Source organism: Haladaptatus sp. SPP-AMP-3 (assembly GCF_049568665.1).
GTDB classification, from domain to species: Archaea; Halobacteriota; Halobacteria; order Halobacteriales; family Haladaptataceae; genus Haladaptatus; species Haladaptatus paucihalophilus.
The window spans coordinates 2497275-2718741 of the sequence record NZ_CP145897.1; the positions used below are offsets into that span (position 1 = coordinate 2497275).

Sequence of the window (221467 nt, forward strand, 5' to 3'; positions counted from 1 at the left end):
CGGTTGGCTCTACGGCGTGGGAAGGGAGCAACGACGATTGGCTCGGCACCGGCGTCGAGATGCACTGGAGCGTCCCGTCCCCGGACGAGAGCGTCACGACGCTCGAAAACGCTGGGTTCGACGTTCTCTGGCGACAGACTGTCAACGACGTTTTAGGTGGCGACACCTGTTTCGTCCTGGCGCGAAAACTCGACACCGAGGACTAAAATCAGTAGGTCAGTCGTCTGATTTGCCCACGGTAATCGTCCCGTCGACGGGTCCGTCGGGCGTCACGTCGTCGAGTTCGTCCGGCATTCCGAGGTGGTAGGTTTCGTCCCCGCCGTCGCGGAGTTCGGTCCGACCGCGGCGAATCTCCACGTCGTCGTTCAGGTGCAGGCGCACGGCTTCGAGCAGGGCGTCCGCTTCGAGCGGTTGGCCTCGCTCGCGTAGTTCGTCGACGCTCGCGCAGTCCGGCACGTTGAACGCCCGCTGGGTGATGATGGGACCTTGGTCCAAGTCGGTCGTCACGTAGTGGGCGGTGACGCCCGCGATTCGCGCGCCCGCTTCCTTCGCCTGTCGGTACGCCTTCGCGCCGGGGAAGGCCGGAAGCAGGCTCGGGTGGATGTTGATGATACGTCCCTCGTATCGGAAGACGACGTTGGGGCTGAGGATGCGCATGAACCGCGCGAGGACCACGAGGTCAACGTCGTAGTCGTCCAACAGAGAGAGGAGTCGCTCCTCGTCGTGAACGCCGCTTTCGTCGCCGACGTCGTGGAACGGGATGCCGTGTTCCTTCGCGACCGGTTCGAGGTCGTCGTGGTTCCCGATGACGACTCCGATTTCGGCGTCGAACTCGTTGCGCTCGTCGAGGAGGCGACGGAGACAGTGTGACTCCTTGGTGACGAGCACGGCGACCTGTCGTGAGTCGCGTTCCGACGGGAAGCGGACGCGAACGTCCACGTTGAGGTCGTCGCCGAGTTCGGCGAGGTCGCGCCGGAGTCGGTGCTTGCTCACGGACATCTCGCTCGTCTCGACGAGTATCGTCATGCGGAAGACGCCCTCGCGGACGGCTTGGTCCACGTCCTCGATGTTGATTCCGCGCTCGAAGAGGAGGGTCGTGACGCGGGCGACGAGTCCGGTGTCGTCGTCCCCGACGACGGTAATTTCGGTCAGCTCTCGGTGGTTCATCGCTTCACCTGTCGGTTACGAGGTACGGCCATGGAAGAAACGTATCGGGTCAGGGTGGCAAAAGCGTTTGTGACGGTGCAAAATTTCCCGTCCGCGTTGACAAGTAGCAGGGTGTGCCTACTCGAATACCGCACGGCGACAACCACGGCGTGAACCGAAACAGGCGGAGCGAAAACGAGGACGAACGGCGTCGGCCGCTGGTCGTGCGGTGACGCTCTCCCGTCAGAACCACACGAACGTGCACAACGACTTCGTTCCAAAAGAGCTTTTGAACACGGACGCGCACGGTCAACCGATGACTGCTTACACCGCGACGGTGACGGTTCGGTTGAAAGGGGGCGTCCTCGACCCGGAGGCCGAAACGACGCGAGGCGCGCTCGAACGACTCGGCTTCGAACTGGACTCGCTCCGCTCTGCGGACGTGTTCGAAATCGACCTCGACGCCGAATCGTCCTCGGACGCGGAGGAACGCGCCGGTGAGATGGCGGAGCGCCTGCTCGCCAATCCGACGATTCACGACTACACGGTCGCGGTCGAGGAGCGATGACGGTCGCAATCGTCCAGTTCGGCGGGAGCAACTGCGACCGCGACGCGGTGCGCGCGCTCTCCCACCTCGGAATCGACGCCGAACTCGTCTGGCACGAGGACGACCTGCCCGAGGACACGACCGGCGTGATGTTGCCGGGCGGGTTCTCCTACGGCGATTACCTCCGCGCGGGGGCCATCGCCGCCAACTCGCCCATCATGGCGCAGGTCCGCGAGGCGGCGGAGTCGGGCGTTCCCGTCCTCGGCGTCTGCAACGGCGCACAAATCGGCTGTGAATCCGGCCTGACGCCGGGCGCGTTCACGACCAACCGGAGCGCCCGCTTCCAGTGTGAACACGTCTATCTCCGGGTCGAAAACGCCGACACGCCGTGGACCGCGGCCTACGAGGAGGGACAGGTTATCGAAGTCCCCATCGCGCACGGCGAGGGCCGATTCGAAATCACCGACGAGAAGTACGACGAACTCGACGCGGACGACCGGATTCTCTTCCGCTACTGCGACGAGAACGGCGTGGTGGCCGACGGAACGAATCCCAACGGGTCGAAGGGCAACGTGGCCGGAATCGTCGGCGAGTCGGATTCCGTCGCGGTCATGATGCCACACCCAGAACGAGCGACGCTTCCCGACATCGGCGGTACCGACGGCGAGGGCGTTCTCCTCGGATTCGCCTGAGTTTCGAGACGCGATTTTTCAGCGGCCGGACGAGAACGCACCGGTTATCCGCGGCAGTTCGCGCGAAATGGCACGGCGCTTCAGTAGGCAAAAGCCGGTGAAGACGATACAGAATCCGGCGACGGTCAGCGGCGTCACCGGTTCCTGCAGGAAGAACCACCCCGTAATCGCGGCGAACACCGGCGCGACGTAGGAGACGAGGTTGATCTCGACCGCCCCGAGGCGGTCGAGCAGGTCGAAGTAGATGAGGAACCCGACGGCGCTGGCGAAGATGGAGAGGTAGGCGACGGCGGCGATTGCCTCCGGCGTCACCTCGATGGCCGAGACGGATTCGCTCGGTCGGGCGATGCTGATGCCGTGCATCATGAGCGCGCCGAGGAGCATCGACCACGCCTCCATCGTTTCGATGGGGAGTTCGGCCTCGATACGCTGGGTCAGCACGCTTCCGAGCGCGAAGGAGAACGCGGCGAGGAAGACGAGAATCTGGGGGACGATGCTCGTCGTCAGCGACTCGCTCGACCCTGCGTTGGCGAAACTCAGGACGGCGACGCCGACGAACCCGAGGAGCAGACCGGCGATTCCCGCGGGCGTGAGTCGCTCGCTGGGGAGGAACACCCGCGCGAAACCGGTCGTGAGAATGGGGCTGAGGCTAACGATGACGGCCGCCGCCGCGCTCGGCGTATCCTGTTCGCCGACGAACAGGAACGCGTGGTAGGCCGCGATCATGAGCGCGCCGCCGACGAGGACGAGTTTCCACTCGCCGCTCGTCCGCGGACGCCAGCGGTCGGTGACGTAGATGGCGTAGGCGAGCATCAGGACGCCCGCCACGTCGTAGCGAATCGCCGCGAACAACACCGGGGGGATGAACTCCAGTCCGGCCCGGATGGCCATGAACGCGGACCCCCAGAACGCGGCGAGGATGATGAACAACAGAAGGTTTCGATACCGGCTCACTCTACGAGGTCTCTTCCGTGAGGGGGAGTAGCTTTCGAAAACCCCCCTCGAATGCCGGGTTCGGTCACGGATTCACGATGCCGGTCGGACTCCCCGCTTTCGACTCCTTACTCCTCTCGGCGTTCGTCCCGAAGCGCCCGCAACACGTCCTGTCGGGCGATGATACCCACTAACTTCCCGTCCTCGACCACCGGGAGGCGGTTGATGTCCCGTTCGGTATCGACGAGCAGGTCGAGGATGTGGTCGATGTCGTCGTCGGGCGTCACCGTCACCACGTCCTCGGTCATGACGCTTCGAATCGGCTTTCCGGCGTTTTTCGCGAGGTCGAGACTGGTGTCCAGTTCGTCCCACGAGAGGTCGAAGCCGTATTCGAGGCTTTCGAGGAACGGGGGAAAACCGATGGGAATCCACAGCGTTCGGTCGCTCGGCTGAAACATGTGTACGAGGTCGTGTTGGGTGACGATGCCGACGACTTCTCCGTCCTCGGTGACGGGGAAGCCGTTGAACTGAACCCGTGCGAGACGCGTCAGCACTTCGCCGATTTCGTCGTCCGGTGCGACGGTTTCCACGTCGTTCGTCATCAGGTCGCGGGCGGTGATTGCCATACGTGAACGCTGGTGCGCACACGGGGTAAACGTTGTTACGAGGAGTTGGACGTACGTCTGATTCCGTTGGCTTTAAGGATGTGTCGGTGAAGCGGTCCTCAACCGCTATTCGACGGTTCCGTGAGTGATTACAGACGTCAAATAACCGCAACCGCGCCGCGACGACCACGCCCTCCCCAACCGACTCCTTCAGTCGTTCCACTCATTCAGTCATCCCTCGCACGGCTTCAGCGTGACGACGCGGCCGAGCGTGGCCGCGTCGCCCCGCCAGCGCGCGCCACCGTGGGAAATAACGATATGCGAAACGAACTGATTTACGATACGCGAAACGGGTCGATTGCTCGTCTCACTCCTCGGGATATCGCTCGTACTCGTCGCCGACGCAGAGTTCCATCGTGTGGGGTCGAACGCCGAGCGTCAACCCGTCCCACTCGCCCATCTCGCCGTCAAGACTGAACTCGACGGGCGAATCCTGTTCGACCCGAATCTCCAGCGTGGGCGTCTTCAGGTGGGTCACGTTCTCGGTGTCGCTGCCGAACAGACGCCGCATCGTCGCCTCCTGAAGCAAGTTCGCGGTGGGAACGTGTTCGATGATGGTCACGTCCAGCAAGCCGTTCTCCATGTTGGCCTGCGTTCTGCCCTTCGCCGGGAACCGCCGCCCGTTTCCCACGAGAACGAACACCGCATCGCCGGACCACGACACGTCGCCCTCGTCGGACGCTTCGATGGTAAGCGGAAGCCCTTCGTAATCGGTCATCAACCGAAGCGTGTTCACGACGTAGGCCAGCACGCCGAGCCGCTCTTTCTGCTCGGGGTTCGTTTCGTGGCTCGCGTCGGCGGTTACCCCGCCCACACAGGAGTTGACGAAGGGGCGACCGTTCGCCGTTCCGAGGTCGATTCGTCGTCGCTCGCCCGAATCGAGCACCTCGAACGCGTGTTCGGTTCCGGTGACGCCGACGTTTCCGGCGAAGTTGTTCCCCGTTCCGGTCGGGACGACGCCGACCGTCACGTCGTCCAGCGCGTCCGCGTCGTCCACCCCTCGGACGACTTCGTGTATCGTCCCGTCGCCGCCCGCGCCCGCGACCAACGAAACGCCGCGCTCGGCGACGTGGCGCGCGAACTCCCTCGCGTCGCCCGCCGCTTGCGTTTCGAGGACGGTACAGTCGTACTCCGCTGCGAGGGCATTGACCCGTTCGCGGTGGTTCGCGTCGCCGCTGACGGGATTCAACACGACGACGCGTTCGTACTCGATGGCGTCCTCGTTCGCCACGAGGTCGTCTACCGCTCCCTCCTCGGCGGGGTTCATGCACTGACCGACCGGCGGAAAAACCAAAGAGCTATCGGCGGTATAGCTACGGACGTGTTCGCCCTCGACTTACACTCTCACACGCGATTCTTCCACGGTCGTGAACGCGCCGCCGCGCTATTCGATCCGCTGGGTGTCAGACTCCTCGAACTCGGCGCGCGTTACCGCGGACTGGACGGCGTGGCGTTGACGAACCACGATTACTATCACCCGTTCGCCGGGCGCGTCGTGGAGACGATTCCGGGCATCGAAATCTCCACGACGAAAGGCCACGTCCTCGTCGTCGGTCCCGACCCGCCGACGCGCACCGAACCCGGGACGCTCACGCCGAAGGAAACCGTCGCCCTCGCCCACGAGCGGGGATGCGCCGCCATCGTCGCCCACCCCTACCGGAATAGCACGGTGCGCGAGGTGGACGCCGACTTCGACGCCATCGAAATCAACGGCAAACACCCCCGAACCGAGGAATGGGTGCGGCAATTGGCCGACCGCTACGACCTGCCGCTGGTCGGCGGGAGCGACTCCCACTATCCGGTCGAAGTCGGCCGCGCGTACACGATGGTCGATGCGGACATCCTAACGCCCGAGAGCGTCGTCAGCGCGATTCGGGACGGCCGCGTCGAACCGCGAGTCGAGCGGGGAACGTTCGACCAACTCGTCCGCCGCGGCTATCGGACGGTACACGAGGGAAAGGACAACCTCCACCGTCCCGAGGAGGAGTCACCGGGCGTCGGCGAACCGCCGAAACCGGAAGACTAGCCGAGTCGCTCGTCCAAAATCGCTCTTCGACTCATCTCAGGTTACTCTCGGACTCGGCAGAGATGGCCTCACCCGAGTCGCTCGTCCAAAATCAATCGAGTCTTCGTACTCACAACTTCCTCCAACTCCCGCGCGCGGGTGATGAGTTGGTTCACGCCTTGCGTGTCGGAGGCGTCCACGACGAGCACGATGTCGTCCTCGCCGCTGACCTGCCAGACGAAATCGACCTGTTCCCACTCCGCGAGCGTGTCGGACATCCTCGTCGTGTCGACGGCCACGTCCACGCCGATTTCTATCATCGCTTTCACGTTCCCCGTGTGGGTCGTAACCGTGAACCGCTCGATAACGCCGTCCTCGGTCATGCGTTCGACGCGATTTCGAACGGTTCCTTCCGACGTTCCGACCGCTTCGGCTATCTCTGTGTACGGTGTGCGGGCGTCTCGCCGGAGGAGATTCAGTATCTGTCGGTCGAGTGCGTCCATGGAGATTTGCATGTAGTGTTGCCCGCTACTTGACGATTACGAATTTCGTAACAATGCTTCGAAAGCAAGGTTTATAGGCCCGGATTGCATATGAATCTCGTAATGCCGGGTGCCTACGTCGCGCTGGAGGGTGGCCATGTGGTGGAAGCCCGTGGTCGTTCTCCGGGAACGGCTTGCGGAGAACTGGTTTTTACAACAGCATACACGGGTTACGAGGAGAGCCTCACCGACCCGTCCTACGAAGAACAGATACTCACGTTCTCGTACCCCCTCATCGGGAACTACGGCGTCCGAGAGGAACGCTTCGAGAGCGACCGAGTACACCCGCGCGCCGTCGTCGCGCGTGAACTGACCGAAGACGTCGCCGAGTGGCTCGAATCCGAGGGCGTTCCCGCGGTGGACCACCTCGACACCCGCGATCTCGTCGGCGGGATTCGAGAACAGGGCGCGATGAAGTGCGGTATCGCGGTCGGCGAAAACGCCACGCCCGAGGACGCGCTCGCGGAACTCGAACGCTGTCCGGGCATGAGCGACCACGACGACATCGGCGAGCAGGTCAGCGTCGCCGAACACGAGGTTCACCTCGGTGACGGTGACGAGGACGACACGACCGTCGCGCTCATCGACTGCGGCGCGAAGGGAAGCATCATCGACTCGCTGGTCGAACGCGGTGCGGACGTCCACGTCCTCCCGCACGACGCGACCGCGGCCGACGTGGAGGGCGTCGATGCCGACGTGCTCTTCGTTTCGAACGGTCCGGGCGACCCTGCGAACTTCGAAGCGGCCCAGAAACTGGTCGAGACGTTCGTCGGCGAACTGCCGCTCGCGGGCATCTGCCTCGGACAGCAGATCATCGCCCGCGCACTCGGCGGCACGACCGAAAAGATGGACTTCGGTCACCGCGGCGTCAACCAACCCGTCCGCGACCTCGAATCGGGACAGGTCGTCATGACGACGCAGAACCACGGCTACACCGTCGCCGACCCCGGCGACCTCGAAGTCACGCAGATCAACGTCAACGACGACACGCCGGAAGGCTTGGAGAGCGACGAACTCGACATCCTGACGCGCCAGTACCACCCCGAAGCCAACCCCGGACCGAACGACACCCTCGGATTCTTCGACGACGTTCTCTCGATGGCACCTCGACGGCGACTCGTCGCCGCGGACTAAGACCCCGACTCCACCCACCGACCGCTGATTATCGGCGGTAACGCGACGTACCGTTTTCCGATTATTCCTCGATTTCGATTCCTCTCTCGCCCGGAACCCGCCAATCGAGTTCGACCAGCCCCCGCGACGTTCCGCGGTGGCCGTCCCGACTGACGACTTCGAACGTCCGGTTCTCGGCTTCGGGCGTGAAGAGCGCGCCGATCATCAGTCGAGCGACGTCCGCACGCGGGATGGACCCGGAGACGGTTTCGCCGCCCTCGCCGACCAACACGTCGCCGGTCGCGGGCGCGTTCGTCAGTCCGCCGGGGCGGATGATGGTGTACGGAACGCCCGAGGTCCGAAGCACGGATTCGGCGTGATTTTTCGCGTTGAGGACGCGCCAGAGGAGGAGCCGAAACGGCGCGGGTACCCCTTCACGGGAGTCGCCGACGCCGATGGAACTCTCGAAGACGAAGTGCTCGACGTTGGCGGCGACGGCCGCGTGGACGAGGTTCTCGACGCCCGCCCCGTCCACGAGGTCGCCCACCAGAGCGTGCACCCCCGGCGACGACCCGACGGCGCAGAGGACGCCGTTGCAGTCGGCGACGGCGCGCGAGGCGTCCGCCGGGTCCAGTAGGTCGCCGACGATAACCTCGTCCGCACCGTCTTCCGACAGCGCTCGCTCCTTCTCGCGCGAGCGAGTCATCGCCCTGACGGTGATATCCGTATCGCGCAGTCGTCGGAGCAGTTCGCGTCCCGTCTCGCCGCTCGCACCCGCGACTAGCAGTCGCTCGATTTCGTCGGACATGTCACTAGTAGTTCGCATAGAACGGAGAAAGGTTTCGCGGCCAACGGTGTCGGAGTAGACGGACGGGGAAAACGACGCGTTACCGTCCCCACTCGCGCTCGACTTTCGGCCTGTCGCCGACCGACTGCACGCAAATCGGTTCGTCGCGCGCGCCGAGCGCTTCGACCGCCGCCGTCGCGCTGGCGGCGGTCGTGAAGTACGTGATGTCTTCCTCGACGGCCATCTCCAATACCTCGCGGTCGTCGCTCACGAGGAGGTCGATTTTGCCTTCCCGGACCGCCTTCGCGGTGTCCTCGAACTCGGCGAGTTCGTAGTAGTCGCCGAAGCCGTCCACGTCGAGTTCGATGACCGCGACGCCCTCCGTCGGAAGCGCGTTCGAGGCGGCGGATTGGGCCTTCTCGTAGGCCTTGCCGAACGAGTCGGCGGTGCCCATCACTTCACCCGTCGATTTCATCTCCGGGCCGAGGCGCGGGTCGGACCCGGAGAGGCGGTCGAACGGGAGGACGACCTCTTTCACGCTCGTCTGCTCGGGAATCTGTTCGACCACATCGAGATCTGCGAGCGTCTCCCCGGCCATCACCTTCGCCGCGAGTTTCGCTATCGGGACGCCCGTCGCCTTCGAGACGAACGGAACCGTCCGCGAGGAACGCGGGTTCGCTTCGAGGACGTAGACCGTTCCGTCCTGAACGGCCAACTGGACGTTCATCAGCCCGACCGTATCGAGGGCGCGGGCGATGTCCTCGGTCACTTCGCGCACGCGACCCAGCGTCTCCTCGGACAGCGAGCGAGTCGGAATCATGCAGGCCGAGTCGCCCGAGTGGACGCCCGCGCTCTCGACGTGCTCCATGATGCCGCCGATGACGATGTTCTCGCCGTCGGAAACGGCGTCCACGTCCAGTTCCACCGCGTCGGCGAGGAACTCGTCCACGAGGATGGGTTTGTCGGGCGAGACGCGAACCGCCTCCTCGATGTACTCCGTGAGTTCGTCGTCGTCGTACACGATGTCCATCGCGCGGCCGCCGAGGACGTAGGACGGACGCACGAGGACGGGGTAGCCGATGTCGTGCGCGAGTTCGAGGGCTTCCTCCTCGCTCGTCGCGCTCCCGCCGGTCGGCTGTTCGATTCCCAAGTCGTCCATCAGGCGGTTGAAGCGGTCGCGGTCCTCCGCGAGGTCCATGGCGTCCACCGTGGTGCCGAGGACCGTGCAATCGAGGTCACGGCGTTCGAGCTCCTCCTCCAGCGGGTGGCCGATATCGACCGAGGTCTGACCGCCGAACTGGACCATCACGCCGTCGGCGTTCGTCGCCTCGATGACGTCGGCAACCTCTTCGGCCGTTATCGGTTCGAAGAACAGGCCGTCGGAGGTGTCGTAGTCCGTCGAAACCGTCTCCGGGTTGTTGTTCACGACGTGAGCTTCGATGCCCATCTCGCGGAGCGCGCGGACCGCGTGAACCGAGCAGTAGTCGAACTCGACGCCCTGCCCGATGCGAATCGGGCCGCCGCCGACGACCACGACGCTCTCCACGTCGGGGTTCACCTGCAGTTCGTCCGTGCCGAACACGTTCGTCTCGCGGGCGGTGCGAGCGGAGTAGTAGTACGGCGTCGAGGCGGCGAACTCGCCCGCACAGGTGTCGACCTGCTTGAACGAGCGGTCGGGGGCGGCCGTCTCGACCGAGCCGACGTCGGCACCGGCCATCGACGCGACCTCCTGGTTCGTGAATCCTTTCTCGGCGGCGGGGGCGAACTCGCCGTCCTGCGCGGCCTCGACGGATTCCGCGATGCGCCCGTAGCGCTCGACGTACCACGATTCGATGCCGGTCAGGTCCGCGACCCGTTCGGCGGTGTAGCCGCGCTCGAACGCCTCGAACATGGCGTACGGGCGGTCGGGGCTCGGCCGTTCGAGATAGTGGGTTTCGAGTTCGTCGTCGGAAACCTCGTCCCACTCCGCGTCGGGTTCGTACTCGGAACTGCGGAGGGCTTTGAGGAGGCTCTCCTCGAAGGTGCGCCCGATGGCCATCGCCTCGCCGGTCGATTTCATCGCGGTGCCGAGTTCGAAGTCCACGTCGTCGAACTTGTCCTTGGGCCAGCGCGGCACCTTCGTCACCACGTAGTCGATGGCGGGTTCGAACGCCGCCGTGGTCTCGCCCGTGATTTCGTTCTCGATTTCGTGCAGGCGCTTGCCGAGCGCGACCTTCGCCGTGACGCGGGCGATGGGGTACCCCGTCGCCTTGGAGGCCAGCGCCGAGGAACGCGAGACGCGCGGGTTCACTTCGACGACGCGGTACTCGCCGCCGGGCGTGCCGTCGTCGTGCCACGCGAACTGGATGTTACACCCGCCCTGAATCCCCAAATCGCGGATGACTTCGAGGGCCACGTCGCGCATCTCTTGGTGTCCCTCGTCTGGGATGACCTGCGAGGGCGTGACGACGGTTGACTCGCCCGTGTGAATCCCCATCGGGTCGAGGTTCTCCATGTTACAGATGATGATACACGAGTTGTCGGCGTCGCGCATTACCTCGTACTCCAGTTCGACCCATCCCTCGATGGACTCCGTGATGAGCACCTCGTTGTTGCGCGAGAGGCGCAGTCCCTTCCGCACGCGCTCTTTCAGTTCGTCCATCTCGTGGACGACGCCGGACCCGGACCCGCCGAGGGTGTAGGTCGTCCGCGAGATGACGGGGAGGCCGCCGACGGATTCCACGGCCTCCTCGACCCGTTCACCCAGCGCGTCCTCGTCCAACTCGGTGACCGATTCGCCCTCGTCGAGCGTGATGGTCGTCGAACGCGGCATCGGTTGGCCCAAGTCCTGCATCCGCTCGCGGAAGAGGTCGCGGTCCTCGGTGGCGTAGATGGTGTCGAGGGGCGTCCCCATTATCTCCACGTCGTACTCGTCGAGGATGCCCTCCTCGCTGAGTTCGGCGGTGACGTTCAGTCCCGTCTGTCCGCCCAGTCCGGCGATAACGCCGTCCGGGCGCTCCTTCCGGATGATTTCGGCGATGGCGTCCGTCGTGATGGGCTCGATGTACACCTCGTCGGCCATCTCCGGGTCGGTCATGATGGTCGCCGGGTTGGAGTTCACGAGAACGACTCGCGCCCCCTCTTCCTGTAGCGCGCGGCAGGCCTGTGCGCCGGAGTAGTCGAACTCCGCTGCCTGCCCTATTTGGATGGGTCCGCTTCCGATGAGCAAAATCGTCCTGTCCTCGGTGTCCTCACTCATGGTTGTTATCGGTGTGAAGTTCGTACATCGTAATAAGCCCCACGAATCATTACGAGGAACGAAACTGAATTTCGAATTTCGGAAATCCACGAGCAGATTTGCGTTGTTCGAGAGGATTCCGTGAATTACAGGACGGAAAACGGAGGACGGAGCCCAGAACTGAACGAAGGAACAATTGTCGTAGGCGCAATCGGCGTTTCAGCAGGGGATTTTTCCGTCCTCACGTTCACCTCTTCGAGTACATATCTGCAGGTAAAGGGTTTTACAGCCTGAACCACTACGTCGAATCATGTGGAAACGGTTGCTGGCGCTGTTGCTGTTGATACCGTTACTCGACGGGCTGTTCCTCATCTTCGTCGCCTCGCAGATCGGCTGGATGATCACCGTCGCGCTCGTGGTACTGACCGCCCTCATCGGCATGATGCTCGTCCGTGCCGAGGGGAGACACACCATCAGACGGATTCAAACCGACCTCGCACGAGGGGACGCCCCGACGAACCGCATCATCGACGGCGGCTTCCTGCTCGTCTCGGGTGCCTTCCTGCTCACGCCCGGCCTCATCACGGACACGCTCGGATTCCTGTTCGCGCTCCCGCCCACGCGTGCGGTGTTCCGTACCGTGGCGAAAAAGTGGGTCATCACGCCCTACCTCGACAAGCAGACCGGCGGGTTCGCCACGGGCAACGTCTACACCTTCGGCTTCCCGAACGGCGGCAACGTCACCGGAACCGGAAATTCGGGCAACACGACCTCCTCGAACGGTTCCGGTGGTGACACGTACCGGGTGGATTCGGACGCCTATGATATCGATTTCGATGACGACTCGGAGGAGAAAGGAAACCCTTAAAACTCACAACCGGCAACGAGTAATTGCGTCCAACCGGGGCCAATAGCTCAGTTAGGTTGAGCGCTCGGCTGATAACCGGGAGGTCCGCGGTTCAAATCCGCGTTGGCCCATCCCAATTTCAACCGGTCACTGACCGATCGAAAACGGGGCGCAACCTCCCCAGCCAACTAATCTTACGGTACTCACATTCTACAGCGACCCGCTTCTCGTGTGACGTTGAACTTGTTTCCCGACGGCTATCTACGCCTTCTGGCGATTTCCATAGCCAGAGGTGGTCGCTGTGAACCCCTTCCCGAAACCGGACGGGTCGTTCAATCTATCGACGTGTGCAAAAATACACGGTTTATCTTCTACTTCACGCTCTTGTCCGATTACGCAGCCGTCGTTTCGTCTTCGAGTTCGGTTTCCGCCACATTCCGACGACTGGATACCCACGTGCTCAGGGCCACTGACACCCCGGTCAAGATGCCGCTCCCCGTCCCGAGTTCTTTGCCGCCGACGACACGCGCAGCGGCTGTTGCGACGATGAATGCTACGAAACCGCTCAGAAGGCTCTTTTTAAGGGCCATGTGCCCACTACTTCAGGTAGATAAAAGGTCCCATCGATTGAGAATTGGACGGAGAACCCGTGAACGGGACTCGTGATTTCTGGAGAGACGACGAGCCTTCGAGAGTTCTCTCTCGCGGTCCGGTTTTCCACCACTTCACGACCGTCAGCGGTCGCTTCCGTCCCTCTGCACTTTCCGTACCACCCAGACGAACGAAATGACCGCCAGCCCCGTCAGCAGGTGTTTCGCCAGTCCGCACCAGTTCGGATAGTCGGTTTCCGCCCCCTCGTTCTCCATGGGTTCTCGTCGAGAGAGTCACTGAAATCGGTTGTGGCGCTCGGCCCGTTCCTCGAAAACCCGGGAGAAATCGCCGTCAGTTGAATCCCGGTTCCCGCTTCCGCCGCTCCGTCGCGTCCCCAACAGTCTGTTTTTCAAGAGCAGGTACACCCCGCGTTCGAACCCCTCCACGACGATTCATAATAGGTCAGTCACCCGTTTGGGCGCAGGTTCTTACCGCGTGCGACCCAATCACAACCATGGCGAACCGCGTGCCATCGGGACCGGAGGGGGTACCGTTTCTGGGGTCGAGCTTGCAGTACGCAGACGACCCGCTGGGGTTCATGGAGCGCGTCGCACGCGAGTACGGCGACGTGGCCCGCATCGACGTGTACGGAACGGAGGTCTACCAGGTGACCGACCCGGCGGCCATCCGACGCGTCCTCGTGACGAACGCCGCGAACTACCGCAAGCCGAGTCTGGGCGGCGACGAGGGATTAGGTGGTTTACTCGGCGACGGTCTGCTGACCAGCGACGGCGACCACTGGCAGCGCCAGCGCAAGGCCATGCAACCGTCTTTCTACGGCGAGAAACTGGACGAGTACGGGGAGATAATCGTCCGCGATACGACCGAGTTGGCCGATTCGTTTTCCGACGGGGGGCACATCGACATCCACGCCGAGATGTCGGAACTCACCCTCAGAATCGTCGTCGAGAGCCTGCTCGGCGCTCGAATCGACGGGATGGAACGCGCGATTCGGGAAGCCCTGATGGAAGTCGGCGAGCGCTTCCAACCCGGTCCGCAGGGGTTCGTTCCCGAAGAGGTGCCGACGCCGCGAAACGTGCGCTATCACCGCGCCGTGGAGACGTTGGACCGAATCCTTCGGGAGATTCGCCGCCAACACGAGTACACCGGCGACGAGGACGACCTGCTCGGCGTGTTGCTCGACCGGCGCGACGAGGGAGCACTCTCCGACGAGAGCGTCCGCAACGAGATGATGACGATGTTGCTCGCTGGACACGACACGACGGCCTTGACGCTCACGTACGCGTGGTATCTGCTCTCGAAACACCCCGAGGTCGCGGAGCGATTTCACGACGAACTCGATTCGGTGGTGGAGGGAACGCCGACGGTCGCCGACCTCGCGGACCTCGACTACCTCGACGACATCGTTACGGAGACGATGCGACTGTATCCGCCCGCCTACGTCGTCTACCGGCAGGCGGTAGCGGCGGACGAACTCGCCGGATTCCACGTCCCGGCGGACACCATCGTCTCCACGCCGCAGTGGGTCGTCCACCACGACGAGCGGTTTTTCCCCGACCCGTGGGAATTCCGACCCGAACGCTGGACGGACGAGCTCCGCCGCGAACTCCCGCCGTTCGCCTACTTCCCGTTCGGCGGCGGCCCGCGCAAGTGTATCGGCGACGGCTTCGCCATGCGCGAGGCGAAACTCGTACTGGCGACGCTCGGCACGCGATTCGAGTTCGACCTCGTTTCCACCGCGCCGTTGGACCTCGTTCCGCTCGTCACCTTACATCCGGAGAATCCGGTCGAGGTGACGGTGCGAGCGCGGTAGACCGTTCCTCTTTCAGTCCATCTCCCGGACGACGACCGAGATGCCGATTCCGGCCGCGAGAAGGACGAGGACGGCGATACCGCCCGCAAGTATCCGCTCGCGCCTCATGACAGATATATGTTGTCCTCGATGAATGGTTTGTGTTCTGTCACTTGGTTCCCGGCGGACAAAACCGTGCGATTCACGCGGGTGGAGGACGAAGCCGGTGGTATGAGCACAGGGAATGCCGCGAAGAAGGTTCGGTTCGGTTTGGCCATGGCGCTCGGCGTCATCGTGCCGGGCATGCTGAAATACGTCCTGACCCAGAGCGGGTACGGTCTGCTCGGGTCCGTGATCTTCTACACCGGTTATCTCTCGGCCGCCGTCGCAATCTGGTACGTCTGGATCAGACCGCTGGAGTTGACCGGTTCGAGCGGGGCATAGCGGAAGTTTAAAGGAGAACTCACACCGACTTTCGGACAGGAATGTTCGAGTTCGTCCCACTACCGCTCGTCGACGACTTCCTTCTCAAAATCAACGTCGGAGACGCGATTTTCGCGCTGTTCGCGGTTTCGCTCGTGGCTTCGATTCCGCTGAAGTCACGGAAAGTACTTTCGCTGAACTCGATTCTGTTCGGCATTCTGTTCCTCCTCATCGTGTCGATGGGGGCACCGGCCACGTACGCCTATCTCGGCGTCGTGTTGCTGGTCATCGCGCCCCTGCTGTACACGACGGCCGGTCGATAGATAGAACGTCTTTTTTCCTTGGAGGCCGACCGTTCGGACATGGCAGACGACCTAACGGCCACGCTTCACACGAATCACGGCGACATCGAGGTTCGATTGTTCGACGAACGCGCACCCCGAACCGTCGGAAACTTCGTCGGTTTGGCGACCGGCGAGCGCGAATGGACGGACCCGCAGTCGGGCGACCGAATGACCGACCAACCGCTCTACGACGACGTGCTCTTCCACCGCGTCATCGACGGATTCATGATTCAGGGCGGCGATCCGACCGGAACCGGCCGCGGCGGTCCCGGTTACCAGTTCGACGACGAGTTCCACCCCGAACTCTCCCACGACGGCCCGGGTGTCCTCTCGATGGCGAACTCCGGCCCGAACACCAACGGCTCGCAGTTCTTCATCACGCTCGACGCTCAACCGCACCTCGACAACCGTCACGCCGTGTTCGGCGAGGTCATCGACGGCATGGACGTCGTCGAAGAGATCGGTGACGTCGATACGAACCCGCAGGACAAACCGCTCGACGACGTGGTTCTCGAATCCGTCGAGATTCACGACTGAGCGCCGACGCGAACGTCGATTCTTTTTCGGTTCATCTTCACAGCTACCGGGTGATTTCTGCCCGTTCGATTGCGACACTCATGCACCGTAACAGACATGACGACGAATTCTAACACCGAACTCGCGAAGCACAGCTGGCCGGAAGTCGAAGCCGCCCTCGACGATGGAAGACGGACCGTTATCGTAGCGGTCGGGTCGGTCGAACAACACGGTCCGCATCTCCCGCTGATAATGGACACGCTGGCGGGCGACGAACTGGCGAAACGAATCGCGGAGAAACTCGGCGACGCGCTGGCCGCACCGACCGTTCGTCCCGGCTGTTCGGGGCATCACATGGAGTTCCCGGGAACGATAACGGTCCCCGCGGCGGTGCTCATGGACTTGATTCGCGCGTACTGCGAGTCGTTGGACGAACACGGCTTCGAACACATCGTCCTCGTTCCGACTCACGGCGGCAACTTCGCACCCGTCAACACCGTCGCTCCGGAGGTTGCCCGCGACGTCGACGCGAACGTCATCGCGCTCGCTGACCTCGCGGACCTCATGGAACTCCAGAACGAGGGCCTCCGAAAGGGCGGCGTGGAGTACCAAGAGGACGTGATTCACGCGGGGGCCGCGGAGACGGCGATGGTACTGGCGATAGACGAGGGGCTGGTCCGAACCGACGAACTCGAAGTCGGCCACGACGAGGAGATTTCCGTCTCTCGGTTGCTGAGCGAGGGGTTTCAGTCCATCACAGAGAACGGCGTCCTCGGCGACCCGCGCGAAGGGACCACGGAGGCCGGTGAGGAGATTCTCGATACCGTCGCGTCGGCGTACGCGGAGCGAATCGAAGCGGAGCGCGAGGCCATCTGAGCGTACCGCTCGGTGGTCGGCGTCTCGAAACTCAGATCGACGCGTTGTTGAGGACGATTTCGACCAGCGCGAGGCAGACGAGCAGTCCCACGAGAACGCCGCTTTCTGTAAAACCGTAGTGGAACGGGTACACGTGCAGGGAGAGAACGAGGAGGGCACCGACGACGAGAAGGCACGCGCCGAGCATGTGTTTCGCTTTCGGACGCATGTTCGAAACGACGTGTCGTGTTTCTATATATTTTTGCTCACGAGCGGAGGGTCCGTGCTGTTCGTCTTCTCGGTGGAATACCGAAAATCGTTGATTTTCGACCGTTCGCCGCCGAGGGTTTCGACACGACGACCGGTTTTCACCACGATTGCTAGGGTCCACGACCGCACCGCATGCGGATGGGCGGCCGGAACCGCACGGCCGCCCATCCTCGGCGCCCCCGTTCCTCCCCCGGGCGTGGTCGCGGCGCGTTCGATGTGGACGCGCCGCGACCACCGCGCGTCCCGTTGGCCGGACGGATGTCGATTTGCGGCGGTTTGTCCTCCGTCGGCATGCCGATTCCGAAACCACTTCCGTCGTTCGACGCCAAGCCTCGCCATGGACGACTCTGCGGAACGGACGAAAGTCGAGTGGCGCGAGTGGGGTGACGCGGCGTTCGAGGAGGCGCGGGGGGAAGACAAACCCGTCCTGCTCTCGCTGTCGGCGCGCTGGTGTTCGTGGTGCCACGAGATGGACGAGACGACCTACGCGCTGCCGACGCTGGCGGCGAACGTCAACGACTCGTTCATTCCGGTTCGGGCCGACATCGACCGCCACCCCCGCGTCAGAGAGCGGTACAACATGGGCGGCTTCCCGACGACGGTGTTCCTCACGCCCGAAGGCGAACACCTGACCGGCGCGACGTTCCTCGACGCGAACACCATGCGTCAGGTCGTCGGACAGGTGCGGGACCTCTGGAAGCACAAGGGACGCGAGGCGTCGCAAGTCCCGCGAACCGTCCGCGACCAGAATCCCCCAGCGGGCGAAGTCACGGACGAAATCGAGCGCCTGCTGGTGGGTCAGGTGGAAGACCGGTTCGACCCGACCAACGGCGGTTGGGGCGACGACGCGAAATTCCCGCTTCCCCGGACCGTCGAGTTCGCGCTGAAACGGGACCGGAAGCGCGCGCTCGCCACGCTCTCGCCCATCACGGCGAACCTCTACGACGACTACGAGGGCGGCTTCTTCCGCTACGCCGGGACCCGCGAGTGGAACGACGTTCACCGCGAGAAGATGCTCGACGTGAACGCCGCGCTGTTGCGCACCTACGCGAACGCCTACCTGTACACGGGCGAGGAGCGCTACCGCGACCCCGCCGCGAAGACCGTCGAGTACCTGACGACGACGCTCTGGGAGGGCGACGCCTTCGGCGGCAGCCAGCGCCCCGGCGACGGCTATTACGAGGGCGACGCGAGCGACCGCGAGAGCCGGGAAGCTCCGGCGGTCGATTTCACGGCTTTCGCCGACCGGAACGCGCTCGCCGCCGACGCCCTGCTCACGTACACCGCCTACACGGACGACGAACACGCCCGCCGCTACGCCGAGCGGACCCTCAATTTCCTCTCGTCGTACGTCGAGGACGGCGCGGTCGTTCACTACCGCGACGGCGACGAGGAGGGCGAACGGGGCCTGCTCGCCGACCAAGCCACCGTGATTCGAGCGTTCGTCACCGCCGCGCAAGTGCTCGGGGACGAGGACGGCTACCTCGACACCGCCCGCTCCGTCGCCGACCACGCCATCGACACGCTGCAGACGGACGACGGTGCGTTCATCGACGGGCCGGAGGAGGGATCGGGCCTGCTCGACCGGTCGCTTCGACCCGTGGACGACAACGCCGCAATCGCGGACGCGCTGGTCGATTTGGCCATGCTGACGGGCGAGGAAGCGTACGAAGACGCGGCACGGGCCGCCGTCGGCGCGTTCGCCGGTGCGGCGGACAGAATCGGCGTGCAGGTGGCTGGCTACGCCACCGCCGCGTCCCGATTGTGCCGTCCGCCCCTGCGAGTCGTCGTGGCCACCGAAGCGGGGTCGAACCTGCATCGCGCCGCGCTTCGTCTCGCCGACCACGAGAAGGTGGTCCTGCTCGACCCCGACGGCGAGTACGAGCGGGGCACCGCCCACCTCGTCGATGGCGAAACGGTCTCGGACGCGGCGAGGTCGCCCGCGGAGTTGAGTGAACTGGCGGCGAGTTTCTTCTGAACTGTTTCTGAGAAAATAAGCGGGCATTCGGTCGAATGTCCGGAAAACGCACGTAGCGTTTTTATACTGTCGCCCTAATGTCATCAGATATGGCAAGTCTCCGCGATTTGGGTCTCTCCGAATACGAAGCTCGCGCGTACCGGGCGCTGTTGAACACCGGTCCGACGACGGCGAAGGACCTCTCCCGGGTGAGCGACGTTCCGATGGGGCGGATTTACGACGTTCTCAACAGTCTGGAGACGCACAATCTCGTCCGGAGTCAGAGCGCGAGCCGTCCGAAAAAGTACGTCGCGGTCGAACCCAGCACCGCACTCGACCGACTGCTGGACGACAAGCTGGACGAACTGAACGCGAAGGCGAACCAGTACGAAGATATCGTCGACGAGTTGAGCACCGAACTGGACGCCGTGGAGCCCCCCATCGAGGAGGGGTTCTGGACGGCGGCGGTCGGCGCGGACGACTCGCTCGAACTGCTCATCGAGCGGTTGGACGCCGCGGAGCGTCGCATCGACATGGTTGCCGGGCGCGTCTCGCCGACGTTCGACATCGGAAATATCGGCGATACCGTCACCGAGCACCTCGAACGCGCGTTGGACCGCGGCGTGGACGTGTCCGTCCTCATGTCGCCGGAACTCGTCAGCACGCTCCCCGAGAGCGTCGGACAGCGATACGCATCGACCCTCTCCGACCATCCGCAGTTTTCGGTTCGGACGACGCCGGAAATCGACGGCACGTTCAACCTCATCGACGACATCGAGGTGTGCATCGAGGTCGCGAACCCACTCTCACCCGGCGAGGCGTTCGCCATGATAGACCTCAAAGACCCCGAATTCGCGGCGAACGTCAACAGCCAGTTCTCCTCGCGGTGGGAGACGGCGGAACCGCTCCACTTTTGATATCACTCGCGGCGCGCGAGACCGGCGAGGTGGCCCGCCTCTTCGAGGACGATTTCGGACACGCCGAGTCGAACCGCGTTCTCGCTCCCGGGGAGACAACAGACCACGACGCCGCCCGCGACGCCCGCGGTCGCTCGCGTCCCGACGATTTTCGTCCCGATGTCGTCGTAGGAGAGCCGCCGGAACAGTTCGCCGAAACCGGGTAGCTCTTTTTCGAGCAGCGGGCGAACGGCCTCTACCGTCACGTCGTCGGGCGTGACTCCGGTGCCGCCGGTCGTGACGACGACGCCAACGTCGTCGCGCCCGACGATGTTGTGCACGGTCTTCTGCACACCGTCGTGGTCGTCGGCGACGAGTTCCCGCATCACGACGTCGTGTCCCGCGTCCTCGACGAGTTCCGCGATAGCGTCGCCCGCCGGGTCGTCGTCCACGGACCGCGACGAGGAGACGGTGACGACCGCGAAGCCGAGTTCGCTCACGTCGTGGCTGTGATGGTCGTGGTCGTGTGCGTGGTGGTCGAGTTCATCGTCGCTGTGACTGTCGTGACCGTCTTCGCGGTCGTGATGGCCGTGTTCGTCCCCGTCGTGTCCGGTGTCATCGTGGCCGTCGCTGTGGTCTCCGCCGTTATCGTCGTGATTCGTCATGTCCGACTCTTGGGCGGGCGACCCCAAAAGTCCACACGGACCCCCGGTTGGCACACAGTTTTAGTCTTCGCCGCCGACGGTGCAAGCATGAAGGCCGTCCAGTTCACGGAACACGGCGGAACCGAAGTCATCGAATACGGCGATTTCCCCGACCCGGAACCGGAACGCGACGAGGTTCTCGTCGACGTGAAGGCGGGCGCGCTGAACCACTTGGACGTGTGGACGCGCCGCGGACTGCCCGGAATCACCCTCGACATGCCGCACATCCCCGGCAGCGACGGGGCGGGTGAGGTCGTGGACGTCGGCGACGACGTGACGCGCTTCGAACCCGGCGACCGCGTTGCGCTCTCGGCGGGCGTCAGTTGCGGGAAGTGCGAGTTCTGCCGCCACGGCGAGCACTCGATGTGCGTCAACTACCACATCATCGGCGAGCACGTCCGCGGCGTTCACAGCGAACTCGCCGCCGTCCCCGAGGACAACCTGCTTTCGGTTCCCGAGGGCGTCTCGTGGGAGACGGCCGCGGCGGCCCCGCTCGTCTTCCAGACCGCGTGGCGGATGCTCATCACGCGCGCCGACGTCACGTCGGGCGAACGCGTCCTCGTCCTCGGCGCGTCCGGCGGCGTCGGCCACGCGGCGGTTCAGATCGCCGACTACGCGGGAGCGACGGTGTACGCCACGGGGAGCAGCGAGGCCAAACTCGAACACGCCCGCGAACTCGGTGCCGACCACGTTATCGACTACGAGGCCGAGGATTTCGCCTCACAAATCCGTGAGATGACCGGCGGACGCGGCGTCGATGTCGTCGTGGATCACATCGGCAAGGCCACGTGGCAGGACTCGCTCAGGAGTCTCGCCAAGGGCGGACGAATCGTCACCTGTGGCGCGACCACCGGAGGCCAACCGGAAACCGACATCAACCGCATCTTCTGGAATCAGCTCTCGGTCATCGGCTCGACGATGGCCAGCCTCGGCGAGGCGGACGACGTGATGGAACTCGTCTGGGACGGCACCTTCGAACCCGCGATTCGGGAGGTACTCCCCATGAGCGAGACGGCCCGCGCCCACGAGATGCTCGAAAACCGGGAAGGCTTTGGTAAAGTGGTGGTAAAACCAGATAGCGAGTTATGATGACCGAGAACAGCGAATCGAGGGAGTTCGGACGGAGCGGGTGGATTCTGGTCGGCGTAATCGTACTGGCGTTCATCGTTTCGCCGCTGCTCATCTACCTCAATCCGCCCTATCTGCCGTTCAAGTTCGCCTACCTCATCCTGCCGCTCATCCCGGCGCTGTTGCTCGGCGGGGCGGCGGTGTGGTCGGCGCAGAAACGGGTGTAGGTGCGACCGGATCGACCCGAACGAACGTCCCGGTGTCTCGTATCGTCCGACATTTTCTCGAATCGATAGTCCTCTTCTGAAATGTAATCTCCGCAACACACAAATTTTTCATGATGTGGGAGAATGACACACGCAGAATGAGCGTCATCCACGTCTCGGAGAAATACGACGGAACGACACATCGGCAAGTGGAACTCAAATTCTGGCATCCGGGATGCTGGACGCTCGAAGTCTCCGACGAGTACGACGGAACCCACATCATCGAGAAGTCGCTCTACCCGACCGACGAGATGGTTAAGGGAGACTTCATCATCGTCTCCGAGGGTGACCACGACATCGAGACGTTCGTCGAAGCCATCGACTCCCACCGCGTGGTCGAGAGCACGGCCATCCTGAAACACAGCGGCGACCGCGCCCGCGTCGTCGTCACCTACGCGCGCTCGTCCAGCATCGTCCCGGAAATCGTCAACTCGGAGTTCATGCCCATCGAACCCGTGCACATCACCGGCGGGTACGAGTACTGGACCGTCCTCGTCCGTTCGGACCAACTCGAATCCGTCTTCACCAGACTCGAAGACGAGTACGACGTGCAGTTGGAATCGATTCACGAGGTCGACCCCCACGACAACGTGGAGTTCGCCAACACCAGCGACCGGATTTACGACTCGCTTTCGGCCCGCCAGACGGAATGTCTCTTCTCGGCGCACGAGGCGGGCTACTACAACTGGCCGCGGGACGTGACCGCGAACGACATCGCCGCCGACTTCGGTATCAGCGGCCCGACATTCCTCGAACACCTCAGGAAGGGCGAACAGAAGGTCCTCAACGCCTTCCTCACCAAACTCGCCAAGCGAAACTACTGACCCCACCGTCCCGTTGGCCGCATCACGAACCGATTTGAGGGTCGCCCCGAATGGTGATGCATGCCACCCTCCCTCACGATTTCCGACGTATTGGACGTGGAGTATCCCGGCCCCCCGGAGTGGTCCGCGGACGGCGACTTTCTCGCGGCGACGACGTACGAGGACGACGGGAACGTCCTGCTCGTGACCGACCCCGACGGGAACCGCTCGTGGCGATTTTCGCCCGAGGAGTGCTACGTCACCGACTTCGAGTGGTCGCCGACGAACCCCGAACTTCTCGTTGCGACCGACGCGGGCGAGTTACTGCTCGCCGACCCGGAGCGACGGACGACCGAGCGATTGTTCTCCGGGCCGGAGACCACGGAGTCGTACACGTGGTCGAACGACGGGTCGCGGTTCGCGTTCTACCGCGACGGACGACCGACCGTCCGCGACGCCGAAACCGGAACCGAACGCGGGTTCGACGGGCCGAAACGAGGCGCGTTCCTCGGCGAATCCCGGATGTTCGCGTGGTCCGACGACGACGCACTCCTCGCCTACCGGTTCGCGGAGAACGAAACCACACACGTCGGCGTCATCGATGTCGAGTCCGCCGGCGGTCACACCGACGAACTGGTCTGGCGCACGCACGGCGAGATGGCGAGTTCCTGCCCCGCGTGGCTGGCCGACGGTCGCGTCATTTTCGACCGGCGCGGGGAGGGCGGGCGGGTCAGGCGGACGATTGCCGCGGACCCTGAGACGGGAAGTGAGACCGTTCTCGTCGAGGAAATCGACCGCGAACGCGGTATCGTTTCGAACGGTGCCCCGGCGGTGTCCCCAGACGGGACGAAAATCGCGCTCTCGCTCCCGTTGGACGGGTGGGACCACGTTCACGTCGTCGACGTGGCGTCCGGAGAGCGAACGCAACTCACTCGCGGGGCGTTCGAGGACAAGGGCGTCGCCGACGCGACGCCGCGGTGGGTGGACGACGAGACGCTCGTTTTCGCCTCCAATCGAAACGACCCCGGCCAGCGACATCTGTTCTCCGTTACCCTCGACGGCGAAACGACGCCGCTAGTGGAGTCGCGCGGAACGAACGTCCACCCGCGTCCAGCGCCGGACGGCGAAACCCTCGCGTACGTCCACGCCGACCGAGCGCGCTCGCCGGAGCTTCGGGTTTCGAGCGTGGCTGACGGCGAACCGAGGCGACTCACCCGCTCGTCAGTCGAGAAATGGCCGACGGCCCCCATCGACCCCGACCGAATCGAGTTCGAAAGCGCGGGACGGCGTATCGACGGCTATCTGCTGGACCCGCGGAAGTCCGATTCTGTCGCGGACGACACCGCGGACCTTCCCGCCGTCGTCTGCGTTCACGGCGGGCCGATGCGCCAGATGCGCGACGGCTGGCACCCGTCGCGCTCCTACGGCCTCTTTTACACCTATCACCAGTACCTCGCCGCGAAGGGCTACGCCTGCCTGTTCGTCAACTATCGCGGTGGTATCGGCTACGGGCGGGAGTTCAGACAGGCCATCGCGGGGTCCCGCGGGGAGGGCGAAATCGAGGACGTGGCGCGTGCGGGCGAGTACCTGCAATCGTTGGACTACGTGGACGCCGATTCCGTCGCCGTGTGGGGCCTCTCCTACGGCGGCTACGCGACGCTCCAAGTCCTCGGGACGCACCCCGACACCTTCTCCCTCGGCATCAACCTCGCCGGATTGGCGGACCTCGAACTGTACCGCGAGTGGGCCGAGGAGACGAAGTATCCGGCGGCCGTCTCGGCCGAAGTGTTGCGGATGGGCGGCGAACCGTGGGAGGTCCCCGAGCGCTGGGACGAGGCGTCACCGGTGACACACATGGCGGACTACGAGGTTCCGCTGTACAACTTCCACGGGACGGGCGACCGGTACGTCAACTTCGAGCAACTCGACGTGGTGGTCGAAACGCTCACCGACCTCGGAAAGGAGTTCGACGCCGACCATTACCCCGACGAGAATCACGTCTTCTCGAAGCGGGCGACGTGGAGGCGAACCTTGAGGAAGGTCGAACGAGTGTTGGAGGACGAACGATGAAGGTCTTCATCTCCGCCGATATGGAGGGAATCACGGGCATCGCCGACCCGAGCGACGTGGTGAAAGGCGAGGCAGATTACCCCGCCGGACGGGAGGCGATGGTTGCCGACGTGAACGCGGCCGTCGAGGGCGCACTCTCCGGCGGTGCCGAGGCGGTGCTGGTCAACGACTCGCACTCCTCGATGACGAACCTGCCCCGCGAATCGCTGCACGAATCGGCTCGCCTGATCCGCGGCGGCACGAAACCGTGGTCGATGATGCAGGGCCTGTCCGAGGACCACGACGTCGCCTTCTTCATCGGCTATCACGCCAAGGCCGGGACGCCGGAGGCCGTCCTGAACCACACCTACTACGGGCAGGTCCTCCTCTCGCTCCGCGTGAACGGCACGGAGGTCGGGGAACTCGGCTGGAACGCCGGACTCGCGGCCTCGCTCGGCGTTCCGGTCGGCCTCGTTACGGGCGACGACGCGGCTGAAGCGGAGGCCATCGACCGTCTGGAGGACGTCGAAACCGCCGTCGTCAAGGACGGCGTTGACCGGTTCACCGCGAACTGCCTCCCTCCCGCACGGGCACGGGAGCGAATTCGAGACGGTGCGGAGCGGGCGGTCAGTCGGGCGTCGTCGTTCGCGCAACCGACGCCGGACGAACCGGTTACCATCGAGGCCGACTGGGCGGCGACGAATCAGGCCGCCAACGCGGCGGGAATTCCGTCCGTCGAACGCGTCGCTGGTCGGACGACCCGCATCGAAGCGGACTCGTACGTCGCGGCGTTCGAGGCGTCCGTGGCGATGCTGCACGGCGGCGGCGCAGGGAGGAACGAGTTCTACGGGTAGGCGGTGGCGGTCCCGCGTCGGGTATGTTCGACGCTTTTCTTCCGTCCGGGTCGTGTTCGCCCGCGAACTGTATGCTCGCGGACGTTTGCTCTTTTCCCCTGTGATGCGCTGACGGGTGCAACGGGGTGGGAAGTAAAATTGAGACTCGGAACAGCACTCGAACCAGTTGCTCGACGGCTATCGTTTCGATGGATTCGAGGAACCGGTCCATGGGGCGGACTGCCCTCGTTTTTACTGAAAAACTTTCGTACTCAGTCAGCCACTCCCGACACGAACGCGTCGATTCGCTTCCGCGCCCGTTCCTCGTCGTCGCCGACGAGTCCGCCGAGGAGGACGGAGAACAAAACGTCGGTTCCGTCTTCCCTGTGGACGGTTCCCGAGAGCGTCCTGCTCCCGGTGAGCGTGCCGGTCTTCGCCCGAACGCCCGAAACGTCGGCGAATCGCTCCTCCAACGTTCCCTCGCCGGGTGCGGGAAGCGAGTCGAAGAACGCCTCGGACCACGGCCGTTCTCCGACCCATTCGAGCGTCCGCACCAGCCCCCGCGCCGAAATCAGGTTGTAGCGCGAGAGGCCGGACCCGTCTCGGATTCGAGCGCGCCCGGCGTCGCGAGCGTCGAGGAAGTCGCCGACGACGCGCTCCCACGCGTCCCACGAGCCAGCGCCGCGGACCTCGCGGGCGACGGTTCGGGCCAGTTGTTCCGCGAGGAAGTTGTCCGAGGGGACGTTCATCTCGCGGACGAGTTCGGAGACGGGCGGAGAGGTCGCTGTGGCGACCGTCTCGCCCGACTCGGTATCGTCCGTGACGCGAACGCCGCCGGTGTGGTCCACGCCTTTCTCTTCCAGCGCGTCACGGAATGCGAGCAGACAGTGACGAACGGGGTCGCCGACCGGGACGGTTTCGGTTCGGGGTTCTTCGGGGGGCTTTCCTTCCACTCGAATCGTATTCTCGGGGCAGTCGCGGAACACGCGCAGCTCCGCCGCGGTTTCGTCGAATTGGGCGCGGATTTCGACGGCATCCGTGTCCGGTGTCACTTCGACATCGGTGCCGGACACCGTGACGGAAACCGCGTTGCCGGAAAGCGCCAGCGGGGTGCTCTCCGCGCCGTAGCCGTATTGCCCGTCTTCCCACATCCAGCCCGGTCCGCGAGATTGGTCGCCGAACCACCCCGTATCCGCGATGGTGTTCGTCACGCTCCCGATACCGGCGTCCCGAACCGCGTCGGCGAGCCGCGAGAGGTCGTCCGGCGACAGTGACGGATTTCCACGTCCCGAGAGCACGAGCGACTCTCCCAGCCGCGAGACGCGCGTCTCGAAGCGATAGGACGGGCCGAGGTGATGCAGCGAGAGGGCGGCGGTGAGCAGTTTCGTGTTCGACGCGGGCGGGAGCGGCACGTCCGGGTTCCGCGATGCGAGGACGGACCCGCCGCGTTCGCGGACCAGTACGCTCGTGGCGAACGAATCCGAGTCGAGGCTATCGGCGATAGGAACGTCAGTTTCGTGGACGTCAGTGTCGGGGACGTCGGTGTCGGCGTCCATTCCGCTCACCACGAGAACGCGGCCCGGTCGTCGACGTCGAGGTGACAGGCCGACTGCTGTCCGTCGGCGACCGATTCCAGTTCCGGCACGTCGGTTTCACACGGCGACTGGTACGTATCGAGCGCCTCCCGCGCGCCCTCCCAATCTCCACTCGACGCGGCCGAGACGGCCTGCTCGACCCTCTCGTCGACCGCCGTCGGGAGCGTTTCCGTGAAGTATTCCGACCGAACGGCAGCGGGTTCGGCGTCCGTTTTGAGGGACGCCGCTCGAACGTCCTCCTTGAGGTTCATGTACTCGCGGTAGGTTTCGCGCGTGAACGGATGGGGGACGATGATGTCCGGACAGCGCGTGTGGAACTTACACCCGGACGGCGGGTCGCTCGGACTCGGCACGTCGCCAACGAGTTTCGGTTCGACGGCGCGCGTGTCCGGGTCGGGGTTCGGGACAGCATCGAGCAGCGCGCGGGTGTAGGGGTGATGTGGCTCCGTGAAGATGCGCTCGACAGGTCCCGTCTCCACGAAGTCGCCGAGGTACATCACGGCCACGCGGTCGGCGACGTTCCGAACGACGCTCAGGTCGTGCGTGATGAACAGGTAGGTCAGGTCGTACTCGTCCTGAATGTCCTGCATGAGCGAGAGGATTTGGGCCTGCACGCTCATGTCGAGGCCGCTCACGGGTTCGTCGGCGACCACGAGGTCCGGGTTGATGGAGAGCGCCCGCGCGAGGTTGATGCGCTGGCGCTGCCCCCCCGAGAACTCGTGGGGGTAGCGGCCGTAGTGTTCCTCCTTCAACCCGACCTGTCCGAGCAGTTCGACGACCCGCTCCCGCCGTCGGTCCTCGTCCCATCCGGCCGCTTCCAGCGGGTCCGCGATGATGTTCCCGACCTTCCGTCGCGGGTTGAGACTCGACTGCGGGTCCTGAAACACCATCTGGGCGTTCCGGCGGAACGTCCGCTTCGCGTCCGAATCGAACGTCGTCGTCCGAGTTCCGCGGAACTCGACGGCACCGCCGGTCGGTTCCGTCAGGCCGAGCAGGGTTCGTGCGAGCGTCGATTTACCACACCCCGACTCGCCGACGACGCCGAGCGTCTCGCCGGGTTGCAGGTCGAAGCTCACGCCGTCGACCGCCCTGACGCGCTGATCGTCCAGCGTCAGCGGAAAGCCGCCGTCGGAGTTCCACCGAAGCGAACTGATGAACCCGGTGTTCACCGGAAAGTGTTTCGTCAGGTTCTCGACCCTGAGGAGCGGTTCGTCCTTCCCTCTCGGTGGCTGTCGTACCTGTTGGCTCATGGTTTCCCTCGCTGGTGCAGTCGAGGCTCGTCGGTTCCGTACCCCTCCTCGTAGAGGATGCAGGCCGAATCGTGGTCCGGCCCCACGTCGACCCGAGGCGGTTCGATTCGCGTACAGTCGTCGACCGCGACGGGACAGCGCGTACGGAACCGACACCCGGACGGCGGGTCGATGGCGCTCGGCATCGTCCCCTCGATGGGATTGAGATTATCGACCCGTTCGTCCGGTCGAACGACCGAGCGCAAGAGCGACTGCGTGTACGGATGTTTCGGGTTACGGTACAGTTCCTCGTAGGGCGCGTGTTCGACCACCTTGCCGAGGTACATCACGGCCACGCGGTTGCACACCTCGCGGACGACGCCGAGGTCGTGGGTGACGTAGACGATAGCGGTGTCGTACTTCGCCTGAATCTCGTCGAAGAGGTCGAGGATTTGGGCCTGAATCGTCACGTCGAGTGCCGTCGTCGGCTCGTCCGCGATGATGAGCTTCGGATTGCACGACAGCGCCATGGCGATGAGGACGCGCTGGCGCATCCCGCCCGAGAACTCGTGCGGGTACTGGTCCACCCGCTGTTCCGGGTCCGGGATTCCCACGTCGTCCAGCAGTTCGATGGCTCGGTCGTAGGCTTCCGACTCCGTGGCGTCGGTGTGATACTCGACGATTTCGGCGATCTGATTTCCGACGGTGAAGACGGGGTTCAGCGCCGTCATCGGGTCCTGAAAGACGAACGAGATTTCGCTCCCGCGGACCTCCCGACGGAGTTCCCGCTCGGAGCACTCGGTCAAGTCGCGTCCGTCGAATCGGACGGAGCCATCGACCACTTTTCCGGGCGAGTTGACGAGGCCGAGGAGGCTCTTCACCGTGACGCTCTTTCCGGCCCCGCTCTCGCCGACCAGTCCGAGCGTCTCGCCCCTGTCGACCTCGAAACTCACGCCGTCAACTGCCTGTACGATACCGCTCTCGGTGTAGAAGTACGTCCGCAAGTTCTCGACTTCGAGTAGGCTCATCGGTTTCCTCCGTGTTCGTCGGGTCGTCTATCGACGGCCGTTCCGCCGTCCGTCGCCGCGCCGTCCGTCACCGCGTCGGGTTCCTCTCTCTGCCGGTCGTCGGTGGGCAGGAAGTCGTCGCCGAGTTCGTCCCAGTCGGGCTTCCACAGCGTGGTCCGCGGGTCCATCGCGTCGCGGAGGCCGTCGCCGAGCATGTTGAACCCCATCACGGTGAGGAATATCATCATGCCGGGGAACACGGCGGCCCACGGAGCGATTATCATGGCCTGCTGTGCGTCGTTCAGCATCCGTCCCCACGAGGCCGTGGGCGGCTGGACGCCGAATCCGAGGAACGACAGCGCCGCCGCGCCGATGATGACACCGCCCATCGAGAGCGTTGCCTGAACGATAACCGCGGTCAGTCCGTTCGGAACGATTTCGCGGAACAGGATGGTCCGGGTCGGCAGTCCGGCGGCGCGTGCCGCTTCGACGTACTCCGCCTCCCGAAGGGAGAGCACTTCCGAACGCATCACACGGGCGTACGCCGGAATGCCGATGACCCCGTAGGCGAGGAAGAGGTTGTAGACGCTCGGACCCATGATGGCCATCAGTGTCATGGCGAGGATGAGACCGGGAATCGAGTACAGCACCTCCAATAGTCGCATGATGAGGTCGTCGATTCTGCCGCCGAAGTAGGCCGCCGTCGCACCGCAGGCGACGCCGCCGATGAAGCTGATTCCGACGGAGATGACGCCGATGGCGAGCGCGATTCTGCTCCCGTAGATAACACGCGACAGCACGTCACGCCCGAACTGGTCGGTCCCCATCGGGTGGGAAAGCGACGGTGGCGAGTAGCGGTTCATCGTGTTCATCTGATGAGGGTCCGCGTGGATGGCGGTGATGAGTTGCTTATTGAACACCACGAGGTCGATGGTCGAGAAGACGGCCAGCACGACGAGGACACCGACCATTATCGCACCGGCGATAGCCGTCGGACTGTGCCGTAACTCTCGAATCGTCCCTCGTAGGCGACTTTCCGTGTCGATTTCGGCTTCCGTAACTGGTTGATTCGTACTCATGTCAGTCGTATCTGATTCGCGGGTCGATGTAGGCGTAGGCCAGGTCCGTCAACAGGACTCCCATCAGGAACAGGAACGCGAATATCAGGGTGAGGCCCATGATGACGCCGTAATCCTGGTGCGTCATGCCGGTGAAGAACAACCGGCCAATGCCCGGAATGGCGAAGATTTTCTCGGCGATGACGCTGCCGTCCAGCAGAAACGACAACTGCAGTCCGATGATGGTGACGAGCGGCAACAGCGCGTTCCTGAAGGCGTGTTTGAGCAGGATGCGCCGCTCGGGAAGTCCGTAGGCGCGCGCCGTTTGGACGTAATCCTGCGATAACTCCTCGACCATGCTCGAACGCGTCATCCGCATCAGCGTCGCCGTCTGTGCGGTCGCGAGCGTGATGACCGGCATTATCAGTCGTTTCGTGGACTCGACCGGGGCTTGGGCGAACGGGACGTACCCGGACGCCGGGAGCCACTGGAACTCCAAGGCGAGGAGGAAGATGAGCATCAGTCCCAGCCAGAAGTTCGGCGTCGAGAGTCCGACCAGTCCCAAGAAGCGCGACACGTGGTCGCCGAGCTGGTTGTGCCGCGAGGCGGCGTAGACGCCGAGTAGGATCGAAATCGGCAACGCGATGACGTAGGAAAGGCCCATCAGCGTCAGCGTGGGGGCGATGCGTTCCATCATCAGGTCGGCGACGGGTCGTTTTCGCATGAACGACTCGCCGAGGTTGCCGTGCAGGATTCGCCCGAGGTAGTCGAGATACTGTTGCCACAGCGGTCGGTCGAAGCCATACTGGTGAATGAGTTGGTCCGCGAGCTCCTTGCTCGGGTTCAGGCCGAGGTAGATTCGAACCGGATTGCCCGGAAGGGAGTGCATCATGACGAACGTCAGCGTGAAAACCCCCAGCAGGACCGGTATCATTTGAAGGAGCCGACGGGCGGTGTATCGATACATGCTCATGATTCGTGTGTACGGAAATGGATGGGGGGTTAGTTGCTCAGCGACGAGTTCGACCACTCGTTACACAGCGGCTGTGAGACGAACGCGGTCGGCTCGTAGTCGTTCACCTTCTTGCTCCACGCGGTGGCGGACTGCTCCGAGTAGACCGGAATGTGCGGGTACTCGGACATGAACGTCTCCGCGGCGTCGATGTACAGCTGTCGGCGCTCGTCGCGGCTCTGGAGTTCCCGCGCTTTGCGAATCTTCTCGTCAGCTTTCTGGAGCTTCTTGCTGTCGGGGTGCGCCTCGTAGAGCATCCCGGCGGACGCGTTGCCCACGTAGTCGTCCGGCACCGGGCTGTCGTCGTTGCGCGGGTCGCGGAACAGGTAGTAGTAGAACCCGTCGGGGTCCTGCCCGCCCGACCACCCGTAGAAGGTGACGTCGTACTCGCCCGTGTCGAGTTGGTCGAGCCACTCCCCGATGGACACCTCTTGCACCTCGGCGTTGATGCCCACCTTGTCCATCTCGTTCTGGAGCATGATGGCCATGTTCTTGAACTTCCCAGAGGAGTGGGTGGACATGTTCACGTTGAAGCCATCGCCGTAGCCCGCCTCCTTCAGGAGCTGTTTCGCCTTGTCGTGGTCCTTTGCCGGGTAGTACTTCTCCTTCCACTCCTTCCACGGGAAGTCCCACGCCTCGTTGACTTCCTTCGGCATGAAGCCGTAGACGCGCTTGCCCAGCTCGCCCTTCGTCACCTTCAGCATCTCGTCGTAATCGACGAGGTACTGCATGGCCTTGCGCACCTTTCGGTTGCCGAACGGCTCGTGTTTCGCGTTGAAGATGAGTCCGTTGTAGTCGAACTGCGAGATGCGCTTCATCTGGATGTTGCTCTGGCCCTGTGCTTTCTTGAGGAGGTCCTTCGGGACTCCCGCCTGGTGGACGTTGCCCGTCGCCAACTCGACGAACTGCACCGACGCCTTGGGGATGATGCGGTATTTGAGCTGTTTCAGGTTCGGCGCTTCGAGGAAGTAGTCGTCGAAGCGTTCGAGCGTGAGGTCGGAGCCGGACTGCCAATCCTTGAGTTTGAACGGCCCGCTTCCGACTGGTTCCTGGGCGAACTTCTTCTGGCCCTTGCTTTCCGCGGCCTTCTTCGGGATGATGGCGGCGTTCATGCCCGCCAGCGTCAACTCGAACAGCGCGTAAGGGTGCTTGAGGTTGAACGTCACCTCGTAATCGCCCGATTTCTCGACGTTATCGATGAATGCGAGGTTTTCTTGATTCGTGGATTTGTTGTCCGGGTTGAGCACCCAGCTGAACGAGTATTCCACGTCGTCGGCGGTGAGCTTGCTTCCGTCATGGAACGTGACGCCCTGCCGAATCGGAACGGTGTAGGTCGTCTCGTCCTGCTTTTTCGGCTTCTCCTTGGCGAGGTGGGGGACCACCTCGCTCCCGTCGGGTTTGACGGCCAAGAGGGGGTCGAAGATGTAGTTCAACATCCCGTTGGCCCACGCGAGTTCGTTCATACGCGGGTCGAGGGTCGTCGCGTCCTCGGGTGCGGTGTTGACGAACGTTCCACCCTTTGCGCCACCGTTGCCGTTTCCACCGGTGTCCGTGTTGCCGGAGTTGTCCGTTCCGGCTCCGCCGGGATTGTCACCGGTCGTGCTTTTACCGCCGCAGCCAGCGAGCGCGGTCGCACCGCCGAGTGCGCTCACCGTCAAAAACCGCCGTCGATTCAACGAGTATTCGTATTTGTCTGTCATGGTATCGGTCGTCGGGGTAATTGCCCCGGTTCGTGATACCTAATAGCAAAGATGGACGTGGCATATAACGCCGCCCTTTCATACTAGGGCTAACGCGAGACGACACTTATTTCCACGCTATCGGCCAGATTTTGACGGTCCGTATCCGTCGCAAGAAACGCCGAGAGGGTTTGGGTCCCCGGTATCGGTCGCCACACGTCTCCGTCGTCCCCGGCGCGACGAATCTGTCCGTCCCACGTCCCCTCGAACAATCTGACTCCCTGCCGTCGAAACGCGACCGTCCGCGGCGTCTCGGGTGGCTCGAACCCCCGCTCGTCGGCTTCCGGGATTCCGTTCACCGACCATCCCCACAGCTTGCTCGTCGGCAACCGAACGCTCAACGGAATCGGGAACCTGTTTTCCACCCGAAACATGAACCGCGCCGGTTCTCCGACGACGATTTCACGGGGCGCGCGGAGTTCGACAGAGAGACAACGGAGCGCGACTGAATTCGGCACGAGACCCGCGACAAACCCCCCCGCGTCCTCGATTTCCCCCACCGGGTCGGGCGAAAGCCTCTCTGACGGTTTCATGGATTCGTCACCGTCCCCACCACGCAAAGGTCTTTCTCACGGCATTCGCCGTTGCGACTATCTCTCTCACGGCGGGGGCCGCTCGAACTACTTCGCTCACCGCGGTTCGTCGCCCAGTCCTTCGGGAATCGAGTCGTTTCCGAGCACGTCGTCGCACGACTCTCGTTTCCTGAGCAGGTCGTACCCGCCGTCGCTTCGGACCAACACGACCGGCGGTTTCGGCTCGGCGTTGGTGTGGCTCGCGCTACCGAGCGAGTACGCGCCGATTCGGTCCACAGCCACGAGGTCGCCCGGTCCGAGTTCGGGCAGCGGAACGTCCTCGCTCAGCACGTCGCCGGAGTAACAGAGCGGCCCGGCGACGTGGTACGTCCGCGTCGGTTCGCGGTCCTTCACCGCGTAGACGGGATACGGCCAGTACGACGACACCGCGTTCGTTCCACCATCGAGGACGGCGAAGTCGGCGTAGGGCGTCTCCTTGACGACGCCGACCGTCCCGAGGAAGGTTCCGGCGTTGCCGACGAGGCGTCGGCCCGGTTCGACGAACAGCCGCGGCTCGGCGAGGTCGTATCGTGCACACGCTTCCCGAATCGTCTCGGCCATGTGCGCCACGATTGTTTCCGTGTCCGGGACCGCCTCGTCGTACGGAACGGGGAACCCGCCGCCGAGGTCGAGCACGTCGATTTCGACGCCGAGTTCGTCCCGCACGTCCGCCGCGAAGCCGAGCATCTCGCGGGCGGCGACGCCGTAGGGTTCGACGCCGCGAATCTGGCTGCCGACGTGCAACTGCACGCCCGCGAGCGAGACGAACTCCGACTTGGCGGCCTGCCGCGCGACCGCCATCGCCCGCCCGCTCTCGATGTCGAGCCCGAACTTGCTCTCGCGGGTCGCCGTCGCCACTTCGGGGTGGGTCGGGACCTCCATCGCGGGGTTGCCGCGAATCAGCACGTCCGGCACGGTTTCGGTCGCCTCGGCGGCCACGAGTATCTTCTCCAACTCCGTCGCGTTGTCCACGAGGAGGTGGGAGACGCCCCAGTCGAGCGCGCGTTCGATGTCCTCGGGCGCTCGGTTCATCCCGGTAAGGAGCACGTCCTCGGGGTCGAATCCGGCGCGTTGGGTGGCCGTCAGTTCACAGCGCGCGTACGCTTCCGCCTTACAACCGGCGTCCCGAAGCACCGACAGGACGCCGAGGTTGTAGTTCGCCTTCACCGCGAAGTGGACCTCGGAGTTCGGATACTGCTCGTCCAACGCGTCCCGGAGCGTCCCGTAGTTCGCGCGAAGGTCGTCCTCAAAAAAGGCGTACAGCGGCGACCCGTATGCCGACACGAGGTCGTCGGCGTTCCCCCGCAACCGCTCCGTTCGTTCCGTGAGTTCCATGCCTGAACATCCCACAAGCGGCGGATAACGGTTGACCCTCCCATGCTAGGTGGGCGCTTTGCCCCGATTCGTCGGTCGTTCTTTCCTAAACCCCCTCCGACACGAAACTATTTGTAGGCGCGGGCGACCAGTGTGTCGGCATGGCCACGAAACCGGGGGTCGATGACTGATGCGTCCTGAGACGCCAGCTATCGACACGCGCGACGAACTGTCCGCCGTCATCGCCGAGTACGGCGAGACCATCGACGGCCACCTCGGCGTCTTTCTCGGCTTCCCGTCCGGCCCGGACGGGTTCGACGTAGTGTGCTCTCACGACGAGACGCGCGTCTTCCAGAGCGCCAGCACCGTCAAACTCCCCGTCCTCTACGCCCTCTACGAGCGGTACGACGCCGCCGACCGACTCGACGAACTCGACCGGCCTTGTCCCCTCTCGCCCGAAAACCGCGTCGGTGGGAGCGGGTTGTTGCACCTCCTCGACGCCACGCCGACGGTCGAGGACCTCGCGCGTGCGATGATTTCGGTGAGCGACAACGCCGCGACGAACCAACTCATCGACCACCTCGGGATGTCGGCGGTGAACGACGCCGCGGCCCGTCTCGGTATGGACCGAACCCGCCTCGCGCGAAAGATGATGACGACGCTCGAAGACACCGACTTCGGGGAGTTCGACGTGCACGTTCCCGCGGACGAACCGACGAACGCGACGGCACCCCTCGACTGTGCGCGGTTCTTCGCGGACCTCGTGTGCGAGACGACGCTTTCCGCGGCCGCCTACGAGAGAATGCGCGTCCCGCTCGCCGCCCAGAAGGACACGTCGATGGTTCCGCGCTATCTCCCCTACGAAACCGACGTCGCGCACAAAACCGGGCGGCTTCCGACCGCCGCGCTCGACACCGGCTTCCTGTCGGTGCCGAACCGCGACCGACCCCTCGTTTTTTCGGTCTTCGTCGACGGTGTGGGTGAGATGGAGACGGACGGCGCGCGAGCGACATCCGACACGGGTGCCGACGCGGCGGACGCCATCGCCGAAATCGGGGACGCCGTGTTCGCGTGGCTCAGATGACCCGTCGCGCGAGTTCGAACGTCTCGTCCAAGTCGGGGACGTACGAATCGTCCTCCGGGTCCAAACTGTTGATGACGACGGCTTCCGCGCCGCCGTAGGCGTGGACGTACTCGTCGCCGCCGAGGCTGATGGCGACGTGACCGGGGAAAAAGAGTAAATCGCCGGGGCGGAGGTCGTCGCGCTCGACCGACTCGCCCACGGCCCGCTGTTGGTCCGCGTCGCGGGGGAGGACGAGTCCGTTGACTCGGTAGGAAACCCACGCCAGCCCGGAGCAATCGATTCCGTCGCTCGTCACGCCGCCCCAGTCGTACTCCGTTCCGAGGAATCCTCGTGCGACTTCGACGACGTTCTTTCCGGTGGGATTCTCCGGCGGTCGCCGAATCGCTTCGTTCGACGATGCCCGGTCGCCGGTTCGGAAGACGGCCGCCGTTTCGGTACCGTCCTCGACTTTGCAGGGGGTTCCGGCGTACACCGTCTCGCCCTCCGTCGTCGTCGTATCGCGGGCGACGACCGCGTTCGCGTCCTCGACTTCCATCTCTGTGAGCGCGTCCCCATCGACCCACCCGAGATAGCCGTCGGGCGTGAACACCCGCGCCCAGTCGCCGTCGCGGTCGAAGACGGCGACTCGCGCGCCGTACAGGACTTGCGTCACCTGTTCGCCCTCGTCGTCCGCGTCCCCGCGAACGGGGACGACGGACCGCGCGACGGTCCTCTCCGTTCGGAGCGATTCGAGGACGGTGAGGTCGCTCGTCGTCGTTCGTCCGGTCGCGCGCTCGACCGCCTCGCGCGCTTCTCGTTCGTGTCGGGGGGTGGAAACCGCTCCGCGGAGGACGAGTTCGTCCGCGTTCGATTCTCCTCCGGCGTCGGGAGTTACGTCGAAGACCGCGACCCGCGAGTCGGGCGCGTGTCTCGTCTTACAGCGCTGTAGCGCCAGTTTCGCGCGGTGGGTCGGGTTCGGTCGGTCGGCCGCCTCGACGGGTTCCGTTTCGTCCATGCCACCTGTGTTCGAAGCGACGTAAAAAATCCCGCCCCTAGATTGCTACCGTCCTCGGTGGTTGCGGCGGTTCGCGCGGCTACGTCAGCCGCACCACTTCCGGTTCGAATCCCTCGCCGGTCCAGCGCCACGACCCGACGAACGGGTGCGAGCCGTTCAGCGAGACGATGACGTAGGAGTAGCCGTCCCACGTCGCGTCCGCCGCGTCGGTCGCGCTCGGTTCGTCCGGGCCGAGCGGGTGGGAGTGATAGAACCCGACGACCTCCCGGCCGTCCGCTTCGATTCGTTCCATGACCGCGAGTTGCTCTTCCGGGTCGATTTCGTAGTGCGTTCGCGCGTCCGCCGCGACGTTCTCTGCGTGAAACACCTCTTCGACGTTCGCGGGGTCGCCGCGGGTGCCCGCGAGGATTCCGCAAATCTCCGCGGGACGGCCGCGACGCGCGCGACTGACGAGCGTATCGTACGCTTCGCGCGAGAGGGCGAGCATGGACGGGGATTCGATTCGAGGCGTGATAAACAGGGGAGGCCACCCCTAACCGAAACCCACTTGCAGGGGAAGCGGCAATCGACTGACGCGCGAGGGTTGCCAAGCTAGGCCAACGGCGGCGGGCTTAAGACCCGCTCGTGTAGACGTCCATGGGTTCGAATCCCATCCCTCGCATTCTCCGCGAACCACTTCGTGAGCGGAGACTGCGCTCTGGGATTCGAAGTAGACCGAGGTTCTGCGCGAAGCGCAGGTTCTTGGGCGTTGTTCGAATCCCATCCCTCGCATCGCATTCTGTCTGCTGTACTTTCCAACCGAGTGAACACGTCTGCCCGAAGCGCATCACCGAACTGAACGACGGCTTTCACCGAACGGCTCATCAAAAAACGAACTGTCGGAACTCCCTACGCGGCTAGCCGATGTCCACACGGCCACAGCCGCATGTACTCGGGGTCCGTCACCGTTACCATCTTGACCCGCTCGTCACAGCGCGGACAGGTTTTCGGGAGCGGTTGCTGAGCGGTACGCTTTTCTTGCGGAGAATCGTTGTCAAACATGCTTCGGTACGGGTCCGAAGCAAACGAGGTAGGTGTTCTAGCACCTGCCTTTGCGGCTATAACCTCGTTCGCTTCATCCTACATATCTGATTCCGGGGGCTTAATGGTATCGACCGGCGGGTTCAAATTTCCGTTGCGGCGAGCCGAAAGGATGGGTTTCGCGGCGATACTCGACCAGAATTGAACCGAATTTTGATAGTTTCGACGGCGGCTAGCGACCTGCACGTGTCTTCCCGCGAGAACGACAACTGGCGTACTTGTCGTACAGATGGAACCAAATCAGATTCGACGCGAGAAAAACCGTCACGTCGGCCACATTTATCACCCGAACCTCACATACGTGGGTTGAACGTTTCAAACCTCAATTCCGAATTTTGCACAAACAATACCAATCAGGACAAATTATTGTACGATATTTACGTTTGTCCGGGATAATCGCAACAATAATCAACCGATGACGAAAATCGATGACCAGCGACCCATGCTCCCGGTCCAGACGCGAACCTCGGTATCCCGTGTGCTCATTCTCTTACTCATCGCAGGACTTCTCATCGCCGGGAACGTCACCTCGTCCGCCGGTCGCGGCGGTGGTGCTCCGGGCGTGCTCGCCGCGACGACCAACGCGACGGCGACCGCTACCAACACGACCACCTCGCCGTCTACGACGGCAACGACGACCAACGCGACCACGACCACCGGGACGTCCACGACGACCCAGACGACGACAACGACCGCAACCACGACGACTACTCAAACAACCACGACCACCACGACCACAACCGCAACGACGACCACCACAACAACGATACCGACGACCACGACGACCACGACGACCACAACAACGATGCCGACTACGACGACAACCACGACGACGCCGCCGCCCTCCACGACCGCGACCACAACGACGCCACCGCCCTCCACGACGACTTCCACGTCCACGACGACTCCGACCACGACGACTCCGACCACGACGACTACGGCACCAGCCACGACGCCGACCGAGACGACATCGGCATCAGCGACGACCGCAACGGCGACCGCTACCGAGTCCGAAACGACGTGGGAGCGGACGACGGACGCCGACCGAGGGACCGAGCGCACGAGCGCCGTCCCGAACGGTTCGACGACCGATTCGGGCACGCCGGAGAACGCCGGGCGTCTCCCCCCGTCCGGCGGCGATTCGAAGCGGTGGACCCTCGGGGATATGGTGGCCCTCTTCGCGACGTGTCTCGGCGGCCTGCTCGTCGTGGTTCCGTGGATGTTCTCCCGCGCGTACGAATGGGTGGGGTGAACGGGACGGTGTGGTGAGTGGACGGGGCGGTGTGATCGAAGCGGAACGAACGTCGATGGGTTTCCGCGGTTCGAGAACCGACGGAGAGCGCGACGAAACCACCTGTCGCACGAAACCAATGTCAGAGAAATGACGATGGGTTTTTCACTGTCGCTCACAGAGGCTTAAAAAGTATATGACTGAGGACGGTTCCCCTGACGAGCGCGGTGTGTACCGCGTGCAACACGACCTCTCCAGCCCGCAGTCACTCAGTACGACGGTGACGGTGGCTGTCGCGGACGTGGCAGGCGTCGAACCGGCGGACATTCCCGAACAACTCTACGACGTTATCGACCCCGAGGCGCTCGACAGACTGTTCAAGTCGCGCGACGACGGCACGCCGCGACGCGGCGGGCGACTCTCGTTTTCTCTGTACGGCCACCACGTGACCGTTCGCGGCGACGGGTCGATAACCATCGAGCCGGGTCTCGCACGCATCAAGCGACTCGGGGGGAATCTACTCGTCGTCGGGTCGGTCCCGGATTCCGTCGTCGACGCCGCCAGCGTCCCGCTGCTCGGCGATTCGACGCGCAATCGAACGCGGCTCTTCGCGCTCCACGACCGCAGCATCTCGACGGCGCGTAATCGTCTCTCTTGTGCCGGTTCCGCCGGGTCGGACGCGCACGTCGTGGACTATCACACCGGCGCTCGGTCCGCGGCCGCCGAATCTTCGGTACGGACCACCCCGACCGTCGAACGCGTGGACGGCGATATACACGAGTTCCGCGACGGAATCGTCGACGCGATTGAACGCCTCGACGCGGAACACGGCGGGTTCGCACCGGCCGAACTTCGTTTCTGTTTCGATACGCTCCGCCCGCTGGTGGAGACCCACGACGACGCCGAGGTCGATGCGTTCCTCGATACCCTCTGTCACCGCGTCAAGGACGTCTCCGGGATGGGCCACTACGTCCTCCCCATCGACCGTGATTCGCCGCAGGTTCGCGCCATTGCACACCGGTTCGACGCGATAATCGAACTCCGTGCGGGGGACAGCGGCCCGGAACAGCGTTGGCACCTCCGCGAGACGAGCTACATGACCGAGTGGTTCGACGTTTGAGGTTATCCTCCAATGAGTGACGTCCCCGTCCCCAATACCATCGGCCGAAGCGTCGAGCCGCTTTTTCGACCGCGGGACGACCCGCCCGGGGTTTCCATCATCGACCCGTTGGAACGCAGTCAGTACGCTATCGAAACGTCACAGTGTGTGGACCCCCGTCCCGTCTCCGTCGATGGGTTCGACGCGCCGGTCAGTGCGGTGGCTCGCGTCCGAACGGACCGCATCGAGTTCCCGTTCTTCGTCTCCGCGTTCGTCCGTGACACGTCCGGCGACCTGGTCGCCACGGTCGACCACGAGACGGAGGCGACGCTCCCACCCGACGAATATTACGTCGAACTGACGACGCCGGTAAAGACGTATCTCCGCGTGGAATCCACCCTCGACTTCGAGGTCGGGGACGACCGGCTGACCCTCTCGTTGGGTGACGAATCCGCCCTCGAAATCGGTGCTCGGTCCGACCACACCCGCCCGGCGGGGACGGTGACGACGACGAGCGACCCGACGGACGTGATGGCGGCCATCTCCTCGTTCGGGTCGGCGTTGAAGACGACCAGTCCGGAGCGGTCGTTCCCCACGCTCCGCGGCCACCCCCCGACGGTCGAGTTCGGCGACGAACTCCACGTTCCGGACGACCTACAACCGCCGGAAACGGGCGTGACTATCGAAGTCCCGCCGACGTTCGAGTTCGTCTTTCCCGTCGCCTCGCTCGCGTACTACCTCGGTGCGACGGTCGTTCCCGGAGATTCCCCCCGAATCGTCACGGACAGCGGTTCTCACTCCCTCGACCACCCGGAGCGCGGGTTCGAAGACGAAACGGCCCGCGTGCTCAAACAGACCCTGTTGCTCGACTGTCTCACGCGTACCGAGGGGTTGTATCGCTTCGACTTACACGAACGGCGGAAAGTGGAACCCTTCGTCGACCTCGACTTCGCGGCCCTCTACGACGCGTCGCTTTCGGAGCGGTTGCTGGCGTATCTCGACGTCCCGTTCTCGCTACTCGACGACGTGCTTCCCACGTGGCGACTCGCGGTGCAGGTCACGGACGACCACCGGAACGCGGCCCAACTTCCGTACGTCGTTCGGGACTTGCCGGTAATCGGTGTGGCGACGACTGACGGAGCGTCCAGCGAGCCGGTCGCGACGGCGGCCGATATCGGCGAGTTCACGCGGGCGACCGACGTGGACAGGAAGTATCCCGCGAAACCCGCCCCCGACGAGCGGTACGTCGTGCCGCCGAAGACGGAGACGCTCGAACACGCGTGGCTCGGCGACGGCGCACCGGTCGGCGGGAACAAGCTCGTCGATGCCGGGTTCGAACATCGCGTGGACCGCGACGGGTCGACGGACGACCCGCAGATCACTATCATCTGTAACGACCCGAAGATGGAAGCGGAGTACCGTGATTCGCTGTACTACCACCGGGACGAACTTCCGTTCGACGTGACCATCGACCGGAACTGCTCGACGGCGGACCTTCGGCGACACCTCTGCGAACCGACCGACTTCTTCCACTACATCGGCCACGTCGAAAACGAGGCGTTCGTTTGCCACGATGGACTCCTCCATCCCGACGACGTGGCGACCGTGGGCGTCGATATGTTTCTGCTGAACGCCTGTCGGTCGTACGTCCCCGGCAAACGCCTCATCGAGGCGGGCAGCATCGGCGGCATCGTCACGTACAGCGAAATCGGTAACGCCGGAGCCACCGTCATCGGCCAAACCATCGCCAGACTGCTCAACGCCGGATTCCCCCTCCGGTCGGCGCTTTCCATCGCGCGTCGACGGCGACTCGTCGGCAATCAGTACGTCGTCGTCGGCGACGGCAGCATCCAAGTCGTCCAATCGGAGAGCGCACCGCTCGTGTTCTCGGTCGACCCGCTCGGCGACGACGAGTACGCGCTCGGCATTCGAACCTACCCGACGAACCAACATTCGATGGGGTCGTTCCTCCTTCCGTATATCGACGACGAGGAGTCGTACTACCTATTGGGTGGCGACCTACCGACGTTCACGGTCACGGGGGACGAGTTGCAACGATACTTGAAACTCGAAGATACGGCGGTCGTCTACGACCACGACCTGTACTGGTCGTCCGACGTCGATGTCCGCCGCGACTTCTCGTAACGCCCTTCCGTTCTCCGGCCCTACCGACGGGCAATGACGCAGACGAACGCGGTCGAACGAGCCTTCGGCCTGCACGACGGCTTCGAATCGGACGACGACGGCTACCTCGTGACCACGACGCCGTTCGACGGACGCGTTACCGTATCCGACTCCATCCGAGTGACCGTCCGAATGCCGACGCTTTCGGGCGTCGTGGTGGACGATTCGGTCGCCGACGTCGTTGAAACCGGCTGGTTCGAGACGCTCGAACTCCGACTGGAAGACGCCCACACGGTCGTTTCGTCGGACGACGCGACGCCGCCGACGATAACGCGAAACGGCGACGAAGTGGTCCTCGAAGTCGAATTTTCGGGCTATCCCGACAAAGCGGCCGAGGACGCGAAGGCGGTCGTGGATTTCGCCGAGGGGACGTGGATGCAGGGTCTGATTCCCGGTTACGACTACGACGAACCCGCCGCGGGGATGTTGAACCGGGCGCACCAATCCTACGATTAGCGACCGGCTATCGGTCGTGTGGCTGTCGAGCGATGTCCGAAGCGTATGAATCGGACAGGCGGTGTCCGAACGGCGTACAAAGGGGGCGAGCGGCGTCGTTTTGCGATTCTATCGGCTCGGAATATCAGTCCATCGAGATGTACGTCTGGGTGTCTTCGACGCCCTGCACGCCCTGAATTCCGTCGGCGGCGACGGTCTTCACTTCGGCGGGGTTCTCGACGTCCACCTTCACGATGAGGTCCACGTCGCCCGCGACGATGTGGGCGTCCTCCACGCCGCCGATATCGAGGATTTCGTTCTTCAAGCGGTCCGCCTCGCCCGTGTTCGCCTTGACCATGATGTACGCGGCGACCATCTCAGACACCCCCCGCTCCCGCTGCCGCTCGACTGCCGTCGCCGACGAGTATCTTCCGCACGTCGTCCAACACCGCGAAATCGGCGAGGACGGCGACCCTGTCGCCGACTTCGAGGGAATCGTCGGGAAGCGGAATGCCGATTCGCTCGTCGTGCTTGCCGAACGCGAGGATGCGCGAGTTCGCGGGGAGTTCGAGTTCGCTGATGGAGTAGCCGCGCATCGGCGACTCCTCGGTGATGGTGAGTTCGACCACCTGCAAGTTCTGGGCGATATCGGCGATGGCGCGGATGTTCCCGCCGAGGAGGGCGTTTTTCGCGCCGATGGCTCCCAGTCGCTCGGGGTAGACCACCTCGTCCACGTCGCTGGCGAACTTCCGGTAGATGTCCTCCCGGTAGTCGTTGTCGATGCGCAGAATGGTTCGACAGCCGTGGTGTTTGCCGACCATGCAGGCCGCGAAGTTGACGTTTAGGTCCCCCGTCAACCCCCCGAGGGCGTCCGCGGTGTCGAGGTCCGCCTGTTCGAGGACCGACTCGCGCGACCCGTCGCCCTCGATGACCTCGAAGTCGTCGGTGCGCGCACGCTTCGCTTTGTTCGCGTCGTTTTCCACCAGCACCACCTCGTGACCTTCTTCACGGAGGACGCGAGCGGTTCGCAGGCCGACCCTACCTGCACCTATGATAACGAATCGCATGTCACTCCGTACGATAGAGGGGTTGAATAAGCTTTCTCCGATTCGAGTTCCGGTTGATTTCGGGCACGTATCGTGGACGAACGACGGAATATCGGTCGGAGGAGAGCCGTCCCGCACTACGGAAAGATGCTTGCGTTCGACCGAAAAACGTTGAATCGAAATACCCAAGCAGTCCTCCAATGCAGTGGCGGTCGCGGATACGGTCTCCGCTATGCTGTACGAAATCGCGGGGTGGTTGATGGTCGGATTCGGTTCCCTTTCCGCACTCGGTGCCATCGCTGCCCTTCTGGTGCACGGGGATGGGTTTCCAGCGGTCACTTTGACTGTCGTTGCATTCCTTTTTCTCACGTTCGGTGCGGCGGTGAATCCGTCCCTTCGCCGAAAAATCGCCCGTCGTCACGGCCGCTCCCGGTTCGGTCGCGTTTCTCCGGTGGACGACAGGGTGATTCCCGACGAGGATTGTCGGGAGCGGTGTGTCGTCTGTGACTCGCGTGTGAACGCGGGCGTCGAACGACGGTTCCGCGGGGAGTTCGCCGTCGCCCGAAGTGGGGTGGATTTCGCTCCGGGCAAAGGTTTTTCTCGCATGATAGAGTATCACACGGCATAATGGTGCACGCGTTTATCATGGTGAACACGGCCGCCGGAAAGTCCCAAGGGTTGCTCGAATCGGTGCGCGGCCTGGCGAACGTGGGGGAGGCACACATCGTCGCCGGTGACTTCGACATCATCGTCGAGGTGGATACGGACGAGGTGTACGAAGTACTCCAAACCTCCTCGTCCGATATTCAGGGACTCGATGGCGTCGTGGACACCAAAACGTACATCGCTATCGACTGAGTTCGCTCTCCCGAGCGCGGTTTTTTGCTACCCTTCTCAGTGTTCCAGTTCGTACACGTCGTGGTCGTCGAGGAACGAGTCCAGCCATTCACGCTGGTCGCGGAGTCGCGGCGGCACGTCGGCGTACACCCGGTCGAACACGTCGTGCGGGTCGGGGTCCTCGACGGCTTCCGCTTCCTCGACGGCCTCCGCGAGGAGTTCGTCCGCCTCGTCGTAGGCAGCCTCGACGAACTCGTCGTCGATGACGCCCTGCTCGCGGAGCCACGTCTCGTAGCGGTCGAGGGGGTCCGCCGTCCGCCATTCGGGGAGGTCCTGCTCCACGTCCTCGTACTTGCTCGGGTCGTCGCTCGTGGTGTGTGCCCCCTGTCGGTAGGTGAGACTCTCCACGAGGACCGGTTTGCCCTTCCGGGCGGAGTCGAGCGCGTCGGCGACCGTTTCGCGGACCGCCAGCGGGTCGTTGCCGTCCACCTGCACGCCCTCGAAGCCGTAGGCCTCTGCCTTCACGGCGATGCTGTCGCTCGCGGTCTGTTTGTGTCGCGGGAGGCTGATGGCCCAGTTGTTGTTCTCACAGAAGAAGACGACCGGCGCGTCGAACACGCCCGCGAAGTTCAGCCCTTCGTGGAAGTCTCCCTCGCTCGTTGCTCCGTCGCCGAAGTAACAGAGAACGGCGTCCTCGTCGCCGCGGTAGTTCATCGCCATGCCCGCGCCCGCCGCGTGGGGGATTTGCGTGGCGATGGGTACCGCCTGGGGGAACGTCGGGATGTCGTGTTCGGAGTTGAACTCCGGTCGTCCGCGACGGAACAGCAAGATGTCACTGATGGGGACGCCGCGTGCGACCTGCATCCCGTTCGAGCGGTAGGTCGGGAAGAGCCAGTCGTCGTCGGCCATCGCCAGCGCGGCACCGACTTGCGAGGCTTCCTGTCCGCGGTACGGCGGCCAACTGCTCATCCACCCGCGTCGTTGGAGCGCGATGGCGCGCTCGTCGAATCGCCGGGCGAGAACCATCCGTTCGAACGTCTCCCGGGCGGCTTCCGCGGAGAACGGCGTTTCATCCAACTCGCGTTCCCCGATGATTCGGTTCATGCCTGCGGGGATGTATCGCGGTTTCAAAGTCGTTCCGAAAGCGGTTACCTCGACTAGCGGACGGTGCCGTTGTTGGAGTAAACTGCAACTTCGACGGAGTTCAGGCGACGTAGCGTCGATAACCGTCACGAGCGAGTCTCCCCGCCCCGCCCACCGTCAGCACCGCCGCGCCGACCACGACCGCGCTGTGAACGCCCGCCACGGTCGGGAACGGGGTGTACTTTCCGAGAACGAGCAGGACGGTAGCGAGAAGCCACAGGACGTACAGCCCGAGCGCAAACCGTCGGAGGGGATGGTTCATCGTCCGCTACTGTCGGCGAGACGGAATAAATACCTTCCGCACCGAATCCGTCGAAAAGAGTCCCGCCGTCACGGGAGCGGACAGAGGCTCGCCGTCAGCATCGCCACGTCGTCCGAGTCGTTGCGCGCGCCGTGGACGACGCCGCGCTCGTGGAGCACGACGCCGGGAGCCGAGACCGTCTTTTCTTCGTCGTCCTGAATCACCGTCACCTCGCCGGAGATGACGTGAAAGACGTTCGTGCTGTCGCCGTGTTCGTGCGGGCTGAGTTCCGCGCCGGGACCGAGCGCGAAGGCCTTCACGAGCACGTCGTCGGTGACGACCAGTTCGTCCGTCAGCACCTCTCCGTCGTCCGGGTCGAGGTCCGGTGTGCGGTCCAACACGCTTACTCCTCCGCGTATTCGGCGTTGTCGCTGACGAACCCGGATTTGAAGCTGATCCACGCCAGCACGCTGATGAAGAGCATCGGCGGCAGGATGGCAAAGCCCCACAGCGGGTTGAGTCCCCATCCGAGGATGAGCACGAGGTCGAACAGCCCGAGCGCGAGAAACGGAAGGACGGCTTTCGTCGCGCGCCACCGGTCGATGTCGCGCGTCTCAGTCGGCAGTGGCGTTCCCATAGCAGGAGTTGCGTCTCGCACGACCAAAAATCACCCGTTCACGCTCAAGTGGTTGGCCGTCGTTGGTCCGATATGGTAACGCAACTCGCGGACGACGTGTGGTGGCTCGACCTCGGGAGCGTGAACTGCTATCTCGCCGACGACGGCGGCGACCTGACCCTCGTGGACGCCGGGACGCCCTTCGACGGCGGCGACATCATGCGCGGCGTGCGGGAGGCGGGGTACTCCATCAACGACGTGGACCGCGTGTTGCTCACGCACTACGACTTCGACCACGTCGGGTCGCTCGCGCGTCTGCCCCTCAACGCGCCGGTGTACGCCGGTGCGGCGGACGCGCCGCTGCTATCGGGCGCGGACGCCCCCGACTGGCACAACCACAAGGGAGCGCTCCAGCGCGTGACCCGACCGCTCCTCTCGAGTCCCGACGAGGAGGTTCGTCCCATCGAGGACGGCGACGAAATCGGGAGTTTCACCGCCTACGCCACGCCGGGTCACTCGCCGGGACACATGGCCTACATCAGCGAATCGCTGGGCGTCGCCTTCCTCGGTGACCTCGTCCGCGAGAATCACGGAAAACTCGAACCCTCCTCGTGGGCCATCAGCTACGACACCGAAGCGGTCTACGACAGCATCGTCTCGCTCGAATCTCGAACCCCCGATTTCGAGGTGGCCGCGATGGGCCACGGCGTCCCCTTCCTTCGCGACGGGAGCGAGCGACTGCGCGAACTCGTCGCGTCGATGTGAGCCGAACGCACGCGAGGGGGGACGGAAATCATCCCGACCGCCAGTCGAGCGAAGAACGTGGCGCGCGCTGGCACCGGCCTGAGGCCAGCGGTCGGCCGAAGGTCGATGCTGGCAGCGTGCGAGGGATGACGAAGGGAGCGCGAGCGACCGAAGGAATCGGATGGGGAGGGAGTGGCCGATGCGGTGCGGTTTCAGTGACGTCTGTATTTACAATCACCACAACACCAACCACGAGTCAGAGAGTGGACGAGAACTTTCGAGAACGAACTTCGTATTCGTCACGTCCGCGTATCCGTCACATCCGCCGGAACATCCCGCGCGAATCGGGCGCGGTGTACTCGAAGCCGAACTGCTCGTAGAATCCCTCCACGTCGGCCATGAGGTTGACGTAGGCTCCCTCGGGGGCGGTTTCCTCCAGATATTTCATCAACCGCTCCATCATGCGGGACCCAAGCCCCTGCCGCTGGTGGTCGGGATGGACCGCCATGTCGCCGATTTGGTAGACCGACCCGCCGTCGCCGATGATGCGGGCCATGCCGACGACGTCGCCGGTTTCGTCGTCCACGACCGTCACGCCGAACAGGGAGTTCGGCAGGCCTCGTTCGACCGCCTCCAAACTTCGAGGTGCCATGTCCGCGGCGTCGCGGAGGGCGATGAACTCCCCGGGTGTCGGTAGCTCGTCACGGACTTCGTAGCGCATGAAAAATCCTCGTTCGGAAGGGGGATTAACCCTGTCCCTTCCGGCCGATACCGTCGATTCTTTTCCCGCTTTCGTCTCCTGCTTTCGCCCCTGGGCCGTCGTCGCTCAGGCCGTCAACTCCTCTGCGACCGCGTTCGCATCGAGGAGGTTCGGGTCCACGATGAGGTCGGCTTGACTCCGAGCGAACTCGGGGATGGACTGTTCGTCGTAGACGACGACGCGAACGTCCGGGTTCACGTCCTTCGCAACCGCGATGGCCGTTGCCTGTCCGACGTCCGTGAGGACGAAGAGGTCGGCCTCGGTGATGGCCGCGTCTTCGAGTGCGGGGCGGGAGGCGACGCCGTTGACACCCGTCAGTTCGACGCCCTCGGCTTCGAGGGCGCGACCGAGTTCTCCGTCGTCGGGACCTGCGATGACTGCACGCATCACTCGTACTCGATGGTCGCCGGGGGCTTATGTGTCACGTCGTAGACGACGCGGGCGACGTTCTCGTTCTGGCCGGTGATGCGCGACTGAATGCGCTGGAGCGTCTCCCAGTCTATCTCCTGCGCTCTGGCGGTCATGCCGTCGCGCGATTCGACCGAGCGCACCGCGACAATCCAACCGTGGACGCGGTTGTCCCCCTTGACGCCCGTCGCCTTGCCGACGACGGCGGCGAACGCCTGCCACGGGTCGTACTCCTCCAGTTCCTCTTCCACGACGTGGCACGCCTCGCGTGCGACCTGCGCCTTCTCGGGCGTGACCTCGCCGATGACGCGGACTGCCAGTCCCGGTCCGGGGAACGGCATGCGCTCGGCGATGATTTCTTCCATGCCGAGGGCGCGAGCGACCTCGCGCACCTCGTCCTTGTAGAGGTCGCGGACGGGTTCGACGATGCCGTCGAAGTCCACCACGTCCGGCAGGCCGCCGACGTTGTGGTGTGACTTGATGCCGCCCTCGCTCTCGATTCGGTCGGGGTAGATGGTCCCCTGCACGAGGTAGTCGGCGTCCGTGACCCGCGCCTCGCGCTCGAACTCGCGGATGAACTGTTCGCCGATGACCTTCCGCTTCTCCTCCGGGTCGGTGACGCCCGAGAGCGCGTCGAAAAAGCGGTCTTCGGCTTCCACGACCTCCAGCGAACTCATGTAGGAGAACGTCTTGCGGATCTGGTTCGTCTCGCCCTTGCGCATCAAGCCGGTATCGACGTAGACCGGCGTGAGTTGGTCGCCGATGGCCTTGTACGCGAGTCCGGCGGCGACGGACGAATCGACGCCGCCCGACAGCGCGATGATGGCGTGCGAGTCGCCGACCGCCTCTCGAATCTCCGCGACCGCTTTCTCGATGAACTTGCCGGTTTCGACCATCAGGCTTCCACCTCCTCGCGCTGCTCGGCTTCGTCGAGGACCGCATCGAGCAGGCCGACGAACGGCGGACTCGCGCGGTCGGGGCGGGAGCGAAACTCGGGATGGAACTGCGTCCCGAAGAAGTACGGGTGATCGTTCATTTCGAGGATTTCCATCCGGTTTCCGGCACTGCCGGAGAAAACGATGTCCTCGCCCTCGAAGTCCTCGAAGTACTCGGGGTTCACCTCGTAGCGGTGGCGGTGGCGCTCCGTGCAACTCGTCGCGCCGTAGACTTCCTCCGCGAGCGTTCCCGATTCGATATCGGTTTCGTGCGCGCCGAGGCGCATCGTCCCGCCCATGTCCTCCACCTCGTACTGTTCGGGGAGGATGTCGATGACGGGGTGCGGCGTGTCCGCGTCGAGTTCGGCGGAGTTCGCGTCGTCCAGTCCGAGGACGTTCCGTGCGTACTCCACGACGGCCATCTGGAAGCCGAGACACAGGCCGAGGAACGGCACGTCGTTCTCGCGGGCGTAGCGGATGGCCTCGATTTTACCCTCGGTTCCGCGACTGCCGAACCCGCCGGGGACGACGATTCCGTCGGCCTCCTTGAGGCGTTCCTCGTGGTCGTCGTCCATCTCGTCGGAATCGACCCAGAGGACGTTGACGTCCACGTTCTTCTCCAGTCCGGCGTGTTTGAGCGCCTCGTGGATGGACATGTAGGCGTCTTCGAGCGCGTACTTGCCGACGAGCGCGATATCGACCTCGCCCTCGGTCTCCTGCGTGACGAGTTCGCGCCACGCGGTGCTCCGGTCGTCGCTCGGAATCGCCTGGTCCGTCAGGGAGAGTTGCTCCATGACGTACTCGTCCAAGCCCTCCTCCTCCACGACGAGCGGAACGTGGTAGATGTCCTCCACGTCGGGGTTCGAGAACACGGCGTCGGTCGGCACGTCGCAGAACAGCGCGATTTTCTCCTTCGTCTTCTCCTCCAGTCCGTCGCTACAGCGCCCGACGAGTACGTCGGGTTGCAGGCCGATGCTCCGGAGCTCCTTCACGCTGTGCTGGGTCGGCTTCGTCTTCTGCTCGCCGTTCTTCGAGTGCGGGACGAGCGTGACGTGGGTCAAGAGGAAGTCGTCGTCGTCCTGTTCCGTGGCGAACTGGCGCAGCGCTTCGAGGAAGGGCATGCTCTCGATGTCGCCCACGGTGCCGCCCACTTCGACGATACACACGTCGTGGCCCTCGGCGGCCTCGCGGATGCGGCGCTTGATTTCGTCCGTGATGTGGGGGATTATCTGGACCGTCTTGCCCAGGTAGTCTCCGGCGCGCTCCTTCTCGATGACGTACTGGTAGGCCTTGCCGGTCGTGATGTTGTGGTCGAAGGTCATGTCGATGTCGAGGAACCGTTCGTAGTTCCCCAAATCGAGGTCGACCTCGCCACCGTCCTTCAGTACGTACACTTCTCCATGCTGGTAGGGATTCATCGTCCCCGCGTCCACGTTGAGATACGGGTCGATCTTCACGGCAGTCACGTCGAACCCGGCGTTTGCGAGCAGTCGCCCAGTGCTCGCGGCGGTAATACCTTTGCCAAGTCCGGACATGACGCCCCCTGTGACGAAAATGAACTTCTTCCCCATCTCGGGGTCGTAGTCTGTCTCGGGGTCAGTCGGCATACTGACTTTCCGCAACCGTTCTTCAAAACCATTTCGGAGGCCGTCCGGTTCGACAGGAGGTGACATATGTTGGATACGTCGGAGGTCGGCGGTGAGATGAACGCGAAGCCGGAAAAACGGAAGGGAGGGCGGCCGTGAAAGGACCTATCAGCGCGCGATACGACGGAGGGTCGGGCGGAGAAAAACAAACAACGTCCCCGGCGCGTGCGTCAGTCGGTTCGAGGACTCCACGTCCGAGGGCCTACTGACTATCATGCGAGGGATGACTGAGCGTATGCGAAGGAATCGGTTGGGGAGGGTGTGGTCGTCGCGGTGCGGTCATGTGACGTCTGTAATCGCGGTCGTGGCGAACTTACGACCATTATGGTGAACTCACGATCAACGTGTCCTGGCCGCGGGCTTTCGAGGGCTGAATCATCCCGCGATCTCCCCATCTCGATTCCCGAAAGCGCTCAAACACCACTGTCAACGCCGCCTTTCAAAGCGATTCGACCAAAAACTCGCCCAACCGCCCCGCGACCTTCGCTTCCTGTCCGATGAAGAAGTGGTCCGCGCTGAACTCCTCGGTTTCGAAGCCCAATTCCTTCGCGCGCTCCGCGAGCGGTTCCCAGTCGGCCGTGTCGTCGCGCGTTCCGTAGAGGACTTTCAGCGGAACTTCTACGTCGTCCAGCGCCGCGGCCGCGTCCAGTTCCGTGGTCAGGCGGGACGCGGGCGCGAGCAACGCGATGGCGTCGGCGGTCTCGTCCACGCCCGCGAGCGTCGCAATCGCGCCGCCGAAGCTGAAACCGAAGATGCCGACCGAATCGTAGCGCTCGCGCGCCCAGCGGAGGGCGTTGCGCGCGTCCTCGCGTTCGCCGTACCCCTCGTCCCAGTCGCCGTAATCGAAGCGCAGGCAGGCCACGCCGCGCTCCGTGAGGTAGTCGGCGAGCGCGACGAGGCGGTTGTCGCTTCTGTTGCCGTCGAATTGCGGGTGTGGTGGACAGGCGACGACGGCGGTATCCGTCGGTTCTTCGGGGTCGTCCAGCGACGCGCGCACGTCCCGCGCCCCGGGGACGACGACTTCGTTCAACGTCATGTGGGCGTGTTAGCTTGGTGAGGATTTTAAGGGTCGGGTTCTGAATGTAGTAGTATGGGAGTACTTTCACGCATGTCGTACGTCGTCCGCTCGAAGATAAACGCCGTCCTCAACAGGGCAGAAGACCCGACCGAGACGCTCGATTACTCCTACGAGCAGATGCGCGACGAACTGCAGGACGTAAAGCAGGGTATCGCGGACCTCACGACGCAGAAAAAGCGCCTCGAAATCCAGAAGCGACGCCTCGAGGAGAACGTCGAGAAGCACAACCAGCAAGCGCGCCAAGCGGTCAAGCAGGACCGCGAGGACCTGGCCCGGCAAGCCCTCGAAAAGAAAAAGCAGAAAATGAACCAAATCGAGGACTTGGAGGGCCAAATCGCGCAACTCCAGAACACGCAGGACAACCTCGTTCAGAAGAAGGACGAACTCCAGAACCGTATCGAGGAGTTCCGCACGAAGAAAGAGAGCATGAAGGCGCGCTACGAGGCCGCGGAAGCCAACAGCCGCGTCTCGGAGGCCATGACCGGCGTCGGCGACGAGATGCAGGACGTCGGGATGGCCATCGAGCGCGCCGAGGAGAAGACGGAGGACATGGAAGCCCGTGCGGAAGCGATGGACGAACTGCAGGACACCGGCGCGTTCGAGGACGCGCTTTCGGATAAAAGCAGCCTCGACCGCGAACTTGAAGAGATGCGGTCGTCCGGCGAGGTCGACTCCGAGCTGGAGACGCTGAAAGCCGACATGGGTGTGGAGGACGAACCCGAGGAGGAAGAAACGTCGTCCGGCGACGACGACGATATCGACCTCTCTGACCTCGAAGCCGAAGTCGCCGCCGAGGAGACGGAAACCGAGACGGAGAGCGAAACCGAACAGGCGACCGAGGAGAACAACTCGTAAGTTTCTCCGGCCCCGCAATCACCTCCAGTCCCGCAACCACCACCGGGAATCCCGATTTGCAACCATTTTTCACAGCGCCGCGCCAGACCCACCCTCCGGCAAGAGTAACTGGTTTCGGCAAGTGTCTATTTGATGCTACTCGCGTTTTTGTTCCGTATGAGCGAGTCTGACGGGAGCGCGCAACCCGGAGACACGATGCGCGAGCGAGTAGACGAGAGTCGGCTCAAACTATGGATTCTGATGGAGGCCAATCGGTGGCTCGTCGCGGCCGTCATCCTCCTCGCCGTCTTCGCGGCGTTGGTCGTCCTCGGCGTTCTCGACCCGTCGCCGCTACAGCAGTACATCGGCCCGAGCGACGACGCGGTGGACACGGTGTTTCAGGGCTTCGTCGGGGCGATCATCACCGGCGTGACGCTCGTCGTCACGCTCAATCAGCTCGTCCTCTCGCAGGAACTCGGTCCGGTGGGTGACCAACGGAGCCGCATGGAGAGCGCGATGCAGTTCCGGCGGGACGTCGAGGACGCGCTCGACGTCCCAACCGCACCGCCGGAACCCGCGTCGTTCATGCAGGCGCTCCTCGAAGAGACCAAATCGCGGGCGAACGCCCTCGCCGACGCGGTGGATTCGAGTCGGGACGAGGAGTTGAAGGACGAGATTCGGAGCTACGTCGATGGCCTCTCCGAGAACGCCGACGAGGTGAGCGACTCACTCGAAGACACGCAGTTCGGGACGTTCGACGTGCTTTCAGCCATCCTCAACTTCAACTACTCGTGGAAGATATTCCTCGCGCGGAAGATTCGCAACGAACACGCGGACGCCCTCACCGACGAGGTGGACGAGGCGTTCGACGACATCATCGAGTCGCTGACCTTCTTCGGCCCGTCGCGCGAGCACTTCAAGACGCTCTACTTCCAGTGGGAACTCGTCAACCTCTCGCGGGCCATGCTGTACACGGCGGTCCCGGCCCTCGTCGTCACCATCTCGATGATAATCTACTTCGACGCGAAGGCGATTCCGGGAGCTACGTTCGGCATCAGCAACGACGTGCTGACGGTGAGTCTGGCTTCGACGATTGCAATCGTCCCGTTCATCATCCTACTGGCGTACATTCTGCGGATTGCGACCGTAGCAAAGCGTACGCTTTCAATCGGGCCATTCATTCTGCGGGAGACGAAGCGGAGCAACGAGTTGGACTGAGAGAGGGCGAACGAGGACGGTCGGTACTTTCTTCAATAATTATCGGGGATGGCGTGCTGAATTTAGAGTATATACTTATCGACCAGCTCTCCGTTCGTACGTGATGGTAGCGACGGAAGATATGATGGCGAAAACAGTCACTGCAAGTCCAAAGCTATAGTATGGATTTGCGAAATCTTGGTTAGAAAGAAATACTGTCAAATTATATATGGCACCCATTAAAATAACCGCCAATATGCGAACATCTGGATTGTACATCCTGCGTACACGGTCCGGAATCACACCCGACATAGTTTCATAAATAGATTAAAGAATATTATGGGTTGTGGTGGGTTATAAAATCGAACACCGCCTCTGCTGGGCATGAAGACTACGATCTAAAGCAGAGGTCGGAGAATGGGTGCTTCCGTTTAGAAGACGACTACTTGGGCGAGGAGTAGCGCAGGTAATACGAGAGCGAGAATCACCATTCCATACGCTAATAGTCCGTACTCCGTCGGCTTTTGTTCATATTTCTCGGGATTGTACGGTCGAAGGAGTCCGGTTCCCAAGATGGTGATGCCAACGCCGAGTTGTGTGATGATTGCGATAGGAGTCTCAAAGAGGAAAGCGGCCTGCGCCAGCAATACCATTCCACTATATACGAAACAGAGGGTTACGAACCGAACAGGTTTCATCTATCTCGTAGATGATAGAAAATGAATATAGTCGCCGATAAATGTCAACATGGTGGAATACGGACTATAGAAGCCATTCGAAGCGGAGTAACTCGACGAGCCCTCGAAGAACTTCGGCTCAGGAACGATTTCGATATTCGTCGAGCGTCCAGTCGTATTTCTCGATGAACTCTTCCGGATCAGTGTAAAACGCCTTTCGCACCTCCTCAAGACCTCGTTTTTCTTCGATACCCCTAATCATAGCACAGCCGACTCGATAGGGCAGTCGGTGCTTTCCGAAGGAGTGTGACCACAACGTCTTTTGTGACACTGCTTTTTTCCGGAGCGTATCACGAAATGAATCGTACTCCGCAACGTGTTTTTGGAGGCGCGTTTTGTCTGTTAATACGCGGTAGTCGTCACAGATGGGTTCATTGAGCTCTCCCACGTTCCCATCGGATTTCCGTAGATCGAGCGGTGTGTACGTAGCGAACGCCTCGGTATGGAACAACGTATTGAACACGGTTCGTGTCCCTCCTGTGAATCAAGTTGCTCCGGACCCAGCTCGCTTGAGAAGCTGTGAACCCTATCATAGAGGACGTGAGAACTCTCGTGGATAGCTACGTAGAGCAGTTGGCGAGGCATCCGGAAAAACAACGGTTCGTTCAGGTTCAGGTAGGCACCGTTTTGCAAACCGATGCCTAGTTCGTAGCCGATACCAAGAAAAAGCGGAACATCGGACACATCCTCGTTCGGAGTAACGCGCTTGAGTTGTCGTTCTATCCGCACGATCCAATTCGGTTCGTTAGCGTCGACGTACTTCATCAACTGAACGACTTGTTCCCGTGTTTTTTCTATATCCTCCACGTGTGAGAACGCGGTCTGTTTACCATCGACAGCGTCCGAGATGTCTTCGCGTGAGAAGGGAACACCGAGTATTTCCGCATGCTTGCGCGCGATTTTGTATGCCGAATGGTTCCACACTCCTGAAAGTTGTGCTTCACCGTCAACGTATGAAAGGAACCGCTCAGCGGCAGAGTAATCGAATTGCATGGTTCATGTTCTCAGATGCACAACAAAAATGGTTACCATAGTGAATATTCCACGTCTTCAACACCCGCTCACGGACAATAGAAGGGTACCCAATACGCAAAGTGCTATTTTATACCCTACTGGTCACGTGCACGTTTTCTGCTTGACGATACCGATGAAATCCGTCCGAAGCAGATATTTTCGATAAAATCAGTAAAAACAGCGGCCCAACCGCCTCAGTCCAAGAACCCGAGTCCCGTATCCTTCTCGTCGCGCTCTTCTTCGAGATGCTCGCGGAACTCCTCCAACGAAACGTCCTTTTTCTCGCGCTCCAGACGGTCGCGGACAGAAATCGTGCCAGCTTCCTCTTCGTCGCCACCGACGATTATCATGTAGGGAACGCGGTCGTCGTGGGCCTGCTGGATTTTGCGGCCGACCGTCCACGAGCGGTCTTCGACTTCGACGCGGAAGTCGCCGAGTTGGTTGGCGACGCGGTGGGCGTAGCCGAGGTTGTCGTCGCTGACGGGGAGGACGCGGACCTGTTCGGGCGAGAGCCAGAGCGGGAACTTGCCGTCGAAGTGCTCGATGAGCACCATGAAGAAGCGCTCGTAGCTACCGTACAGCGCGCGGTGGATCATGACCGGGCGCTCTTCTTCGTTGTCCTCGGTGACGTAGCTCAAATCGAAGCGCTCGGGCATGTTGAAGTCGAGTTGGACCGTCGGACCGTCCCAAACCCTACCAAGAGCGTCCTCGAAGCCGAAGTCGATTTTCGGGCCGTAGAACGCGCCGTCGCCCGCCTCGATGTCGTAGTCCATGCCGCTGGATTCGAGGACGGAGCGGAGTTGCTCTTCGGCGTGCTCCCATAACTCGTCGCTGCCGACGGACTTCTCGGGGCGGGTGGCGAGCGCGACTTCCACGTCCAAGTCGAACGTCTCGATGACCTCGAAGATGAGGTCCATGACCTGCCGAATCTCGCGCTCGATTTGGTCGGGGCGGACGAACAGGTGGCCGTCGTCGATGGTGAACGACCAAACACGGGAGAGGCCGGAGAGTTCGCCGCGCTGTTCCTTGCGGTACACCTTGCCGTTCTCGAAGTAGCGAATCGGCAGGTCGCGGTAACTCCAACTGTGCTGGTCGAAGATGGTCGCGTGACCGGGGCAGTTCATCGGCTTCAGGCCGTACTCCTCGTCGTTCACGTCGAGGAGGAACATGTCGTCCACGTAGTTGTCGTAGTGGCCCGACTTCTTCCAGAGTTCCGTGCGGAACAGGTGGGGCGTCTCCACCTCGTCGTAGCCCGCGCCGCGGTTGAGTTCGCCCGCGTAATCGGACAGTTCACGGAGAATCGTCTTTCCGTGGGGATGATACAGCGGCAGGCCCGGCCCCGTCGTCTCGTCGATGGAGAACAGGTCGAGTTCCCGGCCGAGTTTGCGGTGGTCGCGCTCTTCGGCCTCCTCCATGCGTTCGAGGTACTGTTCGAGGCCCTTCTCGGTCGGGAACGCCGTCCCGTACACGCGGGTCAGCATGTCGTTCTCCTCGTCCCCGCGCCAGTAGGCCGCGGAGGTTTCGAGGAGCGTGAAGCCGCCGATTTCGCCCGTCGAGGAGACGTGCGGTCCCTTACACAGGTCCGAGAACTCGCCCTGTTCGTAGAAGGAGATGCGGTCCTCGTCGGCCGCTTCGGTGTCGAGGATGTCCTGTTTGTACTCGTTGTCCTCGTACATGTCGAAGGCCGCTTCGCGCGATTTCTCGACGCGCTCGATGTCGAGGTCCTCCTCGATGATGTCGTGTGCCTCGTCCTCGATCTCCGCGAGGTTGTCGCTGTCGAGTTCGACGCCCGCGATGTCGTAGTAAAAGCCCTCGTCGGTCCACGGACCGATGGTGAGTTTCGCTTCGGGGTGGAGTCGCTTCAGCGCCTGTGCGAAGACGTGGGCCGCGGAGTGCCGGAGGACGCTCAGGTACTCGTCACTCTGGTCGGTGACGATGACGAGTCGGCAGTCCTCGGACAGCGGCGTCGCCTTGTCGACGAGTTCGCCGTCCACGACACCTGCCACCGTGTCCTTGCCTAATCCCGGGCCGATTTCGTACGCCACGTCCTCCACGGTCGCGCCTTCCTCCATGTCGAGTTCGGCGCCGTCCGGGAGCGTGACAACGATATCGCTCATGCGGTTTGGTACGCGCCACGCGGCAGATAAGTGTGTTGAGACGGCGCGAAGAACTACGGTGGACTGGAGTTCGAAATCCGACCCACCGGCGGGTTTACTATCTCGAAAAACGCTATCGATAGTCGGAAATGGAAATCGCTATCGTCCTCTTCGAGGGATTCGACGAGTTGGACGCCATCGGCCCGTACGAAGTGTTCGAGAACGCGAGCGACGCCGGTGCGGACCTCACGGTTTCGCTCTGCACGCTCGCGGAAACGGAGCGAATCACCGCGAGCCACGGCCTCCGCGTCGAACCGGACGCGACGCTGGACGAGCGCTCGCCCGACCTCGTCGTCGTTCCCGGTGGCGGGTGGAACGACCGGAGCGAAGCGGGTGCTCGCGCGGAAGCGGAACGTGGCGATCTTCCCGACGCACTGGCGACGCTCTACGACCGAGGGACGACCGTCGCGGCGGTCTGTACCGGTGGGATGGTGGTTTCCCGCTCCGGATTGCTCGACGGTCGGCCCGCGGTCACGCACGCCGATGCCCTCCCCGACCTCCGCGATTCTGCGGCACGGGTCGTGGACGCTCGCGTCGTGGACGATGGCGACATCCTCACTGCTGGCGGTGTCACGTCCGGTATCGACCTCGCGTTTCACCTCGTCGAGCGCGAGTTTGGAGCGGAAATAGCTCGAACGGTCGGCGAGGAGATGGAGTACGAACCGAGCGGCGACGTTCACACGAGCCGCGGTCGATGAGCGAAGGCGGGGGCGTTCGGCGGATACGCTGATGGTGACGTCGGTCGAACGAAGGATATGCGCAAATCACCGAAACCGAAGGACGTGGACAAACCGGTGTTCAACGTGGACGACCAGAAGGTCGGCATCGTCGCCGACGTTCGGGACGGAATCGCGTACGTGGACCCGCATCCCAGCCTCCTCGACGAGTACAAGATGCTCCTCGGGTGGAAAGACGAGGCGAAGGACATCTACCCGCTTCCGCACGACGCCATCCACGAGATAACGGACAAGGAGGTTCGGCTACGGACTCACGACACGGAACACGAGAAGAAGAAGTAACCGCGCCGGACGGCGGCACGCGCGGTGAAAACCCACAGTCTCAAGTCGTGTGGGTGTGTGCCATGACCATCGATGCGCGTCCAGACCCTCGGCGATGGAACGCCGGACCTCGCCGTCGTCGCCTGCCTGCACGGGAACGAGCGCTGTGGCAAAACAGCAATCGAGCGCGTGCTGGCGGAGAATCCCGCCTTCTCTCGGCCGGTTCGGTTCGTCCTCGCCAACGAGACGGCCATCGCGGAGGGCGTCAGGTTCATCGACGAGGACTTGAATCGCGCGTTTCCCGGCGACCCCGAGGGGGAAACCCACGAGTCCCGACTCGCGGCGGAACTCCTGCCCCGGATTCGAGACTGCGGCGTTCTCGACCTGCACTCGACGAGATCACATGCGGAGGCGTTCGCGCTCCTCTCGCGGATGAACGACCGGACGAAACGGTTGGCGCGGGCGACGGGCGTCGCGCGCGTCGTCGATATCAGCTACGTCGCCGGTGGCCTCATCGACCACGTGGACGGCGTGGCGGTCGAATGCGGTCTTCGGGGAACGGAGCGCGCCGAGCGAAACGCCGAGCGGGTCCTGCGAAACTTCCTCGGCGAAACCGGGGCGGTCGATACGCTCTCGGAAAGCGGGGACCCCGAGCTGTATCGAATCTTCGACGCCGTGGAGGGGGCCGATTACGAGTTCCTCGGCGAGAACTTCGTCCGCGTCGAGGAGGGCGAGGTGTTCGCCAGAAAGAGAGGAACCGAAGGGAAAGGAACCGAAGGAAACGAACTCCGCGCCGACCGTCCCTTTTATCCCGTTCTGATGTCCACCGACGGCTACGACGAGATGGTCGGCTTTCGGGCGGAGCGGGTCGGAACGCTGGAGCGTTGATGACCTACGATTTTCGAACGCCGGTGCCCGCGCGTCCCGTTTCGAGGTCGATGACGCCGTTCGGCATCGGGACGCCCTCGTACTCGTCCTCGGCGAGCAGGAGCGAGCCGTCCAAATCCGCGTAGTCGAGCAGGGGAACGAGGTGACACGCCGCCGCGATGCTGGCGTTGCTCTCGACCATGCACCCGAGCATGAGTTCCAAGCCGTGGGCGTTCGCGGCGTGAATCATCTGCATCGCCTCGCGGAGGCCGCCGCACTTCATCAGTTTCAGGTTGGCGATGTCGGCCTTGCCCGCAATTCTCGGGATGTCCTCCAGCGTGATGCAGGACTCGTCGGCCGCGATGGGGAGGGCGGCGCGTTCGCGGACGAAGGCCATTCCGTCCGGATTCTCGGCGGGGACGGGCTGTTCGACGAATTCCACGTCGAAGTCGGCGAGCGCGTCTATTTTCCGCACCGCCTCGCGCGGACTCCACGCCTGATTCGCGTCCACGCGAATCGTCGCGTCGGGGGCTTCGTCTCGAATCGCGCCGACGATTTCCTCGTCGCGGTCGGTGCCGACCTTCACCTTCAGGGTTCCGTATCCGGCCGCGACTGCCTCGCGCGTCTTTTCGCGCATCACGTTGGTCGGGTCGATGCCGATGGTGAACGAGGTTTCGAGCGTTTCGCGCCCGTCGAGTCCCCAGTAGCGATACAGCGGCAGTCCGGCGCGCTTCGCCACGAGGTCGTGCAGCGCGATGCTCACCGCACAGCGCGCCGCCGGGTTACGATTGACGGTTTCGCGCATCTCCCGTTCGATTCGGGCGAGCGCGTGGGGGTCGTCCACCCGTTCGACCACGGCGAGGAGGTCCGGCATGACGGCTTCGACCGTGGCCGCCGTCTCGCCGTAGTGTTCCGAGGGGGCGGCCCCGCCGATGCCGACGTTGCCGTCGTCGTCCTCGATTTTGACGACGACGTTCTCCGCGGCGGTCTGCGTCCCCCGCGAGATGGTGAAGGCGTGTTCGAGCGGGAGCGAGATGCGCTCAAACTCGGTCGAGAGACTCACAGAATCGCCTCCAACACGGCGTCGGCGTCGAACCGAACGAGGTCGGCCGCGGGCGCACCGAGCGCGGATTCGTACTCCGCGGTTGCCGCGCGGGCGTCCTCGTCGTCCGCGATGGCGGACGTGTTGATGGCTCCGGCGACGATTTCGGTTTCGTTCACCGGCCGGGCGAGTCCCTCGTAGAGCGAGACGTACTCCGAAATCGGGGGGAGGGAGACGGATTCGTAGCCGTGGATGACCTCCTTTCCGGCCTCGTGACAGAGGACGAGTTTGTCGGGCATGGACCCGTGGAGGATTCCGCACGTGACGGCAGAATAGGCCGGGTGGACGATGCTTCCCTGCCCTTCGACGAACAGGTAGTCGTACTCGTCGCCGCGCTCCAGGATCATCTCCTCGACGGCCCCCGCGGTGAAGTCGCTCACCACGCGGTCGATGGGGTTGCCCCATCCGTCTATCATGATACCCGTCTGGCCGGTCGGGACGAACCCGACGCTCTCGCCGCGGTCGCGGGCCGCCTGCACGAGTTCGAGCGTGGCGGTCATCTTCCCGACCGAGCAGTCCGTTCCGACGGTGAGGACGACTTCCGCATCCACCTCGTCGGCCACGCCTTGACTGACGGTGAGGTCGTCGCGGGGCTTTCGTACGTCCCAAATATCGCAGTCGTTCGCCTTGGCCAATCGGGCGAACTCCTCGTCGTCTTCGAGGAAGTAGTGCAGTCCCGAAATCACGTCACAACCGCGTTCGAGCGCGCTCTCCACGTCCGAGCGCCACGACTCGTCGAACCCGCCGCCGATGGGTGCGATGCCGATGACGAGCGCGTCCACGTCCCCAACGTCGTCCATTCCGGCGACTATCGGTGCGTCTTGGACGTCGGGTACGTGGTCGGTGACGCGCTCTCCGGGACGGTCGCGGTCGAGTACCGCCGCGACGTCGTAGTCAGCGTAGCGTAGAATCCCGACCGCCGTCTTCGCGCGACCGGGGAACTTTTCGTGCGCCAGTATCGCAACCTGCATGCGTGTGCGGTGGTGGCACGGTGGCTTAAACCCGTCTCTCGCGGTAACGTAGTAATCGCATCCGGTTGTCGGGGTTCGAGGATGTCGATTCCGCCCCGAGGCGAAGGTTTTTGTCCGTGCTTTCGATAGCCTTTGCATGGTCACAGTGCGGGCACCGGCTACGAGTGCCAATCTGGGGTGTGGGTTCGACGTGTTCGGATTGGCATTGGAACGTCCCGCCGACATCGTTCGGGTCGAACGAGCGGAGGAGACGACGATAGAGGTGACGGGCGTCGGGGAACAGTATATCCCGACTGAACCGCCGAAGAACACGGCGGGCGTCGTCGCCGAGGAGCTCGGAACGCCCGCACACATTCGGATCAACAAGGGAGTTCGACCGTCGTCGGGACTCGGGTCGTCCGCCGCCAGCGCGGCCGCCGCGGCCGTCGCCCTGAACGAACTCTACGACTGCGGGCTCACGCGACGCGAACTCGTCCGCGTCGCGGCGGAGGGCGAGGCCGCCGTCTCGGGCGAAGCCCACGCGGACAACGTTGCGCCGTCGATTCTCGGCGGGTTCACGATGGTCACCGACGACACCATCACGCACGTCGAGGCGTCGATTCCGGTCGTCGCCTGCCTGCCGGAAATCGTCGTCTCGACGCGGGACGCGAGGCGCGTCGTTCCTCAGTCGGTGGACATCGACGAACTGGTCGATACCGTCGGGAACGCCGCGACGCTCACCGCGGGGATGTTCCGCGACGACCCGAAACTCGTCGGAACGGGGCTCGAAGACGGCTCTGTCACCGGGTCGCGGACGTCGCTCATCGACGGCTTCGACGCGGTGCGAACCGCCGCGCTCGACGCCGGTGCGACGGGCGTCGCGGTCAGCGGGGCCGGTCCGAGCGTTCTCGCCGTCTGTCACGACGACGGGCAGAGCGCGGTTGCGAGCGCGATGTTGGACGCGTTCTCCGACGCCGACGTGGAGGCGCGCGCCTATCCGACCGCCGTCGGGGGCGGAGCGACGATAGAACGTCGGTGAGTCAGCGGGTTGGCGGGTCGGTGGAGTTGAGGAAAGCGGAACACCCACGGTTTCTCGTGAAAATGGTTCTCGTATGATGAGTCGTGACCGCTGTCCCGACTGCGACGTCTCGCTCGAACCGGTCAAGTTCGGCATGAACGACGCGTGGAAACCGTACGTGAAAACGAGCGAACGTCGAGAGGGACTTCTCGGCTCGCTCGGGATGAACGAGCGAAAGGAGGTCGAAACGGGCATGTGTCCCGAATGCGGCCGCCTGCTGTTCCACGCGAAGCTGGACTGAGACGAGTCACACTCGAAACAGCCGCGTCGTCCAGAACTCGTAGAAGGCGTCGTCGAGCGCTTCCCTCGGTTTGCCGGTCGCGTCCACCGGTTTGGTCGCCAGGGCATCGTCGCGGAACTCCGAGAGGAGCGTTCGCTGGCCGACGACGTACAGGCGCTCCGCGTCGCGGGCGTCTATCTCCTCCCGACAGCGCTCCAGATGGTCGGCAATCTGTTCGTCCCGAATCCGCTCGAATCGGGCCTGTGAGAACCCGCCCTTCGAGTGGTCCCCCTTCACGTCGCTTTCGAATCCCGCGACCGACAGGCGGTCCCGGCCGTCGTACTCGGCGATTGCGAACAGGTCGGAGCGGACGAGCGCGAACGCGAATCGACCCTCCGGCCGGAACCACGACGACTCGAACGCGAAGCCATCGCTCCACGAGACGAACGGTTCCGGAGGATTCGGGGAGACGAGCGCCGCGCTGACGAGTCCCGCGTCGTCGGTCACGGCCAGACACGGCGCGGCGCGAGCGACGAGCGACCCGTGGTCCCCGAACGCCTCGGCCGCCGCTTCGGGAAGGTCGTCGTTTACCATCGCGGTCAACGCCCCTTCCGGTCCCGTCTCGAAGCTGTCGAGTCGGGCCAACACGTCGTCCACCCGTTCTCCGTGAAGCGTTTCGGTGCCGCGGAACTCGACCGACTCCTCGTCGCTTTGCAGTCGTTCCACTCGGTCTTCGAGTTCGACGATGCGGTTTTCGAGGCGGTTGACCCGCTCTTCTGCGTTCTGGCGTTCGGTGACGGCTTCCGCCCGTCGTTCCTGTTCGGCTTCCAACTGCCGTTCGAGATGGTGCTTGTCGTCTTCGAGGTCGTCGATTCGCTCTTTCAGCTCCGCGCGCCCGAGCAACTCGTCCAGCATCGACTCGAAGGGTGCGTTCCGGGGTCTTGTAGTTTGGTGTACAATCGGGATTCGCGTCGCACTCAGAGTTCGTATCGATACGGCGAGGACCGAATCACGGTCACGTCGCCCGCCTGTGCCCGTCGCCCGAGGACGGTGGCGATTTCGTGTGTACTCTCGAACTCCTCGTGGGCGTCGCTCTCGTCGAGGAGGCAAAGGATTTCCCGCGCCGTCAACGGTTCACCGGTTCCGTGTTCGGTCACGACGTCCCGAATCCGTTCGAACGCACTCCCCCGAAGTGGCATGGTCGTCATATCGGCCATTAGGTACTTAAATTTCAGTCAGACAACCACCCCGGTCGGAGCGTCCCCGCTCACGCCGGTCGGTCGTGCGGCCCGGAGAAATCGCGTTCTTTCCGATACTGTTCGACGAAGGTCGGCACGTCGAAGTTCAGCATGTCCGCTTCGAACTGACTCATCGCCTCGTCGTCTTCGGCGTGGCTGACGGCGTGTTCCATCAGTTCGACGATGAGTTCGACGACGACCTCGTGAAGACGACGCGAGTCGAAATCTGTCACCCAGACCATCGCGTAGCCGAGGTCGGGGTTTTCCGCCACGTCCTCGCTTGCGACCTCCTCGGGGAACTCCTCCATGACGACGCCCATGATGTGGAGCGTGCCGAATTCGACGTTTTCGTCGGTCGTATCGATGGTTTCGCGGAGGATGTCCACGAGGAACTCGGGGACGAACCGTGACGGCGGATGAACGTCCATGACGACCGCATGCGATTCCCCACAGTCACAGTCGTACTCGCGCATCCCCATGTCGAGCTTTCCGGTCGCCACCGACTCGCCACAGGGGAGGTCGAGCGTCGCACCGTCTCCTCCCGGTACGCGCGGTTCTGCCATACGCTCCGTTCGTCCCTGACGAGTTTAAAGAACGTGATTGGTCGCCGCCAGAGCCGATTCGTTCGCCCGACACGTACCGCGACCGTACAGATAGTTCTCAATAGTTCTCCCCCGTTCCAGCCCCGGATACATACCCCTCTTAGCGAGCTATTTGATGGCGGAAAAAATACTAACCGCTATGGCACAGGCCAGCGGGGTTCCCGACCGACTGCGCCCGATAGACGAACGAATCCTCCGACTGCTCGACGCGGAGGGGATACAGGTTCGAATCGACATCGAACGACGACTGTCGCTGTCCAACTGCGTCACCGCGACTCGCTGTCGTTCCCTCGCCGAGCGCGACCTCGTTCGGAACTCGAACTGGTGCTGTTATCAGATAACCGAGGAAGGAAGACGACGGTTGCGGGCGGACCACTAACCGAGTAGCGGTTCTTCGACGGCTACGGCCAGTCGTCGCGCACGTCCTCTTCGTTCGCCGCGTCGTCCTCGTCGGCGTCCGACGCGAGGTCCCATTCGGCCGCTTCGGCGGCGTCCTCGACGTGGAGGAACTCCCAGTCGTGCTCCTCGGCGAGTTCGCGGTCCTCGTCGGTCACGCCGACGAAGACGTGGCGGTCTGTGTCGAACTGCGATTTCACGCTGTCGAGGCTCTCGGCGCGTCCTTTCGGGCCGGAGAAGAAGTCCTGTCGGATGCGGTTCTTTCGGGTAAAATTCGTCACCACGTAGGTCGGTTGGTCGGAGATAACGCCGACGTACCGCGTCCAGCGCCGGGCGTCTTCGAACACCGCTCCGGGACTCGCCAACGCTTTGAGCGCGGACAACTCGAACGCCAGCGTCATCTCGCCGCTTCCGCTCATGCTCATGTCCCTACATCCCGTCCTGCGGGAGAAAACGGCTTCGGTTGCTCGTTCGCCCGGTCAGGGCACGTCGATTCGGTAGTAGTCGTCGAACACCACGAGGGCGTCGGTCGTGAACTCGTCCGCCACCGCTTCGGTCATCCCCACGACTCGCTCGCGGCCGTCGATTTCCGCGAACACCTGTTGGGTCGCCTCCGAGAGTTCGTCGAAGTGGTACACCCGAACGCCCGCCGGGACGGTTTCGGTTCGGGTGATGGTAAACGCCGTCTCTCCGGTCGATGCGGACCCGAGACTACTCGTGCTGTTCGAAGCCATTGATACATGTTACCAATTATCTCACCGACTCTTAAACCTTGTGGCAACTATATCGAAAAAACGTGATGGTTATTTCGCTACGCGAGTAGCACCCGGAAATAACCGGTGTACTTCACGAATTCGCCGTCACTGAACTGTCCCGCTGTCTCCCAGTCGATGAGCTGTTCGCCGCGTTCGACGACGCTCGGGAAGTGTCCTTTCGCGTCGTATTCGAGTTCGTCGTAGTGTCGAACGCGCGCGTCGTTCGGAATCGAATCCACGGGTTCGACGGCTATCTTGGGTTTCACGAATTCTCCCGACCGAGCATGGTCAATGATACCAACTGACGTGGTGGTACTTAAATCTTCACGTCGTGACAACTATTGATTTTGCCCACGCCGCACGACAAAAATACAACTCGGAACCGCTCCGCACTACGGCCTTACTGTTCCTGCTGGGGTGCGAGTTTGTCCGGGTCGAAATCCTTCTCGAGGAGGACTTCCTTCTGGTCGGCACACTCGACCTCGTTGCGAATGAGGTCCTTGTACTTGCCCTGCGGGGCGATATCGCCGATGAGGACGCCGCCGATGAGTTTTCCGTTCTTGAACGAGAGGCGACGCCATTCGGTTTCGCTGTACTTCTCCTCGCACTCGTCGTCGCCCATCGTCGGGAAGCCGAAGGAGAGGAACGGGAAGTCGAAGTGAGTGATGGAGTACGACGAAACCCAGCGGAACTCCTCTTCCTCGTCGTCCGCGACCATGTTCTTCGCGGCGATGACGCCCTGCTGTTTCGCGCTGCCCCACGACCCGTTCTGGGCGTACTCGTCCAGAATCACGTCGTAGAAGCGCGTGATGTCACCCGCGGCGTAGATGTCGTTCACGTTCGTCTGCATGTACTGGTCAACGACGACGCCGTTGTCCGTCTCGACGCCGCTACCTTGCAGGTACTCCGTGTTGAAGTTGAGACCGATGGCGATGCCGACGAAATCGCTCTCGTACTCGTTGTCGTCCGCGTCGACGGTGGCGACGACGTTGCCGTCGTCGTCCGTCTTGAAGCCGTTGACGCCGCTTTCGAGGACGGGTTCGACGCCCTTCTCTTCGAGCGCGTCGTGAATGATCTCCGCGCCGTCGAGGCTCAGACCGTAGCGCCACCAGCGGTTGCCGCGCATGATGTACTTGGCTTCGACGTCCTGTGCGGCACAGATGGCGGCGAGGTCGATGCCGAGAAGACCCGCACCGACGACGGTTCCGGTGTCCGCCGCTTCCGCGTGTTCGGCGATGCGCCGGGCGTCCTGAAACGTCCAGAAGTGGTGGATTCCGTCGGCGTCGCTGTTGTCAACCGGAAGTTGGGTCGGCGTCCCGCCCGTGGCGACGAGGAGCTTGTCGTATGTGTACGTCCCGCTCGCGTGGGTGTGGACCTCGTGTGCGTCCGGGTCGATGTCGGTGACGAACGTGTTCAGTTCGAGGTCGATGTCGCGTTCGTCGTACCATTCCGGTTCGTGAATGGAGATAGGCGCTTCGGGGAGTTTGCCTTTGGCGAACTCCTTGATGAGAATACGATTGTACAGTGCTTCGCCCTCATCCGTGATGACGGCGATGTCGGCGTCGGGTTTTTCCTCGCGGATGGTTTCGGCCGCGGAACTGCCCGCGATGCCATCCCCGATGATCACGTACGATTCGCTCATGTCTGAGACGTTCTTCGTCGGGGTTAAAGTGGATTGCTATCTCGATATCGCTGTCAAACGCCAACACACGCCTGAGTCGGGACGTTGAAGACCGTCGCGTCCCAAACACGGGTATGAAAATCCGTCAGAACGCGCGCCACTTCGCGTCGAGAAAAGCACTCGAACTGCCCGTCGTCAGCGACGTGGTGAAGTCGAAACTGGTGGACATGCACACGGGAATTTTCCTCAAAAAAGCCGACGAGGGACGTCGGGAGGAACGCAAGGAACGACTCGACGCCTTCTTCGACGCGACGATGGATTCGTACCTCGCGGCCCTACAGGCCGGTGCGCCGGAGGCGGAAGCCCGCGAAATCACGCACATCCAGTCGAACTTCGACTTCTACAACCACGGCTGGACGGAGATGATGGAGTTCCCGAGCGACGAACTCGAAGAACACTACGAGCGCTACGAGACGTTCTTCGCCGAGCACGACATCACCATCGCCGACCCGCTTGGCGAGTTCGCCCCCGACGAGATGCCCGACGCGCCGTCCACGCCCGAAAAGCTGGACGACCCGGAACATCCGTTCGCGGAAGGCGGCTTCGCCGACGACGTGTACGTCCAAGGCGACGACGGTGAAATCCGAGTCGGTGGCCAGGACGACCCCGAGAACGTGGACATCTCGGATGCGGTCGGCGTGGACGAAGGCGAAGCCTGAATCCGTCCACCTACTCCTCCGCTTCGCCCGAGCGAATCGTCAACACAGGAACGTCCGCCCGCCTGAGGACTTTCTCCGTGACGCTCCGACGAAGCGGATAGCGAATGCCGCCTCGTCCGTGCGTTCCCATCACGATGCAGTCGATGTCCTGATCGTCCGCGTACCGTAAAATCGCGCGGTGCGGTTTTCCTTCGGCAATGGACCCCGCCGCCGTTCTGATCCCCTTCTCGCGCGCCCGGTCGAGCAACTCCTCTACCTGCCGCTTCGACTCCGAGCCGAACTTCTCGTACATCGACGTGCGTTTTTCCCCGTCTTCCCCACTGCTCGCACCCACGACGGAAAGCGTGTAGAGGGCGGCGTCGTACGTCTCCGCGACGTCGAGCGCGTACGGAATCGCGTTTTGCGCCGCCGTGCTGCCGTCGATGGGAACGAGGATTCGGTCGAACATGATAGCTCATCCACGCTCCGGCCGTCAATAGAAGTAGCGTCGAGTTCCGACCCCAGACCGACGAACCAAACCCCGTCACTCCACCGGGTCGATTCCCTCCGCGGCCTCGGCGGACTCGGTTTCCTTTTCGGTTTCGCCGCGCCAGCGGTCTATCTCCTCGTCGTACCGCTTCAGCCGGTCGCTGACGCGGGTCTTGAGGTCGTCGTCATTGACGTTCACCTCGAAGGTGTATCGGTTTCCGCCCCGGCCGCGTTCGACGTTCGCGCTCACCAGTTCGTTGTCGAAGTAGGCTGGCGACACCTGCGTCATGACGTGTTTGTAGACCGTCTCCTCGACGGTTCGAAGCGCCTTCCGTCCCGCCGTGTCTGCCGCCCGAGTCGCGTACTCGATGGTGTCTTTCCCTTCCTCCAACGCATCGTCGATGTCGCCCTCAGCGAGTTCGGACACCGTGTCTTCGAGTTCTTCGCGCGCCGTTCCCGCGTCTTCCGTGGACGACTTCCCCGCCTTCTCTCCCTCCCCACGCGCCGCACTCGCCTGCTTCGCCGTCTTCTCGTTCACGTCCTCCCTGAGTCGCTCGCCCGCTTTCGGCCGCCACTTGTTCCACTCGTCGAAGTCGTGACCCTCGATTCCCTCCTCGTCGAGCGCTTTCGTGATTCGCTCGCCGTGTTCGACGATGGCCACCCAGTCCCCAGTCTCCTTGAAGCCAGCAATACTCTCCTCCATACTTCGAGGTACGCCAGCGACGGCTATCTACGTTTTCGACGGGTTCTTGCCGGTTCGAGGTTGAGATAACGCTTCTCGACGAATCGTTAGCCTCGATACGTCGGACTATAGCATTCCGACCCCGAGGACCGCACCGTAGGCGAGCGCGAACGAGAGGAGAAACGAGACGAGCCACCCGATGACGGTGTAGGACATCTTTCGCTTGCTGATGCGTCCGCCTCCTGCGGCGTAGCCGCTGCCGATGATGGCGCTGACGACGATTTCGTTGAACGAGACGGGGATGCCGAACAGCACCGCGGTCTGTGCGATGGCGAACGCTGGGATGAGCGCGGCGGTGGCCCGCCGCGGTCCGAGCGAGGAGAAGTCCCGCGCGAGGGCTTTTATCATCCGCGGCGCGCCCATCCACGCGCCGAACATCACCCCGAGACCGCCGAACAGCAACACGACGGCGAGCGAGAGTCCGATGGGTATAACCATCGGCGCGAGCGGTCCCACGGCGAGTCCGACCTGACTGCCACCCGCCGAAAAGGAGACGAGCGCGCCGATACCGAACAGGAGGTGTCGTTGCCCCGCCTTCACGTCGGCGCGAACGTCCAGCAGGAGCAGACCGCCGATGACGAGCGCGACGAACAGGGTCGCTACGGCGACGCCGGTGAACTCCGGGAGCGGCAAACGCTTCGCGGCTACTGCCGCAATCGACGCGCCGCCCGACTCCGGAGCGAGGACGGTGAACGGCGAGTTCGCGATGACGAGTCCCACGATGGCCCCGAACAGGGGAATCGAATACTCGTCGGGCACGTCGTCGCGGCGAATCAACCGAGCGAGGAAGTACGCGATGCCGCCGCAGAACAACGGCGTCAGTATCCACAGCAGGAGAATTTGCTGGTACTTCGCGTAGGCGGGCGTCCCGCCGAGCGCCAGACCGACGCCGATGACCGCGCCCGTCGCCGTGAACGCCGTCGCCAGCGGGTACCCCGTGAATATCCCGACGGCGACGAGTCCGGCGGCGACGAGGAGCGCGATGACGGCCGCAATCGGGGTGAGCGTCACGCCGTCGATGAGTCCGGCGGAAATCGCTTCCGTGACGTTCGCGCCCTGTAAAACCGCTCCCAGTATCCCGAACAGACCGGTGAAGAAGGCCGCCCGCATGACCGTCGTGGTTCGAGCGCCGACGCCCGGTGCGTACGGTGTCCATCCGGCACCGACCGTCCACGCCATGAAGAAACTCGCCACCGCGCCGATACCCACGACCGCCAACTGCGCTGTCCCCACCATGCAGACTACCGGCGACGAACTGGCAAGACCCTACCCGTAGCGTATTCCGGGGGGTTATTACCGGTACTACTCGTCGCCCGGACTGACGACCACTTTCTTCCCGGAAATTCGGTCGGCGCACTCGTAGCCCGCGACGATGCCGCCGTTCAGACTGCGCTCGGGATACTGGGCCTTGCTCGCCATTCCGGCGTAGTAGATGCCGTCCGCGATGTCGTCGCCGAGGTCGTAGGGGACGACCATATCGAGGTAGCCGCGCTCGTACACCGGCGCGGCGCGCGGGTTGCGCGCGAGGCGGAAGTTCGTCACCGACGAGCGGTCCCACTCGGGGAACATCTCCTCGATGTGGCTCAGCCACAGGTCCTCGACCTCGTCGTCGTCCAACTGCCACAGGTCCTCCTCGTAGTCCTGAATGTAGCTTGCGACGTAGAGCAGGTGGTCGCCGCCGTACTGCTCCGGCGGGATGTAGTTCGTGTGTTCGACGAGCGCGCCGAACGGCGCGTCGTGGCCGATGTTGAGCCAGTAGGTGTCGGTCAGCGGTTCGTCCATCGTCACGAGCGCACAGACCGCCCCTTGGAAGTCGATGTCGCACTCGTAGCCGGTCAGGTCTTCGAGGACGTTCGGCATCGCCGCGACGACGACGCTCTCCACGTCGTGCGTTTCGGTCGCGGTGCCGCCGTCGGCGGCCGCGATTTCGGCGCTTTCGGTCGCGTCCGTCGTCAGCGAGGTGACGTCGCCGCCCTCCGTTTCGAGGTCGGTGACGTACACGCCGGTCGTGATGTTCTCGCGGCCGACCGCTTCGACGAGCGCGTCGATGAGTCGTCCGAACCCGCCGCGGAGGTAGCCGAGCGGTTCGCCGCGAAGGAGATCACGCTCGCCGCGGAACTTGATGCGCCCGAGGAACCACGCCGCGCTCACGTCCTCCTTGCGGTCGCCGAACTTGCCGTCGAGGAGCGGTTCCACGAAGTCCTCGTAGACGCCGCGCGAGGTGTGGTCCACGACGAACTCCTTTATCGGCACGTCCTCGTAATCCTCCAGTCGCTCGTAGCTGTCGAACTTCGGAATCCCGCCGCGGACGTCGATGTCGAGCGTCAGCATCCCGAGGCGGAACTTGTCGTAGAGCGAGAGGTGCGGGTACGCCAGAATCTCCCACGGCTTGTCCATCGGGTGGACCACGCCGTCCATGTAGTAGGCGTTCTTGCCGATGGGCCAGTCCAAGTCGTCGTCCAGTCCGAGTTCCTCGATGAGGTCGATGATGGTCTGTTCGGACGCGGAGAGGTGGTGGTAGAACTTCTCGATGCGGTCCCCGTTCGTCTCGTAGGTCGCGGCGAGTCCCCCGAGGTCGTCGCTCGCTTCGAATACTTGCACGTCGTAGCCGTGCTGTTGGAGGCGGTAGGCGGCGGCCAATCCGGCGATTCCCCCGCCGACGATACCTATCATAAAAGACGGATTCGTTGTCGCATGGAATACGTCTTACGACCCCGCAATCCGGGAGGTTCGTTTTTCGGACGGGTCTCTAACGAGGGAATTCCGTGCATGAACGCTGAAGAAGGACCGCCGTGGACGCGTTCCCTCCCGCTGTTATCCCGGCGTTCGAACGCCTCCCGAACACCCGTACTGATACACAACGTATTTGGTACTGTCACATCGATCAGCATACGATGTCACCCGATACGTCTCCGCCCCCTTCCTACCGTTCGCTCGGCCCACTCCTCGTCCTCCGGCGGTCCCTCGGTCGGCAACTCTTCGGTCTCTTCCTCGCGTTTATCGGCTTCAGTATCATCGATTGGGCTATCGACCCGCATACGGTTCCCACTTCGGGCGTCATCTACGGCGCTATCGGCGTGTTCGTCCTCTGCAACGGTTTGTACGTCGGCGGCGTCCGAATCCGGTAGCGACGTCGTGGTGAAGTCGGGACCACGACTACCGAGCGAAAGCGACCGAACCGAGGGCGAAACGCCGTTTTCACGGCCGCTTTCGGGATGCGCGGCGAGGATGCCCGAGCCATACGGCGGGGGTGTCCGAGCACCGGGGAAGTCAGGGGCCGAGCGGACGGATGGCCGGAACCGCACGGCCGTCCGTCCGCGGTGGCGGTGCGGTCGTGGTCCCTGGCAGTTTCGGTCACGGCGGACGAGTTCGCCCACGATACCGAACAGCCACGAACCCTAAAACCCCCGGACGCTGCCGCGAAAAAGAAATGCGCTACAGCGAGCGAAAAGACAATACCGACTTCACTCGCTCGATTCGGCGACTTCCTCGCGCAACGTGGCCACTTCGGCCACGCGCTCGGCGTGGGCGTTGTGCTGGTGGATGGATTCGTCGTTGCTCTGTTTCATCGTCACGACCGCGTCGTCGGGCAGGTCGGGGAACGTCTCCACGACGCCGTGGGCCATGTCGCGCACGCAGTCCTCGACGAACTTCGCGTCGGCGTGCGCCTGAAACGTCATGTGGTCCTCGTCGGGGCGCTTGGCGAGGTTGTAAATCCGGGCGCTCATCGAGTCGCGGGCGACCTCGATGAGTTCGTGGAGGTCCACTTCGGGCGCGCCGGAACTCTCGACGGTGAGGGTCGCGTGACCGCGTTGGGAGTGACCTGCCTGCGGAATTTCCCGTAGGAACTCCTTCACTTCTCGCTCGCCGACGCCGAGGTCGAGGAGTTTCTCCTTCGCGCGGCCGCTCATCATACCCTGCGAGCAGGGACAGACCGTCATGCCCGTGACGCGCGCGCCGATTTCCTCGGTCGTCTCCTCCTCGGTCGCTGTCGCGCTAGCGATGATGTCCACCATCGCTTGCGTGGGGCGCTCGCTCTCGGGCGTCGTATCGCGCACCATGAACTCCGCCTCCATGCTGACCTCCGCTTTCGAGGTGTAATCGTGCTTTTCGAGCAGTCGCTCGGCGGCGTCGCCGCACACGTCTTCGAGTCGGTAGGTCGGTTCGCTCACCGCGTCTTCGAGCACTTCGTCCACGACCTCCATGTTTCGGCTCATGTCCGCGCCTTTCCGCCAGCTCGGGAGGTCGACGAGTACGTCGAACTCCGCGGTGAGAACGTAGGGTCGTTTGTCAGGTCGGGCGACTTCGACCAGCTTCTCGACCCCCGTCACGCCGACCCGATTCAACCCGACGGTCACGTCGGGTTCCGTTGCCTGTACGTCTGGGAGTTGCCCTTTCATTGTCGTTCCCTTGTGAGCAACGGAATTAGAGGCTTCCGCTTCCGGCAGTCAGTCTAACTTTCCGAGGGCTTCGAAGAAGTTCGGCGACGGCCCGGCGATTCGGGCGGGTTCGGACGCGAGCGAGACGGTAATCGTCTCCGGTGGTTCGATGTGTACTTGCGTCCCGTCGCTGCCGACGACCGCGGCGTCCGCGTTCGACACCTCGACCACCACCTCGTGGTCCGGTTCGAACACCAGCGGCGGCATGGGATGTGACGCACACATCTCGGTGAGTATCAACCCGTTCACGCCGGGGTGAACCAGCGGGCCGCCTTCGCTGAGGTTGTACGCGGTGCTCCCCGTCGGCGTCGAAACCAACAGGCCGTCCGCGTGGCCGCTGTCGTACTCCACGTCGTCCACGTGAACTTCGTAGTCGAGTCCCTGTCCGTGTCCGCGCTGTGCGCCCTGTATCACGATTTCGTTCAGCGCGGGGTGGACCGACCAGTCGCCCTCCCCGGTCGCACGGAGGCGGGGCACTTCCCATGACGGTATCTCGCCCGTTTCCAGATACTCCGCGACGACCGCGCCGACTTCGGCCACGGCGTCTTCCGGCGCGACCGCGTTCAGAAATCCGACTTCGCCGAGGTTGACGCCGAGTATCGGCGTCCCGCCCGCACCGCTCGCCGAAAAGAGGAAGGTGCCGTCGCCGCCGATGCTGACGACCAGGTCGTTTTCCGCCATCCGGCTCACGTCCACGCCGTCGACGCCCAACCGCTCGGCGGTCGCGGCGTCGAGGTAAATCGTCACGGAATCGTCTCTGAGCGTTTCTCGGAGCCGTCCCGCGAGTGTCGCGGCCCGCTCGTTTCCCCGCTGTGCGACGATGCCGACGTTCATCACGGCCTCGTTCTCGCCCGGTGCTCAAAAAGCCGCCGACACGAACATTAATTTACGACGGGTGCCAGTGACAGGACGATGAGAACTGTCGCTCGGAACCGGACGCCGACGACCGGGTTATCGGTCCGGGATTCACGCCGAATCGAAACCGATGCGGAGGGACTGACGTGAGCGACGACGACGATTGGTTCGAGGCCGCGCTCCGCGACGACGAGGAATCCGACGGCGATGAATCCGCTGACGAGGACTCCGCCGACGAGGAATCCGTCAGCGGGGTGATGGACGGAACCGAAGCGGACGTCGCCCCCGACGAAAACGCGGCCGACGACGCACCGGACACCGGCGACGACCCGCTGTTCGAGGACGATTTCGCCAGCGCGTTCGCCAGCGCTCCCGGTGCCGGTGGAGGAAGCGAACCGGATTTCGGCGGCGGTGACGGATTCGACGACGAATTCGGCGGTGGCGGTTTCGACGACGGATTTGGTGGCGAAGGCGGGTTCGACGCTGGCGGTTTCGGCGGTGGCGGCAGTAGCTTCGACGACGAGGCGTTCGAATCCGCCATCCCGCGAATCGACATCGGCATCGACGGCCTCGACAGCATGATCCACGGCGGGGTCCCCGAACGAACCCTGATGGTCGCCATCGGCAACGCGGGGACCGGGAAAACCACGTTCGGACTGCAGTTTCTGAATCACGCCCTCTCGAACGGCGACAAGGCGGTCTACGTCACGCTGGAAGAGAGCCACGAGCGAATCGTCGCCAGCGCGACCGAGAAGGGCTGGCCCTACGACGAGTACATCGAGGAGGACCGCCTCGCGGTCGTGGACTTGGACCCCATCGAGATGGCCAACTCGCTGTCGAGCATTCGAAGCGAACTCCCCGGTCTCGTCCGCGACTTCGGCGCGTCGCGGCTCGTCCTCGACTCCGTGTCGCTCCTCGAGATGATGTATCAAGGGCAGGCCACCCGCCGCAACGAGATTTACGACTTCACACGAAGTCTCAAGGAAGCGGGCGTGACCACCATGCTCACGAGCGAAGCCAGCGACGAGAACCCCTACTCTTCCCGCCACGGCATCATCGAATACCTCACCGACGCCGTGTTCGTCCTCCGCTACGTGCGCAGCACCGACGACTTCATCGAGACGCGGCTCGCCATCGAAATCCAGAAAATCAGGGACGCGAACCACTCCCGCGAGATCAAACCCTACGACATCACGGACGAGGGCATCAGCGTGTATCAGCAAGCCAACCTCTTCTAAACCCACCTTTTACGACGGTCGAAAGGCGAGACCAGCGCAATTGCGCTGGTCTCGCCAGTCTCCCTGTAAAAGCTGGACCAAAAGCACTCCTCCTTCCCGTTGGTCAGTCGTCGCCCCGGAAAATCGGAGATTTTCCGGCGTCTCACAATGGCGGAGCGATTTTGATGGCTCGAAAGACCGCAGGTCTTTCGGTGGGTGTGCTAGCGACTGGCGGTTGTGTCACCTGCTGTTTTCGGCGGTTGTGAAAATGTTGATTCCAGCGGTTGCGAAGGCTCTGTTTCTGGCGGCTGTGTCGTCGGCTATCGCCACCTGTTGTGTGAATTCCGACCCTCTTGGAACCGCTAGACGTGACGGAAATGATGTGTTGAATACGGAGGACGGTCAATCGCTCAGTTCAGTCCATCGAGAACGTCTTCAACGGATAACGTCGGCTACCCGTGAAATAGAGGAGCAGAAGCGCTACACCGATCAAAAAGCCAGTTGCGAGGTTCACCGCGAGCCATTCGTACGGAGAGACCGCGACCGGCCGGGGTTTGATGACCTGAAAATACACGTATCTCAGTTGACTCGAAAACACGTACGGGACGAGGAATCCAATGAAACTGACGCCCCCAAATCCGACTACCTGAAGGAGCCGTCCTTTTATCGTGATATCCCGCCGAGCGCAGTCCACATACACGATACTCGAAACGGCTGCACCGACGACGAGTCCTCCCGAAAATAAGATTTTGGGGATGGCCATGGCTGTAGTTAAGTCGTCAAATTCTCTTTATTATATAAAAACTCTACATCCTGACCGTTCCGGCTCATTTATGAATGATTATCGAACGACAGTCACGGGAACCGGAGACCGCCTGACGACCGTTTCGGCGACGGACCCGAGCAGGATGCGCGAGACGCCCGAGCGCCCGTGGCTTCCCATGACGATGTGGTCGAACTCCTCGCCGAACTCCACGATGGTCTGGGCGGGTTGCCCGACTTCCGTCTTCGTCGAGACGCTGGTTCCGTGTTCCGCGGCCATCTCCTGTGCCTCCTCGAAGAGCATGGCGGCGTTCTCCTTCGACTCCTCGTACCACTCCTCCGAATAGCCGGGCATGCCGACCGTGGACGTGTAGCCGACGTCGATGGGGTCGATGACGTTGATGACGGTGATGTCGGCGTCCGGAAACTCGGAAAACGTGTACGAAAGTGCCTCGGTCGCCTGTTCCGACCCGTCCAACGGAACGAGGATTTTCTTTCCCATATCGAATATTACGCGTTCCTGTTACATAGCGTTTTGTCTCGCCGCGCGCTCAAACGATTCAGTCTCGGCCGTGCCGGGTGACACATTTCGGTAATCCGGTAATCTCGACCGGCTCGGAGTTGTCCGGCGAATAGACGACCATCTGACCCTTCTCCATGTACGGCACCTTCTTCTCCAGACTGGTCGGGATGTTCACGCTCTTGATGGCGTCCTCGTCGCCCAGATTGAGGACGACGGTCGTGTTTATCTGCTTGAACACGGATTCGGCGATGTCCTGGGGGTCCTGCGTGATGAGGAACAGGCCGAGTCGCTCCTTGCGGCCCTGTTTCGCCGCGTCGGTGAACTTGCCGATGACCTTCCGGGCCTGCACGCTGTCGGCGTTCGAGAGGAAGTTGTGCGCCTCGTCCATCCCGACGAGGAGCGGTGTCTCCTTGATGCTCGGGAACTCGGGCGCGTTCGATAGCTTCTCGTCGATGAGGAGACTCGACACGGCGAGGACGACCATCTCCTTCGCCCGACTCGACGGCAGGTGGTAGGTCGGCACGACCGAGAGCCTGCCGGACCGAACGAACTGGGGAACGAGTTCGGTGATGGATTTCGCCGACTGGTCGAACACGCCGCTCGGCACGGAGCGGGCGCGGCGCTTCACCGCGTCGAACGTCGCCTCGTGGACGCGCCCCGTCTCGTCCAACTCCTCGCGGAGCGCCGGGTCGTCGAGGTAGGAGAGGAACTCCTGATACGTCCCGCCGTCACCGTGGCTCCGGAAGAACCGATTCAGGAGGTGCGTGAGGGCGCCGTACTGGTTGTCGTTGAGGCTCGCGCCCGCGACGAGCCACTGGTTGTCCCTGACCATCGAGAACGGTATCGTGAACTCGATTTGCTCGGCCTCGTGGTGACTCGCGGCGTACGTCGAACCGCCGACTTTCGGCACGAACGCGACGGTTTCGTCGTGGCCGCCGTGGGCGATTTCCTCGCGCTCCCACGCGCGCTCGTCGCTCGCCGTCACGTCCGGGTTGTCGTCGTGCATCTGGGCGTACTCGTCCTGCGGGTCGAACTGCACGACGGCCATCCGTGCGTCGCGGCCGTCCTCCATCGGATACGTGCGCTCGTCGGCGAGGTACTGTCGAAGGATGTTCTTCGCGCCGTGGGTCTTCCCGGACCCGGTGCCGCCCGCCACGAGCGAGTGGCGGAAGACGAGCGGGTCGCCCGAGTCGTAATCGTCCGTCACGCGGTAGTCGATTGTCGGCGGCTCCGCCGCGGTTCGAACCTTCTCGCCCCCGACGGAGAGGTGCCCGAGGAACACGCCGTCCTCGGGTATCTTCAGCCCCGTCTTGATTTCGCGCTTGTCGCTCGCCTGTCGGACCACTGTCTCGGGTTTCGGCACGCGGTCGGTCATCCGCCGCTTTAACTCGCCGTCGTCGGAAAAGAGGACCGCGATGGGTTCGAGCGTCGCCATGAACTTGTAGTCCGTCTCGTCTATCGTCCCGTTGCGCATCGCTCGCCGGGCGTGAATCTCGGTGGCGTCGTCGCTGTGGAACTCCTGTGCGTACTCCAGCGTCGTGATGCGACAGAAGAGCTTCTCACCGTCGGGGTACGGCACGAGCAGGTACTTCCCGATTCGCACGTCGCCGCGGTTCGGCGCGGTGATGTACGCCCGGAGGCAGGTGTCGTCGCTGTCCTCGCCGATTACGAGTCCCTCCGATACGGCGAGACTACCGAGGCCGCGGTCCTCGCCGATGGGGTCGAGGTCCATGCGGTCGAAGTCGTCGTTCGCCTCCGTCGCGCTCGTTTCGTCCGTCCGCCTCTCGTCGGTTCCTGACGACGTTTCCGACCCCGACGAGTCGTCGGTGTCGCTCCCGTAGTTCGAGAAGTCGCCCAAATCGCTCATGGACCTGCCATCTCGGGCGCGAGTGAAACGTGTTTCGCACGGGACCGGACGTGCGAGTTACTGGCCGACGGCGTGAAACGAAGCGAGACGAACCGCGCTCGCCTCCGACTGCCGGAGTTCGACGCCCGAATCCCCCACTTGCCTTTTATTCTCCCACCGCCTATCTATGGGTATGTTGCTCGTTCGTGGTGAGGCAGGCGGGACGACCCTCACGGGGACGTTGTACGAGCGGGGCGAACGCTCGCCCTCGTTCAAGGGCGCGCCGGACGAAGACGCGCCCTACGTCTGGGTCTGTGACGAGTTCTATCAGGTCGAGAGCGGCGGCACCGCCCAGATGGTGTCCGGCGAGGAGGTCCACGTCGCGTTCGAGACGCCGATGCCGCGCGGGTTCGACACCCGCGAGCAGGCCCTCGACGCCGCGGAGGAACACGTCAGAACGCAGTTCGCTCGCATCGGCGTGGACGCGGACGACGTGGAGTTCTCGATAGAGAAAGCGGAGCTTCAGTAGTCGAGCCCCCACCGGATGTCGTTGTAGTTCCGGTCGAGTTCGGTATCGAACGACCTTTCGAAGCTCGTTATCAGCGAGTCCGTGCTGTTTCGACCGATTTGCGCCAGCGAATCGGCCTTCGTGATGACCGTCGGCGGTCCCTTCGAGACGGCGATTTCCTTCAGAAGTTGGCGCTCGATGCGCCGCCGACATGTCTCGTCGGCGGTGAAAATCCGCGGTGCTTCTATCTTGAACAGCAATCGCCGCCGCGGGTCGTAGACGACGCAGAACGTCAGTTCGTACTGCTCCGGCGCGTACTCCCGCTCGACGTGCCGTGCGGCCTCCGTGCTCCCGAGGAAGGCGTCGGACCCGGCGCGGGAGACGAACCAGTTCGTCAGGGTCAGGTCGTCGGAGAACCGCTCGTACTCCCCGTTTTCGTACTCGCCGCGTTCGAGGACTTGCGAGAAGAAGGCGGCGTCGTGCACCCACGGCGTGTTCACCCCTTTCGCCCGAAGCGTGCGGATGATGGACTTCGCGGAGATGTTCTTGACGAACCCCGCGAGCGGCACGTCGCGCTCGGCGAACGTCTCCACCAGTTCGACGTAGTTCTGCAGAATCGTCCGCACCTCGTCCGACTCCTCGAACAGGTCGGGGAGAATCGACCCGCGGTCGCGCCAGCGAATGATGCCTTTCGGGTACACCGGCCCGTCCAGGAGGAGGAAATCCGACACGTCGTCGGCGTGGTCGAGCGCGTGCCGACTCTCGGCGCGGTACAGCGCCAGCGCGTGCACGATGTCCCGTTCGTAGTCGTCCCGGCGCGGCGCGTGGACGATGCGTCGCTTGCTCCCCTCGCTGTAGGACTCCCAATCCGTGCCGAACTCCGTCGTCGCGTCGTTGGTGTGGACCGCCTTGACGATGGTTCGCGACCCGTGCAGGTCGAGGTCCGACGGCGACGAACTCATCGCGGCGTGCGCCACGTCCACCACCAACCCGTTTTTGAACGGTTGCGGGTTGATTGTCCCCGAATCGAGGCCGTGCATCGTCCCGAACTGGTCGGCTTCGAGCGCCAACTCCTCGATGTTGGCGCGCTTCCGACGGAGGTCCGAGAGCGGTTCGAGTATCTCCGTCCCGTCGTGAAACAGCGGGTCGAGGTAGTTCTCCCAGACGTTCCGTGCGAGTTCCCGGTGGTCGCGCTCTTCCCCTTCGTACTCAATCCTGTCCGCCAGTTCGGCGATGCCGTCGAAGTGAACGGGGTCGAGTGTCATGCCCGCTTCAACCCGGTCCACCCCGAAAAAAGGTACCGTTCTCCGATTCCGTGCGTAATCGAACCCGACCGCTTTCGAACCGACGACTGGCCGCTTCCGAACCGACGACTGGCCGCTTCCGAACCGACGACTGGCCGCTTCCGAACCGACGACCGACGCTCGGCGTGAGCGATGTCTTCGCCGCCGTAAAACGATGCGTTTCGGGCGAACGATAGCCCTGCGGCGTCAGTCGCCCGGTCTCTGCCTCGCGAGTATCACCCCCACGACGATGAGTATCCAACCGACGTCGTTTCGATTGGCGATTATCGTCGCACCGGCGGTGATGAGCGCCACGGAAACCCCGTTCGATGGTGCCCTGTTGGGCATGATATCACCCGTCCCTGTGAACGAGCGACTACAACCAGCACCGCCACCGTAGTTAACGGAATTCTTACGCGGAGTGAAAGTGAACCGAAAAACGACCGGGGGGAGAAGCGAACCGAAAACGACCGGAAGAAGACGCTTCCGTTGCAACCGCGCAGGCGAAGAATAGTTACCCCGCGGCGCCGTCGGTTCGCCCATGAAAGCGGGACTCATCGTGCTCGACGGATGGGGACTGGGTAGCGAAGACGGCGGCCGGAACGCAATCGAGGCCGCGGACACGCCGAATTTCGACCGCCTCGCGCGGGACGGGTCGTACGGGACGCTCGACGTGACGGGGCGGCGAGTCGGCCTCCCGGACGGCCAGATGGGTAACAGCGAAGTCGGTCACCTCAACATCGGCGCGGGACGCGTGGTCAAACAGGAGTACACCCGCATCAGCGACGCCATCGCGGACGGCGAACTTGGCGAGAACGAGGCCATCAACGGTGCGTTCGACTACGCCGAGGAACACGGCGGGCGCGTCCACTTCATGGGATTGGTGAGCGACGGCGGCGTCCATTCAGACCAGGAACACCTCTACTCGCTCATCGAACTCGCGGCGGAGCGCGGTATCGAGGCGACGACGCACGCCTTCACGGACGGCCGGGACACGCCGCCGAAGAGCGGGGCGGGCTTTCTTTCCAGTCTGGAAGATGTGGTCGAGGAACAGGGGACGGGCGAGATAGCGACCGTCTCGGGGCGCTACTACGCGATGGACCGCGACCAGAACTGGGAACGGACCCAGCGGGCCTACGACGCAATCGTGAATCGGGAGGCCGAGTACGAGAAGGGGAGCGCCGTGGAGGCCGTGGAAGCGTCCTACGAGCGCGGCGACACGGACGAGTTCGTCAAACCGTCGCTCGTGAGGCGCGGGCACGCGCTGGAGGACGGTGACGCGGTGGTGTTCTTCAACTACCGCTCCGACCGCGCCCGACAGCTGACGCGCATGATAGCGGACATCGACCCGGTGTGGTCGTTCGATACGAACCCCCCGGGCGTCGAGTTCGTGACGATGACCCAGTACGACCCCGAGTTCGACCTGCCGGTGGCGTTCCCGCCCCACCAACCCGAAGAGACGTTGGGTGAGGTGCTCTCGGAGAACGGCTTGACGCAGCTTCGACTGGCGGAGTCGGAGAAGTACGCCCACGTCACCTACTTCCTGAACGGCGGGCGGGAGGTCGAGTTCGACGGCGAGATTCGGCGCATCATCGAGAGTCCCGACGTGCCGACCTACGACCTGCAACCCGAGATGAGCGCCGAAGGCGTCACGGACACGGCTATCTCGGTCATCGACGCGGAGGACCCCGACGTGCTCGTCCTGAACTACGCGAATCCGGACATGGTGGGCCACACCGGGGACTTCGACGCCGCCGTGGAAGCCGTCGAAGCCGTGGACGAACAACTCGGACGACTCGTGGACACGCTCGAAGCCCACGGAGCCCACGTCCTCATCACCGCGGACCACGGCAACGCGGACGACATGGGGACGCCGGAGAACCCGCACACGGCGCACACGTACAACTTCGTCCCGTTCGTCTACGTCTCCCCCGAAGGCGACGACGGCGGAAAGAGGGTTCGGAGCGGCGGGTCGCTGTGTGACCTCGCGCCGACGCTCCTGTCGCTCATCGGCGTCGAGCAACCGGCGGAGATGACCGGCGAGTCGCTGTTGGAAAACTAGTCGTAGCGGAGGATGCGCGTGTCGATGGCGTCACAGCGCGGGCAGATGTGTTGGTAGTGAATTTCCCGTTCTCGTTTCGTGACGCGCCAGTTACCTTCCGTATCGACGTAGCCGCACTCGATGCACTTGCGCTCCTTGTCCTCGTAATGCTGTCGTAGCCGGTCGAACGGGGAACGACTGGATTTGGCTGCCATGTGGTAACGTATGGTATGGTACTCCATAACTATAACGATTTTTTGATATTTGTTGGATAATCAACCAGAAGAACCGTTGCTCACCGGGATTTCCCACTCACAACAACGGTTGCAGCGTCTCGAAGGTCTCGTCGCTCGCCGCCGCGAGGAACCGGTCGTCATTGTTCGCCAACCGTGCGCCGCTCTCCTCCGCCAGCAACCACCCCGCGTGCTGTTCCACCGCGTCCGGGTGGACGGAGACGACGGCTTCGAGTTTCCCCCGCGCGAGCAGGCCCCAATCCAACGCGGGTGCCCAACTCTCCCAGACCCGCTTGCAGCGTTCGGCGACCTCCGCGTTCAACGCGTCCGCTTTCGCCCGCAACTCCTCGTCCCGAACCGCGTCCAGTCCGAGGACGAACGAAACCGTCGCGTGGTCGCTCGCCACGTCGCTCTCGGCCCGAATCGGTTCGCCGTTCAGCGTGACGCCGTCCCCCCGTCTGGCGACGTAGGTGTCGTCGTGAAGCGGGTCGCGGACCACCGATAGAACCGGCACGTCCTCCCGGAGGAGCGCGAGCGCGGTGCCGAAGTACGGAATCCCGGAACAGAAGTTGTTCGTGCCGTCGAGCGGGTCCACCACCCACCGGTACTCGCCCGCGCCGGACCGCTCTCCAGACTCCTCGGCGTAGATGGCGTGGTCGGGGAACGCCTCGGTCAACACGTTCAGCACGCGGCGCTCCGCCGCACGGTCGGCGAGCGCCTTCACGTCGTCCGGGCCGTGTTCCGCCGCGAGCGAGTTCGTTTCGAACTCGGAAACCAGATACGCCCCTGCGGTGTCACACGCCCGCACCGCGACCACCTCGAACGAATCGAGGTCACTCTCGTCCATACGAATACGTATCACCGAGGCGTGAAATCCGTCTCGGTTACGATTCGTCCCGTCTCACCCAGTGCGGAACGAGAAATCCACCGACGGGGCGCTGTGGGTCAGCGCGCCGATGGAGATGACGTCCACGCCAGTCCCGGCGTAGTCGGCGACGTCCTCGATACCGATGCCGCCGCTCGCCTCCGCGAGGACGCCATCGGGGAGCAGTTCGACGCCGCGCTCCACGTCCGCCGCCGGGAGGTTGTCGAACATCACGATGTCGGCACCCGCCTCGGCCGCCCGGCGGCCGTCGGCGGGGCGCTCCACTTCTACCTCGATTTTCGTGGCGAACGACGCCGACTCGCGGAAGTGTGCAATCGCGCCGTCCATCCCCATCTCCTCGATGTGGTTGTCCTTGACCATGACCATCCCCGAGAGCGTGAGCCGGTGGGTGTCCCCCCCACCGGCCGCGATGGCCCGTTTCTCGATGCCGCGAAGGCCGGGCGTCGTCTTTCGCGTCCCAGCAATCGCCACGTCGTCGCTGACCGTTCGGGCGGCGGCCACCGCGTTCGCCGTCTTCGTCGCGACGCCCGACGCGTGGCCGACGAGGTTGACCGCGACTCGCTCCCCGCGGAGGACGTCCGTCGCCGGACCGTGAACCTCGAACACCGTGTCGCCCGCCTCGACGCGGGTCCCGCTCTCGACCGCCAGTTGGGAGTCGCAATCGAGGTAGTCGAACACGGCCAGCGCGGCGTCCAGTCCGGCGACGACGCCGGATTCCCGCGCGACGAGTCGCCCGACCGTCTCGCCCGGGACGTGGTTGGTCACGTCACGGTGGCCCACGTCCTCGCGGAGCCACCGTTCCACGTCGCCGTCAGTCAGCATGGACCTCCTCCACGTGGTGGCAGCCGACGGATTCGGCGTCCAGCGCGTCCCGTGCGACCAGCAGGGCGACGACGGTCGCGTTCCTGAGTTCGTAGAGGTCGCGCGCGGTCCGGGTTCTGGCGTAGGCGTCGACCTCGCCTTTCAGTCGCCGAAGCACCGCCGTCGCCCGCCGAAGGTCGTCCGGTGTTCGGGTGAGGCCGACGCACTCGTCCATCACCGCCCGCAATCGGGCGAACTTGTCGCGGGCGAACCCGTCCGGAAGCGCCGGGTCGCTGTTCAACAGGTCCGGCACTTCGACGGGTTCGGTGGTCGTTTCTCCGTTCGCCGCCGTCTCCCCGGCGCGGAGTCCCCACACCAACCCTTCGAGCAGGCTGGTCGAGGCGAGTCGGTTCGCGCCGTGCACGCCGGTTCGAGCGCACTCGCCGACCGCGAACAGGCGGTCGAGGCTCGTCCGTCCCCGGTCGTCCACGTCGATGCCGCCACAGAGGAAGTGTTCGCTCGGCGCGACCGGAATCGAGTCGCGGTCCACGCCGCGCTCGTCGCACTTCTCGGCGAGGTCCGGGAACGTCCCCGCGAAGTCGAGCGGCGTCGTGTCGAGGACGACCCCGCCGGTTCGCTCGCGTTCGCGCTGGACCGCGCGGGCCACCACGTCCCGCGGCGCCAACTCGGCGTCCGGATGCACGTCCGTCATGAACCGTTCGCCGTCGGCGTTCCGGAGGACCGCGCCCTCGCCGCGAACCGCCTCGCTGACGAGGAAGGAGTCGTCTCGCGGCGTCGCCGCTCGGTTCGTGGAACGTGGTTCCACGCGTCCCGAATACGCGGTCGGATGAAACTGCACGTAGGCCATGTCGGCCGTCTCCGCACCCGCGAGCGCGGCCATGGCGATGCCGTCGCCCGTCGCCGACGCCGGGTTCGTCGAGTGGCCGTACAGCGCCCCGATGCCGCCGGTCGCGAGTACCGTCGCCCCCGCGAAGACGGGGCGGACGTTACCATCGCGTTCGAGCATCGCGCCGTGAACCCGTCCCTCGTGGGTCACGAGCGACAGCGCGGCGGTGTCCTCTCGAATCCGAACCCGGGGATGGTCGTCCAGGTGGGACAGGAACGGCCCGAGGACGTGTTGACCCGTGCTGGCATCGACGTGCAGGATTCGCTTCTCGGAGTGAGCGGCCTCCCGCCCGTAGTCGTATTCCTCGCCGTCCGTGTCGAAGGAAACGTCGAGCGCGTCGATGAGCACGTCCGTCACCGCGTCGTTCGCGTTATCGACCAGCACGTCCACCGCGTCCGGGTCGGACGTGTTCGCGCTCGCCGTCAGCACGTCCGCGTGGAGCGATTCCGGGTCGTCGCGGGTCACGGCGATGCCGCCCTGCGCCCAGTGCGTCGAGGCGTTTTCGGGACGGGTCGCTTTCGTGGCGAGAAGTACGTTCGCACCCGCACGCGCCGCGGCGAGCGCGGCGCTACAGCCCGCGATGCCGCTGCCGACGACGAGCACGTCGGTCGTTTCGGCGTCGTTTTCCGTCCCGCTCATAGGTCCAACATCCTGTCGAGCGCCAGCATTGCGAGGTCCTTTTCCTCCGGTGCGACCTCGATGACGTTGCGTTCCCGTCCGCCGACCAACTCCTCCAGCACCCACGTCAGGTAGTTCGGGTCGATTTGGCGCATCGCGTTGCAGTCCATGCACGCGTCGCCACAGAGGGGGCGTACGTTCACCTCTGGGTACCAGCGTTCGAGGTGCTCGACGAGGTGAATCTCCGTCCCGACGGCCCACGTCTCGCCGGGGTCGGCCTCGGCGACGGACTCGCAAATCGTCGCCGTGCTGCCGACGACGTCGGCCGCCTCCACGACCTCACGGCGGCATTCCGGGTGGACGACCACCTTCGCGTCCGGATGCTCCTCGCGGACGCGCTCGACGTGTCCCACGTCGAAGCGCTCGTGGACTTGGCAGTAGCCGTCCCAGAGGACGATTTTCGCGTCCGCCACGGACTCCGAACCCTGCTCCTCGGGGTCCCACGGATTCCACAGCACCGTCTCGTCCTCCAATCCGAGTCGATGGGCGGTGTTCTCCCCGAGGTGCTTGTCGGGCAGAAAGAGCACCTTGTCGCCCCGCTCCAGCGCCCACTCGAAGACGCGGTGGGCGTTCGAGGAGGTACAGACCGCGCCGCCCTGCTCGGCGCAAAACGCCTTCAGGTCGGCGTAGGAGTTCATGTACGTTATCGGAACGATGTCGTCGTCGGGCGCGGCCGCCTCGATACGCTCCCACGCGGCGTCCACCTGCAGCGCCTCCGCCATCCCGGCCATCGGGCAGGACGCCTCCATCGACGGGAGGATGACCGTCTGGTCGTCGTCCGTGATGATGTCCGCCGACTCGGCCATGAACGTGACGCCGCCGAAGACGACGTATTTCGCGTCGGCCTCCGCCGCTTGGACACTCAACTGGTAGGAGTCGCCGACGAAATCCGCGTGTTCGACGATTTCCCGCCGCTGGTAGTTGTGACCGAGGACGACCACGTCGTCGCCCAGTTCGTCGAGCGCCCGCTCGATGCGCTCCGTTCGCTCTTCTTCACTCAGTCCCCGATATTCAGAGGGAAGTTGCTCTAAATTGTCGTACTTGAACAGACTGAGCTCCGTTTCGAGGTTTGCTGTCTCCATTTTTGGCACGTCGTTCCACCTGTGGTTGCACTAGCCCACAACATCAGGTATTGAAAATATTTTCTCTTCAAATCCGGGTATCTGATTCCGGTGGCGACTGGTGGACGGGTCCGTCGGCGAATCACTCGAAAATACCACTCGAAAATGAGTACCGCGTTCCCTATCGGCGGTCGCGCGTGTCGCGGCGCGCGGCGCGTTCGGCGCTCGACCAATCCCGATGTTCGGATTCCTCGCCGTCGCTTTCCGTGTCGATGAGCCACCACAGGAGGAGCGGACCGCCGATTGCGAGGACGAAAAACAGCGGGAATACGACCGCGATTCCGGCGTCGAGGAGGGGCTGGAACATGACAGAAATCGGTGTCGAACCGGCTTAATCGTTCCGTCCGTCGAAGACGACGCTCCCGTCCACCACCGTCATCGCCACGTCGATGTTCTCGATGTCGTCCTCGTGGTCCCACGGCGAGCGGTCGAGGACGGTGAAATCCGCCCGTTTTCCCGTCTCGACGGTTCCGAGGTCGTCCTCGTCGAACCCGGCGTAGGCCGCCCCGAGCGTGTACGCGCGGAGGGCCTCCGTCACGGACAGTCGCTGTTCCTCGACGGGCGCGTTGACGGTCTGGTGAATCCCGAGGAGCGGGTCGAGGGGCATGCAGTCGCTCCCGAACGCGAGGTGGGCACCGGCGTCGAGCAGGGCGCGGTAGCGGTTGGTCTGCCGTCGTCGCTCCTCGCCGAGTCGGGCGTCGTACAGGCCGTCCGGTTGCGCCCACTTCAGGAAGTTCGGTTGGACGGACGCGATAACGCCCGACTCCGCGAACCGCTCTATCTGTTCGTCCGTCACGAGTTCGACGTGTTCGACGCGGTGGCGCTTCTCGCCCGCATCCCCGGTTTTCTCGAAGGCGTCCAACACGGTCTCGATGGCTTCGTCACCGATGGCGTGGGCCGTCACCTGAAATCCCGCGCCGTCCGCCCGCTCCACGATGTCGTCCAGTTCTTCCGGGGAAACGACCCACTTCCCCGTCACGTCTCCGTCGGTGTCCGCGGCGTCGTCGGCGTCGGCGTACGGTTCCGAGAGCTTCGCCGTCCGGCCGCCGAAACTGCCGTCGGTGAAGGACTTTATCGCGCCCGTCGTCACCAGCGAACTGCCGTGGTTCGTCACGAGGCCGATTTCGTCGGCCGCCTCGATGTGGTCGCTCCAGTAGTTGATGCGGACCCGAAGGGAGAGGTCGCCGTCCCGTTCGAGGCGGCGGTACACCTTGGGCGCGCGCGATTGGCGAACCATGTCGTGAACCCCCGTGACGCCCTTCTCGTGGGCGTCCCGCTGTGCCGCGAGCAGGAGTTCCCGCGCCGTCTCGGCGTCGGGTTCGATGGCTTCGTACACCGCGTTGACCGCATCCTCCACGATGACGCCGGTCGGGTCGCCGTCCTCGGTTTCGACGTCTTCGTCTGGCATCTCGTCGCCGAGTCGGTCGAGCGCGACGCCGTTGACGGAGGCGACGTGGAGGTCCTCGCGGAACGCGACCACGGGGCGGGTTTCGCTCACCGCATCGAGGTCCTCGCGGGTGAGGTAGCGCGATTCGTCCCACGTGCTCTCGTCGAACCCGTAGCCGAGTATCCACTCGCGGTCGCCCTCCACCTCGGCCAGCAGGTCCACGCAATCGGCTGGCGAGTCGGCCGCCGAGAGGTCGGCGTTGACGATGTAGCTCCCGACCGTCTGCATGTGCGTGTGGGCGTCGATGAATCCCGGCAGGAGGACGCGGCCGCCGAGGTCGATGACCTCGGTTTCGATGCCTTCGAGGAACGCGACTTCGTAGGCGGAATCCACGCGAACGATTTTCCCGTCGCGGACGGCGACCGCTTCGACGGTCTCGTCGCCGTCCGACAGGGTGTGTACCTCGGCGTTCGTGAGAATCACATCCGCTGGCGCTGTCATGCTTTCGTGGTCTGCTCCGACGCCGATAACTGTTCGGGGTCCGGTAGAACGGGACGGGCGACGGGTCCGTTTCCGCCCGCAGACTGATGTGCGTCGCTCCCGTTGCACTACCCATGAGCGTGACCGGCCTGTGTCAAATCTGCGAGGCGGCCGAGACGACGCACGACTGTGACCGCTGCGGTGCCCTCGTCTGTGACGAACACTGGAACCGGCAGAGCGGGTTCTGCGTCGAGTGCGCGGCGGAACTCGGCGTCGGCGAGGGCGGGAGCACGCCGAACGGGCCAGGAGCCGAGGACATCACTCCGCCGGACACCGAGGACGAAACTCACCGGTTCTGATGACCCGATTCGAGGTAAGCCGTATCGCGGCTATCGATAATCCATATCGCGGTTACCGGTACTGATTCAGCCGTTTTTTCAGTCGCTTTGCGGCCTGTCCCGACGCCTCGGCGAACCGCTCTCCGGCGTCCTCGCCCGCGAAGATGATGCCGCGCGAGGAGTTCACCAGTCCCGCGCCGTCCGCGAGGGCGTAGGTCGCCGCCGCTTCGACGTCGCCGCCCTGCGCGCCGACGCCGGGGACGAGGAACGGGAGGTCCGGGACGCGCTCGCGGAGTTCTTCGAGTTCGTCCGGCGTCGTCGCGCCGACGACGAGGCCGACGTTGTCGTTGCCGTTCCACAGGTCGGCGAGCGAGGCGACCCACTCGTAGAGGGTCTCTCCGGACGCGAGTTCGAGGTTCTGCATGTCCGACCCGCCGGGGTTCGAGGTCCGACAGAGGATGAAGACGCCCTTGTCCTCCCGCGAGAGGAACGGGTCGAGCGAGTCGCGGCCCATGTAGGGGTTGACCGTGATTGCGTCGGCCGAATCGAGAAGTTTCGCGTACTGTCGCGCCGTGTTGCCGATGTCGGCGCGCTTCGCGTCGAGCAGGACGGGCACGTCTTTTCCGTGCGCGTACGCGATGGTTTCCGCGAGCGCCGCCCATCCGTCCGCGTCCTCGTAGAACGCGACGTTGGGTTTGTACACCGCCGCGTGTTCGTGTGTCGCGTCGATGATGCGACGATTGAACGCCCAGCGGGGCAGGTCGTACTCGTGCAGATGGTCCGGAATCCGGTCGATGTCGGCGTCGAGTCCGACGGAGACGATGCTGTCCGTTGCCGCGATGCGGTCCGCGAGCCGGTCGAAGAAGTTCATAGTCGGAGATTTTCGCCGGGGGTCATGGAGCTATCGAACTGGTAAAGGTCCTCCGCTCCTATGTATCTCCCATGTGCGTGACCGCCGTGGGGTTCGACCTCGATGCCACCCTCGCCGTGACCGATAGACCGCGGGCGAAACTGCTCGCGGACGCGACGACGGCGGTGGACGCTCCGTCGCTGTCCCGTCAGGCGTACCTCGACGCCCACAGTCGCCACCTCGCCAGCGAGACGCGCGAGCCCATATTCGACGATTTGCTCGCGGACGGGTGCGGCACCGACGCCGACGAACTCGCCACCGCCTATCGACGGGCGATATTGGACGCGCTGTCGCCGCTCGATGGCGTCCCGGACCTGCTCTCTTCCCTCCGTCGGGAGTATCGCGTCGGCCTGCTCACGAACGGCCCGGTCGTCGCCCAGCGCGGCAAACTCGCCCGACTGGGGTGGGAAGACCACTTCGACGTCACGGTCGTCACCGGCGAACTGGAGGCGGGAAAGCCGGACCGGCACGCGTTCGACGCGCTCTGTGAGAAACTTGGGGACCCGCCCGATGATATCGTGTACGTCGGCGACGATCCGAAGATGGACGTTCGGGGGGCGAACGACGCCGGGATGAAGACGATACAAGTGCTGTTTCCCGGCGGGCCGGACCCGGAACCGTCGGCCGACGCGTACGTCGAGCGCGACGAACTCGTTACCGCGCTTCCGGACGTGATTGCATCGCTCGAATCGCGAGACGACGGATAAGAGGACACGGAGACGACTATAGCGATTCGATCACGGCGTCCACGGCGCGCTTGACCTCCGCGCCGCTCTCGACGAAGACGAGGACGCGGGGCGGGCGAACCGCCTTCGGTCGGACGCGGATGCCCGACTCCGCCGCTTTTCGCTCGACGGCCTCGATTTCGTCGGTCAGTTCGATGCGAACCCTGTCCCGGTGGACGAACACTTCTGCCACCGGTTCGCCGTTCCGTTCGAGTTCGTATGCGAGCGCACCCTCCTCGCTCGGTTTGACGTCCGGGTCGGCGTTCACGACGGCGACCGAATCGAGCGGTGGGTCCTCCCGGCCGTCGAACTCGGAGGAGAGCAGTTGTGCGATGCGCACCCCGTCGGTAATCCTATCCTCGACCATACTCGGCGTTGGCGGGGCGGCGGTTTACGCTTTGAGGTCCGCGAGCGCTTCCCGCGCTTCGTCGCTCACGTCGATACCCTTCCGTCGCGCGTAGACGACGGCGGCGGCCTCGACCGAAACGGCGGCCTCCGCTTGGAGTTCGTTGATTTCGGCGACCGCAGTCTGTTTCGTCGTTCCGTGGGCGACGACTTTATCCAGCACCTTCTCGAACGTCGATTGCTCCTGGAGCAGGCTCTCGTCGGGAACGAACTCGTCGGGAATCTCGACGCTCGCCGGGTCGAACTCGGCGATCAGTTCGTCGTCCTCGTGGGACAGCAGTCCCTGCCCGCTGGCGACGTCGACGAGACGCTTCGCTTGGTCGGGGGAGAACCAGTCTCGGTCGAGCGACAGCGACACCACGAACTCGCTTTCACGCATCCGTTCGCGGCCCTTCTGCTGAAACGGCGCGGCGACGGCGATCCGCAAACTCATCGTCCGGCGAAACTGGACACGGCGGCCTAAATCTGCCGATGTGGGATTGCGAACCGAGTCATTGAAGTATTTCGTAGGCTACTTCCCCGATATGAAAGACCAAGGACGCTCCACGCGAAAGCGAACCGGCGGACGACTGAAGCCCCTCGACAAGAAAAAGAAACACCAACTCGGCCGTGAACCCACCGAAACGCAGGTCGGAGAACCGCGTTACCGCACCACGGACGCCCGTGGCCGCAACTCGAAGATTCGCGCGCTCACGACCGACGTCGCCAACGTGACCACCGACGGCGAGACGGTCAACGCGACGATTCAGGACGTGCTCGAAAACGGCGCGAACCCGAACTACGCCCGCCGAAACATCATCACGAAGGGCGCCATCATCGTCACGGACGAGGGCAAGGCCCGCGTGACCTCGCGTCCCGGCCAGACCGGTCAGGTCAACGCCGTTCTCCTCGACGACGAATAATCGGCGTCGATTTCTTTCGATTCCCGAACTGCCGAGCGACGGCCCCGCTCTACGTTTTGGGGCACGACACGCGAGCGTCGATAACGGAGTAACAGTTCGGTGCGACAGTCCTCAGGGTCGCGGTGCAGCCTTCTGGAGCGCCGTCTCGGCGATATTGCCGCCGTAGTCGGCACACCGGGACAGCGAGTCCACGACGAGGCCGAGCAGTTGGGCTTGCTGTGGGTCCTGCTTGCGGAGGAGTTTGTCTATCGCGCGCGCATGCTCGTCGATGTCGAGGATGGACTCGCGCGCCTCGTTCGCCAACTCGGTGGCTTTCTCGCTGTCGTCCATGAGTAGCGCGTCCATCGCCTTGTCGATGACCGCGGTCGAATCCTCGTGGAGCGCCTCGTAGCTCTCGATGACGTCCTCGTCGACCTCGGGCAACTGGAGCGTGAGCTGGCCGATTTTGGCGGCGTGGTCGGCGATGCGTTCGAGCTGGCGGGCGCTCGAATGGTAGTCGAAACACACCTCGCGGGACATACCGAGTTCCTCGGTCGCCTTCGCCGTGCGGAGCGTCGCGCGGAAGATGCGCGAGACGACGAACCAGAGTCGGTCGACGTCCTCGTCGCGCTCGATGACGTCGCGGGCGATGTCGTCGTCGTTCTCCGCGATGGCGGTGATGGCGTCGTCCAACATCGAGAGGGCGATGAGACGCATGCGCGTGACCGCGTTGTGAATCGAGAGTTCCGAGGAGTCGAGGAGGTCCTGAATCACGACCTTGTTCCCGGTCTCTTCGAGGACTTCGAGACCGACGAGGCTCTGGGTCGCCGCGCTGATGGTGCGGCGCTGCTCGGTCGTGATGCGGCTCGCCTCCAACGTGATGATGTCGAACCCGCTCACGTACATCGTGAACACCGCGCGTCTGAGTTCCTCGTCCTGCAGGTTCGTGATGTCGATGGACCCCTCTAGCTGTCCACGGTCGTTTTTCGGCGTGAGCAACAGCGAGTCGGACTCGGGATAGAACTCCACGACACTTCCCGCCTCGACACCGTTATTCGTCGCCCACGACTTCGGAAGCGAAACGGTGTACGTCGAACCGCCCGTCACCTGAACTTTGCGCGTCTCCATACCGACAGGTTGGTTCGGCCGAGACTATAAATCCAACTATCTCTATATACTCGTTCGGAACAGAGATTATTTCCGTAGATAATATGGTATTCCATCGGACCGTCTCTCTCAAGATATGTTTTCAACATCTTAGAACGGCAAAATTATAGAATACATACGTAGTACAAACAGCGGATTCTCATCGAAACTGCTGAATTCGACGGAATAGAGCATCTAAAACGAACGTATGCGAGCCATGTACATCCGTAGAATAGTAGCAAACGTAGAGATATATAGAAATAATAGCAACGTATTATTACGTTCTGTTCATGGATTGGAGTGTATGTCAGGTAAGTCGTCAAGCGGCGTTTCGCGGCGGAAATTCCTCGTGGCAGCGGGAACGTCGAGCGCACTCGCGCTCGCTGGATGTACAGACAACGGATCGAGCGGGGAAACCACCGACGGCGACGGTGGCAGCGGTGGAAACAACGATGACACCGGTAACAACGATACGAACGGTGGCTCTTCGGGCGCCCTCTCCGCCGATGGGTCGTCCACCGTGTACCCCATCACGAACAAGGGTGCCTCGGTCTGGAACTACAACCCACCGGCTGACGACAAGGAGTACTGGCCGCAGAAGGAGTACGGCATCAGCACGGACAAGAACCTCGCCGACTACTGGGCGGGCCTCTACGGCTTCGATGCTGGCTCGGACGGTCAGCCGCCGTTCAAGGTCAATATCGGTCTGAGCCACTCCGGCGTCGGTCTCACCAAGGTCCAGAAGGGTCAGGTCGACATCGGTGACGCCAGCGCTCCGGTCGACGCGGAACTCTCGGACGCGTCCAAGTCGGAACTCAAGAAGTTCGAGAACCACGTCGTCGGTGTCGACGCCCAGCCCATCGTCGTGAGCAAACAGATCTACGACAACGGCGTGAAACAGCTAAAAGCCGAAACCGTTCGCAAGATCTACAAGGGCGAGATCAAGAACTGGAGCGAAGTGGACAGCTACAATGGCAAGGACATGGAAATCCAGGCCATCGGCCGTTCTGTCGGGTCGGGTACCGACACGTCGTTCCGCGCGAACATGCTCGGCAGCGCGGACGCCAAGATGCCCGGCGTCGACATCCGTAAGGGCGAGAACCAGCAGGTCGCGAAGGCAATCGAGACCTCCAACAACGCCATCGCGTACATGGCGCTCGCGTTCGTCTCGGACAAGGTTCCGGCCATCGCGCTCGACTTCGACGGCACCGTCTACAAGCCCGGCAAGAACCTCTCCGACAAGGGATACCCACTCGCGCGTGACCTCCACTGTTACACGTACGAGGAAACCTCGAAGAAGGAAGCAGCATTCATCCGCATGCTCATCCACAAGTTCGGCCAAGGACAGTTCGTCAAACCGGCAGGATACGCGACTCTCTCGGACAGCCGACGAAAAGAGGAACTTTCAAAACTACCTGAAACAACCAACTAATCACCCACTAACCTATGGTTGACGCACCCACATTATCGGCAGTTCGGCGCTCGGTCGATGAACTCGATACACCGGCTCAAATCGCGGCCGTCGTGGGTGCGCTATCGCTCGCTGCCGCGTTTATCGCGTTCATCGTGGCACCGACGTACGTGGCCTTCCCACTCGTCGTATTCGTCGCCGTCGTCGTCTACGGTTGGGTCACGTATCAGGCGGAAACCGCTCGGGCATTATCCCTGTTGACGACGATCTTTACCGTCATCATCTTGGGTCTCATCACCGCCTATCTGTTCATCCAGTCGATCCCCGTCGTCAGAAAGATGGGACTCGATATCGTTACCAGCACCGTTTGGAGCACGTCTGCGAACCGGTACGGGCTCCTGACGATGATGTGGGGGACGTTCGTGACGACCATCATCGCCACGCTCGTCTCCGCGCCACTCGGAATCGCGGGTGCCATCTTCATCAGCGAGCTCGCCTCCGATATGGTTCGCGAGGTAACGAAACCGGCCATCGAGCTCCTCGCCGGTATCCCGTCCATCGTGTACGGATTCATCGGCTTCATGGTCCTCAACCCGTACATGTCGAACGAACTCCTCCTGCCGACCGGCGGGAGTCTGTTCTTGGTCGGAATCATGATCGGGTTCATGGCGCTCCCGACGGTCGTGTCCGTCGCCGAGGACTCGCTGACTGCCGTTCCTAACTCGATGAAACAGGGGTCGGTCGGACTCGGAGCGACGGATTGGCAAACGACCAAGAGCGTCACGTTCCCGGCCGCCATCTCGGGAATCTCGGCAGCCGTCATCCTCGGCGTCGGTCGTGCCGTCGGCGAGACGATGGCCGCGACCGTCATTCTCGGGAACGTGACTCGACTTCCCGACCCGCTAAAGGACGTGTTCGGAAACACCATCACGCTCACCTCTGCCATCGCAAGTCAGTCAGGGGTGGCAGTCGGGCGGCAGTTGCAGCTTAGCGCGCTGTTCGCCGCCGGTGTCATACTGTTCGTGATCGTCCTGACGCTCAGCCTCATCTCTCAGGCCATCGAGCGTCGCATGACGCAGAAACTTGGGGGAGAACAATGAGCGAAGCGTACTCACAAGAGAGTGGAATCGTCACCGAGACGGGCGTTCTCGGGCAAATAGCGACCGTACCAATCATAATCGCACTCGGCATGATACTGCTGGGAGGGTCGCTCCTCTTCCAGTGGGTGTCGATAACCACGACGGTGGCTGGCGTCAGCGTGGCGACCGTCTTCGGCGGCCTTCACGTCGCCATCGCGCTGTCGCTGTTTCTCATCGGTTTCCTCTCGTGGCAAGGGTCGGTCGATACGACGCCCAGCCCGAGCGTCAGTAGCGTCGTCGCGTTCATCGAAGGCTCTATTGCGGCCGTTATCGTCGGGCTGGTCGTTTCCCAGACGCTCGGACTGGGCTGGTTCGCGTGGATTCCCGCCGCGGTCATCGCCGGTGTCGCCGTCTTCGTTGGAACCCTACTCCTCCGCGAGGACCTCGGAATCACGATTCCAGTCGGCATCTTCGAACTCGTCTTCGGCCTCGTCGTGTTGACCGGCGTCATCGGTTCGGGATGGTCATGGGCGCCGAACGGATTCTCGGCGACCCTTCCGGGATTCATCGCCATCGCGATACTCGGCCTGTTCGGCGGGCTGTTGACCGCCTGGTCTTCGGCGGCCGCCTACCGGGGCTTCGGTGCCCGCGGCCGCGAGTTCGGCGCGTACGTGCTCATCAGTATTAACACGGCGATGCTGTTGTTCATCCTCGCGCGAATCATCCTGTTCATCGTCCAGAAAGGACTCGACCCGATGCTGAAGGGGGCTACCCTATGGCCGCCGGCGATTCCGTTCATCACGAACGGAAACGGGTTGCAGTACGACATCAACGGTATCTTCCCCGCCGTCGTCGGGACCATCTGGCTCGTCATCGGTGCGATTTGCTTCGCCGTTCCGCTCGGCGTCGGCGCGGCGGTGTACCTGACCGAGTACGCGGAACAGGGTCGATTCACGTCGATAGTCGAAATCGCGACGAACGGCCTCTGGAGCACACCGAGCATCATCTTCGGCCTGTTCGGGTACGCGTTCCTCGTCCCGCGACTCGGGAACACACCGTCGCTGCTGGCTGGGCAGGTCGTGTTGGGCGCGATGCTCCTCCCGCTGGTACTTATCACCAGCCGGGAGTCGCTGCAGAACGTTCCCGACGAGTACCGGGATGCGAGCGCCGCGCTCGGGGTGAACCAGTGGGAAACCATCAAGAGCGTCGTCCTTCCGGCGGCGGTACCGGGCGTCCTTACGGGCGTCATCCTCGGCGTCGGTCGAATTGCCGGGGAGACGGCACCCATCTTGCTCATCCTCGTGCAGGATCCGTTCCCGTCGGAAGCGCCGAAGATTCTGTCGTCGTTCACGCTGCAGGCGACGCCGCCGTTCATCGTCAACGACGCGCTGTTGCAACCCGCGAGTGCGCTTCCGTATCAACTGTTTGCAGTCATCACGGCGGGTGTCTCCGCGCCCGAATCGGTCGGATGGGCGACGGCACTCGTCCTGCTCATCGTGGTGTTGTCGTTCTACGTGGTTGGCATCACGATGCGCATCTACTTCAGGAGGAAACTTCAACAATGAGCGAGACAATCAAGGAGATGGATTCAGAGCAGAACAGTTCCGGGTCGCAAACCACCAAGGGCGAAACCGAGGAGCGGATTCAGTCCGATTGGATCGAGTACGACTTCGACGGGCAACCGGCGTTGTCGGTAGAGGACCTGGACGTCTACTACGGCGACGAACAGGCGATTCAGTCCGTTTCGATGGACATTCCCAAAAAGAGCGTGACCGCCCTCATCGGGCCGTCGGGATGTGGTAAATCAACGTTCCTCCGGTGTCTCAACCGGATGAACGACCGCATCAAGATCGCCCGCGTGGACGGCGAAATCGAGTTCCACGGGCAGAACATCTACGACGACGACGTGAACCTCGTCGAACTCCGCAAGCGAATCGGGATGGTGTTCCAGCAACCGAACCCGTTCCCGAAGTCCGTCCGGGACAACATCGCCTACGGGCCGCGAAAGCACGGCGAACTCGACACCGGCCTGCTCGCTAAACTCCTCGGACGCGACGACAGCGAGGAGGAAGAAGAACTCGTCGAGCGCTGTCTGAAACAGGCCGCGATTTGGGACGAGGTGAACGACCGCCTCGACGACAACGCGCTCGGTCTCTCCGGCGGTCAACAACAGCGCCTCTGTATCGCCCGCTGTCTGTCGGTCGAACCCGAAGTCATCCTGATGGACGAACCGGCGAGCGCGCTCGACCCCATCGCCACCTCGAAGATCGAGGACCTGATTCAGGACCTCGCCGAGGAGTACACCGTCGTCATCGTCACCCACAGCATGCAGCAGGCGGCCCGCATCTCCGACCAGACCGCCGTGTTCCTCACGGGCGGCGAACTCGTCGAGTACGACGACACGGACAAAATCTTCGAAAACCCGGAGAGTCAACGCGTCGAAGATTACATTACGGGGAAGTTCGGATAACAATCTATGCCACGAGAAGACTATCAGACACAACTCGAAGACCTTCGAGAGAACGTCCTCTACATGAGCGAGGTCGTGATGGAACGACTCCGTCTCGGTCTCAACGCGCTGGAGCAGAAAGACCCCGAACTCGCTCACGAAGTCATCGAGGGCGACGACGAGGTGAACGAACTCTACCTCTCGCTCGAAAAGGACTGTATCGACCTGTTCGCGCTTCAGCAACCGGTCGCCACCGACCTCCGAATGATCGCGGCGTCGTTCAAGATCATCACCGACCTCGAACGCATCGCCGACCTCGCCGTCAACCTCGGCGAGTACACGCTCGAAGCGGATCACGACGTGTTCCCCGAGGTCGACATTCAGGAACTGGGCACCCTCACGCTCGACATGCTCGAAGTCACGATGGACGCCTACGCCGAGGAGAACCCGGAGGACTGCTACGCCGTCGCCGACCGCGACGAGGACTTGGACGACCTCTGTGAGCGCGCCAGCGCCCTCGTCGTCCGCGACCTCATCGAAACCGAACTCGAAGAGAACACGGAAGCGGAAATCGAGCGACTGCTGCAGGACGTCTCCCGCCTCCTCCTCACCATCCGCGACCTCGAACGCATCGGCGACCACGCGGTCAACATCGCCGCCCGCACGTTCTACATGGTCGAGAACGACGACGAGCTAATATACTAGCACCTTTCTCTGCGGTCGAGAAACGAAGCCAGCGCGAATCGCGCTGGCTTCGTCCGTCTCCCTGGAAAAATCTGCACCAAAAGCACAGCGTCACCCCCTCCGGCACGTCGAAGACGCGCCTCCGAGGGTTCCTCGGCCCGGAAAATCGGAGATTTTCCGGAGAGGGCGCTGGCCTCCGCGGTTTTGTCGCTGGCCGATTTTCGGTGGTTGACTCGTTTGCTCTTCCGTTCTGGGAACCACTATAGACAAAATATTTGTTTGATTACTACGGAATCAGTGCATGAAATCCCCGTCCCGACGGTCCCTTCTCCGACAGGTTAGTGTGCCCTCCGCAGGTGGTGTGGTCGGTGGATTGAGCGGTTGTTCGGCGCTCGCTCGACCCGAAACGACGCGTCTCGCGGAACTGATACTGCTCAACCTCGATGAACCCTCGCACACCCTTCACGTTCGAATTTCTCGGGACGGTGAGCGAGTTCATACCGCAGACTACGCTCTTGACGAGGGTTCGAAGTTCGGAACCCGCGAAAATTCGGCACCGGTGATACAGGAGGAATGGATGTCCACGGCGGGTAAATACACCGTCGCGGCGCGAGTCGATGACCAGTCCGACTGGTACGAACATCGGTTTCCGGCGAAGAATCGGCGGGGGGACTGTTTTTCCGTGACCATCCGTATTCGTCAAGGTGGAGTATTAGACATGCCGTCGAACGAGACGGATTCCTGTAATGAGTGAACGAATACTGAGTCCAAATTTTGGGACTCGGTAGGACACAGCCGCCGCTCGCTAGCATTCTCACCGCGAACGAGGCGAACGGCGTAGCCGTGAGCCGAGTGAGCGGGCCGACGACTGAGCGGAGCGTAGCGAAGCGAAGGAGGAGTGCTTTTGATGAACCTTTTACAGGGAGCCGTCAGAGACGACGACGGAAGTCGTCGTCTCTGACCGCGACCGTCGTAAAAGGTTCTATTGGAAACCGATGCGGCCGCCGGTCTGGCGCTGCGGACCGGACGAGCCGCCCTTGAACTCCTGTTCCATGTCGGCGTAGTACTCGAGGAGGTCCTCCGTGACGGTGGCGCGGACGCTCTCCATCGCGGCGCGGAAGTGACGCATCTCGACCTCTTCGGCGTCGTCGTCCTCGCGCAGGGCCTCGATTGCGGCCTCGCGGGCGATGGATTCCAAGTCGCTGCCGACGTAGCCGTCGGTCATCTCCGCGAGTTCGCGGAGGCTCACGTCGGGCGCGAGCGGGCTGTCCTCGGTGTGGATTTTGAGGATCTGCTCGCGGCCCTCCTCGTCGGGTTGGCCGATCATGACGAGGCGGTCGAAGCGACCGGAGCGGATGAGCGCCGGGTCGATCATGTCCGGGCGGTTGGTCGCGCCGATGACCATCACGTCGCCCTTGTCCTCCAACCCGTCGAGTTCGGTGAGGAGTTGGTTGACGACGCGCTCGGAGACGTTGCTCCCGACTTCCTGTCCCCGTCCGGGGGCGAGGCTGTCGAGTTCGTCGAAGAAGATGACCGTCGGGCTGACCTGCCGCGCCTTGCGGAACGTCTGCCGGATGGCCTTCTCCGACTCGCCGACCCACTTCGACAGCAGTTGCGGACCGCGCACGCTGATGAAGTTGGCGTTCGTCTCGTTGGCGACCGCCTTCGCCATGAGCGTCTTCCCGGTTCCGGGCGGCCCGTAGAGCAGGACGCCGGACGGGGGTTCGATGCCCATGCGTTCGAACTTCTCGGGCGATGAGAGCGGCCATTCGACGCTCTCTTTGACCTGACTCTTGGGGTCTTCGAGGCCGCCCACATCGTCCCACGACACCTTCGGGAGTTCGACCAGCACCTCGCGCATCGCCGAGGGTTCGACCTCGTTCAGCGCGCCGCGGAAGTCCTCGCGCTTGACGATCATCCGGTCGATGAGCGACGGCGGGATGGACTCCTCGTCGAGGTCGATTTCCGGCAGGTAGCGCCGGAGCGCCTTCATCGCCGCCTCCTTCGTCAGGCTCTCGATGTCGGCACCGACGAACCCGTGCGTGTCGTTCGACAGGCCGGGGAGGTTCACGTCGTCCGAGAGCGGCATTCCGCGGGTGTGAATCTGGAGGATTTCCGTGCGGCCTTCCTCGTCCGGCACGCCGATTTCGATTTCGCGGTCGAAACGGCCGGGACGGCGGAGCGCCGGGTCAACCGAATCGACGCGGTTCGTCGCGGCGATGACGATGACCTGTCCGCGGGCTTCGAGGCCGTCCATCATCGTGAGCAGTTGTGCGACGACGCGGCGTTCGACTTCGCCGGTCACGTCCTCGCGTTTCGGCGCGATGGAGTCGAGTTCGTCGATGAAGATGATGGAGGGAGATTCCTCGGCGGCGTCCTCGAAGATTTCACGGAGCTGTTGTTCGGACTCGCCGTAGTATTTCGATATAATCTCCGGACCGGCGATGGAGAAGAAACTCGCGCTGGTTTCGTTGGCAACCGCTTTCGCCAACAGCGTCTTCCCGGTCCCCGGCGGGCCGTGCAAGAGAACACCCTGTGGCGGCTCGATGCCGAGCTTCTGGAATATCTGCGGGTGCTTCATCGGGAGCTCGACCATCTCCCGCACGCGCTGGATTTCGTTCTGGAGGCCGCCGATGTCCTCGTAGGTGATGCCGCCGCCGGTCTTCTCGAAGCCGGAAATCGGCTCCTCGCGCAACTCGACTTCCGTGTCCTCGGTGATGAGACAGACGCCCTGCGGGTCGGTTTCGACCGCGATGAGCGGGATTGCCTGTCCCGGCGACCGCATGAACGGGTGGTTCGTGCTCGACATGACGGGCACGATGTCGCGCTCGACGACCGGTCGCTTCAGAATCTGTCGCTTTACCATTCCAGCGGCGTCGCTGCCGAACTGGACGCTCGCCTCCTCCGGCGGTGCGAGGACCAGTTTGTCGGCCTTGTCGGCCTCCGCTTTTCGGATTTCGACACGTTCGCCGATACCGACATCGGCGTTCTGGCGAGTGAACCCGTCGATACGTACCGTATCGGTGTTCCAGTCCTGCCGGTCGGCACGCCAGACCTTTGCCGCGGTCGTATCTCCTCCTTCTATCTCGATGATATCTCCGGGGCTCAGCTTCAGATGCAAGAGCGTGTCCGGGTCGAGACGGGCGATGCCGCGTCCCGAATCGTTCGGATACGCCTTCGCCACCTCCAGTTGCACTTCGTTCATGATTGTTCAGTCACGGGGGATAGTTGTGGATGATAGTTCGCGGGGCATAAGTCCTGTGCTACCGGGAGGTTTGGCCATGTCGCCGATAGCGATGGACGGTGCCCGCGTGCGATGACCGACAATACGTGGGGGCAGTACAAAGGGATAGTGGTGGCGACACGACCGCAGGGGTTTTCGCGCCTCGGAACAGGAACGACGTATGAGAACGCTTGCGTTCGACGGCCGAATGGGGGCCAGCGGCGATATGATTCTCGGGGCGCTGCTCGACGCGGGAGCGAATCGAGACGCGCTGGAACCGGTCGAAGACGCCCTCGACGTGGAGTACGAGGTCCACACGGTCGTCAAAAACGGGATTTCCGCGACGAGCGTCGACGTCCTTCTGACCGACGATGGGGAAGCAGGCGGCGACGAATCGGAGGACGGGAACGACAACGCACACGACGACGGTCACGACCATCACCACGGTGACGAGGAGGGGCATCACCACAGGGACGACCATCACCACGAACACGACCACGATGACGACGACGGTCATCATGGCCACGGTGACCACACGCACGGCCACACCCATCACCACGAACACCAGCACGACCATCACACTCACCAGCACGCGGAGGGCGCTGGCCAGGTCCGACCCTACCGCGAGGTCATCGACGTACTCGAATCCATGGGCCTCGACGCCCGTATCGAACGCGACGCGAAAGCCGTCTTTCGAACTCTCGGCGAGGCGGAGGCGAGCGTCCACGACACCGACCTCGACTCGACCCACTTTCACGAGGTCGGGACCGACGACGCAATCGCGGATATCGTCGGCGCGTCCCTGCTGTTCGCCGACCTCGATGCTGACCGAATCGTGACGACGCCCCTGGCGACCGGCGGCGGCGAAGTCGGTATGAGCCACGGAACGTTCCCGATTCCCGCACCGGCGGTCGTGGAAATCGCGGCGGGTGCGGACTGGTCGCTGTCCGGCGGCCCCGTCGAAGCGGAACTGCTCACGCCGACCGGTGCCGCGATTCTCTCCCACTTCGCCGATGGCGTCGAAACCCTCCCGACGCTGAACGTCGACGGCTCGGGATACGGCGCGGGGGGTTACGACTTCCCCGACCATCCGAACGTGTTGCGCGTCCTCGCCGGGAAATCGAGTGGCGGACTCGTGCGCGACGACATCACCGTCCTCGAAACCAATTTAGACGACGCGTCGTCGGAGGTATTGGGCGGGCTTCAAGACTCCCTCTCGGAGGCGGGCGCACGCGACGTCTCGATTCTCCCCGCGACGATGAAGAAGGCTCGACCGGGGCACGTCGTGAAGGTCGTCGTCAAACCCGAAAATGCGGAACGCGTCGCCCGGAAACTCGCCGAGGAGACCGGGACGCTCGGCGTCCGCGAGGCGGGTGTCCGCCACCGCTGGATTGCCCACCGGGAGTTCGAGACGGCGACGCTGGAAATAGAAGGAGAGGAGTTAGAAGGAGAGGAGTTAGAAGGAGGGGAGTTAGAAGGAGGGGAGTTCGACGTGTCGGTCAAAATCGCCCGCGACGAGTCCGGGACGGTCTACGACGTGAGCGCGGAGTTCGACGACGCGCTGGCCGTGGCGACGGAGACCGGACTCACGGTTCGTGAGGTCATGCGGCGGGCGGAAGGGACGATTCACGAAAACCTATAACCGGCGATAGGTCCTCGTTCGAAGTATGGCTCGTGTGCGCGTCCAGTGTCCGTACGAGGGATGTGACGGCATGGACGAGTTCGAAACCGACCCCGAAAGCGAGGTCATCGCCCGCGAGAAGGGGCACGTCGAGGTCGATAGATTCCAGAAAATCGGCAAGCAGCTGCTCTCGGGCACCATCGTGAAGGAAGAACACCTCCAGTGTCCGAAGGACGAGTCGCATCGGTACACGGTTCTGGTCGAGTTGTGACCGTTAGCGCTATTCCTTGCGGTGTTCCGTCAGCGCCTCCTCGATGGTCAACTCCCCGGCGGCGACCCGCCGGGCGAGTTCCTCGTCGATTTCGCGGTTGTCGGCTGACCGTTCGCGCGAGCGGCGTTTGATGACGCCGAGTTCGCCCGCCGTCGGTTCGATTTCGCGCTCCTCCACGATTTTGCCCTCCAACCGGGCTATGTTGACCGCCGCGAGCACGTCGCCCATGCCGCGCGCGCCGGTGCCGAGGTACGGCGTCGTCCCGGTTTCGTCCACGAGTTCGATCCGCACGTCTTCGAGTTCGCGGATGAGCTGCGACCCCTGAAGTCGCGCGCCGTCGCCGATTCGAACCACGGGGTCGATGGCGTCCTTCGCCTCCTCTCGAACCACGTCCGCGGCGTCCGAGATGGGGACGTGGAACGACGCGACCACTATGTCGCCCGAGAGCACGGCGATACCGGGGCGCGTTCCGGGGTCGATGCCGATGACGGTGCGGCCGTTCTCGCCGCGGAGTAGCCCCAACGCTTCCTCGACCGCTTTTCGGGGCCGGTTCGGGTCCGCCACGACCGTCGGCAGTTCGGTGGTCACCTCGTCGTCCGCACCGCGAATGACGATTCGAGCGCCGTCGGGGAGTTCGCCGTCCGGTTCGACCGTCGTGAACCGAACGCCCCTGTCGCGGAGTTCGCCCACCACGTCGTGGTACACTTCGAAGTCCTCGGTCGCAACGACGATTGTCACTACGCTCCCTTCGCCCGGGTGGAATAAAGTCGCCTCGGTCTCCGCGAAAACCGGAACCTTTTGCGTGAGAAGCGCCAAGCCCGGCATGTGACCGACGCCGAGAAACTGACGACAGGGTGCCCGCCGGTGGACGACTTGCTCGGGGGCGGCTTGGAGCGCGGAACCGTGACACAGGTGTACGGCCCGCCCGCCGCCGGGAAGACGAACGTCGCACTGGGGACCGCGGTCGAGACCGCGCGGGACGGCGGTACCGTGGTGTACATCGACACCGAGGGACTGTCCGTGGACCGCTTCGAACAGATCGCCGCCGCGCGCGCGGACGACGTGGACGAAGTTGCCTCCCGAATCGTCATCAAGGAGGCCCTCGATTTCGCGGAACAACAGGAGGCGGTCAAGGACGTCTCCGAGTTCGCGGAACGGGCGGACCTCGTGGTCCTCGACAGCGCGACCGGATTCTACCGCCTCGAGCGCGGCGACGACCGAGAGGGCGGCGAGGCGCTTCGCGGGGTCGCCCGCCAAGTGACGCACCTGCTCTCGCTCGCGCGCAAACACGACATCGCGGTCCTGTTGACGAATCAGGTGTACACCGACCCGGATTCGGACGGAACGCGGCCGCTCGGAGGACACACGCTCGAACACTGGACGGGCGTCGTCCTCCGCGTGGACCGCTTCCGCGGCGGCAATCGCCGGGCGACCCTCGAAAAACACCGGTCGAAACCCGCTGGCGGCCGCACCCAGTTCCGAATCACGGATACGGGACTCGAAGGCGCACAGGAAAGCGTCTGACCGACGATTTCGACTTCGAGAAAGGCCACTGGAGCGGGAAGACAAAGAATCGAAAAGCGTGGTGAACGACCAGCGGGTCAGCGGACCGAACGACGCGAGTCGTGCGGTTACAGTTCGTTGAGTTTTCGGAGCAGTTGGCCTTCGTACTCGCGGTCGCTCTGGACGCCCTTCAGTTCGAGGACGTTGCGCTCCAACACGTCGCGGGCGACGTTGAACGCCTGTTCGGAACCGTAGCCTTCGCCGGTTCCGGCGACCTGTCCGCGGTTGGTGCGGAGGCGGATTTTACACTGGATGAGCGGCGTTCCGCGGAGTTTCTCCTTGTGCTCGTGGAATCGCACGTGCGCGTGGCGGACCTGCATGTCCTGATACTTGTCCGTGATATCCTCGACGCCCTCACGGATGTCCTGTCGAGAGATGGTGTCGAGGAGGTCGATGTTCGTTATCTGAACGTCCATGTGGTCCTCCTCGGTGTAAGTGAGGGCGCGAAGAACGTCGGTCTTCGTGAGGACGCCGCCGACCACGCGGTCGTCGTCCTCGGCCGTGACGGCCAGTCCGGCGTAGTCCTTCTCGAACATGCGTTCCACCGCGTCCTCCACGGTGTCGGTGAGCGAGATGGTTTCGACGGGGCTGTTCATCACGTCGTACACCGGCAGGTCGAGCATCCGGTCGCTGTCGCCCATCCGCTCGCCCGTCGTCGGCTTGTCCATGTTTCGAGTGACGAAATCCACGATGTCGTGAGTCGTGACCATCCCGGTGAGGTAGCCGTTTTCGTTCACGACCGGAAGCCGGGAGATGCTGTGCTCGCGCATGAGATTGATGACGCGTCCGAGCGTCGCATCCTCCGGAATCGTGACCGGATTCTCGGTGTAAATCTGCTGGACGGTGAGGGCATCCAGATTTTCGAGGACGCCTTCGAGGATGATGTCCTCGTCGATGATACCCCACAGCTGCCCGTCCTCGAAGACGGGTGCGACCTTGGTCCCGCCTTCGACGAGCGCGCGGGCGACATCGCGCACGTCGTCGGTACGGTTCACCTTCGGCGCGGGTTTCGTCAGCGTCGCCACCTTCGTCTGGTCCTCGATATGGGATTGGAGGAGTTGTTTCTGGGTTATGACGCCGCTGTACGTGCCCGCTTCGGTGACCACGATTCCTTTCGGGTTCTCCTCTTCGAACATCGAGCGGGCTTTGCCCAGTCGCTCTTCCGCTTCGATTTCGAAGTAATCGGTGGTCGCAATGTTAGAGATATCCATCGGCATTTAGAATGACGAGGGCAGTCGCCTTGAACTTTGTCGCGGAATAGGCATTTTGGCGGAATTTTTTTGCACCGCACGTCGTAGACCGACCGTGCTCCCTGACATCGGCGCGGTGTTCGGCCCCTACACGTATATTGTCAGCGAACTGGTGTTCGGTTCGTTCGCGCTGTGGTTGCTCGTTCGAGCGGACGCCCTGACGCGCGCCGGGAAAACCATCCTCGTTTTGTATCCGTTGGCCTACGTCTGGGATTGGTACACCCTTACTATCGGCGTGTTCGCCATTCCGCTTCGAACGGGCATCGAACTGGTCGGTATCCCCCTCGAAGAGCACATCTTCATGGTCGTCGTTCCCGCACTCGTGCTGGGAATTCACGAGAACCTGCACCGCCGCTGAAAGGTCGCCGAAAAACCGCTCGTAACTGGTCGTTACCGCATGAAGGCGGCGGGGTGAAATTCATTTTTCGCCGTTCGTAACCGGTCGTTTACGGCTGGTAAATGGTGAATAACAAAGAACAAACCCGGCAATGTTCGAATCCATGCTGGGTTACGAGCAAGGGGTGGCATAGTAATGAGCACAATCGGTGATTCCTCCGGCACCGGGGACAGCGACGCCGGTAACGAAACAAGCGAAGCGGACTCGACGGTTGCGAAACAGGTCTCGGATATCCTCGATTCGAATCGCTCGAACGACGAACGCGCGACGCCGCTCTCCCGCGATATGGTCTTCGACGTACTGAAAAATCAGCGACGACGGTACGCCCTGCACTACCTGAAGCAGGCGGACGAAACCGTCCAGTTGAGCGACCTTGCGGAGCAGGTCGCCGCGTGGGAGAACGAAACCACCGTCGGCGCGATTTCGGCGGCCGAGCGAAAACGAGTTTACACCGCGCTCTACCAATCCCACCTCCCGAAACTCGACGACGCAGGAATCGTAGATTATAACCAAAACAGGGGTATCGTAGAACTCTCCACGGCGGCCGAGCAACTCGACCCGTACCTCGAAACGAACACGCGGGACGACATCTCGTGGTGCAAGCGATACCTCGGTATCGCGGCCATCGGATTCGCACTCCTTACCGCGGCGTGGCTCGAAATCCCGCCCCTCGCGGGAATCGGCGACATCGGACTCGCGCTTCTCGTCGTCGTCGCGTTCACCATCGTCGCCGTAGCGCACACCTACGACGCACGACGCGCGCCGACGACCGGCGAGCAAGCACCCGAAATCGTGGACGACTAAGGGGTCTGTTTCTCCTTTCTTCTTCGCTCTTCGACGGGCGACGGAAGACCGACTATCGAAATCGGAAATCGCGTTACCGATTCCCGACGATTTCTCGAAACTCTCGTTACCGCGCGGTAGACTCCCCGTGAGCGTCGCCGCGACTGTCGAATATATTATGTCTCGACATTCACATCATTTGCACAAAGTAGATACCGACAGGTGTGGAAAAATCCGGGCATGTCGAACCTGATAAAAGACGACGGGTTCCAGATCCGTCCGAACCTCCTCTCCCCCATTGCCTTCGGAGCCATCGGCGGCGGTCTGATGCACGAGGTCCACAAGCGCGGCGTTCGAGAGGACGCGCCCGTCGCAAGCTGACATGGTGTCCCACGAAAACAAGGTCATCCTGTTCGCCATCCTCGTCGCCCTGCCGGTGACGCTGGGGGCGCTCCGGGCGGTTAACGACTACTGGTTCGACGTCCCCACGTGGGCCGGTGGAGCCGCCGTGATTCTCGTGGCCGTCATCGTCCCGCAACTGTACCTTGGCTATTCCGAAGGCTAGCCGGTATCAAGATTCCCGCCGCTCGTTCGCGCACCTGTCGATTTTCGATTCATTCAGGACCAATAGAATTAACTCGGCGGAACGTGATACGTCGGACGAAGCAACAGGGTTTTGCCAAACGGCCGGAGGTGGAAGCTCCGACCCTGCTTGCTTCGACGGACTCGAAGCATGTTCACAAATGATTCTGCGCAAGAAAAGAGTACCGCTCAGCGACCGCTCCCGAAAACCTGCCCGCGCTGTGACGAACGGGTCTCGATGATAACGGTCACGGACCCCGAATACATGCGGGTGTGGCCGTGCGGCCACCGGATTCCGGTGTAGGACGTTCCGCGAGTCGAGTTAATTTTTTGCCGAAATACCCTCGTCACCCGAATTCCGCGTCGTCGGGTGGAGAGCGGAGCAGTCAACGCTCTATTTCTGTTCTCCGCTCACGGACGACCGTCGAGTTTCGACAGGCTTAACGGTGTTATTGTGTAATATCCACAATACAGCCCAATATCGAAATGGTCCATTGGGCATCCAACAACCATGCAACGCAGAACGTTCCTTTCGAAACTCGGTGCTGTTGCACTCGCTGGCGGAGCCGCCGCCGTCGCCACCACTCCCGCGTCCGCGCAGGGCGGTTACGACATCGAACTCGCGCCGGACACGACGATTTCGTACGCGAAGACGTATCTCGGCGAATCGCTCATCTACGCGGACCTGCCGGACGGCAGCACGTACTACCTGTTCCAGAACTACAGCCAGTGCTGCCAGATTGATGACGTCGTGATGGTTCTCTCCGAGACCGGCGAAGTGCTGTACCTCGAAAGCCTCGACGGCGTGCTCTACACCGAAGACCAAATCGGGCAGATGGCGGACCGTATCGGCGAGATGGCGGACCGCATCGTCTACACCGAGGAACTCATCGTCGAAACGGAGTATCTCATCGTCGATGTCACGAAGTACACGCAGGACAGCGTTCTCGAGTTCGTGGACATGTTAAATCCGCTCAACCTGTTCTAACCAGCAGAAAAACCGCTGTTCGACCGCGTTTTTACCCCGGAGCTATCGATTGTTCGGAGTCCCAACGCTCGGTCACCACGGTCGGTGTACGCGTCCTGTCTCGCCACGCTCTCGCTGAGATAATGTGTTATATGTACAATACTGTGGCGAAAACACACGGATTTAACCCCGAAGCATCACGGTCCGACTCGGATTCGTTGCTTCGACAGCAACCGCTGAAAGAGTAGGTCCGTAGGTGTTTGAATAGGGTTTGGGCAGATTTGAACCTCGCCGAGACGTTCCTGCTCGCTCCACTTTGTTGCGCTCCGCGGGCTTTCGTCTCGTCTGGTTCAAATCTGCCAAAGAAGATTTTCCGCGCTACCGCGACTCGCTTCGCTCGTCGGTTGGTAGCGCGGAAAAGTATGGGTTTGGGCAGATTTGAACTGCCGGCCTCCTCCATGTCAAGGAGGTGTCATAACCAACTAGACCACAAACCCAGTCGGCTTCGTTTGAACGCATCCATCAGTTACCCGCAAGGGTAATTGAATGTTTCGAAACGCGCCTCCGTCCCTCGGTTTTATTCACGACCCTCCCGACGACAGCTTTAAGTTGATGTACGTATGTGTTCATCACAACCCAAACACGTTCATTGGTGTTCCACTATGCAGGATTACATCGAACACGTCACCGACGGGCAGGACCTCACGATATCGCAAGCACGGGAGGCGGCGACGGCCGTCTTCGACGGGGCAACGGAGGCTCAAATCGGCGCTCTCCTCACTGGATTGCGGGCCAAGGGGGAGACGGAGGCCGAAATCGCTGGCTTCGCACAAGGAATGCGCGGGGCGGCGCGGACGATTTCGCCCGACCGAACGCCGCTGGTGGACACCTGCGGCACCGGCGGCGACGACTACGACAGCATCAACGTCTCGACCACCTCGGCCATCGTCGCCAGCGGTGCGGGCGTCCCGGTGGCGAAACACGGCAACTATTCTGTCTCCTCCTCGTCCGGGAGCGCTGACGTGCTCGACGAGGCGGGCGTCGTCGTTGACTCCGAACCGCCCGCGGTCGAGCGCGCCATCGAGGAGCAGGGCATCGGCTTCATGCTCGCACCCGTGTTCCACCCCGCGATGAAGGCCGTCATCGGGCCGCGCAAGGAACTCGGCATGCGCACGGTGTTCAACGTCCTCGGGCCGCTGACGAACCCCGCCGGGGCGGACGCGCAGGTCGTCGGTGTCTACGACCCCGACCTCGTGCCCGTTCTGGCCCGCGCGCTCTCTCACATGGACGTTTCCCACGCGCTCGTCGTCCACGGCTCGGGCATGGACGAAATCGCGGTCCACGGCGAGACGACGGTCGCCGAAGTCGAGGGCGGAACCATCGAGGAGTACGCACTCTCCCCGACTGACCTCGGCGTCGAGCGACACGACGTATCGGCCGTCTCGGGCGGCACACCCGCGGAGAACGCGCTGGACCTCGAAGGAATCGTGGGGGGAACCGTCGGCGGGGCGAAACGGGATATCGTGCTGGCGAACGCCGGGGCCGCGATTTACGTCTCCGGGCAGGCGGATTCGCTCGCGGATGGCGTCGAACAGGCCCGAAACGCCATCGACTCGGGACGCGCTGGCGAGCAACTGTCGGCCATGACGGGGGCGCTGTCGGCATGACGCGCGTGAAAATCTGCGGCCTGACGGACGAGGACGACCTCGCCGCCGCCGTCGATGCCGGTGCCGACGCCATCGGCCTGCTGGTGGACGTGCCAGTCGATTCGCCGCGCGAAATCGCTCCGGCCCGCGCCGCCGAACTCGCCCGCGAAATCCCGCCGTTCGTCTCGACGGTGCTCGTGACGATGCCCGAGACGACGGAACGAACCGTCGAAATCGCCGAACTCGTCGAACCCGACATCGTACAGGTCCACGGGACGAGCGTGGGCGACCTCGCGTACCTCACGGCGAACGTGGACGCGAACGTGGTCTGTCCCATCGACCCGTCCACCGACCGACCGGAGCGGTACGACAGCGTGGCCGACGCGTTGTTGCTCGACGCCGCGGAAACCGGGGGCACCGGCGAGACGCATGACTGGGACCGCGCACGGGAGTTGACCGAATCGCTCTCCTCGCCGGTCCTGCTGGCCGGGGGACTGACGCCGGAGAACGTCGCGGACGCGGTTCGAGCGGTCGAACCCTTCGCCGTGGACGTGGCGAGCGGCGTCGAATCGACCGGCGGGCGAAAGGATCCCGCCGCCGTCGAGTCCTTCATCACGAACGCGAAACAGCGCCAGCGGGCGGTTCTCCAACGATGAACCGGGACGAGTTCGAAACGCTGGCGACCAGTGGCCACGATGAGAACGATGGCAACGCTAGCAACTACGGCGACGATAGGAACGGCGGAGACGGGAATCACGACGGCGCGGTCGTCTACGTTTCTACCGACCTCGACGCGTCCATCGACCCGCTGGCGGCGTATTCTGTTCTCGGCGGCGAACAGTACGATTTCCTCCTCGAAAGCGCGGACAAAATTGCCTCCAGCGACCCCTCCGGCGCGTTCGACGCCGAGCGGAACGACGGGTCGAAGTCCGCCCAGACGAGCCGGGCGCGCTACTCCTTCGTCGGCTACGACCCCGCCGCGGTGATTTCCGTCGCCCCGGGCGAAACCCGCGTGGAAGTGTTGAACGACGAGTGGAAGTCGAACCGGTTGGGGGAGGGACCGAACCGGACGGGCGGCGACCTCCATACCGACCGTGACGTCCTCGACGCGCTCCGCGAGACACTCCCTGACGCACCGCGTCGCGGGTTCCCCGACGGCGAAGGGTTCTGTGGCGGGCTGGTCGGATTTCTCGCTTACAACGCCGTCTACGACCTGTGGCTGGACGAGCAGGGCATCGACCGTCCCGAAACCGACCTGCCCGACGCGCAGTTCGTCCTGAGCACGAAGACGCTCGTCTTCGACCACGTGGAGGAGACACTCTCGCTCGTGTTCACGCCGCTCGTGTCGCCAGACGACGACATCGACGACCACTACGACGAGTTGGTCGCGGAGCGCGAGCGCGTCGCCGACCTCCTCGAAGCGGCGGACCCGCCGTCGTTCGGCGAGTACGACCCCACGGACGGGACGGCCGGGCCGCAAGCGGAGTACGAGGAGGCCGTGAAGCGGGCGAACGAACACGTCGCGGCGGGCGACATCTACCAAGGCGTCATCTCGCGCAAGCGAACCGTCGAGGCGGACATCGACCCGCGGGCGCTGTACGCGGCGCTCCGGGACGTGAACCCCTCGCCGTACATGTACCTCCTCGGCCACGACGACCTGCGCATCGTCGGCGCGAGTCCCGAGACGCTGGTGTCGGTGCAGGACGGCGAAATCGTCTCGAACCCCATCGCCGGAACCTGTCCCCGCGGCGGGAGTCCGATGGAGGACCGCCGCCTCGCGGGCGAACTCCTCGCCGACGAAAAGGAGCGCTCGGAACACGCCATGCTCGTCGATTTGGCGCGAAACGACGTGCGCCGCGTCGCCGAGTCGGGGAGCGTCCGCGTCGAGGAGTTCATGAACGTCATCAAATACAGTCACGTCCAGCACATCGAGAGCACCGTGACGGGGGCGCTGGCCGAGAACCGCGACGCCTTCGACGCGGTGCGCGCCTCGTTCCCCGCGGGGACGCTGACGGGCGCACCCAAAATCAGGGCGATGGAGATAATCGACGACCTCGAACGAACCCCCCGCGGCGTCTACGGCGGCGGCGTCGGCTACGTCTCGTGGACGGGCGACGCCGACTTCGCCATCGCCATCAGGACGGCGACCGTCTCGCACGGACCGACGGACGAAATCACGGTGCAGGCGGGGGCGGGTATCGTCGCCGACAGCGACCCGACCGCCGAGTTCGAGGAGACCGAACAGAAGATGGGCGGCGTGCTCGCCGCGTTGGAGGCCCTCGAACGACCGCCGGAGACGGACCTCGCGGAGGTGCCGAAATGACTCGCGTGCTGTTCGTGGACAACTACGATTCGTTCACGTACAACCTCGTGGAGTACACCGAGGACGCGCTCCGGGCCAGCGGCGCGGCGTTCGAGACGAACGTCGTCAAGAACACGGCCTCGCTGGACGACATCCGCGACTTCGACCCCGACGCCATCGTCATCAGTCCGGGACCGGGCCATCCGGCGAACGAGCGCGACGTGGGCGTCACCGCGTCCGTGCTCCGCGAACTCTCGCCCGACATCCCGACGCTCGGCGTCTGTCTCGGGTTGGAAGCCGCGATTCACGAGTACGGCGGCGAAATCGGGAGGGCACCCGAACCGGTTCACGGGAAGGCGTTCCCGGTCGAGCACGACGAAACTGGGGTTTTCGAGGGAATCGAACAGGGCTTTCGGGCCGGACGGTACCACTCGCTCGTGACGACGAGCGTCCCCGACCCGTTCGAGGTGAGCGCGACGACGACCCACAACGGGACGGAACTCGTGATGGGGATTCGCCACCGCGAGCATCCCATCGAGTGCGTGCAGTTCCACCCCGAGAGCGTTCTCACGGCGTGCGGCCGGGAGCTAATTGGGAACTTCTTCGCGTCTTATATCGTCAGCACGCCCGCCGCGTAGAGCGCGGCGGCGACGAGGACGCCGACGATGGCGACGCGAAAGAGGATGCTGATGGCGAATCGGATGGCAGCGATGAGGAGGATGACCGCGATAACGGCTACGACGATTCCGACGGGTTCGATGGCGAGGGGAAGCATGCGAGAAATGACTCCCTACTGAATCGTAAACGTATCGGTGGTGTCGATTCCCGAGCCACCGAAAATCGGCCGACGTGACCCGAGTAACGAGACGTTACCGCGGGAAAGCTCGGCATTCCGGTCACTTTCGCTCCGGTCTGAACACTCTTATATTCCTCCGCGCCTTACTGAGGGATAGGCCGAAGAAAATTCGCAGAGGCATCACTATCCAACTACACTTGAAATAAAGAAAGTAAACTTAATTGGGGTTGGGGTAAATGGATTCTTCGTCACGAATGAAACGGGTCTACGTGCGAAACCAAGTGAGAATCGACGTGCAGAGTAGCGAACGAACGGTGGTGGCGCGCACATGAGCGGCGCGCACGAGGCGGACGCCGACGACGTAACCCTCCCGGTCAAGCGAACCGCGGGCGACACCCTCGAAGACCGGATGACGGGCAACGCCTATCAGAACATCCTTCCGGCCCGCTATCTCCGGAAGAACGCGGAGGGCGAACTGGTCGAATCACAGGAGGACTTGTTCCCGCGCGTGGCGAAGAACATCGCGCTCGCCGAGGCCGTCTACGAGGCCGAAACGCAGGGCGTCGAACTCACCGTCACGCCCGAACAGTTGAAACCCGACCACCCCCGACGCGACGAACTCGCGGCCGACGTGTTCGATAACGGGACGACGACTGCAGACGACGCCGAAACGACGCTTTCGGTCTACAACGTCAACAAGTTCGCTTACGAGACGGTCGTCCCCGAACTCCCCGACGACATCCGTGAACACGTGGAGTCGGTCCGAGACGAGTTCGACGACCTGATGGAAGGGCTCTCGTTCATCCCCAACTCGCCGACGCTGATGAACGCGGGCGACGAACTCCAGCAGCTTTCGGCGTGTTTCGTCGACTCGCCCGGCGACGACATCACGGACATCCACCAGACCGCGAAGGAGGCCGCCGAAGTGTTCCAGTCCGGCGGCGGCATGGGCTACGCCTTCTGGAAACTCCGACCGTACGGCGACGCGGTGGGTTCGACGGGCGGCATCGCGTCCGGTCCGATCACCTTCATGCGCACGTACGACCAGATGTGCGAGACCATCGCGCAGGGCGGTGCCCGGCGCGGCGCACAGATGGGCGTCATGCGCGTCTCGCACCCGGACGTCATCCAGTTCATCCACGCGAAGAACAAGGACGTGAGCCTCGCCAACACGCTCCGCCTGAACGACCCCGACGACTACACGCACACGTCGTTCAAGGAGGCGCTCGAAGAGGCCCGCGAACTCATCGACGACGACGGACGCGTCCCGAAACACCTCCGCAACGCCGCCGAGGGACACCTCTCGAACTTCAACATCTCGGTTGGCGTGACCGACGACTTCATGGAGGCGCTGTACAACGACGAGGAGTTCGTCTTCACCAACCCCCGCACCGAGGAACCGCACGTCGCCACCGAACACACGAAGGAGATGTACGACATGTTCGGCCTCGGCGACTACGTTACGCCCGGCGAAGTGCTTTCCATCCCCGCGACGGTCCTCTGGGACCGCATCGTGGAGGGCGCGTGGGAGAACGGCGAACCCGGAATCATCTACCTCGAACGGGTGAACAAGCAACACTCCTTCGACGTCGAGAAACACCCGGACCACCGTATTCTGGCGACGAACCCGTGCGGCGAGCAGCCGCTCGAGGAGTACGAGGCCTGTAACCTCGGCCACATCAACCTCTCGACGCTCGCCGACCTCGACGCGCCCGACTGGCGCGTCTGGTACGACGAGAACGGCGACAACTACGGGTCGCTTTCCGAAGCCGTCGACGCCTTCCTCCGCGAGGGCATCAACTGGGAGGAATTCGACCACCGCATCGAGTACGGCACCCGCTTCCTCGAAAACGTCGTCACGATGTCCGACTTCCCGGTCGAGAAGATAGAACAGAAGGTCCGAGACATGCGCAAAATCGGACTGGGCATCATGGGGCTGGCCCAGCTGTACATCCAACTCGGCGTCCGCTACGGCAGCGAGGAGGGCAACGAGATTGCCAAGCAGTTGATGACCCACATCAACCACGAGTCCAAGTGGGCCTCCCACGAACTCGCGGAGGAGCGCGGCTCGTTCAATGACTGGGAGGACTCGAAGTACGCGAACCCGACCGAGTACGCCGGGTGGTTCGAAAAGCAGACCGGCCTCGACGCCGAGAAGTGGAAGGACGGCTTCGCGGTTCGCAACCACAACACGACCACCATCGCGCCGACGGGCACCACCTCGATGGTCGGCAACACCACGGGTGGCTGTGAGCCGATTTACAACGTCGCCTACTACAAGAACGTCTCCGACGACGTGCAGGGCGACGAGATGCTCGTCGAGTTCGACGACTACTTCCTCCGAACGCTGGAGGCGAACGATATCGACGTGGATGCGGTAAAAGAGGAGGCCCAGACGCAGATGGCGAACAACGAGTTCTCCGGCGTCGAAGGGCTGGAAACCGTCCCGGACGCCATCGGCGAACTGTTCGTCGTGACGGGCGACCTCACCGGCAAGCAACACGCCGCGGTCCAGTGCGCCTGTCAGCAGGGCGTGGACTCGGCCATCTCGAAGACCTGCAACTTCCCGAACTCCGCCAGCAAGGAGGACATGGACGAAGTCTACCGCTACATCTACGACCACGGCGGCAAGGGCGTCACGGTCTACCGCGACGGCACGCGCTCGAAGCAGGTGCTCACCACGCGCGCCGACAACGCCGAGTTCGCCGACGAGGAGGAAGCGGCCGAAACCATCGTGGGGCAGATAGAGGAGGTCTTCGGCGGCGTCGAAGGCTTCATCGAGAACGAGGAAGTTCGGGCCGCGCTCGGCACCGAACTCGACGACCTCGTGGGCGAGGGCGTCACGGGCGGCGCGTACGCCCAAGAGCGTCCCCGGCCCGACGTGCTCCACGGCGTGACTCAGCGCGTGGACACCGGTTACGGCAAGATGTACATCAACATCAACGAGGACGAGAACGGCGAACCGTTCGAACTGTTCGCCACCATCGGCAACTCCGGCGGGTTCACCAACTCCTTCACCGAGGCGCTGGCGAAGGTCATCAGCTACGCGCTCCGTAGCGGCGTGGACCCGAACGAAATCGCCTCCGACCTGCAGGGCATCCGCAGTCCGAAGGTCGCGTGGGACAAGGGCGAACAGATTAATTCCATCCCGGACGCCATCGGCGTCGCCATGCGGCGCTACCTCGACGGCGAAATCGAGAAGGCATCCTACCCGCAACAGAAGACGCTCGAAGAGACGGCCGACGAAACCGAGACCGACGGCGGTGCGGCGAAAGCCGAAACACAAAAGGACGCCTCGCAGTCGCTCATCGACGCGGGCGAAAGCCCCGAGTGTCCCGAGTGTGGCTCGCTCTCGCTGTACTTCTCGGAAGGCTGCAAGACCTGCGAGTCGTGCGGCTGGAGCGAGTGCTCGTAAATAGCGTCCGAAGGAACTAGCCGGTTTTCCGCTTCTCCGCTCTTCTCCGTTCTTCTTCGCTCTTCTCGATTCCGCGTTCCCCGCTATTTCACCGTCACCCACGTCAGGAATACGAGCGCGACGAGTTGGAGCGCGCGGAGCACCAGCACGGCCTGCTGGACCGCCGGGTCGCCGGAGTAGAACATCTTCATGCCGAAGAAGTAGTAGATGGCGACGGCGTTCTCGGCGAGCATCACGAGGGCGAAGGCCAGCAGGCCGAGGACAAGCGAGGTGCGGAACTTGAGGTAGCTTCGCACCCAGACGGCCACCAACACTGCCAGCAGGAGGATGTTCACGACCGCGAGTCCGCTTGCGAGTTGTATCGAGTTCATTCTATCTGCTCCATTATCTCCTCGAACGCGTCCCGATGGTGTTCGAACCGGTCGGTGAGAAAGTAGAGTTTGCCGTACTCGTTGTCACCGGGCTCGACGACGCCGTGGTCCACGAGCATGTCGAGGTGGTGTCGAACCGTCTTGTACTCCACGTCGAGCGATTCCGCCAACTGGTTCGCGTTCCGTGGGCGCTCCGTGAGGGCGCGAATGATGCGAGCGCGGTTCTCGCCGCCGCGCGTCGCCGTGAGTAGGTACCAGAGCGCCTTGTCCATCGAACGGTCACTTGGGAGAGGGTCATGCAGCCAGATATATCTACGGCTCGATACGCTCCGACACCCACCCGGACGCGCCGTTCGGATAGGCGTTCGTCTCGTTCTCGGACTGCAGATTCCCCTCCCCGTCCGTCGCTCGGACGACGGCCTCGTGCGACCACGACGGTTCGTAGGTGTGCTCCCACTGCCGCCACACGTCGGTTCCCGGAAGCGGTTCGGAGAGGCGGGCGTCGGTCCACGATGCGCCACCGTCGGTGGACACCTCGACGCGTTCGATGCCGCGCGTCCCGGCGTAGGCGTGCCCGCCGACTTGCACGCGACCGTCGTCGAGGTGGTTGACCGCGTGCAGTTTGGCGACGGTGTTGACCGGTCCAGTACCGTGCCAGCCGCGTTTCTCCCAGTACCCCTCCGCCTCCCGTTCCAGCACCTCTATTTCGGTGATCCATTTGACGTTGATTTCGCCCCAGTGACCGGGAATCAGCGCCCGGACGGGGTGGCCGTGCGAGCGCGGGAGCGGGTTGCCGTTCATCTCGTAGGCCAAAAAGCCGTCTTCGAGCGCCGAGAGCGGGAACTCCTCGTAGTAGTCGTCCGCGGCGCGGAACATGACGCAACATTCGTCGGGCATCGTCGTTCCCTCGAACAGCGCCGAAATCGGCACGCCGGTCCAGAGCGCGTTGTCCATCTTCTTGCCGTTCAGCGATTCGCCGACGCAGCGGAGCGTGATGAACCGGTGTTCCTCGGGCATCGATTCGAGGTCGTCGAGGGTAAAGCGCAGGTCCTCCTCGACGGCCCCCGTAACCCGGAGGTCCCAGTCTTCCGCGGACACCACCGGGTCCACGCTGTTGATGTCCACCTGATAGAAATCTCGGCTCACTAACCCTCCGAGACCGTCGATGGAAAGCGATTTCGCGTCGGCTTCATCGAGGAGCGACTCCACGTCTGCGCTGACCGGCCCCGTCCGCTTCGGCGCGTCGCCGCCCTTCCCGGACCCGAGCGCGCCGCCGACGGCACCGACCGCGACCGCCCCGGCGATGGCTCGGAGGATGCTCCGCCGCGTTTCCGAGACCGATTCCGTCTCCGTCGCACCGAATCGAGCCACGGCGACGACGAACCCGGCACCCGCTCCGGTGGCCAGCGCGGAACCGGGAGCGCCGGTCAACGCCAGCGCGGGCGCGACACAGAGAAGTCCGACGACCGGCGCGGCGGGGAGGTCGGCGGCGTCGGCTATCCGCACGCCGACCGCCGCCGTCACCGCGAAGAGGAGCGCGGTCAGGACGAGCGCCAGCAGGAACCCGAGTTGGTCGCCGAGGTCGCCGAGCGTCTGTATCGACCACGCGATGACGGCGCTGGGCGTCGTTGCGACCACGAAATCGCTGACCGGCGCGGCGACGAACGACGGGGTGAAGCCGACCACGGCGTACGACCCGGCGACGGCGGCGACGCCCGCGCCGAGAGCGACCGCTCCGTCGGCCGCCGCGTCCGCGAGCGTGTTCGTGGGGGACTGTTCTGCGGTCATGGTTCACCGGTTCCGTGCGATGTACAGCGCGCCGCCGACGAGCGCGACGAGCGCGACCACGATGCCGAATCCGGGCAGGGAGGTGTCCGAGTTTCCGCTCTCCCCGCCGTCGTTCATTCCGCCGTCGGTCGTGGTGTCACTCATGTTGTCATCGGTCATCGTCCCGTCCGTCATGTTGTCGTCCATGGTCCCGTCGTCCATCGTCTCGGTCGTCGTCATCTGGTCATCGCTCATCCCGTCGTCCATGGAGTCCGTCGTCGTGGTCATGTTGTCGTCCATGGTCCCGTTGCCCATCGTGTCCGTGGTGGTCGTCTGTTGTGCGAGCGGCGCGCTCGAAACGTCGTTCGCGGCCGTCGCCGCGCTCACCGTCGCGGGAACGGCACAAATCATCAGTACGACCGCCAGCACGTGCATGCGTTTGAATCGCATATCCGAACCGACCGCTTCCCGTTAAATAGCCGTTTTTCGAACTCTCACCCACTCTCTCCTACTCTCTTCCAAATCTCTTCCAACTGTGTGATGCTACCCGAATATGAGGTGGCTGAAGAAAACCGAGCGGCGACCCGACGCGACTCTTGCGGACGGAAAACGTGATACCTGTCGGGCGTCGTTGTCCTCCCATGGAGGAGACGCCGAAGGGACGGCCCTGTCCGCTGTGCGGTGCGTCGATGTTCCACCGCCACTGCAAGTACGTCTGCCCGCAACACGGCGTTATCTACGACTGCGCGGACACGTTCTACTAGTCGCCGATTGTGCGGATGCGTTCGACTAGTCGTCGGTGACGGCGCGGTAGGCGGGTCCGACCAACAGGAACAGTCCTCCGATGCCGACGACGGCGACGACCGCCCAGTTCTTTTCGATCTCGTGGACCGAGAGCGTGTCGAGCGAGCCACCGGCGAGGACGGCGACGACCATCCACGGCACTTCGCCGATTGCGGTGCCGAGGAGGAACGAGCGGTCGGGGACGTTCGACAACCCGGCGGCGGCGGACACCGCGTCCGAGGGTGCGGGGACGAGACGCGAGGCGACCATCCCGCGGAGGTCGCCGGTCGCGTCGAAGAACCGCTCTCCCGAGTCGCCGAGACGACCGAACACACCCGAATCGACGCGGAAGTAGCGCGCCGCGGCGAAGGGCAGGTAGGCGCTCACCACCGTCCCGCCGAGCGCGACCGGAAACCCGACGACCGGCCCGTACACGTAGCCGACCGCGACGGCGACCACCGTTGTCGGCCACGCGAACAGCGGTCGGACGAGGTAGACGGCGAGAAACAACCCCGCGGCGAGAAGCGGGTCGTGCGTCACGCGGCGCACCCGTTGGAGGACGAATTCCGGCGAGAGGAGGACGCCAGCGACGACGACCAGCGCGACCAACCCCACTCCGGCCACCTGTCGTCTGTTCCCCGTGAATTCCATTCGACCCAAGGTAGCCCGAGGAGTGGCTAAGTTCTTTCCACCCGACCGCGCAACGTTTAATCCGCTTCACGCGAGATTCGTAGACGATGGAATCGGACGACGACCCCGTGGCGATGGGGGTCGAACTGTTGAGCAAGGTCGAACACCCGGAGCTGTCGGTCGCGGAAGCGGTGGACCGTATCGAAACCATCACGACCGACCCGACGACGACCCGGACGATTCTGGACGAGGCGGAAAAACGGGGCGTCATCGAGCGGGAAAACGGCATCATCCGCCCGACCGGTGGCGGGTTCGTCCGATTCGAAAGCCAGGTCGTGACCAAGGAAGGCGACTTCACCTGTCGGCGCTGTGGCACCGGCATCTCGACCGGGCACTTCATCAAACTCGACGCGGGCGAACTCGGCCCCTTCGGGTCGTCGTGCATCCGGAAGGTCACCGGTCGGGAATAGCGTCTCGTCCGCCGACGGAGAGAAAGCTTATCGACCGCGGCTGAGTTCGGAGATGAGTCGCTCTATCGTCTTCTGTTGGCACTCGAGCAACTCGTTCTGTCGCTCGACCGTCTCCGTGAGCGCGGCGAGTTGGGCCTCCACGGGGTCGTCCAGATTCTCGCTCGCCGATTCGAAGCCCGAGTCCGCGAAGACGGTTTCGTCCGGTTCCGACTCGTCGGTCTGCATTCCGTCGGCCCGCGTCCCATCGGCTACGGTATTCGTCGCGGTTCCGGAGTTGGCGGACGGCGAGTCCGCCGGTGTAGCTTCGGCGGCGACGGTCCCCGCTCCACCGCCGTTCACGCTCTCGCTTTCGCCGCCGAGTGGGTCGGCGGTCGGCGTTTCGACGATTTGTCCGCTGTCGTTCAGTTCGGGGGGATTCGCGTTAAGCGGTTCGACGCCGCCGCCGAACACGTCGTCGTCCTCCGCGAACGAGACGTTCTCGTCGGCGTCCGGTTCGGGGTCGTCGGGGACGACCGTCTGCTCGAATTCGGCGTAGCTTCCCACGTCGTGGTAGGAGAGCAGTCCCTGCTCGATTCGCTCGCGGACCTCCCGCGTCCGGTCGCTCGGGGTTTTGATGCGCTGCGGTCGCCCGTCCGCTTCGATGATGATTTGCGAGGAGACGGTGCCCTCCTCCACGTCGAGGCTCGTCACGTCCGCGAAGTGGAACTGCTCGAAATCCGTGTCCCAAATCGCTTCGCCGACGTGTTTTACCACGCGTGCGCTGGTGAGAACGAGCGTCAGTTCGCTAAACTGGTAGGTTTGGAGGACCTGCTCGTTCGAGTCGGTGACGCCCGCTCCGTTCAACACGCCCGCGATGACGGGATGCAGGGCGTCGTGGAGGCGCTTCGTCGGAATCTTGAACTTCTCGGTGCCGTCGATACCGTAATCGAGCGTGATGGTCGATTTTCGTCGACCCTCGGACACCGCGATTCGCTCCGCGTCGTGCGGGTACTCCTCGACGGATTCGTCGCTGAGCAGGCCGTCAGCGCGATAGATAAGCGTCCGCGTCGGTGTCACGTAGAGGATATCTTCCCCCCCGAGGGACACTTTTGCCGCGACGTGTTCGTCTCCGAGGCTGGACTGGACGATTCCCGGAATGCTCATGGTGGGAATGGTCAGGCCCATGTCTTAAAACCGACGGGTAGACACGACAGTGACAAAACGGGTGGCTTTTTGAACATATTTTGCGATATCGCTCGCCCGAAATCGCGTGACGGGGTGGCAATGGACACTGTTCAGTGCCGTATCATCCTCGATGGAGATGGGAACTTTAAAGAGCACCAGTTCCCTACCCGTAATCGAGCCCGGGTGGCTTAGCTGGACATAGCGCCGCACTCATAGGGTTCTGAGATTTGGCGCTCAGGCCTTGGAAGCCTCCCATGCGCCCGTGAGGCCCTGCCAGGTCTCGAATCTGGGACATGCGGAGATCGAGGGTTCGGAGCCCTCCCCGGGCATTTTCGAAATTTTCACTCCCGCAGTCGAACGGCTACTCCCGCAACGGTTCCCATCACGCTCGCGGTGCGACCAACCAGCAGTACGTTTGCACGCTGCCGAACACCAGCGTCAGCGCGCCGTTTTCGACGAGTAACAGCGCGTCGCTACCCCACGCGTACTTCGTGCCGAGCGTGAGCAGGCCGAACAGTGTCGTGAGCAGTAAGTTGTACTTCGCCAGTGCGATCCAGCTCTCCTCGTCCAAATCGATGAGCAAGTCCCCACCCATACCGACTGCATGCGCTCCGAGGCGATAAACGGGTGCTTGCGTATCGTCCAGAAATCGTCATCGCCGTCGAGAACGACGTGAAAAATAGTCCGCGTACGCGTCCCGTCACCAATGACGGGACCCCGTCGGGAAGGGAATCAGGCGCTCAGCGGCGTGAGCGTTCGCTTCGCTTTCTTCTTCCCTTTTTTCTCCTTCCCCGAATCGGTCGAATCGTCGCCGGTTCGCGCTGCCGACCCCGATTTCACCGTGAGGTGGACCGATTCGACCGCGCCCGGTTTCCACGTGACGCTCGAATCGGTCGCGGCGGTGGTGCCGTCCACGGAGAACGTCACGGGTTCGCCCGCGTCGTCCGCCGTCCCGGAGACGACGAGTTTCTTCGCCGTTCCGCTCGCGGCACCGAGCGTCCCGTTCTCGCCGACCGTGAACGTGCCGCGCGTCTCGCCGCCGACGTCCACCGTGACGGTCGTTCCGGCGGATGCCGGTTCGCCGTCAACCGTCACCGTTCCGTGAACGGTCATCGGGAGGGTCGGAAGCGGTTCGACGGCGGCCCCGTTCGCATCGACCGAGACGTCGGTTGGCGACACCCCGTCCGTCATCGTCGTCGAGACGTCGGTGACCGGCAGTCCGCGGTCGTCGGTCGGGATATTCAGTCCGTCGTACAGCTCCGCCATCGTCGGATTACTCGTGAGGTACGTCGGGAGCGTGCCCGCGGATTCCGAGTAGACGTAGTAGCCCGTGAACGCGCTCACGTTCGGACCGGGATTCGAACTGCCGAGTTCGTACGTCCCGCTGAGTTCGCTCCGCGGACCGGGTTGACCTGTCGGTTGCGTGGCGTACTCCTGCACGAGCGTCGGGCTCCCGGAGGAGACGCCGAACGCCCTGTCAGCGCCCGCGTACTGCGGTGCGGCCACGAAGTTCCAGCCTTCGACGAGCGTCGCCTGTCCCGGCGGGGACGGCGGTCCTTGCGTGCGCTCGAAGGTCAGCATCCCGCGCGCGTCGGTCGTGGTACCGACCAGTAGCGCGTCGAGCGCATCGACGGACGAATCGGCCGTCAACTGCTCCCACTGCCCGGCGGCGGCGTCGTAACCGTAGACGGTGCCGTTGAACGAACCCAGAATGTCGCCGACGGTTTGGTCCGTCGGGCCGGGGATGCCGACGGTGTAGTACGTCGCCTGTCCGTCACCCGCGGTCGCGGGCATGTCGAGGTCGATGCCGATTTTCGTCGGCGCGTCGGTATCGACGTTCTCCGGTCGTGCAGTAAGGAAGGGCTCGTACGCGACGTCCCCGTCGAACGTCGTGTCGGCCGGACCACGGTCGCCGAAGTAGTTCAGCCGCGCGTCGAACGCCGCGTCCGCCGTCGAAGCGACGGACGTCGCCGTCGCTTCGAGGTCGTTGAACCGAAGCGACACGGCCGTCGCGTTCGCGCCCTCGATGCTGACGCCCGTCTCGGCCGCGACCTCGTTCTTCCGCACCTCGGTCGGGGTCGCCGCGTCGTTGCCGTTGCCGAACCGAAGCCCGGTCGCGGCGTCCTCGATGCGGTTGTCGGTGACGGTCGCGCCCGGCGCGTTCGCGTCGATGCCGACGGATGCATTTCGAACGACGTTCCCGTCAACGACCGCGCCGTTCGCGGTATCGACCGAGATGCCCGTCGTCGCGTTGCGAACCGTGACTCCTCGGACGGTCGCGTTGTCCGCGCCGTCGACGGAGAGACCGCTCGTTCGTCCGCCCGCATCGACCGTAACGCCGTTCACGGTGACGTCGGGTGCGTCCACCGCGATGGTGTCGCCGGTCGCGTTTTCGGGTGCGGCGATGACCGGAGTCGTCCCGTCGGCACCGCGGATGGTGACGCCGGGCGTATCCACCGTCACCTGCTCGGTGTACGTGCCGCTACCGACGACAATCTCCGCGCCCGGTGGCGCGAGGTCGACCGCTTCCTGAACGGACCCGACGTCCTCGGGTACGTTTATCGGGGCGTCGTAGACGGCGGTCGGTCCGGTTCGAACCGTGACCCGTTCCGCGTCCGGCCCAGCGGTCGCCGTCGTTTCGAGCGAGAACGAACCGACGGCGTTCTCGTCGGGAACGACCCTGATGGTGTACTCGTCGGTCGTCGCCGGAGGTCGTTCGAGGATGGGAAGTCCGAACGGAATCGGTCCCCACCCGTCGATGTAGAGCGTGAGGTCGTCCTCGCTCAGCGTGGAGTTCTCGCTCAAATCGACCTGCACGTCGCGGAGTTGGTTCACGGAGAGGTTCACTTTGACTTCCTCGCCCGTGTTCACGTGGCGGGGCTGACCGGATTTGACGATGACCGCCGGAGCGGTGCTCACGTACTGGACCGCGTTCGCCAGTATCGCGTCCGCCTCCTCGGTGTAGTCGCCGTTTTCGACGTACGACGTGCGGCCGAGCGACGATGCGAGCACCGTGCCCGTCTGTCGGTCGACGCCGATTGCGGACCCTTTGGTGCCGTCGTCGTCGCCGACCGTGGCGACGGTCTGTCCGCTGTATCCGTCGTACCACGCGTGGTCACCCCAGCTTCCGGTGTGGATGGTCACTTGGTCACCGACCGAGCCGACGCCTTCGAACAGCGGACTCGACTCCGTGATGGTGAAGTACGGGTTTCCGGCCCCGAACCCTTCGTCGGCGGTACTCGCGGGGTCGCCGACCGCGGCGGAACGTCCCGTGATGCCGTTGCTGTTGTCGCCCCACTGTTCCAACCAGACGACGCCGGTGCTCGGGCTGTTCGTCGCGTCGACGAACGCCTGCGCGTCGAGTTGGGCGGGGTCGAAGTCCTGAATCACGAAGGAGTCGTACTCGCCGACGGCCTCCATGGCGTTTTCGTCCTGCACGACCGTCACCTGATAGTTCGAGGGAAGCGACCCGTCGAGGGCGTCCGCGGTCTGCTCGCCGAACCCGTCGTCCGAATCGACCACGGCGATGGTCGTGTACTCCTCGAAGATTTCCGTCGGGCCGGTCGTCGCCGCCACGCTGTCGTTCGTCCCTTCGAAGGTGTGGGAAAGCGAGAACGAGCCGTGCGTTCCCGATGTCGTTTCGACCGTCACGGTGAGTTCACCGGAGTAGCCACCCAAGTCGATGGCCTCGCCGAACGCGCGCTCCTCGCCGTTGACGACCAGCGTCGCGTTGTTCGTCTCGTAGTCGCCGTCGAGTTCGACGGTGTACGTTTCCAGATTCCGCACGTCCGCGGTGACGGTGACGGACTCGCCGCCTTCTATCGCATCGGGCTGCCCGTCGAGGATGCGAACGCCGAGGGCAGGCGACAGCGAGAAGTCTTGTCGCGCGAACGAGCCGTTTTCGACGGTGACCGTCGATGTCGTCGTCCCGTACCCGAACGCGCTCGCGGTGACGTCGTACGTTCCGGGTTCTTCCAGGAGCGTGTATCCACCGGAGGCGTTCGTCTCGGTCGTGCGACCGGTGTCGAGTGAAACGGTCGCGCCGTCGACCGGCGCGCCGCTCTCGTCGGTCACCGTTCCGGTGATACCGTTTTCGAGCGCGACCGTATCGGTCGCCGCTTTCGCGTCGATGATTCCCGCGCCGTACCGGGTGTCGTTTCCGTCGCGGGGCGAGCAACTCGGGGAACAGTTCTCCGGTTTGAACGCCGTTTCGCGGAAGGCGGACCGGATGTCCGACGGCTGTAAGTCGCCACCGGCCGCGGCGATCATCAGTGCCGCGGCACCGGCGGTGTGCGGGGTCGCCATCGACGTTCCGTCGTATCGGGAGTAACCGCCGCCGGGGACGGAGCTCTTGACGTCGGCGCCGGGTGCGGCGACGTCGGGGACGACGTAACTGTCCGGCCACGAGGGGGGTGCGTCGCTCCCCCAGTCGTTTTCGGTGTCTATCTCCTCGCCGCTGGAGAACGAGGCGATGCCGAGGTCTTCGTTCGACGCGCCGACGGCGAACGATTCGTACACGTTGCCGGGCGAGCCGCTCGTCCCTTCGCCGCTGTTTCCGGCCGCGGCGACGACGATGGTGCCCGCCGATTCGGCGTTCCGGACCGGCTCTATCATCTGACTGTAGTAGCCGGTCGCGCCGAGGCTCATGCTGATGACGTCGGCGTCCTGCTCGACGGCCCACTGCATCCCCGCGGCGACTTGCGTGAAGGAACCGCTACCGCTGGGGAGGATGAGTCCGTGCATGAGTTCGACGTCGGGTGCGACGCCGATGTATTCGCCGCTGGCGTTGCCGCCGGAGACGGTTCCGCTGGTGTGCGTCCCGTGTGTGTCCGTGTCGTGTGGCACGCTGCCCTGAACGCGGTTGCCGTCGCCGTCGAACTCGGCCCATCCGCCGGGGTAGGTCGGGTCGCTCTCGTTTTCCGTGTAGAGTTCGATGTCCGGGTGGTCGACATCGACACCCGTATCGAGCACTGCCACCTTGACGCCGTCACCTCTCGTCCCGTAGTCATTCCACACGTCCGTCGCGTTGATCTGGTCGAGACCGTAGGTGGTGTTGTAGTTCGTCCCGCCGACGCTTTTGTCGGCGTCGTACAGACCGACGGGCGTCTCGTCACCGCCGGAGTCGACGGGCTTCGGGAGCGTGAGCTCGAAGTTCTTGTGCAGCCGTGTGACGCCATCTATCGTCGCGAGTTCCTTCAGGTCGGCGTCGGAGGTATCGACGCGGAGCACGACGGCGTTGGTTATCCACAGCCGATTGAGGACTGTGACGCTGTTTGCGTGTCGCTTCGCGTACGAGAGAACGGGCCGCTGGCTCCGTTCCGCGTGCGTCTGTAACGTCTCCAACGTCGTTGCCCGGTCCGCGGTCACGTCCGGGTTCGCCTCCTCTAAGCGCACGACGACGGTCACGGTTCCGTCCGCGTCCGTCAGCGCCGGGTCGATCGGCGCGGCGGAATCGACGGACGCGGACGTTTCCATCGTGTCGAGACGCGTGGTTGTTTCCTGTGCCGATACTGACGCACCGAGGAACGGCGCGATACACGAAATCGTCAGCACCCACACGAGCGCGAGTGCTAGTATTCTCTTTTTTCTATGCAGCACATTATCTCTTACACACATAATTAATATATAGTTAGTGAGTGAAAAAATGTTCAGGTGATGAAGATGATTCAACAGATGAAACGACGTTCAAATCGTGACACAACTGGTGACAATTGCCACTCTCCGGTGCCGACCGGTGGCAGTCGTGCGGAGCGTCCCGACGCACAGCGTTCGAGCGGGACGGCGTTGGAAAACGGATGACGTCTCACGAGTACGCGACGTTTCTCGCCGGTTCGACGAACCGTGCCCGCGTCGTCACCGCCCTCCACGAAGACGGTGAGGGGACCGTTGCAAGCCTCTCCGACCGCCTCTCGATGTCGCGTTCGACCGTCCACCGGACCCTCCGGACGTTCACCGAGTACGGGTGGACCCAACGCGTGGACGGTACGTACCGCCTCACGGAGGCCGGGGAACTCGTGTTGGACGCGTACGAAACGTTGATTCGAACGATAGAGTGGGTCGAGGAGTACGAGGAGTTTCTCACGCATCTCGGCGACACCGACGGAACGTTTCCGATACACGGCACCACCTGTGCGACCATGGTGTCGGCCACGAAAGACGACCCGTACAGGGCGACCACGTACATCATCGACGCGCTCACGGAAACGTCGGCCGACCGAATCCGCTCTGTCACGCCCATCGTCAGTCCGCTGTTCGCCGACGCGGCGCGACGACTGCTCGACCGAGGGGCGCGAATCGAACTGATAGTTTCGGAACCGTCTCTGAAATCGGCGGTCCAACGGTCGGCCGAGCAGCAACCGCCGGATTCGGTCGCGGGGTTCGACCTCTACAGCGTTCCCGAGGACCTCCCGTTCGGCGTGACGATTCTTGACGACGAGCGCGTGCTCGTCTCCGCGTTCGACGAGCGCGGCAACTTACGGGCGTGTCTCGACGGCAAGAACCCCGATTTCGTCGAATGGGCGACGAGCACGTACGAGACGCGACGCGGAGAAAGTCGTCGGGCGAACGTGATTCCGGACCTGTGACGGTGGGCCGAGTACGACGTTCGACCCGTCGTTCGTGTTGCTAATCCGGAACGGTCAATTCGCGTACCTTCGACGCGACGTGTCGCGTTCGATTGATCGACTGATTCCGCTCGTATCGTCCTGAATATCATCGACCGGTCGTTTTTGCCTTAGAACTAAACAGGGGTCTTAGAGACGTTTATGAAAGGTCTAAACATTTTTGAAGAGTTTGTAAAACGTCGACGAACCGGCGTTTGGGGCTGAAATGTCGTGAATTCTGCTTTACTCTCGACTTGTTATATTACCCCTCCAGTCATAGAGAGAAATACATCCCCGAGAAATCATGTCGAGTCCTCCAACGATACGGACGGAAGGTGCATCGAACTTCGAATTCCTGTCCCGCCACACCGTCGAAGCAGCGGGAAAGAAGCTTCTCGCCCCAGTGCAGTTCGTCGGCTTCTGGTCAGCCATCGCGCTCCCGTTCGGCTACCTCCCTCTCCTCTACAGCGGCCCTCTCTCGGACTCCGCCGACGCGTTGGCGCTGCTCTTCGTCCTCAATCTTGTCGCGATGGTCGTCGGTCACGGCTACAAACGCGATTGAAACTCCCGCCATCGGTGTGAACAGCCGTTTCCCTGAACGGCACACACCGACCCCTTCCGGCATCGAACTTCGACGCCCTGACCTCCCTTTCGACTCGATGTGTGTTCGCTCCGCCAGTCGTTCGCTTCCCCTGTTCCTCTCTGTTCACTTCTTCTTTCTATCTCAGTCTCTCGTAATTTTCGCGTCTCTAGCGCGTTGTCCGTCGTTTACGCTTCTCGCTCCATCCCGATTCCTGATAGCCAAACAACAGAATTGAGAATATATTTTTACTTTTCGGAAAATTCGCTTCCAGTATCTCTCCAATACGTTTTAGGCCCGCCAAAAATAGTAATGGAAGTGATAACTATTAACCCCTTCGAGTACCAACGGCAAGTATGACCTTACTCGCTAATCTCGTATTGGTGTTCATCGCGGGATTGATTACGGCGCTGGCAACGGGTGTCGGCGCGCTCCCGTTCTTCCTCGTCAAAGACGTAAACGACCGCTGGAACGTGGGACTCTGGGGACTCGCGTCCGGAATCATGGTCTCGGCGTCCGTCTTCGGACTGATATCCGAGGGTCTCTCCAGTGCGAACGGCGGTAGCGTAATCGGCGTCGTCATCGGTATGCTGGTCGGCGTGGCACTCGTCGTCGTCAGCGATTACGTCATCTCCGGCACCGACGTGAATCCGAAGAAGTACGAACAGGCGGACTTCAAGAAGCTCATACTCATCCTCGGCGTGCTCACCGTCCACAGCTTCCCGGAGGGCGTCGCCATCGGCGTTTCGTTCGCCGACCTCGGCTTTCAGGGCGGCTATCAGTTCGCCGGATTCGTCGTCCCGCTGTTGGCGATATTCATGACCATCGCCATCTCGATTCACAACATTCCCGAGGGCGTGGCCATCTCCATTCCGCTCCACTCGATGGGCGTGCGCAAGTGGCGGATGGTCTGGTGGTCGATATTCTCCAGCCTCCCGCAACCCATCGGCGCGGTCATCGCGTTCTACTTCGTGCGAAGCGCACGCGCGTTCCTGCCGATGGGATTCGGATTCGCGGCCGGAGCGATGATATACCTCGTCCTCTCGGAGTTCATCCCCGAGGCGCTCGAAGTCGGCGAGGGTCTCCCGGGCGACGGCTACCGTGAACTGCTCTCCGGTCTTACGCTCGGCGTACTGTTGATGTTGCCACTGGCGTTCATCTGAGGTCGGTCCCCGACGCCCAACGTCGTCGCCCCCGGTGCGTTCGGCGGACTTTTACCGCCGTAAAAACGGTTTTAAAGCGAATAAGACGTTTTCCTCCCGCAATTCCCGAATCGACAGGTCTGTTCATCAACGGTAAACGGTGTGAATTCACCCCAACGCTCGGCCCGTTATAAGATATCCCTCGGTAATGATTTAGCCGGGCACGGCTGTGCTACTATGCCGGGAACAACCACCTACGAGAACGACGGCGAGTCCATCGCCGTCGGTCGCCGGAAACTCACCGCACTGCACGCGAGATTCAACGAGCATTCGCTGACAACGCCGATTCAGTTCGTTGGCTTCTGGTCGGCGGTCGTCTGCCCCCTCTTCTATCCGGTCTTGCTCCTGAACGGTCTCTCTGACGCGGATATCTCCCTCTTTCTCGCCCTGCTTGGCTGCAACGTCATCGCGCTCTTCGTCGGACACGCCTACGGTCAGGAGTAGTCCGTCTCCGCTCGTGCTCCCCCCGTCACCCCGCTGTCGCGCCTCCACTACTTCCCTGCTGGCGCGCCACCACCGTCTCCCCGCTGGTCGACCCTCACTGTCTCCCCGCTGTCGCTCCGTCGTCTCTCCTTCGGTCGATTTAACCGCCACCCACGAATAGGCCCGAACATGGGACTCGAAACCGTCTCGTTGGGGACGACCGGCACGAAAGTCAGCGAAATAGCGTTCGGAACGTGGCGATTCGGCCGCGAAAACGACGAGGGGACGGTCGAAATCGGCGAGGACCGCGCCCACGAACTCCTCGACGCCTACGCCGGAGCGGGCGGTAACTTCATCGACACCGCCGACATGTACGGCGACGGCGAGAGCGAGAAATACATCGGTAACTGGCTCACCGACCGCGACCGCGAGGATTTCGTCATCGCATCCAAAATCTACTGGCCGACGCGGACGGACGACCCGAACGGCCGCGGTCTCTCCCGGAAGCACCTCCGGCGGCAGATGGACCTCATCCTCGACCGACTCGGGACGGACTACGTGGACCTCCTCTACATCCACCGCTGGGACGACGACACGCCCGCGGACGAGTTCATGCGCACCCTCGACGGCTTCGTCCGCGACGGAAAAGTGAACTACCTCGGCACCTCGACGCTCGAACCCAACGCGTGGAAGGTCGTCAAGGCGAACGAGATGGAGTACGAACCGTTCCGCCTCGCACAACCGCGATACAACCTCGTCAACCGCGAAGTCGAACCGAACTACATCCCGATGTGCGACGACTACGACATCGGCCTCATTCCGTGGTCGCCGCTGGGCGGCGGATTCCTGACGGGCAAATACTCCCGGAACGAGGAACCGGCAGACGGCACCCGCGGCGCGACCGACCAGCAGTTCCGCGACAGCTACCTCACCGAGGAGAACTTCGACGTGCTGGAAGTCGTCGAGGACGTCGCCGACGAACTCGGGACGACGCCCGCCAAGGTCAGCCTCGCGTGGTTGCTGAAACACGACGCCGTGACCGCGCCCATCATCGGCGCGCGAACCGTCGAACAGTTGGAGGAGAACCTCGCCGCGACCGAGGTGTCGCTGTCCGACGACCAGTTCGAGCGGCTGACGAACGCGAAGTCCGCGTAAGTCGCCGGCCCCGAAAAGTCCACATAAATCCCCCGACCCGAAAATCGAGCCAAGCGTTTTTGACGGAGAGCGAACAATCGAGTAGCATGGACGAAATTTCGCTTTCGGTACCCGAGGCCATCATCAGTTCGCTCCCGGAGGACGGCGATTCGGCGGCGCGCGACATGCAGGAGGCCGTCGCCGGGTGGGAACGGCGACTCAATCGACTCGACGAGAACGACGAACTCGCCAGCGCCGCCGTGGACGTTCTCGAACGGTTCGAGAGTCGCTGGGAGCAGTACGACGATTTCGTCGCCGAGCTCCGGGCGTGGGGACAGTCGCCCATCTACGCGATGGCGTGGCGGGACCTCCACGCGTCGCTCATCCAGCAGTTGTACGACCACGAGGAGCTGTCGTCGCACATCGACCGCGAGCGGAACGCCCGTCTCGTCACCGACGGCATCCGCCCCGGTCGATGAGCGACGACGACGGCGGCGGGGACGCACCGCTGGCCCGCGTCCGTCGAGCGAAAAGCCGGAAGTCGCCGTCGTCACGAATCGACGGCGGGGCCATCGCTGTCGGCATGGTCGTGGCGCTCGGTGCGCATCTCGCCCCGGCGCTCCTCGTTCTCCTCCGCGTTTCGGACTCCCTCGTCGGCGGGACGGCACTCGCGAGTACCCTCGCGTTTCCGCTCGGAAGCTACGCCGCGGGACGGTTCGCGGGCGGGGATTCGACCCGCGGCGGTATCCACGGCCTTCTGGCGACGGTGCTCTCGCTCGCAGTTCTCGGCGGCGGTGCGGTGCTGTTCGTCGGCACCGACGGCGCGCTCGCCGAACTCGGTCGTCTGCTGGTCGGCGACGGCGGGACCCCCGTACTCGCGGGGACGGTGGTCTGCCTCCTGCTGGCTGGCGTCGTCGTCGGTGCGCTCGGCGCGAAGCGACCGTGAAACCGCTCGCCGCGAACTGGACGTTTATGGTCGCCGCGGGTCATTGTCCGGTATGGAACTCACCCTTCGGTTCTTCGCGAACTTCCGAGAGTCGGTCGGACAGAAGACGCTGGAACGGGAGTACGAGGACGACACGACGGTCGGCGAGGTTCTCGAATCCCTGACTGAGGAGTACCGCGACCTCGATTTCTTCGAGGACGGTGACCTCAGACCGCAGCTTTCCATCATGCGAAACGGAAAGGATGTCGTGCACATCGACGGTCGAGAGACTGCCCTCTCGGACGGCGACAGGCTGAGCATCTTCCCGCCGGTTGCAGGTGGATAGATGCGACGCGAGAAGTCCTTCCGTGGAATCAGCGAACGACTCGCCCGGAAGTACCTCGAGAACCTCGGTGGAGAGGTACGGGACGACGGGACCATCGTCGCCGAGGAGTGGGAGGCCTCGCTCTCCTCGGAGACGGTGAGCATCGGCCCGACGGTGGAGTTGACCGAGGTGACCGTCGTCTTCGAGGGCGACGAGGAGTCCCTCGATTCCGTCGTCCCGAAGTTTTCACAGAAAGCGATGCGGGCGGGCGGATAGCACCGGACGAAGACGACCCATGACTCCCAACGTCCATCCCATCGACGGGCAAATCGTCGTGCTGGCGGGTGCCAAAGCCAGCGTACCGCTCGAACGTCTCTCGGAACTCCTTCCCGTAGTGCAGGCCGACCTCGGACCGCGAATCGACGACTATCGACGGGAGTACGAGCGGATTCACGAAACGCCCGAGTGGAGCGTCTTCCTCGTAGAGACGGGTCACTGGAAGACGGTCGGCGACCGCCTCGGCTTCGAACGCCGCGAGCGGGACGCGGTTCGACGGGCACACGAGGAGCAGTTCCGACGAATCGGACGGGACGAGGGACGGACGGAGGAGTTCGAGAACGCGCTGGAGATTCGAGACGCGGTGCTCGTCGGCACGGCGGACTAGCGCGGCCGGTGCCCGAAAAATACCGTTTCGACGTGCTTCTACACCCTATTCTATCGCGTCGAACGCGGACTCCAAGTCGGCGATGAGGTCCTTCGGGTGTTCCACGCCGACCGAGACGCGGAGCAGCGAATCCGAGATGCCGATTTCGGCGCGCTCCTCGGGCGTCAGCGGCGCGTGGGTCATGCTCGCCGGGTGTTCGATGAGCGACTCCACGCCGCCGAGGCTGACGGCCAGCGGGAACTCGTCCAGTTCGGCGACGAAGCGTTCCACGTCGGGCAACTCGCCGTCGAGTTCGAACGAGAGGACGCCACCGGCACCCTCCATCTGTCGCTGGGCGAGGTCGTACTGCGGATGGGATTCGAGTCCGGGGTAGTAGACGGTCGAGACCATCTCGTGTTCGTCCAGGTAGGCGGCGATTTCGGCGGCGTTGGATTCGTGCTGGCGCATGCGGAGCGGGAGCGTCTTCAACCCGCGGAGGGTCAGGAAGGCGTCGAAGGGCGCGAGCATGTTCCCCATGCCGACCTGCTGGAGGAACCCGATTTCGTCGGCGAGGTCGGCGTCGTCGGTGACAACGGCACCGCCGATGGAGTCGCTGTGGCCGTTCAGGTACTTCGTCGTGCTGTGGACGACGACGTCGGCACCGAGTTCGAGCGGGTGCTGGAAGTACGGCGAGAGGAAGGTGTTGTCCACGCCGAGGGTCGCATCGACCGACTCGGCGACCGAAGCGATGGCTTCGATGTCACAGAGTCTGAGGAGCGGGTTCGTCGGCGTCTCCATCCAGATGAGTGCGGTTTCGTCGCGCACGGCGTCGGACACGGCGTCGGTGTCGCGGGCGTCCACGAAGTCGACGGCAACGTCGAGGCGCTCTCGGAACAGGTCCTTGAGCATCGTCTTCGTTCCGCCGTAGAGGTCGTCGAACGCGACGACGTGGTCGCCGGGGGTGACGGACGCCGTGATCGTGGCGACGATGGCGGACGTGCCGGAGGCGAAAGCCATGCCGTGTTCGCCGCCTTCGAGCGCCGCGATGCGCTGTTCCAGCGCGTGGCGGGTCGGGTTCGCGAGCCGCGAGTAGAGATACTGGTTCTCGTCGGGGTCCAAATCCTCCAGCCCGACGTCCGGGTCGATGCCGCCAGCTTCGTAGGTCGATGCGAGGTGGATGGGCATCGTCACGTCGCCTGCTCGCTCGTGGTGGGGCGGTTGTTCGGCGTGCGTCACCGCCATCGTTTCGAATTTCGGAGAGTCGGAAGACCGGTCAGTCATGCCACCGTCACGTTCGACGACCAGACTTAGTAGCTTTCGATGCGGTAGATGTTGCCATGCGCCGCGAGAATCGCCGTTCCCTGTGAATTATCGTGAAACATAGTGGTGAAATGTTGCCGACGTGTTTCGGTTAAACTCAGCCCGAATCGTCGGGATTTCGCCCCCGAATTTTCTCGCGCGCGGTGGTCGAGATGGAGAAAGAGAGACTCGAAAGAGAGCGCCCGGTCCGTTCCCGGAACCCCCGCCGACGAAAATAAAAGGTGGGCCTTAGTCGTCGCCCGAAGCGGCCGCGCCGCCGCGACTGACGCCGGTTCCGGGTCCGACGTCGATGCCGAGTTCCTCCAGCTTTTCGTCGGGGACCACGCCGTCCTCCCAGCCGCGCACCTCGTAGTACTCTTCTTTCATCTCGTCCAGTTCGGCGAGCGAGCCCTCGGAGCCGCCCTTGCCGGGGATGGCGTCCGGGTGGCCCTTCACGAACCGGGCCGGGAGCGAGTCGTCGTCGCCGTCGAAGCCGACGAGGTTGTTGTAGTAGCGTTCGAGGTTGTAGACGCGCTCACCGGCTTCCAGCAGGTCGTCCTCGGTCACGTCGAGACCGGTCATGCCGTTGTACTGGAGGACGTACTCCTCGATACCTTCCGCGAAGGCGTTGAATTTGCAGATGTCGAAGGAGTCGCTGATGGCGTGGAGGTCCTGGAAGGTGGCACAGAGTTCGCCCTTACCCTTCCACTCGGTCGGCTCGGCCTTCTCCGGGATGCCGAGGATTTCCGCGGCTGGCGTGTAGCCGCGCAGGTGGCAGGCACCGCGGTTGCTCGTCGCGTAGCCGATGGCCATTCCCTTCATGCTCCGCGGGTCGTAGGCCGCCATCGTCTGGCCCTTCACGTCGAGCGACATCTCTGGGTCGCCGAGTTCGGACGCTGCGCGGCCCGCGCCCTTGGCGAGCAGGTCCGCGAGGTCGTCGCCCTCCTCGCGCTTGGCGATGCGCTCTATCATGTCTATCATGGTGTCGGCGTCGCCCCAGTCGAGGCCTTCGTCCAGATAGCCCTCCTCGGTGGCCTCCATCGCCATCGCCATGGTGTTGCCAGCGTCGATGGTGTCGATGCCCATCGCGTTACAGCGGTCTATCATCGCCGCGATTTTGTCGCGGTCGTCGTTCATCGAGTTCGGACCGAGCGCCCACGCGGATTCGTACTCGTAGGACTCCATCCGAACGTTCATGTCTTCGCCTTTGTGGTGGACCTGCACTTCGACTTCCTTCTTGCAGGCGACCGGGCAGGAGTGACAGGTGGGTTCGTCCACGAGGATGTTCTCGCGGACGTTCTCGCCGGAGACATTCTCGGAGTCTATCTGTCGTCCCTCGGGGTTCTCCTCGCCCTCGCTGTGCGTGCTGGTGAACTTCCCGTTCCGGGTCGGCAGGCCGTCCATCTCCTCGGTGAGGTTCATCAGGACGTTCGTCCCGTACAGCGACAGGCCGCCCTCGTTCGGCGCGGTCACGTCGGACTCCTGAATGACCTGCATTGCCTGCTGGTGGCCCTTCTGGAACGTCTCTTGGTCCGCCGGTTTCGGCATCTTCGTCGTGGATTTGATGACGATGGCCTTGAGCCCCTTCGACCCCATGACCGCGCCCGTCCCGCCGCGGCCGGACGCGCGGTCGTCCTCGTTCATGATGCAAGCGTACCGAACGGTGTTCTCGCCGCCCGGCCCGATGGCCATCATCGAGAGGTTCTTGCCGTACGACCCCTCGACCTCTTCTTCCAAGGCGTCGCGCGTCTCGTGGACGGTCTTGCCCCAGAGGTGGGAGGCGTCACGAAGTTCGACTTCGCCGTCCTCGACGACCGCGTATACCGGGTCCTCGGACTGGCCTTCGAACAGCAGGCCGTCGAATCCGGACCACTTCAGTCGCGCTCCCGACCAGCCGCCGTGGTGCGAGTCCGTGACGGTGTTGGTCAGCGGCGACTTCGTACACACCGCGATGCGACCGCTCATCACTACCTGTGTCCCCGTGAGCGGCCCGTTCATGAAGGCTAGAAGGTTGTCCGGACCGAGCGGGTCCACGTCCGGGCCTTGGTCGAACACGTACTTTACACCCAGTCCACGCGCGCCGATGTACTTCTTCGCGTCCTCGTCGTCGACGCTCTCGTAGTCCACCGACCCGTCCGAAAGGTCCACGCGGGCAACGTGGTCTTGGAATCCGCCTAGTTCGGTCATGGTAACGTCTAGTGATTATATAGGGGCGCTATCATGTTAGTCGTTATCAGTCTAGGGTAATCGAAAATGGTTACGTCGTAGGGTGGGCGGGCGAGGTGTTTGGACCGCTTGGCTACTCTCCGATGTCGAACGAGTACACTCGATTTTCGTCGACGGTGTAAACTGTATCGTCGTGGAGGGCGGGTGTGTCGCGTGCGTCTCCGAACAGTTCGAACCGCTGGAGCGTGTCGCCATCGTCCGCATCGAGAGCATACACCCGACGGTCGTCGCTTGCGATGTAGACCGTCCCGTCTTCGACGGTTGGTTCCGTTAGCGTGGCCTGGTAGTCGTAGCCGTACGTCGGGTAGGTGTACTTCGTATCGAACGTCCAGCGTTCGCTTCCATCGGCGGTGTCCAGCGCGAACAGTTTCTGCGCGTCGCTGGGACCCCCCGAGACGACGTACAGCGTATCGTCGGCGAGCGTCAAGGTCTCTCCGTCGTGATTGGAAGACCAGTTCTCGGTTCCGTCCGCCGGGTCGAGTGCGACGACGTTCCTATCCCTAACGGACCCGCCACCGACGATGAATACGGTTTCGTCGTTAGCGGCTACCGCCTCCGCGTCCCGGTCGTCGGTCCACTTTTCGCTGCCGTCCGTTGCATCGAGTGCGTACGTCCCTTCGGTGGTGGCGGCGTACACCGTCTCGTCCTGTACGGCGACGGGACCGGTCATTTCGACCGATATCGAGGGGTCGTCCGAATCGAATTCGCTGCTCCAACGTATCGACCCGTCGCCCGCGTCGTATGCGGTCACGTACGCACTGCCGTAAAGGGAACTCTCGGTGCCGACGTAGACGACGCCATCCACGACGACTGGCCTCCCGGTTCCCTTCGGGACCTTCTCGTGCCACCGCGTCGTCCCTGTCGCGTCGTCGATGGCGTAGACGAAGTTGTAGCTACTGCCGCCGTCCCCGCCGAGCGAACAGTAAACCGTCCCGTCCGCTACGGTCGTCCAGACGTGTCGGAACGTGTCGTTCTCGTTCTCACCCAGCGAAATACTCCATCGTTCGGTTCCCTTCTCTCGGTCGAACGCTCGGAGCATGCTGTTTGTGGCGGCGTAAACGGACGTGTCGTCGGCGCTGGCCGTTCTGAACGACTCGCTGCTTCCGAAGTCGAGGGTTCGTCGCCAGTTGGTGGTCTCCGTCGGTCCGCTGATAGCGTACAGGACACCGATATCGTCCACGACGTAGACGGTCTCCCCGACGAGCGCACACCCCGTCGGCGCGTTCACGGACGCGCGAAGCGGAACCTGCCACTTCAGAGAGCCATCTCCGGTGTCGAACGCGGCGATTTCCTGTGAGTCCTCGTCATCGACTTCACGCGGATAGTAGACGGTGGACCCGCTGACCGATAGTTCGGCGACGGTGGTGTACCGGAACTCGTCGGTTTCGCTCCCCTTCCAGCGGACGCTTCCGTCGTCTGCAGCGAGCGCCCAGACTGCTTGAGTCTCGCCCACATAGACGGTCTCGTCGGCGACCACCGGTGAGGTGAGATGAATATCGCCCGCCAGTTCGTGTTGCCACCGCGTCCTCCCATCGTCGGCGGAGAGGGCTGTCACGAACGTCCGTCGGTCGGGATTGCTACCGCTGTCGTCACGGTAGTTCATCGTGACGTAAACGGTGCCATCGACGACCGCTGGTGCGTTCGGTTCCGGGCCATACACGTCGGAACCGACGTGTACCGGTGCGTTCCACAGCAGCGTCCCATCTACCACATCGAACGCGTAGACGGTGCCACCCTCTGTGAAGTAGACGCGGCCGTCGCCGACTGCAGGAACGTGGTCCGCGGTGTCCATCTGCCCGCCGTAGTTGGCGGCGTACTCGACGTCTCCGCCGGACATCTCGACGCTCCACTGGAGTTCTCCGGTGTCGGCTGAGAGGGCGAACCCATAGGCTTGTGTTTCGATCCGCATCTTCAGGAAGACGGTACCGTCGCTTACGGTCGTCGAGGACGCACCGAGTTTCGGCGCATCACAGCCGTTCGCGGGCGAACCGGCCTCGGGATTCTCGAACGTCCACTCCGACTCGCCGGTTTCGGCGTCGAGCGCGAACACCTGCCATCCGTAGCTGATATACATCGTTCCGTCGGCGACGGTCGGTGCTTCGTCCGTGTGGGTAGACTGGTCCGTGTACTCGTTTTGCCACAGAAACTCCCGCTCCTCCAAATCGAAGGCGGCGGCCCGTCCGTACTCCGACGCCAAATAAGCGACGCCATCGACGATGGTAGGGGTCGAAATCTCGCTTGCGAGTTCGTCGGACAGGGGTTCGCTCCACTCGATCCACGGCGTCTCCCCAACTTCACGTGCATCGGGATTGTACCCCGTGTTCCGGGCATCGAACTGGAACGTCGCCCAGTCCGACGATTGCAACTCCGTCGAAGCGTTGGTTTCGGTATCCGCGGCTTGGGAGGATTGCTTCGTCATCGTACCGGGCGTGTCTGTGGCCGTTGCTCCCGCAACACCGACGACACCGGCTGCGAGGCCGACCGTCTTCAGGAACGTGCGACGTGTATCCTTTGACATGCGGATTATTAATTCGAGAGAGACGTATTTGCTATCTGGTCGTTAATCGCCTTTTCGTCCGTTTCACCCCGTTTCACCCCGTTTCACCCGTCGAACCACGGACAGGATGGTCTCCTCCCGTCGAAGGATATACTGTTTCTATACTAGAATGAACGGACAGCGAAGAGATATAGCGCTCCGTCCGTATCAACTGTATTTTTCATCTATGATTTACACGATTAAACATCAATCAGAGATATCTAACATAATCCCGGACCCAAGAGTAACCGATTAACTATCTGGTAAAATACGGATTCCGACGCGGAATTCGACTACTCGCGGTCGAAGGAGTAGACGAACTCGTGGCCGCCGGACCGGTCCGAACTCCCGGCGTGCGTCGGGTCGAAATCACCGCGTTTTAGCCCGGTTGTCCCCAATCGTCGAGTCGATGTCTTCGTCTCGCGCGCGAACCCCCACGCGACGCTGGTTCGTCGTCATCCTCGCGGCGGCCGTCATCTGTTATTTCTCCGTGTTCGCGTCGCCCGACGTCGGCGTCGAGCGGTTGGGTCCGCTCTCCCTCTTCGGCCGGGACAAGTGGTTTCACGCGGCGGGATACGCCGTCCTCGCCGTCACCATCGCCGTCGCCGTAGGGGTGAGAAATCACCGTAACGGCCGCTACGACCGGTACGGACGCGCGGTTCTCCTCGCGGTCGTCGGTGCGGTCGGCTTCGGAATCACCATGGAGTTCGCACAGTTGGCGGTGCCGCTCCGCCACACGTCGGCCGTGGACGTCGCCGCGGATACGGTCGGGGCGGTGATTGGCGCGGTCGGGTGGTGGCTCGTCGCACGCCGAGACGAAGCCGATTTACGCTCGTAACCGTTCTCTCCGACAATGAGTACGCCGACTCCCGAGAGCTACGAGCGGGGCAAGGGCATGGACGCCCACAACTCCGTGATGCGCGATATTCGCGCCCGGAAGGAGAAACACTACGACCCGCACGAACCGACACGGGTGTGGCTGGACGAGGACAACACGCCCGATGGCGTCTACCAGAGTCTCACCATCATCCTCAACACCGGCGGCTGTCGCTGGGCGCGGGCCGGTGGCTGTACGATGTGCGGCTACGTCGCCGAATCCGTCGAAGGCGGGAGCGTCGGCCACGACGCCCTGATGGACCAAATCGAGGTCTGTCTGGACCACGAACGCGAAGGGGCCGACGAGAAGAGCGGTCTCATCAAAATCTACACCTCGGGGTCGTTCTTGGACGAGCGCGAGGTTGGCGCGGAGACGCGCGAGGCCATCGCCGAGACGTTCGCCGACCGCGACCGCATCGTCGTCGAGAGCCTGCCGGATTTCGTCACCCCGGGGAAACTGCGCGACTTCCGCGATGTCGGCCTCGAAACCGACGTTGCCATCGGACTGGAGACGGCGAACGACCGCGTGCGCCACGACAGCGTGAACAAGTACTTCGACTTCGACGACTTCATTCAGGCCAGCGAAAACGCCGAATCCGTCGGGGCGGGCATCAAGGCGTATCTGCTGATGAAACCGCCGTTCCTCTCCGAAGCCGAGGCGGTGCAGGACATGAAGGAGTCCATCCGAAAGTGCGCCGAGTACGCCCACACCGTCTCGATGAATCCGACCAACGTCCAGCGCTACACCATGGTCGACGAGTTGTACTTCCGCGACGGCTACCGTCCGCCGTGGCTCTGGAGCGTCTGTGACGTTCTGGAGGACACGGCGGACGTCCCTGCCATCGTCGTCTCCGACCCCGTTGGCCACGGCAGCGACCGCGGCGCGCACAACTGCGGCGAGTGCGACGACCTCGTACAGAAGGCGATCAAGGACTTCGACCTTCGCCAGGACCCCTCCGTCTTCTCGGAGGTCTCCTGTGAGTGTGAGCACACGTGGGCGGCCGTCATGGAGCGCGAAACGAGCTATAGCCTCCCGCTGGCGCGGTAGTCAGGCCGACCTTATCGGGGCTACGGCGTGGATAACAAAGTACGTACCACCCGAGTCGTCTCTCGGGGGGAGGGCAGCGGCCCGAAGGAATGACGAACACAGGTGGGACGTACGAAACGGTGTTCTGTTCGAACGGCTGGATAGAGATCCGGCATCCGGAGCGGACGGCACAGTGGATCGCCACGGACTCACCGACAGAGGTACGGCGCTAATGTACGCCGGACCGGTCATCCTCTGGCCGCTGGTCTTGCTCTTCGTGGGGGGACTGCTGGTGTCCGTCGCGTGGCGACTCCTCGCACGCCAGCGACGGAAGTAGCAGTAACCGGGCGCGTCGAGTCCCGACGGGGCGAGACGAGGCCTTTTTTCGAAACGATCAGTTCAGAGCTTCCGCGCCATCATCACCTCGTCGACGAACTCGTCGCCGACGAGATAGTGGTCCGCGCGGGTAGCCTCGGTTTCCCACCCGTACTCCTGCAGCAGCTCGATTGCGGTCTCGTTCGTCGCGGGAAGGCTCTGATAGACCTTCGTGTATCCCGCGTCGCGCGCCCAGTCCATCGCACGTTCCAGTAGCCGTCCGCCGATGCCGTGTTCGCGGAAGGGACCGCGCACGCCGACGGTCAACTCGGCGGTGTGGCGCAGTTGGTCGAGTTCCGGCGCGTCGAGGTGGACCCATCCGGCGACCTCGCCGTCGTTTTCGCCGTCCTCCACGGTGGCGACGTAGAACATCCGCGAGCGGCGGTCGTTGCGGCGCAAGAGCGCCCCCTCGTCGCTGATGTCGGCGGCGACGCGCTGGGCGGAAATCGACGCCCCCTCGTCGGCGACCTCCCGAATCGCCGTCTCGATGCCGCTCCAGTCGGACTGCCGCGCCTGCCGGATGCGGTACGAGAGGTCCTCTTCCTCGTACGACTCGACCTCATCGTCCAGCGCGAGGTGGAGTTCGCCCTCGTCCCGGACGAGGAGACCGGCGTCCACGAGGTCGGCCACGGTCTCGCGGAACTCCTCCGGCGGAATCCGAACCCGCGGCTCCGTCGTTCCCGACCGGGCCGGTTTCGACCCGGACCGGGAGTCGATGCGAACCTCGTCACGGACCTCTTCGACGGTGGCCGAACCGCTCCGCTCGACGTGGTGGTAGATGCGTTGCTGAATCGTGTCCTCGAACTCGAGGTCAGCGGGTGCTCCCATAGGTGTGGGTACCACTCCGAGGGGATTTATTATTTATCGCCTAAAAAAGCGCGCCTCGGATTATAAACTCGCGAACGAATAAATCTATTTTTCTTCGACATGCCGAACTTCGGTGGCGATGCCGCGGGTGGATTCGGTCATCTCCGGGCCGCTCATCTCAGCGCGGCCGATGGCGAACGCCTTCGGGCCTTCGATGACAACCTCGTCGCCGGGGCGGATGTCGTCGTCGGCGTCCACCACGCCGGGCGCGAGGACGCTCCCGTGAGGCGCGAACGCGTCGATTTCGACCCGCTTTACCGGTGCGTCGCTCTCGACCCATCGGCGGGCACCCGCGAGCGTGAACGAGAGGGTGCCGTACTGGGGAACCATCGCCGCGAGTTGTTCGCCGTCGTCGTCGTGCACCCGAAGTTTCGGATAGCGACTCTGGATGTTGAGTTCGGAAAAGAGCGCGTCGCCAGCGCCGTCGCCGAACTGGTAGTCCGCCATCGCCCGGACGGTGTTGTGCTGGCGGTCGCGCTTGCCGTACTTCGACTCGCCCGTGAGCGTGCTTGCGAGATTGCCGAGCGATTCCGTCGTCGTCGGGTGGTCCTCGACGGTGTATTCGAAGTCCACGTCGAGCGCCTCCTCGACTCGCTCGCACACGTCGCGGTACCCCTCCTCGGGCACGTGAGCGATGACTCGCGGATACTCGTTTCGCTCCAGATAGCGCCGGAGGACCTCCGCGACGAACTCCTTTTCGTCCTCGCTCCAGCGGCCGGTAACCACGGAATCGTAGTGTTGTGCGGGGTAGGTCAGTTCGAGTTCCTGCGGGACGACGCCGATAGGACTCGTCATCGACACCTTGTGCGCGCGGAACTGGATGGCGTCGTGGTACTGGCCGTGACTCTGGGATTCGCTGTAGGGCTTTTTCGCCGAACACGGCAGGAGTACCAGCGGGCGATCGAATCGATTCCGATAGCGCGTCGTCACGCGGTCGGCGAAGCGCTGAATCTCCACGCGGCGAAGGCTGTCTTCGGTCGCGGCGGCGAGTTCCGCGTTCCGGATGACGGGCGTTCGCTCCTCGACGTAACTCCACTGCTGGTCGAACTCCCGGAAGGCGGCCGTGAGCCACTGCTCGTGGCGGGCCTGCCCTTCGATGTAATCGCGGAGTCGCCCCGAGCGAATTCGCTCGCGGACGATGCCCAACTCGGCCCGGAGCGCGTTGACGTTGTGTTCGACGCAATGTTCGCGCGTGAACTCGTCAACGGGACGCTGGCAGGCCGGGCAGGAACACGGCAGTTCGTGGAGGTCGTCCAAGTAGTGTTGTCCTTCCGTCGTCAGGTACTTCCCTTGGGTTCCCTTGACGACCGCCAAATCCGAGTCCACGAGGTCCACCCCGGCGTACACCAGCGTGGCGACGTTCTCCGGCGTGGCGACCCCCGATAGCACGAGCGCGCTGTCGGCGGGAATCGCTTCGCGGGTATCGATGATGGCGTCTTTGAACCCGGCCCCGTGCCCCACGACGCCGCGCCCACCCGAGAGGACGTAGGCGTCCGCTCCGTAGTCGTCCGCCGTCTCCGTTGCGACGACGGCGGCGCTCGGATAGTCCACGTCCGGGTAGTCCACCGCGAACGACTCCATCACTTCCTCGTCGGTCCCGCTCGGGAACGACCGGTGGGGCAGGACGGTCAGTCTCGACTCGTCGCCCTCCGGCAGGTCGCGGTCCTTGAACCAGAGGCTCCCGGCATCCGAAATCACGTCGTCCGCCAGCGCGGGCGTCGTCAGGGACTCCGAAAGCCGGAGTTCCCCGATTCGGGCCGCCCCATCGCGGCCGTGAATCTCGAAATAGTCAGTCATACCCGTTGTTCGGGGAAGCGGATTGAACTATCTTGCGTAACACCGTGAGTGCCGCGTTCCGCGTCGTCCGCGGTCCGACCGGCGACGGGACCGGACAGCAGTCATCCGAGAGAAGAGTCGTGCGGCCGTCGAGTCCGGGTGAGTTGACGCCGTTATCGACTCGGATGGGCCGACACGGTGCCACGGTGAACCGCGCACGCCCTCCACAGCGAGTCCGTGGCACAGCCGATAGATTCGTCCAATGCCGGAACACACCGTCCCGGCACGTCGAAGAAACGGCGTGGTCTTCCCCAATCGTTTCGCTTTCGAATTAATGGAATATATACCGTCGTGGAACGACACCGGCGCCGACACCCTCAGACGGTCGTGAGGTCCACGGTTCGAACCGCGTCGGGAACGAGCGCGAGTGCCGATTCGGACCACCCCTCGTGTGCGAGGGTGAAGTCGGTTTCCGGGTTCTCGTCGACCAACCGCGCCACGCCGCGGGCCGCCGATTCGTATCCCGCGGCGTCCATTCGGTCCGGAATTTCGGCCGTGAGCGGATACGTCTCCGAGAGCGCGCGGGGGAACGGACCGAACGGCGGCACGACGTTCCACGATTCGTCGTAGCGACTGCTCGGGTTGCCCTCCGTCAGGAGCACTTTCCCCTCGGGATTCAAGCGCGAGAGGCGCTGGTGGTGGCGGACGACCTCGGGGCGCGCGGCGCTCTCGCCCGAGAGGTAGAAGAACGCTCCCTTCGAGGCCGGGTCGGTGCGTTCGAGTTGCGCGGCGTGGTCGCCGAGCGCGCGATAGCCGTCGAGCATCGCGGGATGGGCGCGGGCGCGGTTCTCGACCAGTTCGAACAGGTTGCCCGTCCGAATGGCCTGCTTGATGGTTCGTATCTCCTCGAACGTGACGTGGAGGTTGTGCTCCGCCAGCAGTCGCTCCCGTTCCCGCTCGCCCTCGTCGCGAATCTCCGCGGGCGTGTGGTTCGCACAGACGGGACACGAACAGGGGAAGTAGTCGAGGTCGTCCAACTGTTCCGTGCCGCGAACCGTCAGATAGCGACCGTCGCGGGCGTACAGCGCGTAGGCCGCCGAGTCGAACAGGTCACAGCCCATGGCGACCGCCAGCGCGAACATCATCGGGTGGCCCGCGCCGAACAGGTGCACCGGCGCGTCCGCTCCCAGTCCGCGTTTCGCACCCGCCACGACGTCCACCATGTCGCCGTACCGGTATTCGTTCATCAGCGGGACGACCGCGCCGACGGGAAACACGTCGAGCGACGTGTCTTCCGCGTGGCGGCCCGCCTCCTCGCGGAGGTCGGGGTACGTCGACCCCTGCACCGGCGCGTTGACGAGCATGTCGCCGACGTCGACGGTTTCGGCGAATTCGAGGCGTTCTTGCGTCGTCGCCAGTTCCTCCTCGGCCTGCTCGCGGTCCACGTCCGGCGGCGTCGGGATATCAACGGGCGTCCCGATGTCCGACCCGATGTCGTGTTGGAACTGCAGAATTTCCTCGGTCGTCACCGTGATTTCGCCGTACTCGGCGAGTTGGAACGACCCGGAGTCGGTCATGATGGCCCCGTCGAAGTCGAGGAGTTCGTGCAGACCGACTTCGAGCGCCTCGTCGCGGAAGTCCTCGCTCTTGTAGAGGATGTAGGAGTTGGTGATGAGGATATCCGCGCCGAACTCGCTTTCGAGGCGGGACGGCTCGACCGTCTGCATGTGCGGGTTGACGACCGGCAGGAGCGCGGGCGTCTCGACCGTCACGCCCGCGCGCGGGACGGTGAGTTCCCCGATTCGACCCGCCCCGTCTTGGTCGCGGATTTCGAAGTTGTCTCGTTCCATTACCGCCGCGTAGCCGCGGTGTCGGTGTAAGAATTCCGTTCTCGGATTCTCGGACGCGGCGGAAACGGTCTCGGTTTGCGCGGTCGGTCGGCGACAAATCGGATCGGAGCGCCATCGTACCGCCGTTGGCCGCCTCCTCGTATTTAAACCCTCGCCCGGGGATTTAGGAGGGTCGAATGCGAGTACGTCGCATGGACTCGATTGCCTTATCGGACCGCGAAGCGACGGAAGTGACCGACGGCGTGTACCTCGCGCAACTGGCCGCCGGGGAACGCATGAGCATCCAGCACTTCCACATCGAACCCGGCGCGACCGTGCCGGAGCACAGCCACGAACACGAGCAAACCGGATTCGTCTACGGGAGCGCGCTGACGTTCATCGTCGGCGGCGAGGAGTTCGTCATCGAGGAGGGCGACTCCTACGCGATTCCGGGCGACGAACCGCACGCGGCGGAGAACAGGACCGACGTGCCGGTTCAGGGCATCGACGTGTTCAGTCCGCCGCGTCTCGACGTGCCGTGGAAGTGAGACGGTTCGCACCGCACCGTAACTGAAACTTATTATCGTGATGGTTGTAGGCACCTGCGGTAGTGTGCCATGATAGGAGTTACCGAACTGGAGGAGATGCTGGAAAACATGGTGACGGCGCGTCACTACGAGGAGCGATTACAGGAGGAGTATCTGGAGGGGAAACAACCGGCGTTCGACATCTCCGCCGGGCCGATACCGGGCGAGTTGCACCTCGCCGCGGGGCACGAGGCATCGGGTGCTGGCGTCTGCCAGCACCTCCGCGACGACGACACGGTGACGGGGCCACACCGCCCGCATCACGTCGCCATCGCCAAGGGCGTGGACTTGAAGCGGATGACCGCAGAGATTTTCGGGCGGGAAACGGGCCTCTGTAAGGGGAAGGGCGGTCACATGCACCTCTTCGACCCCGACGTGAACTTCGCGGCGAGCGGCATCATCGCCGAGGGCTGTCCGCCCGCGGTCGGTGCCGCGCTCGCGTCGAAGAAGCGAAACGAGGACAGCGTGGCCGTCGCGTTCCTCGGCGAGGGGGCCATCGACCAAGGCGGCTTCCTCGAATCGCTGAACCTCGCCAGCGTCCACGACTTACCGGTCATCTTCGTCGTCGAGGACAACGATTGGGCCATCAGCATGCCCAAAGGGCGGGTGACGGACGTGGAAAACGGTGCCCAGCGCGCGGACGGGTTCGACATGCCGGGCCACCGCGTGGACTACGACGACGCGACGGCCGTCTACGAGGCGGCGGGGGAAGCGGTCGGCCGCGCCCGCGACGGCAACGGTCCGACCCTGTTGGAAGTGCAGGTTCACCGCCGGATGGGTCACTTCATGGGCGACGCGGAAGCCTATCGCCCGAAGACGGACTCCGAGCGCGCACAGCGACTCGATTCCATCGACCGGCTCGAGGCCGACCTCCGCGCGACGGGCGCGGACGAGGGGACCATCGAGGAGATTCGCTCGCGGGCGAAAGAGCGCGTCGAAGACGCCATCGAGTGGGCCAAGGAGCAACCCGAACCGGACCCCGAGGAGGCCTACGAGGACGTGTTCACGAATCCACCGGACGGCTACGCGGAAACCCTGCGAGGTGGTGAGTGATGGCGGCGTCGGACGGCAAGGAACTGACGATGAGTCGCGCCATGGTGGACGCCATCGCACACGAGATGCGCGAGAGCGACGACGTGTTCGTCATGGGCGAGGACATCGCCGACTACGGTGGCATCTTCGACAGCACGCAGGGGCTTCTCGACGAGTTCGACCACGACCGAATCATGGACGTGCCCATCAGCGAAACCGCCTTCATCGGCGCGGCGGTAGGCGCGGCCCAGTCCGGGATGCGCCCGATTGCCGAACTGATGTTCGTCGATTTCTTCGGCGTCGCCATGGACCAAATCTACAACCAGATGGCGAAGAACACCTACATGAGCGGCGGGAGCGTCAGCATCCCGATGGTGTTGATGACGGCCGTCGGCGGCACGTACAACGACGCCGCTCAGCACTCCCAGACGCTCTACGGGACGTTCGCCCATCTGCCGGGAATGAAGGTCGTCGTGCCGTCCACGGCCTACGACGCCAAGGGACTGATGCACGCGGCCATCCGCGACGACGACCCGGTCGTCTTCATGTTCCACAAGCGCCTGATGGGTATCGGCTGGATGCCCGCCCCCGAGGGACCGAAAACCGCCGTTCCCGACGAGGACTACACGGTCGAGTTCGGCGAGGCGGACGTGAAGCGTGAGGGCGAGGACGTGACCGTCGTCACGCTCGGTCTGCACGTTCACCGCGCCATCGAGGCCGCCGAGGAACTCACGGGCGAAGTGGACGCGGAAGTCATCGACCTCCGCTCGTTGGTGCCGCTCGACACCGAGACGATAGTCGAGTCGGTGTCGAAGACCGGCCGACTCGTCGTGGTGGACGAGGATTACCGTTCGTTCGGCGTTTCGGGTGAAATCATCGCACGGGTGGCGGAGAACGGTCTCTCAGACCTCACCGCGGTCGAACGCGTAGCCATGCCGGACACGCCGATTCCGTACGCCCGTCCGCTGGAACAGGAGGTCAACCCCGGAACCGACAACATCATCGAGGCCGTCCGCTCCGTCAACGATGAGTGACGACCTCGTTCCCGTCGAGTCGGCCGCTGTCTGGCCCGAAGACGCACGGGACGTCGAGGAGGCGATCGTCGCCAACTGGTTCGTCCGCGAGGGGAGCAGCGTCGAGGAGGGCGACACCATCGCCGAGATTCAAATCGAGAAGGTGAGCGTGGACGTACCAGCCCCCGCGACGGGCGAACTGGTCGAACGACTGGTGGACGAAAACGAGGAGTTCGAACGCGGCGACGCGCTGGCGCGGATTCGCCCCGCGTAACGCGTCGCCGATTTTATCGCGTTTTGCAGAAAGGCTTTATCGACGATTTGCTTTCGATGTGATATGCCCCCACTGACGCGACGGCGGGCCCTCCGGCTCGGCGGAGCGGCGTTCACCGCCGCCCTCGCTGGATGTTCCGCGTTCGGCGGGCAGTCGCCGCCGACGCTTCGCCTCGGACGACTGGTGGTGACGAATTACGACCGCCGTCCGCACACCGTTCACGTTCTCTTCGTCACCGATGATTCCCCCGACTACTGGGCCTCGAAAAGAGTACCCCCTGGCGACGAGACGAGTCCGGGATTCGCTCGCTTTGAAGACTATCCGACCGAACCCGGTGATTCCGTCCTCCACGTTCGTACCGACAGCCAGCCGAAACCCGGGTGGGAACGACTCGATTTCGGCGAGCAGACCACCTCCTGTGTTGGCCTCGTTATCGGAATCGGCGACCCGAACGGGACGTCTCCCGGCGACGTGACCATCTGGAAGACGAACAACGAACACGAGTGCGACGGAATGACGACGACGGAACGGTAGTGGATTTTCTCGATTGTTGCTCGGCGGACGCTCCCGGTCGTCTTTTACCACGGTATTTAAATCAGAAATATTTTATCTCCTTTCTAATTTCGCTAATACATGCTCCGGATGACACGTCGGAGACTGCTCACACTCGGTGGGTCGGCGTTCACCGTCGGACTCGCTGGTTGTGCCGCGTTCGGTGAGCAGTCCCCAACTCCGCTTCTGGGGAAATTGGAGGCAGTAAACCACGACCGCCGACCTCACACTCTCCACGTCCTTTTTCTCGACGACGGAAAGCCCGTCTACTGGACTTCGAAAGAGATTCCCGCGGCCGATGAATCCGGTCCGGGGTCCGCCCGTTTCGAGGAATATCCGACGGAACCGGACGGGTACGCGCTCCACGTTCGCGTCGAAGACCAGCCAAAATCCGATTGGGAGCAGTTCGACTTCGACCAACCGAACACCTCGTGTTACGGATTCCTGCTATCGGTCGATGCCGAGAACGGAAGTCCTTCCGTCGATATCTGGCAGACGACCGGGACGCTCCCGTGCGAAGGAGTCCGAGCGACGAACGAGAGCGAGTAGCGAGCTAACCGTGTCGTCGTAGCGACCGAATTCAGCGAGCCGAAATAGGTAGAAAACGACAGTGTGGAGATTCTACGACAGCTTTTCGATAGCGCCGAGCGAACCTCGGCTGACCCACGACTCGCTTACGTGAGGTCGTGGATGGTCCCGAAAATCAGAGATTTTCGGGGCTCAGAAAAACGTTCTATGAAAGTTTTTCAATATTCTCGACGATGGCGTCGGCGTACTCGCTGGTGGCGAGTTTCTCGCCGCCTTCGATCTGGCGTTCGAGGTCGTAGGTGACCTTACCGGAGGAGATGGTCTCTTCGACGGCGTCGCGGACGAGCTGACCGGCGTCCTTCCAGCCCATGTATTCGAGCATGAGACGGCCCGAGAGGATCATCGCGGTCGGGTTCACTTTGTCCTCACCGGCGTACTTCGGCGCGGAGCCGTGGACGGGTTCTGCGAGACAGCGGTGGTCGCCGAAGTTCGCACCGGGTGCGATGCCGAGGCCGCCGATTTGAGCGCCAGCGGCGTCGGACATGTAGTCGCCGTTCAGGTTCATGGTGGCGATGACGTCGTACTGGTCCGTGCGGGTGAGAAGCTGCTGGAGCATGTTGTCCGCGATGCGGTCCTTGACGACGAGCTTGTCCTCGGGCTGTTCGCCGTCGTACTCGTCCCAAAGCTCGTCTTCCGTGATGGTGACGTCGCCGAACTCGTCCTTCGCGAGTTCGTAGCCCCAGTCGCGGAACGCGCCCTCGGTGAACTTCATGATGTTGCCCTTGTGGACGAGCGTGACCGAGTCCCGGTCGTTTTCGAGGGCGTACTCGATGGCCTCGCGGACGAGACGCTTCGAGCCGTACTCCGTGATGGGCTTGATTCCGATGCCGACCGGACCGTCGTGGATGACATCGGTTTCACCCATCTCGTCCTCGACGAAGGCCTTGACTTGCTCGACTTCCTCGGTTCCGGCTTCCCACTCGATACCGGCGTAAACGTCCTCCGTGTTCTCACGGAAGAAGACCATGTCCATCGCCTCGGGGTGTTTGACGGGCGATGGAACGCCGTCGAGGTGATAGGTCGGGCGGACGTTCGCGTACAGGTCGAGCGTCTTACGGAGTGCGACGTTCAGGCTGCGGAAGCCAGCGCCGACGGGGGTCGTGAGCGGTCCCTTGATGGCGATGTTGAACTCCTTGATGGCTTCGACGGTGTCGTCCGGGAGGTTCTCGTCGTACTTCTCGCGGGCGCTCGCACCGGCGTAGACGCGCATCCAGTTGATTTTGCGGCCGGTCGCTTTCGCGGCGGCGTCGAGCACTTTCTGTGCGGCCGGGCCGACGTCCGTCCCGATTCCGTCCCCGTGGATGATCGGAATGATGGGGTTCTCCGGTACGTCGAGTTCGCCTGTCTCCTCGTCGTACGTGATCTGGGCCCCGTCCTCCGGTACCTCTACTTTGTCGTACTCGTAGCTCATGAACGTGTGAACATCCGAACGACGAGGATAAAAGGCCTGCCGTTTGGCCCCCGTATGGGCCTTATACGCCCTTAAACAGTTAGGTGTTCGCCGGGGTAATCGGGCCGGACAGCGGTCGTCGGAGTCGGTTTCGTGCCCCCATAGTTTCCTCCGTCGTCAGCGGATTCGCCCCGTTTTCGTCATCCCCGGACGCGTTACCGACGCGACGAGCGAGCCATCGACGACGAGGTTCGGCGGCGACGTACAGGGTGTCGTCGGATTTTCGGTACGCTATCGCTTCGTCCCAACCGGGGAGGGGGAGAACACCGCCGAACGTGGAATCCGCTGCTTCCGACTTCGTGGCCGTACCGCTGAACTGGGGCGTCCACGCGTTCGGCGATTCGGTCCATCCAGCGGGGGAGGTGGACGGTCACATCGTGTCGCCGTGCGAACGAGTCTGCGTCCCGAGCGTGCCAGTTCGAGAACACCGCAACACCGGCCACTTCGCCGAGTTCCGCCACCAACTCGTCCACGCCCGGCGCGTTGAGCGGGTCGAAGAGCCATACGTCGCCGTCGGGGCCGCGAACCGCGTGGCTCGCCCGGTGTCCGTCCTCTCCCGGATGCGCGAGCCAGTCGATTCCGTCCTCCCACCGGTCGATAACGCGAATCCCGTCCGCGTCGCCCCGCTCGTACATCGGCATCGTTTGACCAACCATTTCGTTCAGCTTCATTTATCTTCTACGTTGTCATCTCCGCGGGATTCGACCCGGACTGCCGTTTGACGTGAACTTAAGCCGTCGCACGCGAGACGGGTGCGCATGCAAGTCATCGTTCACGGCGGTGCTGGTGGCGAACCGGACGAACCGACCCCTCGACAGGCCGTCCTCGACGAGGCGGCGAGCGTCGGCGGCGAACAGGAGACGGTCGTCGATGCCGTCGAAGCGGCGGTTCACGTCCTCGAATCCTCGCCGCGGTTCAACGCGGGCGTCGGCGGCGCGGTTCAGAGCGACGGGAAAATCCGAACCGACGCCGGAATCATGACGAGCGACCGCGAAGCGGGCGCGGCCTGTTCCATGCCCGGCGTCGAACACGCCGTCAGCGCGGCCCGCGTCGTCATGGAGGAAACGCCGCACGTCCTCGTCAGCGGCGAGCACGCCGTCTCGCTCGCGGCCGATTTCGGCGTCGAAACCGACATCGACCTCTGGACGGAGGAGAGCCGGGAGCGATGGGCAGGGCACGACACGCCCGACGGGTCGCCGAGCGAGCACCTCGATTTGCTCCGCGAGAAGTTCGGGGGGAACGCGGCGCGCAGCGCCGCGGAGGAGTCGAGCGGGGGCGACCCGCGAGACCACGATACGGTCGGGGCGGTCGCCTACGACGGCGAGGCGTTCGCGGCGGCCACCTCGACCGGGGGCCGGTGGCTCGCGCTCGCGGGTCGGGTCGGCGACGTTCCTCAAATCGGAAGCGGCTTCTACGCGGCCCCGGCGGGTGCGGCGAGTTCGACCGGTGCCGGTGAGGACATCGCCAAATCGACGCTGACTCGACGGGCGGTTCGGCACCTCGAATCGGGATTTGACGCACAGGAGGCGGCGGACCGCGCCATCGAGGAGTTCGCCGAACTCACCGGGTCGAGCGCGGGCGTCATCGTCCTCGACCGGGACGGCAACGCGGGAAGTGCGTTCAACAGCGACGCGATGCAGACGGCGCTAACTCGGTAGTCGCTCCGTCGCCCGGTTTCGCCGTAACGCAAACTCTTTCCGGCGTTCGGGAGAATAACGAACCATGAGCGAGCAGGACGTAGACCTCTCGGCCGAAAAGTACGAAAAACATCGGGAGGCCGGTGAAATCCTCGCACAGGTGCGAGCGGAAGCCGCCGAGAAAGTCGATGTCGGCGTGACCCACCTCGAAGTCGCCGAGTTCGCGGAGGACCGCATCCGCGAACTCGGCGGCAAGCCAGCGTTCCCCGTGAACATCAGCATCGACGAGGAAGCGGCTCACGCGACGCCGGGAATCGACGACGAGACGACGTTCGGCGAAGACATGGTGAACCTCGACATCGGGGTCCACGTGGACGGATGGCTCGCCGACACCGCCATCACCGTGGACCTCTCGGGCCACGACGGACTCGCGGAGGCCAGCGCCGAAGCGCTCGACGCCGCGCTCGAACTCGTCGAACCCGGCGTCGAAACCGGCGAAATCGGCGCCGAAATCGAGTCCGTCATCGAGGGCTACGGCTACAATCCGGTCGTCAACCTCTCGGGGCACGGCCTCGCCCACTACGAGCAGCACACGGAGCCGAACATCCCGAACCTCGGCGTCGAGCGCGGCGTCGAACTCCAAGTCGGTGACGTGGTTGCCATCGAACCGTTCGCCACGGACGGAACGGGGAAGGTCGGCGAAGGTGCCGAAGAGGAGATTTTCGCCCTCGAACGCGAATCCTCGGTCCGCGACCGAAGCGCCCGCCAGGCGCTCTCTCAGATAACCGAGGAGTTCCGAACGCTCCCCTTCGCTACCCGCTGGTTGGACGTCTCCCGACCGAAGATGGCGCTTCGACGCCTGAAGATGAACAACATCGTTCACGGCTACCCGGTTCTCAAAGAGGAGGACGGTTGTCTCGTCAGCCAGAAGGAACACTCGGTCATCGTCACCGAGGACGGATGTGAAGTGTTCACCGAATAATCAGCGTCAGTGCAGTCGTTTTCTACTGATACGTTCGCGTCGAACGAACCGCGAGAACGAGCGTAGTTTCGTCGGCAGTATGTATCGGTCGTCCCGTTACGCGTTGTTCATCCGCTGACTCTTCTCCTCACCACACGACTGACATCGTGTGACACGGTACGGCTCACGCGAGAACTCGGCGTTTTCCCGTTTTTTGCTCTCCGTTCGTATCTCGACGGAGACCGAGTGTGACGTTTCGCGGCCGCAGTTGTCGCACAGTTCCACCATCGCCGAGAACCCCTGATTTTTTGTTGCCATAGTGACTTCCTGTTCAGTTCGTACAACCCCTGACACGAGCATAAAAACCCCTCTCTGTTGGAGGGCGTTCGAACCGTTTATTCGGTCGCAGTCTTGCGGTTTGACCAGATTACGGACTCTGAGCGTCCCATTTCGTTTATAGACCTCCCTGAATCGTTAATGAGGGCGAAACGCTCTACAACAGCCGAATTATTTATATACCAGTTCAGGGGTTTAGACCGAGCAGGGCCGAGCGAATGAATACGAGTACCGGGATTATTTCGAGGCGGCCGATCCACATGTTCAGGATGAGCATTCCCTCACCAAACGACGACATCTTCGGGCCGACGATACCGGTCGAAAGGCCGACGTTTCCTTGGGCGCTCGCCACCTCGAACAGCGCATCCGCGTAACCGAATCCGGGAGCGACGTTGACGAGAAGGACGCTTCCGGTGATGAGGAGGATTATCCACAGCATGCTCACGATGGCCGCCTCGCTGAACTCCTCGAACATCTGGTCGCGTTTGAGAACCCGGTCGCCGATTCGCGTGTTGATGACGGCCGAAGAGGGGAGGAATACCCGGGTGAACTCCCACTGAATCCCCTTGCTGATCATGTAGCCGCGAATGATTTTGATGCCGCCGACGGTGCTTCCGGCGGCACCGCCGAGCACCATCGCGCCGCTGACGATGAGTTTCCCGCCCGGTCCCCAGTCGCCGATGTTGGACGACTGAAAGCCCGTGCAGGTCAGCGCGCTCACGAACTGGAACGTGGAGTCGCGGGCCGCGTCCGCCGCCACCGGCGACAGGCCGACGTCTTCGAGTCCGGCCCAGCCGATGGGGTGGAAGGCGGCGCTCGCGGACGGCAACGAGACGATGTTCTGGACCGAGAGCACGACGACACCCGCGCCGAAGATGATGAAGAGCCAGCGCGTCTGGGTGTCCGAAACCAGCGGCTTCGGGTCCCTGTCGTGGAGCATGACATAGTGAATCGGAAAGGCGATGGCCCCGAGCGCCATTATCGGCAGGAGCACCGCCTCGACCAGCGGCGAGTGATAGGACTGGATGGAGTTGTCGGTGACACTGAATCCCCCCGTCGAAAGCCCCGTCATGGCGTGATTGAGCGCCTGCCAGAACGCGTCGAACAGGGGGAGGTTCGGCTTGGCGACGACGATGGCGACGAACAGCGCCGCCACGGAGAGTACGGTGTAGAGCAGGAAGATACGCCACACCGTCTGGACGGTGTGAATGATGCTCGGGTGAATCCGCTCTTCTCGCGCTTCCGCCCGGTAGAGCGCGTAACTCCCGCTTCCCGGACGGGCGAGAATCGCCGTCGTGAGGACGATGACGCCGACCCCGCCGACCCACTGGATGAGCGACCGCCACCACTGGACCGCCCGCGGAAGCGTCGGTTCGTGCACCGCCATCGTCAGTCCGCTCCCAGTCCACCCGGACATGCTCTCGAAGACGGCGTGAAGCGGGTTCTGGAAGTACGCAAGGCTGGACATCGTGGTCGCGCCGCCGACGCGAATAGGGTCGTACGCCGCACCGGACGGGACGTAGGTGTTCATCACCGAAACCGGCGTCAGATGCGCGGCGAAGAACAGGGGTAGCGACCCGAAAATCGCGGTGGCGAACCAGCCTCCGGCGGCGATGACCATCCCGTGTTTCATCACGGGGTCCGGCGCGTCCTCGAAGACGATGCGCGCCGCGCCGCCAGCCGCGGCCGTGATTCCTCCGGCGATCAGGAACGCGAGCGCCGCGTACCATTCTTCGAACGCCAGCGCGAGGACGACGGTGAACGTCATCATCGCCGCCTGAATCAGTACGAGCGCACCCACGTCCCGAAGGATGGTCGCGAGGTGCGCCGGAACCCCGGCGACCGTTTTCCGTCGAACCATGTCAGTCGTGGTCCTCGTAGTGACCGAAGATATCGGTCACTTCCGGCGTTGCACCCTTCTCGGAGAAGACGGTGATGAGGTCGCCACCCCGAATTTCCGTGTTCCCGCGCGGTGTGATAACCTCGTCGTCCCGCTCGATTGCGACGACGAGCATCCCCTCGTCGAACAACTCGTCGTCCGCCGCGGCGGACAGGGTGAGTCCGGCGATGGGCGCGTAGGAGTCGACCGTGATTTCGAACACTTCGGCTCGGTCGCCGACCTTCATGTAGTCCTTGATGGACGGGCGTTTGACGGCCCGATAGAGGTAATCCGCAATGAGTCTCTGGGGGTTCTCGATGACGTTCACGCCGATTTGGCGGAAGATGCTCATGTGTTCGGGATTGTGAACCACCGAGACGAGCGACGGGATTTCGAGTTCCTGTCCCAGCAGGCTGACCATGATGTTCGTCGCGTCCTGGTCGGTCGTGCTGATGAGCGCGTCCGCGCGCTCGGCACCCGCTTCTTCCAGCGTATCGAGGATGGTCGCGTCGTTGTTGAGGACGAGGCAGTCGAACTCCATCGAGGCGCGTTCCGCCCGCTCCGCGTCCTTCTCGATTACCACCACGTCGTTGCTGTTCTGTGTCGCAATGCTGATGAGTTGCGAGCCGATGTCGCCCGCACCGACGATGATGAGATACATTCGTTATGCCCCTCTCCGAAGCCATCGCTTGAAAAGATACTGTTGTCGCGTCATTCGTCTGAAACCCCGTCACAGGGTGTCAATCGACGATACGAGACGCGGTAAGACTCCCTTTCGACACGGTTATGCACGAGTTAAACGGGCCATAACGCCGGTTTCTCGACGAACCGAGGACATCGGAACCGCCCGTGTCCATTTTTAAGTGAGGCGAGGAGCGTTCATCCGAGAAACCGGACGATATGGTGCGCTGGCGCGGGTTCGGTTCCTCGCCCGGATGTACGAGCGACGAACCGATTTCGGCGGCCACGAGTCTGAAAACCTAAACCGGAGCCATGCGACATGCGGGTATGCAACAGGTCTTCGCACCGTGGCGGATGGAGTGGGTCGAACGCGACACCGACGAGGACTTCGAGGGCTGTGTCTTCTGTGCCTTCCCGAAGCGGGACGACGACCGGGAACATCTCGTCGTCGCGCGGAACGACCACGCGGTGGTCATGCTGAACAACTACCCGTACAATCCGGGGCACGTGATGGTCATCCCGAACGAGCACGAACGCGACTACGCGGCGCTCGGCGAGGAAACGCTGCTCGGGCATGCCCGGATGAAACAGCGGACGTTCGACGCGATGGACGCGGCGTTTTCGCCGGACGGCTTCAACGCCGGGCTGAACATCGGCGAGGGAAGCGGCGGTTCCATCGACCACCTCCACACGCACGTCGTCCCGCGCTGGACCGGCGACACGAACTTCATGCCCGTCATCTCGGACACGAAGGTCATCGTGGAAGGACTCGAAGACACTTACAACAAACTCCACGCCGCGTTCGCCGAACAGGACGGCGCGACCGTTCCGGACGCGGATTCGGCGGTATCGTTCGGGGACTGAACGGAGTCTTCCGGGGCCGCCGATATACCCATACGGCGGGCGGTCCAATTACGGACGATGAACCGGTCGGGGGCGATTCGGACCGCGGGTGCCATCATCCTCACGGCGAACCTCCTCTTAGCGCTCGCCAAGGGTGGCGTCTGGTTTCAGACCGGGAGCCTCGCGGTCGGGTCCGAGGCCATCAACAGCCTCTCGGACGCGATTTACAGCCTCGTCGTCCTCGCGGGACTGTACCTGACGACGCAACCGCCGGACTTCGAGCACCCGCACGGTCACGAGCGGATCGAACCGTTCGTCTCGCTGTTCGTCGCGCTCGGCGTGTTCGCGGCGGGTGGCTTGGTGCTCTACCGAGCCGCGAGTGCGATTCTCTCCGGGGACATCACGACGACGACGAGCTACCTCGCCGTGGGCGTCCTCGTCGGGAGCGGCGTCGTCAAGTACGCCCTCTTCCGCTACTGCTTGCGAATCGGCGAGGCGGTCAACTCGCCCGCCGTAATCGCGGCCGGACTGGACAACCGAAACGACATTTTGACGGCCGGGGCAGCGCTGGTCGGCGTTCTCGGCGGTCGAATCGGGCTCCCCATCCTCGACCCGCTCGCGGCGGGGGTCGTCTCGTTCGGCATCCTCTACACCGGATGGGAGATCGTCCGCGACAACGTGGACTATCTGGTCGGGCGGGCACCGCCGGAGGACCTCCGCGCCACGATCGTCCGGCGGGCGCTCTCGAACCCCGACGTGGAGGGAGTCCACGACGTCGTTGCCCACTATGTCGGTCCCGAAATCGACGTGAGCATGCACATCGAGGTCGAGGGCGACCGAACGCTCATCGAAGCCCACAACATCGAAACCGCCATCATCCGGTCCATTCGGGACATCCCGGAGGTGGACGACGTGTTCATCCACGTCGACCCGAAGGAACTCGGCGAGTGGAAATCCGACACCGAGGCCGACCGACTGGCGGAGACGACGATTCCGGAGGATGCGGAACGCCGTGAGGAACTGTCGGAGTGAGAGCGTTCCGCACGCTTTTCATCCCTCGGGAATCGGGTATCGGTCTTTTCTACCGTGAATTAGTAGTTTCGAGCGTACTGCTATGACCTCCATCTTCGACAGACGGGCGATGTTGAAAGCGACCGGCACCGTGCTCGTCGGTGCTTCTCTCGGCGGCTGCGTGGCGGACGGAAACTCCGGGTCGGAGTCGGACGATTCGCCCGCCGACGTCACCGTCGTCGTCGGTCCCGGCGGCGACCTGACGTTCGACCCCGACGACCTCGAAATCACCGCCGGAACGACCGTCGCGTGGAAGTGGGAGGGGAACAACCACAACATCGTCGTGGAAGACCAACCCGACGGCGCGGACTGGAACGGCACGCCCGGCGCCGACACCAAAATCTACAACGAGGGATATCGCTACACCTACACCTTCGACGTCCCCGGCACGTACGACTACTACTGCAACCCCCACCGAGCGGCGGGCATGGTCGGCAGCATCACCGTCACGAAGGACGAAAGAGGTGCGAACGGGACGGAAGACGGAACGGGAACCGACCCCGACAGGAAAGGAATCGAAGACGATGGGGAGGGGAGCAAAACCGGCGGACCCACGATTCCCGAAGACCACGCGACGAAAGCCGACCTCCCCGTTCGGGTCGGTTCCGATGGCGACCGGACGTTCACGCCCGGGACGGAACGCCCGCTCGTCGTTCCCGCGGGAACCGAGGTCACGTTCGTCTGGAAGACGGACGGGAACAACATCGTCGTGGAGGACCAGCCCCACGACGCGAGTTGGACCGGTACGCTCGGCGGCATGAGCAGGGTCTACGACGCGGGGTACGAGTACAGCCACACCTTCGACGTGCCCGGAACGTACGAGTTCTACAGCGCCCCGCACGAGAGCGCGGGCATGACGGGAACGATATACGTCACGAAGTGACGGGCTGAGAGTTCCGAGAACCGCGCCGCGTCTTACTCCCCGAGGTTGACTTGGATTTCGTCACTGACGGCCCCGTCGAGACGGGTCGTCACCACGCCGTCGGTGTACTCCGTGTCGAACGACCCCGACCACTCGACGCGCTCGCCAGCCGCGACGGCGCGCTCGATCACCGTGGATTCGTCGTCGTCGGCGATGCCGGTCGTCGGCCAGTAGAGCGCGGCGAGGAACCGACCGTCGTTTTCCGAGACGTTTTTCGCCACGAACGACAGGTCCACGCCGTACTGCTCGACCGTCGCGTCGAACGATTCGAGTTCGAACGTCGGCGCCGGTCGGCCGAGCGTCGCTACCGCATCGTCCGAAAGCTCCCACTCCGCCGTTTCGCCCCCGTACCGACAGCGAATCGCGGCCTCGCTCGCCTCGAGCGGCGACGGCGGTTCGAACGCCAGCCAGCCGACCGCCCCGCCAGCGGCGTACGGCGCGCCGTATCGAATGTCGCCGCGTTCGGCGAGCGAGGTGGTGTAGGCGCCCGTCGTCCGGTCCTCGATTTCGACCGCCGAATACGTCTTCCCGTCCGCGACGAGTTCGAAGGCGTCGTACGCCGGGTCGCCTCTGGCATCGACGGCGTTCCCCTGCTGGCTCTGGACCGCCGCGACGACGAACTGCGTCCCGTCCGACTGTAGAACTCCGCCAGAACCCATGATGGACTCGTAGGTAACCGCCTTTTCGACGGTCGGGTTTGCAACGGCAACGCGCACCTCGCCGAGGGACTTCACCGACGACTCCGGCAGGGAAAAGGAGGCGTTTTCGGCGGTGGTCGTGTCGGGCGGGGAGTCGCCGGTCGTCGATTCGTCCGTGGTGTCGGTCGATGTAGTCTTGGTGTCGGTCGGCACGGGCGATTCGTTTCCGGTTCTGCCCGGACTCTCGCCGAGACAGCCCGCGAGTCCGGCGGACAGCGCGCCGACCGTGGCGAGGAGTTGGCGTCGGTTGGAGGGCATCGGTCACGATTTTACGTATCCGGGTATATGTTTTCTGTCTGTGACGACGATGGGGAGTCGATTTTGCTTGCGGGTGTTTTCGGAGCGGTACAGCAGTGATGAAGTCCTCGAAAACCCTCACCCGCTTGTGACGAGGTGAGACCGGTTTTTCTGTGACTGCAACGACGGACGTCGCTGAAACCGCAATCGCACCGCATCAGCCACACCCTCCCCAACCGATTCCGTTCCTCACTCCGTTGCGGTACTCATCCCTCGCACGCTATCAGCACAGCCCATCGGACGACCGCCGTCCTCTGGGCTGTGCCAGCGTGCGCCACGGTGAAAATACGGATTTCGAGAAAACCCGTTTCGGAACAGCTCTACGCCTCAGACAGGCGTCCCGAACGCGTAGACGGTCTGGTGGCTGGTTACTTCCACGTCGAGGAAGTCGCCGGGTTCGATGCCGTGTTCGGTGGCGTTCTGGACGATGATCTGGCGGTAGGCCTCGTCGCGGCACTTGACGGAATCGCCGGTGCCCTCCTCGACGACCATGACGCGCTTTTCGGTGCCGACCATCTCGTCGTAGGCCGCGCCCACGATGTCCATCTTGAGTTCGGACATCTTCTTGGAGCGCTCCTTTTTCTTGGTGCCGCCGAGGCCCTTCATCTTCGCGGCGTCGGTGTTCGGGCGCTTGGAGAAGCGGGTGACGTTCAGTTTCTCGGGGCGCGTCTCGCGGAGGAGCGCCATGCTCTGTTCGTGGTCGGTATCGGTTTCGGTCGGGAAGCCGACGATGAAGTCCGTCGAGAGCGTCCAGTAGTCGAGGTACTCGTCGAACGTCTCGACGATTTCGACGTACTCCTCGACCTGATGCTGGCGGCGCATGTCGCCGAGCACGTCGTTCGACCCGGACTGGACCGGCGCGTGGATGAAGTTGTACAGTTCGTCGTTCTCGGCGAACACTTGCGCGAGTTCCTCACGGATGCCGTGGACGCCCTTCGGGTTCGCCATGCCGACGCGGACCCGGAAGTCGCCCTCGATTTCGTTGCAGATGCGGTCGAGCAGGACGTGCAGTTTCCGCTCGCCCCGGTCCCAGCCGTAGACGCCGGTGTCCTGTCCCGTAATCCTGAGTTCCTTCGCGCCCGCGTGAACGAGCGCGCGGGCCTTTTCGACGTTCTCCTCGACGGAGGGCGAGTCGATTTTGCCCGTCGCGTGCTTCGTGATGCAGTACGAACAGTCGGACATACAGCCGCGAGCGATGGGGAGGATGCCGACCACGCCGTCCAGCACGGGTTCGACGCCCGGTCCGGGGGTCGGACACTCGCCGTTCGTGACCGCCGTCGGAACGTCGTCCCAGTGCATGATTTGGGCGTCCACGTCCTCGGTTCGGAACTCGTCGCCCTGCGCCAGCGCCATACACCCCGTGATGATGAGGTCCGCCGTCTCCGATTGCAGTTCTTTCGCCCGGCGAACCATGTTCCGCTCCGTCTTCTCCACGACAGTACATGTGTTCATTATCGCAACGTCGGCCTGCTCGGGACCCTCGACGCGGTAGTGGCCAGCGTCGCGCAGCGCGGACTCTATCTGGCGACTCTCGCCGCGATTCGAGGTACAGCCGTACGTTTCGATGTGATACCGGGCCATTCACTCCTCGATTTCGGCTACGCGGGCAAAAGGGCGACGGTTGTGTGCCAAACCGTGCGAGAAGCGCGCGACAAATCGTGAAGAAAGCTTATTATTTCCGATTGGGAAGCGGGTGTATGCCCTCTCCATCACGACGGGATTTTCTCGCCGCCCTCGGCACTACCGCGACCATCACCGCGACCGCTGGTTGTGCGTCCACCGAATCGCAGTCGGACGACGCCGCCTACGCAGCCGGTGACCGACCCGACTGGCCGACGGCCGGACACGACGGGGTGAACACCGGCTACAATCCGAAGGGCCACGGCCCGCGTTCAACCCCGAAAATAGCGTGGAAGACGCGCCTCGGGATGACGACCGGGCCGCCGGTCGTCGCGGAAAACCGGGTCTTCGTCCCGGACGCGGAGAAGCTCATCTGCTACGACGCGGCGGACGGGACGCAACGCTGGGAGTACCGACCGCCGGGCGACGGAAACATCTGGTCGGCACCGACCGTCAGGGACGGAACCGCCTACGTGAGCGGCCCCGACGAATCGGTGACGGCGGTGGACGTGAAATCGGGAACGAAACGGCGGGAGTTCGAGACTACGGGCTACGTCTCCGGTTCGCCGCGGCTCGATTCCGACGGCGAGTCGCTGTTCGTCGGGACGAGCGACGGCCGGATTCACTGTTTCGATTTGGAGGAGAACGAGGAGCGCTGGCGACAGCAGGTGTACGGGGAGATAGACGCGCCGCTGGCGGTGGCACATGACCGCACGCTGTTCGCCACGACGTACTGGGGGGAGGTGTACGCCTTTTCGGCCACGAACGGCGGCCGGATGTGGCGGCGGAAACTCCCGAGTATCATCACTGCCGCGCCGACGCTCGTCCAGCAGTCGCTCTACGTCCCCGGTTTCAAGGGACAGGTGTTCTGTCTCGATACCAACGCGGGGGCGGGCGGCACGAGGTGGAAGACGGAGCGCGGTGGCAACGTTTCGACGCACCTCGCCATCGCCGAGGGGACGGTCTTCGGCGTCACGGGCGACAAACTTCACGCCATCGACGCCGACTCCGGGGGGTCCCGCTGGTCGTTCGGACTGTCGGACATCAGTTCGTGTTCACCGGCGGTCGCGGGGGATACCGTTTACGTCGGCGACGGGAGCGGGGCCGTGTACGGCATCAAAACGAACGGCGGGTCCGGCGTCGGCGACACCCGATTCGGCGCAAAGCGGTGGAAGCTCCGTCTCGACGGACGGGTTCGGGACGCCTTCGCCGTCGCGGACGGGACGCTGTTCGCCGCCACCGATTCGAGCGACAACGCGCCGATGCTGTACGCGCTCCGAGAGGAGTGAGTCCCCGACGAATCCTGTCAACGGTACAGGAGTTGACGGTAATGGTTCGTATCCCCGGGCCCGGACGGGGCTGAATTCGGGGCGAAAGATGACTTTTACGTAGCCTTTTGTTTTCGTTTCGGTTGTACTATTTCTGCCACCTCCTCGAAATGTGTTCCTTCTCTCGGACAGTAACGGGTGCGAAACATATCCGAATTCATTCGCCGTTACTCGCTTTCCCCGCTGTTTAGGCGGCCAACAACAAACTGGCTGTGGTCCCATCAATGGATGAACCACGCGACCGCGTGGGGAGAAAACGAACTATGACACAATACGACATCGTCTTACAAGCGGGTGGTCTTCCCGGATGGCTTCAGGACCCCATAGCTGGGTTCGTCGCATTGATTCCGCGCCTCGTCGGCGCGGTCGTTATCCTGCTCATCGGCTGGGTCATCGGACGCGGCGCAGCGGCCGTCGTCCGCAGGCTCGCGGATAGAATCGAACTCGACAGGATGGTACTCGATACGCCACTGGGTCGGATGCTCGGCGGAACGGAGAGTGCGGTGTCCGGCGCGTTCGGCAAACTCGCCGCATGGTTCGTCTACGCGTTGGCGATCCTCGCGGCGGCGAACGTGCTCGCCATTCCGAGGCTCTCGTTGTGGGTTGCAACGGCGGTTTCGTACCTGCCGGCGCTTATCGCGGGACTCTTAGTCATCATTCTGGGATTCGTCGTGGCCGACTTCATCGGCGACGCCATCATGCGCACGCAGGCGGCGACCCACACCGACTACACCACGTGGTTCGCCACCGGGACCCGACTGTTCCTGTACTTCACCGCCATCGTTATCGGTCTCGACACGATGGGAATCGACGTCGGCATCCTCTACCTGTTCGCTCGCGCCCTCGCGTGGGGCTTCGCGGCCGCCATCGCAATCGGCGCCGGCGTGGCGTTCGGGTGGGGCGGACGGGATTACGTCGCCGAACACATCGACGGGTGGATGAGCAGCGCACGACAGGGCACGCCGAGTCCGCAACCGAGCGACGACGACTGAAAAGAGACGTCCCGCGGGTGACCTCCCGCGGACCCTATCCGCGGAAATCCTCGACGATTTCGACGCCGCTGCTCGCGCCGATGCGCTCGGCACCGGCGTCGAGCATCGCCTTCGCTTTTTCGTAGTCGCCGATACCGCCGCTCGCCTTGACGGGGAGGTACTCGGCCATCAGTTCCACGTCCTCGACTTCCGCGCCGCCGTCCGCGAATCCCGTGGATGTCTTGACGAACGCCGCGTCCGCCTCCGTCGCCAATCGGCAGGCGTCGTGTTTCTCCTCGTCGGTGAGGAGCGCCGTCTCGATGATGACCTTCACCGGAGTCGGGACGGCGGCGACGACTTCCTCGATATCCGCCCGCACCGCGTCGTGGTCGCCAGCCTTCAATCGCCCGGCGTTGATGACCATATCCACTTCGTCCGCGCCGTCGTCCCACGCGCCGACCGCTTCGTCGCGCTTGGCGTCGGTCGCGTGCTGGCCGTGCGGGAACCCGACGACGGTTGCGAGCGTCACGTCCGGGGCGTACTCGGCGGCCTCCGCGACGTAGCACGGCGGGATGCAGGCGTTCATACCGTACTCCTCGGCGTCATCCAGTACGGCCTCCACGTCCGCGAGGGTCGTCTCCGGTCCCAACACCGTGTGGTCGATTTTTGCAGCGAGTTCTGATTCGTTCATAGCGGGGTGGATGGCCCGCCCCGGTAAAAATCCCGCTATCGTCGGGACACGACCCACAGCACCGTCCCGAGTCCGACGAGCAACAGCGTGTACGACCCGGCGGCGATGGCGGCGTTCGTGACCGACGAATAGCCGTCGATTTGGAACGTGATTGCCTTGCGGACCAGCGCGATGATGCCCGCGTAAACCGTCGCTCGCACGACACCGACTTCGCCCTCGGACTCCACGTAGGCGATGACCGTCCGATAGATTTCGGCGACGATGAACAACAGCAGCACGATGTCGACCAGTTCGATGAGGCTTCGCGGGTCGGTCGCACGACCGGCCCGGAGGAAGGAGAGCGCGAGGAACCCGAAATCGAGGAGGCCGACGACGAACAGGCCGACGAGCAGATAGGCGGCGACGAGTTCGGCGACGCGCATCACCGACTCCGAGGCGGCTATCGGCGTGTCGAGGTCCATGTTTCCCGTGCAACTGCCGTCACCGTAGAATTTCCGCCGGACTATCTTTTTCACTCCGATAGTCGTAGGCATCCACATGAACGACCCTGCTATCACGCCCGCCGTCGCCGCCGTCGCGGACGACATCGCCGAGATGGAGATTCGCGGCGCGGCGGCCATCGCCGACGCGGCGGCCGCGGCCATCGGCGAGCAGGCGCAAGCCAGCGAGGCCGACACCGCAGAGGAGTTCCGGGCGGAGATTCGTGCCGCTGCTCGGCGACTCCACGAGACCCGGCCGACCGCGGTGAGCCTCCCGAACGCCCTTCGCTACGTCCTGCAGGGGATGGAGGGGGACACCGTGGCGGAACTGCGGGACAGCGTCGTGGCGACCGTCGTGGAGTTCCGACGAGAACTCGACCAAGCGCAGGACAACCTCGGGCAAATCGGCGCGAATCGCCTCCGCGACGGCGACACCATCATGACCCATTGTCACTCGACTGACGCGCTCTCTTGCGTCCGCCACGCGCTGAACGACGGCAAGGAGATACGCGCCATCGTGAAGGAAACCCGGCCACGGAAGCAGGGCCACATCACCGCCCGCCAACTGCGCGACTGGGGCGTTCCCGTTACCCTCATCGTGGACAACGCGGCCCGACGGTATCTGAACGACGCGGACCACGTGCTCGTCGGCGCGGACTCCATCGCCGCCGACGGGAGCGTCATCAACAAGGTCGGCACGTCTGGATTGGCCGTCAACGCCCGCGAACGCGGCGTTCCCATCATGGTCGCCGCACAGACGCTGAAACTCCATCCGGGGACGATGACGGGCCACACCGTCGAAATCGAGATGCGCGACGAACAGGAGGTCCTCCCCGACGCGGAACGCGAGGCGGTGGGCGACGTGCGCGTCGAGAACCCGGCGTTCGACGTGACGCCGCCGCGGTACGTGGACGCAATCGTCACCGAACGCGGGCAGTTCCCCCCGGAGAGCATCGTGACGCTGATGCGCGAGCTGTTCGGGGACCAACAGAACGGCGAACCGTGGGACGAACGGTCCTGACGCGACCGATTCATGCGAAGCGATGCTCTTCTCCGCGGGCGGAGCACCATCGACCGGAACGGATTCCACCGAGTCGTTAAGCCGGTAGCAGTGCTAGAGGGGAGGGTATCATGGCTGTCGTTGCAGAACTCACCCTTCAGTCGAATAACTTCCCGTTGGGAGACCTCCTCACTACGGGGACGGACATCCACATCGAATTCGAGCGCGTCGTTCCGGTCGGCTCGCGCGTCGTTCCGGTTTTCTGGGCGTGGGGGGACGACCTGTCGGACTTCGAAGCGCGAGTGCGTGACGGCCCGTACGTCAACGACCTCACGGAACTCGACCGCGTGGACGACCGCGTTCTCTATCTAATGGATTGGGATATTCCCGACGAAGCCTTTCTCGAAGGGCTACAGGAGACGAACAGCATCATCAGAACCGCGGAAGGCTACGACGACGAGGACTGGTTGTTCGAACTGCTCTTCCCGTCGTACGACGACCTCTCCGAGTTTCACAACTACAGCCTCGAAAACGACGTCAAGTACACCCTCGGTCGAATCTATACGCTCAGGGAAGTGGGGAAAAGTCGACCGGCCCTATCGTTGACCGAGGAACAACGGGAGGCGTTGCTCCTCGCGCTCCAACGGGGATATTTCTCCACGCCGAGTCGCGTGACCCTCGACGAGTTGGCGACGGAACTGGACATCAGCCAGCAGGCGTTGTCCGAGCGGATTCGACGCGGAAACGAATCCCTCCTCGAACAGACGCTTTTGGGAGCGGACGACGACAAGCGTGAGTGACCTGTCACGACCGGAACTTCTTATAAACGTCCCGTTCGAACAAGCAGACCCTTGAACAGAAACTATCCGCTAGCGTAGACATAGATACACGATGGTGAAATCCGACTCTCGGCAACGTTCCGCGCTATCGGTGGACGATATCATGGACATCACGGCCGAACCGTATCGGCGCCGGATCCTCTCCTACCTGTCGTCCATCCCCGAAGATCGGTGTTCGGTCGCAGAACTCGTCGACGCTCTCCAGTCGAAGGAGACCGGAGACGACCTCTCCGAAAAGCGGCTGCGCCAACGACTGCACCACGTCCACCTCCCGAAACTACAGGACTTCGGCCTCATCGGGTACGACGAAGGGGCAAACGAAATCCGATACATCGGGTCTCCGCAGCTGGAAACCTTTCTCGACCGGATGTACTCGCCCGATGACGATACCGCGGACGAGGATTCGTAGCGCGGTGCGCTCGCCGTCGGCGTCGGCACGAGGGGAGCACACAGACCGCAAACCTTTCCCTACCTCCGTTCGCGTGTCGGTGTATGGTACTGCCGGACGGGTTCGCGCTTCCCCCCATCTCGTATCTTCTCCCGCTTTTGCTGGCGGTCGGTGTCGTCATCTGGCTGCTCTGGCGTGCGGAACCGACCATCTCGGAGCGGACCGTCGTGTCGCTCGCGCCGTGGATGGTCGTCGGTGCGGGACTGAACGCGCTGTATCAACTGCCGGGGTCGCCGATTCCTGACGCCCTCCTACCGCTATTCGGCACTCCTGCCGTCTATCTCACGACGTTCGCGGTAGCCGGGGCCGTCTGGTTGCTCTCGATTCATCGTCTCCGAGCTCCCGTTCCCCGTGTGCTCGCCGGTACCGGACTCGTGGGCGTCGCGGTCGTTCTCCTCGTCGCACTCTGGTACGGCGTCCAGCACGACAGTCTCCGCCTGTTCTGGCCGTTCGTGGCTCTCGTCGTCGCGGTGATTTTGACCGGACTCCTCTGGGCGGCGACCCAGTTCTTCTATCCCGACGTCGCCATCATCACGGGAGCGGTCGGCGTCCTCACGCTGTTCGCCCACGCCTTGGATTCCGTCTCGACCGCGGTCGGTATCGACGTGCTGGGCTTCGGCGAGCGCACGCCGCTCTCGCAAGCCATCCTCGAAATCGCCCACTCGCTCCCGACGGCGGACTCCTTCGGCGTCGGGTGGCTGTTCGTCGTCGTGAAACTCGCCATCGCGGAGTTCGTCGTCCTGCTGTTCGCGGATTACGTCTCCAGCGAACCGACCGAGGGATACCTCCTGCTCGGCGTCGTCGCGGCGGTCGGACTGGGGCCGGGCGCGCACAACCTCATCCTGTTCGCGGTCACGGGCTGATGGGGATTCTCGTAGCCGACTGGACTGTTCTCCGTCCGAGAGCACGCGACGCGTTTCGATCCCGGAACGGGAAATCTATGGACTTCTGCGATACTTCCCACGAGTCGTCACGTTCCCGGCCACGGAGAAAGTCGTCAGGATTTTTTACTACTGCGAGGTAACAAGAGGGGTATGCCGTCCACGAACCGCTTCGGGAGCGTGTTATGGTTCGAGTCGTAACCGCGGGTCACATCAACTGGGACGTGACGCTCAGAGTGGACGCCCTCCCCGAACCCGACGGCGAAGCCCGTATCTCCTCACAGCGGCGCTCCGGCGGCGGCAGCGCCGCGAACGTCGCCGCCGCCCTCGCGGGGATGGACGTCTCGACCGGACTGGTCGGGAGCATCGGTTCCGACGAACACGGCTTGCTGGTTCGAAACGAACTCACGAGCGTCGGGGTGGACTGCACGCACGTCATCGAAGTTGCGGGCGTCGAGACCACGACGAAGTACCTCATCGTGGACGAACGCGGCGAGGTGATGGTGCTCGGAAACGAGGGGGCGAACGAAATCATCTCGCCCGAGGACATCGACTCCGAGTACGTCAGGTCGGCGGAACACCTCCACCTGACCAGCCAGCGCCCGGACACCGCGGCCGAACTCGCTCGAATCGCCACCGAGGCGGACCTCTCAGTGAGCTTCGACCCCGGCCGCCGTCTCGGCGAACGGGACTTCTCGCGGGCATTGGCCTACTCGGATATCGTCTTCCTGAACGACCGCGAAGCGGCGACCATTTTGGACAGCGATTTGGAACACCCGTCGTCGGAGCTACACGGCCGGGTCGTCGTCATCAAGCACGGACGCAAGGGTGCGCGGGTCGATACGACCGACGGCGTTTACACTCATCCTGGGTTCGTCGTCGAATCGGTCGATTCGACCGGCGCTGGCGACGCCTTCGCGGCCGGGTTCATCGCCACCCTGCTCGATTCGCACGACTACGAACGAGCGCTGGAGTTCGCCAACGCCTGCGGCGCGCTGACTTCGATGGCGTCCGGGGCGAGAACGGCCCCAACGCGCGAGCGCGTCGAGGCGTTTCTCGACGCACAGTTCTGACGGCTCGGCGAACGGTTCACACTTCGTTCGGTCCTCCCGCGCTCTGTACCTGCCAGCCGCCCTGAATTCCGCAGGCCTCCCGCACCTCGTATTCGATGTCCGTCTCGGGTCCCATTCGGTCGCCGCCCTCGATACGCTCGACGCGGAGCGGTACGTCGAGCGTGTTTCCACAACACCCCACGTCGAGGAACTCGTTCCACACGTCCCCCTCGTGCAGTTGACCCTTGGTCTTCCGGAGGTACGCTTTGAAATACCTCGTTCCGACCTGAAACCGACCCCAGTTGCTCAGGTCCTCGGGATACGAGACGACGACCGTCGTCGCCGAGTCGTTCGCTGCGTTCGTCTTTTCCACCGACATAGTGGAGGATAGGGACCGAGGATAATTATGCCTTCGTCCGATTTTTGCCGCCCTTCTTTCGGTTTCGCGTGACCTCTTCGGCCGTAGTAATTAAGAAGGCTTATTCAGGGTCGCCTCGCACCCAACGGATATGGTAGAGTTTCAAGTACCGGAGGTCGATTACACCCGGTACTCGAATCGGCAACTCGCGGGGGTTCCCCTCGCTATTCTCGTGCTGGCGTTGCTTGTCATCGCCGGTTGGTATGCGGCCACCGGCGCACCAGTGACACCGGGTATCGATTTTACGGGCGGAACCGAAATGAGAATTCAGACGACTGCATCGCAACAGCAGATCACGACCTCGTTCGATTCCGAGGTCGCGTCGGTGACTCCGGCGCAGTCTTCGAACAACGTCTACATCGTCACGTTCCAAGACACTGATACGAACTCGCTCACGTCGCAAGCGAAGGGCCTCGGATACGACGTGCTCTCCATTCAGAGTACGTCGGCGAGTTTCGGGTCGAGCGCCCAACAACTCGCGCTATACGGCATCGTCGCGGCGTTCGTCGGCATGAGCATCATCGTCTTCCTCATGTTCCGGTCGTTCGTTCCCTCTATCGCGGTCGTGCTCTCCGCATTCAGCGACATCGTGATTCCGGTCGCGCTGATGAACCTTCTCGGTATCCCGCTCTCGCTGGGGACCGTGGCCGCGCTCCTGATGCTCATCGGATATAGCGTGGACTCGGACATCCTGCTCAACAACCACGTCCTCCGGCGGTCCGGCGGCTTCTACGAGAGCACCTACCGCGCGATGCGGACGGGTGTGACGATGACCGTCACGTCGCTCGCCGCGATGGCGGTGATGACCATCGTGGCGTTCATCTTCCAAATCGGTCTGCTCACGGCCATCGGTACCGTCCTCGTGATGGGACTGGCGACCGACCTGATGAACACGTACATGCTCAATCTGAGCCTCCTTCGCTGGTACAAGTACGAGGGGGTGGGACGATGAGTATGCGCGACCAATGGCGCGTCGGCCTGCTCCTCGTGCTCCTGCTCGGAAGCGCCTTCGCGCTGTTCGTCCCGCAGGGCGGAAGCGGCGGAAACGCCAATCTCGCCGCGTCCAGTTCCGGCCCGACCAACCTGAAGTACGGTCTCGAACTGGCGGGCGGGACGCGAATTCGCGCGCCCGTCAACGGCGTCACGGCCGAGCAAGTGACCGCACCGAACGGAACGTCCCGAACGGACATCCAGAAGGCCGTCGCCGGGGACATTCCCAGCGTCAGTCAGTCCGACGTGGCGATTCGAACCACGAAGACTCAGAGCACCGTCGAGGTCTTCTCGGACAACGTGACCACCGAACAGGTCAAGTCGGCGCTGGACGGCGCGAACATCGAGTACGAAACCGTCCGCGAAGGCGTGACCGCACAGACGCGCGACGATATCGTTCGCACGCTGAGCGATAAAATTTCCAAGGCGGGACTCGCCGGGGGTCGCGTCCAGCAGGTCACGGCGGCGAACGGCAAGCATTTCATCCAAATCGAGATGCCCAACGCCAACCAGTCCGAGATGGAGAGTCTGGTCACGAAACGTGGGAAGGTCTCTATCGTCGCTCACTACCCGACCGGCAACGGGACGCAAGCGAACACGACGCTGTTCACCCAGCAGGGAATCTCCAACGTCGGACCCGCACAACAAGCCGGTGCCGATAATCGGTGGGGCGTCTCCGTTTCGCTCTCCGACGAGTCCGCAAACAAGTTCGTCCGCGTGATGAACGAGAAGGGATTCACGAGTTCGCAGGGCATCCTCGCCTGTAACTATCCGCAACAGTCCGCCGACAAGGCGGGATACTGCCTCTACACGCTCACGGACGGCCGCGTCGTCTACGGTGCGGGAATGGGGGAGGGCCTCGCCCCGTCCGTCAAAAGCGGCGAATTCAAAAACAACCCGACGTTCAGGATTACCGCTTCCAACGCCTCCGAGGCGCGCCGTCTGCAGATCAACCTGCAAGCGGGTGCGCTTCCGGCGGCGCTCGACACGCAGGAGGGGACCACGACCTACCTCCAGCCGAGTCTCGCGAGCCAGTTCAAAGTCGATTCCCTCATCGCCGGTATCGCGGCCGTGCTCGCGGTCAGCGGCGTCGTCTTCCTCCGCTACGGAAAGCGCGAGGTCGCGCTGCCGATGATTCTGACCGCCCTCTCCGAGGTGTTCATCCTGCTCGGGTTCGCCGCCGCGGTGAAACTCCCGCTCGACCTCTCGCACATCGCCGGATTCATCGCGGTCATCGGGACCGGGGTGGACGACCTCATCATCATCGCCGACGAGGTGATGAGCGAAGGGGACGTCAACTCCTCACGCGTCTTCCAGTCGCGCTTCCGCAAGGCGTTCTGGGTCATCGGGGCCGCCGCCGCGACGACCATCATCGCCATGAGCCCGCTGGCGGTGCTCGGACTCGGCGACCTCCAAGGGTTCGCCATCATCACCATCCTCGGCGTGCTCATCGGTGTGCTGGTCACGCGACCGGCCTACGGTGACATCCTCCGCTACCTGCTGACGGATAAATAACCGTCGGCTATCGAATCTGTCGCTGTTTTTTCTTCGAACACATCCGGGGTTTCTGAACGGTAATTTCGGTCGAATCGACCGCCACGTCTGCGGGGGTTGATGCGACCCGGAATATATGACGGATTGGAAAGTACTAAAATAAAAATATCTAGACTATGAATTTATATCGGTGCAGTATCCATCTGGAGTTGCGATGCAACGAGATTCCGACGACGATATCAGACGAAGCGATGTGCTCCGAGACGTTCACGAATCGGCGCGCGAGACGGAAACGAAGCGACGTGGATTCCTCCGTTCGTCGGGGGGACTCGCCGCGTCGCTCGCTGCCCTGCCGCTGATTTCGACCGTCACGTCGACGGAGCCCGACCTGACGCCGACCAAGGAGCGGCTCAATTCGCTCGCAAAGGAACACGAATCACCGGCGGTCGCCCGCAAGGCGGTTCGAGCGACCGGTGGGGAGCTGTTGCGTGCGCTTTCGGACCGCGGGCTGCTGGAGGATGCGAGCGTGAACTCGCTCGGCATCGACGAAGTACTTCCCCATCAAGACAGCAGCAGGGTCGACAACGGCGTCATCGTCCTCTCCTACGACCACAAGGGGACGGCGACGGCGCAAGTCCAGATTATCAAGCGCCTCTCGGACCGCAGACTGCGCATCATGGTCGAACCCCACGTCGACCGCAGCTTCGCGCTGGTCGAACCCGACGCCGACGACGAGCCGACCACGGTCATCACGACGAACGACGATGGCGTGACCGTCCAGCGAAACTGCGATACGAGCTGGTACGGCGACTGTAACCACAATCCGTCGGACGACTGCGGTTGTACGGAGGACAGTTTCTGTGGCTGTTACCAGACCGAGGTCCGGTGCTGTCAGATGCTCGGCTGCTCTATCACCGGCTACAGGGCCGGGAACTGCGTCACGACGACGAGCGGGTGCTGTACCCACTTCGGCTGTGACCACTACTGCTGACGAACTCGGTCGTCAGCGGCGGTCTTTTTTGTCCGAGTTATCGTCGCGTCAGTCGTAATCACGTCCTGTTCCCGTTGTAGGCGCTGTCTACTCCCGAAACGATGGTTCAATTATAACAGCAGGTGCGTCGAACCGGGGACGATGTTAGAACACCTCCAGCACGGCAAACGACGGCTCGCCGTGGAGATGGAGCGGCTACGGTTACGGCCGGACGCACAACCCAGAGACACGGCCGACGCTGTGCGAACGCTTCCGCCCGAACCCGCGGTCCTCTTCCTCTGTCTCGGAAACATCTGTCGAAGCCCGATGGCCGAGCGCTATCTCCGGGACCGCCTCCGGGAAACGGAGTACGACTGTTCCGCGGTTCGCTCCGCCGGATTCATCGAGAAGGAAGGGCGGTCGAGCCCCGACGCGGCCGTCACCGTCGCGTCGGAGTTCGGCGTGGATTTGACCGACCATCGCTCGCAGTGCGTGGACGAGGGCCTCCTCCGGGAGAGCGACCTCGTGTTGCTGATGGACGCGTGGAACTACTGGTACCTGAAGCGAAACCACCCCGATTCGCTCGGGAAGGCGTGTTTCGTCAGGTCATTCGACGCGTCCCCGGAGTACGAAATCGAGGACCCGTACGACGCCGACGAGGACACCTTCCGTCGCGTGTACGGCGAAGTCACGGACGCGGTGGACGCGTTCCTGTCCGCGGTGGAGGACGAATGAGCGTCGTCGTCCCGGCCATCGCGGCGGGCAGCAGCCTCGCGTGCATCCGGTCGCTCGGCCGCGAGCGGATTCCGGTCATCGCGGCGGGCGAATCGCCCGACTCCCCCGCGTTCGCGTCGAAATACGTCACCGAACGCGCCTCCCTACCCGCGCCGAACGAAGACCTCGACGGCTACCGGGACGGCCTGCTCTCGCTCGCCGAGCGCCCGGACGTGGAGACCATCGTCCCGCTCCGGGAACCCGAGAGTTACGTCCTCTCCGAGAACCGGGCGGCGTTCGCCGAACACGTCGCAACGCCGTGGCCCGACGCCGAGACGATGGCGTCCGCCCGCGACCGGAGTCGGTTGTTCCGCCGGGCGGAGGAAGTCGGCGTTCCCACCCCGAAAACGGCCCTGCTCACGGAGTGGGACGACTGGGACGACGAAACGGTCGTCAAATCCCGCTACACGGTGTGCGTGGAGGACGGCAAAACCGCGTACCCCGGCGTGCGCTTCCTCTCCGAGGAACCCGACGCGGACCGCATCGCCGACGAGATGGGGCACGTCCCCATCGCACAGGAGTGCATCCCGGACGGGACCGAGTACGGCTTTTTCGCCCTGTTCGACCACGGCGAACCGGTCGTCACGTTCCAGCACCGGCGGATTCGAAGCTACACCTACTCCGGCGGGGCGAGCGTCTTCCGCGAATCCGTGTCGAAGCAGAAGCTCCGCGAGCACGGCGTCCGGCTCCTGTCGGCGCTCGACTGGCACGGCCCGGCCATGGTCGAGTTCCGGCGCGACCCGCGCGACCAGCGGTTCAAACTGCTCGAAGTGAATCCGCGCTTCTGGGGGTCGCTCCAACTCGCGGTGCACGCGGGCGTGAACTTTCCGTACCGCTACTACCAACTGGCGAACGGCGTTCGAAACCCCGACTACGGCTACACGGTCGGCACGGGCAGTCACATCCTCCGGGGGGAACTCGTCTACCTCGTCAGTCTCCTCCGCGACGACTACGAACACGTCGAGCGCCCGTCGGTCCCGCTGGAAGTCGCTCGCGTCCTCCGTTCGCTGCTCACCGACCCCAACTTCGACTACCTCTCGACGGACGACCCGGACCCGTTCCGGCGCGACGTCTCGAATCTCGTCTCGGAGTTCGCGCCATCGACGGTGAAGCCGGTTCGGCGGGCGGTGTCGGCGGCCCTCGGAAACTAGGTCAGAACTGGTCGAGTCCCGCCTGCTCGCGGGCGGCCAGCGCGTCCTTGCTGGTCTGCCACGACGCGCGGGCACACGCCGGGAGTTCGCCGTGCGTTTCGACGTACTCGCGGAGGAACTCGCGGGTGTTTGGGTCGCTCGGATAGCCGCTGCCGACCCCGCCGTGTCGTTCGGCGAGGCGGGCGACGTGGGCGTCCCGTTCGACCTTGGCGACGATGCTCGCCGCGCCGACGATGGCGTGGGTCTCGTCCGCCCCGTGCTCCGCCTCGACCGTAATCTCGGAACCGACTGCCGCCGCGACCCGCCGAGCGAACCGCGATTCGCTGGTGTCACAGGCGTCCACGATGCCCCGCTCGCCGCCGGAGACGATTCGGGAGATGGCCTCCCCGTGGGCCGCGACGGTCAGCGTGTTCATGTCCGTCTCCGGGTCGTCGATTCGCGTCGTCGTGATTTCCGCGACGCCGACCGCGACGGCCTCGTCCGCCCGGAGCGCCGCCGCCAGTTCCTCCCGGCGCTCCGGCGAGAGGTTCTTCGAGTCGTCGATGCCGTCCGGCAGGTCGTCGGGGTCGTCGATGGCCACCGCCGCGGCGAACATCGACCCCAACACCGGCCCGCGTCCCGCTTCGTCTACCCCGAACACGCTCGGATGCTCGTCGTCGGGTCACATGGTCGTTACTACTCGGGGACGGAACGACGTGGAGCGGCCGCGCCGACGGTGCGGAACGAGCGACAAAAAATGCGGTTCGGCTCCCGTTCAGGGCCGATGCGGTCCCGACTGCCGCGGAACGAACGGCTTTCGCGGTTCGACGGAGATGCTGCTGACGGGCAACCCCTGCTCGTCGAGGACGGCGTGAATCGAGCCGAGAAGCTCCTCGTCAACGTCGTCGGCGTCGATGCCGCGGAACCGGAGGCCGACCTGTTTGATGGCGATACGCTTTTCCGAAGAAGGTTCGTTGTCGGACATGCTTCGTAGCTGGCGAAGCAAACGGGGTCAGTGTTCCTGCACTGGCCTTTCGGCGGATACCCCGATTTGCTTCATGCGACATATCAAACGGCGGGGAGTTAATTCTATTGGTTTGGTGGGTCGAAGGGTGAAAAATTCGGTCGCCGGAACCGCGGACCCGCCGTTATTCGTGCAGGAAATCGTCGTGGTCGAAGGGTTCGTCCTCGCCTTCCACCGCAACGACGTCCAGCGCGGTCACGTTCGCGCCGACGCCGAGGAGACCGGCCAAACTCGGTTCGGTTCGTCCCTCGTCGCCGCTGACGAGTTCCTTGATGTACAGGCCGCCCTGTCCGTGAATCTCGACTTCGCCGTGGCGCTCGTCGTCGAGATGGCCGTCGATGTCGTACACCTCGCGGACGCGGGTGAGGCTGGCGCGGCGGTGGTCCACACGGTTCGGGGTGAACTGCTCGACGGTCGCGCCGTCGAGTTCCGCCATCGCCTCCGCGAGGGCCGACTCGGTGACTGGTTCGTCGAACTCGACCTGCGCGCGGTAGGTCTTGCTGGCGTCGAGTTCCTTCACGCGCTCCACCATGTCGTGCGTGGCGAGGCGAAGCCCCTCGACTTCCGCCTTTCCGTCCGCGAACTCGTTGATTTCGCGTTCGAGTTCGTCCGTGTCCGGGTTCCGTCGCCGCGGTCTTTTCACCTCGATGGCGAACGGGCGACCCGTCCCGAGCATCAGCGCGTCCACGTCCTCCCGGCCCGCGCCGTGGAAGATGGCTTCCGTCCCCTCCATCGCGTCGAGGACCGGCGGGGTGGTGAGCTGTTCGACACTCTCGTCGTAGAGGAAGCCGCTGCCGCCGCAGTAGTCACACGGCTCCTCGCCGCCGCCCTCGGCGAGTTGCTTGCCCGATCCGCCGCACTCCCGGCAGGGCCACTTCGTCTGGGGGATATCCCGCTCCAGTTTGCGGTAGCGCCCGAAGACGAACGCCGGGTTCACCTGCACGTCCACGTCGCCGCGTTCGAGGTTGAGCAGCGCGAGCACGTCCGGGCGTTCGAAATCGACTTCCGTGTCGGTGAGCCGTCCGACGCGTTTGCCGACCTCGCGGTTGAACTCTGACTTGAACAGTTCGCCCGTATCCTCGGGGAGTTCGGCCAACTCGCGGAGCAGGCGCTCGTTCTCCTCGACCAGCGGCGGTGCTCGCGTGCCGACTTGGTACGTCTCGAATCCGACGTCAGAAAGCGCCTCGGCGACCTGCTCGGCGTAGTCGTCGTAGTCGTCGGTGAGGCCCTCACAGACCCAACACTCCTCGTCGGGGTCCTCGAAATCCTCGTCGTCTTCCAAGGCGACCGCGACCCGGAGGGAGCGCCCCCGTTCGTCGTTCGTCAACCCGAAACTCCGGTCCGCGAACTGCCGACCCAGACAGGCGTCGCACACCGGGTCCTCCGCGATGACCCGCCGCGCCGCCGAAAGTACGTCCATGTCTCACCCGTGGGAGTCACGCGGTAAACCGGTTTCCGATTCGAGCGGGTGGATACCGGACGTCTCGAACCCGAACCCGTCGTCGTGTCAGGTCCGACAATACTCCTAGGCTGGTATATATCCATCACGATGAACGTTCTCTCAAGGGCAAGAGTGTTGCAAACACATTTGTCAAGGCGTGTACGTTCGGTGTACGAGGAATCGAAGGGGCTATATGCGTGGTGACGCAGTGTGACGATATGCCTTTCGAGCCGCCGTCTGTCTCCGTTATCATTCCTGTCTACAACGACCCACGGGGCATTCGGATGACTCTCGACTCCGTTCTCGACCAGACGTACCCGGAGACGGACTACGAAGTGTTGGCCGTGGACAACGGCTCGACCGACGAGACGCGGGACGTCATCGGGACCTACTGCGAGGAGTATCCCGACCGCGTGCGGCTGTTGGTCGAGGACGAGATACAGGGTCCCGCCGCGGCCCGGAACAAGGGGGTCGCCGAGGCGAACGGCACGATTCTGGGGTTCATCGACGCCGACATGACCGTCGAGGAGACGTGGCTCGAACACGCGGTTCAGTCGATGAAATCCAACGACTGGAACTATATGGGGTGTAACGTCGAGATATACGTTGAAGAGGACAAGGACACCCTCACCGCGACGTACAACCAGATATTCGGCTTTCCCATCCAGAAGTACATCGAGGAACAGCACTTCTCGGGAACCGGCTGTCTCTTCGTCCGTAGCGAGGTGTTCGACGAGGTGGGGAACTTCGACGACCGACTGTTCTCCGGCGAGGACCAGGAGTTCGGCAACCGGGTGTACGACGCCGGTTTCGACCAGCACTACCAGCCCGCCATCACGATGTATCACCCCGCCCGTTCGTCGCTCCCCGCGCTTCTGAAAAAGCACTTCCGTCACGGCCGCGGCCGAGCGCAGATGCAGCGCTATCACCCCAGTCGGGTACAGAAACCGAGCGTTCTCAATCCGCGAAACTACCTTCCCCCTCATCCGATTCGATTCTACAAGAACGTCACCGACGTCGCGTCGCTCTCGTGGAGCGACGTCATCCTCCTCTTTTTCATCGCGTACATGAAACGCCTCAGCGCCACGGGCGGCTGGGCCTACGAGCACTTCGGCGAAGGCGAATAGAGGGAAGCGGTATCTCTCACCGACCCCCGGCTTCCCGTCGCTGTCACTACGGATATCCGCGGTCCCTACGATTCGTCGGACCCGTTCGACCCGCCCGAGCCGTCGCTCTCGTCGTCAGACTCGGCGACCGTCGGTCCGACCGGCTGGCCGTTTGCGGCGTACGTCGGGACCGACTGCGCTTCGAGTCCGACGTATCCGTCCGGACAGAGGTCCATGTCGTTGATGATGAAGGGCTGTCCGATCTCTATCTCCCCCTTCGACCCGTCCATGTAGAGGTCCGTCCGAACCGACTGCTGTGACGTGCTCTCCTTACCGATGTTGTCGACGAAGACGCCGTTGTACACCCAGGTTTCGTTCGCGCTCCAGTTCGGGAACTCGCAGGTCGTGACCGCATTCGGACTCGCCCGCTTCGTTTTCACGTCCGCGACGATGACGAACTGTCCGACGTAGTTGTTCTCGAATAACTTCGATTCGCGCGCGACCATCTGTCGCGTCGTCCTGTTCTGTGCCGTGTCGCTGGTCGTTCGTGCCGATACCCCCGTCGATGCGAGGCCCGCACCGACGACCCCGCACGCGGCCGCGAGGTAGCCCCGTCGCGTGTATCGTGATTCCTCTGTCATGGTTTCCTCGAAAACGGCGGCGTAGATACCAAGGGAATCTAACAGGTAAACGCTGGGGCCGGCGTGGACCACCCCGACGGTGCGAGCGGGCTGGCATCGGTGCGATTTCCTCCGCCGACGTTCAGAAGCGACTTACGCACCCCGAAACGAGTGGGAGTATGCGACAGTTCATCGTTCTCGGTCACGATGCCCCGACGACACCCGACTTCTCGCTGGACGACTTGGCGGGCGCGGCGGGGCGACTCGACGCCCTCTGTCGGTGCGTCAACAGCGCCTTCTTCCTCTCGCACGATTTCCGAAGCGACGTGCGCCTCTTTCTGGTCATGCAGGACGAACTGACGATTCGGTTCGAGGGGAGCGAACTCCGCCGTCTCAACCCCGACGAGCGAAGCACCGCGGCGCTCGTCCGCACGGCGCTGGAGGCGAAGTCCGAAGCCATCGGGCACATGGAGGCCGAAAGCACGCCCGGCGTGTTCGTCTCGAAGCGCGACTTCGAGACCGTCCTCGACGAGGCGAGTCGGCGGGCGACCGTCGTCGAACTCCACGAGGACGGAACCCCCGTGGTGGACCTCGAACCACCGGAAGACCCGCTGTTCGTCCTCTCCGACCACGGCGACTTCACCGACGAGGAGGCCGATCTGCTGGCCGAGGCGTCCGACGAGCGGGTTCGACTCGGCCCGGCGCTCCTCCACGGCAACCACGCGATGACGGTTGCTCACAACTACCTCGATACGGACGGCTACACCGAGTATTGACGCCCCCGTTTCGCAACCGTTAAAGGGAGGTGTCTCCATCTTTCAATCGCGGGCCGGTGGGGTAGCCTGGTATCCTTCGGCCTTCGGGTGGCCGTAACCGCGATTCGAATTCGCGCCGGCCCACTACCTTTCCCGCATCTCTGTATTTTTCGAATGACTTCTTTCGGGTGGCCGTAACCGCGTTCCCGCGAGCGAAGCGAGCGGGTGCTCGCGGAGCTTGCTCCGCGGCGATTCGAATTCGCGCCGGTCCGCTACCTTTCCCGCATTCTCAAACCGTCGAGCGACAGCGAGACGTTTCGAATGCGGGAAAGACGGCCGCCGCAAGAATTCGAGCAAGCGAGACGCACGCCCGGGAAGCGAACGGAAGTGAGCGACCCGGAACGTCTTGCCCGGTTCGAATTCGCGCCGGCCCATTCTTATCCCCACACTCAACCCCGACGAGCGGAGCGTTTTGCATGCGCTTACACACGAATTCGCGCTAAACCGTGTTCTACCGTTTCGATGCTCGAATACACACGAATGTCGGTCGCTTCAGCCGCTTCTCGTACGATTCCGGCTTTTTCTCCTCGAACGTCGCCGTCGGTGTGGGTTCGACCAGTTCATCCAGTTGAAAACCGGTTTCGACGAGCGGGTTGATGATCTCCGAGAACGGTCGGTGGTAGAACGGGACGTCGATATCCGTACCGGAAGCCGTCCACGTCATTCGCTCTCGTTCGGTTTCAAAGTAGTTCACGTCGTACGCGAGGTAGTCGTCGAGCGGATGATGGGCCGAAAACGCGAGGAACCCTCCCGGTCGGAGGAGGCGGGAAAACTCCGTGAACGGTTGCCGCCAGTCCGCCACGTAATGGAGAGAAAGACCACTGACGATACCGTCGAACGCATTGTCGTCTGCGATGTCGAGCGACCGTTCCATGTCCGCTTGGACAACGGTCGCTCGGTCGCCGACTCGTTCTCTCGTTTGTTCGACCATGTTTTCGCTCGTATCGACGGCAACGACGTCCGCTCCGTTGTCGAGCAACCACTCGGTGTACCGACCGCAACCGCACCCCGCATCGAGGATTCGTTTTCCGTCCACGTCCGGAACGAGGTTCACCATCGCGGGGAATTCCAAATCCGTGCAGTATGGGTCGTCTTCGTGTTCCAGATACGCCTCCGCCAGTTCGTCGTACGCGTCCTCCGCGACGGGTTTCTCGTCGGATGGCATGGACACGACCGTTCGTCGTTTCTCACGGTAACTGTTCTGATTTATATTCGTTCGTACCCACAGGTCGTCGACCGATACCGACGAGCGGCGCGGTTCGAACCACCGAGTCACCACGGTTAACCCTCCCCCACCCCTACTCCCATCGACATGACCGAGGGAATCGACTTCGGGGTTGCCGAAACCGAGGACATCGCCGGACAGCGGGACGAAGTTGTCGCGGCGGTCACGGACCATGCGGGGACCATCGCGCGCGAACTCGCGCTGTTGCAGGGCGGTGATTACGGGCAGGAGACGTTCAACACGAACGCCGGGGAGTGGACGCTCAAGTACGAGGCCGGGAACATCCAGTACCTTCGCTTCGAAGGGAAGGCGGGCGGCGAGACGTACGTCGTCTCGGCCAAGCAACCGCCGGACCCGGACGACCTCGCGGCGGCGATGCGGGATTACGACGCGTTCGTCGCGGCGTACAACGCGCACGTCGAATCGAAGGAGGGCGTTCTGGACGACGTATCGACGGACTTCCCGGCGGTCGAATCGACCGATACCGTCGTCTCCGAGAGAAACCGCGTCGTCGGTCGGATTCGGGAGGTGTCGGACGTGATGGCGGGCGAACTGCACCGCTACGATGGCGTCGATTACGGCACGTTCACGGCCAGGGTCAACGGCAAGCGCTGGGAGTTGAAACGCGAGGAGAGCAGGGCGTCCTACCTCCGCGTCGGCGGACAGGGCGGCACGTACCTCGTCTCGCAGTACGAACCGCCGTCAGCGCCCGACGTGCGCGAACTCGCCGACGACTTCCGGGGGTTCGTCGAGGCGTTCAACGACCACGTGGACGAACTGGAAGCCGACCTCTCGAAAGTCACCCTCTAACGGTTCTCGCCACGCTTCTTTTTAAACCGCTTCCCCAACGCACAAATCCGTCGCCGGTGAGTATCGACTATGACCTCCGAAAAAGTGGCAATCGTGACCGCCGCCGGGCGCGGCATCGGCGAAGCGTGCGCACGACGACTCGCCGACGACGGCTACACGCCCGTCCTGCTCTCGAAATCCGGTGCCGCGGTCGATGTCGCCGAGGACCTCGGCGGAGTTGGGTTCGAAGGCTCCGTGACGAACACCGACGACCTCGCCGCGCTGGTCGAGGCGGCGACGGAGCGATACGGACGCATCGACGCGCTCGTGAACAACACCGGCCACCCCGCGACGGGCGACCTGCTCGACATCTCCGACGAGGAGTGGCACGCCGGACTCGACCTCGTGCTCCTGAACGCGGTTCGAACCGCGAGGCTCGTCACGCCGGTCATGCAGGAGCGAGGGCAGGGGTCCATCGTCAACATCTCCACCTTCTCGGCGTTCGAACCGAGCCACGAGTTCCCGGTCTCTTCCGTCCTTCGCGCCGGACTCGGCAGTTTCACGAAACTGTACGCCGACCGCTACGCCGCGGACGGTATCCGCATGAACGCGGTGCTTCCGGGCTTCGTGGACAGCTACGAAGTGGACGACGAGACGCGGGCGGCGATTCCGATGGACCGTCCCGCGGCCACGTCGGAAATCGCGGACACCGTCGCCTACCTCGTCTCGCCGTCGGCGAGCTACGTCACCGGGCAGAACATCCGCGTCGATGGCGGGGTGACGGATTCGGTCTGAGTTCGATTCGTTTCCCCTTCCGAGAACGACCCGTTTTACTCGCTTTCGTTGCCGCTCGCTCCGCTGCTCGTTCCGCTCGCTTCGCTCTCTCCTGTTCCTCCGCTACTGTCCGCCTCGCTCGTCCCTCCTCCGCTCTCGCTCGACGTTCCACCCCCGGTGTCAGTCGCTTCGGCTGGGGTGTCGTTCGCCGTGCTCTCCTCCGGTGTGCTCGGTTCTTGTGACGTACGGGATGCATCGTCAGTCGTCTCTTCCCGTTGCGCCGTCGTCGGTTCGGACGTCTTCCCGCTGGTCTCCGGTTCCCGCGTCGTTCTCCCCTGTGTTTCGGTCTCGGTCGTCTGACCCGTCGTTTCCGTCGTCGGACGAATTTTCCGATTGCACGCTTCCGTGTTCGGGTTGCGCTTCGATATCGTCGGCTCGGCGCTCCCCGACTCGTAGGCGGCGATGGTGACGATGACGAACCCGGATTCCCCGATGTCGCCGACGTTCGACCTGTCGATTTGCGTCCGGCCGCTCACCGGACCGATTTCGTTGTACGAGGTGGCGAACCCGCCCGGCCCGTACCACGACGTATCGATAGTCACCCGTTCGAAGTCGCCCGTCACCACCCCCCGTTCGCAACCGAGGAATTCGATGCGCTTCGACGATTTTCCGTTCTTGTCGTCCATTTCGTCACCCCCCGTCTCGTCGCCGCCGGTCCCGTCGTTCTCCCCGCTGAGTTCGTCCGGGTTCACTCGCCGCCCGTTGAGGTAGACGGTCGCGTCGCCGTCGATTTCGAACGCGGTGATGTCCCCGGAGAATCGGTAGGCGTCGCCGCCGCCCGCGACCGCTCCGCGGGCGCGTTTCCCTGACAGTTCGTCTTCCCGGTCGATGGTGACGTAGCGGTCGGCGATGGGCGCACCGTCGCTCCGCCCTCTCTTTTGTAGCCGACCGCTCACGGTGAACCGGTAGCGAACGACGTTGCCCGGAGCCCCGCCGAAGATGACGAGGTGGTTCGGTAGTTTCCCGTTCGGTGCTCCCGTCTCCCGACACCACGGTCCCGCGTACGGATTGTCCGCGGTGAACGTCGCCGGTTGCCCCGGCGTCTCCAGTTTTCGGGCGTCGAGGCTCACCGAGTCGATGGCGAACGGATAGGAGTCGTGTGCCGCCGCCGGATGCAGGACGGCGGTTCCGCTGATTGGACCCGGGAACAACCAGTTCGTGCCGAGTCCCGCCTCGTCCCAGAAGCTGGTGTGCATCCGAACCCCCCGGAACGTCCCGGTCACCCGCGCGGTGTTGCAGTCCAAAAACTCGACCGGCGTCTTGGCGGCGGGCGCATCGCCGAGTTCGTCCGGCCGAACTCGCCGACCGTCGAGATAAACCGAGACATCGTTCTGCCGGGCGGCCGAGAGGGAGACTCGAAATCGGGTGATGCGCCCGGTGAAGCGATACGCGTCGCCGCCGCCCGCGACGGCACCGTTGGCGTGCTGTCCCCGATTCGAGATGGCGTCCTCCCGGTCGACGGTGACGTAGCGGTCGGCGATGGGTGCACCGCCGCTCCGCCCGCTCTTTTGTAGCCGACCGCTCACCGTGAGTCCGTATTCGATGACGTCGTTCGGACTCCCCCCGAAAACGACGATGTGGCTGACAGTCCCGTTTTGGTTCCCGTCCATTCCCTCCGCTTCGGCCGAGGATGTCGTCCGAACCGTTCCCGCCGTCCCGACCACTCCGGCCGTCGCCGCGAGCACCCCACGTCTGCTGACCCGCTCGAAATTCATGAATCCCCGAAAGAATTCGACGCCGAATCGAATAAAACACGACAACCGTTCTCTGCGGGATACGATGGCAACGGCGGCTTAACGAGCGCGTACCATGACACCACAGGACACTTTGCAATACGTTGATGTTCGAAAACCGAAGTGCCTTTGCCGTCGCTCGAAACAACTCCGGTATGGCTCCCCAGAAGGACTCCCTCGCGTGGGAGACGCTCGAATCAGGCGTCGCTTACTCGTGTCCGGGATTCGACGTTCGTAACGAAGACGTTCGACTGCCGGACGGCACCGAAACCGACTTCGATTACATCACGGAACCGGAGAGCGTGGTCGTCCTCCCCTTCACCGAGGACGGCGATGTCGTCATCATCGAGGAGTGGCGACAGGCGGTGTCGCGGGTTTCGCGGGGACTGCCGGTCGGCGGCGTCGAACCGGTCGACGACGACCTCGCGGCCGCGGCCCGGCGCGAACTCGTCGAGGAGACTGGCTACGAGGCGGCGCGGGTCAGCCACCTCACGACGGTCGAACCGGCGAACGGGTTCGCGGACAGCGTGCATCACTACTTCGTCGCGTACGACTGCGTGCCGACGGGCGAGCAGGAGTTGGACCACAACGAGACCATCCGACCGACGACGACGACCTTCGACGGCCTCCGCGAGGAAATCGCCGACGACGGCGTGTACGACGGTCGGACTGTGCTCGGCGTGCTCTACTACGAACTGCTCGGCGAATAGGGGCGCTGACACGAGCGGAGGGTTGAACAGGGAGGGCGCGGAACGAAACGGTATGTACAGCGTCGTGGGGTGTAACGGCTGTAGCAACCTGTGGATCGTCGACGGACGGCCCGAAACGACGCGGTGTCCGCGCTGTGGGAAACACCGAACGTTCGAGAAGCTGAAGAAGTTCGTCGAGACGGACGACGAGGACCACGCCCGCGAGCTGCGCGCGTCCATGCTCGCCAACCGGCAGGGCCACGGCGAGGCGTTCGCCGAACTCGACTCGTTCGCGGAGATGGATTCGCAAGCCGATTCGGCCGGAATGGACGACGACGAGTTCCTCGATCGCTCCGGGGTCGATACCGAGGCGGTCAGCGCGGCCGCGAACCGAGATTCACACCAGAGCGCCAGCAAAAGCAAAAAACAGGTGGTTCTGGACGCGCTCGCGACCCTCGACAGGCCGACCGAAGAGGAAATGGTCGGATACGCGGACGAGCGCGGGGTTTCGAGCGACTACGTGGAGCGGGCACTCGACAAACTCGCTCGGCGCGGCGAGGTCAGCGAGAGTCAAGGACGCTACCGTCGCGTTTGAACCCACAGCCGGTTTCGGGTCCGAAAGTCGGGGGGGACGGTCCCGACTCAGGGGAGCGCACCGTTCAACGCCTTCCAGACGGCGACGAGCAACGTGACGACGGTGAGCAACAGCTTCAGAAACTGAAGGACGTAATACGCTCGGGATTCCGTTATCGGTGCGTCCCCGTCGGGGGTTGATGTTGCCATCGGGAGTCACCATTGGGTGGCACGCCGCGAGGACGTCCTCGCGAGTGCCAACAAATAGTCGTCGTCCAGGATAATAAATTTCTCGCAAAAACAGTTTGGTTTTACGACCCGAAAGCAGTTCGCCGGTATGCAGCCGAGGACGGTCTACCGACCCAGTTCCTCGTGCGCGCTGGAGAGGTGCCGGGACGCGAGGGCGGCGAGGAGGGAGAGTTCGCCCGCCAACGCGCCGACCGTGATTATCTCCGCGAGCGCGTCGGCGTTGTTCCCGGCGGGGTCGCCGCCGCCGCGGAGCCCCAACACGTCGAGCGCTTCCGCTTGCGTGGGCAGCTTCGTGCCGCCGCCGACGGTGCCGACTTCGAGGCTGGCGATGCTGACGCTCGCGTACAGTTCGTCTTCGCGCGCCTCGACGGTTGTGATGGCGTTGCTCCCCTCGACCACCTGTGCGGCGTCCTGTCCGGTCGCGAGGAAGGCGGCGGCGACGACGTTCGCCGCGTGGGCGTTGAACCCGAGGCTTCCGGCCTTCGCGCTCCCCACGAGGTTCTTCCGCGTGTTCGCCTCTTCGATGGCCTCCGGCGTCGTGTGAAGGCGCTCCTCGACGGTTTCGCGCGGGATGTGAACGTCCGCGGTCACACTCCGACCGCGTCCCTCGACGGCGTTGATGGCGGACGGTTTCTTGTCGGTACAGAGGTTGCCCGAGAGCGCGACGAGGCTCGCGGGCGTCTCTTCTTCCACAAGCGAGGCCGCTTCGCGGGTGGCGATGGTCGCCATGTTCATCCCCATCGCGTCCTTGGTGTCGTAGACGAACCGGAGGAACACGGAGTCGCCGACGACGTAGGTCGTCACGTCCAGCAGTTCCCCGTGGTTGGTCGTGGATTCGGCGGTCTCGGCGAGCGCGTCACGGTTGTCTCGAACCCAGTTCACGACCTCCTCGGCCTCCGTGATTCCCTGCACGCGGAAGACGGGTGCGCGGGTCATCCCGTTCTTCGTGACGCGAGCGTCCGCACCGTCCGCGGAGTCGATGACGGAACAGCCGCGATTGACGCTGGCGAGGAGCGCCCCCTCCGTCGTGGCGAGCGGCAGGTAGTACTCGCCGTCAGCCGACCCGCCGCTGACGGAAACCGGCCCCGCCACGCCCAGCGGTACCTGAATCGCGCCGACCATGTTCTCGATGTTGTTCTCGGCGTTCTCGGCGGGGAAGGCGTACTCCCCGGTCGTTTCGAGCGTCGCGTCGGTTTCCGATTCGAGGAGTTTCCGGCGCGCCGCCGCCGCCGTGTCGTGGTCCGCGTGGTCTTCGAGTTCGTGCAGGCGCAGGTCTCCCGCCAGTACCTGCTCCGCGAGGTCGTCTGCATCGGTCATGTTTCGGCGGTTGTCGTTCCATCCCCTAACAGTTGCCCATTCGGACGGACGACCGGCGCTACTCGACGGAATCCACGGGCGTCCCGTCGAACCGGCCAGCAACCATTTTATTCGTCGTGGGTGTTCAGTTCATATGGACATCAGACCGGCGACGGTGGACGACGTGGACGACATCCGTCGTATCGTTCGTTCGGCGTGGGACGACACCTACGGCTTCCTCTCCGAACGGGAACAGGAGGTCGCATTCGAGGAGTGGTACGGTTCCGACAGACTCGAAGCACAACTCAACGCCGACGATGCGATAGTCCTCGTTTCCGCCGCGGATAGTGAACTGGTCGGGTTCGCGTACGCCACCACCGACATCGACCCCGAACGCGTCGGGGAAAGCGAGATACGGAGCATCTACGTCGCCCCCGACGAGTGGCGAGCGGGCGTGGGAAGCGACCTCCTCACCGCGATAGAGGACCGCGTGAGCGACCGCGGGTTCACGCAGTTGTCGGCCCCCATCTTCGCCGAAAACGAACCCGGACGCGCGTTCTTCGAGGCCAACGGCTTCGAACGAATCGAGGAGCGCGTCGTCGACCTGTTCACCGGTGGGACGTGCGACGCCATCGTCTACTACCACCAGTTCTCGAAGTAGCGAAAACGAGTCGTTTCGGGTCCTCCCGGAAACCCCGCGGTGGCGAGAGGCTTAACACCCATCCACCCGTAGCGAAACCGTGCACAGGTCGCGTCTCTTGCTCGGCATCGCCGCCATCTTCGCCGGGATTACGGTTTCGATGGTTTCGTTGGGATTCGCGTACAATCTGGTTCTCGTCATCTTCGCCGTCCCGTTCGCCATCACGACCGGCATCCTCTGGTATCACGCTACGGGGCGACTCGCCAAGAAGGTCGAACGGGAGGCGTACCGAGAATCGGGGCGCGGCTTCGGACCGTCTCCTGGCGCGGCACGCGAGCAGGCGCGACAGTATGCGCGCGAGCAGGGTCGCTGGCAAGCCGCGGGACGACGGGGAACGACCGGACAGGGCCGCGGACGAACCGGCGGTCGAGCGGCGGGCGGGCGCACTACCGTCGACGGGTCGTCCGGTCCGAGTCCGACGGAAGCCTACCGAATCCTCGGCGTCGATGCGGACGCCGACGAGGATGCGGTCCGGCAGGCGTACCGCGAGAAGGTAAAGCGCGTCCATCCCGACCGGGCGGACGGGAACGAGGAGGCGTTCAAGCGTGTCAACCGGGCGTACGAACGGGTTCGGAACGACCGCTGATTATCAGCCGCGGTACTGACGGACGAATTTATTACGGATGGTTCATAACACATCTCGTACTAAACCATGCCGACACTAACGACACCGGCCATCAGGGCCCAGATGTGCCGGAAATTCGCTCCTCACACCGGGTCTTCCATATTTTGTCGTGAGGTTGTCAGCTGATGCGTGCCTCCAGAGTCGTTTCGCTGCTGGCCGTCACGGTCCTCCTCTGTTCGCTCGCCGTCGGTCCCATTCTGTCCGTCGGTGCGAGCAGCCAGAGCGCCACCTTCTCGTCGGATACGCCCTCGGACAATCGGGGAGATGTGATTCCGATAACCGTTCACACCTCAAAATCGGCGACCGTCAACATCTGGTCACCGGGACACGGATTTTGGGTTCGAGTCAACGTGACCGGGGGGACCACGGCGCTCGACCTCAACACCTATCGGGCCGACGACCCGAACGAGGTTATCTCGCTCGAAAAGGGTGGTATCAAGGGGTCACCGAAGGTCGCTCCGGCAGCGGGTCCGCTGCAACCCGGCGTCTACAACATGAACGTCACGGTAAACGGCGTCACGCAGGACATCAGTTCGTTCACGGTGGAAAAGCGTTCGACCGGCGACATGCGCACGTTCGTCCTCCCGGCGGCGACCGACGTTTCGACGTTCGAAACCCCGAAAGAGCTGTCCAAAGCGGCGTCACCGGCGGAAAACGGGACGATAGCGGAGGGTGACAAACTCGTGCTCGCGCTCAACGCGTCCGGCCTGTCCGGATTCCTGGAAAAGTCGATGCTCGACGGAAGCGGTGAGAACGTCAGCATCCATTTCCGTGAAATGAACGCCGAGCGGAACACCGTCCCGAACGAGTTCGACGGCGATACGGCGACGCGGCTGATGACGGACGATGAAAACGACGTGCTCTATCTGGTCGTCGACACCGACGACCAGGGAATCGAGGCGGGAGACAGGTACGAAGTGACGTTCGAAATCGGCGAGGAAAACGCGTTAGTTTCCAAACCGGAGCGAGCGACCACGAACGTCTCCGTCGAGAAACGCCGCGTCTCGCTCGATTACTCCGGTGACGTGCTTATCGTCGGGAGACACACCACGATCGGTGGAACGACCAATCTCGCGCCGGGAACGTCGGTCAACGTGACCGCGTACAAGGAGGGGTCCGGGTCGTTCTTCCGGCCGAAGACGCCGACGGTGACACAAGACCGGACGTTCGGTGCGGCGTTCGATTTCGGCGGCGTCGAACCGGGAACGTCGTTTCACGTCGAACTCCGCGACCAAGACATGACCGTCCCCGCCGTCGTCGCGTCGGCCAAGCCGACGACGACAACCACGACGACTACGACGACCACGACGACCACGACGGTAACGACCACCAACACGACTACAACGACGACGGCGACGAACGCGACGACGGCCACGACCACGACGATGTCGCTTCCCTCCGTCGTGACCGAACAGACCATCACCGCACAGTCGGTTTCCGAGGGTGGGCTGCCGGGATTCGGCGTTCCCGTCGCCCTCGTCGCGCTCGTGGCGACGGCCGTCCTCGTCCTCCGACGGGGCCGATAGACGTGTCCGATAATATTTATACGATGATTTATCATACCTGCATAAACCGGGAGTCCCGCTTCAGACCATGATACGACACATACCCGAGTCCGAATTTCCGGAATTCGTCGCCGCCCTCTGGGGGAAACAGGGTTGGCAAACGACGGTCACGGAGAAATCCGGAAAGTCGTTCGTCGCCCTCCAACGCGACGGCGCGGAAGGGCTCATCTGGACCAAGCCGGGAAAGGGGGACGCCGTTAGCAGAGAGGAACTCCAGCAGTTCGTGGGAATCTGCAAGAAGTTCGGCGTCAACGAAGGTGCGGTGGTGACGCCGGGAACGTTCAGCGAGGACGCCGAGAAACTCGGCTCACAGGCTGCCGTGCAGTTGGTCGACGGCGAGAAACTCCGGACCATCGTCGAGGCGCGTGAACTCCACAACCTCGTAGAACGGTTTGCCGACGGTGGGGACGACGAATCGGACTCCGACGAAGGCGGTTTTTCCCTCCCGATTTCGATTCCGGAATCCGTTCCGCTTCCCGACGAGGTTCCGCGGAAAGCGGTGGCCGTCGTCTTCGTCGCCATCCTCGCCATCGTGGCCGCGACGGTCGTCGCGCCGATGATCCTCGGCACCGGCGGTACGGTGCAGACGAACGGCGGATGGAACGTCACCGCGAACTCTACCGCCCCGAGCAACGCGACGGGAGCGCTCGACGTGCGATGGAACGCGAAACGCGTCTCGAAGCTGAACCCGGAAAGCGGCGACGACGGCGTGTATAAACCAGGTGACGGGAAGAAGTTCCTCCTCGTTTCGATGAACGTCACGAACACCGGGAGCGATTCGCTGGGTCTTCGACCACAGGCGTTCGCGCTCCGGTCGAACGGCACGCTTCACGGCCATCAGCCGCTCAAGAACACGACCGGCTTTCAGCCGAGCGTCCTCGACGGCGGCGAATCGACGTCCGTGTGGCTCGTCTTCTCCATCGACGCCGACGCGCCGAACGCGACCATCGTTACGACGGGGCGACTCCGACGTGGCCACGTTCGAACCGAGTTCACCCGCGACGAGACGCTGAGCGTCGAGGCATAAATATAACTCCCGAGTGCATCGTATCGATTCGGTGTAAATCGGCCTGTAACGCGGGTAACCCTTTTGACCTATCGTCCCTAATTCGCGTCCATGAGCGCCGACCGCGCCGCCTTACAGCGCGCTCTCGACCGGGGAGAGCAGGAGGGCGGCAGCGTGGAGTTCAAGGAACGACTCACGAGGGAAATCCACCTCGCCCACGGGCGGATGGAAAGTCTGGCCGCGCAACTACGACACCGCGTCCTTTCGGGCGACGGCGTGGCGACGTACGTCGTCGGAGTGACCGACGACGGCGGCTTGGCGGGTATCGACCCGGACGCCTTTTCCGAATCGATGGACGTGCTGTCGCTGCTCGCCGAGGAAGCGGGTGCGCACATCGAGGACGTACAGACGTGGGGTATCGACGCAAGCGAGACCAGCATTCGCGCCTCGACGCGGAACGGGAGCGGCGGGCTGGTCGGCGTCGCGACCATTCGGGAAGGGGCGGTCCTCGACATCGACAGCGAGCACATCGTCGTCGGGACGGCGGGTCACGTGGACCACGGTAAGAGCACGCTGGTGGGTAGCCTCGTCACCGGGCAAGCGGACGACGGCGAAGGCGGAACGCGAGGGTATCTCGACGTCCAACCGCACGAAGTCCAGCGCGGTCTCAGTGCCGACCTCTCGTACGCGGTGTACGGCTTCGACGACGACGGACCGGTCCGCATGGACAATCCGCATCGAAAGTCCGACCGTGCGCGGGTGGTCGAGGAGAGCGACCGCCTCGTCTCCTTCGTGGACACCGTGGGACACGAACCGTGGCTCCGAACCACGATTCGCGGCCTCGTCGGGCAGAAACTCGACTACGGCCTGTTGACCGTCGCGGCCGACGACGGTCCGACGAAGACGACGCGCGAACATCTGGGTATCCTGCTGGCGACCGAACTCCCGACCATCGTCGCCATCACGAAGACCGACGCGGTGAGCGAGGAGCGGGCCACGGAGGTCGAACGCGAAGTCGAACAGCTCCTCCGTGAGGTCGGCAAGGTACCGCTTCGCGTCGAACGCCACGGCGTCGACGTGGCAATCGAGGAAGTGGACGAGAACGTCGTCCCGATTCTGCTGACCAGCGCGGTCACGATGGACGGCCTCGACACGCTCGATACGATGTTCGAGCGGTTGCCGAAGACGACGGCCGACAGCGGCGAGTTCACGATGTACATCGACCGGAGCTACAGCGTGACCGGCGTCGGCGCGGTCGCCAGCGGCACCATCAACTCCGGGTCGGTCGAGACGGGCGACGAACTGCTCCTCGGCCCCATGTCGGACGGGCAGTTCAGGACCGTCGAAGTCCGCTCCATCGAGATGCACTACCACCGCGTGGACGAGGCCAAGGCGGGCCGAATCGTCGGTATCGCGCTGAAGGGCGTCCGGGAACCGGAAATCGAACGCGGGATGGTCCTGCTCCCGGCGGATTCCGACCCGGAACCCGTCCGCGAGTTCGAAGCCGAGGTGATGGTGCTCAACCATCCGACCCGAATCGGAACGGGCTACGAACCAGTCGTCCACCTCGAAACCATCAGCGAAACCGCCGTCTTCGAACCCGAGGGCGGCCACCTCCTCCCCGGCGACAAGGGAACGACGACGGTTCGGTTCAAGTTCCGCCCCTATCTCCTCGAGGAAGGCCAGCGGTTCGTCTTCCGCGAAGGACAGAGCAAGGGCGTCGGTACCGTGACCGACGTGAATCCGGACGAGTAACCGAACCCATCGCTTATCTTCTGGAGTTTTTAAGATAGCGCGTGGTGCACTGGTAGCGCAGCCTTCATACGCCGGAACGGTCTTTAAACCGAGGGTGAAAGGATGAAGACTCAGTACTACACGTCGACGAGTATCGACGGGTATCTCGCCGACGAGAACAGTTCGCTCGACTGGCTCTTCCAGTTCGGAGAGATCGATGAGATCGAGGGTGCGAAGGACGACTACCCGCGGTTCATAGAACAGGTTGGGTCCTTGGCCATGGGCTCGACGACTTACGAGTGGATCATCGAACACGAAAACCTACTGGAGGACCCGGAACTGTGGCCGTACGAGGTTCCGACTTGGGTGTTTAGTAGCCGAGAATTGCCGGAGATTGATGGGGCGAATATTCACTTCGTGCAAGGGGATGTCGCGCCCGTCCATGCGGATATGGTAACGGAAGCAGCCGGAAAGAACGTCTGGCTCGTCGGTGGCGGTGACCTCGTAGGACAGTTCCACGAGAACGGTCTTCTCGATGAAATCATTCTCACCGTTGCCCCCGTCACGCTCGGTTCGGGTGCACCACTACTGCCGCGCAGGATTACCGACCCGCCCTTGAAGCTGACGAACGTAGAAAAATACGGTGATATTTTTGCGGTTTTGACCTATGAAGTGCAGTAAATCGATGAGGGCTCCCCGGTAAGACATCTCGTCTTCTCTCGGAATACGATAACTGGGGGGAGGATGACGCTCGGTCCGCGGAGTCGGACTCCGTGAAAACGGCTCGGTCACGGAACGGTCGATAGATGGCGAAGAAACCACTCGATACCACGTTACGAGCCGAACCGAGAAACCGTCTATAATTCCGGCGGAGACTCCCGAATCGGGTCGTGTTGCCGTCCGTATCTACGGCGTCCGCCACGGCCGTTCCGCGAGTGGACACAGTGACTCGAACGCGAAATCAGGGACCGGTTCGGGCGTCACGTTCGGGTCGGCCGGAGCCCACACCGCGCCGAGTCCCGCGGCTTTCGCGCCGGGGACGTCGGTATCGAGCGAGTTTCCGACGTGCAAGGCTCGTTCGGGAGCGGTATCGAGTTCGGAAAGCGCGTGTTCGAACGGTTCCGGGTTCGGTTTCGCGGGCGTGTCGTGACCCGCAAACACGACCGTCTCTACGTACCGTTCGATACCGAGTGCGGCCATTTTCGCCCGTTGCATTTCGGGTGCCCCGTTCGTCACGATTCCCAGTGTGTACTCCCCAGTGAACGCTTCGAGCGTCTCCGAAGCCCCCGGTAGGTACCGTACCCGAGAGTGGTCCCGAACGTCGGCGAACGCGGTTGCGACCGCCCGTCCCGTTTCCTCGTCGTATCCCTCGTCTCGCGCAATCGCCGCGAAACAGTCGGCCCGCTGTTCGTCGACGCCCAGTCCCGCTTGGAGAAACTCGTCGTAACGGTCGTGATACTCGGGAATATCGAAAAACGGATCGATACCGACACTATCGAACGACGCCGCGAGTACGTCCTCCGAGCGCTGTTCGTACTCCAACAGCGTGTCGTCCAAATCGAAGAGCAACGTATCGATTGCCATACTCGAAAGGTACACACGAGGTCGATAAAAACGGACGCACCATCCCGTGACTATATATACTAAACCGGAACCAATCCACTCCATGACAGATCTTCGTGACGCGGCGACCACGCTCGCGGACGAAATCGTCGCGGGGACGACGTTCTCGGCGTCCTGCTCCACGGTTCGGTCGCGCTCGGGTACGCGGACGATCATTCGGACGTCGAACTCCGCGTCGTCGCCACGCCAGACGCGGTTGCGGCCCGCGAGAGTACCGGGGAAACGCGCGAGCGGGACGGCGTGTTCGTCGAACTCGACTGGACGAGCCTCGACCGTATCGGTTCCGACCTCGCCGGTTGGGACGACGACACCGCGCTGTACGTTCACGCGAACGCGGACGTGCTCGCCGACCCGACCGGTGTCGTGACCGACCTGCTCGGCCGATACGACGACTATCCGGCGACGGTGCGCGAGGAGAAGTGTTTCAGCTATTGGTATCACGCGACCGGAAACGCACCGTTGGATTCCGGGCTGGCGTTCCGGCGTGACGACCTCCTGACGGCGGAACTATCCCTCCGCCGGGCGGTCGAGGGATACATGGCGCTCCCGTTTCTGCTCGACGGGCGATTCGTGCCCTATCGGAAGTGGCGACGCGCGGAACTTTCGACCCTCTCGTGGACGCCGACGGCGTTCGAATCTAGGCTCGAAACAGTCGTTCTGGGGGACGACTAGGAGGAAAAACAGGCGGTGGTCTCGAAACTCATGACCGACTTCGAACGTCGGTTACTCGATTTCGACCTGTCGGAACGCCGCGTGCTGAAACCGTATCTGTTCGAACCGGAGTACGACCCCGTATGAGGACGACATCTGCCTCGCTCTCCGTCACGTCCGTCGATAGCCGTCCTCCGACCGCTCCGCGAGGCCCAACAGCACCGCCCACTCCAGCATGTTTCCGACGCGTTCGCGCCACACGTCCTCCACCCGCGTCGGGTCCTTGTACCGCTCCCACGTGGGAATCTCGTCGCTGAACCGCTCGAAGACGGCTTCGGATTCGAGCCACTCGTCCTCGGGAAGGACGTCGAGAACGGTCGAGACGCCGTACACGCGGGTTTGGAGTGTTTCGGCGAGCGCTTCCTCGTCCGGGTCGCGTCGAATACGGACGAATCCGCTGTCGGTCTCCTTTGCCAGTTCGAGCGCGCGCAAGAACGTGAGCCACGTTCGCGCGACGTCTCGGCTCTGGAACCCGATACGTCGCATCAACCGGGCACAGCAGTCGTCTTCCGTGCCGGGAATCAGCGGAACCGCACGCTGGACGTCGCTCACGAAGTCGAGGCCGTCGGGCGCTTCGGGGATGGGTTTGAACTTCACAGGTCGAAACTGGTCTTCAAGAGGTCGTCGTTCGTCTCCCCGAGGACGTGCGTCGGCCCGTTCACCACGTCCACCGTCACCTGTGCCGGGGCGAAGACGCTCTCCGGGATTTCCTCGAAGTTCCAGTCGGCGTCGTCGAAGAACGCCTCGAACGTCGTGCCGTACTCCTCGCTCGCGCTGGACGGCAGTTCGTCGAAGCGGTCGAACTCCTCGTCCACGGTGAGGTGGACTTTGCCGCCGTAGGCCAGCGCGTCGTTCGTCCGGCCGATGGCCGTCGCCTCGTCGTAGCTGACGGGTGCGACCGGAGCGGACCCCATCGCGGAGCGGATGTCGAGCGGGTCGTATCCGAGTTCCGTCAGGCGGAAGACGGCGAGTTCGGCGGCCCGCGACGCGACGGTGACGCTTCCCGCCACGCTCCCGGTTGCGAACGTCGGCAGGTAGACCGAGTTCGGTTTCACCTCCGCGAGGTCGGCGACGTGCTCCGCGACGTCCTCCGTCGGGAGCGTGTCGGATTCGACGGCGAGAACGGCGAAGTCGAACGCGTCCGTGTAGCCGACGCGGCGGTATTCGTCCTCTTCGGCGACCAGCGCGCGTGCGGGGCCGCTTCCGAGCCCCTCGAATCCCTCGACGCCGAGTTCCCAGCCCGCCTTCTGCGAACAGAGCAGGGCGACCGCTGGGTGGTCGGTCGAGAGTTCGACGTGCGGAATCGGTGCACCCGCTACGTCGCCCATTCGGGTCTGTATCGTCGCCAGTCCGGCCGTCTGGAGTTCGGCGAGAAGGAGTCCCGCCTCCGTTCCGCCGTTCGCTTCGACACCGAAGTCGAGGACGGTTGCCTCGTTGTCCAGTTCGTACGCGGCGACGTTCAGTTCGTCCGCGAAGTCGATGGCCTCGTCAACGAGTTCGAGCGCCATCCGGTTGAGACTCTCCATATCACGGGATTGGTGGTCGCCCGGTAAACCGTTCCGGGTTCGTATCCGAATTCAGCGCTCGCGTTTCGCCTCCCGTCCCAGTTCGTCCTCGACGGCTTCGACCTTCTCGCGTGCGCGCTGGTCGCGCGCACGCTTATCGTCTATTTTGAGTACCGTACTCACGCGGTCGCCGTCGACGGCTTCGTGGGCGGCCTGTGCCGCCGCGAACAGTTCGTTCGCCGAATCGGCTTCGATAACGGTGCCCATCGGATTCGTCTCGTAGGAGACGTCGAAGTCGTCCAGCGCGGCCACCGCCTTCGCCACTTCGCTCGCCATGCTTCCCTCGACGACCGGTGCGACCGACAGCAGTGCGATTACCGTCATGTGTTACGCGTCGGCTTCGATACTCCTGTACGTGTGGGTTGCGAACCGAACGTATCGCTGCGTGTCAGTTTCAACGCTGATAATTCCATCTAAAGATATAAGTCGAGACGTTATCTGACTTCCGACACGTACGAAAATGGACAGATATTCTGCGTGTCGATCTTCTGGTCGATCTGTCGGTGACGGTCTCCGACGGTCGGTCAAGACGATGCTCGTGTTGCTGAGCGTCGTCTTCGTCGTTTGTAGCACCGTTACACCCGCGATGGCGGCGTCGATGGGTGCAGCTTCTTTTTCGACCCAAACCGTTCCTCCATCGTCCACGACGGTTGCGGGGACGAACGGTACCAACGTGTCGGTGAGCCACTCCGCCTCGGCGAGTCCGACCGCGGTTGCGAACGTCACGCTCATCACCGGCCAGACGGTGCACGTCGTCGAGCGAGGTGATCGAACCCGCTATCGCGTCGATACCGACGTGCCGATGCACCGAGTTTCGAGTCGTGAGGGGACGTACATTTACCCGGACGGCGTGGACTTTCGGACGTTTGACCCGGCGCTCTTCAACGTCGACCTGCTCGTCGAGCAGAACCTCACCGACGCCGAAACGGGCTCGATTCCGGTCATCGCCAGCGTGAACGGTGACGAAGGTCGATACGCAGCCGATGGCAGTTCGGCGGCGGGAACCCCGGCGAGTACCCTCGATTCCGTGAGTGACGCCGACGTGACCCACTCGCTCCACAGCATCGACGGCGCATCCGCTTCGGTTTCGAAGGACGATGCCGCGCGGACGTACGAGCAACTCGCCCGAAGCGACGAAATCGAATCGGTCGTCCTCGACGCCAAATACGACGTCGCGCTGGACGAAACGGGTGACGTCGTAAACGCGACCGGCGCACGCCAGCGATACGGCGTGAGCGGGGACGGTATCACGGTCGGCGTGCTCGACACGGGTATCAACCAATCCCACCCCGACTTACAGGGGTCCGTCGTCCTCGAACGGGATTTCACCGGACAGGGAATCACGGACGACACGATGGGTCACGGGACGCACGTCGCGGGCATCATCGCTGGCGACGGGACCGCGAGCGGCGGACAGTACGTCGGAATGGCACCGAACGCCAGCCTCATCGACGCACGCGTCTGTCGGGACGACGGCTGTTACACCTCGGATGTCATCGACGGATTGGAATATGCGGTGGACAACGGGGCGGACGTCGTTAGCATCAGTATCGGCGGGACGGCCGTTAACTCCCGCTCCAACGACCGGTACACGGACGCGATGGCCTACGCCGAATCCCGCGACGTTCCGGTCGTCGTTGCCGCGGGGAACTCCGGTCCCGACTACAGCACCGTCGAAAGTCCGGGTATCCATCGCAACGTCATCACCGTCGGCGCGAGCGACAAGCACGGTGGAATCGCGTCCTTCTCCTCTCGCGGTCCGACCTCCGTCGGACGCTACTTGAAACCCGACGTGGTGGCTCCGGGTGTCGGCGTGATGAGCGCGGACGCGTCCTCGGACGGATACATCTCCATGAGCGGGACCAGCATGGCGACGCCCGTCGTGTCGGGGACGGTCGCGCTGATGCTCGATGAGCATCCGTCTTGGTCGGCGGACAGAATCAAGAACACGCTCGTCTCGACGGCCGACCCGCTCGGTCCGCAGGACGTGTACTCCCAAGGTGCTGGTCGAATCAACGCCAGCGAGGCGGTCGAAGGCGACGTGAGTATCGACCCGGGCATCGTCGATTTCGGCCGGATATCCGGCGCCGAAAACGTCACCCGCGTCGTGACCGTGACGAATCACGGTACCGCGAACCGGACGTTCAACGTGAGCGTCGGTGCGGAGGACATCCACGACGGGACGGCCGGGAACGTCTCCGTCGATCGGACGACGATTACGCTCACGCCGGGCAACAGTACCGACCTCACCCTCACCATCGTACCGACGGGTGGCACGTACTCCGGGCGCATTTCGCTCGACGGCGAGTACTCCGCCATCTTCGGCTACGAACAGTCGTTCGACCTCACCGTCGAGAAGAACGGAATCGGCGGGACGAGCGTTCGAAACGACGCCGTGTGGCTCGTTTCGAACGAAACCGGATCGACGCAGTACATCGGTTTCGACGGATACCGGTTCCTGAACGGGTCCGGGATGGTGACGTACCACCTCCCGACGAGCGGGTCGTACCACCTCCTCACCGACGGTATCGACGAGCAAACGGGCGAGTTCGTCACCATCTCGAAGGCGATAGACGTTTCGGGCGATCGGACCGTGACGCTCGACGAATCGAATACGGTCCGATACTCGTTCGATACGACCGCGGCGGAAACGCGGTACGGTCCGCTGGAGGCCCGCGATTCGACGGTGAGCTACGCTCGACGGTTGTCGTCGGGGTCGTACGGCGCATCGCTCCGCCACGCGCCGAACGCGACCGCTCGATTCAACACCGACGCTCGACTGAACGTCAGCGTCGGGTCCGCGTTCGTTCCGCCCGGGACGGCGACGGACGAACCGTTCAATTCGTCGGTGCTGTTCCACGTCGTCCATCAAACCGGCGGGGTAACGGGGTCCAGCGTCTATAGTGTCGACCCCGCGAAGTTGGGTCGGCGGAACGTGTCGTACTACTGGCCCGATTCCGTCTCCGAGCACTCGGTCGCCTCGTTCGTGACGAACGAACTGGGTGGATTGCCGGACGAGAGCTGGGTGTCCGCGGTCAGTCCGACCCCGGACGACCAGACGCTGTACGTGACGCCGGGTCTCGACTACGGGTTGTCGGCGACGGACACGGCACGGGACGGCTGGTATCTCGACCAGTGGAAACTGACGAGACTCGCCGCCGGTGAATCGATTGCCGACGACGTTGGACGTGGCCCCTACCTCGGGTCGTTCTGCCGCTGGCAGTTCGAGAGCGGCGTGGCGAACGACTCGCTCACGTTCACCCCCGCCATCCAAGTCGACCAGAGCGGTGTCGAGCGCAAATACAACGACAGCGTGTCCGACACCATCCGAACCTGCGTGAACGGCGCCTGTGACGAGTGGCACACCGACGATTGGCTCAACAGAAGCTACGGCGTGAACGTCTCGTCCGGTGACGACGTGACCATCACGACGGACGGCGTGAACGCGGCGACGCCCTTCTCGTCCCGAACGAAGACGACGTACCGAACCACGTACTCGCCCGGTACTGATAACACGCCGCCGAGATTCTCGCGGGTGAACGTCACGGGACTGACGAGGACGGGCATCGCCCACAACGGGACGGTCACCGTTCGATTCACCGTCAACGACGCGAGCACCGTCGCAAGCGAGGGCGTTCTCTTCGCCACCGGGAACGTCTATTCGACCCCGTTCAACGGGTCGGATGCGTGGTCGAGTGCGAACGTGACCGACCTCGGCGGCGGTGTCTACGAGGCGACGTACGATGTCGGCGGCTACGCGGGTCCCGTCAGCATCGCACTCGAAGCTGACGACGCGAACGGGAACCACATCGAGACGACTTCGTTCGGCGGGTTCGCGGTCGCGGACATTCGAAACCCGACGGTCAACGTCACCGCGGTCGGCACCGACGTCGATTCGTCCGCCCCACCCGGTAACCGGACGATGTACACGAACGGGACGCTCGTCGCCAACGCAACCGCCACCGGAACGCCGGGAGACGCACGGGCCGTTCGATACGTCCTGTCCGCCGATTTCGCCAGCTATCGAACAACGTTCCCGGCGGTGAGGACCGACGGCGCGAATTGGACCGCGACGATGGACCTCCGTTCGCTCCCGGACGATGGAAACTACTCCCTCAGCGCGTGGGCGGTGGACGACGGTTCGAACACCGAGCGGGTCGCAACGAACGCAACCGTCGTTCTCGACCGCTCGTCGCCGGAACTGGGCACGACGCTGGAACGACTGAACAAAACTCGCGGACGGGTGACGGTGCGGTCGGACGAGGCGCTTTCGTCCGTCCCCGACGTGACTGTGAACGGACCGAGCACCGTGCAAACGCCGACCGCCACGAAGAACGGCAGCGTCTGGGAGGCGTCGTTCAGCGTGCCGAAGGATGGCGAGTACGACGCGACAGTGGACGGTGCCGACCGCGTGGGTAACGTCGGGACCGCGAACGCGTCCGCCAACTTCTCGACGGTGAGCACGGTCAACGAGACGGTTACGGTGAAACTCGACAAATCGAACGTCTTCGTCCGTTTCGAGACGAACGAGAGCGTCAACGACTCCTTCGTGACGCTCACCGAGAGCCGATCCGAACTCGCGCCGCTCTCGCCGGACCTCGCGGGACTGTCGTTCCTGCACGGCCAGATAGGAAACCGACTCTCGGCGAACCTCACGAGCGCGACCATCGGCATTCCCGTAGAACGGCTCCGACTTCCGACGGGAACGACGACGGGCGACGTGACCATCAGCTACTACAACGAGTCCGTCGGAACGTGGCAAGTGCAGGACACCGACGTTCGGAACGTCACGCTTCGGGACGGGACGTTCGACGAGTATCTGGTGACGAACGTCACCCACTTCTCGACGTACGGGGCGGTCGTGAAAGACACCGACGCGCCGACCGTCACGTCGAGCGGTCCGGGCGGGACGCTCTCGTACGGCGTGCAAAACGCGACCGTTCGATTCGACTACTCGGACGCCATCAGCGGCGTCGACCCGAGCGGCGTCCAGTTGACCTTCGACGGTCGGTCCGTAACGGGCGACGCCGCGACGAACGTCACGAGCGAATACGCGACCTACGATGCGACCGGCCTCTCTCCAGGAACGTACACCGCGACCCTGCAGGTCGGCGACGTCGCGGGCAACGACGTCACGACGGGAACGACGTTCTCGATACCCGCGGACACCACGCCGCCATCGGTCGTGGGGACGTCGCTCGCCGACGGCGCGACGCTTCCCGCCGAGACGACCGACGTCAACATCGACGTGACGTTCGCAGACAACCAGAGCGGTCTCGACCCGAGCACTGCACGCGTCGTGTTGGACAGTTCGATAAACACCTCGGGGTCGTGGCTCGTTACCGGCGGCGACACCATCAGTTCGGGCGCCAGCGGTCTGACGGACGGAAGCACGCACACGTTCACCGCCGAGATGAAGGACAACGACGGCAACGTGCGGTCGAAGACCATTACCTTCTCCGTCGCCTCGTCCGGCGGTGGTGGCGGTGCTGGCGGCGGCAGTCAAGCGTCCGCGACCGTCGAAGCGGTCCCCGGACCGGACGGAACCGCCATCGACATCCTCGGCGGCATCGAGGGCCAGACCGCGTGGGCCGACCTCTCGAATCTCGAAACGAACGGTATCACGTTCGAACGCTACGGAATCGAGTTCGAACGACGGAGCAGCGCGTCGGTCACCGTGAACGCCGTACCGTCGCCACCGAAGGGGACCACCGAACTGAACGGCGCACTCGGCTACTTCACCGTCGATGAGGGGTATCTGATGCGTTCGGCGGTCGATACCACTCGACTCCGACTTTCGGTCTCGGAAGCCGACCTCCCAGCGGGTGCGAACGTCGGCGACGTCACCGTCTACCAGTTCCACGACGGAAAGTGGAACCCCGTGTGGAACATCCGGGACGGTTCCACGATTACCGCGGTCGCCCACCGCGTCGGACCGATGGCTGTCGGCGTCGAAACGGGCGCTCGCATCTCGATTACGGATACGGCGCTCAGTGCGGAGGACATCGCACCCGGTGACTCCGTTACCGTCTCCGCGACGGTCGAAAACACGGGCGGCTCGAAGGGGACGTTCGACGTCGCACTCACCGTCGGCGACGAGGCTGTCGAGCGAACGACCGTCAACCTCGACTCCGGGGCGTCGAAATCCGTCTCGTTCAGTCGAACGTTCGACGAAGCCGGAACGTACGACGTGACGGTCAACGACGTGACCGTCGGAAGCGTCCACGTCGCCGAGGCCGAGCAAAAGACCAGCACGGTCGCCGGTGGCACTTCCGGCGACACCGCCGGAGATAAAACGAGTTCCGAGAACGGTCAACCCGGATTCGGCGTCCTCGTCTCACTCCTCGCCGTCGCCGGTCTCGCCCTGCTCCGACGGCGATAACCGTCGGCCAACCGGTTGCTCAGTCTTTGGACGATACTTCCTTCCGACCTGACACCCGATTGGGAACGAGGCGGAACTGGTAGAACTCCACCTCCGAGGGCGGCTGCTCGAAGATGTCCACGAGCGGAATCTTCACGCCCCACATCTGTTGGACGGCAGCCGAATCGTACGGCAAGTCGGCCACCTCTTCGAGTCCGCCGGTCGCGACGACGCTTCGATACCCCTCGTCCGTCTCCTCGTACGTGACGAACGAAATGGGCCGGTCGATCCAATCCGCCTTTTCGCTGCTCGGCGGCACGGCGAGACGAAAGTAGAAATCCCCCGTCTCCCCGTAGTAGCCGTAGGATACCGGCAGTGAGAACGGCGGGTCCTCGCTCGCGGTGGAAAACGAAATAACGCCCGTTCCGCCGATTCCGAGGAAGTCGTTCAGCTCTTCGTCCGTCATCTGCACCCACCGAAGCCCCTGCATGCGAATCCGTACGACTCGATGGTAGAAAACGACTCGGCTGGATTTTCGTGGATAAAGTGGATGATGTAGCTTCGTCGCGCCGTGGAGAGAATCCGCTCGTGTGAAATAGCAGTCGTTCGCCGGGTTGCTCGCGATAGAAGTGCGCTGGCTGGGATTGTGAACCGGAGCAAGACGTTCCGGGATGCTCACTTCCCTTCGGTCGTTGCGCTTCCGGGCGTGCGACTCGTAGGATTCAAATCCCACGCGATTTCATCGCTCGCGTTTTGACGAGCACGCGTTACGCGGTGCTCGCCGAGTTGCTCACGATAGAAGTGCGCTGGCTGGGATTTGAACCCAGGTTGTGACCATGGCAAGGTCACGTGATACCACTACACTACCAGCGCGTTTCGTTCGTCGCCTGTTGCGACATTACAACCTTGCCACGGGTAGGTATAAATGCGTTACGCAAGCGAGGTGATAGGGTCGTCTCGGTCACACGATTTCGACGCGATAGGTCGCCGTCTTCGTGTTCGACCGTGCGCAAAACGAAGCGATGTCGTACGTCGCTCGCACGACAGCAGTCGCTCGGAGAACTGTGTTCGAAAAGTGCGCAGGTTGGGATTGTGAACTACGTCCAGACGGTCCCACTCACTTTGTTCGCGGGCGTGCGTCTGGTCTCATTCAAATCCAGTGGAAATTTCCCCTGACGCGTGGAGTAAGCGCCACCTAGCGGCGTCGCTTACCGGGTTGCTCGCGATAGAAGTGCGCTGGCTGGGATTTGAACCCAGGTTGTGACCATGGCAAGGTCACGTGATACCACTACACTACCAGCGCAGGGTTGCTTGCACTTTTCCGTATTCCCGACTACTGTATAAGACTTGCGAGTCGGCGTGCCGTTCGTGTGAAACTCACTCCCATACTCCTCTTGATTCCGATGATTTGGGGCGTGTGAATACGTCACGAGCCTAAATCGGAAGCGGCACTCTTTTAACCGTCACTACGAAAACTTCGCTACAGTCTAGTGATGTCGCGTCGAAGCGTCACGGTATGACCGTCAGCCTACTCGTACCATCGTCCCTCGTCCGGGAAGCCGAAGACAAACGCGAGGCAACTCGCAAAATCGGCTACGTCGCCCGCGCGGCGACCGTGTTCCGGGCGGATCGCTTGGTCGTCTTCCCCGACGGGGAAGGCGAACGCAAGTGGGGCGCTGGATTCGTCGAAACCATACTGAAGTACGCCGCCACACCGCCCTACCTCCGAAAGGAGGTATTCGGAAGGCGGGACGAATTGGAGTACGCGGGCATCCTACCGCCGCTCCGCGCCACATCACAGACCGGCTCCGAATCGGAGGGTTCGGGGTCGTTAAGACAGGGAATCGTGACCGAGGTCGGACCTGAAGGGCGCGTTCGGGTCAATTGCGGACTGCAACACCCGATCTCACTCGTCGTTCCGTCGCAAATGACGGTCGGCGAGGGAGAACGCGTTACCGTCAGGATCTCTTCGAGAAGACCGGTCCGTGCGAAGCTCGTGGACGTCCCCGTTCAGGGGCTCACAGTGATGCGCATGGACCTCTCGGCGGCCCTCGACCGAGACGATGCTGGCGTCAGAATCGCCACATCGCGTTACGGAGAACCGCTCTCCGTCGGACGGCTTGAAGAAGTCGTCACGCGAACGAACCGCGACGGGATGACCGTCGCATTCGGTTCGCCGGGTCGAGGACTGCCGGAGATATTCGGGGTCCCCCCCGAAGGTATCTCCGCGGTCGAATCCGGCGTACCAGCCCGGTTCGACCTCTGGCTGAATACGGTTCCGAATCAAGGCAGCGAGGTCATACGAACTGAAGAAGCGATGTTCGCCTCCCTCGCAAGCCTTACCCTCAACATCGAGTGATACGATGCCAGAAACAAGCAGACCACGCAAAGGTTCGCTGGGCTTCGGCCCCCGTAAGCGCGCGACGAGCGAAGTTCCGCGCTTCAACTCGTGGCCCGACAGTGACGGTCAGCCGTCGCTGCAGGGATTCGCGGGTTACAAGGCAGGAATGACCCACGTGGTGATGGTCAACGACGAGGCAAACTCCCCCCGCGAAGGGATGGAGGAGACCGTGCCGGTCACCATCGTCGAAACGCCCCCGATGCGGGCCGTCGCTCTTCGAGCCTACGAAGACACGCCGTACGGGAAGAAACCACTGACGGAAGTGTGGGGTTCGGAGTTCCACGACGAACTCGACCGCACGCTCAACGTTCCGGAGAACCACGACGCCGACGCCGCGGAGGACGAACTCCGCGCGGCCATCGAGGCAGGCGACGTGGCTGACCTCCGGGTCATCACACACACCGTTCCCAGCGACCTCAAGAACGTGCCGAAGAAACGACCGGACGTCATGGAAACGCGAGTCGGCGGCGGCTCCATCTCAGACCGCGCCGATTTCGCCCTCGAACTACTCGAAGACGGCGGGGAACACGACATCACTGACGTGTTCCGCGCGGGCGAGTACCTCGATACCAGTGGCGTCACGAAAGGAAAAGGAACGCAGGGTCCCGTCAAGCGATGGGGCGTCCAGAAGCGGAAGGGCAAACACGCCCGCCAAGGCTGGAGACGCCGCATCGGTAACCTCGGCCCGTGGAATCCGTCGCGCGTTCGCTCGACGGTTCCGCAGCTGGGTCAGACCGGGTACCACCAGCGTACCGAACTCAACAAGCGTCTCATCTCCCTCGGCGACGACGACGAGGCCTCCGTCGACGGCGGCTTCGTCAACTACGGCGAGGTGGATGGTCCGTACGCGCTGATCAAGGGTTCGGTGCCGGGCCCGAACAAGCGCCTCGTGCGCTTCCGCCCTGCCGTTCGACCGACCGACCAACCGCGCCTCGACCCCGAGGTGCGCTACGTAAGTACGGAGTCCAACCAGGGATAATCCATGCAGGCAACAGTACGTGACCTGAACGGCGAGGACGCTGATACGGTCGACCTGCCGGACGTGTTCGACACGACCGTCCGCACCGACCTCATCAAGCGTGCCGTGCTCGCCGCACAGGCAAACCGGAAACAGGACTACGGTACCGACCCCCACGCCGGGATGCGTACGTCCGCCGAGTCGCCGGGAAGTGGCCGCGGTATGGCCCACATCCCGCGAACGAACGGCCGGGCCGCTCGTGTGCCCAGCGCCGTCGGTGGCCGACCCGCACACCCGCCGAAAGCGGAGAAAGATCGCTCCCTCTCCATCAACAAGAAGGAGCGCAAACTCGCAGTCCGCAGCGCCATCGCGGCGACCGCGGACGCAGAACGCGTTGCAGAGCGCGGACACCGCTTCGACGAGGACGCGGAACTCCCCCTCGTCGTGAGCGACGACTTCGAAGACCTCGTGAAGACGCAAGAGGTCGTCTCCTTCCTCGAAGCGGTCGGCATCGACGCCGACATCGAACGCGCGGAGGAGAACAAGAAGGTTCGCGCCGGACGCGGGAAGACCCGTGGCCGCAAGTACAAGACGCCGAAGTCGATCCTGTTCGTCACCAGTGAGGAGCCGTCGCGCGCAGCGCGGAACCTCGCCGGTGCCGACGTCGCGACGGCGCGCGAGGTCAACGCGGAAGACCTCGCCCCCGGGACGCAGGCAGGACGATTGACCGTCTGGACCGAAAGCGCACTCGAGGAGGTGGCAGACCGATGAGCGTCGTCGAATATCCGTGGGTTACGGAGAAAGCGATGAACGAGATGGACTTCGACAACAAGCTCCAGTTCATCGTCTCGCTCGACGCGACGAAGCCGGAAATCCGCGACGAGATCGAGGACCGCTACGATGTCACCATCGAGAAGATCAACACCCAAGTCACAATGAACGGGAACAAGAAGGCGACCGTCTCGTTGTCGGACGACGACGACGCACAGGACGTTGCCTCCCGAATCGGGGTGTTCTGATAATGGGACGCAGGATTCAGGGACAGCGACGTGGCCGCGGTGGACCGACCTTCCGCGCACCGTCGCACCGATACAAGGCAGAACTGAGCCACAAGAACGCCGAAGACAGCGATCTGGTCACGGGAACGGTCGTCGGTATCGAACACGACCCCGCCCGAAGTGCACCGGTCGCGGCCATCGAGTTCGAGGACGGCGACCAGCGACTCGTCCTCGCACCCGAAGGCGTCGGCGTCGGAGAGGAGATTCAGGTCGGCGTTTCCGCCGAAATCAAGCCGGGCAACACGCTCCCGCTCGCCGAAATCCCGGAAGGGGTTCCGGTGTGCAACGTCGAGCGCCAGCCCGGTGACGGCGGTAAGTTCGCCCGCGCATCCGGCGTCGGTGCGAACCTCATCACGCACGACCGAGAGGCCGCCATCGTCGAACTCCCGAGCGGCGAAGTCCGACGACTTTCGCCCCAGTGCCGTGCCACCATCGGCGTCGTCGCCGGTGGCGGACGGACGGAGAAACCGATGGTCAAGGCCGGTAACAAGTATCACAAAATGAAGGCTCGCGGCACGAAGTGGCCGAACGTGCGTGGTGTGGCGATGAACGCCGTGGACCACCCGTTCGGTGGCGGTGGCCGTCAGCACCCCGGACGCCCGAAGAGCGTCTCCCGAGACGCTCCGCCGGGACGAAAGGTCGGAGACATCGCGTCCAAGCGAACCGGACGCGGAGGTAACAAATGAGCGGAAGCGATTATCGAACAGGACGCGAGGGTGAGTTCACCTATCGCGGCTACGATCTCGACGAACTGCAGGACATGAGTCTTGAGGAAGTCGCGGAACTGCTGCCCGCACGAATGCGGCGAAGCATCCTTCGCGGGTTGACCGTTGAGCAGGAGAAACTGCTCGAAAAGGCCCGTGACACGACGGCACAAGAATCGGCGAACAGCCCGATTCGGACGCACCTGCGCGACATGCCGGTGCTCCCATCGTTCGTCGAAAAGACGTTCGCCGTCTACAACGGCAGCGACTTCGAGCGCGTGCGAATCGAGCCGGAGATGTTGGGACACTACCTCGGTGAGTTCCAGCTGACCCGCACCTCCGTCGAACACGGGCAAGCGGGAATCGGTGCGACCCGCTCCTCGAAGTTCGTGCCACTCAAATAAACCATGGGAATCAGCTACAGCGTCGATGCCGACCCGGAGACAACCGCCAAGGGGATGCTCCGAGATCGGCACATGAGCCACAAGCACAGCAAGGCGATTGCCCGCGAGATAAAGGGCAAGACCGCCGGGGACGCGAAAGCGTACCTCCAGCAGGTCGTGAACGAAGAGCGGTCGGTGCCGTTTAAGCAGCACAACAGCGGCGTCGGCCACCGTTCGGACATCGACGGCTGGGACGCGGGTCGCTACCCCGAGAAGGCGAGCAAGGCGTTCATCGAACTCATCGATAACGTCACCGCGAACGCGGACGCCCAGGGGTTCGACGGCGAATCGATGGAGATCATGCACGTCGCCGCCCACAAGGTCGGCGAAGTGCAGGGACGAAAACCCCGTGCGTTCGGCCGCGCATCCGCGTGGAACACGCCCGAGGTCGACGTCGAACTCATCCTTGAGGAGGTCGACAACTAATGGCAGACGAACATCAGTTCATCGAAGACGGGCTTCAGCGCTCGCAGATAGACGAGTTCTTCGCGGAAGAACTCGGCCGAGCGGGCTACGGCGGCATGGACGTCGCCAAGACGCCGATGGGGACCCAGATCGTCCTCAAGGCCGAAAAGCCCGGTATGGTCATCGGAAAGGGCGGGAAGAACATCCGGAAGATCACCCGAGAACTCGGTGAGCGGTTCAACCTCGACGACCCGCAGATCGACGTTCAAGAGGTCGACGAACCGGACCTGAACGCTCGTATCGTCGCGGATCGACTCGCCAACGCGCTCGAACGCGGATGGTACTTCCGCAAGGCGGGTCACACGACCATCGACCGAATCATGGACTCCGGCGCACTCGGCGCCGAAATCGTCCTCTCCGGGAAGGTCACGGGTGCACGCTCGCGCGTGGAGAAGTTCAACCGCGGCTACATCAAGCACAACGGCGAACCCGCCCAGACCATCGTGGACCACGGGCAGGGCGTCGCAGTGATGAAACTCGGCACCATCGGTGTCGACGTGAAGATCATCCCGCCGGGAGCGGACCTGCCGGACGACTTCCAGATCGAAGAGGGTGCGAACCCCGAAGAACTCGTTCCCGATGCCGTCGAGGCCAACGAGGCCGCCGACCTCATCGAGGAACCGAGCGAGGACGAACTCGAAGAACTTCGCGCCGACGAGACTGAAGAATCGCCGGAACCCGGCGATGCCGACGTCGACGAAGAGGTCGTCGAGGAAGTCATCGAGGACGAGTCCGAAGCTGACGCCGACGAATCCGAAACCGAGTCCGTCGAGGAAGAACTCGACGAACTCGAAGAGGAAGTCGAGGCGGAAGCCGAGGAACTCCTCGAAGAAATGGAGAGCGAGGAGCAGGGCTCCTCGGAAAATTCGAGCGGTGACGAACCGCGAGAAGACGAAGAGACGGACGAGGAGGCTGAAGAATAATGGCTATTCTTCACACCTCGGAAATCCGCGACATGACGCCCGCAGAGCGCGAATCCGAACTCGAAGAACTCGAGACGGAACTGCTCAACGCGAAGGCCGTCAAAGCCGCGGGTGGTGCACCGGAGAACCCCGGTCGCATCAAGGAACTCCGTCGAACCATCGCTCGAATCAAGACGATTCAGCAAGAAGAAGGCGACCTCGAATAAGATGCCACTGACACCCGAGACGCTCACGAAACACGAACTCGTCGGCCTGCACGTGCGGGTCGTTTCGGCGGCGAATCCGTCCCTCGAAGCCATCGAAGGGCGGGTCGTTTCCGAGACGATGCGTACGCTTACCGTCGAGTCCACGTCTCGGTCGTGGCAGGTACCGAAGCAGGGCACGACGTTCGAATTCGAACTCACAAATGAAGCCGCCGTTTCCTGCAAAGGAACGGGGACTCCGTTCAAACGGGAGTCGGAAACTGCCGGAGGGAACTCCAGTCAGTCTGGCTCAGCCGTCGAGCGAAGCTCGGCGAACTCCGGGAAGCGATCCCGGAGCTGCGAGGGCGGAGCCTACGTTACGGTGGATGGCACGAATTTGCTCTCACGACCCGCATTGCGTACCGAAACTGGAGGTAATTCGAAATGGCGTTAGGATTGAATGTATCAGAACCGGAGGGGACCTGCTCCCACGAAGACTGCCCGTTCCACGGATCGCTTTCCGTGCGCGGACAGATCATCGAGGGCGAAGTCGCCTCCACTGACATGGACAAAACCGTTGTCGTCGAGCGAGAGTACGACGTTACAGTGCCGAAATACGATCGGCAGATGAAGCGTCGCTCCCGCGTTCCGGCCCACGCGCCGGAGTGCATGACGCTCGAAGTCGGCGACACGGTTCGTATCGCAGAAACCCGACCGCTCTCGAAGACGAAATCACACGTCGTCGTCGAGAACTTGACCGAGGAGGGTGACGAATAATGGAAGCACTGAAGGCCGACGTGACCCAGGGCGTCGAGAAAGGCTCCCTGCTCAACTGCGCCGACAACACCGGCGCACGAGAACTGAAGGTCATCAGCGTTTCCGGCTACCACGGCACGAAGAGCCGCCACCCCAAGGCGGGTATCGGTGACAAGATCACCGTGTCCGTCACGAAGGGGACGCCGGAGATGCGCCGTCAGGTGCTCGAAGCTGTCATCGTTCGACAGCGCAAATCCATCCGTCGCCCCGACGGCACGCGTGTCAAATTCGAAGACAACGCGGCCGTCGTCATCGACGACGTGGAAGAGCCGCGAGGGACCGAAATCAAGGGTCCCATCGCGCAGGAAGTCGCAGAGCGGTTCGGAAGTATCGCAAGCACAGCTACGATGATAGTATGACTCGACAACCACGCAAACAGCGAAACCAGACCGAACGCGCACCGCTCCACGAGCGGCACAAGCAGGTCAAAGCCACGTTGTCGGACGACCTCCGCGAGGAGTTCGACCAGCGCAGCGTCCGCGTCAACGCGGGCGACACGGTCGAAGTCATGCGCGGCGATTTCGCCGGTGAAGAAGGCGAAGTCACCTCCGTCGACCTAAAGAAGGCAGTCGTCTTCGTCGAGGACGTTACCCTCGAAAAGGCCGACGGTGAGGACGTCCCGCGACCGCTCGAAGCGAGCAACGTCCGCGTGACCGACCTCGACCTGTCCGATGACCGCCGCGAGGCGCGTCTGGAAGGTGATTCCGAATGAGCAACCATCAGAAACGACTCTCCGTTCCGAAATCCTGGCCGGTCGAGCGAAAGACCGCCACGTTCACCGTGAAGGCCGGTGCCGGTCCGCACGGTCGTGACGGCGTTCCGCTCCTCATCATCATGCGGGACGTACTGGGCTACGCAGCATCGAAGAAGGAAGCCCGCTACGCGCTCAACCAGGATGCCGTTCTCGTGAACGGACAACCAGTGAGTGACGAACAGCGACCCATCGGTATGTTCGACATCCTCGCGTTCACCGAACGCGAAGAGTACTACCGCGTCTTCCCCGACGAGGGCGGTCGCCTCGCGCTGACCCCCATCGACGAGGATGCGGCGGACGGCCGACTGGCGAAAATCGAGGACAAGACGAACGTCCCCGGTGGCGAAACGCAACTCAATCTCCACGACGGCAGCAACCTTCGTGTCGAGTCCGACTCGGACTACAATACGAAAGATTCCATCGTCCTCGGGAACGAGGACAAGGACATCCTCGCACACTTCCCGTACGAGGAAGGCTGTCTCGTCACCGCCGTTCGCGGGCAACACGCCGGTGAAATCGGCGAAGTCACCGACATCACGGTGACGCCCGGCAGCGGTTCGAACACCGTCGCCGTCGAAGGCGACGACACAGCGTTCGAGACCGTCGAGGAGTACCTCGTTGTCATCGACGAGAACTTCACGGGTGATGACGAATGAGCGAAGCCGAATTCCACGAGATGCGAGAGCCGAAAGTGGAGAAGATCGTCGTCCACATGGGCGTCGGCGAAGGCGGTCGCGAACTCGCCAACGCCGAGGAGATCCTCGAAGACGTGACGGAACAACAGAGCGTCCGCACGTTGGCGAAGTCCACGCTCCCCGACTTCGGTATCCGTCAGGGCGACCCCATCGGTGCGAAGGTGACGCTCCGTGGCGAGGACGCACACGACTTCCTCGAAACGGCGCTCCCGCTCGTCAGCCTCTCGTCGAACCAGTTCGACGACACGGGCAACTTCAGCTTCGGTATCGACGAGCACACCGAGTTCCCGAGTCAGGAGTACGACCCGAACGTCGGAATCTACGGGCTTGACGTCACCGTCAACCTCGTTCGACCGGGCTACCGCGTCGCCAAGCGCGACAAGGTCACCCGCAAGATTCCGTCGAACCACCGTCTGACAGCCGAGGACGCGCTCGCGTTCCTGCAGGCCAACTTCGACGTTGAGGTGGATGAATGAGCGAAAGTGAGAACGACTCGACCGGCGAGCATTCGACCAAGCGCACTGGCCAACTCGAAACGTGCCAACGATGTGGTCGAAAGCAGGGACTGGTCGGAAAGTACGATATCAATCTGTGTCGCCAGTGCTTCCGCGAAATCGCACGCGACATGGGATTCAGGAAGTACCGATAACTATGGCAGGAAACGACCCCCTCAGCAACGCACTCTCCGGCGTGGACAACGCCGAAGGTGTCGGTCATCTGTCCCACACGGTACAGCCCGCCTCGAACGAGATCGGCAGCGTGCTCGAGGTCTTCTACGACCACGGGTACATCGACGGCTTCGACTTCGTCGACGACGGTAAAGCCGGTCGCTTCGAGATCGAACTAAAAGGCGCTATCAACGAATGTGGCGCGGTCAAGCCCCGCTATTCGGTGGGCAAAGACGACTTCGAGAAGTGGGAGAAGCGGTTCCTCCCCGCCCGAGACTACGGGGCACTCGTCGTCACGACCAGCCACGGCGTCATGAGCCACTACGAGGCCCGCGAGAAGGGAATCGGTGGCCAAGTCATCGCATACGTCTACTAGAATCATGCCACGAGTAGAAATAGAAATCCCGGACGAGGTGTCCGCTGATGTGGACCACCTCGACGTGACCATCGAAGGGCCGGAAGGGTCCGTCACGCGACGGCTCTGGTACCCGGACGTGAGTGTCACCGTCGAGGACGACGCAGTGGTCGTAGAGAGCGACGCCACCGACGCCAAAACGAAGGCGACGATGGGCACGTTCGAGAGCCACGTGCGAAACATGATCCACGGCGTCAGCGAGGAGTGGGAGTACAAGATGGAAGTCTTCTACTCTCACTTCCCGATGCAGGTACGTTCCGAGGGCGACGAAGTCGTCATCGAGAACTTCCTCGGTGAGAAAGCGCCGCGACGAACGGGTGTCCACGGTGACACCGTCGTCGAGGTCAACGACGAGGAACTGTTCCTGCGCGGCCCGAGCATCGAGGATGTCGGCCAGACCGCCGCAGACATCGAACAACTCACCCGCGTGTCGGGTAAAGACACGCGCGTGTTCCAAGACGGCGTTTACATTACGGAAAAGCCGTCCACGGGAGGTGCCTGATAGATGGCAGACGAACCAGAAGGAATCGAAGACATCAGCGGTGTCGGCGAGAGCAAGGCCGAATCGCTCCGTGAGGCTGGCTACGAGTCCGTCGAGGATATCAAGGCGGCCAGTCAGGACGACCTCGCGGAAGTCGACGGCATCGGCAACGCGCTCGCTGCCCGTATCAAGGCGGACGTCGGCGGCCTCGAAGTCGAAGAGGAGACCGAAGCCGAGATCGAAGAGGAGGAACCGGAGGCCGAAGAAGAACCGGCCGAAGAAGTCGAAACCGAACTGCAGCCGCGCGGTCTGACGGAGAAGACGCCCGACCTTGACGACGAGGAAGCGCGACTTCTCGAACAGCGACGACGCGTCGGCAAACCGCAGTTCAATCGACAGGACTACCACAAGAAAAAGCGCACGCCGGAATCGTGGCGCAAGCCCCGCGGAAACCTCAGCAAGCAGCGCCGAGGTATCAAGGGCAAGGGCGACATGGTTCAGGCTGGCTACCGCACGCCGAAGTCCGTCCGGGGCAAGCACCCGAGCGGCTTCGAGGAAGTTCGCGTTCACAACGTCGACGACCTCGACGGCGTGGACGGCGACGTCGAAGCGGTTCGAATCGCCTCGAAAGTCGGTGCTCGCAAGCGCGAGCGTATCGAGGAAGTCGCTGAAGAAGAAGGCATTCGCGTTCTCAATCCGACCTACGTCGAAGTGGAGGTAGAAGAATGAGTGACCTGAGTGCACAGAAGCGACTCGCCGCAGACGTACTCGACGTCGGGAAGAACCGCGTTTGGTTCGACCCCGACGCGCAGGGTGCCATCGCGGACGCGATCACCCGCGAGGACATCCGCGAACTCGTCGACGACGGGTCGATTCAGTCGAAGGACGCAAAGAGCAACTCCCGCGGTCGTGCCCGTGAGCGCAACGCGAAGCGCGCCTACGGTCACCGAACCGGCCCCGGCACCCGTAAGGGGAAGAAGGGCGGCCGCAAGGACTCGAAAGAGGAGTGGACGAACCAAATTCGCGCACAGCGACGCAAACTACGCGAACTCCGTGCCGAGGGCGAAATCACGCGGACGCAGTACCGCGCCCTGTACGATAAGGCCAAAGGCGGGGAGTTCCGTAGCGTGCAATACCTGCTGAACTACATAGAGAACAACTACTAACAATGGCAACTGGACCACGATACAAGGTGCCGATGCGCCGCCGCCGTGAGGTCCGGACTGACTACCATCAAAGGTTGCGCCTGCTGAAATCGGGCAAGCCACGTCTGGTCGCTCGGAAGAGCAATCAGCATGTCAGGGCACAGCTGGTCACGATGGGTCCCGACGGCGACAACACAGTTGCGAGTGCGTACTCCGGCGATCTGGAGGAGTACGGCTGGGAAGCCCCCACGGGCAACCTCCCCAGCGCGTACCTCACCGGATATCTGCTCGGCAAACGCGCACTCGACGCTGACTACGAGGAGGCAGTCCTCGATATCGGTCTCAACACGGCGACGCCCGGCAGCAAGGCGTTCGCAGTACAGGAAGGTGCAATCGACGCTGGCCTCGACATCCCGCACAACGAAAGCGTGATGGCGGATTGGTCGCGCAACCGCGGCGAGCACATCGCCGACTACGCTGAACAGCTGGACGAGCCGCTGTACAGCGGGGATTTCGACGCCACAGAACTACCCGAGCATTTCGACGAAGTGCTCTCGAACCTGCAGGAGGACGAATAATATGAGTAACAGAAACGGCTGGCAACCCCAGACCCGTCTCGGCCGCAAGGTCGTCGAAGGCGACATCGAGACGATGGAGGAAGCGCTGAACTCCGGGCTTCCGCTCAAGGAGCCGGAGCTCGTCGACCAGCTCCTCCCCGGTCTCGAAGACGAAGTGCTGGACATCAACATGGTCCAGCGCATGACCGACTCCGGTCGGCGGGTGAAGTTCCGCTGCGTCTGTGCTATCGGCAACCGCGACGGCTTCGTCGGCTACGCGGAAGGTCGAGACGACCAGGTCGGTGGTGCCATCCAGAAGGCTATCGACATCGCAAAGCTGAACATTATCGACGTTCCCCGCGGCGCAGGGTCGTGGGAGGACCGAAGCGACCGACCGCACTCGCTCACCCACCGGACGACCGGCAAGGCGGGCAGTGTGGAAGTCGAACTCATCCCGGCACCCGCCGGACTGGGACTTGCGGCGACCGACACCGTCCGCAAAATCCTCGAACTCGCGGGCGTCGAGAACGCGTGGACGAAGAGCCACGGCAACACGCGAACGACTCTCAACCTCGCCAAGGCGACGTACAACGCGCTGGAGAACGCCTCCCAGGCGCGCGGCCCGCGGGCCCGTCCCGACGAGGAACCGGAGGTGGCTGACTGATGGAAGCAGTCGTCCAGATTCGCGGCGAGGTCAACATGGACCAGGACATCCGTGACACCCTCTCGATGCTCAACATCCACAAGGTCAATCACTGCGCGCTGGTCCCGGAATCGGAGACCTACCGCGGCATGATCACCAAGGTCAACGACTTCGTTGCCCACGGGGAACCCGACCAGGACGTTCTGGAGACGGTTCTCTCGAAGCGAGCGCAGCCGCTCGAAGGCAGCGACGACGTGGACGACGAGTGGATCGCGGAGAACACCGACTACGACGACATTGCCGACCTCGCGGGCGCGCTCCTCGACGACGAGACGACGCTCCGCGAGCAGGGCCTGACGCCAGTCCTCCGACTTCATCCACCGCGCGGTGGACACGAGGGCATCAAACACCCCACGAAAGAGGGTGGCCAGCTCGGCAAACACACGACCGAGGAGATCAGCACGCTCCTCGAGGCGATGCGATAACCATGACGAGCAAGAAACGACGACAGCGTGGCTCGCGGACGCACGGGGGCGGAACCCACAAGAACCGTCGCGGTGCCGGTCACCGCGGTGGTCGCGGACGCGCAGGTCGCGCCAAACACGAGTTCCACAACTACGAACCGCTCGGAAAGCACGGGTTCTCCCGACCCGAAGACGCGCAGG

Annotated in this window: 245 protein-coding genes and 7 tRNA genes (2 of these 252 only partly in view); 140 read left to right on the forward strand and 112 right to left on the reverse strand. The window is 63.4% G+C overall.

The window, feature by feature from the left end; translation table 11 throughout:
- Positions 1–206, forward strand: partial view of a class I SAM-dependent methyltransferase gene (locus V5735_RS13635; protein ID WP_423744015.1) — the final stretch only. It extends 430 nt beyond the left edge of the window; the window shows 206 of its 636 coding nt (coding positions 431–636); its start codon lies off the left edge, out of view; it ends in the stop codon at positions 204–206.
- A 10-nt stretch (positions 207–216) separates the two neighbouring features.
- Here the strand turns inward: V5735_RS13635 and V5735_RS13640 are convergent, their stop codons facing one another.
- Positions 217–1167, reverse strand: a complete 951-nt coding sequence (locus tag V5735_RS13640) for a formyltetrahydrofolate deformylase (RefSeq protein ID WP_423744016.1) — start codon at positions 1165–1167, stop codon at positions 217–219.
- A 295-nt stretch (positions 1168–1462) separates the two neighbouring features.
- Here V5735_RS13640 and purS point away from each other — a divergent pair, with 295 nt between their 5' ends.
- Entirely contained in the window at positions 1463–1714 is a 252-nt protein-coding gene (purS, locus tag V5735_RS13645; RefSeq protein ID WP_423744017.1) for a phosphoribosylformylglycinamidine synthase subunit PurS, read from the forward strand.
- The gene (gene purQ / locus V5735_RS13650) at positions 1711–2385 is read left to right on the forward strand and encodes a phosphoribosylformylglycinamidine synthase I (RefSeq protein WP_007976872.1); all 675 of its coding nucleotides are present in this window, start codon (positions 1711–1713) and stop codon (positions 2383–2385) included. The genes purS and purQ overlap by 4 nt, the downstream gene beginning before the upstream one ends.
- An 18-nt stretch (positions 2386–2403) precedes the next feature.
- Here purQ and V5735_RS13655 read toward each other — a convergent pair whose 3' ends face one another.
- From V5735_RS13655 to V5735_RS13665, 3 genes are all read right to left on the reverse strand, one after another.
- A complete protein-coding gene (locus V5735_RS13655) occupies positions 2404–3339 on the reverse strand; it encodes a DMT family transporter (RefSeq protein ID WP_018128816.1) in 936 nt (311 codons plus the stop codon).
- Between the two features lie 107 nt (positions 3340–3446).
- Positions 3447–3944: a CBS domain-containing protein gene (locus V5735_RS13660; protein ID WP_423744018.1), complete on the reverse strand. Its 498-nt coding sequence runs from the start codon at positions 3942–3944 to the stop codon at positions 3447–3449.
- Between the two features lie 346 nt (positions 3945–4290).
- Positions 4291–5250: a diacylglycerol/lipid kinase family protein gene (locus V5735_RS13665; protein WP_423744019.1), complete on the reverse strand. Its 960-nt coding sequence runs from the start codon at positions 5248–5250 to the stop codon at positions 4291–4293.
- 54 nt (positions 5251–5304) lie between these two features.
- Here V5735_RS13665 and V5735_RS13670 point away from each other — a divergent pair, with 54 nt between their 5' ends.
- Positions 5305–6009, forward strand: a complete 705-nt coding sequence (locus V5735_RS13670; protein WP_423744020.1) for a PHP-associated domain-containing protein — start codon at positions 5305–5307, stop codon at positions 6007–6009.
- Between the two features lie 68 nt (positions 6010–6077).
- Here the strand turns inward: V5735_RS13670 and V5735_RS13675 are convergent, their stop codons facing one another.
- Positions 6078–6491, reverse strand: a complete 414-nt coding sequence (locus V5735_RS13675) for an Lrp/AsnC family transcriptional regulator (protein ID WP_007976883.1) — start codon at positions 6489–6491, stop codon at positions 6078–6080.
- A 102-nt stretch (positions 6492–6593) separates the two neighbouring features.
- On the opposite strand from V5735_RS13675, the gene carA reads away from it, so the two are divergent.
- Positions 6594–7664, forward strand: a complete 1071-nt coding sequence (gene carA / locus V5735_RS13680) for a glutamine-hydrolyzing carbamoyl-phosphate synthase small subunit (RefSeq protein WP_423744021.1) — start codon at positions 6594–6596, stop codon at positions 7662–7664.
- A gap of 61 nt (positions 7665–7725) precedes the next feature.
- Here carA and V5735_RS13685 read toward each other — a convergent pair whose 3' ends face one another.
- Together V5735_RS13685 and carB are read right to left on the reverse strand one after the other, a co-directional pair.
- Complete coding sequence (locus V5735_RS13685) at positions 7726–8451, reverse strand: SDR family oxidoreductase (RefSeq protein WP_423744022.1); 726 nt, start codon at positions 8449–8451, stop codon at positions 7726–7728.
- 79 nt (positions 8452–8530) lie between these two features.
- A complete protein-coding gene (carB, locus tag V5735_RS13690; RefSeq protein WP_423744023.1) occupies positions 8531–11668 on the reverse strand; it encodes a carbamoyl-phosphate synthase large subunit in 3138 nt (1045 codons plus the stop codon).
- 289 nt (positions 11669–11957) lie between these two features.
- Between carB and V5735_RS13695 the strand changes: the two genes are divergently transcribed.
- Together V5735_RS13695 and V5735_RS13700 are read left to right on the forward strand one after the other, a co-directional pair.
- The gene (locus V5735_RS13695) at positions 11958–12515 is read left to right on the forward strand and encodes an FxsA family protein (protein WP_423744024.1); all 558 of its coding nucleotides are present in this window, start codon (positions 11958–11960) and stop codon (positions 12513–12515) included.
- Between the two features lie 36 nt (positions 12516–12551).
- Positions 12552–12625, forward strand: a tRNA-Ile gene (locus V5735_RS13700).
- A gap of 261 nt (positions 12626–12886) precedes the next feature.
- On the opposite strand, the gene V5735_RS13705 is transcribed toward V5735_RS13700, so the two are convergent.
- Both V5735_RS13705 and V5735_RS13710 read right to left on the reverse strand, forming a co-directional pair.
- A complete protein-coding gene (locus V5735_RS13705) occupies positions 12887–13084 on the reverse strand; it encodes a hypothetical protein (RefSeq protein ID WP_423744025.1) in 198 nt (65 codons plus the stop codon).
- 144 nt (positions 13085–13228) lie between these two features.
- The gene (locus V5735_RS13710; protein WP_423744026.1) at positions 13229–13360 is read right to left on the reverse strand and encodes a hypothetical protein; all 132 of its coding nucleotides are present in this window, start codon (positions 13358–13360) and stop codon (positions 13229–13231) included.
- A 239-nt stretch (positions 13361–13599) separates the two neighbouring features.
- On the opposite strand from V5735_RS13710, the gene V5735_RS13715 reads away from it, so the two are divergent.
- From V5735_RS13715 to V5735_RS13735, 5 genes are all read left to right on the forward strand, one after another.
- Positions 13600–14919, forward strand: a complete 1320-nt coding sequence (locus V5735_RS13715; RefSeq protein ID WP_423744027.1) for a cytochrome P450 — start codon at positions 13600–13602, stop codon at positions 14917–14919.
- Positions 14920–15129: 210 nt separating this feature from the next.
- Positions 15130–15342 (forward strand): hypothetical protein, encoded by a 213-nt coding sequence (locus V5735_RS13720; protein WP_423744028.1) that lies wholly within the window; start codon positions 15130–15132, stop codon positions 15340–15342.
- Between the two features lie 41 nt (positions 15343–15383).
- Positions 15384–15644 carry a hypothetical protein gene (locus V5735_RS13725; protein ID WP_007976904.1) on the forward strand — a complete coding sequence of 87 codons (261 nt, stop codon included), beginning with the start codon at positions 15384–15386 and terminating at the stop codon, positions 15642–15644.
- Between the two features lie 39 nt (positions 15645–15683).
- On the forward strand, positions 15684–16202 hold the full coding sequence (locus tag V5735_RS13730) for a peptidylprolyl isomerase (RefSeq protein ID WP_423744029.1): 519 nt from the start codon (positions 15684–15686) through the stop codon (positions 16200–16202).
- A gap of 96 nt (positions 16203–16298) precedes the next feature.
- Complete coding sequence (locus V5735_RS13735) at positions 16299–17057, forward strand: creatininase family protein (RefSeq protein WP_423744030.1); 759 nt, start codon at positions 16299–16301, stop codon at positions 17055–17057.
- A gap of 31 nt (positions 17058–17088) precedes the next feature.
- Here V5735_RS13735 and V5735_RS13740 read toward each other — a convergent pair whose 3' ends face one another.
- Positions 17089–17265, reverse strand: coding sequence for a hypothetical protein (locus V5735_RS13740; protein ID WP_423744031.1), 177 nt, complete (start codon positions 17263–17265; stop codon positions 17089–17091).
- Between the two features lie 23 nt (positions 17266–17288).
- Entirely contained in the window at positions 17289–17645 is a 357-nt protein-coding gene (locus tag V5735_RS13745; protein WP_423744032.1) for a hypothetical protein, read from the reverse strand.
- Between V5735_RS13745 and V5735_RS13750 the strand changes: the two genes are divergently transcribed.
- A complete protein-coding gene (locus V5735_RS13750) occupies positions 17644–19284 on the forward strand; it encodes a DUF255 domain-containing protein (RefSeq protein ID WP_423744033.1) in 1641 nt (546 codons plus the stop codon). The two genes, V5735_RS13745 and V5735_RS13750, sit on opposite strands and share 2 nt — an antisense overlap.
- 89 nt (positions 19285–19373) lie before the next feature.
- Positions 19374–20180, forward strand: a complete 807-nt coding sequence (locus tag V5735_RS13755) for a TrmB family transcriptional regulator (RefSeq protein WP_423744034.1) — start codon at positions 19374–19376, stop codon at positions 20178–20180.
- Positions 20181–20182: 2 nt separating this feature from the next.
- Here the strand turns inward: V5735_RS13755 and V5735_RS13760 are convergent, their stop codons facing one another.
- Positions 20183–20824 (reverse strand): MogA/MoaB family molybdenum cofactor biosynthesis protein, encoded by a 642-nt coding sequence (locus tag V5735_RS13760; protein ID WP_423744035.1) that lies wholly within the window; start codon positions 20822–20824, stop codon positions 20183–20185.
- An 87-nt stretch (positions 20825–20911) separates the two neighbouring features.
- On the opposite strand from V5735_RS13760, the gene V5735_RS13765 reads away from it, so the two are divergent.
- From V5735_RS13765 to V5735_RS13785, 5 genes are all read left to right on the forward strand, one after another.
- Positions 20912–21952, forward strand: coding sequence for a zinc-binding dehydrogenase (locus tag V5735_RS13765; protein ID WP_423744036.1), 1041 nt, complete (start codon positions 20912–20914; stop codon positions 21950–21952).
- Complete coding sequence (locus V5735_RS13770) at positions 21952–22158, forward strand: hypothetical protein (RefSeq protein ID WP_423744037.1); 207 nt, start codon at positions 21952–21954, stop codon at positions 22156–22158. The genes V5735_RS13765 and V5735_RS13770 overlap by 1 nt, the downstream gene beginning before the upstream one ends.
- Positions 22159–22295: 137 nt before the next feature.
- Complete coding sequence (locus V5735_RS13775; protein WP_423744038.1) at positions 22296–23021, forward strand: helix-turn-helix domain-containing protein; 726 nt, start codon at positions 22296–22298, stop codon at positions 23019–23021.
- 60 nt (positions 23022–23081) lie between these two features.
- Complete coding sequence (locus V5735_RS13780) at positions 23082–25070, forward strand: prolyl oligopeptidase family serine peptidase (protein ID WP_423744039.1); 1989 nt, start codon at positions 23082–23084, stop codon at positions 25068–25070.
- The gene (locus V5735_RS13785; RefSeq protein WP_423744040.1) at positions 25067–25903 is read left to right on the forward strand and encodes a M55 family metallopeptidase; all 837 of its coding nucleotides are present in this window, start codon (positions 25067–25069) and stop codon (positions 25901–25903) included. Before V5735_RS13780 ends, V5735_RS13785 begins: the two co-directional genes overlap by 4 nt.
- 251 nt (positions 25904–26154) lie before the next feature.
- Here the strand turns inward: V5735_RS13785 and dacB are convergent, their stop codons facing one another.
- The 8 genes from dacB to lysA all read right to left on the reverse strand — a co-directional run bounded on the left by dacB (position 26155) and on the right by lysA (position 35429).
- A complete protein-coding gene (gene dacB, locus V5735_RS13790) occupies positions 26155–27438 on the reverse strand; it encodes a D-alanyl-D-alanine carboxypeptidase/D-alanyl-D-alanine endopeptidase (protein WP_423744041.1) in 1284 nt (427 codons plus the stop codon).
- A gap of 5 nt (positions 27439–27443) precedes the next feature.
- Positions 27444–28727: an ABC transporter ATP-binding protein gene (locus V5735_RS13795; protein WP_423744042.1), complete on the reverse strand. Its 1284-nt coding sequence runs from the start codon at positions 28725–28727 to the stop codon at positions 27444–27446.
- On the reverse strand, positions 28724–29734 hold the full coding sequence (locus tag V5735_RS13800; RefSeq protein ID WP_423744043.1) for an ABC transporter ATP-binding protein: 1011 nt from the start codon (positions 29732–29734) through the stop codon (positions 28724–28726). Before V5735_RS13800 ends, V5735_RS13795 begins: the two co-directional genes overlap by 4 nt.
- A complete protein-coding gene (locus V5735_RS13805; RefSeq protein ID WP_423744044.1) occupies positions 29731–30792 on the reverse strand; it encodes an ABC transporter permease in 1062 nt (353 codons plus the stop codon). The genes V5735_RS13800 and V5735_RS13805 overlap by 4 nt, the downstream gene beginning before the upstream one ends.
- 1 nt (position 30793) lies before the next feature.
- Positions 30794–31744, reverse strand: coding sequence for an ABC transporter permease (locus V5735_RS13810; RefSeq protein ID WP_069450593.1), 951 nt, complete (start codon positions 31742–31744; stop codon positions 30794–30796).
- Between the two features lie 29 nt (positions 31745–31773).
- Positions 31774–33483, reverse strand: a complete 1710-nt coding sequence (locus V5735_RS13815; RefSeq protein WP_423744045.1) for an ABC transporter substrate-binding protein — start codon at positions 33481–33483, stop codon at positions 31774–31776.
- Between the two features lie 89 nt (positions 33484–33572).
- The gene (locus tag V5735_RS13820; protein ID WP_423744046.1) at positions 33573–34055 is read right to left on the reverse strand and encodes a hypothetical protein; all 483 of its coding nucleotides are present in this window, start codon (positions 34053–34055) and stop codon (positions 33573–33575) included.
- A gap of 96 nt (positions 34056–34151) precedes the next feature.
- Positions 34152–35429, reverse strand: a complete 1278-nt coding sequence (gene lysA / locus V5735_RS13825) for a diaminopimelate decarboxylase (protein ID WP_423744047.1) — start codon at positions 35427–35429, stop codon at positions 34152–34154.
- Positions 35430–35598: 169 nt separating this feature from the next.
- On the opposite strand from lysA, the gene V5735_RS13830 reads away from it, so the two are divergent.
- The gene (locus V5735_RS13830; protein ID WP_423744048.1) at positions 35599–36492 is read left to right on the forward strand and encodes a serine hydrolase; all 894 of its coding nucleotides are present in this window, start codon (positions 35599–35601) and stop codon (positions 36490–36492) included.
- Here V5735_RS13830 and V5735_RS13835 read toward each other — a convergent pair.
- The gene (locus V5735_RS13835; RefSeq protein WP_423744049.1) at positions 36485–37486 is read right to left on the reverse strand and encodes a C40 family peptidase; all 1002 of its coding nucleotides are present in this window, start codon (positions 37484–37486) and stop codon (positions 36485–36487) included. The genes V5735_RS13830 and V5735_RS13835 overlap by 8 nt on opposite strands.
- 79 nt (positions 37487–37565) lie before the next feature.
- Entirely contained in the window at positions 37566–37973 is a 408-nt protein-coding gene (locus V5735_RS13840) for a desampylase (protein ID WP_007976938.1), read from the reverse strand.
- 89 nt (positions 37974–38062) lie between these two features.
- On the opposite strand from V5735_RS13840, the gene V5735_RS13845 reads away from it, so the two are divergent.
- Positions 38063–38147, forward strand: a tRNA-Leu gene (locus V5735_RS13845).
- An 827-nt stretch (positions 38148–38974) separates the two neighbouring features.
- On the opposite strand, the gene V5735_RS13850 is transcribed toward V5735_RS13845, so the two are convergent.
- Positions 38975–39268, reverse strand: coding sequence for a hypothetical protein (locus V5735_RS13850; RefSeq protein ID WP_423744050.1), 294 nt, complete (start codon positions 39266–39268; stop codon positions 38975–38977).
- Between the two features lie 9 nt (positions 39269–39277).
- Positions 39278–39667: a hypothetical protein gene (locus V5735_RS13855; protein WP_423744051.1), complete on the reverse strand. Its 390-nt coding sequence runs from the start codon at positions 39665–39667 to the stop codon at positions 39278–39280.
- Positions 39668–39993: 326 nt separating this feature from the next.
- Here V5735_RS13855 and V5735_RS13860 point away from each other — a divergent pair, with 326 nt between their 5' ends.
- From V5735_RS13860 to V5735_RS13870, 3 genes are read left to right on the forward strand one after another with little or no spacing between them, the layout of a single operon-like run.
- Entirely contained in the window at positions 39994–40917 is a 924-nt protein-coding gene (locus V5735_RS13860) for a DUF7504 family protein (protein ID WP_423744052.1), read from the forward strand.
- 12 nt (positions 40918–40929) lie between these two features.
- On the forward strand, positions 40930–43041 hold the full coding sequence (locus V5735_RS13865) for a hypothetical protein (RefSeq protein WP_423744053.1): 2112 nt from the start codon (positions 40930–40932) through the stop codon (positions 43039–43041).
- A 33-nt stretch (positions 43042–43074) separates the two neighbouring features.
- Positions 43075–43536, forward strand: coding sequence for a DUF5813 family protein (locus V5735_RS13870; RefSeq protein WP_423744054.1), 462 nt, complete (start codon positions 43075–43077; stop codon positions 43534–43536).
- 124 nt (positions 43537–43660) lie between these two features.
- On the opposite strand, the gene V5735_RS13875 is transcribed toward V5735_RS13870, so the two are convergent.
- A complete protein-coding gene (locus V5735_RS13875; protein ID WP_423744055.1) occupies positions 43661–43891 on the reverse strand; it encodes an Lrp/AsnC family transcriptional regulator in 231 nt (76 codons plus the stop codon).
- Position 43892: 1 nt separating this feature from the next.
- On the reverse strand, positions 43893–44582 hold the full coding sequence (locus tag V5735_RS13880; RefSeq protein WP_069450391.1) for a potassium channel family protein: 690 nt from the start codon (positions 44580–44582) through the stop codon (positions 43893–43895).
- A 184-nt stretch (positions 44583–44766) separates the two neighbouring features.
- Here V5735_RS13880 and V5735_RS13885 point away from each other — a divergent pair, with 184 nt between their 5' ends.
- Both V5735_RS13885 and V5735_RS13890 read left to right on the forward strand, forming a co-directional pair.
- Positions 44767–45189, forward strand: a complete 423-nt coding sequence (locus V5735_RS13885) for a hypothetical protein (protein WP_423744056.1) — start codon at positions 44767–44769, stop codon at positions 45187–45189.
- On the forward strand, positions 45189–45419 hold the full coding sequence (locus tag V5735_RS13890) for an Lrp/AsnC ligand binding domain-containing protein (RefSeq protein WP_007976958.1): 231 nt from the start codon (positions 45189–45191) through the stop codon (positions 45417–45419). Before V5735_RS13885 ends, V5735_RS13890 begins: the two co-directional genes overlap by 1 nt.
- 36 nt (positions 45420–45455) lie before the next feature.
- On the opposite strand, the gene pdhA is transcribed toward V5735_RS13890, so the two are convergent.
- The 4 genes from pdhA to V5735_RS13910 all read right to left on the reverse strand — a co-directional run bounded on the left by pdhA (position 45456) and on the right by V5735_RS13910 (position 47419).
- On the reverse strand, positions 45456–46502 hold the full coding sequence (gene pdhA / locus V5735_RS13895) for a pyruvate dehydrogenase (acetyl-transferring) E1 component subunit alpha (protein WP_423744057.1): 1047 nt from the start codon (positions 46500–46502) through the stop codon (positions 45456–45458).
- Between the two features lie 100 nt (positions 46503–46602).
- On the reverse strand, positions 46603–46803 hold the full coding sequence (locus tag V5735_RS13900) for a hypothetical protein (protein ID WP_423744058.1): 201 nt from the start codon (positions 46801–46803) through the stop codon (positions 46603–46605).
- Positions 46804–46871: 68 nt separating this feature from the next.
- Positions 46872–47183, reverse strand: a complete 312-nt coding sequence (locus tag V5735_RS13905; RefSeq protein WP_423744059.1) for a cupin domain-containing protein — start codon at positions 47181–47183, stop codon at positions 46872–46874.
- A gap of 2 nt (positions 47184–47185) precedes the next feature.
- Entirely contained in the window at positions 47186–47419 is a 234-nt protein-coding gene (locus V5735_RS13910) for a hypothetical protein (protein WP_423744060.1), read from the reverse strand.
- Between the two features lie 72 nt (positions 47420–47491).
- On the opposite strand from V5735_RS13910, the gene V5735_RS13915 reads away from it, so the two are divergent.
- Complete coding sequence (locus V5735_RS13915) at positions 47492–48163, forward strand: MBL fold metallo-hydrolase (RefSeq protein WP_423744061.1); 672 nt, start codon at positions 47492–47494, stop codon at positions 48161–48163.
- 295 nt (positions 48164–48458) lie between these two features.
- Here the strand turns inward: V5735_RS13915 and V5735_RS13920 are convergent, their stop codons facing one another.
- From V5735_RS13920 to V5735_RS13940, 5 genes are all read right to left on the reverse strand, one after another.
- Positions 48459–48863, reverse strand: coding sequence for a GNAT family N-acetyltransferase (locus tag V5735_RS13920; protein WP_423744062.1), 405 nt, complete (start codon positions 48861–48863; stop codon positions 48459–48461).
- Positions 48864–48968: 105 nt separating this feature from the next.
- Complete coding sequence (locus tag V5735_RS13925; RefSeq protein WP_423744063.1) at positions 48969–49289, reverse strand: DUF7126 family protein; 321 nt, start codon at positions 49287–49289, stop codon at positions 48969–48971.
- Positions 49289–50206: a glutamine-hydrolyzing GMP synthase gene (gene guaA, locus V5735_RS13930; RefSeq protein ID WP_069450398.1), complete on the reverse strand. Its 918-nt coding sequence runs from the start codon at positions 50204–50206 to the stop codon at positions 49289–49291. The genes V5735_RS13925 and guaA overlap by 1 nt, the downstream gene beginning before the upstream one ends.
- Positions 50206–51852, reverse strand: coding sequence for a CTP synthase (locus V5735_RS13935; RefSeq protein WP_423744064.1), 1647 nt, complete (start codon positions 51850–51852; stop codon positions 50206–50208). Before V5735_RS13935 ends, guaA begins: the two co-directional genes overlap by 1 nt.
- Before the next feature lie 478 nt (positions 51853–52330).
- Complete coding sequence (locus tag V5735_RS13940) at positions 52331–52927, reverse strand: alpha/beta hydrolase (protein WP_423744065.1); 597 nt, start codon at positions 52925–52927, stop codon at positions 52331–52333.
- Positions 52928–52981: 54 nt separating this feature from the next.
- Here V5735_RS13940 and V5735_RS13945 point away from each other — a divergent pair, with 54 nt between their 5' ends.
- Both V5735_RS13945 and V5735_RS13950 read left to right on the forward strand, forming a co-directional pair.
- Complete coding sequence (locus V5735_RS13945; protein ID WP_423744066.1) at positions 52982–53824, forward strand: PspA/IM30 family protein; 843 nt, start codon at positions 52982–52984, stop codon at positions 53822–53824.
- 156 nt (positions 53825–53980) lie between these two features.
- Positions 53981–55021 (forward strand): hypothetical protein, encoded by a 1041-nt coding sequence (locus V5735_RS13950; RefSeq protein WP_423744067.1) that lies wholly within the window; start codon positions 53981–53983, stop codon positions 55019–55021.
- Between the two features lie 1058 nt (positions 55022–56079).
- Here V5735_RS13950 and V5735_RS13955 read toward each other — a convergent pair.
- Entirely contained in the window at positions 56080–56730 is a 651-nt protein-coding gene (locus V5735_RS13955) for a hypothetical protein (protein ID WP_423744068.1), read from the reverse strand.
- Positions 56731–56945: 215 nt separating this feature from the next.
- Positions 56946–58868 (reverse strand): threonine--tRNA ligase, encoded by a 1923-nt coding sequence (gene thrS / locus V5735_RS13960; RefSeq protein ID WP_423744069.1) that lies wholly within the window; start codon positions 58866–58868, stop codon positions 56946–56948.
- Between the two features lie 128 nt (positions 58869–58996).
- On the opposite strand from thrS, the gene V5735_RS13965 reads away from it, so the two are divergent.
- From V5735_RS13965 to V5735_RS13975, 3 genes are all read left to right on the forward strand, one after another.
- Positions 58997–59605 (forward strand): DJ-1/PfpI family protein, encoded by a 609-nt coding sequence (locus V5735_RS13965; protein ID WP_423744070.1) that lies wholly within the window; start codon positions 58997–58999, stop codon positions 59603–59605.
- A gap of 57 nt (positions 59606–59662) precedes the next feature.
- Positions 59663–59926, forward strand: a complete 264-nt coding sequence (locus V5735_RS13970; RefSeq protein ID WP_423744071.1) for a PRC-barrel domain containing protein — start codon at positions 59663–59665, stop codon at positions 59924–59926.
- A 72-nt stretch (positions 59927–59998) separates the two neighbouring features.
- Positions 59999–60793, forward strand: coding sequence for a succinylglutamate desuccinylase (locus V5735_RS13975; protein WP_423744072.1), 795 nt, complete (start codon positions 59999–60001; stop codon positions 60791–60793).
- A gap of 4 nt (positions 60794–60797) precedes the next feature.
- Here the strand turns inward: V5735_RS13975 and V5735_RS13980 are convergent, their stop codons facing one another.
- Entirely contained in the window at positions 60798–61835 is a 1038-nt protein-coding gene (locus tag V5735_RS13980) for a dipeptide epimerase (protein ID WP_423744073.1), read from the reverse strand.
- Positions 61832–62845: a DUF1611 domain-containing protein gene (locus tag V5735_RS13985; protein ID WP_423744074.1), complete on the reverse strand. Its 1014-nt coding sequence runs from the start codon at positions 62843–62845 to the stop codon at positions 61832–61834. Before V5735_RS13985 ends, V5735_RS13980 begins: the two co-directional genes overlap by 4 nt.
- 136 nt (positions 62846–62981) lie before the next feature.
- Here V5735_RS13985 and V5735_RS13990 point away from each other — a divergent pair, with 136 nt between their 5' ends.
- Together V5735_RS13990 and V5735_RS13995 are read left to right on the forward strand one after the other, a co-directional pair.
- Entirely contained in the window at positions 62982–63863 is an 882-nt protein-coding gene (locus V5735_RS13990) for a homoserine kinase (RefSeq protein WP_423744075.1), read from the forward strand.
- A 73-nt stretch (positions 63864–63936) separates the two neighbouring features.
- Complete coding sequence (locus tag V5735_RS13995) at positions 63937–64143, forward strand: hypothetical protein (RefSeq protein WP_007976994.1); 207 nt, start codon at positions 63937–63939, stop codon at positions 64141–64143.
- Between the two features lie 6 nt (positions 64144–64149).
- Here the strand turns inward: V5735_RS13995 and V5735_RS14000 are convergent, their stop codons facing one another.
- The 3 genes from V5735_RS14000 to V5735_RS14010 all read right to left on the reverse strand — a co-directional run bounded on the left by V5735_RS14000 (position 64150) and on the right by V5735_RS14010 (position 65923).
- Complete coding sequence (locus V5735_RS14000) at positions 64150–65037, reverse strand: Vms1/Ankzf1 family peptidyl-tRNA hydrolase (RefSeq protein ID WP_423744076.1); 888 nt, start codon at positions 65035–65037, stop codon at positions 64150–64152.
- 62 nt (positions 65038–65099) lie between these two features.
- Positions 65100–65330: a hypothetical protein gene (locus V5735_RS14005; protein ID WP_007976996.1), complete on the reverse strand. Its 231-nt coding sequence runs from the start codon at positions 65328–65330 to the stop codon at positions 65100–65102.
- Positions 65331–65389: 59 nt separating this feature from the next.
- Positions 65390–65923, reverse strand: a complete 534-nt coding sequence (locus V5735_RS14010) for a DUF5815 family protein (protein ID WP_007976997.1) — start codon at positions 65921–65923, stop codon at positions 65390–65392.
- A gap of 178 nt (positions 65924–66101) precedes the next feature.
- Here V5735_RS14010 and V5735_RS14015 point away from each other — a divergent pair, with 178 nt between their 5' ends.
- Positions 66102–66341 (forward strand): hypothetical protein, encoded by a 240-nt coding sequence (locus V5735_RS14015; protein WP_423744077.1) that lies wholly within the window; start codon positions 66102–66104, stop codon positions 66339–66341.
- 22 nt (positions 66342–66363) lie between these two features.
- On the opposite strand, the gene V5735_RS14020 is transcribed toward V5735_RS14015, so the two are convergent.
- The 4 genes from V5735_RS14020 to V5735_RS14035 all read right to left on the reverse strand — a co-directional run bounded on the left by V5735_RS14020 (position 66364) and on the right by V5735_RS14035 (position 68755).
- Positions 66364–66777, reverse strand: a complete 414-nt coding sequence (locus tag V5735_RS14020) for a DUF7124 domain-containing protein (RefSeq protein WP_423746033.1) — start codon at positions 66775–66777, stop codon at positions 66364–66366.
- Positions 66778–66837: 60 nt separating this feature from the next.
- Positions 66838–67092: a hypothetical protein gene (locus tag V5735_RS14025; RefSeq protein ID WP_423744078.1), complete on the reverse strand. Its 255-nt coding sequence runs from the start codon at positions 67090–67092 to the stop codon at positions 66838–66840.
- Between the two features lie 77 nt (positions 67093–67169).
- Positions 67170–67379: a hypothetical protein gene (locus tag V5735_RS14030; protein WP_007977006.1), complete on the reverse strand. Its 210-nt coding sequence runs from the start codon at positions 67377–67379 to the stop codon at positions 67170–67172.
- A 134-nt stretch (positions 67380–67513) separates the two neighbouring features.
- Positions 67514–68755, reverse strand: coding sequence for an NAD(P)/FAD-dependent oxidoreductase (locus tag V5735_RS14035; RefSeq protein WP_423744079.1), 1242 nt, complete (start codon positions 68753–68755; stop codon positions 67514–67516).
- A 113-nt stretch (positions 68756–68868) separates the two neighbouring features.
- On the opposite strand from V5735_RS14035, the gene V5735_RS14040 reads away from it, so the two are divergent.
- Positions 68869–69453, forward strand: coding sequence for a DUF6149 family protein (locus V5735_RS14040; protein ID WP_069450905.1), 585 nt, complete (start codon positions 68869–68871; stop codon positions 69451–69453).
- 10 nt (positions 69454–69463) lie between these two features.
- Here the strand turns inward: V5735_RS14040 and V5735_RS14045 are convergent, their stop codons facing one another.
- The 4 genes from V5735_RS14045 to V5735_RS14060 form a co-directional block, all read right to left on the reverse strand.
- The gene (locus V5735_RS14045) at positions 69464–69901 is read right to left on the reverse strand and encodes a universal stress protein (protein ID WP_423744080.1); all 438 of its coding nucleotides are present in this window, start codon (positions 69899–69901) and stop codon (positions 69464–69466) included.
- Between the two features lie 75 nt (positions 69902–69976).
- Entirely contained in the window at positions 69977–70624 is a 648-nt protein-coding gene (locus V5735_RS14050) for a DUF5828 family protein (protein ID WP_423744081.1), read from the reverse strand.
- Positions 70625–70729: 105 nt separating this feature from the next.
- Positions 70730–71899: an anion permease gene (locus tag V5735_RS14055; protein ID WP_423744082.1), complete on the reverse strand. Its 1170-nt coding sequence runs from the start codon at positions 71897–71899 to the stop codon at positions 70730–70732.
- 66 nt (positions 71900–71965) lie between these two features.
- A complete protein-coding gene (locus V5735_RS14060) occupies positions 71966–73336 on the reverse strand; it encodes an NAD(P)/FAD-dependent oxidoreductase (protein ID WP_423744083.1) in 1371 nt (456 codons plus the stop codon).
- Between the two features lie 221 nt (positions 73337–73557).
- On the opposite strand from V5735_RS14060, the gene V5735_RS14065 reads away from it, so the two are divergent.
- A complete protein-coding gene (locus tag V5735_RS14065) occupies positions 73558–73791 on the forward strand; it encodes a hypothetical protein (protein WP_423744084.1) in 234 nt (77 codons plus the stop codon).
- Positions 73792–74127: 336 nt separating this feature from the next.
- Here the strand turns inward: V5735_RS14065 and mptA are convergent, their stop codons facing one another.
- Together mptA and V5735_RS14075 are read right to left on the reverse strand one after the other, a co-directional pair.
- Complete coding sequence (mptA, locus tag V5735_RS14070; RefSeq protein WP_423744085.1) at positions 74128–75063, reverse strand: GTP cyclohydrolase MptA; 936 nt, start codon at positions 75061–75063, stop codon at positions 74128–74130.
- Between the two features lie 48 nt (positions 75064–75111).
- Positions 75112–75936: an NAD(+)/NADH kinase gene (locus V5735_RS14075; RefSeq protein WP_423744086.1), complete on the reverse strand. Its 825-nt coding sequence runs from the start codon at positions 75934–75936 to the stop codon at positions 75112–75114.
- A 167-nt stretch (positions 75937–76103) separates the two neighbouring features.
- Between V5735_RS14075 and V5735_RS14080 the strand changes: the two genes are divergently transcribed.
- Positions 76104–77195 (forward strand): KaiC domain-containing protein, encoded by a 1092-nt coding sequence (locus V5735_RS14080; protein ID WP_423744087.1) that lies wholly within the window; start codon positions 76104–76106, stop codon positions 77193–77195.
- Positions 77196–77589: 394 nt separating this feature from the next.
- Here V5735_RS14080 and V5735_RS14085 read toward each other — a convergent pair whose 3' ends face one another.
- From V5735_RS14085 to V5735_RS14095, 3 genes are all read right to left on the reverse strand, one after another.
- Positions 77590–77937 carry a hypothetical protein gene (locus V5735_RS14085; protein WP_423744088.1) on the reverse strand — a complete coding sequence of 116 codons (348 nt, stop codon included), beginning with the start codon at positions 77935–77937 and terminating at the stop codon, positions 77590–77592.
- Positions 77938–78015: 78 nt separating this feature from the next.
- Positions 78016–78438, reverse strand: a complete 423-nt coding sequence (locus tag V5735_RS14090) for a universal stress protein (RefSeq protein WP_423744089.1) — start codon at positions 78436–78438, stop codon at positions 78016–78018.
- A 58-nt stretch (positions 78439–78496) separates the two neighbouring features.
- Positions 78497–80326: an ATP-binding protein gene (locus tag V5735_RS14095; protein ID WP_423744090.1), complete on the reverse strand. Its 1830-nt coding sequence runs from the start codon at positions 80324–80326 to the stop codon at positions 78497–78499.
- Positions 80327–80498: 172 nt separating this feature from the next.
- On the opposite strand from V5735_RS14095, the gene V5735_RS14100 reads away from it, so the two are divergent.
- On the forward strand, positions 80499–80834 hold the full coding sequence (locus tag V5735_RS14100) for a DUF7113 family protein (protein WP_069450908.1): 336 nt from the start codon (positions 80499–80501) through the stop codon (positions 80832–80834).
- Here the strand turns inward: V5735_RS14100 and V5735_RS14105 are convergent.
- Positions 80828–82078, reverse strand: coding sequence for a DNA double-strand break repair nuclease NurA (locus V5735_RS14105; RefSeq protein WP_423744091.1), 1251 nt, complete (start codon positions 82076–82078; stop codon positions 80828–80830). The two genes, V5735_RS14100 and V5735_RS14105, sit on opposite strands and share 7 nt — an antisense overlap.
- Positions 82079–82303: 225 nt before the next feature.
- Entirely contained in the window at positions 82304–82444 is a 141-nt protein-coding gene (locus tag V5735_RS14110; RefSeq protein ID WP_175424138.1) for a hypothetical protein, read from the reverse strand.
- Between the two features lie 193 nt (positions 82445–82637).
- Here V5735_RS14110 and gpmI point away from each other — a divergent pair, with 193 nt between their 5' ends.
- Complete coding sequence (gpmI, locus tag V5735_RS14115; RefSeq protein WP_423744092.1) at positions 82638–84158, forward strand: 2,3-bisphosphoglycerate-independent phosphoglycerate mutase; 1521 nt, start codon at positions 82638–82640, stop codon at positions 84156–84158.
- On the opposite strand, the gene V5735_RS14120 is transcribed toward gpmI, so the two are convergent.
- The 7 genes from V5735_RS14120 to V5735_RS14150 all read right to left on the reverse strand — a co-directional run bounded on the left by V5735_RS14120 (position 84155) and on the right by V5735_RS14150 (position 90651).
- Positions 84155–84352: an HVO_0649 family zinc finger protein gene (locus V5735_RS14120; RefSeq protein WP_423744093.1), complete on the reverse strand. Its 198-nt coding sequence runs from the start codon at positions 84350–84352 to the stop codon at positions 84155–84157. The two genes, gpmI and V5735_RS14120, sit on opposite strands and share 4 nt — an antisense overlap.
- A 97-nt stretch (positions 84353–84449) precedes the next feature.
- On the reverse strand, positions 84450–85217 hold the full coding sequence (locus V5735_RS14125; RefSeq protein WP_423744094.1) for an inositol monophosphatase family protein: 768 nt from the start codon (positions 85215–85217) through the stop codon (positions 84450–84452).
- Between the two features lie 54 nt (positions 85218–85271).
- On the reverse strand, positions 85272–86078 hold the full coding sequence (gene nadC, locus V5735_RS14130) for a carboxylating nicotinate-nucleotide diphosphorylase (protein WP_423744095.1): 807 nt from the start codon (positions 86076–86078) through the stop codon (positions 85272–85274).
- Entirely contained in the window at positions 86068–87603 is a 1536-nt protein-coding gene (locus V5735_RS14135) for an L-aspartate oxidase (protein ID WP_423744096.1), read from the reverse strand. Before V5735_RS14135 ends, nadC begins: the two co-directional genes overlap by 11 nt.
- Positions 87600–88733, reverse strand: coding sequence for a quinolinate synthase NadA (nadA, locus tag V5735_RS14140; RefSeq protein ID WP_423744097.1), 1134 nt, complete (start codon positions 88731–88733; stop codon positions 87600–87602). The genes V5735_RS14135 and nadA overlap by 4 nt, the downstream gene beginning before the upstream one ends.
- 151 nt (positions 88734–88884) lie before the next feature.
- Positions 88885–89070 carry a hypothetical protein gene (locus V5735_RS14145; protein WP_007983737.1) on the reverse strand — a complete coding sequence of 62 codons (186 nt, stop codon included), beginning with the start codon at positions 89068–89070 and terminating at the stop codon, positions 88885–88887.
- A 24-nt stretch (positions 89071–89094) separates the two neighbouring features.
- A complete protein-coding gene (locus V5735_RS14150; protein WP_423744098.1) occupies positions 89095–90651 on the reverse strand; it encodes an amidohydrolase in 1557 nt (518 codons plus the stop codon).
- 113 nt (positions 90652–90764) lie between these two features.
- Here V5735_RS14150 and V5735_RS14155 point away from each other — a divergent pair, with 113 nt between their 5' ends.
- Entirely contained in the window at positions 90765–90989 is a 225-nt protein-coding gene (locus V5735_RS14155; protein WP_423744099.1) for a hypothetical protein, read from the forward strand.
- Between the two features lie 52 nt (positions 90990–91041).
- On the opposite strand, the gene pyrF is transcribed toward V5735_RS14155, so the two are convergent.
- Entirely contained in the window at positions 91042–91839 is a 798-nt protein-coding gene (pyrF, locus tag V5735_RS14160; protein ID WP_423744100.1) for an orotidine-5'-phosphate decarboxylase, read from the reverse strand.
- 71 nt (positions 91840–91910) lie between these two features.
- Between pyrF and V5735_RS14165 the strand changes: the two genes are divergently transcribed.
- On the forward strand, positions 91911–92585 hold the full coding sequence (locus V5735_RS14165; RefSeq protein WP_423744101.1) for an HAD family hydrolase: 675 nt from the start codon (positions 91911–91913) through the stop codon (positions 92583–92585).
- A gap of 16 nt (positions 92586–92601) precedes the next feature.
- Here V5735_RS14165 and V5735_RS14170 read toward each other — a convergent pair whose 3' ends face one another.
- Positions 92602–92970 carry a hypothetical protein gene (locus tag V5735_RS14170; protein ID WP_423744102.1) on the reverse strand — a complete coding sequence of 123 codons (369 nt, stop codon included), beginning with the start codon at positions 92968–92970 and terminating at the stop codon, positions 92602–92604.
- A gap of 24 nt (positions 92971–92994) precedes the next feature.
- Positions 92995–93441, reverse strand: coding sequence for a DUF2240 family protein (locus V5735_RS14175; RefSeq protein WP_423744103.1), 447 nt, complete (start codon positions 93439–93441; stop codon positions 92995–92997).
- A 91-nt stretch (positions 93442–93532) separates the two neighbouring features.
- On the opposite strand from V5735_RS14175, the gene V5735_RS14180 reads away from it, so the two are divergent.
- Positions 93533–93910 (forward strand): 30S ribosomal protein S8e, encoded by a 378-nt coding sequence (locus V5735_RS14180; RefSeq protein WP_423744104.1) that lies wholly within the window; start codon positions 93533–93535, stop codon positions 93908–93910.
- A gap of 111 nt (positions 93911–94021) precedes the next feature.
- Here the strand turns inward: V5735_RS14180 and V5735_RS14185 are convergent, their stop codons facing one another.
- Positions 94022–95017: a PhoU domain-containing protein gene (locus tag V5735_RS14185; RefSeq protein WP_423744105.1), complete on the reverse strand. Its 996-nt coding sequence runs from the start codon at positions 95015–95017 to the stop codon at positions 94022–94024.
- A 322-nt stretch (positions 95018–95339) separates the two neighbouring features.
- On the opposite strand from V5735_RS14185, the gene V5735_RS14190 reads away from it, so the two are divergent.
- The 6 genes from V5735_RS14190 (at position 95340) to V5735_RS14215 (ending at position 101412) form a co-directional block, all read left to right on the forward strand.
- A complete protein-coding gene (locus tag V5735_RS14190) occupies positions 95340–96467 on the forward strand; it encodes a PstS family phosphate ABC transporter substrate-binding protein (protein ID WP_423744106.1) in 1128 nt (375 codons plus the stop codon).
- Between the two features lie 14 nt (positions 96468–96481).
- Positions 96482–97546, forward strand: a complete 1065-nt coding sequence (gene pstC, locus V5735_RS14195) for a phosphate ABC transporter permease subunit PstC (protein WP_423744107.1) — start codon at positions 96482–96484, stop codon at positions 97544–97546.
- Positions 97543–99090 carry a phosphate ABC transporter permease PstA gene (gene pstA / locus V5735_RS14200; RefSeq protein WP_423744108.1) on the forward strand — a complete coding sequence of 516 codons (1548 nt, stop codon included), beginning with the start codon at positions 97543–97545 and terminating at the stop codon, positions 99088–99090. The genes pstC and pstA overlap by 4 nt, the downstream gene beginning before the upstream one ends.
- Positions 99087–99995, forward strand: coding sequence for a phosphate ABC transporter ATP-binding protein PstB (pstB, locus tag V5735_RS14205; protein WP_423744109.1), 909 nt, complete (start codon positions 99087–99089; stop codon positions 99993–99995). The genes pstA and pstB overlap by 4 nt, the downstream gene beginning before the upstream one ends.
- 6 nt (positions 99996–100001) lie before the next feature.
- Positions 100002–100679: a phosphate signaling complex protein PhoU gene (gene phoU / locus V5735_RS14210; RefSeq protein ID WP_423744110.1), complete on the forward strand. Its 678-nt coding sequence runs from the start codon at positions 100002–100004 to the stop codon at positions 100677–100679.
- Positions 100680–101001: 322 nt separating this feature from the next.
- Complete coding sequence (locus V5735_RS14215) at positions 101002–101412, forward strand: hypothetical protein (RefSeq protein ID WP_423744111.1); 411 nt, start codon at positions 101002–101004, stop codon at positions 101410–101412.
- A gap of 228 nt (positions 101413–101640) precedes the next feature.
- On the opposite strand, the gene V5735_RS14220 is transcribed toward V5735_RS14215, so the two are convergent.
- Positions 101641–103863, reverse strand: a complete 2223-nt coding sequence (locus tag V5735_RS14220; RefSeq protein WP_423744112.1) for a CDC48 family AAA ATPase — start codon at positions 103861–103863, stop codon at positions 101641–101643.
- Between the two features lie 199 nt (positions 103864–104062).
- Here V5735_RS14220 and larC point away from each other — a divergent pair, with 199 nt between their 5' ends.
- Both larC and V5735_RS14230 read left to right on the forward strand, forming a co-directional pair.
- On the forward strand, positions 104063–105523 hold the full coding sequence (gene larC, locus V5735_RS14225; protein WP_423744113.1) for a nickel pincer cofactor biosynthesis protein LarC: 1461 nt from the start codon (positions 104063–104065) through the stop codon (positions 105521–105523).
- Between the two features lie 25 nt (positions 105524–105548).
- Positions 105549–105773: a hypothetical protein gene (locus tag V5735_RS14230; protein ID WP_423744114.1), complete on the forward strand. Its 225-nt coding sequence runs from the start codon at positions 105549–105551 to the stop codon at positions 105771–105773.
- A 9-nt stretch (positions 105774–105782) separates the two neighbouring features.
- Here the strand turns inward: V5735_RS14230 and V5735_RS14235 are convergent, their stop codons facing one another.
- Complete coding sequence (locus V5735_RS14235; protein WP_423744115.1) at positions 105783–106511, reverse strand: hypothetical protein; 729 nt, start codon at positions 106509–106511, stop codon at positions 105783–105785.
- 87 nt (positions 106512–106598) lie between these two features.
- Between V5735_RS14235 and radB the strand changes: the two genes are divergently transcribed.
- Positions 106599–107297, forward strand: a complete 699-nt coding sequence (gene radB / locus V5735_RS14240) for a DNA repair and recombination protein RadB (RefSeq protein ID WP_423744116.1) — start codon at positions 106599–106601, stop codon at positions 107295–107297.
- A gap of 107 nt (positions 107298–107404) precedes the next feature.
- Here the strand turns inward: radB and V5735_RS14245 are convergent, their stop codons facing one another.
- Positions 107405–108547: a CBS domain-containing protein gene (locus V5735_RS14245; protein ID WP_423744117.1), complete on the reverse strand. Its 1143-nt coding sequence runs from the start codon at positions 108545–108547 to the stop codon at positions 107405–107407.
- A 94-nt stretch (positions 108548–108641) separates the two neighbouring features.
- Here V5735_RS14245 and V5735_RS14250 point away from each other — a divergent pair, with 94 nt between their 5' ends.
- The 5 genes from V5735_RS14250 (at position 108642) to V5735_RS14270 (ending at position 111336) form a co-directional block, all read left to right on the forward strand.
- Positions 108642–108944: a lycopene cyclase domain-containing protein gene (locus tag V5735_RS14250; RefSeq protein WP_007983697.1), complete on the forward strand. Its 303-nt coding sequence runs from the start codon at positions 108642–108644 to the stop codon at positions 108942–108944.
- Between the two features lie 174 nt (positions 108945–109118).
- Entirely contained in the window at positions 109119–109787 is a 669-nt protein-coding gene (locus V5735_RS14255; protein ID WP_423744118.1) for a DUF7344 domain-containing protein, read from the forward strand.
- A gap of 219 nt (positions 109788–110006) precedes the next feature.
- Complete coding sequence (locus V5735_RS14260) at positions 110007–110147, forward strand: hypothetical protein (protein ID WP_423744119.1); 141 nt, start codon at positions 110007–110009, stop codon at positions 110145–110147.
- Position 110148: 1 nt separating this feature from the next.
- Complete coding sequence (locus V5735_RS14265; RefSeq protein WP_423744120.1) at positions 110149–110331, forward strand: hypothetical protein; 183 nt, start codon at positions 110149–110151, stop codon at positions 110329–110331.
- 528 nt (positions 110332–110859) lie between these two features.
- Entirely contained in the window at positions 110860–111336 is a 477-nt protein-coding gene (locus V5735_RS14270) for a hypothetical protein (RefSeq protein ID WP_423744121.1), read from the forward strand.
- Positions 111337–111738: 402 nt separating this feature from the next.
- Here the strand turns inward: V5735_RS14270 and V5735_RS14275 are convergent.
- Positions 111739–111812 (reverse strand) — tRNA-Val (locus tag V5735_RS14275).
- Between the two features lie 165 nt (positions 111813–111977).
- Here V5735_RS14275 and trpD point away from each other — a divergent pair.
- Genes trpD through trpG form a run of 4 tightly spaced genes read left to right on the forward strand, consistent with a single transcriptional unit; the run spans position 111978 to position 115901 of the window.
- Entirely contained in the window at positions 111978–112982 is a 1005-nt protein-coding gene (gene trpD, locus V5735_RS14280; protein WP_423744122.1) for an anthranilate phosphoribosyltransferase, read from the forward strand.
- Positions 112979–113617 carry a phosphoribosylanthranilate isomerase gene (locus V5735_RS14285; protein WP_423744123.1) on the forward strand — a complete coding sequence of 213 codons (639 nt, stop codon included), beginning with the start codon at positions 112979–112981 and terminating at the stop codon, positions 113615–113617. Before trpD ends, V5735_RS14285 begins: the two co-directional genes overlap by 4 nt.
- On the forward strand, positions 113614–115284 hold the full coding sequence (trpE, locus tag V5735_RS14290; protein WP_423744124.1) for an anthranilate synthase component I: 1671 nt from the start codon (positions 113614–113616) through the stop codon (positions 115282–115284). Before V5735_RS14285 ends, trpE begins: the two co-directional genes overlap by 4 nt.
- Entirely contained in the window at positions 115281–115901 is a 621-nt protein-coding gene (gene trpG / locus V5735_RS14295; RefSeq protein WP_423744125.1) for an anthranilate synthase component II, read from the forward strand. The genes trpE and trpG overlap by 4 nt, the downstream gene beginning before the upstream one ends.
- Here the strand turns inward: trpG and V5735_RS14300 are convergent.
- Positions 115874–116038, reverse strand: a complete 165-nt coding sequence (locus tag V5735_RS14300; protein ID WP_264781114.1) for a hypothetical protein — start codon at positions 116036–116038, stop codon at positions 115874–115876. The genes trpG and V5735_RS14300 overlap by 28 nt on opposite strands.
- 349 nt (positions 116039–116387) lie before the next feature.
- Here V5735_RS14300 and V5735_RS14305 point away from each other — a divergent pair, with 349 nt between their 5' ends.
- Positions 116388–119474: an adenosylcobalamin-dependent ribonucleoside-diphosphate reductase gene (locus V5735_RS14305; protein ID WP_423744126.1), complete on the forward strand. Its 3087-nt coding sequence runs from the start codon at positions 116388–116390 to the stop codon at positions 119472–119474.
- A gap of 83 nt (positions 119475–119557) precedes the next feature.
- Here V5735_RS14305 and V5735_RS14310 read toward each other — a convergent pair whose 3' ends face one another.
- Genes V5735_RS14310 through V5735_RS14325 form a run of 4 tightly spaced genes read right to left on the reverse strand, consistent with a single transcriptional unit; the run spans position 119558 to position 122062 of the window.
- Positions 119558–119845 carry a hypothetical protein gene (locus tag V5735_RS14310; protein ID WP_007983675.1) on the reverse strand — a complete coding sequence of 96 codons (288 nt, stop codon included), beginning with the start codon at positions 119843–119845 and terminating at the stop codon, positions 119558–119560.
- Entirely contained in the window at positions 119842–120117 is a 276-nt protein-coding gene (locus V5735_RS14315; protein ID WP_423744127.1) for an ArsR/SmtB family transcription factor, read from the reverse strand. Before V5735_RS14315 ends, V5735_RS14310 begins: the two co-directional genes overlap by 4 nt.
- Before the next feature lie 40 nt (positions 120118–120157).
- The gene (locus V5735_RS14320) at positions 120158–121633 is read right to left on the reverse strand and encodes a molybdopterin-dependent oxidoreductase (RefSeq protein ID WP_423744128.1); all 1476 of its coding nucleotides are present in this window, start codon (positions 121631–121633) and stop codon (positions 120158–120160) included.
- 3 nt (positions 121634–121636) lie between these two features.
- Entirely contained in the window at positions 121637–122062 is a 426-nt protein-coding gene (locus tag V5735_RS14325; protein WP_423744129.1) for a PGF-CTERM sorting domain-containing protein, read from the reverse strand.
- 191 nt (positions 122063–122253) lie between these two features.
- Here V5735_RS14325 and V5735_RS14330 point away from each other — a divergent pair, with 191 nt between their 5' ends.
- On the forward strand, positions 122254–122376 hold the full coding sequence (locus tag V5735_RS14330; protein ID WP_423744130.1) for an HVO_2523 family zinc finger protein: 123 nt from the start codon (positions 122254–122256) through the stop codon (positions 122374–122376).
- A gap of 25 nt (positions 122377–122401) precedes the next feature.
- Here the strand turns inward: V5735_RS14330 and V5735_RS14335 are convergent, their stop codons facing one another.
- The gene (locus V5735_RS14335) at positions 122402–123046 is read right to left on the reverse strand and encodes a TVP38/TMEM64 family protein (RefSeq protein WP_423744131.1); all 645 of its coding nucleotides are present in this window, start codon (positions 123044–123046) and stop codon (positions 122402–122404) included.
- An 86-nt stretch (positions 123047–123132) separates the two neighbouring features.
- Here V5735_RS14335 and V5735_RS14340 point away from each other — a divergent pair, with 86 nt between their 5' ends.
- On the forward strand, positions 123133–123495 hold the full coding sequence (locus V5735_RS14340) for a DUF5830 family protein (protein ID WP_007983661.1): 363 nt from the start codon (positions 123133–123135) through the stop codon (positions 123493–123495).
- 27 nt (positions 123496–123522) lie between these two features.
- Here V5735_RS14340 and V5735_RS14345 read toward each other — a convergent pair whose 3' ends face one another.
- Entirely contained in the window at positions 123523–124638 is a 1116-nt protein-coding gene (locus tag V5735_RS14345) for a DUF7115 domain-containing protein (RefSeq protein WP_423744132.1), read from the reverse strand.
- 198 nt (positions 124639–124836) lie between these two features.
- Here V5735_RS14345 and V5735_RS14350 point away from each other — a divergent pair.
- Positions 124837–124988, forward strand: a tRNA-Met gene (locus V5735_RS14350).
- A gap of 53 nt (positions 124989–125041) precedes the next feature.
- On the opposite strand, the gene V5735_RS14355 is transcribed toward V5735_RS14350, so the two are convergent.
- Together V5735_RS14355 and V5735_RS14360 are read right to left on the reverse strand one after the other, a co-directional pair.
- Positions 125042–125254 carry a hypothetical protein gene (locus tag V5735_RS14355; protein WP_007983654.1) on the reverse strand — a complete coding sequence of 71 codons (213 nt, stop codon included), beginning with the start codon at positions 125252–125254 and terminating at the stop codon, positions 125042–125044.
- A 137-nt stretch (positions 125255–125391) separates the two neighbouring features.
- On the reverse strand, positions 125392–130257 hold the full coding sequence (locus V5735_RS14360; protein ID WP_423744133.1) for a S8 family serine peptidase: 4866 nt from the start codon (positions 130255–130257) through the stop codon (positions 125392–125394).
- Positions 130258–130454: 197 nt separating this feature from the next.
- Here V5735_RS14360 and V5735_RS14365 point away from each other — a divergent pair, with 197 nt between their 5' ends.
- The 10 genes from V5735_RS14365 to V5735_RS14410 all read left to right on the forward strand — a co-directional run bounded on the left by V5735_RS14365 (position 130455) and on the right by V5735_RS14410 (position 136514).
- A complete protein-coding gene (locus tag V5735_RS14365; protein WP_423744134.1) occupies positions 130455–131243 on the forward strand; it encodes a helix-turn-helix transcriptional regulator in 789 nt (262 codons plus the stop codon).
- Between the two features lie 322 nt (positions 131244–131565).
- Positions 131566–131823 (forward strand): hypothetical protein, encoded by a 258-nt coding sequence (locus V5735_RS14370; protein ID WP_423744135.1) that lies wholly within the window; start codon positions 131566–131568, stop codon positions 131821–131823.
- A 374-nt stretch (positions 131824–132197) separates the two neighbouring features.
- Positions 132198–133004, forward strand: coding sequence for a ZIP family metal transporter (locus V5735_RS14375; RefSeq protein ID WP_423744136.1), 807 nt, complete (start codon positions 132198–132200; stop codon positions 133002–133004).
- 216 nt (positions 133005–133220) lie between these two features.
- Complete coding sequence (locus tag V5735_RS14380) at positions 133221–133487, forward strand: hypothetical protein (RefSeq protein ID WP_423744137.1); 267 nt, start codon at positions 133221–133223, stop codon at positions 133485–133487.
- A 168-nt stretch (positions 133488–133655) separates the two neighbouring features.
- Positions 133656–134621, forward strand: a complete 966-nt coding sequence (locus V5735_RS14385; protein ID WP_423744138.1) for an aldo/keto reductase — start codon at positions 133656–133658, stop codon at positions 134619–134621.
- 86 nt (positions 134622–134707) lie between these two features.
- Positions 134708–135079, forward strand: coding sequence for a hypothetical protein (locus V5735_RS14390; RefSeq protein WP_007983643.1), 372 nt, complete (start codon positions 134708–134710; stop codon positions 135077–135079).
- Positions 135076–135546 carry a hypothetical protein gene (locus V5735_RS14395; protein ID WP_423744139.1) on the forward strand — a complete coding sequence of 157 codons (471 nt, stop codon included), beginning with the start codon at positions 135076–135078 and terminating at the stop codon, positions 135544–135546. Before V5735_RS14390 ends, V5735_RS14395 begins: the two co-directional genes overlap by 4 nt.
- Before the next feature lie 52 nt (positions 135547–135598).
- Positions 135599–135871 (forward strand): ubiquitin-like small modifier protein 1, encoded by a 273-nt coding sequence (locus V5735_RS14400; protein ID WP_423744140.1) that lies wholly within the window; start codon positions 135599–135601, stop codon positions 135869–135871.
- Entirely contained in the window at positions 135872–136126 is a 255-nt protein-coding gene (locus V5735_RS14405; protein WP_423744141.1) for a hypothetical protein, read from the forward strand.
- A 19-nt stretch (positions 136127–136145) separates the two neighbouring features.
- The gene (locus V5735_RS14410; protein WP_423744142.1) at positions 136146–136514 is read left to right on the forward strand and encodes a hypothetical protein; all 369 of its coding nucleotides are present in this window, start codon (positions 136146–136148) and stop codon (positions 136512–136514) included.
- A gap of 45 nt (positions 136515–136559) precedes the next feature.
- On the opposite strand, the gene V5735_RS14415 is transcribed toward V5735_RS14410, so the two are convergent.
- From V5735_RS14415 to V5735_RS14425, 3 genes are all read right to left on the reverse strand, one after another.
- Positions 136560–137774 (reverse strand): trans-sulfuration enzyme family protein, encoded by a 1215-nt coding sequence (locus V5735_RS14415; protein WP_423744143.1) that lies wholly within the window; start codon positions 137772–137774, stop codon positions 136560–136562.
- Positions 137775–138041: 267 nt separating this feature from the next.
- Positions 138042–139979 carry an aldehyde ferredoxin oxidoreductase family protein gene (locus V5735_RS14420; protein WP_423744144.1) on the reverse strand — a complete coding sequence of 646 codons (1938 nt, stop codon included), beginning with the start codon at positions 139977–139979 and terminating at the stop codon, positions 138042–138044.
- A gap of 112 nt (positions 139980–140091) precedes the next feature.
- Positions 140092–142536 carry a PQQ-binding-like beta-propeller repeat protein gene (locus V5735_RS14425; RefSeq protein ID WP_423744145.1) on the reverse strand — a complete coding sequence of 815 codons (2445 nt, stop codon included), beginning with the start codon at positions 142534–142536 and terminating at the stop codon, positions 140092–140094.
- A gap of 427 nt (positions 142537–142963) precedes the next feature.
- On the opposite strand from V5735_RS14425, the gene V5735_RS14430 reads away from it, so the two are divergent.
- From V5735_RS14430 to V5735_RS14440, 3 genes are all read left to right on the forward strand, one after another.
- On the forward strand, positions 142964–143392 hold the full coding sequence (locus tag V5735_RS14430) for a VanZ family protein (RefSeq protein ID WP_423744146.1): 429 nt from the start codon (positions 142964–142966) through the stop codon (positions 143390–143392).
- Positions 143393–143407: 15 nt separating this feature from the next.
- Positions 143408–144478, forward strand: a complete 1071-nt coding sequence (locus V5735_RS14435; RefSeq protein ID WP_423744147.1) for an archaeosine biosynthesis radical SAM protein RaSEA — start codon at positions 143408–143410, stop codon at positions 144476–144478.
- A gap of 172 nt (positions 144479–144650) precedes the next feature.
- Positions 144651–144794 carry a hypothetical protein gene (locus V5735_RS14440; protein WP_154652472.1) on the forward strand — a complete coding sequence of 48 codons (144 nt, stop codon included), beginning with the start codon at positions 144651–144653 and terminating at the stop codon, positions 144792–144794.
- A gap of 62 nt (positions 144795–144856) precedes the next feature.
- Here V5735_RS14440 and V5735_RS14445 read toward each other — a convergent pair whose 3' ends face one another.
- From V5735_RS14445 to tgtA, 3 genes are all read right to left on the reverse strand, one after another.
- Entirely contained in the window at positions 144857–145660 is an 804-nt protein-coding gene (locus V5735_RS14445; protein ID WP_423744148.1) for an N-acetyltransferase family protein, read from the reverse strand.
- A gap of 84 nt (positions 145661–145744) precedes the next feature.
- Positions 145745–147496, reverse strand: coding sequence for an archaeosine synthase subunit alpha (gene arcS / locus V5735_RS14450; RefSeq protein ID WP_423744149.1), 1752 nt, complete (start codon positions 147494–147496; stop codon positions 145745–145747).
- Positions 147497–147852: 356 nt separating this feature from the next.
- Positions 147853–149325: a tRNA guanosine(15) transglycosylase TgtA gene (gene tgtA, locus V5735_RS14455; RefSeq protein ID WP_423744150.1), complete on the reverse strand. Its 1473-nt coding sequence runs from the start codon at positions 149323–149325 to the stop codon at positions 147853–147855.
- 191 nt (positions 149326–149516) lie between these two features.
- On the opposite strand from tgtA, the gene V5735_RS14460 reads away from it, so the two are divergent.
- The 6 genes from V5735_RS14460 (at position 149517) to V5735_RS14485 (ending at position 153311) form a co-directional block, all read left to right on the forward strand.
- Positions 149517–149852: a cupin domain-containing protein gene (locus tag V5735_RS14460; RefSeq protein ID WP_423744151.1), complete on the forward strand. Its 336-nt coding sequence runs from the start codon at positions 149517–149519 to the stop codon at positions 149850–149852.
- Positions 149853–149948: 96 nt separating this feature from the next.
- Complete coding sequence (locus tag V5735_RS14465) at positions 149949–150944, forward strand: thiamine pyrophosphate-dependent dehydrogenase E1 component subunit alpha (protein ID WP_423746034.1); 996 nt, start codon at positions 149949–149951, stop codon at positions 150942–150944.
- Positions 150944–151957: an alpha-ketoacid dehydrogenase subunit beta gene (locus V5735_RS14470; RefSeq protein ID WP_423744152.1), complete on the forward strand. Its 1014-nt coding sequence runs from the start codon at positions 150944–150946 to the stop codon at positions 151955–151957. The genes V5735_RS14465 and V5735_RS14470 overlap by 1 nt, the downstream gene beginning before the upstream one ends.
- On the forward strand, positions 151950–152210 hold the full coding sequence (locus V5735_RS14475; RefSeq protein WP_423744153.1) for a lipoyl domain-containing protein: 261 nt from the start codon (positions 151950–151952) through the stop codon (positions 152208–152210). Before V5735_RS14470 ends, V5735_RS14475 begins: the two co-directional genes overlap by 8 nt.
- A gap of 63 nt (positions 152211–152273) precedes the next feature.
- Positions 152274–152744: a hypothetical protein gene (locus V5735_RS14480; RefSeq protein WP_423744154.1), complete on the forward strand. Its 471-nt coding sequence runs from the start codon at positions 152274–152276 to the stop codon at positions 152742–152744.
- A gap of 99 nt (positions 152745–152843) precedes the next feature.
- Positions 152844–153311, forward strand: coding sequence for a hypothetical protein (locus tag V5735_RS14485; protein WP_423744155.1), 468 nt, complete (start codon positions 152844–152846; stop codon positions 153309–153311).
- Between the two features lie 184 nt (positions 153312–153495).
- Here V5735_RS14485 and icd read toward each other — a convergent pair whose 3' ends face one another.
- Complete coding sequence (gene icd / locus V5735_RS14490; RefSeq protein ID WP_423744156.1) at positions 153496–154761, reverse strand: isocitrate dehydrogenase (NADP(+)); 1266 nt, start codon at positions 154759–154761, stop codon at positions 153496–153498.
- Between the two features lie 194 nt (positions 154762–154955).
- Positions 154956–155471, reverse strand: coding sequence for a hypothetical protein (locus V5735_RS14495; protein ID WP_423744157.1), 516 nt, complete (start codon positions 155469–155471; stop codon positions 154956–154958).
- Between the two features lie 87 nt (positions 155472–155558).
- On the opposite strand from V5735_RS14495, the gene V5735_RS14500 reads away from it, so the two are divergent.
- Together V5735_RS14500 and map are read left to right on the forward strand one after the other, a co-directional pair.
- Positions 155559–156458 carry an isoaspartyl peptidase/L-asparaginase gene (locus V5735_RS14500; RefSeq protein WP_423744158.1) on the forward strand — a complete coding sequence of 300 codons (900 nt, stop codon included), beginning with the start codon at positions 155559–155561 and terminating at the stop codon, positions 156456–156458.
- 64 nt (positions 156459–156522) lie between these two features.
- On the forward strand, positions 156523–157419 hold the full coding sequence (gene map, locus V5735_RS14505; RefSeq protein WP_423744159.1) for a type II methionyl aminopeptidase: 897 nt from the start codon (positions 156523–156525) through the stop codon (positions 157417–157419).
- 96 nt (positions 157420–157515) lie between these two features.
- Here the strand turns inward: map and V5735_RS14510 are convergent, their stop codons facing one another.
- From V5735_RS14510 to V5735_RS14520, 3 genes are all read right to left on the reverse strand, one after another.
- Positions 157516–157716 carry a hypothetical protein gene (locus V5735_RS14510; RefSeq protein WP_007983599.1) on the reverse strand — a complete coding sequence of 67 codons (201 nt, stop codon included), beginning with the start codon at positions 157714–157716 and terminating at the stop codon, positions 157516–157518.
- A 205-nt stretch (positions 157717–157921) separates the two neighbouring features.
- Positions 157922–159595, reverse strand: coding sequence for a TrkH family potassium uptake protein (locus V5735_RS14515; RefSeq protein ID WP_423744160.1), 1674 nt, complete (start codon positions 159593–159595; stop codon positions 157922–157924).
- A gap of 1 nt (position 159596) precedes the next feature.
- Positions 159597–160274, reverse strand: a complete 678-nt coding sequence (locus V5735_RS14520) for a potassium channel family protein (protein ID WP_423744161.1) — start codon at positions 160272–160274, stop codon at positions 159597–159599.
- 347 nt (positions 160275–160621) lie between these two features.
- Between V5735_RS14520 and V5735_RS14525 the strand changes: the two genes are divergently transcribed.
- From V5735_RS14525 to V5735_RS14535, 3 genes are all read left to right on the forward strand, one after another.
- Positions 160622–161158, forward strand: coding sequence for an HIT family protein (locus V5735_RS14525; protein ID WP_423744162.1), 537 nt, complete (start codon positions 160622–160624; stop codon positions 161156–161158).
- Positions 161159–161215: 57 nt separating this feature from the next.
- Complete coding sequence (locus V5735_RS14530; RefSeq protein ID WP_423744163.1) at positions 161216–162169, forward strand: cation diffusion facilitator family transporter; 954 nt, start codon at positions 161216–161218, stop codon at positions 162167–162169.
- Between the two features lie 82 nt (positions 162170–162251).
- Positions 162252–163091: a plastocyanin/azurin family copper-binding protein gene (locus V5735_RS14535; protein ID WP_423744164.1), complete on the forward strand. Its 840-nt coding sequence runs from the start codon at positions 162252–162254 to the stop codon at positions 163089–163091.
- A 32-nt stretch (positions 163092–163123) separates the two neighbouring features.
- On the opposite strand, the gene V5735_RS14540 is transcribed toward V5735_RS14535, so the two are convergent.
- Both V5735_RS14540 and V5735_RS14545 read right to left on the reverse strand, forming a co-directional pair.
- The gene (locus tag V5735_RS14540) at positions 163124–164086 is read right to left on the reverse strand and encodes a hypothetical protein (RefSeq protein ID WP_423744165.1); all 963 of its coding nucleotides are present in this window, start codon (positions 164084–164086) and stop codon (positions 163124–163126) included.
- Between the two features lie 366 nt (positions 164087–164452).
- Positions 164453–165706: a tRNA (N(6)-L-threonylcarbamoyladenosine(37)-C(2))-methylthiotransferase gene (locus V5735_RS14545; protein ID WP_423744166.1), complete on the reverse strand. Its 1254-nt coding sequence runs from the start codon at positions 165704–165706 to the stop codon at positions 164453–164455.
- A gap of 116 nt (positions 165707–165822) precedes the next feature.
- Between V5735_RS14545 and V5735_RS14550 the strand changes: the two genes are divergently transcribed.
- Together V5735_RS14550 and V5735_RS14555 are read left to right on the forward strand one after the other, a co-directional pair.
- A complete protein-coding gene (locus tag V5735_RS14550; RefSeq protein WP_423744167.1) occupies positions 165823–167034 on the forward strand; it encodes a PQQ-binding-like beta-propeller repeat protein in 1212 nt (403 codons plus the stop codon).
- A 302-nt stretch (positions 167035–167336) separates the two neighbouring features.
- Positions 167337–168065 (forward strand): mechanosensitive ion channel family protein, encoded by a 729-nt coding sequence (locus tag V5735_RS14555; RefSeq protein WP_423744168.1) that lies wholly within the window; start codon positions 167337–167339, stop codon positions 168063–168065.
- A gap of 34 nt (positions 168066–168099) precedes the next feature.
- Here V5735_RS14555 and deoC read toward each other — a convergent pair whose 3' ends face one another.
- The gene (deoC, locus tag V5735_RS14560) at positions 168100–168735 is read right to left on the reverse strand and encodes a deoxyribose-phosphate aldolase (RefSeq protein WP_423744169.1); all 636 of its coding nucleotides are present in this window, start codon (positions 168733–168735) and stop codon (positions 168100–168102) included.
- A gap of 35 nt (positions 168736–168770) precedes the next feature.
- Positions 168771–169196, reverse strand: a complete 426-nt coding sequence (locus tag V5735_RS14565) for a phosphate-starvation-inducible PsiE family protein (protein WP_423744170.1) — start codon at positions 169194–169196, stop codon at positions 168771–168773.
- A gap of 76 nt (positions 169197–169272) precedes the next feature.
- Here V5735_RS14565 and V5735_RS14570 point away from each other — a divergent pair, with 76 nt between their 5' ends.
- The 5 genes from V5735_RS14570 (at position 169273) to V5735_RS14590 (ending at position 173455) form a co-directional block, all read left to right on the forward strand.
- On the forward strand, positions 169273–170235 hold the full coding sequence (locus V5735_RS14570; protein WP_423744171.1) for a ribose 1,5-bisphosphate isomerase: 963 nt from the start codon (positions 169273–169275) through the stop codon (positions 170233–170235).
- 110 nt (positions 170236–170345) lie between these two features.
- A complete protein-coding gene (locus tag V5735_RS14575) occupies positions 170346–171014 on the forward strand; it encodes a helix-turn-helix domain-containing protein (RefSeq protein WP_423744172.1) in 669 nt (222 codons plus the stop codon).
- Positions 171015–171105: 91 nt separating this feature from the next.
- Positions 171106–171462: a DUF7344 domain-containing protein gene (locus V5735_RS14580; protein ID WP_423744173.1), complete on the forward strand. Its 357-nt coding sequence runs from the start codon at positions 171106–171108 to the stop codon at positions 171460–171462.
- Between the two features lie 83 nt (positions 171463–171545).
- Positions 171546–172364: a DUF63 family protein gene (locus V5735_RS14585; protein WP_423744174.1), complete on the forward strand. Its 819-nt coding sequence runs from the start codon at positions 171546–171548 to the stop codon at positions 172362–172364.
- A gap of 203 nt (positions 172365–172567) precedes the next feature.
- Positions 172568–173455 carry a carbohydrate kinase family protein gene (locus V5735_RS14590; RefSeq protein ID WP_423744175.1) on the forward strand — a complete coding sequence of 296 codons (888 nt, stop codon included), beginning with the start codon at positions 172568–172570 and terminating at the stop codon, positions 173453–173455.
- Positions 173456–173471: 16 nt separating this feature from the next.
- On the opposite strand, the gene V5735_RS14595 is transcribed toward V5735_RS14590, so the two are convergent.
- A complete protein-coding gene (locus tag V5735_RS14595; RefSeq protein WP_423744176.1) occupies positions 173472–173813 on the reverse strand; it encodes a hypothetical protein in 342 nt (113 codons plus the stop codon).
- A 130-nt stretch (positions 173814–173943) separates the two neighbouring features.
- On the opposite strand from V5735_RS14595, the gene secF reads away from it, so the two are divergent.
- The 5 genes from secF (at position 173944) to V5735_RS14620 (ending at position 179231) form a co-directional block, all read left to right on the forward strand.
- On the forward strand, positions 173944–174804 hold the full coding sequence (gene secF / locus V5735_RS14600) for a protein translocase subunit SecF (RefSeq protein WP_423744177.1): 861 nt from the start codon (positions 173944–173946) through the stop codon (positions 174802–174804).
- Positions 174801–176357, forward strand: a complete 1557-nt coding sequence (locus tag V5735_RS14605) for a preprotein translocase subunit SecD (RefSeq protein ID WP_423744178.1) — start codon at positions 174801–174803, stop codon at positions 176355–176357. The genes secF and V5735_RS14605 overlap by 4 nt, the downstream gene beginning before the upstream one ends.
- 193 nt (positions 176358–176550) lie before the next feature.
- Complete coding sequence (locus tag V5735_RS14610; protein WP_423744179.1) at positions 176551–177327, forward strand: hypothetical protein; 777 nt, start codon at positions 176551–176553, stop codon at positions 177325–177327.
- A 141-nt stretch (positions 177328–177468) separates the two neighbouring features.
- Positions 177469–178041 carry a low molecular weight phosphotyrosine protein phosphatase gene (locus V5735_RS14615; protein WP_423744180.1) on the forward strand — a complete coding sequence of 191 codons (573 nt, stop codon included), beginning with the start codon at positions 177469–177471 and terminating at the stop codon, positions 178039–178041.
- Entirely contained in the window at positions 178038–179231 is a 1194-nt protein-coding gene (locus V5735_RS14620; RefSeq protein WP_423744181.1) for an ATP-grasp domain-containing protein, read from the forward strand. The genes V5735_RS14615 and V5735_RS14620 overlap by 4 nt, the downstream gene beginning before the upstream one ends.
- A gap of 1 nt (position 179232) precedes the next feature.
- Here the strand turns inward: V5735_RS14620 and rnhB are convergent, their stop codons facing one another.
- From rnhB to V5735_RS14635, 3 genes are all read right to left on the reverse strand, one after another.
- Positions 179233–179826 carry a ribonuclease HII gene (rnhB, locus tag V5735_RS14625; protein WP_423746035.1) on the reverse strand — a complete coding sequence of 198 codons (594 nt, stop codon included), beginning with the start codon at positions 179824–179826 and terminating at the stop codon, positions 179233–179235.
- A 159-nt stretch (positions 179827–179985) separates the two neighbouring features.
- Positions 179986–180195, reverse strand: a complete 210-nt coding sequence (locus V5735_RS14630) for a hypothetical protein (RefSeq protein WP_423744182.1) — start codon at positions 180193–180195, stop codon at positions 179986–179988.
- Positions 180196–180358: 163 nt separating this feature from the next.
- Positions 180359–181654, reverse strand: a complete 1296-nt coding sequence (locus V5735_RS14635) for a tRNA pseudouridine(54/55) synthase Pus10 (protein ID WP_423744183.1) — start codon at positions 181652–181654, stop codon at positions 180359–180361.
- A gap of 305 nt (positions 181655–181959) precedes the next feature.
- On the opposite strand from V5735_RS14635, the gene V5735_RS14640 reads away from it, so the two are divergent.
- Complete coding sequence (locus V5735_RS14640) at positions 181960–182802, forward strand: glycosyltransferase (RefSeq protein WP_423744184.1); 843 nt, start codon at positions 181960–181962, stop codon at positions 182800–182802.
- A gap of 65 nt (positions 182803–182867) precedes the next feature.
- On the opposite strand, the gene V5735_RS14645 is transcribed toward V5735_RS14640, so the two are convergent.
- Positions 182868–183422 carry a hypothetical protein gene (locus tag V5735_RS14645; RefSeq protein ID WP_423744185.1) on the reverse strand — a complete coding sequence of 185 codons (555 nt, stop codon included), beginning with the start codon at positions 183420–183422 and terminating at the stop codon, positions 182868–182870.
- 158 nt (positions 183423–183580) lie between these two features.
- On the opposite strand from V5735_RS14645, the gene trmY reads away from it, so the two are divergent.
- Together trmY and V5735_RS14655 are read left to right on the forward strand one after the other, a co-directional pair.
- Entirely contained in the window at positions 183581–184177 is a 597-nt protein-coding gene (gene trmY / locus V5735_RS14650; protein ID WP_423744186.1) for a tRNA (pseudouridine(54)-N(1))-methyltransferase TrmY, read from the forward strand.
- A gap of 50 nt (positions 184178–184227) precedes the next feature.
- Positions 184228–184300, forward strand: a tRNA-Pro gene (locus V5735_RS14655).
- Between the two features lie 367 nt (positions 184301–184667).
- Here V5735_RS14655 and V5735_RS14660 read toward each other — a convergent pair.
- On the reverse strand, positions 184668–185381 hold the full coding sequence (locus tag V5735_RS14660) for a class I SAM-dependent methyltransferase (RefSeq protein ID WP_423744187.1): 714 nt from the start codon (positions 185379–185381) through the stop codon (positions 184668–184670).
- A 147-nt stretch (positions 185382–185528) separates the two neighbouring features.
- On the opposite strand from V5735_RS14660, the gene V5735_RS14665 reads away from it, so the two are divergent.
- Together V5735_RS14665 and V5735_RS14670 are read left to right on the forward strand one after the other, a co-directional pair.
- Entirely contained in the window at positions 185529–186251 is a 723-nt protein-coding gene (locus tag V5735_RS14665) for a hypothetical protein (protein WP_423744188.1), read from the forward strand.
- Between the two features lie 69 nt (positions 186252–186320).
- Positions 186321–187025, forward strand: a complete 705-nt coding sequence (locus V5735_RS14670) for an SDR family oxidoreductase (protein WP_423744189.1) — start codon at positions 186321–186323, stop codon at positions 187023–187025.
- Between the two features lie 35 nt (positions 187026–187060).
- Here the strand turns inward: V5735_RS14670 and V5735_RS14675 are convergent, their stop codons facing one another.
- The gene (locus V5735_RS14675) at positions 187061–188779 is read right to left on the reverse strand and encodes a hypothetical protein (RefSeq protein WP_423744190.1); all 1719 of its coding nucleotides are present in this window, start codon (positions 188777–188779) and stop codon (positions 187061–187063) included.
- Positions 188780–188952: 173 nt separating this feature from the next.
- Between V5735_RS14675 and V5735_RS14680 the strand changes: the two genes are divergently transcribed.
- The gene (locus V5735_RS14680; protein WP_423744191.1) at positions 188953–189507 is read left to right on the forward strand and encodes an NUDIX hydrolase; all 555 of its coding nucleotides are present in this window, start codon (positions 188953–188955) and stop codon (positions 189505–189507) included.
- Between the two features lie 52 nt (positions 189508–189559).
- Complete coding sequence (locus tag V5735_RS14685) at positions 189560–190081, forward strand: DUF5817 domain-containing protein (protein WP_423744192.1); 522 nt, start codon at positions 189560–189562, stop codon at positions 190079–190081.
- A gap of 47 nt (positions 190082–190128) precedes the next feature.
- On the opposite strand, the gene V5735_RS14690 is transcribed toward V5735_RS14685, so the two are convergent.
- Together V5735_RS14690 and hmgA are read right to left on the reverse strand one after the other, a co-directional pair.
- On the reverse strand, positions 190129–190269 hold the full coding sequence (locus tag V5735_RS14690; RefSeq protein ID WP_423744193.1) for a hypothetical protein: 141 nt from the start codon (positions 190267–190269) through the stop codon (positions 190129–190131).
- A 144-nt stretch (positions 190270–190413) separates the two neighbouring features.
- On the reverse strand, positions 190414–191625 hold the full coding sequence (gene hmgA, locus V5735_RS14695) for a hydroxymethylglutaryl-CoA reductase (NADPH) (RefSeq protein ID WP_423744194.1): 1212 nt from the start codon (positions 191623–191625) through the stop codon (positions 190414–190416).
- A gap of 133 nt (positions 191626–191758) precedes the next feature.
- Here hmgA and V5735_RS14700 point away from each other — a divergent pair, with 133 nt between their 5' ends.
- The 6 genes from V5735_RS14700 to V5735_RS14725 all read left to right on the forward strand — a co-directional run bounded on the left by V5735_RS14700 (position 191759) and on the right by V5735_RS14725 (position 197915).
- Positions 191759–192265: an N-acetyltransferase family protein gene (locus V5735_RS14700; RefSeq protein ID WP_423744195.1), complete on the forward strand. Its 507-nt coding sequence runs from the start codon at positions 191759–191761 to the stop codon at positions 192263–192265.
- Positions 192266–192344: 79 nt separating this feature from the next.
- Positions 192345–192890 (forward strand): DnaJ domain-containing protein, encoded by a 546-nt coding sequence (locus tag V5735_RS14705; RefSeq protein WP_423744196.1) that lies wholly within the window; start codon positions 192345–192347, stop codon positions 192888–192890.
- Between the two features lie 164 nt (positions 192891–193054).
- The gene (locus V5735_RS14710) at positions 193055–194455 is read left to right on the forward strand and encodes a BGTF surface domain-containing protein (protein WP_423744197.1); all 1401 of its coding nucleotides are present in this window, start codon (positions 193055–193057) and stop codon (positions 194453–194455) included.
- 67 nt (positions 194456–194522) lie between these two features.
- Positions 194523–195521 (forward strand): restriction endonuclease, encoded by a 999-nt coding sequence (locus V5735_RS14715; RefSeq protein WP_423744198.1) that lies wholly within the window; start codon positions 194523–194525, stop codon positions 195519–195521.
- Positions 195522–195611: 90 nt separating this feature from the next.
- The gene (locus V5735_RS14720) at positions 195612–197255 is read left to right on the forward strand and encodes a GTPBP1 family GTP-binding protein (RefSeq protein ID WP_423744199.1); all 1644 of its coding nucleotides are present in this window, start codon (positions 195612–195614) and stop codon (positions 197253–197255) included.
- Positions 197256–197357: 102 nt separating this feature from the next.
- Positions 197358–197915, forward strand: coding sequence for a dihydrofolate reductase family protein (locus V5735_RS14725; protein WP_423744200.1), 558 nt, complete (start codon positions 197358–197360; stop codon positions 197913–197915).
- 225 nt (positions 197916–198140) lie between these two features.
- Here the strand turns inward: V5735_RS14725 and V5735_RS14730 are convergent, their stop codons facing one another.
- Complete coding sequence (locus V5735_RS14730; RefSeq protein ID WP_423744201.1) at positions 198141–198818, reverse strand: HAD family hydrolase; 678 nt, start codon at positions 198816–198818, stop codon at positions 198141–198143.
- 279 nt (positions 198819–199097) lie between these two features.
- Between V5735_RS14730 and V5735_RS14735 the strand changes: the two genes are divergently transcribed.
- Positions 199098–199529, forward strand: coding sequence for a DUF4037 domain-containing protein (locus V5735_RS14735; protein ID WP_423744202.1), 432 nt, complete (start codon positions 199098–199100; stop codon positions 199527–199529).
- Positions 199530–199679: 150 nt separating this feature from the next.
- On the opposite strand, the gene V5735_RS14740 is transcribed toward V5735_RS14735, so the two are convergent.
- From V5735_RS14740 to V5735_RS14750, 3 genes are read right to left on the reverse strand one after another with little or no spacing between them, the layout of a single operon-like run.
- Positions 199680–200165, reverse strand: coding sequence for a hypothetical protein (locus V5735_RS14740; protein WP_423744203.1), 486 nt, complete (start codon positions 200163–200165; stop codon positions 199680–199682).
- Entirely contained in the window at positions 200162–201094 is a 933-nt protein-coding gene (gene mch, locus V5735_RS14745) for a methenyltetrahydromethanopterin cyclohydrolase (RefSeq protein ID WP_423744204.1), read from the reverse strand. Before mch ends, V5735_RS14740 begins: the two co-directional genes overlap by 4 nt.
- A 51-nt stretch (positions 201095–201145) precedes the next feature.
- Positions 201146–201457 (reverse strand): MTH1187 family thiamine-binding protein, encoded by a 312-nt coding sequence (locus V5735_RS14750; RefSeq protein ID WP_423744205.1) that lies wholly within the window; start codon positions 201455–201457, stop codon positions 201146–201148.
- Between the two features lie 208 nt (positions 201458–201665).
- On the opposite strand from V5735_RS14750, the gene V5735_RS14755 reads away from it, so the two are divergent.
- Positions 201666–207515: a S8 family serine peptidase gene (locus tag V5735_RS14755; protein WP_423744206.1), complete on the forward strand. Its 5850-nt coding sequence runs from the start codon at positions 201666–201668 to the stop codon at positions 207513–207515.
- A 19-nt stretch (positions 207516–207534) separates the two neighbouring features.
- Here the strand turns inward: V5735_RS14755 and V5735_RS14760 are convergent, their stop codons facing one another.
- The 3 genes from V5735_RS14760 to V5735_RS14770 all read right to left on the reverse strand — a co-directional run bounded on the left by V5735_RS14760 (position 207535) and on the right by V5735_RS14770 (position 208797).
- Positions 207535–207984 carry a pyridoxamine 5'-phosphate oxidase family protein gene (locus V5735_RS14760; RefSeq protein WP_423744207.1) on the reverse strand — a complete coding sequence of 150 codons (450 nt, stop codon included), beginning with the start codon at positions 207982–207984 and terminating at the stop codon, positions 207535–207537.
- A gap of 312 nt (positions 207985–208296) precedes the next feature.
- A tRNA-Gly gene (locus V5735_RS14765) sits at positions 208297–208367 on the reverse strand.
- A 359-nt stretch (positions 208368–208726) separates the two neighbouring features.
- Positions 208727–208797, reverse strand: a tRNA-Gly gene (locus V5735_RS14770).
- Between the two features lie 213 nt (positions 208798–209010).
- Between V5735_RS14770 and V5735_RS14775 the strand changes: the two genes are divergently transcribed.
- The 24 genes in view from V5735_RS14775 to V5735_RS14890 are tightly spaced (at most 4 nt apart) and all read left to right on the forward strand, a layout consistent with a single transcriptional unit that may run on beyond the window.
- Positions 209011–209853, forward strand: coding sequence for a putative RNA uridine N3 methyltransferase (locus V5735_RS14775; RefSeq protein ID WP_423744208.1), 843 nt, complete (start codon positions 209011–209013; stop codon positions 209851–209853).
- Between the two features lie 4 nt (positions 209854–209857).
- On the forward strand, positions 209858–210874 hold the full coding sequence (locus V5735_RS14780; RefSeq protein ID WP_423744209.1) for a 50S ribosomal protein L3: 1017 nt from the start codon (positions 209858–209860) through the stop codon (positions 210872–210874).
- Between the two features lie 3 nt (positions 210875–210877).
- Positions 210878–211624, forward strand: coding sequence for a 50S ribosomal protein L4 (gene rpl4p, locus V5735_RS14785; protein WP_423744210.1), 747 nt, complete (start codon positions 210878–210880; stop codon positions 211622–211624).
- The gene (locus V5735_RS14790; protein WP_007983507.1) at positions 211621–211872 is read left to right on the forward strand and encodes a 50S ribosomal protein L23; all 252 of its coding nucleotides are present in this window, start codon (positions 211621–211623) and stop codon (positions 211870–211872) included. The genes rpl4p and V5735_RS14790 overlap by 4 nt, the downstream gene beginning before the upstream one ends.
- A gap of 2 nt (positions 211873–211874) precedes the next feature.
- Positions 211875–212597 (forward strand): 50S ribosomal protein L2, encoded by a 723-nt coding sequence (locus tag V5735_RS14795; protein ID WP_231185234.1) that lies wholly within the window; start codon positions 211875–211877, stop codon positions 212595–212597.
- Positions 212594–213019, forward strand: coding sequence for a 30S ribosomal protein S19 (locus tag V5735_RS14800; RefSeq protein WP_423744211.1), 426 nt, complete (start codon positions 212594–212596; stop codon positions 213017–213019). Before V5735_RS14795 ends, V5735_RS14800 begins: the two co-directional genes overlap by 4 nt.
- A gap of 3 nt (positions 213020–213022) precedes the next feature.
- Positions 213023–213484, forward strand: a complete 462-nt coding sequence (locus V5735_RS14805) for a 50S ribosomal protein L22 (protein ID WP_007983500.1) — start codon at positions 213023–213025, stop codon at positions 213482–213484.
- Positions 213484–214446 carry a 30S ribosomal protein S3 gene (locus tag V5735_RS14810; RefSeq protein WP_423744212.1) on the forward strand — a complete coding sequence of 321 codons (963 nt, stop codon included), beginning with the start codon at positions 213484–213486 and terminating at the stop codon, positions 214444–214446. Before V5735_RS14805 ends, V5735_RS14810 begins: the two co-directional genes overlap by 1 nt.
- Complete coding sequence (rpmC, locus tag V5735_RS14815) at positions 214446–214652, forward strand: 50S ribosomal protein L29 (protein ID WP_007983497.1); 207 nt, start codon at positions 214446–214448, stop codon at positions 214650–214652. The genes V5735_RS14810 and rpmC overlap by 1 nt, the downstream gene beginning before the upstream one ends.
- 1 nt (position 214653) lies before the next feature.
- Complete coding sequence (locus V5735_RS14820) at positions 214654–215082, forward strand: ribonuclease P protein component 1 (protein ID WP_423744213.1); 429 nt, start codon at positions 214654–214656, stop codon at positions 215080–215082.
- Positions 215073–215405: a 30S ribosomal protein S17 gene (locus V5735_RS14825; protein WP_423744214.1), complete on the forward strand. Its 333-nt coding sequence runs from the start codon at positions 215073–215075 to the stop codon at positions 215403–215405. Before V5735_RS14820 ends, V5735_RS14825 begins: the two co-directional genes overlap by 10 nt.
- Positions 215405–215803 (forward strand): 50S ribosomal protein L14, encoded by a 399-nt coding sequence (locus V5735_RS14830; protein WP_007983491.1) that lies wholly within the window; start codon positions 215405–215407, stop codon positions 215801–215803. The genes V5735_RS14825 and V5735_RS14830 overlap by 1 nt, the downstream gene beginning before the upstream one ends.
- A complete protein-coding gene (gene rplX, locus V5735_RS14835) occupies positions 215800–216156 on the forward strand; it encodes a 50S ribosomal protein L24 (RefSeq protein WP_007983489.1) in 357 nt (118 codons plus the stop codon). Before V5735_RS14830 ends, rplX begins: the two co-directional genes overlap by 4 nt.
- Complete coding sequence (locus V5735_RS14840; RefSeq protein ID WP_423744215.1) at positions 216153–216854, forward strand: 30S ribosomal protein S4e; 702 nt, start codon at positions 216153–216155, stop codon at positions 216852–216854. Before rplX ends, V5735_RS14840 begins: the two co-directional genes overlap by 4 nt.
- Positions 216851–217369, forward strand: a complete 519-nt coding sequence (locus V5735_RS14845) for a 50S ribosomal protein L5 (RefSeq protein WP_423744216.1) — start codon at positions 216851–216853, stop codon at positions 217367–217369. The genes V5735_RS14840 and V5735_RS14845 overlap by 4 nt, the downstream gene beginning before the upstream one ends.
- Positions 217366–217542 (forward strand): 30S ribosomal protein S14, encoded by a 177-nt coding sequence (locus V5735_RS14850; RefSeq protein WP_007983484.1) that lies wholly within the window; start codon positions 217366–217368, stop codon positions 217540–217542. The genes V5735_RS14845 and V5735_RS14850 overlap by 4 nt, the downstream gene beginning before the upstream one ends.
- A 2-nt stretch (positions 217543–217544) precedes the next feature.
- Positions 217545–217937: a 30S ribosomal protein S8 gene (locus V5735_RS14855; RefSeq protein ID WP_007983482.1), complete on the forward strand. Its 393-nt coding sequence runs from the start codon at positions 217545–217547 to the stop codon at positions 217935–217937.
- Between the two features lie 4 nt (positions 217938–217941).
- Positions 217942–218478, forward strand: a complete 537-nt coding sequence (locus V5735_RS14860) for a 50S ribosomal protein L6 (protein ID WP_007983481.1) — start codon at positions 217942–217944, stop codon at positions 218476–218478.
- Positions 218479–218481: 3 nt separating this feature from the next.
- Entirely contained in the window at positions 218482–219186 is a 705-nt protein-coding gene (locus V5735_RS14865) for a 50S ribosomal protein L32e (protein ID WP_423744217.1), read from the forward strand.
- Positions 219183–219623, forward strand: a complete 441-nt coding sequence (locus V5735_RS14870; protein ID WP_423744218.1) for a 50S ribosomal protein L19e — start codon at positions 219183–219185, stop codon at positions 219621–219623. Before V5735_RS14865 ends, V5735_RS14870 begins: the two co-directional genes overlap by 4 nt.
- Positions 219624–219625: 2 nt before the next feature.
- A complete protein-coding gene (locus V5735_RS14875) occupies positions 219626–220180 on the forward strand; it encodes a 50S ribosomal protein L18 (protein ID WP_018128790.1) in 555 nt (184 codons plus the stop codon).
- A 1-nt stretch (position 220181) separates the two neighbouring features.
- Positions 220182–220823, forward strand: coding sequence for a 30S ribosomal protein S5 (locus tag V5735_RS14880; RefSeq protein ID WP_423744219.1), 642 nt, complete (start codon positions 220182–220184; stop codon positions 220821–220823).
- Positions 220823–221287, forward strand: a complete 465-nt coding sequence (gene rpmD, locus V5735_RS14885; RefSeq protein ID WP_069452841.1) for a 50S ribosomal protein L30 — start codon at positions 220823–220825, stop codon at positions 221285–221287. Before V5735_RS14880 ends, rpmD begins: the two co-directional genes overlap by 1 nt.
- Before the next feature lie 2 nt (positions 221288–221289).
- A protein-coding gene (locus tag V5735_RS14890; protein ID WP_069452842.1) for an uL15m family ribosomal protein crosses the window boundary here: on the forward strand, positions 221290–221467 show its 5' end (the start). The gene runs 311 nt beyond the window's last position; the window shows 178 of its 489 coding nt (coding positions 1–178); it begins with the start codon at positions 221290–221292; its stop codon lies off the right edge, out of view.

Excerpts from the sequence above, each read along its gene's own strand:
- V5735_RS13640 (WP_423744016.1), bottom strand. The coding sequence starts at position 1,167 with ATGAACCACCGAGAGCTGACCGAAATTACCGTCGTCGGGGACGACGAC.
- purS (WP_423744017.1), top strand. The coding sequence starts at position 1,463 with ATGACTGCTTACACCGCGACGGTGACGGTTCGGTTGAAAGGGGGCGTC.
- purQ (WP_007976872.1), top strand. The coding sequence starts at position 1,711 with ATGACGGTCGCAATCGTCCAGTTCGGCGGGAGCAACTGCGACCGCGAC.
- V5735_RS13660 (WP_423744018.1), bottom strand. The coding sequence starts at position 3,944 with ATGGCAATCACCGCCCGCGACCTGATGACGAACGACGTGGAAACCGTC.
- V5735_RS13665 (WP_423744019.1), bottom strand. The coding sequence starts at position 5,250 with ATGAACCCCGCCGAGGAGGGAGCGGTAGACGACCTCGTGGCGAACGAG.
- V5735_RS13675 (WP_007976883.1), bottom strand. The coding sequence starts at position 6,491 with ATGGACGCACTCGACCGACAGATACTGAATCTCCTCCGGCGAGACGCC.
- carA (WP_423744021.1), top strand. The coding sequence starts at position 6,594 with ATGCCGGGTGCCTACGTCGCGCTGGAGGGTGGCCATGTGGTGGAAGCC.
- V5735_RS13685 (WP_423744022.1), bottom strand. The coding sequence starts at position 8,451 with ATGTCCGACGAAATCGAGCGACTGCTAGTCGCGGGTGCGAGCGGCGAG.
- carB (WP_423744023.1), bottom strand. The coding sequence starts at position 11,668 with ATGAGTGAGGACACCGAGGACAGGACGATTTTGCTCATCGGAAGCGGA.
- V5735_RS13695 (WP_423744024.1), top strand. The coding sequence starts at position 11,958 with ATGTGGAAACGGTTGCTGGCGCTGTTGCTGTTGATACCGTTACTCGAC.
- V5735_RS13705 (WP_423744025.1), bottom strand. The coding sequence starts at position 13,084 with ATGGCCCTTAAAAAGAGCCTTCTGAGCGGTTTCGTAGCATTCATCGTC.
- V5735_RS13710 (WP_423744026.1), bottom strand. The coding sequence starts at position 13,360 with ATGGAGAACGAGGGGGCGGAAACCGACTATCCGAACTGGTGCGGACTG.
- V5735_RS13715 (WP_423744027.1), top strand. The coding sequence starts at position 13,600 with ATGGCGAACCGCGTGCCATCGGGACCGGAGGGGGTACCGTTTCTGGGG.
- V5735_RS13720 (WP_423744028.1), top strand. The coding sequence starts at position 15,130 with ATGAGCACAGGGAATGCCGCGAAGAAGGTTCGGTTCGGTTTGGCCATG.
- V5735_RS13725 (WP_007976904.1), top strand. The coding sequence starts at position 15,384 with ATGTTCGAGTTCGTCCCACTACCGCTCGTCGACGACTTCCTTCTCAAA.
- V5735_RS13730 (WP_423744029.1), top strand. The coding sequence starts at position 15,684 with ATGGCAGACGACCTAACGGCCACGCTTCACACGAATCACGGCGACATC.
- V5735_RS13735 (WP_423744030.1), top strand. The coding sequence starts at position 16,299 with ATGACGACGAATTCTAACACCGAACTCGCGAAGCACAGCTGGCCGGAA.
- V5735_RS13740 (WP_423744031.1), bottom strand. The coding sequence starts at position 17,265 with ATGCGTCCGAAAGCGAAACACATGCTCGGCGCGTGCCTTCTCGTCGTC.
- V5735_RS13750 (WP_423744033.1), top strand. The coding sequence starts at position 17,644 with ATGGACGACTCTGCGGAACGGACGAAAGTCGAGTGGCGCGAGTGGGGT.
- V5735_RS13745 (WP_423744032.1), bottom strand. The coding sequence starts at position 17,645 with ATGGCGAGGCTTGGCGTCGAACGACGGAAGTGGTTTCGGAATCGGCAT.
- V5735_RS13755 (WP_423744034.1), top strand. The coding sequence starts at position 19,374 with ATGGCAAGTCTCCGCGATTTGGGTCTCTCCGAATACGAAGCTCGCGCG.
- V5735_RS13760 (WP_423744035.1), bottom strand. The coding sequence starts at position 20,824 with ATGACGAATCACGACGATAACGGCGGAGACCACAGCGACGGCCACGAT.
- V5735_RS13765 (WP_423744036.1), top strand. The coding sequence starts at position 20,912 with ATGAAGGCCGTCCAGTTCACGGAACACGGCGGAACCGAAGTCATCGAA.
- V5735_RS13770 (WP_423744037.1), top strand. The coding sequence starts at position 21,952 with ATGACCGAGAACAGCGAATCGAGGGAGTTCGGACGGAGCGGGTGGATT.
- V5735_RS13775 (WP_423744038.1), top strand. The coding sequence starts at position 22,296 with ATGAGCGTCATCCACGTCTCGGAGAAATACGACGGAACGACACATCGG.
- V5735_RS13780 (WP_423744039.1), top strand. The coding sequence starts at position 23,082 with ATGCCACCCTCCCTCACGATTTCCGACGTATTGGACGTGGAGTATCCC.
- V5735_RS13785 (WP_423744040.1), top strand. The coding sequence starts at position 25,067 with ATGAAGGTCTTCATCTCCGCCGATATGGAGGGAATCACGGGCATCGCC.
- dacB (WP_423744041.1), bottom strand. The coding sequence starts at position 27,438 with ATGGACGCCGACACCGACGTCCCCGACACTGACGTCCACGAAACTGAC.
- V5735_RS13795 (WP_423744042.1), bottom strand. The coding sequence starts at position 28,727 with ATGAGCCAACAGGTACGACAGCCACCGAGAGGGAAGGACGAACCGCTC.
- V5735_RS13800 (WP_423744043.1), bottom strand. The coding sequence starts at position 29,734 with ATGAGCCTACTCGAAGTCGAGAACTTGCGGACGTACTTCTACACCGAG.
- V5735_RS13805 (WP_423744044.1), bottom strand. The coding sequence starts at position 30,792 with ATGAGTACGAATCAACCAGTTACGGAAGCCGAAATCGACACGGAAAGT.
- V5735_RS13810 (WP_069450593.1), bottom strand. The coding sequence starts at position 31,744 with ATGAGCATGTATCGATACACCGCCCGTCGGCTCCTTCAAATGATACCG.
- V5735_RS13815 (WP_423744045.1), bottom strand. The coding sequence starts at position 33,483 with ATGACAGACAAATACGAATACTCGTTGAATCGACGGCGGTTTTTGACG.
- V5735_RS13820 (WP_423744046.1), bottom strand. The coding sequence starts at position 34,055 with ATGAAACCGTCAGAGAGGCTTTCGCCCGACCCGGTGGGGGAAATCGAG.
- lysA (WP_423744047.1), bottom strand. The coding sequence starts at position 35,429 with ATGGAACTCACGGAACGAACGGAGCGGTTGCGGGGGAACGCCGACGAC.
- V5735_RS13830 (WP_423744048.1), top strand. The coding sequence starts at position 35,599 with ATGCGTCCTGAGACGCCAGCTATCGACACGCGCGACGAACTGTCCGCC.
- V5735_RS13835 (WP_423744049.1), bottom strand. The coding sequence starts at position 37,486 with ATGGACGAAACGGAACCCGTCGAGGCGGCCGACCGACCGAACCCGACC.
- V5735_RS13840 (WP_007976938.1), bottom strand. The coding sequence starts at position 37,973 with ATGCTCGCCCTCTCGCGCGAAGCGTACGATACGCTCGTCAGTCGCGCG.
- V5735_RS13860 (WP_423744052.1), top strand. The coding sequence starts at position 39,994 with ATGACTGAGGACGGTTCCCCTGACGAGCGCGGTGTGTACCGCGTGCAA.
- V5735_RS13865 (WP_423744053.1), top strand. The coding sequence starts at position 40,930 with ATGAGTGACGTCCCCGTCCCCAATACCATCGGCCGAAGCGTCGAGCCG.
- V5735_RS13870 (WP_423744054.1), top strand. The coding sequence starts at position 43,075 with ATGACGCAGACGAACGCGGTCGAACGAGCCTTCGGCCTGCACGACGGC.
- V5735_RS13875 (WP_423744055.1), bottom strand. The coding sequence starts at position 43,891 with ATGGTCGCCGCGTACATCATGGTCAAGGCGAACACGGGCGAGGCGGAC.
- V5735_RS13880 (WP_069450391.1), bottom strand. The coding sequence starts at position 44,582 with ATGCGATTCGTTATCATAGGTGCAGGTAGGGTCGGCCTGCGAACCGCT.
- V5735_RS13890 (WP_007976958.1), top strand. The coding sequence starts at position 45,189 with ATGGTGCACGCGTTTATCATGGTGAACACGGCCGCCGGAAAGTCCCAA.
- pdhA (WP_423744057.1), bottom strand. The coding sequence starts at position 46,502 with ATGAACCGAATCATCGGGGAACGCGAGTTGGATGAAACGCCGTTCTCC.
- V5735_RS13900 (WP_423744058.1), bottom strand. The coding sequence starts at position 46,803 with ATGAACCATCCCCTCCGACGGTTTGCGCTCGGGCTGTACGTCCTGTGG.
- V5735_RS13910 (WP_423744060.1), bottom strand. The coding sequence starts at position 47,419 with ATGGGAACGCCACTGCCGACTGAGACGCGCGACATCGACCGGTGGCGC.
- V5735_RS13915 (WP_423744061.1), top strand. The coding sequence starts at position 47,492 with ATGGTAACGCAACTCGCGGACGACGTGTGGTGGCTCGACCTCGGGAGC.
- V5735_RS13920 (WP_423744062.1), bottom strand. The coding sequence starts at position 48,863 with ATGCGCTACGAAGTCCGTGACGAGCTACCGACACCCGGGGAGTTCATC.
- V5735_RS13925 (WP_423744063.1), bottom strand. The coding sequence starts at position 49,289 with ATGCGTGCAGTCATCGCAGGTCCCGACGACGGAGAACTCGGTCGCGCC.
- guaA (WP_069450398.1), bottom strand. The coding sequence starts at position 50,206 with ATGGTCGAAACCGGCAAGTTCATCGAGAAAGCGGTCGCGGAGATTCGA.
- V5735_RS13935 (WP_423744064.1), bottom strand. The coding sequence starts at position 51,852 with ATGCCGACTGACCCCGAGACAGACTACGACCCCGAGATGGGGAAGAAG.
- V5735_RS13940 (WP_423744065.1), bottom strand. The coding sequence starts at position 52,927 with ATGACGTTGAACGAAGTCGTCGTCCCCGGGGCGCGGGACGTGCGCGCG.
- V5735_RS13945 (WP_423744066.1), top strand. The coding sequence starts at position 52,982 with ATGGGAGTACTTTCACGCATGTCGTACGTCGTCCGCTCGAAGATAAAC.
- V5735_RS13950 (WP_423744067.1), top strand. The coding sequence starts at position 53,981 with ATGAGCGAGTCTGACGGGAGCGCGCAACCCGGAGACACGATGCGCGAG.
- V5735_RS13955 (WP_423744068.1), bottom strand. The coding sequence starts at position 56,730 with ATGCAATTCGATTACTCTGCCGCTGAGCGGTTCCTTTCATACGTTGAC.
- thrS (WP_423744069.1), bottom strand. The coding sequence starts at position 58,868 with ATGAGCGATATCGTTGTCACGCTCCCGGACGGCGCCGAACTCGACATG.
- V5735_RS13965 (WP_423744070.1), top strand. The coding sequence starts at position 58,997 with ATGGAAATCGCTATCGTCCTCTTCGAGGGATTCGACGAGTTGGACGCC.
- V5735_RS13970 (WP_423744071.1), top strand. The coding sequence starts at position 59,663 with ATGCGCAAATCACCGAAACCGAAGGACGTGGACAAACCGGTGTTCAAC.
- V5735_RS13975 (WP_423744072.1), top strand. The coding sequence starts at position 59,999 with ATGCGCGTCCAGACCCTCGGCGATGGAACGCCGGACCTCGCCGTCGTC.
- V5735_RS13985 (WP_423744074.1), bottom strand. The coding sequence starts at position 62,845 with ATGCAGGTTGCGATACTGGCGCACGAAAAGTTCCCCGGTCGCGCGAAG.
- V5735_RS13990 (WP_423744075.1), top strand. The coding sequence starts at position 62,982 with ATGGTCACAGTGCGGGCACCGGCTACGAGTGCCAATCTGGGGTGTGGG.
- V5735_RS13995 (WP_007976994.1), top strand. The coding sequence starts at position 63,937 with ATGATGAGTCGTGACCGCTGTCCCGACTGCGACGTCTCGCTCGAACCG.
- V5735_RS14000 (WP_423744076.1), bottom strand. The coding sequence starts at position 65,037 with ATGCTGGACGAGTTGCTCGGGCGCGCGGAGCTGAAAGAGCGAATCGAC.
- V5735_RS14005 (WP_007976996.1), bottom strand. The coding sequence starts at position 65,330 with ATGACGACCATGCCACTTCGGGGGAGTGCGTTCGAACGGATTCGGGAC.
- V5735_RS14010 (WP_007976997.1), bottom strand. The coding sequence starts at position 65,923 with ATGGCAGAACCGCGCGTACCGGGAGGAGACGGTGCGACGCTCGACCTC.
- V5735_RS14015 (WP_423744077.1), top strand. The coding sequence starts at position 66,102 with ATGGCACAGGCCAGCGGGGTTCCCGACCGACTGCGCCCGATAGACGAA.
- V5735_RS14020 (WP_423746033.1), bottom strand. The coding sequence starts at position 66,777 with ATGAGCGGAAGCGGCGAGATGACGCTGGCGTTCGAGTTGTCCGCGCTC.
- V5735_RS14025 (WP_423744078.1), bottom strand. The coding sequence starts at position 67,092 with ATGGCTTCGAACAGCACGAGTAGTCTCGGGTCCGCATCGACCGGAGAG.
- V5735_RS14035 (WP_423744079.1), bottom strand. The coding sequence starts at position 68,755 with ATGAGCGAATCGTACGTGATCATCGGGGATGGCATCGCGGGCAGTTCC.
- V5735_RS14040 (WP_069450905.1), top strand. The coding sequence starts at position 68,869 with ATGAAAATCCGTCAGAACGCGCGCCACTTCGCGTCGAGAAAAGCACTC.
- V5735_RS14045 (WP_423744080.1), bottom strand. The coding sequence starts at position 69,901 with ATGTTCGACCGAATCCTCGTTCCCATCGACGGCAGCACGGCGGCGCAA.
- V5735_RS14050 (WP_423744081.1), bottom strand. The coding sequence starts at position 70,624 with ATGGAGGAGAGTATTGCTGGCTTCAAGGAGACTGGGGACTGGGTGGCC.
- V5735_RS14055 (WP_423744082.1), bottom strand. The coding sequence starts at position 71,899 with ATGGTGGGGACAGCGCAGTTGGCGGTCGTGGGTATCGGCGCGGTGGCG.
- V5735_RS14060 (WP_423744083.1), bottom strand. The coding sequence starts at position 73,336 with ATGATAGGTATCGTCGGCGGGGGAATCGCCGGATTGGCCGCCGCCTAC.
- V5735_RS14065 (WP_423744084.1), top strand. The coding sequence starts at position 73,558 with ATGTCACCCGATACGTCTCCGCCCCCTTCCTACCGTTCGCTCGGCCCA.
- mptA (WP_423744085.1), bottom strand. The coding sequence starts at position 75,063 with ATGAAAGGGCAACTCCCAGACGTACAGGCAACGGAACCCGACGTGACC.
- V5735_RS14075 (WP_423744086.1), bottom strand. The coding sequence starts at position 75,936 with ATGAACGTCGGCATCGTCGCACAGCGGGGAAACGAGCGGGCCGCGACA.
- V5735_RS14085 (WP_423744088.1), bottom strand. The coding sequence starts at position 77,937 with ATGGCCATCCCCAAAATCTTATTTTCGGGAGGACTCGTCGTCGGTGCA.
- V5735_RS14090 (WP_423744089.1), bottom strand. The coding sequence starts at position 78,438 with ATGGGAAAGAAAATCCTCGTTCCGTTGGACGGGTCGGAACAGGCGACC.
- V5735_RS14095 (WP_423744090.1), bottom strand. The coding sequence starts at position 80,326 with ATGAGCGATTTGGGCGACTTCTCGAACTACGGGAGCGACACCGACGAC.
- V5735_RS14100 (WP_069450908.1), top strand. The coding sequence starts at position 80,499 with ATGTTGCTCGTTCGTGGTGAGGCAGGCGGGACGACCCTCACGGGGACG.
- V5735_RS14105 (WP_423744091.1), bottom strand. The coding sequence starts at position 82,078 with ATGACACTCGACCCCGTTCACTTCGACGGCATCGCCGAACTGGCGGAC.
- V5735_RS14110 (WP_175424138.1), bottom strand. The coding sequence starts at position 82,444 with ATGCCCAACAGGGCACCATCGAACGGGGTTTCCGTGGCGCTCATCACC.
- gpmI (WP_423744092.1), top strand. The coding sequence starts at position 82,638 with ATGAAAGCGGGACTCATCGTGCTCGACGGATGGGGACTGGGTAGCGAA.
- V5735_RS14120 (WP_423744093.1), bottom strand. The coding sequence starts at position 84,352 with ATGGCAGCCAAATCCAGTCGTTCCCCGTTCGACCGGCTACGACAGCAT.
- V5735_RS14125 (WP_423744094.1), bottom strand. The coding sequence starts at position 85,217 with ATGGACGAGAGTGACCTCGATTCGTTCGAGGTGGTCGCGGTGCGGGCG.
- nadC (WP_423744095.1), bottom strand. The coding sequence starts at position 86,078 with ATGCTGACTGACGGCGACGTGGAACGGTGGCTCCGCGAGGACGTGGGC.
- V5735_RS14135 (WP_423744096.1), bottom strand. The coding sequence starts at position 87,603 with ATGAGCGGGACGGAAAACGACGCCGAAACGACCGACGTGCTCGTCGTC.
- V5735_RS14145 (WP_007983737.1), bottom strand. The coding sequence starts at position 89,070 with ATGTTCCAGCCCCTCCTCGACGCCGGAATCGCGGTCGTATTCCCGCTG.
- V5735_RS14150 (WP_423744098.1), bottom strand. The coding sequence starts at position 90,651 with ATGACAGCGCCAGCGGATGTGATTCTCACGAACGCCGAGGTACACACC.
- V5735_RS14155 (WP_423744099.1), top strand. The coding sequence starts at position 90,765 with ATGAGCGTGACCGGCCTGTGTCAAATCTGCGAGGCGGCCGAGACGACG.
- pyrF (WP_423744100.1), bottom strand. The coding sequence starts at position 91,839 with ATGAACTTCTTCGACCGGCTCGCGGACCGCATCGCGGCAACGGACAGC.
- V5735_RS14165 (WP_423744101.1), top strand. The coding sequence starts at position 91,911 with ATGTGCGTGACCGCCGTGGGGTTCGACCTCGATGCCACCCTCGCCGTG.
- V5735_RS14170 (WP_423744102.1), bottom strand. The coding sequence starts at position 92,970 with ATGGTCGAGGATAGGATTACCGACGGGGTGCGCATCGCACAACTGCTC.
- V5735_RS14175 (WP_423744103.1), bottom strand. The coding sequence starts at position 93,441 with ATGAGTTTGCGGATCGCCGTCGCCGCGCCGTTTCAGCAGAAGGGCCGC.
- V5735_RS14180 (WP_423744104.1), top strand. The coding sequence starts at position 93,533 with ATGAAAGACCAAGGACGCTCCACGCGAAAGCGAACCGGCGGACGACTG.
- V5735_RS14185 (WP_423744105.1), bottom strand. The coding sequence starts at position 95,017 with ATGGAGACGCGCAAAGTTCAGGTGACGGGCGGTTCGACGTACACCGTT.
- V5735_RS14190 (WP_423744106.1), top strand. The coding sequence starts at position 95,340 with ATGTCAGGTAAGTCGTCAAGCGGCGTTTCGCGGCGGAAATTCCTCGTG.
- pstC (WP_423744107.1), top strand. The coding sequence starts at position 96,482 with ATGGTTGACGCACCCACATTATCGGCAGTTCGGCGCTCGGTCGATGAA.
- pstA (WP_423744108.1), top strand. The coding sequence starts at position 97,543 with ATGAGCGAAGCGTACTCACAAGAGAGTGGAATCGTCACCGAGACGGGC.
- pstB (WP_423744109.1), top strand. The coding sequence starts at position 99,087 with ATGAGCGAGACAATCAAGGAGATGGATTCAGAGCAGAACAGTTCCGGG.
- phoU (WP_423744110.1), top strand. The coding sequence starts at position 100,002 with ATGCCACGAGAAGACTATCAGACACAACTCGAAGACCTTCGAGAGAAC.
- V5735_RS14220 (WP_423744112.1), bottom strand. The coding sequence starts at position 103,863 with ATGAACGAAGTGCAACTGGAGGTGGCGAAGGCGTATCCGAACGATTCG.
- larC (WP_423744113.1), top strand. The coding sequence starts at position 104,063 with ATGAGAACGCTTGCGTTCGACGGCCGAATGGGGGCCAGCGGCGATATG.
- V5735_RS14230 (WP_423744114.1), top strand. The coding sequence starts at position 105,549 with ATGGCTCGTGTGCGCGTCCAGTGTCCGTACGAGGGATGTGACGGCATG.
- V5735_RS14245 (WP_423744117.1), bottom strand. The coding sequence starts at position 108,547 with ATGGATATCTCTAACATTGCGACCACCGATTACTTCGAAATCGAAGCG.
- V5735_RS14255 (WP_423744118.1), top strand. The coding sequence starts at position 109,119 with ATGAGCACAATCGGTGATTCCTCCGGCACCGGGGACAGCGACGCCGGT.
- V5735_RS14260 (WP_423744119.1), top strand. The coding sequence starts at position 110,007 with ATGTCGAACCTGATAAAAGACGACGGGTTCCAGATCCGTCCGAACCTC.
- V5735_RS14265 (WP_423744120.1), top strand. The coding sequence starts at position 110,149 with ATGGTGTCCCACGAAAACAAGGTCATCCTGTTCGCCATCCTCGTCGCC.
- V5735_RS14270 (WP_423744121.1), top strand. The coding sequence starts at position 110,860 with ATGCAACGCAGAACGTTCCTTTCGAAACTCGGTGCTGTTGCACTCGCT.
- trpD (WP_423744122.1), top strand. The coding sequence starts at position 111,978 with ATGCAGGATTACATCGAACACGTCACCGACGGGCAGGACCTCACGATA.
- V5735_RS14285 (WP_423744123.1), top strand. The coding sequence starts at position 112,979 with ATGACGCGCGTGAAAATCTGCGGCCTGACGGACGAGGACGACCTCGCC.
- trpE (WP_423744124.1), top strand. The coding sequence starts at position 113,614 with ATGAACCGGGACGAGTTCGAAACGCTGGCGACCAGTGGCCACGATGAG.
- trpG (WP_423744125.1), top strand. The coding sequence starts at position 115,281 with ATGACTCGCGTGCTGTTCGTGGACAACTACGATTCGTTCACGTACAAC.
- V5735_RS14300 (WP_264781114.1), bottom strand. The coding sequence starts at position 116,038 with ATGCTTCCCCTCGCCATCGAACCCGTCGGAATCGTCGTAGCCGTTATC.
- V5735_RS14305 (WP_423744126.1), top strand. The coding sequence starts at position 116,388 with ATGAGCGGCGCGCACGAGGCGGACGCCGACGACGTAACCCTCCCGGTC.
- V5735_RS14310 (WP_007983675.1), bottom strand. The coding sequence starts at position 119,845 with ATGAACTCGATACAACTCGCAAGCGGACTCGCGGTCGTGAACATCCTC.
- V5735_RS14315 (WP_423744127.1), bottom strand. The coding sequence starts at position 120,117 with ATGGACAAGGCGCTCTGGTACCTACTCACGGCGACGCGCGGCGGCGAG.
- V5735_RS14320 (WP_423744128.1), bottom strand. The coding sequence starts at position 121,633 with ATGACCGCAGAACAGTCCCCCACGAACACGCTCGCGGACGCGGCGGCC.
- V5735_RS14325 (WP_423744129.1), bottom strand. The coding sequence starts at position 122,062 with ATGCGATTCAAACGCATGCACGTGCTGGCGGTCGTACTGATGATTTGT.
- V5735_RS14330 (WP_423744130.1), top strand. The coding sequence starts at position 122,254 with ATGGAGGAGACGCCGAAGGGACGGCCCTGTCCGCTGTGCGGTGCGTCG.
- V5735_RS14335 (WP_423744131.1), bottom strand. The coding sequence starts at position 123,046 with ATGGAATTCACGGGGAACAGACGACAGGTGGCCGGAGTGGGGTTGGTC.
- V5735_RS14340 (WP_007983661.1), top strand. The coding sequence starts at position 123,133 with ATGGAATCGGACGACGACCCCGTGGCGATGGGGGTCGAACTGTTGAGC.
- V5735_RS14345 (WP_423744132.1), bottom strand. The coding sequence starts at position 124,638 with ATGAGCATTCCGGGAATCGTCCAGTCCAGCCTCGGAGACGAACACGTC.
- V5735_RS14355 (WP_007983654.1), bottom strand. The coding sequence starts at position 125,254 with ATGGGTGGGGACTTGCTCATCGATTTGGACGAGGAGAGCTGGATCGCA.
- V5735_RS14365 (WP_423744134.1), top strand. The coding sequence starts at position 130,455 with ATGACGTCTCACGAGTACGCGACGTTTCTCGCCGGTTCGACGAACCGT.
- V5735_RS14370 (WP_423744135.1), top strand. The coding sequence starts at position 131,566 with ATGTCGAGTCCTCCAACGATACGGACGGAAGGTGCATCGAACTTCGAA.
- V5735_RS14375 (WP_423744136.1), top strand. The coding sequence starts at position 132,198 with ATGACCTTACTCGCTAATCTCGTATTGGTGTTCATCGCGGGATTGATT.
- V5735_RS14380 (WP_423744137.1), top strand. The coding sequence starts at position 133,221 with ATGCCGGGAACAACCACCTACGAGAACGACGGCGAGTCCATCGCCGTC.
- V5735_RS14385 (WP_423744138.1), top strand. The coding sequence starts at position 133,656 with ATGGGACTCGAAACCGTCTCGTTGGGGACGACCGGCACGAAAGTCAGC.
- V5735_RS14390 (WP_007983643.1), top strand. The coding sequence starts at position 134,708 with ATGGACGAAATTTCGCTTTCGGTACCCGAGGCCATCATCAGTTCGCTC.
- V5735_RS14395 (WP_423744139.1), top strand. The coding sequence starts at position 135,076 with ATGAGCGACGACGACGGCGGCGGGGACGCACCGCTGGCCCGCGTCCGT.
- V5735_RS14400 (WP_423744140.1), top strand. The coding sequence starts at position 135,599 with ATGGAACTCACCCTTCGGTTCTTCGCGAACTTCCGAGAGTCGGTCGGA.
- V5735_RS14405 (WP_423744141.1), top strand. The coding sequence starts at position 135,872 with ATGCGACGCGAGAAGTCCTTCCGTGGAATCAGCGAACGACTCGCCCGG.
- V5735_RS14410 (WP_423744142.1), top strand. The coding sequence starts at position 136,146 with ATGACTCCCAACGTCCATCCCATCGACGGGCAAATCGTCGTGCTGGCG.
- V5735_RS14415 (WP_423744143.1), bottom strand. The coding sequence starts at position 137,774 with ATGACTGACCGGTCTTCCGACTCTCCGAAATTCGAAACGATGGCGGTG.
- V5735_RS14420 (WP_423744144.1), bottom strand. The coding sequence starts at position 139,979 with ATGACCGAACTAGGCGGATTCCAAGACCACGTTGCCCGCGTGGACCTT.
- V5735_RS14425 (WP_423744145.1), bottom strand. The coding sequence starts at position 142,536 with ATGTCAAAGGATACACGTCGCACGTTCCTGAAGACGGTCGGCCTCGCA.
- V5735_RS14430 (WP_423744146.1), top strand. The coding sequence starts at position 142,964 with ATGTCTTCGTCTCGCGCGCGAACCCCCACGCGACGCTGGTTCGTCGTC.
- V5735_RS14435 (WP_423744147.1), top strand. The coding sequence starts at position 143,408 with ATGAGTACGCCGACTCCCGAGAGCTACGAGCGGGGCAAGGGCATGGAC.
- V5735_RS14445 (WP_423744148.1), bottom strand. The coding sequence starts at position 145,660 with ATGGGAGCACCCGCTGACCTCGAGTTCGAGGACACGATTCAGCAACGC.
- arcS (WP_423744149.1), bottom strand. The coding sequence starts at position 147,496 with ATGACTGACTATTTCGAGATTCACGGCCGCGATGGGGCGGCCCGAATC.
- tgtA (WP_423744150.1), bottom strand. The coding sequence starts at position 149,325 with ATGGAACGAGACAACTTCGAAATCCGCGACCAAGACGGGGCGGGTCGA.
- V5735_RS14460 (WP_423744151.1), top strand. The coding sequence starts at position 149,517 with ATGGACTCGATTGCCTTATCGGACCGCGAAGCGACGGAAGTGACCGAC.
- V5735_RS14465 (WP_423746034.1), top strand. The coding sequence starts at position 149,949 with ATGCTGGAAAACATGGTGACGGCGCGTCACTACGAGGAGCGATTACAG.
- V5735_RS14470 (WP_423744152.1), top strand. The coding sequence starts at position 150,944 with ATGGCGGCGTCGGACGGCAAGGAACTGACGATGAGTCGCGCCATGGTG.
- V5735_RS14475 (WP_423744153.1), top strand. The coding sequence starts at position 151,950 with ATGAGTGACGACCTCGTTCCCGTCGAGTCGGCCGCTGTCTGGCCCGAA.
- V5735_RS14480 (WP_423744154.1), top strand. The coding sequence starts at position 152,274 with ATGCCCCCACTGACGCGACGGCGGGCCCTCCGGCTCGGCGGAGCGGCG.
- V5735_RS14485 (WP_423744155.1), top strand. The coding sequence starts at position 152,844 with ATGCTCCGGATGACACGTCGGAGACTGCTCACACTCGGTGGGTCGGCG.
- icd (WP_423744156.1), bottom strand. The coding sequence starts at position 154,761 with ATGAGCTACGAGTACGACAAAGTAGAGGTACCGGAGGACGGGGCCCAG.
- V5735_RS14495 (WP_423744157.1), bottom strand. The coding sequence starts at position 155,471 with ATGAAGCTGAACGAAATGGTTGGTCAAACGATGCCGATGTACGAGCGG.
- V5735_RS14500 (WP_423744158.1), top strand. The coding sequence starts at position 155,559 with ATGCAAGTCATCGTTCACGGCGGTGCTGGTGGCGAACCGGACGAACCG.
- map (WP_423744159.1), top strand. The coding sequence starts at position 156,523 with ATGAGCGAGCAGGACGTAGACCTCTCGGCCGAAAAGTACGAAAAACAT.
- V5735_RS14510 (WP_007983599.1), bottom strand. The coding sequence starts at position 157,716 with ATGGCAACAAAAAATCAGGGGTTCTCGGCGATGGTGGAACTGTGCGAC.
- V5735_RS14515 (WP_423744160.1), bottom strand. The coding sequence starts at position 159,595 with ATGGTTCGACGGAAAACGGTCGCCGGGGTTCCGGCGCACCTCGCGACC.
- V5735_RS14520 (WP_423744161.1), bottom strand. The coding sequence starts at position 160,274 with ATGTATCTCATCATCGTCGGTGCGGGCGACATCGGCTCGCAACTCATC.
- V5735_RS14525 (WP_423744162.1), top strand. The coding sequence starts at position 160,622 with ATGCAACAGGTCTTCGCACCGTGGCGGATGGAGTGGGTCGAACGCGAC.
- V5735_RS14530 (WP_423744163.1), top strand. The coding sequence starts at position 161,216 with ATGAACCGGTCGGGGGCGATTCGGACCGCGGGTGCCATCATCCTCACG.
- V5735_RS14535 (WP_423744164.1), top strand. The coding sequence starts at position 162,252 with ATGACCTCCATCTTCGACAGACGGGCGATGTTGAAAGCGACCGGCACC.
- V5735_RS14540 (WP_423744165.1), bottom strand. The coding sequence starts at position 164,086 with ATGCCCTCCAACCGACGCCAACTCCTCGCCACGGTCGGCGCGCTGTCC.
- V5735_RS14545 (WP_423744166.1), bottom strand. The coding sequence starts at position 165,706 with ATGGCCCGGTATCACATCGAAACGTACGGCTGTACCTCGAATCGCGGC.
- V5735_RS14550 (WP_423744167.1), top strand. The coding sequence starts at position 165,823 with ATGCCCTCTCCATCACGACGGGATTTTCTCGCCGCCCTCGGCACTACC.
- V5735_RS14555 (WP_423744168.1), top strand. The coding sequence starts at position 167,337 with ATGACACAATACGACATCGTCTTACAAGCGGGTGGTCTTCCCGGATGG.
- deoC (WP_423744169.1), bottom strand. The coding sequence starts at position 168,735 with ATGAACGAATCAGAACTCGCTGCAAAAATCGACCACACGGTGTTGGGA.
- V5735_RS14565 (WP_423744170.1), bottom strand. The coding sequence starts at position 169,196 with ATGGACCTCGACACGCCGATAGCCGCCTCGGAGTCGGTGATGCGCGTC.
- V5735_RS14570 (WP_423744171.1), top strand. The coding sequence starts at position 169,273 with ATGAACGACCCTGCTATCACGCCCGCCGTCGCCGCCGTCGCGGACGAC.
- V5735_RS14575 (WP_423744172.1), top strand. The coding sequence starts at position 170,346 with ATGGCTGTCGTTGCAGAACTCACCCTTCAGTCGAATAACTTCCCGTTG.
- V5735_RS14580 (WP_423744173.1), top strand. The coding sequence starts at position 171,106 with ATGGTGAAATCCGACTCTCGGCAACGTTCCGCGCTATCGGTGGACGAT.
- V5735_RS14585 (WP_423744174.1), top strand. The coding sequence starts at position 171,546 with ATGGTACTGCCGGACGGGTTCGCGCTTCCCCCCATCTCGTATCTTCTC.
- V5735_RS14590 (WP_423744175.1), top strand. The coding sequence starts at position 172,568 with ATGGTTCGAGTCGTAACCGCGGGTCACATCAACTGGGACGTGACGCTC.
- V5735_RS14595 (WP_423744176.1), bottom strand. The coding sequence starts at position 173,813 with ATGTCGGTGGAAAAGACGAACGCAGCGAACGACTCGGCGACGACGGTC.
- secF (WP_423744177.1), top strand. The coding sequence starts at position 173,944 with ATGGTAGAGTTTCAAGTACCGGAGGTCGATTACACCCGGTACTCGAAT.
- V5735_RS14605 (WP_423744178.1), top strand. The coding sequence starts at position 174,801 with ATGAGTATGCGCGACCAATGGCGCGTCGGCCTGCTCCTCGTGCTCCTG.
- V5735_RS14610 (WP_423744179.1), top strand. The coding sequence starts at position 176,551 with ATGCAACGAGATTCCGACGACGATATCAGACGAAGCGATGTGCTCCGA.
- V5735_RS14615 (WP_423744180.1), top strand. The coding sequence starts at position 177,469 with ATGTTAGAACACCTCCAGCACGGCAAACGACGGCTCGCCGTGGAGATG.
- V5735_RS14620 (WP_423744181.1), top strand. The coding sequence starts at position 178,038 with ATGAGCGTCGTCGTCCCGGCCATCGCGGCGGGCAGCAGCCTCGCGTGC.
- rnhB (WP_423746035.1), bottom strand. The coding sequence starts at position 179,826 with ATGTTCGCCGCGGCGGTGGCCATCGACGACCCCGACGACCTGCCGGAC.
- V5735_RS14630 (WP_423744182.1), bottom strand. The coding sequence starts at position 180,195 with ATGTCCGACAACGAACCTTCTTCGGAAAAGCGTATCGCCATCAAACAG.
- V5735_RS14635 (WP_423744183.1), bottom strand. The coding sequence starts at position 181,654 with ATGGACGTACTTTCGGCGGCGCGGCGGGTCATCGCGGAGGACCCGGTG.
- V5735_RS14640 (WP_423744184.1), top strand. The coding sequence starts at position 181,960 with ATGACTCTCGACTCCGTTCTCGACCAGACGTACCCGGAGACGGACTAC.
- V5735_RS14645 (WP_423744185.1), bottom strand. The coding sequence starts at position 183,422 with ATGACAGAGGAATCACGATACACGCGACGGGGCTACCTCGCGGCCGCG.
- trmY (WP_423744186.1), top strand. The coding sequence starts at position 183,581 with ATGCGACAGTTCATCGTTCTCGGTCACGATGCCCCGACGACACCCGAC.
- V5735_RS14660 (WP_423744187.1), bottom strand. The coding sequence starts at position 185,381 with ATGCCATCCGACGAGAAACCCGTCGCGGAGGACGCGTACGACGAACTG.
- V5735_RS14665 (WP_423744188.1), top strand. The coding sequence starts at position 185,529 with ATGACCGAGGGAATCGACTTCGGGGTTGCCGAAACCGAGGACATCGCC.
- V5735_RS14670 (WP_423744189.1), top strand. The coding sequence starts at position 186,321 with ATGACCTCCGAAAAAGTGGCAATCGTGACCGCCGCCGGGCGCGGCATC.
- V5735_RS14675 (WP_423744190.1), bottom strand. The coding sequence starts at position 188,779 with ATGAATTTCGAGCGGGTCAGCAGACGTGGGGTGCTCGCGGCGACGGCC.
- V5735_RS14680 (WP_423744191.1), top strand. The coding sequence starts at position 188,953 with ATGGCTCCCCAGAAGGACTCCCTCGCGTGGGAGACGCTCGAATCAGGC.
- V5735_RS14685 (WP_423744192.1), top strand. The coding sequence starts at position 189,560 with ATGTACAGCGTCGTGGGGTGTAACGGCTGTAGCAACCTGTGGATCGTC.
- V5735_RS14690 (WP_423744193.1), bottom strand. The coding sequence starts at position 190,269 with ATGGCAACATCAACCCCCGACGGGGACGCACCGATAACGGAATCCCGA.
- hmgA (WP_423744194.1), bottom strand. The coding sequence starts at position 191,625 with ATGACCGATGCAGACGACCTCGCGGAGCAGGTACTGGCGGGAGACCTG.
- V5735_RS14700 (WP_423744195.1), top strand. The coding sequence starts at position 191,759 with ATGGACATCAGACCGGCGACGGTGGACGACGTGGACGACATCCGTCGT.
- V5735_RS14710 (WP_423744197.1), top strand. The coding sequence starts at position 193,055 with ATGCGTGCCTCCAGAGTCGTTTCGCTGCTGGCCGTCACGGTCCTCCTC.
- V5735_RS14715 (WP_423744198.1), top strand. The coding sequence starts at position 194,523 with ATGATACGACACATACCCGAGTCCGAATTTCCGGAATTCGTCGCCGCC.
- V5735_RS14720 (WP_423744199.1), top strand. The coding sequence starts at position 195,612 with ATGAGCGCCGACCGCGCCGCCTTACAGCGCGCTCTCGACCGGGGAGAG.
- V5735_RS14725 (WP_423744200.1), top strand. The coding sequence starts at position 197,358 with ATGAAGACTCAGTACTACACGTCGACGAGTATCGACGGGTATCTCGCC.
- V5735_RS14730 (WP_423744201.1), bottom strand. The coding sequence starts at position 198,818 with ATGGCAATCGATACGTTGCTCTTCGATTTGGACGACACGCTGTTGGAG.
- mch (WP_423744204.1), bottom strand. The coding sequence starts at position 201,094 with ATGGAGAGTCTCAACCGGATGGCGCTCGAACTCGTTGACGAGGCCATC.
- V5735_RS14750 (WP_423744205.1), bottom strand. The coding sequence starts at position 201,457 with ATGACGGTAATCGCACTGCTGTCGGTCGCACCGGTCGTCGAGGGAAGC.
- V5735_RS14755 (WP_423744206.1), top strand. The coding sequence starts at position 201,666 with ATGCTCGTGTTGCTGAGCGTCGTCTTCGTCGTTTGTAGCACCGTTACA.
- V5735_RS14760 (WP_423744207.1), bottom strand. The coding sequence starts at position 207,984 with ATGCAGGGGCTTCGGTGGGTGCAGATGACGGACGAAGAGCTGAACGAC.
- V5735_RS14775 (WP_423744208.1), top strand. The coding sequence starts at position 209,011 with ATGACCGTCAGCCTACTCGTACCATCGTCCCTCGTCCGGGAAGCCGAA.
- V5735_RS14780 (WP_423744209.1), top strand. The coding sequence starts at position 209,858 with ATGCCAGAAACAAGCAGACCACGCAAAGGTTCGCTGGGCTTCGGCCCC.
- rpl4p (WP_423744210.1), top strand. The coding sequence starts at position 210,878 with ATGCAGGCAACAGTACGTGACCTGAACGGCGAGGACGCTGATACGGTC.
- V5735_RS14790 (WP_007983507.1), top strand. The coding sequence starts at position 211,621 with ATGAGCGTCGTCGAATATCCGTGGGTTACGGAGAAAGCGATGAACGAG.
- V5735_RS14795 (WP_231185234.1), top strand. The coding sequence starts at position 211,875 with ATGGGACGCAGGATTCAGGGACAGCGACGTGGCCGCGGTGGACCGACC.
- V5735_RS14800 (WP_423744211.1), top strand. The coding sequence starts at position 212,594 with ATGAGCGGAAGCGATTATCGAACAGGACGCGAGGGTGAGTTCACCTAT.
- V5735_RS14805 (WP_007983500.1), top strand. The coding sequence starts at position 213,023 with ATGGGAATCAGCTACAGCGTCGATGCCGACCCGGAGACAACCGCCAAG.
- V5735_RS14810 (WP_423744212.1), top strand. The coding sequence starts at position 213,484 with ATGGCAGACGAACATCAGTTCATCGAAGACGGGCTTCAGCGCTCGCAG.
- rpmC (WP_007983497.1), top strand. The coding sequence starts at position 214,446 with ATGGCTATTCTTCACACCTCGGAAATCCGCGACATGACGCCCGCAGAG.
- V5735_RS14820 (WP_423744213.1), top strand. The coding sequence starts at position 214,654 with ATGCCACTGACACCCGAGACGCTCACGAAACACGAACTCGTCGGCCTG.
- V5735_RS14825 (WP_423744214.1), top strand. The coding sequence starts at position 215,073 with ATGGCGTTAGGATTGAATGTATCAGAACCGGAGGGGACCTGCTCCCAC.
- V5735_RS14830 (WP_007983491.1), top strand. The coding sequence starts at position 215,405 with ATGGAAGCACTGAAGGCCGACGTGACCCAGGGCGTCGAGAAAGGCTCC.
- rplX (WP_007983489.1), top strand. The coding sequence starts at position 215,800 with ATGACTCGACAACCACGCAAACAGCGAAACCAGACCGAACGCGCACCG.
- V5735_RS14840 (WP_423744215.1), top strand. The coding sequence starts at position 216,153 with ATGAGCAACCATCAGAAACGACTCTCCGTTCCGAAATCCTGGCCGGTC.
- V5735_RS14845 (WP_423744216.1), top strand. The coding sequence starts at position 216,851 with ATGAGCGAAGCCGAATTCCACGAGATGCGAGAGCCGAAAGTGGAGAAG.
- V5735_RS14850 (WP_007983484.1), top strand. The coding sequence starts at position 217,366 with ATGAGCGAAAGTGAGAACGACTCGACCGGCGAGCATTCGACCAAGCGC.
- V5735_RS14855 (WP_007983482.1), top strand. The coding sequence starts at position 217,545 with ATGGCAGGAAACGACCCCCTCAGCAACGCACTCTCCGGCGTGGACAAC.
- V5735_RS14860 (WP_007983481.1), top strand. The coding sequence starts at position 217,942 with ATGCCACGAGTAGAAATAGAAATCCCGGACGAGGTGTCCGCTGATGTG.
- V5735_RS14865 (WP_423744217.1), top strand. The coding sequence starts at position 218,482 with ATGGCAGACGAACCAGAAGGAATCGAAGACATCAGCGGTGTCGGCGAG.
- V5735_RS14870 (WP_423744218.1), top strand. The coding sequence starts at position 219,183 with ATGAGTGACCTGAGTGCACAGAAGCGACTCGCCGCAGACGTACTCGAC.
- V5735_RS14875 (WP_018128790.1), top strand. The coding sequence starts at position 219,626 with ATGGCAACTGGACCACGATACAAGGTGCCGATGCGCCGCCGCCGTGAG.
- V5735_RS14880 (WP_423744219.1), top strand. The coding sequence starts at position 220,182 with ATGAGTAACAGAAACGGCTGGCAACCCCAGACCCGTCTCGGCCGCAAG.
- rpmD (WP_069452841.1), top strand. The coding sequence starts at position 220,823 with ATGGAAGCAGTCGTCCAGATTCGCGGCGAGGTCAACATGGACCAGGAC.